The organism is Pseudomonas sp. B21-023, assembly GCF_024749165.1.
Taxonomy (GTDB): domain Bacteria; phylum Pseudomonadota; class Gammaproteobacteria; order Pseudomonadales; family Pseudomonadaceae; genus Aquipseudomonas.
Map to the genome: position 1 here is coordinate 4753302 of NZ_CP087190.1, position 230059 is coordinate 4983360.

The 230059-nt window shown below is 64.6% G+C and carries 207 protein-coding genes, 1 other RNA gene, 3 pseudogenes and 1 riboswitch (2 of these 212 only partly in view); of the genes and pseudogenes, 69 read left to right on the plus strand and 142 right to left on the minus strand.

Annotation, left to right across the window (positions count from 1 at the left end; all coding sequences use genetic code 11):
• Both rapZ and LOY42_RS21440 read left to right on the plus strand, forming a co-directional pair.
• Positions 1-649: the 3' portion of an RNase adapter RapZ gene (gene rapZ / locus LOY42_RS21435; RefSeq protein ID WP_023629088.1), read on the plus strand. It extends 206 nt beyond the left edge of the window; the window shows 649 of its 855 coding nt (coding positions 207-855); the start codon falls outside the window, past its left edge; it ends in the stop codon at positions 647-649.
• A 19-nt stretch (positions 650-668) separates the two neighbouring features.
• On the plus strand, positions 669-941 hold the full coding sequence (locus LOY42_RS21440) for an HPr family phosphocarrier protein (protein ID WP_139668824.1): 273 nt from the start codon (positions 669-671) through the stop codon (positions 939-941).
• A gap of 33 nt (positions 942-974) precedes the next feature.
• Here the strand turns inward: LOY42_RS21440 and LOY42_RS21445 are convergent, their stop codons facing one another.
• From LOY42_RS21445 to pmbA, 6 genes are all read right to left on the minus strand, one after another.
• On the minus strand, positions 975-1868 hold the full coding sequence (locus LOY42_RS21445; RefSeq protein ID WP_258601315.1) for a ZIP family metal transporter: 894 nt from the start codon (positions 1866-1868) through the stop codon (positions 975-977).
• Between the two features lie 11 nt (positions 1869-1879).
• On the minus strand, positions 1880-2491 hold the full coding sequence (locus LOY42_RS21450; RefSeq protein WP_110700396.1) for a superoxide dismutase: 612 nt from the start codon (positions 2489-2491) through the stop codon (positions 1880-1882).
• A gap of 1 nt (position 2492) precedes the next feature.
• Complete coding sequence (locus LOY42_RS21455) at positions 2493-2954, minus strand: hypothetical protein (protein ID WP_110700398.1); 462 nt, start codon at positions 2952-2954, stop codon at positions 2493-2495.
• Positions 2955-2979: 25 nt separating this feature from the next.
• The gene (locus LOY42_RS21460; protein ID WP_139668822.1) at positions 2980-4356 is read right to left on the minus strand and encodes a lyase family protein; all 1377 of its coding nucleotides are present in this window, start codon (positions 4354-4356) and stop codon (positions 2980-2982) included.
• Positions 4349-4750, minus strand: coding sequence for a hypothetical protein (locus tag LOY42_RS21465; RefSeq protein WP_046856974.1), 402 nt, complete (start codon positions 4748-4750; stop codon positions 4349-4351). The genes LOY42_RS21460 and LOY42_RS21465 overlap by 8 nt, the downstream gene beginning before the upstream one ends.
• 203 nt (positions 4751-4953) lie before the next feature.
• Positions 4954-6300, minus strand: coding sequence for a metalloprotease PmbA (gene pmbA / locus LOY42_RS21470; RefSeq protein WP_102682710.1), 1347 nt, complete (start codon positions 6298-6300; stop codon positions 4954-4956).
• Positions 6301-6409: 109 nt separating this feature from the next.
• On the opposite strand from pmbA, the gene yjgA reads away from it, so the two are divergent.
• The gene (gene yjgA / locus LOY42_RS21475) at positions 6410-6931 is read left to right on the plus strand and encodes a ribosome biogenesis factor YjgA (protein ID WP_023632090.1); all 522 of its coding nucleotides are present in this window, start codon (positions 6410-6412) and stop codon (positions 6929-6931) included.
• Positions 6932-6987: 56 nt separating this feature from the next.
• Here yjgA and tldD read toward each other — a convergent pair whose 3' ends face one another.
• The 8 genes from tldD to mreB form a co-directional block, all read right to left on the minus strand.
• Positions 6988-8427, minus strand: a complete 1440-nt coding sequence (gene tldD, locus LOY42_RS21480) for a metalloprotease TldD (protein ID WP_102682709.1) — start codon at positions 8425-8427, stop codon at positions 6988-6990.
• Between the two features lie 2 nt (positions 8428-8429).
• The gene (locus tag LOY42_RS21485; RefSeq protein WP_258599173.1) at positions 8430-9281 is read right to left on the minus strand and encodes a carbon-nitrogen hydrolase family protein; all 852 of its coding nucleotides are present in this window, start codon (positions 9279-9281) and stop codon (positions 8430-8432) included.
• 14 nt (positions 9282-9295) lie between these two features.
• Positions 9296-13105 (minus strand): YhdP family protein, encoded by a 3810-nt coding sequence (locus tag LOY42_RS21490; RefSeq protein ID WP_258599175.1) that lies wholly within the window; start codon positions 13103-13105, stop codon positions 9296-9298.
• Positions 13106-13193: 88 nt separating this feature from the next.
• Entirely contained in the window at positions 13194-14651 is a 1458-nt protein-coding gene (gene rng / locus LOY42_RS21495) for a ribonuclease G (protein WP_046856978.1), read from the minus strand.
• A 54-nt stretch (positions 14652-14705) separates the two neighbouring features.
• Positions 14706-15305, minus strand: a complete 600-nt coding sequence (locus LOY42_RS21500; RefSeq protein ID WP_258599177.1) for a nucleoside triphosphate pyrophosphatase — start codon at positions 15303-15305, stop codon at positions 14706-14708.
• Positions 15306-15334: 29 nt separating this feature from the next.
• On the minus strand, positions 15335-15823 hold the full coding sequence (gene mreD, locus LOY42_RS21505) for a rod shape-determining protein MreD (RefSeq protein ID WP_102682705.1): 489 nt from the start codon (positions 15821-15823) through the stop codon (positions 15335-15337).
• Positions 15823-16830, minus strand: a complete 1008-nt coding sequence (gene mreC / locus LOY42_RS21510) for a rod shape-determining protein MreC (protein ID WP_173862427.1) — start codon at positions 16828-16830, stop codon at positions 15823-15825. The genes mreD and mreC overlap by 1 nt, the downstream gene beginning before the upstream one ends.
• 195 nt (positions 16831-17025) lie before the next feature.
• Entirely contained in the window at positions 17026-18063 is a 1038-nt protein-coding gene (mreB, locus tag LOY42_RS21515; protein WP_003255163.1) for a rod shape-determining protein MreB, read from the minus strand.
• A 203-nt stretch (positions 18064-18266) separates the two neighbouring features.
• Here mreB and gatC point away from each other — a divergent pair, with 203 nt between their 5' ends.
• The 6 genes from gatC (at position 18267) to LOY42_RS21545 (ending at position 23439) form a co-directional block, all read left to right on the plus strand.
• Positions 18267-18554, plus strand: coding sequence for an Asp-tRNA(Asn)/Glu-tRNA(Gln) amidotransferase subunit GatC (gene gatC / locus LOY42_RS21520; RefSeq protein ID WP_023631156.1), 288 nt, complete (start codon positions 18267-18269; stop codon positions 18552-18554).
• Positions 18555-18569: 15 nt separating this feature from the next.
• Positions 18570-20021: an Asp-tRNA(Asn)/Glu-tRNA(Gln) amidotransferase subunit GatA gene (gatA, locus tag LOY42_RS21525; protein WP_258599180.1), complete on the plus strand. Its 1452-nt coding sequence runs from the start codon at positions 18570-18572 to the stop codon at positions 20019-20021.
• 11 nt (positions 20022-20032) lie between these two features.
• A complete protein-coding gene (gene gatB / locus LOY42_RS21530; RefSeq protein WP_258599182.1) occupies positions 20033-21478 on the plus strand; it encodes an Asp-tRNA(Asn)/Glu-tRNA(Gln) amidotransferase subunit GatB in 1446 nt (481 codons plus the stop codon).
• An 84-nt stretch (positions 21479-21562) separates the two neighbouring features.
• Complete coding sequence (locus LOY42_RS21535; RefSeq protein WP_214501035.1) at positions 21563-21937, plus strand: septal ring lytic transglycosylase RlpA family protein; 375 nt, start codon at positions 21563-21565, stop codon at positions 21935-21937.
• A gap of 61 nt (positions 21938-21998) precedes the next feature.
• Positions 21999-23042 (plus strand): calcium/sodium antiporter, encoded by a 1044-nt coding sequence (locus LOY42_RS21540; protein WP_110700417.1) that lies wholly within the window; start codon positions 21999-22001, stop codon positions 23040-23042.
• A 10-nt stretch (positions 23043-23052) separates the two neighbouring features.
• Positions 23053-23439, plus strand: a complete 387-nt coding sequence (locus tag LOY42_RS21545) for a carboxymuconolactone decarboxylase family protein (protein WP_102682698.1) — start codon at positions 23053-23055, stop codon at positions 23437-23439.
• Between the two features lie 57 nt (positions 23440-23496).
• On the opposite strand, the gene LOY42_RS21550 is transcribed toward LOY42_RS21545, so the two are convergent.
• The 6 genes from LOY42_RS21550 to LOY42_RS21575 form a co-directional block, all read right to left on the minus strand.
• Complete coding sequence (locus tag LOY42_RS21550) at positions 23497-23727, minus strand: hypothetical protein (protein WP_102682697.1); 231 nt, start codon at positions 23725-23727, stop codon at positions 23497-23499.
• A complete protein-coding gene (locus LOY42_RS21555; protein ID WP_198754387.1) occupies positions 23724-24425 on the minus strand; it encodes a lipopolysaccharide kinase InaA family protein in 702 nt (233 codons plus the stop codon). Before LOY42_RS21555 ends, LOY42_RS21550 begins: the two co-directional genes overlap by 4 nt.
• Positions 24426-24431: 6 nt before the next feature.
• A complete protein-coding gene (locus LOY42_RS21560; protein ID WP_046856985.1) occupies positions 24432-25112 on the minus strand; it encodes a class I SAM-dependent methyltransferase in 681 nt (226 codons plus the stop codon).
• A 107-nt stretch (positions 25113-25219) separates the two neighbouring features.
• Positions 25220-26545 (minus strand): HAMP domain-containing sensor histidine kinase, encoded by a 1326-nt coding sequence (locus tag LOY42_RS21565; RefSeq protein WP_139668808.1) that lies wholly within the window; start codon positions 26543-26545, stop codon positions 25220-25222.
• Positions 26535-27218 carry a two-component system response regulator ColR gene (colR, locus tag LOY42_RS21570; protein ID WP_102682693.1) on the minus strand — a complete coding sequence of 228 codons (684 nt, stop codon included), beginning with the start codon at positions 27216-27218 and terminating at the stop codon, positions 26535-26537. The genes LOY42_RS21565 and colR overlap by 11 nt, the downstream gene beginning before the upstream one ends.
• Positions 27199-27336, minus strand: coding sequence for a hypothetical protein (locus tag LOY42_RS21575; RefSeq protein ID WP_177485988.1), 138 nt, complete (start codon positions 27334-27336; stop codon positions 27199-27201). The genes colR and LOY42_RS21575 overlap by 20 nt, the downstream gene beginning before the upstream one ends.
• A 62-nt stretch (positions 27337-27398) precedes the next feature.
• On the opposite strand from LOY42_RS21575, the gene LOY42_RS21580 reads away from it, so the two are divergent.
• The gene (locus LOY42_RS21580) at positions 27399-28127 is read left to right on the plus strand and encodes a phosphatase PAP2 family protein (protein WP_198754386.1); all 729 of its coding nucleotides are present in this window, start codon (positions 27399-27401) and stop codon (positions 28125-28127) included.
• 83 nt (positions 28128-28210) lie between these two features.
• Here LOY42_RS21580 and groL read toward each other — a convergent pair whose 3' ends face one another.
• The 5 genes from groL to LOY42_RS21605 all read right to left on the minus strand — a co-directional run bounded on the left by groL (position 28211) and on the right by LOY42_RS21605 (position 32892).
• A complete protein-coding gene (gene groL / locus LOY42_RS21585; RefSeq protein WP_046856989.1) occupies positions 28211-29851 on the minus strand; it encodes a chaperonin GroEL in 1641 nt (546 codons plus the stop codon).
• 48 nt (positions 29852-29899) lie between these two features.
• Complete coding sequence (locus LOY42_RS21590; RefSeq protein ID WP_003260750.1) at positions 29900-30193, minus strand: co-chaperone GroES; 294 nt, start codon at positions 30191-30193, stop codon at positions 29900-29902.
• A gap of 275 nt (positions 30194-30468) precedes the next feature.
• Positions 30469-30930, minus strand: coding sequence for an FxsA family protein (locus LOY42_RS21595; protein WP_102682690.1), 462 nt, complete (start codon positions 30928-30930; stop codon positions 30469-30471).
• A 66-nt stretch (positions 30931-30996) separates the two neighbouring features.
• Positions 30997-31722, minus strand: coding sequence for a HugZ family protein (locus LOY42_RS21600; RefSeq protein WP_139668804.1), 726 nt, complete (start codon positions 31720-31722; stop codon positions 30997-30999).
• A 162-nt stretch (positions 31723-31884) separates the two neighbouring features.
• A complete protein-coding gene (locus LOY42_RS21605) occupies positions 31885-32892 on the minus strand; it encodes a DUF481 domain-containing protein (RefSeq protein WP_102682688.1) in 1008 nt (335 codons plus the stop codon).
• A 152-nt stretch (positions 32893-33044) separates the two neighbouring features.
• On the opposite strand from LOY42_RS21605, the gene LOY42_RS21610 reads away from it, so the two are divergent.
• Together LOY42_RS21610 and LOY42_RS21615 are read left to right on the plus strand one after the other, a co-directional pair.
• Positions 33045-33398 (plus strand): MGMT family protein, encoded by a 354-nt coding sequence (locus LOY42_RS21610; protein ID WP_139668802.1) that lies wholly within the window; start codon positions 33045-33047, stop codon positions 33396-33398.
• 44 nt (positions 33399-33442) lie between these two features.
• The gene (locus tag LOY42_RS21615) at positions 33443-34990 is read left to right on the plus strand and encodes an AmpG family muropeptide MFS transporter (RefSeq protein ID WP_102682686.1); all 1548 of its coding nucleotides are present in this window, start codon (positions 33443-33445) and stop codon (positions 34988-34990) included.
• Positions 34991-35079: 89 nt separating this feature from the next.
• Here LOY42_RS21615 and LOY42_RS21620 read toward each other — a convergent pair whose 3' ends face one another.
• From LOY42_RS21620 to LOY42_RS21630, 3 genes are all read right to left on the minus strand, one after another.
• Entirely contained in the window at positions 35080-36318 is a 1239-nt protein-coding gene (locus LOY42_RS21620; RefSeq protein ID WP_258599191.1) for an MFS transporter, read from the minus strand.
• A gap of 198 nt (positions 36319-36516) precedes the next feature.
• Entirely contained in the window at positions 36517-37353 is an 837-nt protein-coding gene (locus LOY42_RS21625; protein ID WP_023631294.1) for a mechanosensitive ion channel family protein, read from the minus strand.
• Between the two features lie 113 nt (positions 37354-37466).
• Positions 37467-37952 (minus strand): YajQ family cyclic di-GMP-binding protein, encoded by a 486-nt coding sequence (locus tag LOY42_RS21630; protein ID WP_139668800.1) that lies wholly within the window; start codon positions 37950-37952, stop codon positions 37467-37469.
• A 101-nt stretch (positions 37953-38053) separates the two neighbouring features.
• Between LOY42_RS21630 and LOY42_RS21635 the strand changes: the two genes are divergently transcribed.
• Genes LOY42_RS21635 through LOY42_RS21645 form a run of 3 tightly spaced genes read left to right on the plus strand, consistent with a single transcriptional unit; the run spans position 38054 to position 41604 of the window.
• Positions 38054-38971: a putative 2-dehydropantoate 2-reductase gene (locus LOY42_RS21635; protein ID WP_139668798.1), complete on the plus strand. Its 918-nt coding sequence runs from the start codon at positions 38054-38056 to the stop codon at positions 38969-38971.
• Between the two features lie 37 nt (positions 38972-39008).
• Complete coding sequence (locus LOY42_RS21640; protein WP_102682684.1) at positions 39009-41036, plus strand: ATP-binding protein; 2028 nt, start codon at positions 39009-39011, stop codon at positions 41034-41036.
• Position 41037: 1 nt separating this feature from the next.
• Positions 41038-41604, plus strand: a complete 567-nt coding sequence (locus LOY42_RS21645; RefSeq protein ID WP_139668796.1) for a cob(I)yrinic acid a,c-diamide adenosyltransferase — start codon at positions 41038-41040, stop codon at positions 41602-41604.
• A gap of 139 nt (positions 41605-41743) precedes the next feature.
• Here LOY42_RS21645 and LOY42_RS21650 read toward each other — a convergent pair whose 3' ends face one another.
• From LOY42_RS21650 to secA, 4 genes are all read right to left on the minus strand, one after another.
• Entirely contained in the window at positions 41744-42688 is a 945-nt protein-coding gene (locus LOY42_RS21650) for a Nudix family hydrolase (RefSeq protein ID WP_102682682.1), read from the minus strand.
• Positions 42685-43317 carry a glutathione S-transferase family protein gene (locus LOY42_RS21655; protein WP_139668794.1) on the minus strand — a complete coding sequence of 211 codons (633 nt, stop codon included), beginning with the start codon at positions 43315-43317 and terminating at the stop codon, positions 42685-42687. The genes LOY42_RS21650 and LOY42_RS21655 overlap by 4 nt, the downstream gene beginning before the upstream one ends.
• A 94-nt stretch (positions 43318-43411) precedes the next feature.
• Complete coding sequence (gene argJ, locus LOY42_RS21660) at positions 43412-44629, minus strand: bifunctional glutamate N-acetyltransferase/amino-acid acetyltransferase ArgJ (RefSeq protein ID WP_102682680.1); 1218 nt, start codon at positions 44627-44629, stop codon at positions 43412-43414.
• A gap of 88 nt (positions 44630-44717) precedes the next feature.
• Entirely contained in the window at positions 44718-47453 is a 2736-nt protein-coding gene (gene secA / locus LOY42_RS21665) for a preprotein translocase subunit SecA (protein ID WP_111531711.1), read from the minus strand.
• A 334-nt stretch (positions 47454-47787) separates the two neighbouring features.
• Between secA and LOY42_RS21670 the strand changes: the two genes are divergently transcribed.
• A complete protein-coding gene (locus LOY42_RS21670) occupies positions 47788-48249 on the plus strand; it encodes a DUF721 domain-containing protein (RefSeq protein WP_110700451.1) in 462 nt (153 codons plus the stop codon).
• Between the two features lie 145 nt (positions 48250-48394).
• Here LOY42_RS21670 and lpxC read toward each other — a convergent pair whose 3' ends face one another.
• From lpxC to rsmI, 18 genes are all read right to left on the minus strand, one after another.
• The gene (lpxC, locus tag LOY42_RS21675) at positions 48395-49306 is read right to left on the minus strand and encodes a UDP-3-O-acyl-N-acetylglucosamine deacetylase (protein WP_046857004.1); all 912 of its coding nucleotides are present in this window, start codon (positions 49304-49306) and stop codon (positions 48395-48397) included.
• 112 nt (positions 49307-49418) lie between these two features.
• Positions 49419-50615, minus strand: coding sequence for a cell division protein FtsZ (gene ftsZ, locus LOY42_RS21680; protein WP_016395521.1), 1197 nt, complete (start codon positions 50613-50615; stop codon positions 49419-49421).
• Positions 50616-50670: 55 nt separating this feature from the next.
• Positions 50671-51939 (minus strand): cell division protein FtsA, encoded by a 1269-nt coding sequence (ftsA, locus tag LOY42_RS21685; RefSeq protein ID WP_094010215.1) that lies wholly within the window; start codon positions 51937-51939, stop codon positions 50671-50673.
• Between the two features lie 14 nt (positions 51940-51953).
• Positions 51954-52823 carry a cell division protein FtsQ/DivIB gene (locus tag LOY42_RS21690; RefSeq protein ID WP_023629819.1) on the minus strand — a complete coding sequence of 290 codons (870 nt, stop codon included), beginning with the start codon at positions 52821-52823 and terminating at the stop codon, positions 51954-51956.
• Positions 52824-52828: 5 nt separating this feature from the next.
• Positions 52829-53785, minus strand: a complete 957-nt coding sequence (locus LOY42_RS21695) for a D-alanine--D-alanine ligase (RefSeq protein ID WP_102682677.1) — start codon at positions 53783-53785, stop codon at positions 52829-52831.
• Positions 53782-55230 carry a UDP-N-acetylmuramate--L-alanine ligase gene (gene murC / locus LOY42_RS21700; RefSeq protein ID WP_139668790.1) on the minus strand — a complete coding sequence of 483 codons (1449 nt, stop codon included), beginning with the start codon at positions 55228-55230 and terminating at the stop codon, positions 53782-53784. The genes LOY42_RS21695 and murC overlap by 4 nt, the downstream gene beginning before the upstream one ends.
• A complete protein-coding gene (gene murG, locus LOY42_RS21705; protein ID WP_139668788.1) occupies positions 55223-56302 on the minus strand; it encodes an undecaprenyldiphospho-muramoylpentapeptide beta-N-acetylglucosaminyltransferase in 1080 nt (359 codons plus the stop codon). The genes murC and murG overlap by 8 nt, the downstream gene beginning before the upstream one ends.
• Positions 56292-57506 carry a putative lipid II flippase FtsW gene (gene ftsW, locus LOY42_RS21710; RefSeq protein ID WP_102682675.1) on the minus strand — a complete coding sequence of 405 codons (1215 nt, stop codon included), beginning with the start codon at positions 57504-57506 and terminating at the stop codon, positions 56292-56294. The genes murG and ftsW overlap by 11 nt, the downstream gene beginning before the upstream one ends.
• Complete coding sequence (gene murD, locus LOY42_RS21715) at positions 57503-58849, minus strand: UDP-N-acetylmuramoyl-L-alanine--D-glutamate ligase (RefSeq protein WP_258599204.1); 1347 nt, start codon at positions 58847-58849, stop codon at positions 57503-57505. The genes ftsW and murD overlap by 4 nt, the downstream gene beginning before the upstream one ends.
• A gap of 6 nt (positions 58850-58855) precedes the next feature.
• The gene (mraY, locus tag LOY42_RS21720; protein WP_011535540.1) at positions 58856-59938 is read right to left on the minus strand and encodes a phospho-N-acetylmuramoyl-pentapeptide-transferase; all 1083 of its coding nucleotides are present in this window, start codon (positions 59936-59938) and stop codon (positions 58856-58858) included.
• Positions 59938-61305, minus strand: coding sequence for a UDP-N-acetylmuramoyl-tripeptide--D-alanyl-D-alanine ligase (murF, locus tag LOY42_RS21725; RefSeq protein WP_258599207.1), 1368 nt, complete (start codon positions 61303-61305; stop codon positions 59938-59940). The genes mraY and murF overlap by 1 nt, the downstream gene beginning before the upstream one ends.
• On the minus strand, positions 61298-62785 hold the full coding sequence (murE, locus tag LOY42_RS21730; RefSeq protein WP_258599209.1) for a UDP-N-acetylmuramoyl-L-alanyl-D-glutamate--2,6-diaminopimelate ligase: 1488 nt from the start codon (positions 62783-62785) through the stop codon (positions 61298-61300). Before murE ends, murF begins: the two co-directional genes overlap by 8 nt.
• Entirely contained in the window at positions 62785-64515 is a 1731-nt protein-coding gene (locus LOY42_RS21735) for a penicillin-binding protein 2 (RefSeq protein ID WP_177485990.1), read from the minus strand. Before LOY42_RS21735 ends, murE begins: the two co-directional genes overlap by 1 nt.
• Positions 64515-64808 (minus strand): cell division protein FtsL, encoded by a 294-nt coding sequence (gene ftsL / locus LOY42_RS21740; RefSeq protein ID WP_023630124.1) that lies wholly within the window; start codon positions 64806-64808, stop codon positions 64515-64517. Before ftsL ends, LOY42_RS21735 begins: the two co-directional genes overlap by 1 nt.
• Positions 64805-65752 carry a 16S rRNA (cytosine(1402)-N(4))-methyltransferase RsmH gene (gene rsmH / locus LOY42_RS21745; RefSeq protein WP_046857014.1) on the minus strand — a complete coding sequence of 316 codons (948 nt, stop codon included), beginning with the start codon at positions 65750-65752 and terminating at the stop codon, positions 64805-64807. The genes ftsL and rsmH overlap by 4 nt, the downstream gene beginning before the upstream one ends.
• Positions 65749-66204 (minus strand): division/cell wall cluster transcriptional repressor MraZ, encoded by a 456-nt coding sequence (gene mraZ / locus LOY42_RS21750; RefSeq protein WP_011535546.1) that lies wholly within the window; start codon positions 66202-66204, stop codon positions 65749-65751. Before mraZ ends, rsmH begins: the two co-directional genes overlap by 4 nt.
• A gap of 309 nt (positions 66205-66513) precedes the next feature.
• An RNA gene (gene rnpB, locus LOY42_RS21755) (RNase P RNA component class A) lies at positions 66514-66873 on the minus strand.
• Between the two features lie 67 nt (positions 66874-66940).
• On the minus strand, positions 66941-67735 hold the full coding sequence (gene rsmI / locus LOY42_RS21760) for a 16S rRNA (cytidine(1402)-2'-O)-methyltransferase (RefSeq protein ID WP_232967967.1): 795 nt from the start codon (positions 67733-67735) through the stop codon (positions 66941-66943).
• 269 nt (positions 67736-68004) lie between these two features.
• Here rsmI and LOY42_RS21765 point away from each other — a divergent pair, with 269 nt between their 5' ends.
• The 5 genes from LOY42_RS21765 to LOY42_RS21785 all read left to right on the plus strand — a co-directional run bounded on the left by LOY42_RS21765 (position 68005) and on the right by LOY42_RS21785 (position 71727).
• The gene (locus LOY42_RS21765) at positions 68005-69822 is read left to right on the plus strand and encodes a penicillin-binding protein activator (RefSeq protein ID WP_139668778.1); all 1818 of its coding nucleotides are present in this window, start codon (positions 68005-68007) and stop codon (positions 69820-69822) included.
• The gene (locus LOY42_RS21770; RefSeq protein WP_046857017.1) at positions 69822-70193 is read left to right on the plus strand and encodes a YraN family protein; all 372 of its coding nucleotides are present in this window, start codon (positions 69822-69824) and stop codon (positions 70191-70193) included. Before LOY42_RS21765 ends, LOY42_RS21770 begins: the two co-directional genes overlap by 1 nt.
• 87 nt (positions 70194-70280) lie before the next feature.
• Positions 70281-70874: a phosphoheptose isomerase gene (locus LOY42_RS21775; protein ID WP_102682667.1), complete on the plus strand. Its 594-nt coding sequence runs from the start codon at positions 70281-70283 to the stop codon at positions 70872-70874.
• On the plus strand, positions 70871-71449 hold the full coding sequence (locus LOY42_RS21780; RefSeq protein ID WP_102682666.1) for a BON domain-containing protein: 579 nt from the start codon (positions 70871-70873) through the stop codon (positions 71447-71449). The genes LOY42_RS21775 and LOY42_RS21780 overlap by 4 nt, the downstream gene beginning before the upstream one ends.
• A gap of 59 nt (positions 71450-71508) precedes the next feature.
• Complete coding sequence (locus LOY42_RS21785) at positions 71509-71727, plus strand: YgdI/YgdR family lipoprotein (RefSeq protein WP_102682665.1); 219 nt, start codon at positions 71509-71511, stop codon at positions 71725-71727.
• A 56-nt stretch (positions 71728-71783) separates the two neighbouring features.
• Here the strand turns inward: LOY42_RS21785 and LOY42_RS21790 are convergent, their stop codons facing one another.
• From LOY42_RS21790 to rplM, 7 genes are all read right to left on the minus strand, one after another.
• The gene (locus LOY42_RS21790; protein ID WP_102682664.1) at positions 71784-72203 is read right to left on the minus strand and encodes a ClpXP protease specificity-enhancing factor; all 420 of its coding nucleotides are present in this window, start codon (positions 72201-72203) and stop codon (positions 71784-71786) included.
• Positions 72204-72216: 13 nt separating this feature from the next.
• Entirely contained in the window at positions 72217-72840 is a 624-nt protein-coding gene (locus LOY42_RS21795) for a glutathione S-transferase N-terminal domain-containing protein (RefSeq protein ID WP_102682663.1), read from the minus strand.
• 118 nt (positions 72841-72958) lie between these two features.
• Positions 72959-73738 (minus strand): cytochrome c1, encoded by a 780-nt coding sequence (locus LOY42_RS21800; RefSeq protein ID WP_110700469.1) that lies wholly within the window; start codon positions 73736-73738, stop codon positions 72959-72961.
• Entirely contained in the window at positions 73738-74949 is a 1212-nt protein-coding gene (locus LOY42_RS21805; protein ID WP_023628712.1) for a cytochrome bc complex cytochrome b subunit, read from the minus strand. The genes LOY42_RS21800 and LOY42_RS21805 overlap by 1 nt, the downstream gene beginning before the upstream one ends.
• Entirely contained in the window at positions 74949-75542 is a 594-nt protein-coding gene (gene petA, locus LOY42_RS21810; protein ID WP_023628711.1) for a ubiquinol-cytochrome c reductase iron-sulfur subunit, read from the minus strand. The genes LOY42_RS21805 and petA overlap by 1 nt, the downstream gene beginning before the upstream one ends.
• A gap of 265 nt (positions 75543-75807) precedes the next feature.
• Entirely contained in the window at positions 75808-76200 is a 393-nt protein-coding gene (gene rpsI / locus LOY42_RS21815; RefSeq protein ID WP_003260797.1) for a 30S ribosomal protein S9, read from the minus strand.
• 14 nt (positions 76201-76214) lie between these two features.
• On the minus strand, positions 76215-76643 hold the full coding sequence (gene rplM / locus LOY42_RS21820) for a 50S ribosomal protein L13 (protein ID WP_008097538.1): 429 nt from the start codon (positions 76641-76643) through the stop codon (positions 76215-76217).
• Positions 76644-76899: 256 nt separating this feature from the next.
• Between rplM and LOY42_RS21825 the strand changes: the two genes are divergently transcribed.
• Positions 76900-77940 (plus strand): NADP(H)-dependent aldo-keto reductase, encoded by a 1041-nt coding sequence (locus LOY42_RS21825; RefSeq protein ID WP_094010224.1) that lies wholly within the window; start codon positions 76900-76902, stop codon positions 77938-77940.
• A gap of 207 nt (positions 77941-78147) precedes the next feature.
• Positions 78148-79044 carry a GlxA family transcriptional regulator gene (locus LOY42_RS21830; protein WP_173862478.1) on the plus strand — a complete coding sequence of 299 codons (897 nt, stop codon included), beginning with the start codon at positions 78148-78150 and terminating at the stop codon, positions 79042-79044.
• Between the two features lie 121 nt (positions 79045-79165).
• Here the strand turns inward: LOY42_RS21830 and zapE are convergent, their stop codons facing one another.
• The 3 genes from zapE to LOY42_RS21845 all read right to left on the minus strand — a co-directional run bounded on the left by zapE (position 79166) and on the right by LOY42_RS21845 (position 82357).
• The gene (gene zapE / locus LOY42_RS21835; protein ID WP_258599217.1) at positions 79166-80260 is read right to left on the minus strand and encodes a cell division protein ZapE; all 1095 of its coding nucleotides are present in this window, start codon (positions 80258-80260) and stop codon (positions 79166-79168) included.
• A gap of 85 nt (positions 80261-80345) precedes the next feature.
• Entirely contained in the window at positions 80346-81695 is a 1350-nt protein-coding gene (locus LOY42_RS21840) for a tryptophan--tRNA ligase (protein WP_110700475.1), read from the minus strand.
• Positions 81696-81721: 26 nt separating this feature from the next.
• Positions 81722-82357 (minus strand): alpha/beta hydrolase, encoded by a 636-nt coding sequence (locus LOY42_RS21845; RefSeq protein WP_198754370.1) that lies wholly within the window; start codon positions 82355-82357, stop codon positions 81722-81724.
• A gap of 135 nt (positions 82358-82492) precedes the next feature.
• Between LOY42_RS21845 and LOY42_RS21850 the strand changes: the two genes are divergently transcribed.
• Entirely contained in the window at positions 82493-82930 is a 438-nt protein-coding gene (locus tag LOY42_RS21850; protein WP_102685203.1) for a YhcB family protein, read from the plus strand.
• A gap of 107 nt (positions 82931-83037) precedes the next feature.
• Here LOY42_RS21850 and mdeB read toward each other — a convergent pair whose 3' ends face one another.
• Positions 83038-85728: an alpha-ketoglutarate dehydrogenase gene (gene mdeB, locus LOY42_RS21855; RefSeq protein ID WP_258599221.1), complete on the minus strand. Its 2691-nt coding sequence runs from the start codon at positions 85726-85728 to the stop codon at positions 83038-83040.
• A gap of 24 nt (positions 85729-85752) precedes the next feature.
• Positions 85753-86949 carry a methionine gamma-lyase gene (locus LOY42_RS21860; protein WP_258599223.1) on the minus strand — a complete coding sequence of 399 codons (1197 nt, stop codon included), beginning with the start codon at positions 86947-86949 and terminating at the stop codon, positions 85753-85755.
• 127 nt (positions 86950-87076) lie between these two features.
• On the opposite strand from LOY42_RS21860, the gene LOY42_RS21865 reads away from it, so the two are divergent.
• Complete coding sequence (locus LOY42_RS21865; protein ID WP_139668772.1) at positions 87077-87556, plus strand: Lrp/AsnC family transcriptional regulator; 480 nt, start codon at positions 87077-87079, stop codon at positions 87554-87556.
• Positions 87557-87733: 177 nt separating this feature from the next.
• Here the strand turns inward: LOY42_RS21865 and cysN are convergent, their stop codons facing one another.
• The 3 genes from cysN to LOY42_RS21880 all read right to left on the minus strand — a co-directional run bounded on the left by cysN (position 87734) and on the right by LOY42_RS21880 (position 91497).
• A complete protein-coding gene (gene cysN, locus LOY42_RS21870; protein WP_110700502.1) occupies positions 87734-89635 on the minus strand; it encodes a sulfate adenylyltransferase subunit CysN in 1902 nt (633 codons plus the stop codon).
• 15 nt (positions 89636-89650) lie between these two features.
• Positions 89651-90568 (minus strand): sulfate adenylyltransferase subunit CysD, encoded by a 918-nt coding sequence (gene cysD, locus LOY42_RS21875; protein ID WP_011535568.1) that lies wholly within the window; start codon positions 90566-90568, stop codon positions 89651-89653.
• Between the two features lie 170 nt (positions 90569-90738).
• Positions 90739-91497 carry a Nif3-like dinuclear metal center hexameric protein gene (locus LOY42_RS21880; RefSeq protein ID WP_139668769.1) on the minus strand — a complete coding sequence of 253 codons (759 nt, stop codon included), beginning with the start codon at positions 91495-91497 and terminating at the stop codon, positions 90739-90741.
• A 205-nt stretch (positions 91498-91702) separates the two neighbouring features.
• Here LOY42_RS21880 and algW point away from each other — a divergent pair, with 205 nt between their 5' ends.
• Positions 91703-92863, plus strand: coding sequence for a Do family serine endopeptidase AlgW (gene algW, locus LOY42_RS21885; RefSeq protein WP_102685198.1), 1161 nt, complete (start codon positions 91703-91705; stop codon positions 92861-92863).
• Between the two features lie 236 nt (positions 92864-93099).
• Here the strand turns inward: algW and LOY42_RS21890 are convergent, their stop codons facing one another.
• The 4 genes from LOY42_RS21890 to LOY42_RS21905 form a co-directional block, all read right to left on the minus strand.
• The gene (locus LOY42_RS21890) at positions 93100-93864 is read right to left on the minus strand and encodes an amino acid ABC transporter ATP-binding protein (protein ID WP_023629378.1); all 765 of its coding nucleotides are present in this window, start codon (positions 93862-93864) and stop codon (positions 93100-93102) included.
• A gap of 10 nt (positions 93865-93874) precedes the next feature.
• Entirely contained in the window at positions 93875-94972 is a 1098-nt protein-coding gene (locus LOY42_RS21895) for an amino acid ABC transporter permease (protein WP_139668767.1), read from the minus strand.
• A 10-nt stretch (positions 94973-94982) separates the two neighbouring features.
• Positions 94983-96161, minus strand: coding sequence for an amino acid ABC transporter permease (locus LOY42_RS21900; RefSeq protein WP_139668765.1), 1179 nt, complete (start codon positions 96159-96161; stop codon positions 94983-94985).
• Between the two features lie 67 nt (positions 96162-96228).
• The gene (locus LOY42_RS21905; RefSeq protein WP_139668763.1) at positions 96229-97257 is read right to left on the minus strand and encodes an amino acid ABC transporter substrate-binding protein; all 1029 of its coding nucleotides are present in this window, start codon (positions 97255-97257) and stop codon (positions 96229-96231) included.
• A gap of 336 nt (positions 97258-97593) precedes the next feature.
• On the opposite strand from LOY42_RS21905, the gene LOY42_RS21910 reads away from it, so the two are divergent.
• Together LOY42_RS21910 and rhlB are read left to right on the plus strand one after the other, a co-directional pair.
• Positions 97594-98250 (plus strand): alpha/beta hydrolase, encoded by a 657-nt coding sequence (locus tag LOY42_RS21910; protein ID WP_139668760.1) that lies wholly within the window; start codon positions 97594-97596, stop codon positions 98248-98250.
• Positions 98251-98342: 92 nt separating this feature from the next.
• A complete protein-coding gene (gene rhlB, locus LOY42_RS21915; RefSeq protein ID WP_139668759.1) occupies positions 98343-99809 on the plus strand; it encodes an ATP-dependent RNA helicase RhlB in 1467 nt (488 codons plus the stop codon).
• Positions 99810-99933: 124 nt separating this feature from the next.
• Here the strand turns inward: rhlB and moaE are convergent, their stop codons facing one another.
• The 8 genes from moaE to LOY42_RS21955 all read right to left on the minus strand — a co-directional run bounded on the left by moaE (position 99934) and on the right by LOY42_RS21955 (position 106139).
• Entirely contained in the window at positions 99934-100380 is a 447-nt protein-coding gene (gene moaE / locus LOY42_RS21920; RefSeq protein WP_139668757.1) for a molybdopterin synthase catalytic subunit MoaE, read from the minus strand.
• Between the two features lie 2 nt (positions 100381-100382).
• Positions 100383-100628 (minus strand): molybdopterin converting factor subunit 1, encoded by a 246-nt coding sequence (gene moaD, locus LOY42_RS21925; protein WP_023629385.1) that lies wholly within the window; start codon positions 100626-100628, stop codon positions 100383-100385.
• Positions 100628-101098 (minus strand): cyclic pyranopterin monophosphate synthase MoaC, encoded by a 471-nt coding sequence (gene moaC, locus LOY42_RS21930; RefSeq protein WP_046857035.1) that lies wholly within the window; start codon positions 101096-101098, stop codon positions 100628-100630. The genes moaD and moaC overlap by 1 nt, the downstream gene beginning before the upstream one ends.
• Before the next feature lie 123 nt (positions 101099-101221).
• Entirely contained in the window at positions 101222-102616 is a 1395-nt protein-coding gene (locus tag LOY42_RS21935) for a PhoH family protein (protein WP_102685458.1), read from the minus strand.
• 292 nt (positions 102617-102908) lie between these two features.
• On the minus strand, positions 102909-103676 hold the full coding sequence (gene phnE / locus LOY42_RS21940; protein ID WP_139668753.1) for a phosphonate ABC transporter, permease protein PhnE: 768 nt from the start codon (positions 103674-103676) through the stop codon (positions 102909-102911).
• On the minus strand, positions 103673-104500 hold the full coding sequence (locus LOY42_RS21945) for an ABC transporter permease (RefSeq protein ID WP_139668752.1): 828 nt from the start codon (positions 104498-104500) through the stop codon (positions 103673-103675). The genes phnE and LOY42_RS21945 overlap by 4 nt, the downstream gene beginning before the upstream one ends.
• Positions 104494-105288, minus strand: a complete 795-nt coding sequence (locus LOY42_RS21950; protein ID WP_139668750.1) for a phosphonate ABC transporter ATP-binding protein — start codon at positions 105286-105288, stop codon at positions 104494-104496. The genes LOY42_RS21945 and LOY42_RS21950 overlap by 7 nt, the downstream gene beginning before the upstream one ends.
• The gene (locus LOY42_RS21955) at positions 105285-106139 is read right to left on the minus strand and encodes a putative selenate ABC transporter substrate-binding protein (protein WP_139668748.1); all 855 of its coding nucleotides are present in this window, start codon (positions 106137-106139) and stop codon (positions 105285-105287) included. Before LOY42_RS21955 ends, LOY42_RS21950 begins: the two co-directional genes overlap by 4 nt.
• Before the next feature lie 120 nt (positions 106140-106259).
• On the opposite strand from LOY42_RS21955, the gene selD reads away from it, so the two are divergent.
• Positions 106260-107294 (plus strand): selenide, water dikinase SelD, encoded by a 1035-nt coding sequence (selD, locus tag LOY42_RS21960; protein ID WP_139668746.1) that lies wholly within the window; start codon positions 106260-106262, stop codon positions 107292-107294.
• On the plus strand, positions 107294-108406 hold the full coding sequence (mnmH, locus tag LOY42_RS21965; protein ID WP_102682471.1) for a tRNA 2-selenouridine(34) synthase MnmH: 1113 nt from the start codon (positions 107294-107296) through the stop codon (positions 108404-108406). Before selD ends, mnmH begins: the two co-directional genes overlap by 1 nt.
• A gap of 73 nt (positions 108407-108479) precedes the next feature.
• Here the strand turns inward: mnmH and LOY42_RS21970 are convergent, their stop codons facing one another.
• The 4 genes from LOY42_RS21970 to LOY42_RS21985 all read right to left on the minus strand — a co-directional run bounded on the left by LOY42_RS21970 (position 108480) and on the right by LOY42_RS21985 (position 110799).
• Positions 108480-108896, minus strand: coding sequence for a hypothetical protein (locus tag LOY42_RS21970; protein ID WP_139668743.1), 417 nt, complete (start codon positions 108894-108896; stop codon positions 108480-108482).
• A gap of 3 nt (positions 108897-108899) precedes the next feature.
• A complete protein-coding gene (locus tag LOY42_RS21975; RefSeq protein WP_110700527.1) occupies positions 108900-109340 on the minus strand; it encodes a Panacea domain-containing protein in 441 nt (146 codons plus the stop codon).
• Positions 109341-109457: 117 nt separating this feature from the next.
• The gene (locus tag LOY42_RS21980) at positions 109458-109844 is read right to left on the minus strand and encodes a lysozyme inhibitor LprI family protein (protein WP_046857044.1); all 387 of its coding nucleotides are present in this window, start codon (positions 109842-109844) and stop codon (positions 109458-109460) included.
• Positions 109845-109878: 34 nt separating this feature from the next.
• Positions 109879-110799 (minus strand): LysR family transcriptional regulator, encoded by a 921-nt coding sequence (locus tag LOY42_RS21985; RefSeq protein ID WP_139668739.1) that lies wholly within the window; start codon positions 110797-110799, stop codon positions 109879-109881.
• Between the two features lie 91 nt (positions 110800-110890).
• Between LOY42_RS21985 and LOY42_RS21990 the strand changes: the two genes are divergently transcribed.
• Positions 110891-111358 carry a DMT family transporter gene (locus LOY42_RS21990; RefSeq protein WP_139668737.1) on the plus strand — a complete coding sequence of 156 codons (468 nt, stop codon included), beginning with the start codon at positions 110891-110893 and terminating at the stop codon, positions 111356-111358.
• A 5-nt stretch (positions 111359-111363) separates the two neighbouring features.
• On the opposite strand, the gene LOY42_RS21995 is transcribed toward LOY42_RS21990, so the two are convergent.
• The 17 genes from LOY42_RS21995 to hmpA form a co-directional block, all read right to left on the minus strand.
• Positions 111364-111903 (minus strand): hypothetical protein, encoded by a 540-nt coding sequence (locus LOY42_RS21995; protein WP_258599232.1) that lies wholly within the window; start codon positions 111901-111903, stop codon positions 111364-111366.
• A gap of 117 nt (positions 111904-112020) precedes the next feature.
• Positions 112021-112560 carry a YfhO family protein gene (locus LOY42_RS22000; RefSeq protein WP_139668733.1) on the minus strand — a complete coding sequence of 180 codons (540 nt, stop codon included), beginning with the start codon at positions 112558-112560 and terminating at the stop codon, positions 112021-112023.
• A gap of 50 nt (positions 112561-112610) precedes the next feature.
• Positions 112611-113174, minus strand: coding sequence for a GNAT family N-acetyltransferase (locus tag LOY42_RS22005; RefSeq protein ID WP_139668730.1), 564 nt, complete (start codon positions 113172-113174; stop codon positions 112611-112613).
• 94 nt (positions 113175-113268) lie between these two features.
• Positions 113269-113451, minus strand: coding sequence for a DUF3077 domain-containing protein (locus LOY42_RS22010; protein WP_139668728.1), 183 nt, complete (start codon positions 113449-113451; stop codon positions 113269-113271).
• A 745-nt stretch (positions 113452-114196) separates the two neighbouring features.
• Positions 114197-129403, minus strand: coding sequence for an autotransporter-associated beta strand repeat-containing protein (locus LOY42_RS22015; RefSeq protein WP_408981088.1), 15207 nt, complete (start codon positions 129401-129403; stop codon positions 114197-114199).
• A gap of 369 nt (positions 129404-129772) precedes the next feature.
• On the minus strand, positions 129773-130156 hold the full coding sequence (locus LOY42_RS22020; RefSeq protein ID WP_038707396.1) for a YkgJ family cysteine cluster protein: 384 nt from the start codon (positions 130154-130156) through the stop codon (positions 129773-129775).
• A 231-nt stretch (positions 130157-130387) separates the two neighbouring features.
• Entirely contained in the window at positions 130388-131596 is a 1209-nt protein-coding gene (gene alaC / locus LOY42_RS22025) for an alanine transaminase (protein WP_110700547.1), read from the minus strand.
• A 220-nt stretch (positions 131597-131816) separates the two neighbouring features.
• Positions 131817-133577 (minus strand): L-tyrosine/L-tryptophan isonitrile synthase family protein, encoded by a 1761-nt coding sequence (locus LOY42_RS22030; RefSeq protein ID WP_258599236.1) that lies wholly within the window; start codon positions 133575-133577, stop codon positions 131817-131819.
• Positions 133578-133599: 22 nt separating this feature from the next.
• Positions 133600-134301 carry an HAD family hydrolase gene (locus LOY42_RS22035; protein ID WP_139668724.1) on the minus strand — a complete coding sequence of 234 codons (702 nt, stop codon included), beginning with the start codon at positions 134299-134301 and terminating at the stop codon, positions 133600-133602.
• 11 nt (positions 134302-134312) lie between these two features.
• Positions 134313-135305, minus strand: coding sequence for an isocyanide synthase family protein (locus tag LOY42_RS22040; RefSeq protein WP_139668722.1), 993 nt, complete (start codon positions 135303-135305; stop codon positions 134313-134315).
• 187 nt (positions 135306-135492) lie between these two features.
• A complete protein-coding gene (gene cyoE, locus LOY42_RS22045) occupies positions 135493-136380 on the minus strand; it encodes a heme o synthase (protein ID WP_023629877.1) in 888 nt (295 codons plus the stop codon).
• 11 nt (positions 136381-136391) lie between these two features.
• Positions 136392-136724, minus strand: coding sequence for a cytochrome o ubiquinol oxidase subunit IV (gene cyoD / locus LOY42_RS22050; RefSeq protein ID WP_023629876.1), 333 nt, complete (start codon positions 136722-136724; stop codon positions 136392-136394).
• Positions 136724-137347 (minus strand): cytochrome o ubiquinol oxidase subunit III, encoded by a 624-nt coding sequence (locus tag LOY42_RS22055; RefSeq protein WP_023629875.1) that lies wholly within the window; start codon positions 137345-137347, stop codon positions 136724-136726. Before LOY42_RS22055 ends, cyoD begins: the two co-directional genes overlap by 1 nt.
• Before the next feature lie 3 nt (positions 137348-137350).
• Positions 137351-139372, minus strand: coding sequence for a cytochrome o ubiquinol oxidase subunit I (gene cyoB / locus LOY42_RS22060; RefSeq protein ID WP_102682485.1), 2022 nt, complete (start codon positions 139370-139372; stop codon positions 137351-137353).
• 3 nt (positions 139373-139375) lie between these two features.
• A complete protein-coding gene (gene cyoA, locus LOY42_RS22065) occupies positions 139376-140320 on the minus strand; it encodes a ubiquinol oxidase subunit II (protein WP_102682486.1) in 945 nt (314 codons plus the stop codon).
• Positions 140321-140880: 560 nt separating this feature from the next.
• The gene (locus tag LOY42_RS22070; RefSeq protein WP_023629873.1) at positions 140881-141387 is read right to left on the minus strand and encodes a disulfide bond formation protein B; all 507 of its coding nucleotides are present in this window, start codon (positions 141385-141387) and stop codon (positions 140881-140883) included.
• A 545-nt stretch (positions 141388-141932) separates the two neighbouring features.
• Entirely contained in the window at positions 141933-143111 is a 1179-nt protein-coding gene (gene hmpA, locus LOY42_RS22075) for an NO-inducible flavohemoprotein (RefSeq protein ID WP_258599242.1), read from the minus strand.
• Between the two features lie 154 nt (positions 143112-143265).
• Between hmpA and norR the strand changes: the two genes are divergently transcribed.
• Both norR and LOY42_RS22085 read left to right on the plus strand, forming a co-directional pair.
• Entirely contained in the window at positions 143266-144816 is a 1551-nt protein-coding gene (gene norR, locus LOY42_RS22080; RefSeq protein ID WP_139668718.1) for a nitric oxide reductase transcriptional regulator NorR, read from the plus strand.
• A 226-nt stretch (positions 144817-145042) separates the two neighbouring features.
• A complete protein-coding gene (locus LOY42_RS22085; RefSeq protein ID WP_102682490.1) occupies positions 145043-145942 on the plus strand; it encodes a chemotaxis protein in 900 nt (299 codons plus the stop codon).
• 382 nt (positions 145943-146324) lie between these two features.
• On the opposite strand, the gene LOY42_RS22090 is transcribed toward LOY42_RS22085, so the two are convergent.
• Complete coding sequence (locus LOY42_RS22090) at positions 146325-148052, minus strand: anti-phage dCTP deaminase (RefSeq protein WP_139668716.1); 1728 nt, start codon at positions 148050-148052, stop codon at positions 146325-146327.
• Positions 148053-148238: 186 nt separating this feature from the next.
• On the opposite strand from LOY42_RS22090, the gene LOY42_RS22095 reads away from it, so the two are divergent.
• Positions 148239-148544, plus strand: coding sequence for a hypothetical protein (locus tag LOY42_RS22095; RefSeq protein WP_258599246.1), 306 nt, complete (start codon positions 148239-148241; stop codon positions 148542-148544).
• Positions 148541-149275 (plus strand): YkgJ family cysteine cluster protein, encoded by a 735-nt coding sequence (locus tag LOY42_RS22100; RefSeq protein ID WP_139668712.1) that lies wholly within the window; start codon positions 148541-148543, stop codon positions 149273-149275. The genes LOY42_RS22095 and LOY42_RS22100 overlap by 4 nt, the downstream gene beginning before the upstream one ends.
• A 97-nt stretch (positions 149276-149372) precedes the next feature.
• Here the strand turns inward: LOY42_RS22100 and LOY42_RS22105 are convergent, their stop codons facing one another.
• The gene (locus tag LOY42_RS22105; protein ID WP_408981089.1) at positions 149373-150479 is read right to left on the minus strand and encodes a methyl-accepting chemotaxis protein; all 1107 of its coding nucleotides are present in this window, start codon (positions 150477-150479) and stop codon (positions 149373-149375) included.
• Positions 150480-150674: 195 nt separating this feature from the next.
• A pseudogene (locus LOY42_RS26730) lies at positions 150675-150956 on the minus strand (PAS domain-containing protein); the annotation flags it as partial.
• A 222-nt stretch (positions 150957-151178) separates the two neighbouring features.
• Here LOY42_RS26730 and LOY42_RS22110 point away from each other — a divergent pair.
• From LOY42_RS22110 to LOY42_RS22135, 6 genes are all read left to right on the plus strand, one after another.
• On the plus strand, positions 151179-152342 hold the full coding sequence (locus tag LOY42_RS22110; RefSeq protein ID WP_139668709.1) for an efflux RND transporter periplasmic adaptor subunit: 1164 nt from the start codon (positions 151179-151181) through the stop codon (positions 152340-152342).
• On the plus strand, positions 152339-155428 hold the full coding sequence (locus LOY42_RS22115; protein ID WP_258599248.1) for a multidrug efflux RND transporter permease subunit: 3090 nt from the start codon (positions 152339-152341) through the stop codon (positions 155426-155428). Before LOY42_RS22110 ends, LOY42_RS22115 begins: the two co-directional genes overlap by 4 nt.
• A gap of 9 nt (positions 155429-155437) precedes the next feature.
• A complete protein-coding gene (locus LOY42_RS22120; RefSeq protein ID WP_139668704.1) occupies positions 155438-156109 on the plus strand; it encodes a heavy metal response regulator transcription factor in 672 nt (223 codons plus the stop codon).
• A 48-nt stretch (positions 156110-156157) separates the two neighbouring features.
• Positions 156158-157561, plus strand: a complete 1404-nt coding sequence (locus tag LOY42_RS22125; RefSeq protein WP_139668702.1) for a heavy metal sensor histidine kinase — start codon at positions 156158-156160, stop codon at positions 157559-157561.
• Positions 157562-157691: 130 nt separating this feature from the next.
• The gene (locus tag LOY42_RS22130; RefSeq protein WP_023631633.1) at positions 157692-157916 is read left to right on the plus strand and encodes a hypothetical protein; all 225 of its coding nucleotides are present in this window, start codon (positions 157692-157694) and stop codon (positions 157914-157916) included.
• Between the two features lie 205 nt (positions 157917-158121).
• Complete coding sequence (locus tag LOY42_RS22135) at positions 158122-159432, plus strand: OprD family porin (protein ID WP_139668698.1); 1311 nt, start codon at positions 158122-158124, stop codon at positions 159430-159432.
• 103 nt (positions 159433-159535) lie between these two features.
• On the opposite strand, the gene LOY42_RS22140 is transcribed toward LOY42_RS22135, so the two are convergent.
• Positions 159536-159787: a DUF3077 domain-containing protein gene (locus LOY42_RS22140; RefSeq protein ID WP_102682501.1), complete on the minus strand. Its 252-nt coding sequence runs from the start codon at positions 159785-159787 to the stop codon at positions 159536-159538.
• The gene (locus tag LOY42_RS22145) at positions 159784-160023 is read right to left on the minus strand and encodes a hypothetical protein (RefSeq protein WP_258599251.1); all 240 of its coding nucleotides are present in this window, start codon (positions 160021-160023) and stop codon (positions 159784-159786) included. The genes LOY42_RS22140 and LOY42_RS22145 overlap by 4 nt, the downstream gene beginning before the upstream one ends.
• A 461-nt stretch (positions 160024-160484) precedes the next feature.
• Here LOY42_RS22145 and LOY42_RS22150 point away from each other — a divergent pair, with 461 nt between their 5' ends.
• Positions 160485-161981, plus strand: coding sequence for a diguanylate cyclase (locus tag LOY42_RS22150; RefSeq protein ID WP_139668852.1), 1497 nt, complete (start codon positions 160485-160487; stop codon positions 161979-161981).
• Between the two features lie 31 nt (positions 161982-162012).
• On the opposite strand, the gene LOY42_RS22155 is transcribed toward LOY42_RS22150, so the two are convergent.
• The gene (locus LOY42_RS22155) at positions 162013-162489 is read right to left on the minus strand and encodes a PA2169 family four-helix-bundle protein (protein ID WP_046857067.1); all 477 of its coding nucleotides are present in this window, start codon (positions 162487-162489) and stop codon (positions 162013-162015) included.
• A 202-nt stretch (positions 162490-162691) separates the two neighbouring features.
• On the opposite strand from LOY42_RS22155, the gene LOY42_RS22160 reads away from it, so the two are divergent.
• Positions 162692-162913 carry a DUF3820 family protein gene (locus tag LOY42_RS22160; RefSeq protein WP_031315465.1) on the plus strand — a complete coding sequence of 74 codons (222 nt, stop codon included), beginning with the start codon at positions 162692-162694 and terminating at the stop codon, positions 162911-162913.
• 91 nt (positions 162914-163004) lie between these two features.
• Here the strand turns inward: LOY42_RS22160 and LOY42_RS22165 are convergent, their stop codons facing one another.
• The 3 genes from LOY42_RS22165 to ptsP are packed head-to-tail and all read right to left on the minus strand — an operon-like array spanning position 163005 to position 168516.
• A complete protein-coding gene (locus tag LOY42_RS22165; protein WP_258599253.1) occupies positions 163005-164720 on the minus strand; it encodes a PTS fructose-like transporter subunit IIB in 1716 nt (571 codons plus the stop codon).
• A complete protein-coding gene (pfkB, locus tag LOY42_RS22170) occupies positions 164720-165667 on the minus strand; it encodes a 1-phosphofructokinase (protein WP_139668693.1) in 948 nt (315 codons plus the stop codon). The genes LOY42_RS22165 and pfkB overlap by 1 nt, the downstream gene beginning before the upstream one ends.
• Entirely contained in the window at positions 165667-168516 is a 2850-nt protein-coding gene (gene ptsP / locus LOY42_RS22175; RefSeq protein ID WP_258599255.1) for a phosphoenolpyruvate--protein phosphotransferase, read from the minus strand. Before ptsP ends, pfkB begins: the two co-directional genes overlap by 1 nt.
• A 296-nt stretch (positions 168517-168812) precedes the next feature.
• On the opposite strand from ptsP, the gene cra reads away from it, so the two are divergent.
• Together cra and LOY42_RS22185 are read left to right on the plus strand one after the other, a co-directional pair.
• Positions 168813-169808: a catabolite repressor/activator gene (gene cra / locus LOY42_RS22180; protein ID WP_102682508.1), complete on the plus strand. Its 996-nt coding sequence runs from the start codon at positions 168813-168815 to the stop codon at positions 169806-169808.
• Positions 169809-169810: 2 nt separating this feature from the next.
• Positions 169811-170626 (plus strand): TatD family hydrolase, encoded by an 816-nt coding sequence (locus LOY42_RS22185; RefSeq protein ID WP_139668691.1) that lies wholly within the window; start codon positions 169811-169813, stop codon positions 170624-170626.
• On the opposite strand, the gene LOY42_RS22190 is transcribed toward LOY42_RS22185, so the two are convergent.
• The 4 genes from LOY42_RS22190 to LOY42_RS22205 form a co-directional block, all read right to left on the minus strand.
• Positions 170616-172628 carry a methyl-accepting chemotaxis protein gene (locus tag LOY42_RS22190; protein WP_139668689.1) on the minus strand — a complete coding sequence of 671 codons (2013 nt, stop codon included), beginning with the start codon at positions 172626-172628 and terminating at the stop codon, positions 170616-170618. The two genes, LOY42_RS22185 and LOY42_RS22190, sit on opposite strands and share 11 nt — an antisense overlap.
• 132 nt (positions 172629-172760) lie before the next feature.
• On the minus strand, positions 172761-173591 hold the full coding sequence (ampE, locus tag LOY42_RS22195) for a regulatory signaling modulator protein AmpE (protein ID WP_139668687.1): 831 nt from the start codon (positions 173589-173591) through the stop codon (positions 172761-172763).
• Complete coding sequence (ampD, locus tag LOY42_RS22200) at positions 173588-174154, minus strand: 1,6-anhydro-N-acetylmuramyl-L-alanine amidase AmpD (RefSeq protein WP_139668685.1); 567 nt, start codon at positions 174152-174154, stop codon at positions 173588-173590. The genes ampE and ampD overlap by 4 nt, the downstream gene beginning before the upstream one ends.
• Positions 174155-174242: 88 nt before the next feature.
• Entirely contained in the window at positions 174243-176393 is a 2151-nt protein-coding gene (locus LOY42_RS22205; protein WP_258599260.1) for a DUF1631 domain-containing protein, read from the minus strand.
• A 245-nt stretch (positions 176394-176638) separates the two neighbouring features.
• Here LOY42_RS22205 and nadC point away from each other — a divergent pair, with 245 nt between their 5' ends.
• Positions 176639-177487: a carboxylating nicotinate-nucleotide diphosphorylase gene (gene nadC, locus LOY42_RS22210; RefSeq protein WP_110700602.1), complete on the plus strand. Its 849-nt coding sequence runs from the start codon at positions 176639-176641 to the stop codon at positions 177485-177487.
• A gap of 74 nt (positions 177488-177561) precedes the next feature.
• On the opposite strand, the gene trxB is transcribed toward nadC, so the two are convergent.
• On the minus strand, positions 177562-178524 hold the full coding sequence (trxB, locus tag LOY42_RS22215) for a thioredoxin-disulfide reductase (RefSeq protein WP_028689829.1): 963 nt from the start codon (positions 178522-178524) through the stop codon (positions 177562-177564).
• 327 nt (positions 178525-178851) lie between these two features.
• Between trxB and cysZ the strand changes: the two genes are divergently transcribed.
• A complete protein-coding gene (gene cysZ / locus LOY42_RS22220; protein ID WP_111531689.1) occupies positions 178852-179580 on the plus strand; it encodes a sulfate transporter CysZ in 729 nt (242 codons plus the stop codon).
• A gap of 113 nt (positions 179581-179693) precedes the next feature.
• On the opposite strand, the gene LOY42_RS26735 is transcribed toward cysZ, so the two are convergent.
• Both LOY42_RS26735 and LOY42_RS26740 read right to left on the minus strand, forming a co-directional pair.
• Complete coding sequence (locus LOY42_RS26735; protein WP_371918132.1) at positions 179694-180125, minus strand: methyl-accepting chemotaxis protein; 432 nt, start codon at positions 180123-180125, stop codon at positions 179694-179696.
• A gap of 162 nt (positions 180126-180287) precedes the next feature.
• A pseudogene (locus LOY42_RS26740) lies at positions 180288-181133 on the minus strand (PAS domain-containing protein); the annotation flags it as partial.
• 56 nt (positions 181134-181189) lie between these two features.
• On the opposite strand from LOY42_RS26740, the gene LOY42_RS22230 reads away from it, so the two are divergent.
• The gene (locus LOY42_RS22230; RefSeq protein WP_139668675.1) at positions 181190-182401 is read left to right on the plus strand and encodes a glycosyltransferase family 1 protein; all 1212 of its coding nucleotides are present in this window, start codon (positions 181190-181192) and stop codon (positions 182399-182401) included.
• Here the strand turns inward: LOY42_RS22230 and LOY42_RS22235 are convergent.
• Entirely contained in the window at positions 182370-183473 is a 1104-nt protein-coding gene (locus LOY42_RS22235) for an NADH:flavin oxidoreductase (RefSeq protein WP_139668673.1), read from the minus strand. The two genes, LOY42_RS22230 and LOY42_RS22235, sit on opposite strands and share 32 nt — an antisense overlap.
• Positions 183474-183724: 251 nt before the next feature.
• Between LOY42_RS22235 and LOY42_RS22240 the strand changes: the two genes are divergently transcribed.
• Entirely contained in the window at positions 183725-184072 is a 348-nt protein-coding gene (locus tag LOY42_RS22240) for an HPF/RaiA family ribosome-associated protein (protein WP_023630676.1), read from the plus strand.
• Positions 184073-184201: 129 nt separating this feature from the next.
• Positions 184202-184501: a DUF3509 domain-containing protein gene (locus LOY42_RS22245; RefSeq protein ID WP_110700611.1), complete on the plus strand. Its 300-nt coding sequence runs from the start codon at positions 184202-184204 to the stop codon at positions 184499-184501.
• A 3-nt stretch (positions 184502-184504) separates the two neighbouring features.
• Here the strand turns inward: LOY42_RS22245 and LOY42_RS22250 are convergent, their stop codons facing one another.
• A complete protein-coding gene (locus LOY42_RS22250; protein ID WP_031315617.1) occupies positions 184505-184975 on the minus strand; it encodes a phosphate-starvation-inducible protein PsiE in 471 nt (156 codons plus the stop codon).
• Between the two features lie 220 nt (positions 184976-185195).
• On the opposite strand from LOY42_RS22250, the gene LOY42_RS22255 reads away from it, so the two are divergent.
• Positions 185196-185459, plus strand: a complete 264-nt coding sequence (locus LOY42_RS22255) for a YebG family protein (RefSeq protein ID WP_023631474.1) — start codon at positions 185196-185198, stop codon at positions 185457-185459.
• 78 nt (positions 185460-185537) lie between these two features.
• On the opposite strand, the gene LOY42_RS22260 is transcribed toward LOY42_RS22255, so the two are convergent.
• On the minus strand, positions 185538-186557 hold the full coding sequence (locus LOY42_RS22260; RefSeq protein ID WP_258599267.1) for a Glu/Leu/Phe/Val dehydrogenase dimerization domain-containing protein: 1020 nt from the start codon (positions 186555-186557) through the stop codon (positions 185538-185540).
• Positions 186558-186680: 123 nt separating this feature from the next.
• On the opposite strand from LOY42_RS22260, the gene LOY42_RS22265 reads away from it, so the two are divergent.
• Positions 186681-187487: a SirB1 family protein gene (locus LOY42_RS22265; protein WP_139668669.1), complete on the plus strand. Its 807-nt coding sequence runs from the start codon at positions 186681-186683 to the stop codon at positions 187485-187487.
• On the opposite strand, the gene LOY42_RS22270 is transcribed toward LOY42_RS22265, so the two are convergent.
• Genes LOY42_RS22270 through hmgA form a run of 4 tightly spaced genes read right to left on the minus strand, consistent with a single transcriptional unit; the run spans position 187476 to position 192117 of the window.
• Positions 187476-188825 carry an aromatic acid/H+ symport family MFS transporter gene (locus LOY42_RS22270; protein WP_139668666.1) on the minus strand — a complete coding sequence of 450 codons (1350 nt, stop codon included), beginning with the start codon at positions 188823-188825 and terminating at the stop codon, positions 187476-187478. The two genes, LOY42_RS22265 and LOY42_RS22270, sit on opposite strands and share 12 nt — an antisense overlap.
• Before the next feature lie 51 nt (positions 188826-188876).
• A complete protein-coding gene (maiA, locus tag LOY42_RS22275) occupies positions 188877-189506 on the minus strand; it encodes a maleylacetoacetate isomerase (protein WP_139668664.1) in 630 nt (209 codons plus the stop codon).
• Positions 189507-189519: 13 nt separating this feature from the next.
• Entirely contained in the window at positions 189520-190812 is a 1293-nt protein-coding gene (gene fahA / locus LOY42_RS22280; RefSeq protein ID WP_139668662.1) for a fumarylacetoacetase, read from the minus strand.
• Between the two features lie 3 nt (positions 190813-190815).
• Positions 190816-192117 carry a homogentisate 1,2-dioxygenase gene (hmgA, locus tag LOY42_RS22285; RefSeq protein WP_198755205.1) on the minus strand — a complete coding sequence of 434 codons (1302 nt, stop codon included), beginning with the start codon at positions 192115-192117 and terminating at the stop codon, positions 190816-190818.
• Between the two features lie 190 nt (positions 192118-192307).
• Between hmgA and LOY42_RS22290 the strand changes: the two genes are divergently transcribed.
• The gene (locus LOY42_RS22290) at positions 192308-193087 is read left to right on the plus strand and encodes an IclR family transcriptional regulator (protein ID WP_094010273.1); all 780 of its coding nucleotides are present in this window, start codon (positions 192308-192310) and stop codon (positions 193085-193087) included.
• Between the two features lie 287 nt (positions 193088-193374).
• Here LOY42_RS22290 and LOY42_RS22295 read toward each other — a convergent pair whose 3' ends face one another.
• The 4 genes from LOY42_RS22295 to LOY42_RS22310 all read right to left on the minus strand — a co-directional run bounded on the left by LOY42_RS22295 (position 193375) and on the right by LOY42_RS22310 (position 196546).
• Positions 193375-194289: an SDR family oxidoreductase gene (locus tag LOY42_RS22295; protein ID WP_139668658.1), complete on the minus strand. Its 915-nt coding sequence runs from the start codon at positions 194287-194289 to the stop codon at positions 193375-193377.
• Positions 194290-194404: 115 nt separating this feature from the next.
• Positions 194405-195310: an alpha/beta fold hydrolase gene (locus LOY42_RS22300; protein WP_139668656.1), complete on the minus strand. Its 906-nt coding sequence runs from the start codon at positions 195308-195310 to the stop codon at positions 194405-194407.
• Between the two features lie 173 nt (positions 195311-195483).
• Positions 195484-196170, minus strand: coding sequence for an LrgB family protein (locus LOY42_RS22305; protein ID WP_102682530.1), 687 nt, complete (start codon positions 196168-196170; stop codon positions 195484-195486).
• Positions 196160-196546 carry a CidA/LrgA family protein gene (locus tag LOY42_RS22310; protein ID WP_102682531.1) on the minus strand — a complete coding sequence of 129 codons (387 nt, stop codon included), beginning with the start codon at positions 196544-196546 and terminating at the stop codon, positions 196160-196162. Before LOY42_RS22310 ends, LOY42_RS22305 begins: the two co-directional genes overlap by 11 nt.
• A gap of 102 nt (positions 196547-196648) precedes the next feature.
• Here LOY42_RS22310 and LOY42_RS22315 point away from each other — a divergent pair, with 102 nt between their 5' ends.
• Positions 196649-197536 carry a LysR family transcriptional regulator gene (locus LOY42_RS22315; RefSeq protein WP_258599327.1) on the plus strand — a complete coding sequence of 296 codons (888 nt, stop codon included), beginning with the start codon at positions 196649-196651 and terminating at the stop codon, positions 197534-197536.
• A 113-nt stretch (positions 197537-197649) separates the two neighbouring features.
• Here LOY42_RS22315 and LOY42_RS22320 read toward each other — a convergent pair whose 3' ends face one another.
• Positions 197650-198105, minus strand: a complete 456-nt coding sequence (locus LOY42_RS22320) for a flavodoxin (protein WP_139668652.1) — start codon at positions 198103-198105, stop codon at positions 197650-197652.
• A gap of 184 nt (positions 198106-198289) precedes the next feature.
• On the opposite strand from LOY42_RS22320, the gene LOY42_RS22325 reads away from it, so the two are divergent.
• The 5 genes from LOY42_RS22325 to LOY42_RS22345 all read left to right on the plus strand — a co-directional run bounded on the left by LOY42_RS22325 (position 198290) and on the right by LOY42_RS22345 (position 201044).
• Positions 198290-198913 carry a hypothetical protein gene (locus tag LOY42_RS22325; protein ID WP_102682534.1) on the plus strand — a complete coding sequence of 208 codons (624 nt, stop codon included), beginning with the start codon at positions 198290-198292 and terminating at the stop codon, positions 198911-198913.
• 147 nt (positions 198914-199060) lie between these two features.
• Complete coding sequence (locus tag LOY42_RS22330) at positions 199061-199633, plus strand: antibiotic biosynthesis monooxygenase (protein WP_102682535.1); 573 nt, start codon at positions 199061-199063, stop codon at positions 199631-199633.
• Between the two features lie 76 nt (positions 199634-199709).
• A complete protein-coding gene (gene folM, locus LOY42_RS22335) occupies positions 199710-200402 on the plus strand; it encodes a dihydromonapterin reductase (RefSeq protein ID WP_139668650.1) in 693 nt (230 codons plus the stop codon).
• Between the two features lie 11 nt (positions 200403-200413).
• Entirely contained in the window at positions 200414-200710 is a 297-nt protein-coding gene (locus LOY42_RS22340; RefSeq protein ID WP_102682537.1) for a DUF1244 domain-containing protein, read from the plus strand.
• Entirely contained in the window at positions 200703-201044 is a 342-nt protein-coding gene (locus tag LOY42_RS22345) for a HopJ type III effector protein (protein ID WP_139668648.1), read from the plus strand. The genes LOY42_RS22340 and LOY42_RS22345 overlap by 8 nt, the downstream gene beginning before the upstream one ends.
• 36 nt (positions 201045-201080) lie before the next feature.
• Here the strand turns inward: LOY42_RS22345 and LOY42_RS22350 are convergent, their stop codons facing one another.
• From LOY42_RS22350 to LOY42_RS22365, 4 genes are all read right to left on the minus strand, one after another.
• Positions 201081-201989, minus strand: a complete 909-nt coding sequence (locus LOY42_RS22350) for an alpha/beta fold hydrolase (protein ID WP_139668646.1) — start codon at positions 201987-201989, stop codon at positions 201081-201083.
• A 192-nt stretch (positions 201990-202181) separates the two neighbouring features.
• Entirely contained in the window at positions 202182-202868 is a 687-nt protein-coding gene (locus LOY42_RS22355; protein ID WP_139668644.1) for a GNAT family N-acetyltransferase, read from the minus strand.
• Between the two features lie 167 nt (positions 202869-203035).
• Entirely contained in the window at positions 203036-204235 is a 1200-nt protein-coding gene (gene fabV / locus LOY42_RS22360) for an enoyl-ACP reductase FabV (protein ID WP_139668642.1), read from the minus strand.
• 150 nt (positions 204236-204385) lie between these two features.
• Positions 204386-205237, minus strand: a complete 852-nt coding sequence (locus LOY42_RS22365) for a LysR substrate-binding domain-containing protein (RefSeq protein ID WP_258599336.1) — start codon at positions 205235-205237, stop codon at positions 204386-204388.
• A 134-nt stretch (positions 205238-205371) separates the two neighbouring features.
• Here LOY42_RS22365 and LOY42_RS22370 point away from each other — a divergent pair, with 134 nt between their 5' ends.
• From LOY42_RS22370 to LOY42_RS22385, 4 genes are read left to right on the plus strand one after another with little or no spacing between them, the layout of a single operon-like run.
• Positions 205372-206421, plus strand: coding sequence for an agmatine/peptidylarginine deiminase (locus tag LOY42_RS22370; RefSeq protein WP_139668638.1), 1050 nt, complete (start codon positions 205372-205374; stop codon positions 206419-206421).
• Complete coding sequence (aguB, locus tag LOY42_RS22375; RefSeq protein ID WP_111531682.1) at positions 206418-207314, plus strand: N-carbamoylputrescine amidase; 897 nt, start codon at positions 206418-206420, stop codon at positions 207312-207314. Before LOY42_RS22370 ends, aguB begins: the two co-directional genes overlap by 4 nt.
• 3 nt (positions 207315-207317) lie before the next feature.
• Positions 207318-208412, plus strand: a complete 1095-nt coding sequence (locus tag LOY42_RS22380) for an extracellular solute-binding protein (RefSeq protein WP_139668636.1) — start codon at positions 207318-207320, stop codon at positions 208410-208412.
• A 4-nt stretch (positions 208413-208416) separates the two neighbouring features.
• The gene (locus LOY42_RS22385; RefSeq protein ID WP_258599340.1) at positions 208417-209541 is read left to right on the plus strand and encodes an agmatine/peptidylarginine deiminase; all 1125 of its coding nucleotides are present in this window, start codon (positions 208417-208419) and stop codon (positions 209539-209541) included.
• A 48-nt stretch (positions 209542-209589) separates the two neighbouring features.
• Here the strand turns inward: LOY42_RS22385 and LOY42_RS22390 are convergent, their stop codons facing one another.
• From LOY42_RS22390 to LOY42_RS22425, 8 genes are all read right to left on the minus strand, one after another.
• The gene (locus LOY42_RS22390; RefSeq protein ID WP_102682547.1) at positions 209590-210309 is read right to left on the minus strand and encodes an OmpA family protein; all 720 of its coding nucleotides are present in this window, start codon (positions 210307-210309) and stop codon (positions 209590-209592) included.
• A 95-nt stretch (positions 210310-210404) separates the two neighbouring features.
• Positions 210405-211049, minus strand: coding sequence for an MBL fold metallo-hydrolase (locus tag LOY42_RS22395; protein WP_258599342.1), 645 nt, complete (start codon positions 211047-211049; stop codon positions 210405-210407).
• 69 nt (positions 211050-211118) lie between these two features.
• Positions 211119-211811: a sensor histidine kinase KdpD gene (locus tag LOY42_RS22400; RefSeq protein ID WP_102682550.1), complete on the minus strand. Its 693-nt coding sequence runs from the start codon at positions 211809-211811 to the stop codon at positions 211119-211121.
• Positions 211808-213415 (minus strand): tetratricopeptide repeat-containing response regulator, encoded by a 1608-nt coding sequence (locus LOY42_RS22405; RefSeq protein WP_139668632.1) that lies wholly within the window; start codon positions 213413-213415, stop codon positions 211808-211810. Before LOY42_RS22405 ends, LOY42_RS22400 begins: the two co-directional genes overlap by 4 nt.
• 147 nt (positions 213416-213562) lie before the next feature.
• Positions 213563-216280, minus strand: coding sequence for a LuxR C-terminal-related transcriptional regulator (locus LOY42_RS22410; RefSeq protein ID WP_139668630.1), 2718 nt, complete (start codon positions 216278-216280; stop codon positions 213563-213565).
• Between the two features lie 220 nt (positions 216281-216500).
• Complete coding sequence (locus LOY42_RS22415; RefSeq protein WP_198755196.1) at positions 216501-217865, minus strand: DUF1329 domain-containing protein; 1365 nt, start codon at positions 217863-217865, stop codon at positions 216501-216503.
• A gap of 25 nt (positions 217866-217890) precedes the next feature.
• The gene (locus LOY42_RS22420; RefSeq protein WP_139668626.1) at positions 217891-219828 is read right to left on the minus strand and encodes a DUF1302 domain-containing protein; all 1938 of its coding nucleotides are present in this window, start codon (positions 219826-219828) and stop codon (positions 217891-217893) included.
• Positions 219829-220159: 331 nt separating this feature from the next.
• Positions 220160-221842 (minus strand): fatty acid--CoA ligase, encoded by a 1683-nt coding sequence (locus LOY42_RS22425; RefSeq protein WP_110700664.1) that lies wholly within the window; start codon positions 221840-221842, stop codon positions 220160-220162.
• Positions 221843-222033: 191 nt separating this feature from the next.
• Between LOY42_RS22425 and LOY42_RS22430 the strand changes: the two genes are divergently transcribed.
• From LOY42_RS22430 to LOY42_RS22440, 3 genes are all read left to right on the plus strand, one after another.
• Positions 222034-222999 carry a 2-hydroxyacid dehydrogenase gene (locus tag LOY42_RS22430; RefSeq protein ID WP_139668625.1) on the plus strand — a complete coding sequence of 322 codons (966 nt, stop codon included), beginning with the start codon at positions 222034-222036 and terminating at the stop codon, positions 222997-222999.
• Positions 223000-223043: 44 nt separating this feature from the next.
• The gene (locus tag LOY42_RS22435; RefSeq protein WP_258599346.1) at positions 223044-224042 is read left to right on the plus strand and encodes a class I SAM-dependent methyltransferase; all 999 of its coding nucleotides are present in this window, start codon (positions 223044-223046) and stop codon (positions 224040-224042) included.
• A gap of 39 nt (positions 224043-224081) precedes the next feature.
• Positions 224082-224201: riboswitch (yybP-ykoY riboswitch) on the plus strand.
• A 91-nt stretch (positions 224202-224292) separates the two neighbouring features.
• Positions 224293-224877, plus strand: a complete 585-nt coding sequence (locus tag LOY42_RS22440) for a TMEM165/GDT1 family protein (RefSeq protein ID WP_177485989.1) — start codon at positions 224293-224295, stop codon at positions 224875-224877.
• A gap of 87 nt (positions 224878-224964) precedes the next feature.
• Here LOY42_RS22440 and LOY42_RS22445 read toward each other — a convergent pair whose 3' ends face one another.
• A complete protein-coding gene (locus LOY42_RS22445; RefSeq protein ID WP_023631454.1) occupies positions 224965-225780 on the minus strand; it encodes a M48 family metallopeptidase in 816 nt (271 codons plus the stop codon).
• A 1331-nt stretch (positions 225781-227111) separates the two neighbouring features.
• Here LOY42_RS22445 and LOY42_RS26745 point away from each other — a divergent pair.
• Both LOY42_RS26745 and LOY42_RS26750 read left to right on the plus strand, forming a co-directional pair.
• Positions 227112-227171: pseudogene (locus LOY42_RS26745) on the plus strand (hypothetical protein); the annotation flags it as partial.
• Between the two features lie 198 nt (positions 227172-227369).
• On the plus strand, positions 227370-228074 hold the full coding sequence (locus tag LOY42_RS26750; RefSeq protein ID WP_408981090.1) for a methyl-accepting chemotaxis protein: 705 nt from the start codon (positions 227370-227372) through the stop codon (positions 228072-228074).
• Between the two features lie 110 nt (positions 228075-228184).
• Here the strand turns inward: LOY42_RS26750 and LOY42_RS22455 are convergent, their stop codons facing one another.
• The 3 genes from LOY42_RS22455 to LOY42_RS22465 are packed head-to-tail and all read right to left on the minus strand — an operon-like array spanning position 228185 to position 229263.
• Complete coding sequence (locus tag LOY42_RS22455) at positions 228185-228805, minus strand: SOS response-associated peptidase (protein WP_110703091.1); 621 nt, start codon at positions 228803-228805, stop codon at positions 228185-228187.
• 15 nt (positions 228806-228820) lie between these two features.
• Entirely contained in the window at positions 228821-229081 is a 261-nt protein-coding gene (locus LOY42_RS22460) for a putative signal transducing protein (RefSeq protein WP_023630964.1), read from the minus strand.
• Positions 229081-229263 carry a CPXCG motif-containing cysteine-rich protein gene (locus LOY42_RS22465; protein ID WP_139668617.1) on the minus strand — a complete coding sequence of 61 codons (183 nt, stop codon included), beginning with the start codon at positions 229261-229263 and terminating at the stop codon, positions 229081-229083. Before LOY42_RS22465 ends, LOY42_RS22460 begins: the two co-directional genes overlap by 1 nt.
• Before the next feature lie 125 nt (positions 229264-229388).
• On the opposite strand from LOY42_RS22465, the gene LOY42_RS22470 reads away from it, so the two are divergent.
• Positions 229389-230059 carry the 5' portion of a 1-acyl-sn-glycerol-3-phosphate acyltransferase gene (locus LOY42_RS22470; RefSeq protein ID WP_110703086.1) on the plus strand. The gene runs 496 nt beyond the window's last position, so 671 of the gene's 1167 nt are visible here — the first part of the coding sequence; the start codon lies at positions 229389-229391; the stop codon falls past the right edge of the window.

A 230059-nucleotide genomic window follows, 5' to 3' on the forward strand; every position in this document is an offset into this window, starting at 1 on the left:
ACGCTTCCCTCAGTTGCTGGAAGAGGCACGCTCCCGGCATATTCAGTGCGACGTGCTGTATCTGGATGCCGACGAAGACACACTGCTCAAGCGTTTTTCGGAAACCCGCCGCCGCCATCCACTGACCAACGACAGCCGTTCGCTGGCTGAGGCAATCCGGGTGGAGAGCGAGCTGCTTGGGCCGATCGCCGACCTTGCCGACCTGAAGATCGATACCACCAACCTGAACCTGTACCAGTTGCGTGACTCGATCAAGCTGCGCCTGCTCAACCAGCCCGAGCCCGGCACTGCGTTTCTCGTCGAGTCATTCGGTTTCAAGCGTGGCATGCCGGTGGATGCCGACCTGGTGTTCGACGTGCGCTGCCTGCCCAACCCGTACTGGAAGCCGGAACTTCGCGAACATTCCGGCCTCGAACAGCCGGTGATCGACTACCTGGCCGCGCAGCCGGACGTCGAGGAGATGTTCCAGGACATTTCCAGCTACCTGCTCAAATGGCTGCCGCGCTTCGCCGCCAGCAACCGCGCCTATGTCACCATCGCCATCGGCTGTACCGGCGGCCACCACCGCTCGGTATACATTACCGAACGGCTTGGCCAACTGCTCCAGCAATCCCTGAAAAACGTCCAGGTCCGCCACCGCGACCTCTAGCCACAGGATCCGCCCCACGATGCCCGCCCGCGAAATCACCATCATCAACAAGCTGGGCCTGCATGCGCGGGCGGCCGCCAAGTTCGTCGGCGTCGCCGGGCGTTTCCCCTGCCAGGTACGGGTCGGGCGCGCGCCGGACAAGCTGGTGGACGGCAAGAGCATCATGGCGGTAATGATGCTCGCCGCCGGCAAGGGCACTCAGGTGCACCTGCTCACCGAGGGCGAGCAGGACAGCGACGCCATGGAGGCGTTGGTCGCTCTGATCGAGAACTTCTTCGACGAAGGCGAATGAGCCAGGCGGCACGCCAAACAGATAATTGGGGCGTCAGGACATCGCCGTATCCATCACCATCATCAGACAGAACCCGACACACAACCCCAGGCTCGCCAGGCGGTGATGCCCGTTGCTGCGTGACTCCGGAATGATCTCCTGGGTCACCACCAGCAGCATCGCCCCCGCCGCGCAGGCCAGGCCCAACGGCAGCAACAGTTCGGCAATGTTCACCAGCCAGGCACAGATCACCGCGGCCAGCGGCTCGACCAGCCCCGATGCCGCACCGACCAGGAACGCCTTGAAGCGCGGCATGCCCGCCCCTGCCAGCACCAGCGCAATCACCAGGCCCTCCGGCACATCCTGCAACGCGATGCCCATGGCCAGGCTATCGGCATCAGGCATCCCGCCACCGGCGGAAACCCCGATCGCCATGCCTTCGGGGATGTTGTGGGCAATGATGGCGATGACGAACAGCCAGATCCGCGCGGCGATAACCGGTTGCCGCTCACTGCCGACCAGGGCCTCCGGTGAAGCGCCGGAGACCTTGAGGTCGACCAGAAACAGGCACAACGCGCCGAACAACAGGCCGCTGCTGATCACACCACCGGCGCCCCATGGGCTGAAGCCGATGGCCTGGGCCGCATCCAGCCCGGGAATGATCAGCGAGAACGCGGTGGCCGCCAACATCACCCCAGCACCAAAGCCGAGCAAGGTGTCGGCCACGGCCACTGGCATGTTACGGATTACCAGCACCGGCACCGCGCCCAAGGCCGTCCCCAATGCGCACAGTGCTCCGCCCTCCAGGGCTCGCAACATGCGCGGTTCCAGGTCCAGCCAGGCGATGCCACGCGTCACCAGCAACGCGGTGCCGACCAGCAACAACACAGTCCCAAGCGCCAGACGGAACAGGCGCACACTGCTGACAGACATCACCTGGGAGCGCATACCGGTCACACTCACTTCAGGGCTTCAAGGTAGCGGCGTTCCACTTCGGCCCAGTCGACCACGTTGTAGAAGGCGCCAATGTACTCAGGACGGCGGTTCTGGTACTTCAGGTAATAGGCGTGCTCCCACACATCCAGGCCGAGGATCGGCGTGTTGCCGTGCATCAGCGGGCTGTCCTGGTTACCGCTGCTCTCCACAACCAGCGTTTTCTGCGGGGTCACGCAGAGCCAGGCCCAGCCACTGCCGAACCGGCTCAGCGCGGCCTTGGTGAAGGCCTCCTTGAACGCCTCGAAACCACCAAGTTGCTCGTCAATGGCCTGGGCTACCTGACCCTCGGGTTGGCCACCGCCCTTGGGCGACATGACGGTCCAGAACAACGTGTGGTTGGCATGGCCACCGCCCTGGTTGACCACCGCCCCTTGCAGTTTCTCGGGCAGTTGCTTGACTGCGCCCACCAGTCGCTCCACCGGCCATTCGGCCCATTCGGTGCCCTCGATGGCGGCGTTGAGGTTGTTGATGTAGGTCTGATGGTGCTTGCTGTGGTGGATCTCCATGGTTTGGGTATCAATGTGCGGTTCCAGCGCATCGTAGGCGTAGGGCAACGCAGGCAAGGTATGTGGCATGTCAGTGGATTCCGTAGGCAGGTTTGCGTTCCGTGATGTCCGCGTGCGCGACCAGCTCGCTGGCTGCGGGCGCCTGGCGGTTCAGCAGGCGCTCGGTACGCGGGTATTGGCCGTACTCGGCGATGAAGCTCAGCAGTTCGGTGTAGGTGCGCCCGCTGTGGCGCAAGGCCGCGTCGCGCAGGGCCTGGGGCAGGCGCAGCTCCTGGCTGGCCTGGAGCAGCCGCTGGTGCGCCGCGCACAGGTAGTCGGCGCTTTCGTGCGGCTGGTTCAGGCGCAGGTGCAGGTCGGCCAGGTTATGGTGGGCGATAACCAGTGCGGCCACCGCCTCGTCGACGTCATGCCAGCGCTCGAACAGCACCTGCGCCAGGGCCAGTGCCTGCAGGTAGTGCTCCCGGGCGTCGACCAGCTCGCCCTGCTCGAACAGGCGATTTGCATCTTGGGTGGTGCGTTTCCAATGCTGCATGACGTGCCTCCTGGGCGGCCCGGGTTCAGATACCGCCAGCGGTGAGTTTTTCCGGGTCCAGCAGCGCTTCGAGCTGGTCACGCGACAGGTCGGTGTGCTCCAACGCCACGTCGATGATCGGACGCCCCTGCTTGTAGGCGGTCTTGGCGATCTCGGCGGCCTTCAGGTAGCCGATGATCGGGTTGAGCGCGGTGACCAGGATCGGGTTGCGCGACAGCGCTTCCTTGAGCTTGGCCTCATTGACCTTGAAGCTGGCAATCGCCTTGTCGGCCAGCAATCGGCTGACGTTGGCCATCAGCTCGATGCTCTCCAGCAGGTTGCGGGCGATTACCGGCAACATCACGTTGAGCTCGAAGTTGCCCGACTGGCCGGCCACGGCGATGGTCGTGTCGTTACCGATTACCTGAGCGGCGACCATGGCGGTGGCCTCCGGGATCACCGGGTTGACCTTGCCCGGCATGATCGAAGAGCCTGGTTGCAGACCCTGCAGCTCGATTTCACCAAGGCCGGCGAGCGGGCCGGAGTTCATCCAGCGCAGGTCGTTGGCGATCTTCATCAGCGCCACGGCAGCCGTCTTGAGCTGGCCCGACAGCGCCACCGCGGTGTCCTGGGAGCCGATCAGGGCAAACAGGTTCTCGCCGGGGGTGAACTCGACCTGGGTCAGGACGCTCAACTGGCGGGCAAAGCCTGCGGCGAACTGCGGGTGGGCATTGATCCCGGTGCCCACGGCCGTGCCGCCCTGAGCCAGCGCTTGCAGGCTCGGCAGCGTGGCTTCGATATGCGCCTGGGCCCCCTTGATCTGGGCGGCCCAGCCACCAAGCACCTGGCTCATGCGTACCGGCATCGCGTCCATCAAATGGGTGCGGCCGGTCTTCACGTGCTTGTGCACCTCGACTGCCTTGGCCTCGATCACCTGGGTGAGATGGCGCAAGGCCGGCAGCAGCTGTTCGTGCAGGGCCAGGGCGGCGCTGACATGAATGGTGGTGGGGATGATGTCGTTGCTGCTCTGGCCACAGTTGACGTGGTCGTTGGCATTGACCGGCTCGCCCAGCACATGGCTGGCCAGGGTCGCGATGACCTCGTTGGCGTTCATGTTCGAGCTGGTGCCGGAGCCGGTCTGGAACACGTCCACCGGGAAGTGCCGGATGAAATCCTCGGCCAGCAACTGTTCCACCGCCTTGACGATGGCCGCGCCCTGCCCTGCGCTCAGCTGTTCCAGCTCGACGTTGGCCTTGGCCGCAGCGGCTTTGGCCAGCAGCAAGGCGCGGATGAACTGGGCCGGCATCGGCTTGCCGCTGACCGGGAAGTTGTCGACCGCGCGCTGGGTCTGGGCACCGTACAGGGCCTGGGCCGGCACCTGCAGTTCACCCATGCTGTCGCGCTCGATACGGGTATCACTCATCTTCAAGTCCTTGCATCAGTTCTTCGGGAGAAATCGACGGCAGCAGCACGCAATTGGCGAGCTGCATCGCGTAGGGCTGCCAACGCTGGTTTTGTTCGAGGCGGTCGAGATTGCGCAGGTCGAGCAGCGGCCGCCAGGCCTGGTCCAGGCACAGGCAGCGCCAGTGCCAGGGCAACATGCGATCGTTGGCGGTATCGAGCAGCAGACGCAAGGCGGTCAAGGCCACCGTCCACGGCGAGGTCTCGGTGCAGCACACCAGATAGCGGCCTTCGGCGAGGTAGTGCTCGATCAGGCGTGGCTCGTCGGGTTCCAGCGCGCAACGGATGCGCCGGCTGAGCCAGCGCCAGTTTTCCAGGTAGGGCAGTTCGTGGAGGACGGTTTTCATGAACATCATCGCCGGGTTACTGGATAATGATATTCATTATTAAGTGATAAATAGAATCAGTTCAAGCTAGACGATAGGCAAAATAAACCCGGCGCGATGGCCGGGTTGGGGAAAATGGGAGTTACGGCGTGGGAGCGGGCTTGCCCCGCAATGTTCTTGGAGGGCATCGTGGGGCAAGCCCGCTCCCACGTCCTATCCCGACAGAGCGCCGATCAGCTTCCCGCCACCGTCATGCGCTCGATCAGCACCGAGCCGCTGTGAATATTGCTACGCGTCTCGATATCGCTGCCAATGGCGACGATCTGCTGGAACATGTCCTTCATATTGCCGGCAATGGTCACTTCTTGTACGGCGTGCTGGATCTCGCCGTTTTCCACCCAGAAGCCCGCCGCCCCCCGCGAATAGTCGCCGGTCACCATGTTCAGCCCATGGCCCATCAGCTCGGTTACCAGCAGGCCACGGCCCATGCGCCGGATCAGTGCGGCCTGGTCCTCGACGCCGTGGGTGACAAACAGATTGTGCACGCCACCTGAGTTGGCGGTGCTCGGCAAACCCAGCTTGCGCCCCGAATAGGTGCCCAGGATGTACGACACCAGCTCGCCTTTGTCGACGAACGGCTTGGCGTAGGTGGCCAAGCCATCGCCATCGAACGCTGCACTGCCCAGAGCACGCGGGATGTGTGGCCGCTCGTCGAGGGTCAGCCAGGTGGGGAACAGGCGCTGACCAAGGGTACCCTCGAGGAACGACGACTTGCGGTACAGGTTGCCGCCGGAAATCGCCGACAGGAAGCTGCCGAACAGGCCGCCGGCGAGCTCGGCCGAGAATAGCACCGGCACCTCGCAGGTGGGGACCGGGCGGGCACCCAGGCGGCTTGCCGCGCGCTGCGCGGCACGCAGGCCGATGCTACGCGGGTCGGCCAGCAGCTGGCCCTGGCGATTGACGTCGTACCAGTAGTCACGCTGCATCTGCCCATCGGCTTCGGCGATCATCACGCAGCTCAGGCTGTGACGGGTTGAGGCGTAGCCACCGATAAAACCATGGCTGTTACCGTACACCCGCACACCCTGATGGGTGTTGAGCGTGGTGCCGTCGGCATTGCTGATGCGCTTGTCGGCATCGAACGCCGCTGCCTCGCAGGCCAGCGCCATCTCAATGGCCTTCTCCGGCTCAATGTCCCAGTCATGGTAGAGATCCAGGTCGGGGATCTCACGGGCCATCAACGCGGCATCGGCCAGACCCGAGCAGGCGTCCTCGGAGGTATGTTTCGCGATTGCCAGCGCGGCGGCGACCGTCTCGCGGATCGCCTCAGGGCCGCTGGCCGAAGTGCTGGCAGACCCCTTGCGCTGGCCCACGTAAAGGGTGATGCCGAACCCCTGGTCGCGATTGAACTCGACCGTCTCGACTTCGCGCTGGCGCACCGTGGTGGACAGGCCTTGCTCCAGCGACACCGCCACTTCGCAGGCGCTGGCGCCCTGGCGGCGCGCCTCGGCGACGATCGCCTCGACCTGCTCCTGCAACGCCGGCAGGTCCTTGGGGCCTACGCTCTGGACTGCACTCATGGTTTTCTCCACTGAAAATTCTGCGTACGGCTTGGGTCATTCTACGACCGGGCCGGACAAGCGGCCCCCGACTGGTTATCATGGCGGCGATTTCCTGCGGACGGCCCCCATGGTTGATTCTTACGACGACGCCTTCGATGGCGAAAAAAGCAAAACCCAGATCAAGCGCGAGCTGCATGCGCTGGTCGAACTCGGTGAACGCCTCACCACCCTCAAGGCCGACACCCTGGCCCGCCTGCCGCTGACCGACGAGCTGCGCAAGGCGCTGGACGAAGCCAGCAAGCACACCGCCCACGGCGCCCGCAAACGCCACATGTCGTTCGTCGGCAAGCTGATGCGCGTGCAGGACCTGGACGCCATCCATGCCGTGCTCGAGCAGATCGACAGCTCCAGCCGCCAGTACAACGAGCGCTTCCACGGCCTCGAGCGCTGGCGCGATCGCCTGATCGACGGTAACGACGAAGACCTCGAGCGCTTCGTCAACGAGTTCCCCGACACCGATCGCCAGCACCTGCGCTCGCTGATCCGTCATGCCCAGCATGAAAAGGCGCGGAACAAGCCGCCTGCCGCTGCGCGTAAAGTGTTCAAGTACATCCGCGACCTCGACGAGACCCAACGCGGGTTGCGCTGAGGCCATCGCGGGCAAGTCGCATCGGCGCACCGATGCGACTTGCCCGCGATTGAACATCACCCGCCGGTACCACCGACGGTGATCGCATCCAGCTTCAGGGTCGGCTGGCCAACGCCCACCGGCACCGATTGACCATCCTTGCCGCACGTGCCCACGCCGCTGTCCAGCGCCAGGTCGTTGCCGACCATCGACACACCGCGCATCGCTTCCGGACCATTGCCGATCAAGGTCGCACCTTTTACTGGCGCGGTGATCTTGCCGTCCTCGATCAGGTAGGCCTCGCTGGTGGAGAACACGAACTTGCCGCTGGTGATGTCCACCTGGCCACCGCCAAGGTTGGCGCAGTAGATGCCTTTCTTCACCGACCGGATGATTTCCTCGGGATCGCTGTCGCCGGCACGCATGTAGGTGTTGGTCATGCGCGGCATCGGCAGGTGCGCGTAGGATTCGCGCCGGCCGTTGCCGGTCACCGCCATGCCCATCAGGCGGGCATTGAGCTTGTCCTGCATGTAGCCCTTGAGGATGCCGTTCTCGATCAGCGTGGTGCACTCGGTCGGAGTGCCTTCGTCATCGACGCTGAGCGAGCCGCGACGGCCTTCGAGGGTGCCGTCGTCGACGATGGTGCACAGGCTCGAAGCCACCTTTTCACCGATGCGCCCGCTGAACGCCGAGCTGCCCTTGCGGTTGAAGTCGCCTTCCAGGCCGTGGCCGACTGCCTCGTGCAGCAGCACCCCGGACCAGCCTGGGCCGAGCACCACTGGCAGCGTGCCGGCCGGAGCGGGAATCGCCTCGAGGTTGACCAGCGCCTGGCGCAGTGCCTCACGGGCGTAACCCATCACCCGCTCTTCACTGAAATAGCGATAGTCGGTGCGCCCGCCGCCGCCCTGCCCACCACGCTCGCGACGTCCGTTGTGCTCGACGATCACACTGACGTTGAAGCGCACCAGCGGACGCACGTCGGCGGCCAGGCTGCCATCGGCAGCGGCCACCAGAATGCGTTCCCACACCCCTGCCATGCTCACGCTGACCTGCTGGATACGCGGGTCGAGTGCACGGGTAGCGGCATCCACGCGCTTGAGCAGCTCGACCTTCTCGGCGCGGGTGAGTACATCCAGGGGATTGTCAGGCGCGTACAAAGCAGTCACGTCCTGACTGCGGAAGGCTTGCACAGTGCCGTTCTGCCCGGCGCGGGAGATCGAACGGGCGGCACGCGCCGCCGAAGTCAGGGCTTCGAGGTTGATCGCATTACTGTAGGCAAAGCCGGTCTTCTCGCCGGATTGGGCACGCACGCCCACGCCCTGGTCGAGGTTGAAGCTGCCCTCTTTGACGATGCCGTCCTCCAGTGCCCAGGTTTCCGAGATCTGGCCCTGGAAATACAGGTCGGCGGCATCGATGCCGGGACCGGCCAACTCGCCCAGCACCGTCTGCAAGCTGTCGAGGGTCAACCCGCCCGGGGCCAGGAGCTGCTCACTGACGGTGGATAACATCTGGCTCATAGTCACTCCGAGGTATACGCAGGCCGCAAGGCGTCCTGCGAGAAAAAGCGCCGGTGCGTAGTTACCGGCATGCGCGCCCGGATGGACGCCTGTTCTTCGATATCGCGTGTGGCGAGCAACACCGCCTCGCCCCGCGCCTGTTGCGCGACGATCCGCCCCCAGGGGTCGACGATCGCCGCCTGGCCGTGGGTTTCCCGCGGCCCCGGATGCAGGCCGCCCTGGGCGGCCGCCAGTACGTAGCACTGGGTCTCGATGGCCCGTGCGCGAATCAGCACTTCCCAGTGCGCCGCCCCGGTCACCGCGGTGAACGCCGCCGGTGCGCTTATCAGTTCGGCCCCAGCGGCGCGCAACGCGCTGTACAGCTCGGGGAAGCGCAGGTCATAGCACACCGACAGGCCCAGGCGGCCCACCGGTGTGTCGGCCACCACCACCCGGCTGCCGTGGGCATAATCGTCCGACTCGCGGTAGCGGCCACGGTTGTCGGCCACGTCCACATCGAACAGGTGCAGCTTGTCGTAGCGAGCGGCGATCTCGCCGTGCTCGTCGACCAGTAACGAGCAGGCATGGGCCTTGGCCTCCGGCTGGCCGACCGGCGGCAGCGGCAGGGTACCTGCGACTATCCATAACCTGAGGTCGCGAGCGGTGCGTTTCAACCATGGCAGGATCGGCCCCTCGCCCAGCGCCTCGGCCCTGCCGATGGCGGCGGCGTCGCGCCGGCCCATGGCCGCGAAGTTTTCCGGCAACACCGCCAGGCGCGCGCCTCCGGCTGCGGCCTGCTCGAGCAGCGCCGTGGCACGTTGCAGGTTGGCCAGCACATCGTCCTGGCTGACCATCTGGATCACTGCTGACGTCATGACCACCCCTGGGGTTACTTGTCGAAAGGTTTCACAAAGGTGATTTTAGGCTCTTTGACCGGACCCTCGACGCGATAATGCACGCTGGCGAAGCGCGCCACCCGGTCACCGATCAGACGATCGACGAGGAACAGCGCGCCACCGACCGCCGGCGCGCCAACAATCAAGGCGGCCAATGGCAGGTTGTTGGTGACCGGCAACGTCACCAGCAGCTTGGCGTCGACCCGATCACGGACGAAGTCCATGGTGCCGTCGAGTTCGAAATTGCTCGACGGGCCGGTGACGGTGATCGGCTCCCGCGTCACGTAGACCCCTTCGCTGGCCACCAGCAGGCCTTTGACCCGATCGTAGGCCAGGCCCTTGCTGAACAGGTCGGAGAAGTCCAGGCGCAGGCGTCGGCCAATGGAGTTGAAGTTGAGCAGCCCGAATACCCGCAACGCCTGGGCGCTGCCCTCGACCTCGACGAACTGACCGCTGCGCAGCGCCGCGTCGAGGCTGCCGGAGTACCGGTTGAGGCTGACCCAAGCCGGCGAGCCCGGCCAGCGGCCATCCACGTCCATGCGGAAGTCGCGGCTGGTGACGGTGGGGGCAAAACCCCAGGCCTTGAGCACATTCCCCAGGTCCTTGCCGTCGACGCGGCCTTTGTACCAGCTGGACGTGCTGCCGGGCTCGCCTTCCCAGCCACCGCTGCCGTCGATGTGCAGCCCCTTGAGGTCCAGGTCGATGTCGCTCATGGCCATGCCCCGGGGGGTCTGGCGCAGCTTCAGGGTGGCGCTGCCAAACAGGTCGTCACCGCGGTACAGCTTGTCGATGGTCAGGTCCAGCGGCGGCGCCTTGCGCGGGTCGAACCCGGCCAATGGGTCCGGCGCATTCTCGGCCTGGGCCTCGTTCGGGTCGGCGGGTGGCAGGCGCAGGCTCTGCAGGCGGACAGTCATGGGCGCGGCCTTGGCATCGGGAATGCGCGCATTGCCGATGACTTCCTGGCTGTCCAGGCGCAGGTCCCAGGCCGGGCCACCACGCATCAGGCGGATCACCGCCTGGTTGAGGTCCATGCCGAACGCCTTGAGCTGTCCGATGCTGAGGTCAACGCTCTGCAGGTTCTGCCGGGCACTGCCGCCCGGATCCTTGCCGGCGAAGCGCTCCATCTGTTGCTGCCAAGGGGCCAGGTCCAGCGTCTCCAGCCGGCCACGCACCCGCAGGCCCTGGCCAGACGGCAAGCTGGCCTCGCCCGTGCCCAGCAACAGCTCGCCACGCCCTTGGGCCAGCTTGTCGGCAGGCGCGGCATAAGCGAAGCGGGCCAGGTCCGCGTAGCTGCCATCGATGCGCCGTTCCGGGCCCTGCAGGGTCAGGCTGAAACGGCTGTCGCGGGTCTCTGCGGCGGCCTTGCCAAAAGGCGCCGGCAGATCGATGGCCAGGCCCTTGAGCGACGAATTGACGGTCAAGCGGTTGTCACGACTGCCCAGTGTTACTTGCACCTGATAGGGCAGCTCACCCGAGGCTGGCAGCGGCTGCGCGAGCTGCAACCAGTCGGTCAGGGCCTTGAGGCCGACCTGGCCATTGGCATTGATCCGGGTCTGGAGCTGCCCACCCTGTCCTTCTGCGGTGATTTGCGCGCTGACCGCCTTGCCAAAGGCGTGCAGGCTGATGTCCTTGCCGCTCAGGCCCTTGTCGAGGTCAAAGGTGAAGTCGCCCTTCAGCTGGCTCAATTCCAGGGCCGGGGGCGCCACTTTCAAAGTAGCGTCGGCTGTCGCGAAGTTCACCAGCACCTTGGGCCGCTGCCCATGGGCCAGGGGTACGTCGAGCTTGATCTTGCCCTTGAGCGGCCCCTCGCCTTCCCAACCGGCGAAGATCTCCCCAGTGCCGATGGGCGCTTCCTTGAGGATCTTCAAGCCATCGCCGAGGCTGCCGTCGAAATTACCGTCGAGGATCAGGTGGCTGTGCTGGTCGCCTTCGACATGGGGAATATCGACGCTGACATCACTGACCTTGGTGTCCAGCAGCAGACCATGATGGGCCTGGATGCGCACACCGGTGTCTTCGATATACACATTGCCGTCAACCTGCTGCACCTGTGGCCAGCCTGGCTGGAAGTCCAGCGCGGCGTCATGCACCTTGAAGAACAGGCTGATATCGCGGGCATGGGGCGGCGCATTGTGATGCAGCGAACCCTGGTACTGGAAATAGCCCTCGTCGACATTACCCTTGACGATGGCGCTGCGCAGCCATTCGTCCAGGGCGGGGCTGAGCACCTCGGGCAGGTACTTGGCGGTGTAGCGCCCGTCGCCTTCGGTAAGGCCGACGCGCAGGTCCATGTAGTCTTCGTGGCCCGGCTGCAGGTGGATGCGAATAAGGAAGTCCGCCGCGATCTTGCCCTCGTCGCCCACTACCTTGATGTAGGGGGCAACCAGGGTGAAAGCCTCCTTGTCCAGGGTCCAGGTCAAGCGCGCATTGGCTTTCGGGTAATGCCAGGGTTTGCCGAAGATTGGGTACAGGTGCAGCATGAACGCCTGGGTATCCAGGCGCAGCTCGCCATGCCCAAGGTCACCGCTGATCGCCCCGGAGACATTGCCCGCCGCCGGCGCGCCGTGATAGGCATCGAAACCGACCTTCTCCAGATTGGCGGCAAACTGCAGCCGTTGGTCGCCCTCGGCCTTGGGTCGGATGTCCAGGCGCACGTTGCGCAGGGCGCCGCTGACCTTGAGCGCATCGACCACGGTCATCAGCTTGTCCGGCAATGGCGCCAGGGCGTCGATCAAGGGCGTCAGCGGGGTCAGGTCGAGGCGGTCCGCCTGCACCTGCCAGCTTTCCTCGGCCGGGTTCTGGCCCGGACGCTGTGCCAGTTGCAGGTGCGACTCCCAACGGTTCTTGCCAAGGCTCATGGCCAGCGAGTCGACGACGACGTCGAAGCCCTGGTCCCGACGCTGGAACCAGGCCGATAGGGCCAGATTGTCCACGGTGATGGCCTTGCGCCCGGTGTAGGCGCCCTTGAGCTGCGGGGCATTGAGGCGAACCATCGCCTGCTGCAACTGCCCTTGCCGCCAGTCGATCCACAGCTCACCACCGGCGCGCAGCGCGCCGGCCTGCCATTGGCCCAGCAACTGCGGCGGCAGCCAGCGTGCCCAGTCGCTTTGCGGCAGGCTCAGGTAAGCCTGCACGCGCCCGTCGCGCCAGGCCTTGGCCGTGGCGCGGCTGTTCAGGCTCAAGGCCAGCGGCTGGCCGTCGGGCAGCGTGGCGCGCAGGTCGACGCTCTGGCGCGAAGCGCCTGCCTGCACGCCGAGGCTGACGTAGGTGAGGGTCAGGGGGTCTCGTTGCCAGGGCTGCAAGGTGACCTGGCTGTCGAAGACATCGATTCGGCCAAGCTGGCGTAGACGCTTGAGCGCATCGGCCGGATCGAGCGGCGCATCATCCTTGTGCGGCAGACCTTCCAGGGTCCAGTCGCCCTGCTCGTTCTCGCGCAGGATCAGTTGCAGCCCACCGAGCTGGATACGCGCCAGGCGCACTTCACGCGCCTTGAGACTGGCCCACAGGTCAGGCACCAGCTTGACGTCGTCCAGGCGCAGCGCCGCAGCGCCTTCGCCCAGTTGCAGGTCACGTACACGCAGTACAGGCGCCAAGCCACTCCAGCGCCCTTCGAGCGCACCGACGTGCACGGGCATGCCCAAGGCCTGTTCGGCCTTGAGTTCGGCGTCTGCACGGTATTCGGCGACCAGAGGAACCAGTTGCCGACCGAGGCTGACATACAGCGCCACCAGCACCGCCAGCAGGGCGCAGATAACCAGCCCCCAGCGGGTCAAGGCGCTCAGAACGCGGGTCAGACGTTCCATGGCCGAGGCCCTCCAAGTCGTCCCTTAACTATGGCCGGTGTAAAGCGCTTTGCCAGCCCGTCCATGGGGCAACCGCTGTTAGAAGGGGTCAGAGCAGCACCACATCGTATTGTTCCTGGGAATACATGGACTCCACCTGGAAACGGATGGTTCGCCCGATGAACGCTTCAAGTTCGGCAACGTTACCCGATTCTTCATCGAGCAACCGATCCACCACCTTCTGGTTGGCCAGCACACGATAGCCCTCGGCCTGGTAGGCACGGGCTTCACGAAGGATCTCGCGGAAAATTTCGTAACAGATCGTCTCCGGGGTCTTCAGCTTGCCACGCCCCTGGCACGCCGCACAGGGCTCGCACAACACCTGCTCGAGGCTTTCGCGGGTGCGCTTGCGGGTCATCTGCACCAGGCCCAGCTCGGTGATGCCGATGATGTTGGTCTTGGCGTGATCACGCTCGAGCTGCTTCTCCAGGGTACGCAGGACCTGGCGCTGGTGCTCCTCGTCCTCCATGTCGATGAAGTCGATGATGATGATCCCGCCGATGTTGCGCAGGCGCAGTTGCCGGGCAATCGCGGTGGCCGCCTCGAGGTTGGTCTTGAAGATGGTCTCTTCAAGGTTGCGATGGCCGACGAACGCACCGGTGTTGACGTCGATGGTGGTCATCGCCTCGGCCGGGTCGACCACCAGGTAGCCGCCGGACTTGAGCGGCACCTTGCGTTCCAGGGCCCGCTGGATTTCGTCCTCCACCCCATACAGGTCGAAGATCGGCCGCTCGCCGGGATAGTGCTCCAGGCGATCGGCGATCTCCGGCATCAATTCGGCCACGAACTGGGTGGTCTTCTGGAAGGTCTCCCGCGAGTCGATGCGGATCTTTTCGATCTTGGGGTTGACCAGATCGCGCAGGGTCCGCAGCGCCAGGCCAAGGTCTTCGTAGATGACCACGGGCGCTCCGCAGGTCTTGATCTGCGAGCCGATCTGCTCCCACAGGCGGCGCAGGTAGCGGATGTCCTGGAGGATATCTTCCGCGCGGGCGCCCTCTGCGGCGGTGCGCAGGATGAAGCCCCCGGCATCCTTCATGTCTTCCTGGGCCATGCAGTCGGTGACCACCTGTTTGAGGCGATCGCGCTCGGCTTCTTCCTCGATCTTGAGCGAGATGCCGACATGACTGCTGCGCGGCATGTACACCAGGTAGCGCGACGGAATCGACAGCTGGGTGGTCAAGCGTGCACCTTTGCTACCGATGGGATCCTTGGTGACTTGCACCACCAGCGCCTGGCCTTCGTGGACCAGTGCGGTGATGGTCTCCACGGCCGAGCCTTCGCGCTGGGAAATTTCCGAGGCATGGATGAACGCCGCCCGCTCCAGGCCGATATCGACGAAAGCCGCCTGCATGCCCGGCAATACCCGCACTACCTTGCCTTTGTAGATGTTGCCGACGATGCCACGGCGCTGGGTGCGCTCTACATGCACCTCCTGCAGGACTCCGTTCTCCACCACCGCCACGCGTGATTCCATCGGGGTGATGTTGATCAGGATCTCTTCACTCATGGCGCGCTCTCGTCAGTGGTCTGGGGTAATGATGGATTGCTGCGGCGTGGCTGGCTAGCGCTGTGCGGAATCCTCTTGCAGTTGCCAACATGGCACGCCGAATTGCTCGAGCAGTTCGGCGGTTTCGCTCAGGGGCAGCCCGACCACGGCCGAGTAGCTGCCCTCGATGCCGCTGACGAACACAGCGCCCAGGCCCTGGATGGCATAGCCGCCCGCCTTGTCGACAGGTTCACCGCTGTCCCAGTAGCGCAGCGCCTCCTCGAAGGAGATGGTACGAAAACGCACGGTGGTGCTGACGCAGCGGCTGATACTGCGCTGGCCATCGGTCAGCGCCACGGCGGTGAGCACCTGGTGTTCGCGCTTGGACAGGTCGCCGAGCATGGCCAAGGCCTGCTCGCGATTCTCCGGCTTGCCAAGGATCTGGCCATCGAGCACCACGGTGGTGTCGGCGCCCAGCACCACCCCTGCCCCATCCGTGTGGGCGAAGCCCGCAACGGCCTTGGCCTGGGCCAGGCGCTCGACGTAGGCCGCCGGCGCTTCGCCCGGCAACGGGGTTTCATCGATGGGTGCGCTGACGACTGTGAACGGCACACCTATCTGGTTCAGCAGTTCACGGCGGCGTGGCGAGCCGGAGGCCAGGTACAGCTGGGTCATGTGGACATCTCCCTGTCAGTGGCGGCGCGTCAGTGAATATGCAGGCGACGGCGCAGGCCGCGCAGGGCAAAGCTGACCCACGGCCAGAGCAAGGCGCTGATCACCGCGGACCAGACCAGGGCCAGGGTTGGCAGGCGATTGCCGGTCAACGCGCTGAGCCACAGCTGGATCAGTTGGGCGATACCGAAGATCACCAGGATCACCAGGCTCTGCTGCCACATGGGGAACATGCGCAGGCGCTGCTGCAACGAAAGCACCAGGAAGGTGATCAGGGTAAGGATCAGGGCGTTCTGGCCAAGCAGGGTGCCGTACAGCACGTCCTCGGCCAGGCCAAGCAGGAACGCGGTGGTCATGCCGACCTTGCCCGGCACCGCAAGGGTCCAGAAGGCCAGCAGCAGGGCCAGCCACATGGGCCGGAACACTTCCATGAACTGCGGCATGGGCGAGACGCTGAGCAACAGGCCGATGGCGAAGCTCAGCCAGATGGCCCAGCCGTTTCTGCTACGGGTGCTGGCCATTATTGTCTCCGGGGTTGGGTGTTCGCAGGCGCCGGGGGCACCGCTGCCGGGCTTGCCGCAGGCGCCGCAGTCGCTGGGGCCGCGCCGGGCACAGGCTGAACCGCGCTACCCGCCGCAGATGCAGCCGGCGTGGCCGGTGCCTGGCCGTGGCCAGCGCCTTGACGGTCGGCCTCTTCCTGGGCGATCGCCGCCTCGGTGGCGCGTTCCTCGGGCGTGCGCCGGTCACTGAACACCAGCAGCATGTAGCGGCTGCGGTTGAGCGCGGCAGTTGGGATGGCACGGACGATGGCGAACGGCTGGCCGGAGTCGTGGATCACTTCGTTGACCGTGGCTACCGGGTAGCCCGCCGGGAAGCGCTGGCCCATGCCCGAACTGACCAGCAGGTCGCCTTCCTTGATGTCGGCGGTGTCGGCCACGTGGCGCAGCTCCAGGCGCTCCGGGTTGCCCGTGCCGCTGGCAATGGCGCGCAGACCGTTGCGGTTGACCTGCACCGGAATGCTGTGGGTGGTGTCGGTGAGCAGCAGTACCCGCGCGGTGTAAGGCATCAGCTCGACCACCTGGCCCATCAGGCCGCGGGCATCGAGCACGGGCTGGCCGAGAAACACGCCATCGCGCTCGCCCTTGTTGATCAGGATACGGTGCGTGAACGGATTGGGGTCGACCCCGATCAGCTCGGCGACCTCGACCTTCTCATTGACCAGCGCCGAGGAATTTAGCAACTCGCGCAGGCGCACGTTCTGCTCGGTCAGGGCGGCCAGCTTCTGCAGGCGCCCCTGCAGCAGCAGGGCCTCGGTCTTGAGTTTCTCGTTCTCGGCGATCAGCTCGGTGCGGCTGCCGAACTGGCCTGCCACGCCCTGCCACGTGCGCTGCGGCAGGTCGGTGATCCAGTAGGATTCCATCAGCACCAAGCCCATCTGGCTGCGCACCGGCTTGAGCAGGTCGAAACGCGAGTCGACCACCATCAGCGCGACCGACAGCACGACCAGCACGAGCAGGCGAACGCCCAGCGAGGGGCCCTTGGAGAAAAGCGGTTTAATGGGCCGTTCCTCGTGGACGACTCAGGAGGTCATTGGACATGGGGCAATGCACCGGCCTGCTTGCGGGTTGACGGAAAAGGCGCCCGGGCGGGCGCCAGCACAGCGCTTACAGGTAGCACTGTGCGTGTCACCTGTAAACCTGGGCATACACTACTGCACCAGCGATCACTCGCTGGAGAGCAGGTCCATGGCGTGCTTGTCCATCATCTCCAGGGCACGGCCACCGCCGCGGGCGACGCAGGTCAGCGGGTCTTCGGCGACGATCACCGGCAGGCCGGTTTCCTGAGCCAGCAGCTTGTCCAGGTCGCGCAGCAGCGCGCCCCCACCGGTCAGCACCAGGCCGCGCTCGGCGATGTCCGAGGCCAGCTCCGGCGGCGACTGCTCCAGGGCGCTCTTGACCGCCTGGACGATGGTTGCCAGCGATTCCTGCAGCGCCTCGAGCACTTCGTTGGAATTCAGGGTGAAGGCACGCGGCACGCCCTCGGCCAGGTTGCGGCCACGGACGTCGACTTCGCGTACTTCGCCGCCCGGGTAGGCGGTACCGATTTCCTGCTTGATGCGCTCGGCGGTGGATTCGCCGATCAGGCTGCCGTAGTTGCGGCGCACGTAGGTGACGATGGCTTCGTCGAAGCGGTCGCCGCCGACGCGCACGGATTCGGCGTAGACCACGCCGTTGAGCGAGATCAGGGCGATCTCGGTGGTACCGCCACCGATATCGACGACCATCGAGCCGCGGGCCTCTTCGACCGGCAGGCCGGCACCGATGGCGGCGGCCATGGGCTCTTCGATCAGGAATACTTCACGGGCACCGGCACCGAGGGCCGATTCACGGATGGCGCGGCGCTCGACCTGGGTCGACTTGCACGGCACGCAGATCAGCACGCGTGGGCTGGGCTGCAGGAAGCTGTTCTCATGCACCTTGTTGATGAAGTACTGCAGCATTTTTTCGCAAACGCTGAAGTCGGCGATCACGCCGTCCTTCATCGGACGAATGGCAGCAATGTTGCCGGGGGTGCGGCCCAGCATGCGCTTGGCTTCGGTACCGACTGCGACGACGCTTTTCTGGTTGCCGTGGGTACGGATGGCAACAACCGAGGGCTCATTCAGGACGATACCGCGCTCACGCACGTAGATAAGGGTGTTGGCAGTACCCAGGTCGATGGACAGATCGCTGGAAAACATGCCACGCAGTTTCTTGAACATGGGAAAGTGACCCTGGGGAAAGCGTGGGTAAAAAAGTGCGGCAAACTCTAACAATGGCAGGGATTTTGGGCAAGGAGCCAATATGTTAAATTGGTTGTTTTTCCGAGCATGCCTGCCGATGTTCGCGGCCCTTTGACCGCCAGAATGCCGGCATGTTCCTCATCTGCGGACCCATTCCGTTTTTCGTTTCCCTGGAGATCCCCATGGCGCTTCAACGCTCCGACGTGGAAAAGATCGCCCATCTGGCCCGCCTGGGCCTGAATGAAGGCGAATTGCCACGCATCACCGATGCCTTGAACAGTATTCTCGGGCTGGTCGACCAGATGCAAGCCGTCGACACCTCTGGCATCGAGCCCCTCGCCCACCCGCTGGAAGCCACCCAGCGCCTGCGCCCCGACCAGGTCACCGAAAGCAACCAGCGCGACCGCTACCAGGCCGTCGCCCCGTCGACCGAGAACGGTCTGTACCTGGTTCCGAAAGTCATCGATTAAGGGATAGCGCCTGCCATGCATCAACTCACTCTGGCCGAAATCGCCCGCGGCCTCGCCGACAAGTCGTTCTCCTCGGAAGAACTGACCGGCGCCCTGCTGTCGCGCATCAAGCAGCTCGACCCGCAGCTCAACAGCTTCATCACCGTCACCGAAGCACAGGCCCTGGAGCAGGCGCGCGCCGCCGACGCCCGCCGTGCCTCTGGTGAGACCGGCGCGCTGCTGGGTGCGCCGATCGCCCACAAGGACCTGTTCTGCACCAACGGCGTGCGCACCAGCTGCGGCTCGAAGATGCTCGACAACTTCACCGCGCCATACGACGCCACCGTGGTCGCCAAGCTGGCCGAAGCCGGCATGGTCACCCTGGGCAAGACCAACATGGACGAATTCGCCATGGGCTCGGCAAACGAGTCCAGCCACTACGGCGCGGTGAAGAACCCATGGAACCTCGAGCACGTGCCCGGTGGTTCGTCCGGCGGCTCGGCCGCCGCGGTGGCCGCGCGCCTGCTGCCGGCCACCACCGGCACCGACACCGGCGGTTCTATCCGCCAGCCGGCCGCGCTGACCAACCTCACCGGGCTCAAGCCGACCTATGGCCGCGTATCGCGCTGGGGCATGATCGCCTACGCCTCGAGTCTCGATCAGGGCGGCCCGCTGGCCCGCACCGCCGAAGACTGCGCCCTGCTGCTGCAAGGCATGGCCGGTTTCGACGCCAAGGACTCGACCTCGGTCGACGAGCCGGTGCCGAACTTCAGCGCTAACCTGAACGCCTCGCTGCAGGGCCTGCGCATCGGCCTGCCCAAGGAATACTTCGGCGCCGGCCTCGACCCGCGCATCGCCGACCTGGTCCAGGCCAGCGTCAAGGAGCTGGAAAAGCTCGGCGCGGTGGTCAAGGAAATCAGCCTGCCGAACATGCAGCACGCCATCCCGGCGTACTACGTGATCGCCCCGGCGGAGGCCTCCTCCAACCTGTCTCGCTTCGACGGCGTGCGCTTCGGTTATCGCTGTGAAGATCCGAAAGATCTGACCGACCTGTACAAGCGCTCCCGTGGCGAAGGCTTCGGCGCGGAAGTGCAGCGGCGCATCATGGTCGGTACCTACGCCCTGTCGGCAGGCTACTACGACGCCTACTACGTCAAGGCGCAACAGATCCGCCGCCTGATCAAGAACGACTTCATGACCGCGTTCGCCGACGTCGACGTGATTCTTGGCCCGACCACGCCGAACCCGGCCTGGAAACTTGGCGCCAAGAGCAGCGACCCGGTCGCTGCCTACCTGGAAGACGTCTACACCATCACCGCCAACCTGGCGGGCCTGCCGGGCCTGTCGATGCCGGCCGGCTTCGTCGATGGCCTGCCGGTGGGCGTGCAACTGCTGGCCCCGTATTTCCAGGAAGGCCGCCTGCTCAACATCGCGCACCGTTACCAGCAAGTCACCGACTGGCACACCCGCGCCCCCAACGGCTTCTGAGGAGTTCACACATGCAATGGGAAGTTGTGATCGGGCTGGAGATTCATACCCAGCTCGCCACCCAGTCGAAGATCTTCTCCGGCAGCGCCACCACCTTCGGCTCCGAGCCGAACACCCAGGCCAGCCTGGTCGACCTGGGCATGCCCGGCGTGCTGCCGGTGCTCAACCAGGAGGCCGTGCGCATGGCGTGCATGTTCGGCCTGGCGATCGATGCCGAGATCGGGCCGCGCAACGTGTTCGCGCGCAAGAACTACTTCTACCCCGACCTGCCCAAGGGCTACCAGATCAGCCAGATGGACCTGCCGATCGTCGGCAAGGGCCACCTGGACATCGCCCTGGAAGACGGCACCATCAAGCGCATCGGCGTGACCCGCGCGCACCTTGAAGAAGATGCCGGCAAGAGCCTGCATGAAGACTTCAACGGCGCCACCGGCATCGACCTGAACCGCGCCGGCACCCCGCTGCTGGAGATCGTCTCCGAGCCGGACATGCGTAGCGCCAAGGAAGCCGTGGCCTACGTCAAGGCAATTCACGCCCTGGTACGCTACCTGGGTATCTGCGACGGCAACATGGCCGAAGGTTCGCTGCGCTGCGACTGCAACGTGTCGATACGCCCGAAAGGCCAGGCCGAGTTCGGCACCCGCTGCGAAATCAAGAACGTCAACTCGTTCCGCTTCATCGAACGTGCGATCAACAGCGAGATCCAGCGCCAGATCGACCTGATCGAGGACGGCGGCAAGGTGGTACAGGAAACTCGCCTGTACGACCCGAACAAGGACGAGACCCGCTCCATGCGCAGCAAGGAGGAAGCCAACGACTACCGTTACTTCCCCGACCCGGACCTGCTGCCGGTGGTCATCGAGCCCGGCTTCCTCGACACCGTGCGCGCCGCCCTGCCGGAGCTGCCACCACAGAAGGTCGAGCGCTTCCAGAGCCAGTACGGCCTGTCGGCCTATGACGCCAACGTGCTGGCCTCCAGCCGCGAGCAGGCCGACTACTTCGAGCAGGTGGTGAAGATTGGCGGCGACGCCAAGCTGGCGGCCAACTGGGTGATGGTGGAACTGGGCAGCCTGCTGAACAAGCTCGGCGTCGAGATCGACCAGTCGCCGGTCAGTGCCGAACACCTCGGCGGCATGCTGCTGCGCATCCGTGACAACACCATCAGCGGCAAGATCGCCAAGACCGTGTTCGAGGCCATGGCCGCCGGCGAAGGTGATGCCGACAGCATCATCGAAAGCCGCGGCCTCAAGCAGGTCACCGATACCGGCGCGATCGACAAGATGCTCGACGAGATGCTCGCCGCCAATGCCGAACAGGTTGAACAATACCGCGCCGCCGATGAAGCCAAGCGCGGCAAGATGTTCGGCTTCTTCGTCGGCCAGGCGATGAAGGCGTCGAAAGGCAAGGCCAACCCGGGGCAAGTGAACCAATTGCTCAAGGCCAAGCTCGAAGGGTGATCCTGATCGCGGGGCAAGCCCGCTCCCAGATCGTGGGAGCGGGCTTGCCCCGCGATGATTCGAAGTGACAGCGGAGCTTCCGAATTGCTCAAGCGTTCCCTCACCACCCTCGCCCTCTTTAGCCTCCTGGCCGGCTGCGCCAGCCATGACATCGACCCTCGCGGCTACGACCAGAGCGGCACCGCCTCCTATTACGGCTCACGCCACCATGGCAAACGCACTGCCAGCGGCGAGCCCTTCAACCAGCATGGCCTCACCGCCGCCCACCGCAGCCTGCCCTTTGGCAGCCGTGTGCTGGTCACCAACCTGGCCAACCAGCGCAGCGTGGTGGTACGCATCAACGACCGTGGCCCGCACACCCGCGGCCGACTGATCGACCTGTCACGCGCCGCCGCAGAAAAAATCGGCATGCTCCGTAGCGGAACCGCGCGAGTCCGGGTACAAGGTCTGAGCGATTGACCTGACTGGAGCCCTCGCCATTTTCGACCTGGCCACCCTCCCCGCCTTCAGCCTGCTGCAACTGGGCCTGGGCTTGCTGCTGATGATCTTCGGTGCCGAGCTGCTGGTACGCGCCGCCCTGCGCCTGGCCGGCCGCCTGCACGTGCGCCCGCTGATCATCGGCCTGAGCCTGGTCGCCTTCGGCAGCACCGCGCCACAGCTGACCGTGAGCCTGCAAGCCGCCTACCAGGGCGCGCCGGATGTCGCGGTGGGCAGCGTCGTGGGCAGCAACATCTTCAACGTGCTGGTGATCCTGGGCCTTGCCGCACTGATCATTCCGCTGCGTGTGTCACGCCAGCTGGTGCGCCTGGATATCCCGCTGATGATCCTCGCCAGCGCCCTGGTCTACCTGCTCGCGCTCAACGGCGAACTGGGGCGGCTGGAAGGCGGCCTGCTGCTGCTCGGCCTGGCCGGTTACCTGGCCATGCTCTGGCATCAGTCGCGGCACTATGCCCGCACCTACCCGGCGCCACGCACCGAGCACGCCAGCCCGCTGCGCTTCTGGAGCGGGGCACTGCTGCAGATCCTCATGGGCCTGGGGCTGCTGAGCCTGGCGGGCCACCTGGTACTGGAGGCAGCCGTCGAGGTGGCGACCGACCTGGGCCTATCCGAACGCATCATCGGTCTGACCGTGGTCGCGGTTTGCACCTCGCTGCCAGAACTGGCTGCCGCGCTGATCGCGGCCCTGCGTGGCGAACGGGAGATCGCCGTGGGTACGGTGATCGGCAGCAACCTGTTCAACCTGCTGGCGGTGCTGGGGCTGACGGCAGTGACCACCCCCGCCCCCTTGTCGATTTCACCCAATGCACTGGACTTCGACCTGCCGGTGATGCTCGGCGTCGCCGCGCTGTGCCTGCCAGTGTTCTATTCCGGCTACCGGGTCACCCGCGCCGAAGGCCTGGTGTTCTTGTGTCTTTACCTGGCCTACGGCCTGCACGTGGTGACCTTCACCACCGGCCTGCCTTTGGCCGGACGCCTCGAACAGCTGATGCTGTTCTATGTAATGCCACTGCTCGGGGTCGTACTGCTGTACACCACGGTCCGCGCCTGGCGCCGCCAACACTAAGGAAAACAACATGGCTGACAAGAAAAAGACCGGTGAAAGCATCCGTCGCCAGGTAATGGGCGATGCCTTCGTCGATCGCGCCCTGGGCAACGCAACGGCGTTCACCCAACCGCTGCAGGACTTCGTCAACGAACATGCATGGGGCAGCGTCTGGGCTCGCGACGGGTTGCCGCTGAAGACCCGCAGCCTGATCACATTGGCCACCCTGACCGCGCTCAAGTGCCCGCAGGAACTCAAGGGCCACGTGCGTGGGGCGTTGAACAATGGCTGCACGGTCGAGGAGATTCGCGAGGCGCTGCTGCATTGCGCGGTGTATGCCGGGGTGCCGGCGGCGATCGATGCGTTTCGCGCGGCGCAGGAAGTGATCGACAGCTATCAGGCGAGCACCGCGAATTAAACGGCAAAACGCCAGAGGCTCATGGAGATCCCCTGGCGTACGTCAAGACCACCTGCCTCAACCCACCGGCCGCAGGCCCTGGCTCATCCCGAACAGAAACAGTAAAAGATCATGATCCGGCTGAGCCTGCGCCTGGTCAGCCTTCACCACACGAGGCAATGGGCACTGTCCACCCTCCCCGGCCTTGCTGAACACCGTGGGCCGCGGCTGCTCCCAGGCTGCTGCCGCAGCGGTAGTCACCGCCAACGCCGCAACCAGGAACAAAGCTCGAGCGATTTCTAGTTTCATTGCTCTAAACCTTTGACAGCGCTGCCAAACGCCATTTGGTAAAAGTAGAGCAAGGTCTGCCACTGCGCCTCGTTGAACGACGAGTGGCGGCGCAATTGACGCAGGTCGTTGTACGCCGCTCGCTGGCAACTGATCCGTCGCCGACATTTCTCCAGATCCAGCAACGCGACCTCCACCCGCGCCTGCTCCCCCTCGCCAAGTACCTTGACGAACACATGCTTGCCGTACAGGCAGCCATGCTGCCAATGCCCCAGGTGCATGCGCGCCAGGTTGTCGGCCAGATCCTTGAGCATGCGCTCGTGCACCGCCTGCGGATAATGCTCGCGAGCTCCCGAGGCATGCCAGGCATCGAGATCGACAAAGCCATCGAGTGCCTCGCTGACCAGCAACGCACGCCACTGGTGATCGGCGTCACGCTCGGCACCGGCATAGACGATACGCGGCACCCGCACGCCCAACTGCTCGAAACTGTGCAATGCATCGAGTTCGCGCAACACCGTGGGGCGCCCGAAAGGATGCAGGAGGCTGCGGTAGATATGCCCGACCTGGCGTTTGGCATACAGCATATGGCCATGGTCATCGTTAAGCCGCTGCACGCCGCTTTCGCCACCACGCCGCTGGTTGGGTTCCTCGACCCATTCCCCTTGCTGCTGCCAGTAATAATCGAACTGCCTGGAATGATGCTGGGCTACCGCCATGACTCTTTACCCCTTGCGCAATACGTACACTCGCCACATGGCATAGAACGGCAGAAAGTCGAGACGTTCCTGAATTCTGAAGCCTGCTGAGGAAAACTCTTCTTCCACTGTAGCCGCAGGTAACACAAATCGGTTCTGGTAGCTGTCCTGTGTCGCCTTGGCACTGCGCCGCGCTTCGAGCTTGCGCCGGCGCCAGGCCTTGAAATTGCCATCCACCCACAGCGACAGGATCACGCTGTCGCGGCTAACCCTTTGAAATTCAGAGAGAATTGTCTTTCGATGCGCAGGGTCGCCAATGTGATGGAACAAGCGCATGCAGAAAATGCTGTCCACCGAGTTGTCCGGCAGGTCAATGGCAAAGGCGGAAGTCTGCAAGGGCCGTACCCGTGCGACGACTTCTGGCGGTTGTGCCGCACAGGCTGTCTCTATCATCGCGGCGGAGTTGTCTGCACCGATGATCACCCGGTTGGCCTTTTCCGCCAGCAGCGGCCAGAAACGCCCGGCGCCACAAGGCAGGTCGAGCACCAGCCCGGGCTCGCCGGCCAACGCCAGGGCGCGCCGGGCCAGCTGCTCGTCGCGCTGGTGGGAAAGGCGTCGAGCCAGGCCATCCTGGTGCTTGAGGAAGTACTGGCGGGCATGATCCCGGTCGTACTTGTCCGAGAATTCGAGTTTGATGGGGCTACGCATTGAGCATCTCCTGACTCCAGTGCGCCCACCTTAGGCAGGTGGGCGTTGGCGTCAGGTCATGCCGATGTGAAAAATCTGTAGGAAAGCTCCGCAGGTGTTACCGCACGTTAATCCGGATCCAATATCCCGCCACGCCCTTCGCCATGCGCCATCGGGGTGCCCTGGCTCAGATCGACCTGGAAACGACAGCCGTGGGGCAGCGTCGCCGTCAGGGTCACGCGCCAGCCCTGGTCGTCGCAGATGCGCTGGACCAGCGACAGGCCCAACCCCAACCCCTCGCCCCGACGCTCGTCACCGCGCACGAACGGCCGGAACATCGCCTCGCGCTGTTCTTCCGGAATCCCCACGCCACTGTCTTCCACACTGAAGCCATTGGCTTCCAGGCTGAGGCGGATGTATCCACTGTCGGTGTAGTGGGCAGCATTGCGCAGCAGGTTGCCCATCACCGACTGCAGGAAGGTGGCGTTGTACAGCACCGGGCTGGCACTGACCTGGCCATCGTAGTAAAGCGCCAGGCCTTTCTGCTCGACGGTATCGCGCCATACCCCGATCAAGTCGTCACCCACCTCGCGCAGGGTCGCCCGCGAAGCGACTGCACCTTCATCGCGCTGGGCACGGGCAAGCATCAGGAAGGTTTTCACCAACTCGCGCATCTCCTCGGTCGCCCGGGCGATACGTTCGACCTGGCTGCGCGCGCGGCTCTCGAGGTTGGGGTTTTCCATCAGCAGCTCGCACGAGGTGGCCAGGACCATCAGCGGCGTGCGCAGCTCGTGGCTGACATCGCTGGTGAACAAGCGCTCACGGGTCAAGGCATCACGCAGGCGCCCCAAGGTATCGTCGAAGGCGACGGCCAACTGGCCGACCTCATCCGCGGCATAATCCGGTGCCAATGGCGGTGCCAATCCCAACAGCTGATCACGGTGACGGACCTGGCGCGCCAGGCGGATCACTGGCGCCATCACCCGCCGGGCCAGCAACCAGCCGAGAATCACCGCCAGGGCCAGGCTGAGCACGAAGCCGACCACGACAACGGCGAACAGCACCCGCTCGCGCTCCTCGAAATCGCTCTGGTCCTGCAACAGCACATAACGTCGGCCATCGACGATCTCGACCATGGCGTGGTACGAGAGCTGGTCGCGAAATACTTCGTGGAAGCCGGCGTTCAGGTGGCGCAGGTCCTTGGGCAGCTCGAAATCATCTCGCCCGCCACTGAAGTAGAACAACTGGTCGGGGCGCGGCCGGTGGCTCCAGTCGCTGACACTGTCCATGCGCAATAGGCGCTGCAGGTCGCCACCGAGCACCGAAGAGATCAACCGCTCTTCGACCAAATGCACCGTGGCGACAATGCCAAAGGCAAATGCCCCGGCCACCAGCGCGCTCATCAGCGCAAAGGCGATGATGATGCGCTGGGCAAGGCTCTGCTTAAACTCCATCGCGGCCCTCGGCGAGGCGATAGCCGACGCCATGGACGGTATGCAATAGCGGTCTTTCGAAGGGTTTGTCGATGACCTGGCGCAATTGGTGGACATGGCTGCGCAGGCTGTCGCTGTCCGGGCAGTCGTCGCCCCACAGCGCCTCTTCCAGCACCTCGCGACGCAGGACGTGGGGGCTCTTCTGCATCAGCACGGCGAGCAGCTTCAGGCCGACGGGGTTGAGCTTGAGCAGGCGGCCCTGGCGGGTCACCTCCAGGGTGTCGAGGTCGTAGCTCAGGTCGGCGACCTGCAAGGTTCGCCGGCCGCCCCCCTGGGCACGCCGCAGCACCGCCTCGATGCGCGCGGCCAGCTCCGACAACGCGAACGGCTTGAGCAGGTAGTCGTCGGCCCCTGAGCGGAAGCCCTGCAGGCGGTCGTCCAGCTGGTCGCGGGCGGTAAGCATGATCACCGGGGTGTCGCGGCGGGCATCCTCGCGCAGGCGCTTGCACAGCGTATAGCCGTCGATGCCCGGCAACATGATGTCGAGCACGATCAGGTCGTAGTGTTCGGTCGCGGCCAGGTGCAGGCCGGACAGGCCATCCTGGGCACAATCGACGGTGTAGCCCTTCATGCCGAGGTAGTCGGCCAGGTTGGCCAGAATATCGCGGTTGTCTTCAACCAAAAGAATGCGCATCGAGATCTCCTGTGCGGCGCTTCGCCGGGCGCGGCAGGCGCAGCTTACGGCCATTTGCCCGCATGGTGCCATGCCCTGGATCGAAATCACCGAACTTGACGGTTTTTTCACCGATCATTCACGAACACAGGATAGCGGCCCAACGACAATGCCCCGTTTCTTACACCTTCTGGAGTCACCATGCAGGCTAGCGTCCCCCCTCGCCCGATCAATTTTTGGCTGTACCTGGGCATCCCATTCATCACTGTCGTGACCCTGGTCCTGCTGGAGTGGACCTCGCTGGACATGGACCTGGCCAACCTGTTCTACGACCCGGCCGCCGGCGCGTTCATCGGCCGCCACAGCTATGTGCTGGAGAATATCCTGCATGACCGCGTCAAGCAGGGTGTGATCCTGTTCGGTCTACTGGCAGTGGCCGGGTTCGCCCTGAGCTTCTTCTGGAGCCGGCTGCTGGGCTGGCGCCGCGAGTTGGGCTGCCTGGTACTGGCGCTGGCGCTGTCGACGGCCTTCGTCACGCCACTGAAGAAGGTGACCCAGGTGCAATGCCCGTGGAGCCTGACGCAGTTCGGTGGCAAGGAGACCTACAGCAAGTTGCTCGAAGCCCGCCCGGCTACCGACAAGCCGGGGCTGTGCTGGCCCGGAGGGCATGCGGCGACCGGGTTCTGCCTGTTTGGCCTGTTCTTCATGCTGCGTGACCGCAAGCCCCGCATGGCACGGGTCGCGCTGGCAGTGGCCTTCGTGGCCGGCTCGGTGCTGTCGATCGGGCGGATGATGCAGGGCGCGCACTTCCTGTCGCACAACGTATGGACGGCGGTGTTCTGCTGGCTGATCGGGCTGGGGTCGTACTACCTGGTGCTGTATCGCCGAAACCGCTGCGAAACACCAGCGGCCGAACACAGCGCTGCCTGATTAACCATCGCGGGGCAAATCTGGCAAACGAAAAAGCCCCGCACTAGGCGGGGCTTCTTCTTGGTACCGGGGGTAAGGCTGGCTTACATCATGCCGCCCATGCCACCCATGCCGCCCATGTCAGGCATGCCAGCAGCTGGCTTGTCTTCCGGCAGGTCGGCAACCATGGCTTCGGTGGTGATCATCAGACCGCCGATCGAAGCTGCGGCTTGCAGGGCCGAACGGGTGACCTTGGCTGGGTCCAGGATGCCCATCTCGATCATGTCGCCGTACTCGCCGGTAGCGGCGTTGTAACCGAAGTTACCCGAACCTTGCTTGACCTTGTCAGCGACAACGCTTGGCTCGTCGCCGGCGTTGGCAGTGATCTGGCGCAGCGGCGCTTCGACAGCGCGACGCAGCAGGGCAATACCGACGTTCTGGTCTTCGTTGTCGCCTTTGAGGTCAACGATGGCAGCCAGGGCGCGTACCAGGGCAACACCACCGCCAGGCACCACGCCTTCTTCAACGGCTGCGCGGGTGGCGTGCAGGGCGTCTTCGACGCGGGCTTTCTTCTCTTTCATCTCGACTTCGGTGCCGGCACCGACCTTGATCACGGCAACACCGCCAGCCAGTTTGGCCAGGCGCTCTTGCAGCTTCTCACGGTCGTAGTCCGAAGTGGTGTCGGCAACCTGGGCACGGATCTGGGTGACGCGAGCCTGGATGTCGGACTCTTCGCCAGCACCGTCGATGATGGTGGTGTTTTCCTTGGACAGGATGACGCGCTTGGCGTTACCCAGGTGCTCCAGGGTGGCGGTTTCCAGGGACAGGCCGATCTCTTCGGAGATCACGGTGCCGCCGGTCAGGACAGCGATGTCCTGCAGCATGGCCTTGCGGCGATCGCCGAAGCCTGGCGCCTTGACCGCGGCGACCTTGACGATGCCGCGCATGTTGTTGACCACCAGGGTAGCCAGGGCTTCGCCTTCGACGTCCTCGGCAACGATCAGCAGCGGACGGCCGGCCTTGGCAACGGCTTCCAGAACTGGCAGCAGCTCACGGATGTTGGAGATCTTCTTGTCGACCAGCAGCAGCAGGGCGCCTTCCAGCTCGGCAACCATGGTGTCCGGCTTGTTGACGAAGTACGGCGACAGGTAGCCGCGGTCGAACTGCATGCCTTCGACGACGGACAGTTCGTTTTCCAGGCCCGAGCCTTCTTCAACGGTGATCACGCCTTCCTTGCCGACTTTTTCCATGGCTTCGGCGATGATTTCACCGATGGAGTTGTCGGAGTTGGCGGAGATGGTGCCTACCTGGGCGATGGCCTTGGAATCGGCGCATGGCTTGGACAGGTTCTTCAGCTCGGCGACGACGGCGGCGGTGGCCTTGTCGATGCCGCGCTTGAGGTCCATCGGGTTCATGCCGGCAGCGACGGCTTTCAGGCCTTCGTTGACGATGGCCTGGGCCAGGACGGTAGCGGTGGTGGTGCCGTCACCGGCAGCGTCGTTGGCCTTGGAAGCAACTTCCTTGACCAGCTGGGCGCCCATGTTCTCGAAAGCGTCTTTGAGCTCGATCTCTTTGGCGACGGAAACGCCGTCCTTGGTGATGGTCGGCGCGCCGAAGCTCTTGGCCAGGACCACGTTACGGCCTTTCGGGCCCAGGGTCGCTTTTACCGCGTCAGCCAGAACGTTGACACCAACCAGCATTTTCTTACGGGCGGAATCGCCGAATTTTACGTCTTTAGCAGCCATGATCGTTTAATCCTTGGAATTCTTTGGAGTAACGGGAAGTCGGGGAAATCAGCCTTCGATAACAGCGAGGATTTCGTTCTCGGCCATTACCAGCAGGTCTTCGCCATCGACTTTCACGGTGTTGCTGCCCGAGTAAGGGCCGAAAACCACTTTGTCACCCACTTTCACGGCCAGCGCGCGTACTTCGCCGTTGTCCAGGATGCGACCGGTGCCGACGGCAACGACTTCACCGCGGTTTGGTTTTTCAGCGGCCGAACCCGGCAGGACGATACCGCCAGCGGTTTTCGATTCTTCTTCGCTGCGACGGATGACGACGCGGTCATGCAGAGGACGAAGCTTCATTGTCGATCTCTCCCAAATTGTGGTTTTCATCGGCCGGTGTCAGCACCGGCGGGTTGATTCGATCCGGCGTTGCCGGGGGGTGGCTCGCAAAGGGCGAACCACCTGTGTCATGTCTGGTGTCGCCACCAGAAACCTTGCGGTGACCACATACATGAGGCCGGCAAAATCGATTACAAGGCTTGAAAGGAAATTTTTTCACCACGCCATCGTGAGAGCAGGCTTGGCCCGCGACAGCGTCAGCCATCGCCGACCAAGCCCGCGGTCCTCCCTCGGCATTACTTGTCGCGACGCTCGTACTCGCCCTCGATCACGTTCGGACGGTGGCCGTCATCGCGGGGCTGGGCCTGGAACGGATCATCCTGGAACGCCCGCTGACGCAGGGCCTGCTCTTCGGCGCGGCGGCGCAGACGGCCGGCCACCAGGCGGCGGGTGAACGGCAGCAGGCACAGCAGGCCCAGCACGTCACTGATGAAACCCGGCAGCAGCAACAGGCCGCCACCGACGGTGAGCATCAAGCCCTGGAACATGTCCTCGGCTGGCAGTTCGCCGCGCTGCAGGCTCTCCCGGGCACGCAGGGCGGTAGCCAGGCCGGCCACGCGCATCACCAGCACACCCAGGGCGGAACCGGCGATGATCAGCAGCAACGCTGGGAAGAAGCCAATGGCGGCGCTGACCTTGACGAAGACGAACAGCTCCAGCACAGGAAAAATAAGAAACAACAGTAGAAAAGCACGCATCAAGGGTTCCTCGACGGAAGAGAATCTTCCTGTAAGACCATCAGATGGATGCCTCGACGCCTGTTTTCAACCCTCGACTTGCGTCGCATCCGGCCATTTTTCAGCGCGCGCCAGCAAAACCAGAGCCTCGCGGACTTGTGTCGGCGTATTGCAAGTAGTTGGGAAAGGCAGCCAGTAAATGCCCTGACCAATACGCAGGTGCATGCCCTCGCTGTCGATACCGACCATGTGCGCCGAGCGCGGCAGCCCCGACAGTTTTACATAGTGTTCAATGGCATTGGCATGGTCGTCATTCATATGCTCAATCATGCTTTTTTCGACCTGGCCCGCAAACGGATTGGCCAACGTCACCTGATCGAGCCAGTGGATCGCGCCGAAACCACCGATGTAACGGTGGCGTACCGGCTCAAGCACCCAGAAGTCGAAATCGTGGGCCTTGTGGTAGTTCGCAGATTCGGGGAAATACCGGTAGTACCGGCTTGCAGCAGCCTCGATGGCGGCATCGTCAGTGAGTTTGCGCGCCTGGGCCATCACCGTCAGGCGTCCGACTGCCTGGACATCTTCGGCGTCGCGCTCACCTACCAGCAGCGAACACTTGGGGTCTTTCTGCAGGTTGTGGGTGTGCTGGGCGATGCGGCTGATGAGGATCAGCGGATGGCCGTCGGCGTCGAGGCAATACGGCACCACCGAGCCGAAGGGGAAACCGGGCATCGATTTGGAATGCGTGGAGAGGACGCCGCGGTATTCCTTGAGCAGCAGTTCCCGGGCGGGGCGAAGGGCGTTGGTACTCACTGTAGGGCTCCTGGCGGCGGACTGGATGGGTGACAAGATAAGCATTATCACCCACCACTGCCACTGGGTATGCTGCGCAGACCATCGCCGGCTCCCACAGGAGTCGAAGTGCCCCTGTGGGAGCCGGCTTGCCGGCGATGGGGCGCGCAGCGCCCCTGCGATCTACCAGGTAACGCCGAAACCGGCGGTATAGCGGGTCTTGTCCAGGTCGCTGTCGCGGGTGCCCTTGATCAGGTCCTTTTCCGCCTTGAGGTTGAGCGAAGCCCACTCGGTCACCTTGTAGCGCAGGCCCATCTCGGCATCGAGCGAGTAGTCGGCCACGCCGCCCAACGGCTTGCCGAATTCGCCATTGGTGAAGAATTCGACCTTCTTGCCGATCAGGTAACGGTTGTAGTCCCACTTCACCGCAGCGGAATAGAAGTTGTCCTTGCCACCGTCGCGGTACTCGAAGTCGGTGCGGTTGATCAGCGAACCCAGCGAGAACGCGCCGAGCTCGTCATCCCAGAACTGGTAGCCCGGGCCGGTACCGACGGTACGCTGGCGGGCCAGATCCTCGATATGGTCGCGCTTGTATTCCAGGCGCCCCTGCCAGAACCACTTCTCGGTTATGAAGCGATCCAGCGCGTACTCGGCGCTCCAGTTGTTGGTGGTGGTGACGTCGTCCTTGGTCTCGCGGTTGTATTCGCCCTCGGCGTTGTGCCGCCAGCGGCCATGGCGGGCGGTGGTCTTGAAGCTGACGTCATAGTCGTCGGTGTTGTTCTCGGCGCGCTTGTAGTCCATCGCCACATCGACGTTGCCCTTCCACAGGAAATCCTCGAGCACAGGACGCGGCTTCATGATCTGCTCGATGCTGGCCAGCTCGACGGTCTTCGGTGCCTCGCCGTTGGCCAGGGTCACCTTGCCGGGTTCGGCGGCCTTCAGCGCCTTGGCCTTTTCGCCGCTGTAGGCATCTTGCTTGACCAGCAGTTCCTGATCGCTTTCCAGCGTCTGCACCTGTTTCCAGTCCAGGGCGATCGAACCGCCATAGGGGGTCTCCAACAGCAGCTTGCCGCCGTCGAAGACTTTGATCTTGCCGCTCAGGCGGTCACCGTTCTTCATCCACACGGTGTCGGCGAGCACGGGCGTACAAAGGGACGCAGCGATGAGGCACAGCAGGGTTCTAGAAGACATAAGCGCAATATGGGTTCGATTCGACGAAAAAGCCGGGCATTATCCAGATACCGACAACCTGAGCAAGGACAGACCCAGACCATGCCGATGAGTTCCACTCGCATTTGCTGCACCCTTCTGTCCGGTTTCATCCGCAGCACAGGGATCCTCTGATGTCCGCCCTCGATCCGGCCGTTGCGCAAGATGCACAAGCCCGACGAATGGCGCTTTATTCCGTCCTTGGCCAGGTACCACCGGGAAAGGTCGTCAGCTACGGGCAACTGGCCGAGCTTGCAGGCCTTGGCCGTGCGGCGCGCTGGGTCGGGCGCACACTGTCGCAGCTACCCCAGGACACCCGCCTGCCCTGGCACCGGGTACTGGGCGCCGGCGGCAGACTGAGCCTGGCCCTGGGCACGCCGTCGGGCGACGAACAACGCGCCCGGCTGCGCGCAGAAGGCGTGAATGTGGCCAATAATCGTGTGGATATGGCGCGCCATGGCTGGCGTCCGATGGAGCACAGCGGTTAGAGTGCGCGCTTTGTTTTCGCAAACCTTGAGGCAGATGTTGGCCCATGCCCCGTAAAACCTGGCGCGCTGCGCTCGCTGCCTATGCCAGCCCGTCAACTCTGGTGCTTTTGCTGCTCGGATTCGCCGCCGGCCTGCCGTACATGCTGGTGTTCTCGACGCTGTCGGTTTGGCTGCGCGAAGCCGGCGTGGCCCGCGAGACCATCGGCTATGCCAGCCTGATCGGCCTCGCCTACGCGTTCAAATGGGTCTGGTCGCCGCTGCTCGACCAGTGGCGCCTGCCGCTGCTCGGCGGCATGGGCCGGCGCCGTTCCTGGCTGCTGCTGTCGCAACTGCTGGTGGTGCTCGGGCTGGTCGGCATGGGCTTCTGCGACCCGCAGAAACACCTGTCGTGGCTGGTCGCCCTGGCGGTACTGGTGGCCTTCGCCTCGGCGACCCAGGACATCGCCGTCGACGCCTATCGCCTGGAGATCGCCGACGACCAGCGCCAGGCTGCCCTGGCTGCCAGCTACATGGCCGGCTACCGGGTCGCCGCCCTGCTTGCCACCGCCGGTGCGCTGTTCTTCGCCGAGTGGTTCGGCTCCACCGGTTTCAGCTACCTGCACGAAGCCTGGACCGGCACCTACGTACTCTTCGGCGTGCTGATGCTGCCGGCGGTGTTCACCACCCTGGTGATGCGTGAGCCACCCGTCCCCCTGCGTACCCAGCTGTCGGCCGCACGCTATGGCTTGATGCACCAGTTGGCGTCGGTGTTCGTGCTGATCATCCTGCTGGTCTCGGTACCGGCCAGTTTCACCCAGATGTTCAACACCGACTGGGGCAGCGTGGCGTTCGGCGACGCGACCCTGCTCGACCTGCTGCTCGAAGACCGCGCCTTCCTGCGCCTGATCCTCTATGTGCTGCTGACCTGGGCGTGCCTGTCGTCCCTTGGCCGTCGCGGCCTGGCGCCGGTGCTCACGCCGGTCAACGACTTCATCGTGCGCTATCGCTGGCAGGCCCTGCTGCTGCTCGGGCTGATCGCCACCTACCGCATGTCGGATACGGTGATGGGCGTGATGGCCAACGTGTTCTACATCGACATGGGCTTCACCAAGGACCAGATCGCCAGCGTCAGCAAGATCTTCGGCCTGATCATGACCCTGGTCGGCGCTGGCGCCGGCGGCCTGCTGATCGTGCGCTTCGGCATCCTGCCGATCCTGTTCATCGGCGGCGCGGCCTCGGCGGCCACCAACATCCTGTTCCTGATGCTGGCCGACATGGGCCCGAACCTGGAAATGCTGGTGGTCACCATTTCGCTGGACAACTTCAGTTCGGGGCTCGCCACCTCGGCCTTCGTCGCCTACCTGTCGAGCCTGACCAACCTGAAGTTCTCGGCCACCCAGTACGCCCTGCTCAGCTCGATCATGCTGCTGCTGCCGCGCCTGATCGGCGGCTATTCCGGGGTCATGGTGGAGAAATTCGGCTATCACGACTTCTTCCTGGTCACCGCCCTGCTGGGCGTGCCGACGCTGGTGCTGATCGCGCTGCACTGGCGCCAGGAAGTCGGTCGGGGAAAGCCGGCGCCGGTGGAGAGCCCGGCAGCTGAACAACACTAAGCCATCATCGGCCTTATCGCGGGGCAAGCCCGCTCCCACGCATACTTTCTTTGAGCGCTGCGTGGGAGCGGGCTTGCCCCGCGATGCGTCTAGCCTGCAACCACCGCAGGGCGCCTGCCGATCACGAACCACAACGGCCACAGCGCCAACGCACCCGCCACGCCCGCGGCCAGGGCAAAATGCATCAGGCTGGCCCCGGCACCCAGCATCGCCAACACCGCGCCGCCCAGGCCCAGCAAGGCGATGGTGATCATCCCCAGCATCGCCGATACCAGGCCCTTGCTCTGCTCGCTGGAGAACAGCGTCATGCGGTACAGCACCGCGTTGGCGACGCCCAGGCCCAGCGCGTACAGCGACATGCCGGCCACCACACTGGTCACCGTCGGCCAGAACCAGGTGGCCGCAACCATCAGCGCCAGGCCCGCCAGGTAAGGCCACAGGGCGCCACGCACCAACGCCGGCAGCGGGTAGCGATCGGCGATGCGGTTGATGATCAGGTTGCCCAGGATCAACCCGCCGAACACCGGCAGTTGCCACAATGCGTATTCCATCGTGCTCAGACCTTCATCATGGATCAGCAGCACAGGTGACAGGCCGATCCAGCCGATAAGGGGCAACCCCACCAGCCCCAGCGCCGCGCTACCGGCCACGAAACGACGGTTGCCCAGCAACTGACCGTAACCCGCCAGCAATGGCAGCAGGTGGATGGGCGTGAACGGCAGGCGCGAACCGTCGCGGCGCTCCACGCCCAGGGTTTCCGGCATCAGCCGGTAGAGCAGCAGCCAACACAGCACCGCGCCGGCGGCGAAGGCCACGAATAGCCAGCGCCAGTCCAGCCACTGCAGCATCAAGGTGCCCACCAGCGGGCCAAGCAACGGCGACAGCAGCGCGATGTTGGCCAGCAGCGCCATCACGCGCACCGCGTCGGCCTCGCTGAACGCCTCGTTGAGCGCCGGATAGCTGACCGTGACCACGAAGCCCAGGCCGATGCCCTGCAACAGCCGCAACAGGTTGAACACACCGATATCCTGTGCCCAGAAGGCCGCCAGGCACGCCAGCCCGAAGAACACACAGCCCCCCAGCAACAGCGGGCGCCGGCCATAGCGGTCGGCCAACGGGCCGATCAGCCACTGCAGCAGCACGCCACCCAGCAGGTAGAGGTTGAGGGCATGGGGAATGTATTCGGGGCTGGCCTGGAGATCGCCGACCACTACCGGCATGGCGGGCATGACCGCGTCGCTGGCCAGGTAGGTCAACAGTTCGAACAGCGCCAGGGTCAGGCCGAACAGCAAGGCGCGCAGGGGGGTGATATACAGCAGAGGTTTCATGGCGAACATCGGGTTGGCAGGCAAGATCAGGGTGTATGCCAGATATGGCAGCGCCTGGCTGTGAACAAGTGTAAAAAACAGGGCCGCTTCGCGCCCCATCGCCGGCAAGCCGGCTCCCACAGGTTGACCATTGACCCTGTGGGAACCGGCTTGCCGGCGATGGGGCGCGAAGCGGCCCCGATTTCGCGGACGCTTATGTTACGCCACGGTCTCCTGCACCACGCGAATCACTCGCTGCGGAAACGGAATGTCGATCCCTTCTGCCTTGAGCCGGTCGCGGGCATGCTCGTTGAGCATGAACATCACGTCCCAGTAGTCGGCGGTCTTGGTCCAGATGCGCAGCGACACGGTGATCGAGCTGTCACCCAGGGTCGAAATAACCGCCTGCGGCGCCGGGTCCTGCAGCACACGCGGATCCTGGGCCAGCTCCAGCAGTACATTGCGCGCCTTCTGCAGGTCGGCGTCGTAATCCACACCCACGTCGAACACCACCTTGCGGGTCGGCTGGCGGTTGGTGTTGGTGATGATGCCGTTGGAGAGGCTGCCGTTAGGCATGATCACGGTCTTGTTGTCGCCGGTGCGCAGCACGGTGTGGAAGATCTGGATGCTGTCCACGGTGCCACTGACACCTTGGGCCTCGATCCAGTCACCGATACGGAACGGACGGAACATCAGGATCAGCACACCGCCGGCGAAGTTGGCCAGGCTGCCTTGCAAGGCCAGGCCGATGGCCAGGCCGGCGGCACCGATGGCGGCGACGAACGAGGTGGTCTCGATACCGATCATCGATGCCACGCTGACCATCAGCAGCACCTTCAGCACGATGTTGGCCAGGGTGCTGATGAAGCCCTGCAGCGCAGCGTCGGCACGCAGGCCCACCAGCTTGCCAAGACGGGCACTGAGCTTGTTGATGATCCACCAGCCGATGGCCAGGGTCAGCAGCGCCAGCAACAGGCGGCTGCCGTACTCCATGATCAAGGGAACCCAGGTCTGCGATTGGCGAACCAGCTGATCGACTTCAGCGTTCAAATCCATGTTTATCTCCTGATGCCGAACGGCAAGTACACAGTGAAGCGGGCAGCGCAAAGCCAGCGGCCCGGACCCCGATGGACATCAATGCGCCATCAAGGTTCCGGGCCGCCGTGCGATCAGTCGCGGAAGTTGTTGAACTGCAGCGGCATGTCGAATTCCTTCGCGCGCAACGCGGCGATGGCTTCCTGCAGGTCGTCACGTTTCTTGCCGGTGACGCGTACCTGCTCGCCCTGGATCGAGGCCTGGACCTTGAGCTTGGCGTCCTTGATGTGGGCAACGATCTTTTTCGCCAGTTCCTTGTCGATGCCTTCGCGGAACTTGGCTTCCTGCTTCATCTCCTTGCCGGACGGATAGGCGTCCTTCACTTCCAGGCACTTGACGTCGATCTTGCGCTTGACCAGAGCCAGACGCAGGATTTCGACCATCGACTCGAGCTGGAACTCGGCCTCGGCGGTCAGCATCACGGTCTGCTCCTTGTCCTTGAACTCGAAGCTGCCCTTGCCCTTGAGGTCATAGCGGCGGTCCAGTTCCTTCACCGCGTTGTCCACGGCGTTGGTGACTTCGTGCTTGTCCAGTTCCGATACCACGTCGAACGAAGGCATGGGGTTCTCCATAAAAAAACAGCGCGCTCAGCTTGAAGATGGAGCGCGTCAGGGTTAGGGGGTTAAAATGCGGACTCATTATAACGGGTTGCGAAACGCAGATGAGCAGCACCTGGCATATTCTCGGCGCCGGCAGCCTCGGCAGCCTCTGGGCCTGTCGCCTGGCCCGCGCCGGCAAGGCGGTCCGCGTGATCCTGCGCGACCAGCAGCGCCTGGCCGCCTATGAACGCAAGGGCGGGCTGACCCTGGTGGAGCAGGATGCCCAGCACCACTATGCGATCCCTGCGGAGAGCTTCGACGCGCCCGGCCCGATCCATCGCCTGCTGGTCGCCTGCAAGGCCTACGACGCCGCGCCTGCCGTGGCGCGCCTGGCCCCCAGGCTGGCCCATGGCGCCGAGCTGGTACTGTTGCAGAACGGCCTGGGCAGCCAGGACGAGGTTGCCGAGCAGGTGCCCCACGCCCGCTGCATCTTCGCCTCCAGCACCGAGGGCGCGTTCCGCGAAGCCGACTGGCAGGTTCGCTTTGCCGGCCACGGTTTCAACTGGCTGGGTGATCCGGCCAGCCCTGGCATGCCATCCTGGTTCGACGACCTGCACGACGCCGGCATACCGGCCCAGTGGGCGCTCGACATCCCTGCTCGCCTGTGGCGCAAACTGGCGCTCAACTGTGCGATCAACCCGCTGACGGTACTGCACGACTGCCAGAATGGCGGCCTGCTCGGGTACCTGACCGAAGTCGACCCACTGTGCGACGAACTGGTCAACCTGCTGCAGCGTTGTGGCCAGCCCGAAGCGGCCAGCGACCTGCACGAGGAAGTACAGCGGGTGATCCTGGCCACCGCGGCCAACTACTCTTCCATGTACCAGGATGTCCGCCATGGCCGGCGCACCGAGGTCCACTACCTGCTCGGCCACGCCTGCCGCACCGCTGGCCGACACGGCCTGGCAGTGCCGCAACTGGAACACCTGCACCGGCGCCTGGTCGATAACCTGCAGGCGCGTGGCCTGCGCAGCGACTGATTCTGCCCATTCATCGGATACGGACCCCCTCAGACCCATGACCCTGCGTCAACGCCTGGAAAACCTACCGGTCGGGCAGAAGCTGCTGGCGGCCTTGCTGGTGCTGCTGGTGACCATCCTGCTGGTGGCCAACCTCGCCTTCATCAGCGCCGCTTACTGGATCACCCAGGAGAGCATGGCGCCCCAGGCCCTGCAGACCATCGGCAAGCTGGTGTCCAACCCGCAGCTGTCCTCACGGGCCGGCGACTCGCCGGAAGCCGCCACGGCGCTACTGAAGGAGCTCGACAGCTACTCGCCATTGCGCGCGGCGGCCATCTACGGCGGCGACGGGCGCCTGCTGGCGCAACTGCAACATGGCGAGCCGCTGAGCCTGCCCAAGCGCTACCGCAACATCGATGGCTGGCGCCTGATGGAGTTTCGCAGTACCCAGCTGATCCGCCTGCCACGCAACGCCGCGCCCCCCGCACACCTGCTGCTGGTGGCCAGCAGTGAACTACCCACGGCGTTCTACACCGGCACCCTCTCCGCCAGCCTGGCCATCCTGGTGTTCAGTGTGCTGCTGTGGCTGCTCATCGCCCGGCAGATCAAGCGCCTGATCACCCTGCCGATCAATCGCCTCGAAGAACTGACCCGCCAGGTCACCCGCGAGGAAAGCTATGCCCTGCGCGCCCAGCGCGGCAACGACGACGAAATCGGCGGCCTGGCCGAGGCGTTCAATACCATGCTGTCGCGCATCGAAGCCCGCGAGCAGCAGCTCAAGCGCACCCGTGACGAGTTCCAGGATGCCTATGACCAGGCCCAGGGCCTGGCCGAGGAAACCCGCCATACCAACCGTAAGCTGGAACTGGAAGTCCAGGTGCGCAGCAAGATCGAGAAAAAACTCACCGGTTTCCAGAACTACCTGAACAGCATCATCGACTCGATGCCCTCGGCGCTGATCGCCCTCGACGAACAGCTCTACGTCACCCAGTGGAACCACGAGGCCACGGTGCTCTCCGGGACACCGCTGGACGAAGCGCTGAACCAGCCGATCTTCCTCGCATTCGAGCCGCTCAAGCCGTTCTTGCCGCAGCTCAAGGAGAGCGTGGAGAAGCACCGGGTCGCCAAGGTCGAGCGCGTCACCTGGCCCAAGGGCGAGGACCTGCGCCACTACGCGCTGACCTTCTACCCGCTGATGGGCGGTGGCGGACGCGGCGTGGTGATCCGTATCGACGACATCACCCAGCGTCTGTCACTGGAAGAAATGATGGTGCAGTCCGAGAAGATGCTCTCGGTCGGCGGCCTGGCCGCCGGCATGGCCCACGAAATCAACAACCCGCTGGGCGCGATCCTGCACAACGTGCAGAACATCCGCCGCCGCCTGTCGCCGGACCTGCCGCGCAACCAGGAGCAAGCCAGCGAGCTGGGCATCGACCTGCCGGCCGTCAATCGCTACCTGGACAGCCGCGAAGTGCCACAGTTGCTCGACGGCATCCAGCAAGCCGGCGCACGGGCCGCCAAGATCGTTACCCACATGCTCAGTTTCAGCCGTCGCAGCAACCGTCAACTCGCCCCTTGCGACCTGCCGGCGTTGATCGACCAGGCGGTGGAGATAGCCGGCAACGACTTCGACCTGGCCATCGGCTTCGACTTCAAGGGCCAGGCCATCGTCCGCCAGTTCGACCCACAGCTGGGGCCGGTGCCCTGCACCGCCAACGAACTGGAGCAGGTGCTGCTGAACCTGTTGAAGAACGCCGCCCAGGCCATCCACCAGCGCCCGCAACCCAGCGAGCCCGGGCGTATCACCTTGCGCACCCGGCTCAACCCGCCCTGGGCAGAAATCCAGGTCGAGGACAACGGCGTCGGCATGCCCGAGACGGTGCGCAAGCGCACCTTCGAGCCGTTCTTCACCACCAAGGAGATCGGCCAGGGCACCGGCCTGGGCCTGTCGGTGTCGTACTTCATCATCACCAACAACCACAAGGGGCAGATGGAAGTACAGTCGACCCCGGGCCAGGGCACCTGCTTCACCCTGCGCCTGCCCCTGAACCAGGCCCAACCGGCCCCCCTGAACACGGAGACATGACATGGGCTATCGCCTGTCGAAGATCTATACGCGCACCGGCGACAAAGGTGAAACCGGCCTGGGCGATGGGCGCCGAGTGCCCAAGGACCATCCGCGCGTCGAGGCAATCGGCGAGGTGGACAGCCTCAACAGCCAGCTTGGCGTGTTTCTGGCGGGTCTGGCCGAGGCAGGGTTGGGCGAGCTGATCGAGGTGCTGGCGCCTTGTCAGCATCGGCTGTTCGACCTGGGGGGCGAGTTGGCGATGCCCAGTTACCAGGCGCTGAACAGCATTGAAGTGGAGCGCCTGGAGGCCGCGATTGACCGCTGGAACGACGAGCTGGGGCCACTGAAGAACTTCATCCTGCCGGGTGGGTCGGCACTGGTGGCCCAGGCGCATGTGTGCCGCAGCCAGGCGCGGGCGGCGGAGCGGCGGTGTCAGCAGTTGAATGCCATTGAGCCGCTGGAAGGGGTGGGATTGGCGTATATCAACCGGTTGTCGGATCTGTTGTTCGTGGCAGCGCGGATCATTGGGCGACGGCAAGGCATTGCTGAAGTACTGTGGCAGGCGGCCGAGAAGCCTCAGGGCTGAAATCGCCGGGGCTGCTTTGCAGCCCTTTCGCCGGCAAGCCGGCTCCCACAGTTACATCGCCGACCTTCGGTCAGTGGCGAACCTGTGGGAGCCGGCTTGCCGGCGAAAGGACCGCAAAGCGGTCCCTCTCACGAGTGACTCAAATCTCGGGCCAGAACGCCCGAATCCCCGCCACGCCCTGAGCACCGGCATCCCACGCCTGTTCCCGCTCACCCGGCCCGACCCCACCCAACAGGAACACCGGGCGGCTGATCGTGCCGATCAAGCGCTGCGCCTCATCCCAACCGAGCGGTGTGGCATCCGGATGCGTCTGGGTCGCCTGCACCGGCGACAGGGTGACGAAATCCACCCCCATCTGCTCGGCCAATGCCAGCTCCTCGGCACTGTGGCAGGACGCCGCCAGCCAGCGCTCCTTCGGGAATGGCCGGCCCTTGGCCGCGTACTTGCGCAACTGCGCGGCGGTCAGGTGCCAGCCGGCCGACGGGAAGTCGCCCAGCCATTCCAGCGGCCCCTTGAGCATGAGTTGCGCCTTGCCTGCGCACAGGCCAACCGCGTCGACCGCCACATCGCGGTACTTCGGGTCGTACATGTCCGGTGCCCGTAACTGGATCAGCCTGATACCGCTGGCCACGGCCTTCTGGATACCCTTGAGCAACTCGGGCACTTCCAGACCGTCCGGGGTGATCAGGTATTGATCGGGCAAACGCGCGGCGGCGACGATCGGCTTGTTGGCCTCGGGGAACGCATACTGGCCCAGGTCACGCGGAGCCACCCACGCCAAAGGCTGCCCTTCTGCCCCATGTGGCTCACCGGTAAAGCCATCCACCTCTCGCACATCCAGCAACACCTGCTTGTCCGGGTAATCGTGGCTGACCTTGATCAGCGGGCGCGAACCCGTGACCTCGATACCCAGTTCCTCGCGCAGCTCACGGGCCAGCGCCGCTTCGACGCCCTCCCCCGCTTCCACCTTGCCGCCGGGGAACTCCCACAAGCCGCCTTGATGCTGAGTATCCGCACGACGGGCGATCAGGATGCGACCATCGGCACCACGGATGACCGCTGCCACTACATGAATCCGCTTCACCCTTCACGCTCCGCCAGGCCAGCCTGCTGCCAGGCCTGGAAGGCCGGCCACTGGTAGATGGTTTCGATATAGGCGGCGGCCTCGGCCGGCACCTCGACGCGGTAGGTGCGCAGGCGCACGGCCACCGGGGCGAAGAAGGCATCGGCCAGGGTCGGCCGGCCAAACAGGAACGGGCCACTATCTTTGGCCACCAGGCGGCACTCGGACCACAGGGCGACCATGCGGTCGATGTCGACCTGCACATCCAGCGGCACGCCTTCCAGCGCCTGGTCGCGGGACAGGTCGAACGGCATGGCGCCGCGCAGGGCGAAGAAGCCGCTGTGCATCTGGGCACAGGCCGAACGCGCCTGGGCACGGGCCGCGATGTCGTCCGGCCACAGGCATGCTTGCGGATGCTGCTCGTTGAGGTACTCGGCGATGGCCAGGGAGTCAGCGATGACGCCATGCTCGGTCTTGAGCAGCGGCACCTTGCCTGTGGCCGAGAACGCCAGCAGGCGCTGGCGGGTATCGGGCTGGTTGAGTTTGATCAGGGTTTCTTCGTAAGGCACGCCGGCCAGGTCAAGGGCCAGGGCGCCGCGTAGCGACCAGGAGGAATACAGCTTGTCGCCGATGATCAGGTGATAGCTCATGGTTCGGCTCCATGTTGCGGGCAGTGTGCGGTAATCGCGGGGCAAGCCCGCTCCCACCAAGCTGTGCGTGGGAGCGGGCTTGCCCCGCGATGGGTCAGGTGCGGTATTCGGCGTTGATCTTCACGTACTCGTGGGACAGGTCGGTGGTCCAGATGGTTTCGCTGCACTGGCCACGGCCGAGCTCGATGCGGATGGTGATCTCTTCCTGGGCCATCACCGCCGAGCCCTGCGCCTCGGTGTAGCTCGGGCTGCGCCCGCCTTTGCTGGCGATGCACACGCTGTCCAGATACACGTCGATCAGGCTGACATCCAGTTCGGGCACGCCGGCGCGACCGACAGCTGCGAGAATGCGGCCCCAGTTGGGGTCGGAGGCGAACAGCGCGGTCTTGATCAGCGGCGAGTGGGCCACGGCATAGCCAACGTCCAGGCATTCCTGGTGGTTGCCCCCACCGTTGACCTGCACGGTGACGAACTTGGTGGCGCCTTCGCCGTCACGGACGATGGCCTGCGCCACCTCCATGCACACTTCGAACACCGCTTGCTTCAGTGCTTCGAACAGCGCGCCGCTGGCCTCGGTCACTTCCGGCACATCGGCCTTGCCGGTGGCGATCAGCATGCAGCAGTCGTTGGTCGAGGTGTCGCCGTCGATGGTGATGCGGTTGAACGACTTGTTGGCGCCGTCGAGCATCAGGTCCTTCAACACCGCCGGGGCGACCTTGGCGTCGGTGGCGATGTAGCCGAGCATGGTGGCCATGTTCGGGCGGATCATCCCCGCGCCCTTGCTGATGCCTGTGACGGTGATGGTCTTGCCGTCGAACTGGAACTGACGGCTGGCGCCCTTGGGCAGGGTGTCGGTGGTCATGATGCCGGTGGCGGCTTCGGCCCAGTTGTTTTCCGACAGGTTGTCCAGGGCGGCCTGCAGCGCGCCTTCGATCTTCTCGACCGGCAGCGGCTCGCCGATCACGCCGGTGGAGAACGGCAGGACCGACTCGGCCGGCACGCCGGCCAGTTCGGCCAGCCTGGCGCAGGTGCGCTCGGCGGCGGCCAGGCCCGGTGCGCCGGTGCCGGCGTTGGCGTTGCCGGTGTTGGTCAGCAGGTAACGCACGGTGCCCTGCACGCGCTGCTTGGAGAGGATCACCGGGGCCGCGCAGAAGGCGTTGAGGGTGAACACGCCGGCGACGCTGGAGCCTTCGGCGCAGCGCATCACCACCACATCCTTGCGCCCCGGGCGCTTGATGCCCGCCGAGGCGATACCGAGTTCGAAACCGGGAACCGGGTGCAGGGTGGGCAGGGGACCAAGACCAACAGCCATTAGAGCGCTCCTAGATAAATCGGTTGAGAACAAAAAGCGGGGCCGCAAAGCGGCCCCGGATGTGTCACGTTACTGCAGGTGGTTCAGATCATTCAATCTGACCATGGCAATGCTTGAATTTCTTGCCCGAGCCACACCAGCAAGGCTCGTTGCGACCGAGCTTCATGTCGTTGCGCACAGGGGCCGATGCGACGGCGACTTCAGCGCCCTCCTCGGCCAGTTGCTCGCCTTCCAGGCCTGGTGCGGCGGCGTGCTGGAATTGCATGCGGCTGGCCAGTTCCTCGGCCTCGCGGCGCAGACGGGCTTCTTCCTCGACCGGGTCTTCGCGACGGACCTGAACGTGCGACAGCACGCGGATGGTGTCGCGCTTGATCGACTCGAGCAGCTCCTGGAACAGGGTGAAGGATTCGCGCTTGTACTCCTGCTTGGGGTTCTTCTGCGCATAGCCGCGCAGGTGGATACCGTGGCGCAGGTGGTCCATGGTCGAGAGGTGGTCTTTCCACAGATCGTCCAGCACGCGCAGCAGGATCTGCTTCTCGAAGGTACGCAGGGCGTCGATGCCGGCCTGGTCTTCCTTCTCGTTGTAGGCGTCGGTGATTTCCTTGAGCAGCTTCTCGCGCAGGGTCTCCTCGTAGAGGTGATCGTCTTCGTCGAGCCACTGCTGGATCGGCAGCTTCATGGCGAAGTCGCTGGACAGCGAGGCCTCCAGGCCGGCCACGTCCCACTGCTCGGGCAGCGACTGCGGCGGGATGTGCTGGCTGATGGTGGCATCGAGCACTTCCAGGCGGAACTCGGCGATGGTGTCACCGATGTTCTCGGCCGCCAGCAGGCTGTTGCGCATGTGGTAGATCACCTTGCGCTGTTCGTTGGCCACGTCGTCGTATTCGAGCAACTGCTTGCGGATATCGAAGTTGCGACCCTCGACCTTGCGCTGCGCTTTCTCGATGGCGTTGGTAACCATGCGGTGCTCGATGGCCTCACCGGACTGCATGCCCAGCGCCTTCATGAAGTTCTTCACCCGGTCGGAGGCAAAGATGCGCATCAGGCTGTCTTCCAGCGACAGGTAGAAGCGGCTCGAGCCGGCATCGCCCTGACGGCCGGCACGGCCACGCAGCTGGTTGTCGATACGCCGCGATTCGTGGCGCTCGGAGGCGATCACGTGCAGGCCGCCGGCCTCCAGCACCTGCTGGTGGCGCTTCTGCCAGTCGGCCTTGATCTGGGCGATCTGCTCGGCGGTCGGGTTGTCCAGGGCGGCGACTTCGGCCTCCCAGTTACCGCCCAGCAGGATGTCGGTACCACGACCGGCCATGTTGGTGGCGATGGTCAGGGCACCCGGCGCACCGGCTTGCGCGATGATCTCGGCTTCTTTCTCGTGGTACTTGGCGTTCAGGACCTTGTGGTCGATACCTTCCTTCTTGAGCAGGTTGGACATGTGCTCGGAGGTTTCGATGGTCGCGGTGCCGACCAGGACAGGACGGCCCTGGGCCATGCTTTCCTTGATGTCGGCAATGATTGCCGCGTACTTCTCGTCGGCGGTCAGGTACACCAGGTCGTTGAAGTCCTTGCGCGCCAACGGCTTGTTCGGCGGGATGACCATCACGTTGAGCGCATAGATCTGCGCGAACTCGAACGCCTCGGTGTCGGCGGTACCGGTCATGCCGGACAGCTTGGTGTACAGGCGGAAGTAGTTCTGGAAGGTGGTCGAGGCCAGGGTCTGGCTTTCGGCCTGGATGTTCAGGTTTTCCTTGGCCTCGATGGCCTGGTGCAGGCCCTCGGACAGGCGGCGGCCCGGCATGGTGCGGCCGGTGTGCTCGTCGATCAGGAGGATCTGGCCGTCCTGGACGATGTACTCGACGTTGCGATGGAACAGCTTGTGCGCCCGCAGGCCGGCGTAGACGTGGGTCAGCAGGCCCAGGTTGTGCGCGGAGTACAGGCTCTCGCCCTCGGCCAGCAGGCCGGATTGGGTGAGCATGTCCTCGATGAACTGGTGGCCGGCCTCGTTCAGTTCGACCTGGCGGCTCTTCTCGTCGATGCTGTAGTGACCCTCTTGGGTCACCTGGCCTTCGACTTCCTCGATGTGCTGGGTCAGGCGCGGGATCAGGCGGTTGATCTCGATGTACAGCTTGGAGCTGTCCTCGGCCTGGCCGGAGATGATCAGCGGGGTACGCGCTTCGTCGATGAGGATCGAGTCGACTTCGTCGATCACCGCGAAGTTCAGCTCACGCTGGAACTTCTCGTCCTGGCTGAACGCCATGTTGTCGCGCAGGTAGTCGAAACCGAATTCGTTGTTGGTGCCGTAGGTGATGTCCGCGGCGTAGGCGGCGCGTTTCTCTTCCGGTGGCTGGAAGGCCGAGACGATGCCCACGGTCAGGCCGAGGAACTCGTACAGCGGGCGCATCCAGTTGGCGTCGCGGCGGGCCAGGTAATCGTTCACCGTGACCACGTGCACGCCCTTGCCGGACAGCGCGTTGAGATAAACGGCCAGGGTACCGACCAAGGTCTTGCCTTCACCGGTACGCATTTCTGCGATCATGCCTTCGTGCAAGGTCATGCCGCCGATCAGCTGGACATCAAAGTGACGCATGCCCATCACGCGCTTGCCGGCCTCGCGGGCCACGGCGAAGGCTTCAGGCAGCAGTTGATCAAGCGTTTCGCCTTTGGCCAGGCGCTCCTTGAACTCTGCGGTCTTGCTCCGCAGCTGCTCGTCGGAGAGGGCCACCATCTTCTCTTCGAAGGCATTGACGGTGCTCACCGTCTTGAGCATGCGTTTGATTTCACGCTCGTTCTTGCTTCCAAAAAGTTTTTTTAACAAAGGCGCAAACATATCGGCAGGATCTTCCACACGTAGGGATGGAGGGCGGCCCCATGAGTCGCCCGTGCAGCCCAGAGGCCGCATGCGAACGAGCATTCTACCCGGAAACGATGGTGAGGAAAGTGGTGGATTTCCACGATGCTGGCACAGCGCTTTTAGGGGGCTTGACTAACATAAGGGCTTTTTGCGCAAGTTCAAGGTGCGCGCAGATGAAACGTATCGCGAATGACTTGCATCAAGATCCCAGCCAGCATGGCCGTTTTCGCACGTCGCGTGGGAGCGGGCTTGCCCCGCGATCAGGCGGCGCCTGTTAAACTGCCGGTCTAGCAACCCGCCGCGAACTTCCATGGCCTACAAACCCTCTTCCGCCCACCCGCCCTCGGCCCTGCTGCGCAAGGCACGCCCGCTGCGCCTGCTGCTGAACCAGGCCGAACGCCTGGAGCACCTGCAGCGCCTGCTGGAAAGCCAGCTGCAGCCAGCCGCCCGCGAGCATTGCCACGTGGCTTCCTGGAAGGAAGGGACGTTGTTGCTGGTGGTTACCGACGGCCATTGGGCGACCCGCCTGCGCTACCAGCAGAAACGCCTGCAACGTCAGCTCATGGCCATGGAAGCCTTCGCCAACCTGACGCGCATACTGTTCAAGGTGCAACCGCCGCTGGTGGCAGCCAAACGCGAGGGGCAAGGGCCGGAGCTTTCGGAAACTGCCGCTCAGAGTATCCGAGGGTCGGCGGAAGGAATCAGTGACCCGAAGCTCAAGGCGGCGCTGGAGCGATTGGCGGCGCATGCTCAAGGGAAGGATAACGGTTGAGAGCGCTCGACTTGAACCTTGCATAGGTACTCGATATCCGCCACAACGCAGTTCTCGAACTGTTTGCCATCAGCCCGGATCCAAATCCCAGCCATAAAAAAGGCCACCCGAAGGAGGCCTTAATCACTAGAGAGAGTGTTCGAACTTACACAGCCGCAACAGGGCGCATGTACGAGATCGGTGCCGTGCTGGCATCTTCGAAGGTGACCACTTCCCAGGCGTCGGTTTCCGCAATCAGCTTGCGCAACAGCTGGTTGTTCAGCGCGTGTCCGGACTTGTAGCCCTTGAACTCGCCGATCAGGCTGTTGCCCAGCAGGTACAGATCGCCGATGGCGTCGAGGATCTTGTGCTTGACGAATTCGTCATCGGAACGAAGGCCGTCTTCGTTGAGCACACCGGTTTCGTCGACGACGATGGCGTTCTCGACACTGCCACCCAGCGCAAGGTTGTGCTTGCGCAGGTACTCGATGTCACGCATGAAACCGAAGGTACGGGCACGGCTGACTTCCTTCACGAACGAGGTGCTCGAGAAGTCGACGACCGCGCTCTGGGTCTGGCCCTTGAGGACCGGGTGATCGAAGTCGATCTCGAAGCTCACCTTGAACCCGTCGAAGGGCAGGAAAGTGGCGCGCTTGTCGCCCTCTTCCACTGTCACTTCACGCAGGATGCGGATGAACTTCTTCGGTGCGTCCTGTTCTTCCAGGCCGGCCGATTGGATCAGGAATACGAAGGGTCCGGCGCTGCCATCCATGATCGGCACTTCCGAGGCGGAGAGCTCGACGTAGGCGTTATCGATGCCCAGGCCCGCCATGGCGGAGAGCAGGTGCTCGACCGTGTCGACTTTGACGTCACCGTTGACCAGCGTGGTGGACATGGTGGTCTCGCCGACGTTGGCCGCGCGCGCCGGGATTTCGACCACAGGGTCGAGGTCGGCGCGACGGAAGACGATGCCGCTGTCGACAGGCGCAGGCTTGAGGGTCAGGTAGACCTTCTCCCCGGAGTGCAGGCCGACGCCTGTGGCACGGATGGTATTCTTCAGGGTGCGTTGTCTAATCATGGCATTGGCCGCTTCAGCGCAAATTGCGAACAGGTATCAACAAAGGCTGGGGATGATAACAGACCCGGCCTTTGCTGAACACCAATCACCCTTATACCCCTGATAAATTCCATTAATCGGCCTGACGACGCAGGAACGCCGGGATATCCAGGTAGTCCAGATCATCCTGAGGGTTGAGTTTAGCGGCTGCCGCGGCACCTGCATGGGCCTGGTTGCGCATCACGGTCGGACGCTCCAGGTCACGGTAGTTGACGGCCGACTGCTCCTGGCGAACCGGGGCCGGGTTGGAGGCCTCGTACGCCTGCTGGGCAGTCTGCAGGGTGTTGTCGACCACCTTGACCGGTTTCTCGATGCGCGCGCCCAGGCCAGTGGCCACGACGGTCACGTGCAGCTCGTCGCGCATGTCCGGGTCGATCACGGTGCCGACCTTGACCATCGCGTGGTCGGAGGCGAAGGCCTCGATGATGCTACCCACGTCGGAGTACTCGCCCAACGACAGGTCAGGCCCTGCGGTGATGTTCACCAGGATGCCGCGGGCGCCCTGCAGGTTGACGTCTTCGAGCAACGGGTTACGGATCGCCGCCTCGGTGGCTTCGCGAGCACGGTTCGGGCCGCTGGCGCAGCCGGTACCCATCATCGCCATGCCCATCTCACCCATCACGGTGCGTACGTCGGCGAAGTCGACGTTGATCATGCCCGGACGCTTGATGATGTCCGAGATGCCGCGCACGGCACCGGCCAGCACGTCGTCGGCCTTGGCGAAGGCGGACAGGAGGCTGGCGTCCTTGCCCAGGATGGTCAGCAGCTTCTCGTTGGGGATGGTGATCAACGAGTCGACGCTTTCAGCCAGCATGCGGATGCCTTCATCGGCGATCTGCATGCGCTTGCGGCCTTCGAACGGGAACGGACGAGTCACCACCGCAACGGTGAGGATGCCCATTTCCTTGGCCACTTCGGCGATGATCGGCGCCGCGCCGGTACCGGTACCGCCACCCATGCCGGTGGTGATGAACACCATGTTGGTGCCCTGCAGCACTTCGGCGATGCGCTCACGGTCTTCCAGCGCGGCCTGACGGCCGACTTCCGGATTGGCGCCAGCACCCAGGCCCTTGGTCACACCAGTGCCCAGTTGCAGGATGGTGCGCGCGCCGATGTTTTTCAGCGCCTGAGCATCGGTGTTGGCGCAGATGAACTCCACGCCTTCGATGCTGCTCTTGACCATGTGGTTGACGGCGTTGCCGCCACCACCGCCGACGCCGATCACCTTGATGACCGGACTTTGCGGGACGTTGTCTACGAGCTCGAACATTTTCCCTCTCCTTACAGTTCTCTAGTTGTCGCGCCTACCACTACTGCTTTGAAACTCAGAAGTTGCTCTGGACCCAACGCTTGAGTCGCTCAAGCACTGGCCCCTTGGGTTCATCGCCATAGCTGTTGTTGCTGCTGTTGCTGTTGCTGATACCGGTCAGGGACAGGTCCTCGGACTGCTTCTGCAGGCCGTAGGTGAGCAGGCCCACGCCGGTGGAATAGATCGGGTTGCGGACCACGTCGCTCAGCCCGCGGACGCTGTGCGGCACGCCCAGGCGTACCGGCATGTGGAAGATTTCCTCGGCCAGTTCCACGGCGCCTTCCATCTTCGCGGTGCCGCCGGTGAGGACGATGCCGGCCGGCACCAGGTCCTCGTAGCCGCTGCGGCGCAGTTCGGCCTGGATCAGGGTGAACAGCTCGTCGTAACGCGGCTCCACCACTTCGGCCAGGGCCTGGCGCGACAGCTCGCGCGGCGGGCGATCACCCACGCTCGGCACCTTGATGGTCTCGCCGGCGCCGGCCAGCTTGGCCAGGGCGCAGGCGTAGCGGATCTTGATTTCCTCGGCGTACTGCGTAGGCGTACGCAGGGCCATGGCGATGTCGTTGGTGACCTGGTCGCCGGCGATCGGGATTACCGCGGTGTGGCGGATCGCACCTTCGGTGAAGATGGCGATGTCGGTGGTGCCGCCACCGATGTCCACCAGGCACACGCCCAGTTCCTTCTCGTCGTCGGTCAGCACCGAGTAGGCCGAGGCCAGCTGTTCAAGGATGATGTCGTCGATTTCCAGACCACAGCGACGCACGCATTTTTCGATGTTCTGCGCCGCGTTCACCGCGCAGGTAACCACGTGGACCTTGGCTTCCAGGCGCACGCCCGACATGCCCAGGGGCTCGCGCACGCCTTCCTGGTTGTCGATCACGTAGTCCTGCGGCAGGGTGTGCAGCACCCGCTGGTCGGCCGGAATGGCCACGGCCTGGGCGGCATCGAGCACGCGCTCAAGGTCGGCGGTGCTGACTTCGCGATCGCGGATGGCGACGATGCCGTGGGAGTTCAGGCTGCGGATGTGGTTGCCGGCCACGCCGACGAACGCCGAGTGGATGCGGCAGCCGGCCATCAGCTGGGCCTCTTCCACGGCGCGCTGGATCGACTGCACCGTCGACTCGATGTTCACCACCACGCCCTTCTTCAGGCCGCGGGACGGATGGGTGCCGATCCCGACGATCTCCAGGGTACCGTCCTCACCGACTTCACCCACCAGCGCCACCACCTTGGAGGTGCCGATGTCCAGCCCGACGATCATTTTGCCGCTATGCGCGTTTGCCATGGTCCTGCCTCTCTCTAATTCTTCGCAACGGCGGGTTGGGCCGTCGTCGGTGCATTCGGTTCCCGCCAACCAACGGCAAGTCCGTTGGAATAACGCAGATCGATGCGGGCGATATTGGTGATCTGGTCTTTAAGCGATTTGTCGTAAATGGCAATGAAACGGCGCATCTTCTCCACCAGGTGGTCGCGCCCCAGCAGCAGCTCGATGCCAGGGCCGGCGCTACCCGCGCCAGTGGTCAGGAACCAGCTGCCTCGCTCGCGCAGCTCCAGGCGAGCGATGGAAAAGCCCATGGGGCGCAGCATCTGGCTCAATACCTGATACTGCTGCATGACTTGTTGCTGAGCGCGCTGCGGCCCGAACAGCTGCGGCAGGTGCTCATAGTTGGCCAGTTCGCGCGGGGTGAAGGCCTGGCCCTGGTTGTTGAGCAAGGCCTCGTCGCCCCAACGCGCCACCGGCAACTGTTCTTCCAGGCGGATCACCACCTCGTCCGGCCACACCCGGCGCACCTCGGCGTGGGCGATCCAAGGCATCTGCTCGAGCTCGACGCGCATCGCCGCGAGGTCGACGGTGAAGAAGCTCGCCGCCACGTAGGGCGCGATACGCTGCTGCACCGCCTGCTGGCTGATGTAGCTGAGATCACCCTGCACGGCGATCTTGGTGATCGGCCGGTCGGCGTAGGGCATCAGGCGAATGGCCCCCTCATAGGCGCCAAAACCGGCGGCCACCAGCAATACCGGCCACAGCAGGCGCTTGAGGCCGCCGAAGCTTGGCCGCGGCAGGCGCGCCGATACGGGCTCGTCGGCCACCAGTCGGCTGGCACCACGCGGCACCGGCTTGCTACGGCCGGTAACGGGTGGCTGCTGACGTATCATCGCGCCTTGCATGGCTATTAACCTCTCGTCGCTACGCTGTCGGCCAGGATCGCCAGCACCAGCTGCTGGAAGTCCAGACCGGCGGCACGGGCCGCCATGGGCACCAGGCTATGGTCGGTCATGCCCGGTGCGGTGTTGACCTCGAGCAGCCAGAAACGGCCCTGCTCGTCCTGCATCACGTCCAGACGGCCCCAGCCCTCGATGCCAACGGCATCGCAGGCGCGCGCGGTAAGGTCGATCAGTTCCTGCTCCTTGACGCTGTCCAGGCCGCACGGGATGCGGTACTGGGTGTCATTGGCGATGTACTTGGCGTCGTAGTCGTAGAACACGTGCGGCGTGCCCAGCGCGATCGGCGGCAGCACCTGGCCACGCAGCACGGCGATGGTGAATTCCGGGCCGTGGATCCATTGCTCGACCAGGACTTGCGAATCGTAGTTGGCGGCGTCTTTCCAGGCGGCGACCAGCTCTTGCTCGCTGTTCACCTTGGCCATGCCGATGCTCGAACCTTCATGGGCGGGTTTGACGATCAACGGGAAGCCCAGTTCCGCACTGGCGGCCACGCAATCCTGCTCGCTGGCCAGCACGGCGTGACGCGGCGTGGGGATACCCAGGCTCTGCCACACCTGCTTGGTGCGCAGCTTGTCCATGGCCAGCGCCGAGGCAAGAATGCCGCTGCCGGTGTAGGGAATCCCCAGGCACTCGAGCAGGCCCTGCATGCTGCCGTCCTCACCACCACGGCCGTGGAGGATGATGAAGGCGCGGTCGATCTTCTCGCTCTGCAGGCGGTTCAGAAGGTCGTCGCCGACGTCGATGGCGACTACGTCGACACCAGCGCTGGTCAGCGCCTCGATCACTGCCTTGCCCGACTTCAGGGAAACCTCACGCTCGGCACTCTTGCCACCGTACAGCACGGCGACGCGGCCAAAGGCCTTGACGTCCAGGGTCGAGTGCAACTTGTCGTAGGCGCTGGTCATTTCGACTTCTCCTGCTTGGCGCCTGCGAACAGCGGGCTATTCATCAATTGCGGGGCCAGGCCGCCGACATCGCCGGCACCCTGGCAGATGAGGATGTCACCGGCGCGCAGCAGCGGCTGGACCAACGGCGCGAGCTCGGCGCCGCGTTCGATGTAGATCGGATCGAGCTTGCCGCGCTGGCGGATGCTGTGGCACAGCTGGCGGCTGTCGGCGCCGGGGATCGGCTCTTCGCCGGCCGGGTAGACCTCCATCAGCAGCAGCACGTTGGCATCGCCCAGCACCTGCACGAAATCGTCGTACAGGTCGCGGGTGCGGCTATAGCGGTGCGGCTGGTAGACGATCACCAGGCGGCGGCTCGGCCAGCCGCCACGCACGGCCTTGATCACCGCGGCGACCTCGGTCGGATGGTGGCCATAGTCGTCGACCAGCATCACGCTGCCACCGTCGACCGGCAGCTCGCCGTAGACCTGGAAACGCCGGCCAACGCCCTGGAAGCCCGACAGCCCCTGGACGATGGCCTCGTCGCTAATGCCTTCGTCGGTGGCGATGGCGATGGTCGCCAAAGCGTTCAGCACGTTGTGGTTGCCTGGCATGTTCACCGACACTTCAAGCGGCTCGCAGTCACGGCGCAGCACGGTGAAGTGGGTCTGCATGCCCTGCTGACGCACGTTGATGGCGCGGATGTCGGCCTCTTCGCTGAAGCCGTAGGTGACCGTCGGACGCTTGACCTGCGGCAGGATCTCGCGCACCACCGGGTCGTCCAGGCAGATCACCGCCAGCCCATAGAACGGCAGGTTGTGCAGGAACTCGACGAAGGTCTTCTTCAGCTTGTTGAAGTCGCCTTCGTAGGTGGCCATGTGGTCGGCGTCGATGTTGGTGACCACGGCGACCATGGGCTGCAGGTGCAGGAAGCTGGCGTCGCTCTCGTCGGCTTCGGCGATCAGGTAGCGGCTGGTGCCCAACTGCGCGTTGGTCCCGGCCGCGGTCAGGCGACCACCGATGACGAAGGTCGGGTCCAGGCCACCGGCGGCGAACACCGAGGCCAGCAGGCTGGTGGTGGTGGTCTTGCCGTGGGTGCCGGCTACCGCCACGCCATGGCGATAGCGCATCAGCTCGGCGAGCATCTCGGCACGCGGCACCACAGGGATGCGGCGCTCCAGTGCGGTGGCGACTTCCGGGTTGGCCGGATTGATCGCGCTGGACACCACCAGCACATCGGCGTTGGCGGCGTTCTCGGCGCGGTGGCCGACGAAGATCTCGGCGCCGAACGACTCAAGGCGCTCGGTGACCGGCGACACCTTGAGGTCGGAGCCGGACACTTCATAGCCGAGGTTCAGCAGCACTTCGGCGATGCCGCACATGCCCACGCCGCCGATACCGACGAAGTGGATGCGACGGATACGGCCCATCTTCGGATGCGGCATGGCTTTCTGGCTCTCAACCATGGGCCACCTCCAGGCAGATATCCACCACGGTGCTGGTTGCGGCAGGTTTGGCCAGGCGGCGGGCGGTGCCGGCCATGGCGTTGAGTTTCTCGGGTTGCATCAGCACCTCGTTCAGGCGTTCAGCGAGCTGCGCTGCGCCAGTAGTCGCTTGTGGCATCAGGAAGGCGGCGCCTTCACGTGCCAGGTATTGGGCGTTGTGGGTCTGGTGGTCGTCGATGGCATGGGGCAAGGGCACCAGCATCGAGGGCAGGCCCGCCGCCGCGAGTTCGCTGACGGTCAGGGCACCGGCCCGGCACACCACCATATCGGCCCAGCCATAGGCATGGGCCATGTCCTTGATGAACGGTTCGACCTGGGCCTCGACCCCCGCCTCGTGATAACGCTCGGCGGTGGCGGGCGCGTGGTTCCTGCCCGCCTGGTGGAAGACTTCGGGGCGCAGGTTCGCCGGCACCTCGGACAGGGCCTTAGGCAACAATTTGTTCAATGGTTCCGCACCCAGGCTGCCGCCCATGACCAACAGGCGCGCACGGCGCTCGGCCAGGGGCGCGCGCAGGGCGTCCATGAACAGCTCCGGGCGCACCGGATTGCCGGTGGTGCGCAGCTTGTCGCTGGCGGCAAAGGTGTCCGGGAATGCTTCGCAGACACGCGCGGCCAGCGGCAGCAGCAAACGATTGGTGGTACCGGCGCGGGCATTCTGCTCGTGGATCACCAGTGGCACACCACACAACCGGGCGGCTACGCCACCGGGGCCGGTCACATAACCACCGAAGCCGACCACGCAGACCGGCTTGAGCTCACGGACGATGCGCCGCGCCTGCAGCACGGCCTTGACCAGGGTGAACGGCGCCTTGAGCAGCGACAGCTTGCCCTTGCCGCGCAGGCCGGTGACCTGGATCAGGTGCAGCGGCAGGCCGGCCTGGGGCACCAGTTCGTTTTCAATGCCACGCGGGGTACCCAGCCAGTGCACGCTGTAGCCGCGGGCCTGGAACTCGCGGGCACAGGCCAGGGCCGGGAACACGTGCCCCCCGGTGCCACCGGCCATGATCAGGACGTTCTTGCCGTCAGCGGCCATGGCTGGGCTCCTCGGCAAAATCGCTCTCCTTGAACTCGTGTTCTTCGCTGCCCAGATGGGTACGGCTCTCCCACTCGATGCGTAAAAGCAGCCCGACACAGGCGCAACAGATCACCAGGGAACTGCCCCCGTAGCTGAGGAACGGCAGGGTCAGGCCCTTGGTCGGCAGCAAGCCGACGTTCACGCCGATGTTGATCAAGAACTGGCCGATCCACAGGAACGACAGGCCGAAGGCCATGTAGGCGGCGAAGAACTGCTTGGCCTTCTCGGCCCACAGGCCGATGTACAGGGCACGCACGGTGATGAACACGAACAGCGCGATGGTCAGCAGCGAGCCGACCACCCCCAGCTCCTCGGCCAGCACCGAGAACACGAAGTCGGTGTGCGCCTCGGGCAGGTAGAACTGCTTCTGCACACTGTTGCCCAGGCCCACGCCCAACCATTCGCCGCGCCCGAAGGCGATCAACGCCTGGGTCAGCTGGTAGCCGGAGCCGAACTGATCGCTCCAGGGGTCGGTGAAGGTGATCAGGCGCGCCATTCGATAGGGCTGGGCCTGGACCAGCACCACCACCGATATGACCGCCAGCACCACCATCAGCGAGAAGCGGAACAGCCCCACTCCTCCGAGGAACAGCATGGCCGCCGCAGCGCCCATCATCACCACCGTGGCGCCGAAGTCCGGCTCCATCAGCAGCAGGCCGGCCATTGGCAGCAGCACGATGAAGGGTTTGAAGAAGCCCATCCAGCTCTCGCGCACCTCGGTCTGGCGACGCACCAGGTAGCCGGCGAGATAAATGACCACGAAGACCTTGGCGATCTCCGATGGCTGGACGTTGAAGAAGCTGAAGCCGATCCAGCGCATCGAACCGTTCACCTCACGGCCGATACCGGGCACCAGCACCAGCACCAGCAGACCGAAGGCACCGATCAGCATCATGAAGCCCATGCGCTGCCAGGTGGCGATCGGCACCAGCATGGTCATCAACCCGGCGCCCAGGCCAAGGGTGACGTACACCAGGTGGCGGAACATGTGGTACAGCGGGTTGCCGGACTGCACCGCGGCCACTTCGGAGGAGGCCGAGGTGATCATCACCAGGCCCAGGCCGAGCAGCGCCAGGCAACCGGCCAGCAGCGGGAAGTCGAGGTCGATGCCACGGCCGCTGATCAGCGGCGACGGGTACGGCTTGAGGATGCCGAAGATCATGCCAGCCCCTCCGCTGCCTGGGCGAACAGGCGCCCGCGTTCTTCAAAGTTCTTGAACATGTCGAGGCTGGCGCAGGCCGGCGACAGCAGCACCGCGTCACCGGCGCGGGCCAGCTCGGCGCAACGCTGCACGGCCTCATCAAGGGTCTGCACGGGCACCAGTTGCACGGCATCCTTCAGGGTTTCGGCCAGGCGTTCGGCATCGCGACCGATCAGCACCACGGCGCGACAATGCTGCGCCACCGGGGTACGCAAGGCCGCAAAATCGGCGCCTTTGCCATCGCCGCCGGCGATCAGCACCAGTTTGCCCTCGATATCGGCGCCCAGGCCTTCGATCGCCGCCAGCGCGGCACCGACGTTGGTGGCCTTGGAATCGTCGTACCAGTTCACGCCGTTGCGCTCGCGCACCCACTGGCAACGATGGGCCAGGCCCTTGAATTCGCGCAGGGCTTCGAGCATCGGCGCGAACGGCAGGCCGACGGCATGGCCGAGAGCCAGGGCAGCCAGGGCGTTGCTGTGATTGTGAGCACCACGGATCTTCAACTCGCGCACCGGCATGAGGGTCTGGAACTCGAACGCCAGGTATTTCTCGCCATCCACTTCACGCAGGCCGAAGGCCTTGAAGTCCGGCGCGTTGAGGCCAAAGGTCCAGCACGGCCGGCCTTCGACCGGCAACGGACGGCTCAGGGCATCCTGGCGGTTGACCACCACCTGGCGGGCGCCACGGAAGATCCGGTGCTTGGCCAGGTGATAGGCCGGCAGGCCGCTGTAGCGGTCCATGTGGTCTTCGCTGATGTTCAGCACGGTGGCTACTTCGGCGTTGAGCTGGTCGGTGGTCTCCAGCTGGAAGCTCGACAGCTCCAGCACATACAGCTCGACGTCGTCAGCCAGCAGGTCCAGGGCCGGGGTACCGAGGTTGCCGCCGACAGCCACACGTTTGCCTGCCTTGGCGGCCATCTCGCCGACCAGGGTGGTCACGGTGCTCTTGGCGTTGGAGCCGCTGATGGCCACGATTGGCGCCTTGGCGTGATGGGCGAACAGCTCGATGTCTCCGGACAGCTTGACGCCACGCGCGGCGGCCTGTTGCAGCGCAGGTGTGGCCAGGGCCAGACCAGGGCTGACATACAGCTCGCTGGCCCGGCACAGGAAGTCCACGTCCAGCTCGCCACAGCGCACTTCCACCTGCGGGTATTCACGGCGCAGGGTGTCCAGTTCCGGCGGTTGCTCGCGGGTGTCGGCGACCGCAAAGGCAATGCCCCGGTTCGCCAGGAAGCGAACCAGGGACATGCCGCTCTTGCCGAGGCCGACAACGATGCGGAATTGGTCGGAAGCGATCAGTGACACGCTCGTTTACCTCAGTTTCAGGGTGGCAAGGCCAATCAGCACGAGAATCACGGTGATGATCCAGAAGCGGACGATCACCCGTGGCTCGGGCCAACCCTTGAGTTCAAAGTGGTGGTGTATCGGCGCCATGCGGAACACGCGCTTGCCGGTCAGCTTGAACGAGGCCACCTGGATGACCACCGACAGGGTTTCCATCACGAACACGCCGCCCATGATGAACAGGACGACTTCCTGGCGCACGATTACCGCGATGGTGCCCAGCGCAGCGCCCAGGGCCAGCGCGCCGACGTCGCCCATGAATACCTGGGCCGGGTAGGTGTTGAACCACAGGAAGCCCAGGCCCGCGCCGATCAGCGCACCGCAGAACACGATCAGCTCGCCCGCGCCCGGCACGTACGGGATCAGCAGGTATTCGGCGAACTTCACGTTGCCCGACAGGTAGCAGAAGATGCCCAGCGCACCGCCGACCATCACCGTCGGCATGATCGCCAGGCCATCGAGGCCGTCGGTCAGGTTGACCGCGTTGCTCGAGCCGACAATGACGAAATAGGTCAGCACGATGAAGCCGGCGCCCAGCGGGATGGCCAGGTCCTTGAGCATCGGGATGATCAGCGTGGTTTCAACGCTGGTCGGCGCGGTCTTGTACAGGAAGATCGCCGCAGCCAGGCCGAACACCGACTGCCAGAAATACTTCCAGCGGCTCGGCAGGCCGCGGGAGTTCTTCTCGATGACCTTGCGGTAGTCGTCGACCCAGCCAATGGCGCCGAACGCCAGGGTGACGATCAGCACCACCCACACATAGCGGTTGGTCAGGTCGGCCCACAGCAGGGTACTGATGGCAATGGCGGAGAGGATCAGCGCACCGCCCATGGTCGGGGTGCCGGACTTGGACAGGTGCGATTGCGGGCCGTCGTTACGCACGGCCTGACCGATCTGGCGGATCTGCAGGGTACGGATCATCCACGGGCCCAGCCACAGGGCCAGGGACAGCGCGGTCAGCACACCCAGGATCCCGCGCAGGGTCAGGTACTGGAAGACCGCGAAGCCCTTGTGGAACTGTTGCAGATACTCAGCCAACAGCAGCAGCATTAATGTTTCTCCCCGCTGGCGCCGCACAGTGCGGCCACGACGTTTTCCATCGCAGCGCTGCGCGAGCCCTTGATCAAGATAGTGGTGTCGCCGGCGGACTCGGCCTTGACGGCCTCGATCAGCTCAGCTTGAGTAGTGAAATGGCGGCCATTGGTACCGAATGCCTGAACGGCGTAGGCCATATTGGTGCCCACCGCGTACAGCGCATCGACCTTGCCACGTGCGTAGTCACCCACCTGGCGGTGACCTTCCTCGGCCCATTGCCCCAGTTCGCCGATATCCCCGAGCACCAGAACGGTGCGACCGGAAAAGCCGGCGAGTATATCAATGGCGGCACACATCGAGGTGGGATTTGCGTTGTAGCTGTCGTCGATGACCCGCACGCCACTGGGCGCGATCTGCGCCACGGTGCGGCCCTTGACCGGTTGCACGGCGCCGAGGCCGGCGGCGATGCCACTCACGCTCAGACCAACGGCATGGGCTGCGGCAGCGGCGGCCAAGGCATTGCTGACGTTGTGGCTGCCAAGCAGGTTCAACTGCACCGGGACACTGCCGTCCGGGCCATGCAGGGTGAACGAGGGGCAACCACGGGCGTCGCGACCGATATCGCTGGCGTAGAAGTCTGCTTGCGGGTTGTCCAGCGCGAAGCTGACGACGCGGTGGCTGCCCGCGCGCTGGCGCCAGATGTCGAACGCCTTGTCGGCCAGGTTGAGGATGGCCGTGCCACCCTCGCCCAGGCCTTCGAGGATCTCGCCCTTGGCCTCGACGATTTTTTCCGGGCCACCGAACTCGCCGACGTGAGCGGTTCCGGCGTTGTTGATGATGACTACTTGCGGCCGGGTCAGGCCGACGGTGTAGCGGATCTCGCCGATGCGCGAGGCCCCCAGCTCGATCACTGCGGCGCTGTGCTCCGGGGCGATCTCCAGCAGGCTCAGCGGTGCGCCAAGGTCGTTGTTGAGGTTGCCACGGGTGGCATGTACCGGCCCACGGGTGCGCAGGATCGCGGCGAGCATTTCCTTGACCGTGGTCTTGCCGCTGGAGCCGGTAATGGCCACCACCGGCTTGCCGAAGGCTGCACGATTCAGCGCGCCGAGCTGGCCAAGCGCTACGCGGCAATCCGCGACCACCAGTTGCGGCAGATCGACATCGGCAATTTCACGCTCGACCAACGCGGCGACGACCCCCTTGGCCTTCACATCGGCCAGGTAGTCATGGCCATCGAAGCGCGGCCCGGTGAGGGCGACGAACAGTTGACCGGCAGCGACGCTGCGGCTGTCGATGCTGACGCCGGTAAAGCTGGCGTCGGCGCCTGCCAGACGTGCACTCAAGGCAGCAGTCAGCTGGCTGAGCATCATGGGCTCAAGCATGTGGAGCCTCCCAGGCGGCTAGGGCCTTCTCGGCTTCGATCAGATCGGAGAAGTCATGGCGCTCGCCATTGATCTCCTGGTAATCCTCGTGGCCCTTGCCGGCCAGGACGATCACATCCTCGGCAGCAGCAGTGGCGACCAGGTGAGCAATGGCCTGGCCACGGCCGGCGACGAACTCCACGCTGTCGGGCTGGGCAAAGCCGGGGCGAATGTCATCGAAGATGCGCTGCGGATCCTCGGTACGCGGGTTGTCATCAGTCACCAGCACACGATCGGCCAGGCGCTCGGCGACTGCCGCCATCAGCGGGCGCTTGCCGGCGTCACGGTCACCACCACAGCCGAACAGGCACAGCAACTTGCCGTGGGCGTGCGGGCGCAATGCCTCGAGCACCTTTTCCAAGGCATCCGGGGTGTGGGCGTAGTCGACCACCACCAACGGCTTCTCACCGCCACCCAGGCGCTGCATGCGACCGACCGGCCCCTGCAACTGCGGGGTGACTTTCAGGATCTCGTCCAGTGAATAATCCAGCGCCAGCAAGGTGGCCACCGCCGCCAGCATGTTGCTCAGGTTGAAGCGCCCCAGCAGCTGGCTGCGCAGGCTGCGCTCGCCCTGTGCGGTGACGAGGGTGGCACGCACGCCATCATCGTCGAACGTGGCCTCGCGGCAAAACAGCGAAGCGTCCGGGTTTTCCAGGCTGTAGCTGAGCAACCGGGTCTCGATATGATCGGCACTCGGGCGGCGGGCGAAATCGGCGGCCAGGCGACGTCCGAACTCATCATCCAGGTTGACCACCTGGCAACGCAGGCTCGGCCAGGCGAACAGCTTGGCCTTGGCGGCCTCATAGGCCTCCATGCTGCCGTGATAGTCCAGGTGATCGCGCGACAGGTTGGTCATCACCGCGATATCGAACTCCAGCGCAGCGACCCGCCCTTGCTCGAGAGCGTGAGAGGACACTTCCATGGCCACCGCCCTGGCACCCGCTTTTTTCAGGTCGTTGAGGGTCGACTGCACGGCGATAGGGTCCGGCGTGGTCAGGCGGCCGCTCTGCAACTCACCGTAAAAGCCGGTGCCAAGGGTCCCGATCAGCCCGCAACGCTGGCCAAGGGCATCGAGCGCCTGGGCCACCAGCTGGGTGACGCTGGTCTTGCCGTTGGTACCGGTGACCCCCACCAGGTTCAATTGGCGGCTGGGTTCGCCATAGAAGCGCCCGGCGATCTGCGACAGCTGGCCGATCAGCCCCTTGACCGGAATCAGCGGCGCGTCAGTAATCGGCAACACGCAGGTACCCTGCTCTTCATAGGCGACGGCAGCGGCACCACGGGCCAGTGCGTCGGCAATATGCTCACGGCCGTCGACCTTGGCACCCGGCACGGCAAGGAACAGATCACCCTGGCGCACCTGGCGGCTGTCCAAGGTCAGCTCGCGGATCAGCGGATCGCGGCTGGCATGGGCGAACAGTTTGCTCAATGGCATCGTCATCAACCTCGCCCTCCCTTGGCGGGTACTGCGCTGGCTTGCTGCGTCGAAGGCGGCGGCAGGTTGTCCGGCGGTACATTCATCAGGCGCAGGGTGCCTGACATCACTTTGCTGAATACGGGCGCCGATACCAGGCCGCCGAAGTAGCCACCCTTGCTCGGCTCATCGATGACCACGACGATGGCGTAGCGCGGGTCGCTCATCGGGCCGAAGCCGGCGAACAGCGAACGGTAGGCGTTCTCGGTGTAGCCCTTGGAGCCGACGGTGGCTTTACGCGCGGTACCCGACTTGCCGCCCACGTGGTAGAACGGCACCTGGGCACGGAACACGCCACGCGGTGCTTCGATCACCTGCTGGAGCATGGCCTGCACGGTTTCGGCGGTTTCCTTCGGGATCGCCTGCACAGCCTCCGGGGCCTTGTCGACCTTGAGAATTGACAGCGGCACCATCTTGCCGTCGTTGGCCAATGCCGCGTAGGCATGCACCAGCTGCAGCGCGGTCACCGATACGCCATAGCCATAAGAAAGCGTCGCGGTTTCGGCCTTGCGCCAGTCGCGGTGATTCGGCAGGTTGCCCACGCGCTCACCCGGGAAACCGAGCCCGGTGTATTGGCCCAGGCCCACCTGGGACATGACCCGGTAGATGGCCTCGCCACCAATATCGAAAGCGATCTTGCTCATGCCGACGTTGGAGGAGTTGATCAGGATGCCGGTCAGGTCGAGGATCGGCCCACCACCACGCGATACGTCCTTGATGGTGTAGCGGCCGATCTGCAGGGTGAAGGGATACACCTCGACCTTGTCGGTCGGCTTCCAGCGCCCGCTTTCAAGCGCGGCGCTCATCGAAATCGGCTTGACCGTGGAGCCTGGTTCGAACACATCGATGATCGCCCGGTTGCGCATCGCCGCCGGGAACATGCTGCGGCGGTTGTTCGGGTTGTAGGTCGGCTGGTTGACCATCGCCAGGACCTCGCCGGTCTTGACGTCCATGATCACCAGGCTGCCAGCCTTGGCTTCCTGTTCGGCGATGGCGTTACGCAGCTCGCGGGTGGCCAGGTACTGCAGGCGCAGGTCTATCGACAACGCCAAGGTCTTGCCGGCCTTGGCGTTCTTGGTTACCTGGATGTCCTTGATCAGCCGGCCACGCCGGTCCTTGATCACCTGCCGCTTGCCGGGCACCCCGGCGAGCCATTCGTCGTAGGCGAGCTCGACGCCTTCACGACCATGGTCATCCAGGTCGGTAAAACCGACCATGTGCGCGGTGACGTCGCCAGCCGGATAGAAGCGGCGGAACTCTTCGAGGCCGTAGACGCCCGGAACCTTCAAGTCGAGCACGTGCTGGCCCTGCTCCGGGGTCAGGCCGCGGACCAGGTAGATGAATTCCTTGTTGGCCTGCTGGGTAAGACGCTCGCTCAACTGCTGTGGGTTCTGCCCAAGTGCGGCGGCCAGCTGCGGCCAGCGATCCTTGGCCGCCTGCATTTCCTTGGGGTTAGCCCACAAGGTGGTGACGGGCGTACTGACAGCCAGCGGCTCACCGTTGCGATCGGTGATCAGGCCACGGTGCGCGGGGATGGGAATATGGCGCAGGCTGCGGGCATCGCCCTGCCCCTTGAGGAAGTCGCGGTCGACGACCTGCAGGTCGATGATGCGCCAGCAGATAGCACCGACCATCAGCGCCAGCAAACCGATCACCACCCGGAAGCGCCAGGGGTAGAGTGCGCCTTCGAGCTTCATCATGGCGCCACCATCCGCACTTCGTCAGCAGCGGGCACGCGCATCCTGAGCTGCTCCGAGGCCAGACTCTCGATGCGACTGGAGGCAGTCCAGGTGCTTTGCTCGAGGATCAACCGGCCCCACTCGGCCTGGGCCTTGTCGCGCTCGTTCAGTTCACCGTACAGGGTATTGAGCAACTGACGGTTCCAGTGAGCGCTGTAGGAAACGGCGATCGCCGAAATCAGGACGGCGACGAACAGCAGAAGCATCAAAAAGCTTCCGCCTGGCAGCGGCTTGGCAAACAGCCTGCTCACCGCAACTTCTCCGCTACCCGCATCACGGCGCTGCGCGACCGCGGGTTGGCCTTGAGTTCGGCTTCGGAGGCGAACTGCGCCTTGCCGATCAATTTGATCTTCGGCTCGAAGGCCTTGTGCTGAACCGGCAGGTTGCGCGGCAGGTTGTCTGCCTCGCCCTTGACCAGCTTGCGCATGAACAGTTTGACGATACGATCTTCCAACGAGTGGAAGCTGATCACTGCCAGGCGGCCACCCACTTCAAGGGCGTCGAGCGCGGCTTCAAGGCCGGTCTCGAGGTCGCCAAGCTCGTTGTTGACATGGATACGCAGGCCCTGGAAGGCCCGGGTCGCAGGGTTCTTGCCCTTTTCCCAGGCCGGGTTGGCAACCTTGAGCACTTCCGCCAGGTCGGCGGTGCGGGTGAACGGCTGCTTCTCGCGGCGCTCGACCACAGCGCGCGCCATGCGACCGGCGAAGCGCTCCTCGCCGTACTCCTTGAACACGCGGGCAATTTCTTCGACGGGGGCGGTGGCGACAAACTCGGCTGCACTGATGCCCTGGCCCGGGTTCATGCGCATGTCCAACGGACCGTCGTTAAGGAAGCTGAAGCCGCGCTCGGGGTCGTCCAGTTGCGGCGAGGATACGCCCAGGTCGAGCAGAATGCCGCTGACCTTGCCATCCAGGCCGCGGGCGCGCACTTCGTCGCCGAGCTCGGCAAAGCTGCGCTGCACAATGACAAAGCGGCCGTCTTCGGCCGCCAGCGCTTGCCCGGTGGCAATCGCCTGTGGATCCTTGTCGAACCCCAGCAACCGCCCTTGCGGCCCAAGCTTGCTGAGGATCAGGCGGCTGTGGCCGCCACGCCCGAAGGTGCCGTCCAGATAGCAACCGTCGGCGCGCAGGGCCAATGCCTCGACGGCTTCGTCGAGGAGGACGGTGATGTGGTTGAAGCCGCTATCTATGGTCACAGGATCAGGTCACGCAAATCATCGGGCATGGCGCCCGGTTGTTGAATAGCTGCAAGGTCGGCTGCCGAAACCGCGTTCCAGGCATCCTCATCCCACAGCTGGAATTTGTTCAGCTGCCCCACCAGCATCGCCTTCTTGTCCAGCTTGGCGTACTCACGCAGGCGGGGCGGCACCAGGAAACGCCCACTGCCATCGAGCTCCAGGTCCACCGCATTGCCGATCAGCAAACGCTGCAGGCGACGGTTTTCCTCACGCAACGACGGCAAGGCGCGCAACTTGGCTTCTATCTGTTCCCACTCATCGAGGGGATAAACACACAAGCAGGGGTCAACGGCGTCGATGGTCACGATCAATTGACCATTGCAACGCGAATCGAGCTCGTCACGGTACCGGCTCGGCATGGCGAGACGGCCCTTTGCATCGAGGCTGACGGCGTTGGCTCCGCGGAACACGGCTGCGATTCCCCACAATGTTAGCTTTTTTGTGCCAGAAAACCCACTTCATCCCACTTTCTGCCACTTGCGCACACTATAGGAATCCGCCCGCCACACCGTCAAGGCACGTTCATAAGGAAATCCCTTACAGGACGGCGATTTAGCGCAACAAAGGAAGGTGGAAGGATTACAAGAGGGAAAAACTGACGGAAAAAATCAAACACACTCAAGCGGATAGAGTGCGAAGTTAAAGTGATTTATTAAGAGTAAGATTTTTTCGGTATTACCAAGACACATCTGCTATCGATTCAAGCAGGAAGGGAAGAGGTGGAGAGTCGATCTGTAAGCCGGGTTTTGTCGAGGACAGTCATTCCTCTACGACGGCCATCACTGGACGCCTCTAGCAACCTACCCGGTTCCGACGCGGGCCACGCCGTATGGAACCCTATTTGGTCTTGCTCCGAGTGGGGTTTACCTAGCCACGGACTGTTGCCAGCCGTGCGGTGCGCTCTTACCGCACCTTTTCACCCTTACCGGCACCGAAGTGCTTAGGCGGTTGTTTTCTGTGGCACTTTCCGTAGGCTCGCGCCTCCCAGGCGTTACCTGGCACTCTGCCCTATGGAGCCCGGACTTTCCTCCCCCGCCTTTTGCGGAACAAAAGTCGGCAGCGACTGTCCGATCGACTCTCCGCCGCCAAGGTTACCGGTAGCCGCGCTCAAGAACAAGCGGCGCGACTATTAATATCATTATGCCACTAATGAGCTTTCTGCTTTTCCAGGGCCAACTGGTAGAGCAGGTTCTTGCGCACCCCGGTGATCTCGGCCGCCAGCGCCGCTGCCTTCTTCAGCGGTAGCTCGGCCAGCAGCAGATCCAGCACTCGCTGCGCCTCGGCGCTGATCGCCTGCTCGCCCTCCGGCGCGCTCCAACCGGCCACCAGCACCACACACTCGCCACGCTGCTGATTGCTGTCACCCTGTACGAATGCGCGCAACTCGGCCAACGGCAAGCCTTTGAGGGTTTCGAAGGTCTTGGTGATCTCGCGCGCCAGCAGCGCCGGACGCTCGCCACCGAACACCGCTTCCATGTCCTCCAGGCACTCGAGGATCCGGTGTGGCGCCTCGTAGAAGATCAGCGTGCGCGGCTCTTCCTTGACCTGCTCCAGACGCGCGCGGCGCCCGGCGGCCTTGGCCGGCAGGAAACCTTCGAAGATGAAGCGGTCCGACGGCAACCCCGCCGCCGACAGCGCGGCGATCAACGCACAGGCGCCCGGCACCGGCACCACCTGCACGCCCGCAGCACGCGCCTGGCGCACCAGGTGATAGCCCGGATCGGAAATCAGCGGCGTACCGGCATCGGACACCAGCGCCACATCGTCGCCGGCCAGCAGGCGGGTGATGAAGCGCCCGCCCTCGTCACGCTCGTTGTGCTCATGACAGGCTGCCAGTTGCGTATCGATGCCGAAATGCTGCAGCAGACGCACCGAGTGGCGGGTGTCCTCGGCAGCGATCAGACTGACATCCGCCAGCACCTTCAGTGCCCGGGCGCTCATGTCGTCGAGGTTGCCGATGGGCGTGGCAACGACGTAAAGCTTGCCCAACGTGGATTTCGAAACCCCTGCAACATCAGTCACTGCGCACACCTGCTTTCCGGATCAAAGGTCGCCATTGTAGCCCGAGCACCGGTAACAGGGCGCAAAGAACTTCGCCCCAGGCACACCTCGGGCAACCTATAGTGAAGGTTCAGTGTCGGCGAGATCGCGCCGTGCCCCCCGCTTGGGTACAATTGCCGGCCAACTTGATCGAGTAACAGGACCTTTACATGATCGCTTGTCTGCGGCTGCTCACAGCCCTCTGCCTCGCTGCCCTGCTGGCAGCCTGCGCCAGCTCGCCCTCATCCAGCCTGGGCGAACTGCCACGCACCCCGGACGCCAGCATCGAGCAACTGCTCGAGAAGGCGGCCTCCAGCAAGTCCGCCGAGGATGCGGCCCTGCTGCGCTTGAGCGCTGCGGACCTGGCATACAAGCAGAAGGACTTCCCGCGCGCCGCGCGGATTCTCGAGCAGGTCCCGCTGGAGCCGCTCAAGCCCGCCCAGCAGGTGTTCGCCTCCACCCTGGCCGCCGAGCTCGCCATGAGCCGCAACCAGCCCAAGGCCGCCCTGACCGCCCTCGCCCACCCGAGCCTGCAGCGCGTCGGCGAACTGCCGACCGAGCAGCAGGCCCGCACCTACAGCGTTCATGCCGCAGCCCTCGAAGCCGACGGCCAGGCCCTGGCCGCCGCCCAGCAGCGCGTACTGCTGGCCCCCCTGCTCAGCGGCCAGGCCGCCAGCGCCAACAATGACGCGATCTGGGCCCTGGTCGCCTCGCTGCCCGCCGAACAGCTGCAGCAGCCGGCCGCCGACGAGACCCTGGCCGGCTGGACCAGCCTGGCCCTGGCCGTGAAGCGCGCCGGCACCCTGGAACAGCAACAGGCCGCCATCGACACCTGGCGCCAGCAGCATCCAGAACACCCGGCAGCCAAGCAATTGCCGACAGCCCTGGTCAAGCTCAAGGAGCTGGCCAGCCAGCCACTGACCAAGATCGCCCTGCTGCTGCCCCAGGAAGGCCCGCTGGCCGGTGTCGCCCGCGCCCTGCGTGACGGCTTCATGGCCGCTCACTTCCAGGCCCAGCAAGGTGGCCAGCCCGCCCCTGCAGTACAAGTGTTCGACAGCTCACGCATTACCTCGCTCGACGACTTCTACCGCCAAGCCCAGGCTGCCGGCGTGCAACTGGTGGTCGGCCCGCTGGAAAAGCCGCTGGTCAAGAAGCTCGCCGCCTACCCGCAACTGCCCATCACCACCCTGGCCCTGAACTACGCCGACGCTGGCCAGAAAGCGCCGCCACAACTGTTCCAGTTCGGCCTGGCCGCCGAAGATGAAGCTCGCGAAGTCGCGCGTCGCGCACGCGCCGACGGCATGGTCCGCGCCGTGGCCCTGGTTCCGAGCGGTGAATGGGGCGACCGCGTGCTCGCCGCCTTCCGCCAGGACTGGGAAGGCAATGGTGGCACCCTGATTACCGCGCAGCGCATCGCCCAGCCCGTCGCCCTCGCCCAGCAGATCGCTGATCTGTTCCAGCTGCGCCAGAGTGAAGGCCGCGCCAAGAGCCTGCAGAGCACCGTCGGCGGCACCATCGCCGCGCAACCTTCGCGCCGCCAGGACATCGACTTCATCTTCCTCGCCTCGACGCCGCAGCAAGCCCAGCAGATCAAACCCACGCTGAACTTCCAGTACGCCGGTGACGTGCCTGTCTACGCCACCTCCAACCTGTATAGCGCCAGCGGTGACGTGAACCAGTACAACGACATGAACGGCATCCGCTTCTGCGAAACGCCGTGGCTGCTGGACACCACCAACAGCCTGCGCCAACAAGTCGTGCAGCAGTGGCCTCAGGCCGCCGGCAGCCTCGGCCGCCTGTACGCCATGGGCGTCGACGCCTACAGCCTTGCACCGCGCCTGGGCCAACTCAAGGCGCTGCCGGACAACCGCGTCGAAGGCCTGTCCGGCAGCCTGAGCATGAACCCCAGCCAGCGCATCGAGCGCCAGCTGCCATGGGCCGAATTCGCCGGCGGCCAGGTCAAGCGCCTGCCGGACACCCCTCGCTGATGCCCGGCGCATCGCCCAGCCTTGCCGGCCAGGCAGCCGAAGATCACGCCCTTGAATACCTTCAAGGGCAAGGTCTGCGGCTGCTGGAGCGCAACTGGCGATGCAAGGGGGGCGAGCTCGATCTGGTCATGCTCGATGCCGATACAGTAGTATTCGTCGAAGTCCGCTACCGGTTGCATGCGGAGTTCGGCGGAGCGCTCGCCAGTATCGATGGGCGCAAGCAGCAACGACTGGCGCTTGCCGCCAACCTCTTCCTGCAGCACGAACCCCGCTGGGCCACCCGCCCCTGCCGCTTCGACGTTATCGCCCTGCAGGGCCGGGGGCATGCGGGGCAACCGCTTCAATGGCTGAAAAATGCCTTCGAATGCTGAACCCAATTCGATTTTCTAGCTCTATGTTTCGCGGGCTGGTCACTGTTGCGCGTAGCAAAGGCCACCGCCCCTCTTAAGGTCACCCAGATGGACATGCAATCCCGAATTCGCCGGCTGTTCCAGGCCAGCATCGACACCAAGCAACAGGCAATGGACATCCTGGCACCCCACATCGAGCAGGCCAGCCTGGTCATGGTCAATGCCCTGCTCAACGACGGCAAGATGCTCGCGTGCGGCAACGGCGGCTCGGCCGGCGATGCCCAGCACTTCTCCTCGGAGTTGCTCAACCGCTTCGAGCGCGAGCGCCCGAGCCTGCCGGCCGTCGCCCTGACCACCGACAGCTCGACGCTTACCTCGATCGCCAACGACTACAGCTACAACGAAGTCTTCTCCAAGCAGATCCGCGCCCTGGGCCAGCCCGGCGATGTGCTGCTGGCGATCTCCACCAGCGGTAATTCGGCCAACGTGATCCAGGCGATCCAGGCCGCCCATGACCGCGAAATGATTGTCGTCGCCCTGACCGGGCGCGATGGCGGCGGCATGGCCTCGCTGCTGCTGCCCGAGGACGTGGAGATCCGCGTCCCCGCCACGGTCACCGCGCGCATCCAGGAAGTCCACCTGCTGGCGATCCACTGTCTGTGCGACCTGATCGACAGCCAACTGTTCGGGAGTGAAGAATGATCTCCAAGCGTATCGGCCTGATGGCTCTGACCCTGTGCCTCGGCGTATCGGGCTGCAGTTCCGTGCTCACCTCGGCGCGTAACTCGCCTATCGAGGATGACCGCGGCACCCGCACCATCGGCAGCAAGATCGATGACTCGCTGATCGAGACAAAGGTCTCGGTCAACATCGCCAAGGCCAACCCGGAGCTGGACAAGGGCTCGCACATCGTCGTCAGCAGCTACAACGGTGTTGTGCTGCTTGCCGGCCAGACACCCCGCGCCGACCTCAAATCCCTCGCCGAACAGACCGCCGGCCAGGTTCAGCGAGTCAAGAAGGTGCACAACGAGCTGCAGGTGATGCAGCCGTCATCGATCCTGGCGCGCAACAACGACGCCTGGCTGACCACCAAGATCAAGACCCAGATGCTGACCGACGAGAGCGTGCCCAGCTCGCGCATCAAGGTCATCACCGAAAATGGCATCGTCTACCTGCTCGGCCTGGTCAGGCAACAAGAGGCCAACGCCGCCACCAATGTGGTGCAGGGTGTGTCGGGCGTGCAGAAGATCGTCAAGCTGTTCGAATACATCGACTGACAACCCCTCGGCGAGCGTCGGGACGCTCGCCTTTTTCACTCTGATCCAGGAAGTACCCCATGAAGAAGTTTCTGCTGCCCGCCCTGCTGATCGGCACCTTCGCCACCCTGGCCGGCTGCTCCACCCCGAGCGTGATCACCCTCAACGATGGCCGCGAACTGCAGACCACCGACACGCCGCACTTCGACCGCAACTCCGGCTTCTACGAGTTCAAGCAACTGGACGGCAAGCCGACCCGCATCAACAAGGACCAGGTGCAGAGCATCAAGGACCTGTAATTGCGGCAGCCATGAAAAAGGCGATCCCTGCGGATCGCCTTTTTTGTCCCTGCCTGTTACTTCACGACTTTCAGGCTCGGACGACCACTGGGACGCGGCGGCTCGGGCGGACCATCGTCATCCGGCTCGACAACGTCGTCCTCAAGGTCATCCTCGTCCGCGAGTGGCGGCTCCAGCTCGAAGACCATACCCTGGCCATTCTCCCGGGCGTAGATCCCCAGGATGGCGCCGATGGGCACATACAGCGTGTGCGCCACACCACCGAAGCGTCCTTCGAAACTCACCGCCTCGTTGTCCATGTGCAGGCTGCGCACGGCACTGGGAGAGATGTTCAGGACGATCTGGCCATCGCTGGCGAAACCTTGGGGCACCTGAACGGCCGGGTACTCGGCGTTGACCAGCATATGGGGCGTGCAATCGTTGTCGACGATCCACTCGTACAGCGCGCGAACCAGATAGGGGCGACTGGAGTTCATCAACGGCTCCTCTTTAAACCTTGCGCATTTCACGTTCAGTAGCAGACAGGCTCGCCTGGAAAGGCTCGCGGGCGAACTGTCGCTCCATGTAATCCAGCAGCGGCTTGGCCTGCCGCGGCAATTCGATACCCATCACCGGCAAGCGCCAGAGTATGGGCAATAGACAGCAATCGACCAGACTCTGCTCCTCACTCATGAAGCAGGCCATTTCAGCGAACAGCGGGGCCACGCCCGTCAGGCTCTCGCGCAACTCCTTGCGCGCCTGGGTACGTGCCGGCTCGCTGCTGCGCGGATCCAGCACGGTGTCGGCCAGGCTGCACCAGTCGCGCTGGATGCGGTGCATCAGCAGGCGACTGTTGCCGCGGGCCACCGGATAGACCGGCATCAGCGGCGGGTGCGGGTAACGCTCCTCGAGGTACTCCATCACCACGCTCGACTCGTACAGCGCCAGATCGCGATCGACCAGGGTCGGCAAGCTGCCGTAAGGGTTCACTTCGACCAGCTTGGGCGGCAGGCGGTTGGTGTCGACATCGATGATCTGCACCGTGACGCCTTTCTCCGCGAGCACCAGGCGTACCCGATGAGAGTAATGGTCAGCGGGGTCGGAATAGCAGGCTAACCTGTTGGTTGCGCCCATGTAGCGCCTCCTCGCACGGGATGCTTGTAAAAACTGCAAATGAAAACGCGCCCGGGGTGCCCCAGCGACATGACTGGGGCACCCCGGGCGCGTTCAACTACCAGAAACTACTGCGTGATCAGTGCACGTCCTTCCAGTATTCGCGCTTGAGCAAGTAGGCGAACACGAAGAAGAAAGCCAGGTACAGCAACACGTAGGTACCGATGCGCTGGCTTTCCAGTTTGACCGGGTTGGCCGAATAGGCCAGGAAGGTCACCAGGTTCTTGACCTTCTCGTCGAACTGCTCAGCCGTCAGGGTACCGGATTTCTCCTCGACGGTCAGCTGGTCGCACGCTTCATGGGTCAATGGGCTGCCGGTCAGCGGGTCATATTGCTTCTTGCCGTCGACCACACTCTGCACCTGCTTGCAGCCAATCACCTGGTTGCCCTGCAGGCCAACCAGCACGTTAGGCATGCCGACGTTGGGGAAGACCTTGTTGTTTACCCCGTATGGCCGCGACTTGTCTTCATAGAAACTGCGCAGGTAGGTGTACAACCAATCGTTGCCACGCACCCGGGCAACCAGGGTGAGGTCGGGCGGCGCAGCGCCGAACCAGGTCTTGGCATCATTGGGCTGCATGCCGATCTTCATGTGGTCGCCGATCTTGGCGCCAGTGAACACCAGGTTTTCGAGCATCAGCTCGTGGGGGATCCCCAGGTCGTCGGCGACACGCTCGTATCGCTGGAACTTGGCACTATGGCACCCCATGCAATAGTTGGCGAAGGTGCGTGCGCCATCCTGCATCGCGGCCTTGTCGGTCAGGTCGATATCGACCTTGTCCAGCTCCAGGCCGTGTTCGGCGGCGAACGAAAGGCCAGGCATCAATGCCAGCAAGCATACTGCAATAAACTTTTTCATCAGCCAGTCACCCTTTCCGGAACCGGTTTGGTCTTCTCGAGCCTTGTGTAGAACGGCATCAGCAGGAAGTAGGCGAAGTACAACACCGTGCACACCTGCGACAGCAAGGTACGCCCCGGGGTCGGCGCCAGCACGCCCAGCACGCCAAGGATGACGAAGGCCACGCAGAACACCAGCAACCAGATCTTGCTCAGCCAGCCCTTGTAGCGCATCGAGCGCACCGGACTGCGGTCAAGCCAGGGCAACACGAACAGCACCGCGATTGCCGCGCCCATGGCAATCACCCCGAACAGCTTGTCGGGCACCGCGCGCAGAATCGCGTAGAACGGCGTGAAGTACCAGACAGGGGCGATATGCTCAGGGGTCTTGAAGGCGTTGGCCTGTTCGAAGTTCGGTTTTTCCAGGAAGTAGCCACCCATTTCCGGGAAGAAGAACACCACGGCACAGAACACGAAGAGGAACACCACCACACCGGCGATATCCTTGACGGTGTAGTACGGGTGGAACGGGATGCCATCCAGCGGGATGCCGTTCTCGTCCTTTTTCTTCTTGATGTCCACGCCATCGGGGTTGTTCGAACCCACTTCGTGCAGCGCCAGGATGTGCAGCACCACCAGGCCCAGGATCACGATAGGCAGGGCCACCACGTGCAGGGCGAAGAAGCGGTTCAGGGTGATGCCGGAGATCAGGTAGTCACCACGGATCCACTGGGTCAGGTCATCACCGATTACCGGGATCGCACCGAAAAGCGAGATGATCACCTGGGCACCCCAGTAAGACATCTGCCCCCAGGGCAGCAGGTAGCCCATGAACGCCTCGGCCATCAACGCCAGGTAGATCAGCATGCCGAACAACCAGACCAGCTCGCGCGGCTTCTGGTAGGAGCCGTAGAGCAGCCCGCGGAACATGTGCAGGTAGACCACGATAAAGAACGCCGAGGCGCCGGTGGAGTGCAGGTAGCGCAGGATCCAGCCGTACTCGACGTCGCGCATGATGTACTCGACCGAGGCGAAGGCCTCTTCCGCCGAGGGGGTGAAACTCATGGTCAGCCACACGCCGGTGACGATCTGGTTGACCAGCACCAGCAACGCCAGGGAGCCGAAGAAGTACAGGAAGTTGAAGTTCTTGGGCGCGTAATACTTGCTTAGATGGTCTTCCCACATTTTCGTCGCGGGGAAGCGCGCATCGATCCACTCCATGAACTTGCTCATCATGCGTTCTCCTGATCGACGCCGATGACGATGATTTCGTCCGACTCGTACGAGTGCGGTGGCACTGGCAGGTTGAGAGGCGCCGGCTGGGATTTGTAGACGCGCCCGGCCAGGTCGTAGTGCGAACCGTGGCAGGGGCAGAAATAGCCACCGACCCACTTCGGCCCCAGGTCAGCCGGGGCAACTTCAGGGCGGAAGGTTGGCGAGCAACCCAGGTGCGTGCACAGACCTACCAGGATGAGAATCTCGGGCTTGATCGAGCGAACTTGCGGGTCGACGTAGGTCGGCTGCACTGACGCCTTGGATTCAGGATCGGACAGCTCACCGGTGATCTTTTTCAGATTACCGAGGATCTCCTCCGTTCGCCGCACGATGAATACAGGTTGCCCCCGCCATTCAGCTACCATCTGCTGACCGGGCTCGACCTTGGCGATATTGACCTTCACCGGTGCCCCTGCGGCTTTCGCCTTGGCACTGGGAAACCATGACCCCACGAACGGTACCGCTGCCCCCACTGCCCCCGCTGCCCCGACCACGGATGTCGCGGCTACGAGGAAGCGGCGCCGGCCTGCGTTGACGCCGTCATTGCTCATTCAGTCCTCTCCCATCAGCTTGCTTGGCCTGTTTGAACAGGCATCTACTTAGGTACGTCTGTGGCACTAAAAATTGGCCGCAATGGTAAGGAACAAATCCACACGCTGACAAGGTGATTACCCGCTCGTCGGGCTACTACCCTCGCTTTGCTTGATCTGCGTCTATGCGACAAACGGCCACGGACTAGCAGACAGGTTAGTTGAAGACATAAAAAAAGCCCGGTTCCAAAAAGGAACCGGGCTTTTTTCGACTGCCGAAGCGGTATTAACGCTTGGAGTACTGAGGACGCTTACGCGCTTTACGCAGACCCACTTTCTTACGCTCAACTTCACGAGCGTCGCGGGTGACGTAGCCAGCACGACGCAGAGCGCCACGCAGGGTTTCGTCGTATTCCATCAGGGCGCGGGTGATGCCGTGGCGGATTGCACCGGCCTGACCGCTGACACCACCACCGGAAACGGTGACGTAGATGTCGAACTTCTCAACGGTTTCGGTCAGTTCCAGCGGCTGGCGAACAACCATGCGAGCGGTTTCGCGGCCGAAGAACACGTCCAGAGAACGGTTGTTGATGGAGATGTTACCGGTACCTGGACGCAGGAAAACGCGAGCGGTTGCGGTCTTGCGACGGCCAGTGCCGTAGTTTTGAGTCGCCGACATAATGAACTATCCCGTTAGATCTTCAGTTCTTGAGGCTGCTGAGCAGTGTGTGGGTGAGCAGCACCCGCGTACACTTTCAGCTTGCGGTACATGTCGCGACCCAGCGGGTTCTTCGGCAGCATGCCTTTGACCGCGGTTTCGATAACACGCTCAGGGGCCTTGGCGATCAACTTCTCGAAGTTGATTTCCTTGATACCGCCCGGGAAGCCGGAGTGGGAGTAGTACATCTTGTCGGAAGACTTGGCACCAGTCACACGGATCTGCTCGGCGTTGATGACGACGATGTAGTCGCCGGTGTCAACGTGAGGGGTGTATTCTGGCTTGTGCTTGCCACGCAGGCGGCTAGCGATTTCGGTAGCCAGACGACCCAGGGTCTGACCAGCGGCGTCGACTACGAACCACTCGCGCTTTACTGTTTCCGGTTTAGCAGTAAAAGTTTTCATTCTCTAAAGCCTCAGAGGCCGCCCAGCGAAAAATAGACGGCGAATCTTACTGGATAGTGCACAGCTTGCCAAGGGCAAGCGCGCAGCCGAACGCTGACGCTTTTGGGGGCTCGGGTCGGGCACGCCAATGTTCGACAAGGGTTCCCTGCATGGTGGTGCATCACTTCCGCCACACGGAGAGGGGCAGAATTATCCAGATTGCAGGAAAAATTTCAACCTGCTTTTATGGACTTCTTTGTCACGGAGCACCTTCCCGATGGAATACCGCAAGCTCGGTCGTACCGACCTCGATGTCAGCGCCCTGTGCCTGGGCACCATGACCTGGGGTGAACAGAACACCCAGGACCAGGCCTTCGCCCAGATCGCCCTGGCCAAGGCCAGCGGCATCAACTTCATCGACACCGCCGAGATGTACCCGGTGCCACCGCGCCCGGAGACCTACGCCGCCACCGAACGCATCATCGGCAACTGGTTCGCCGCCAACGGCGACCGTGACGACTGGATCCTCGCCAGCAAGGTCGCCGGCCCCGGCAACGGCATCAGCCACATCCGTGACGGCCAGCTCAAGCACAACCGCCAGCACATCGTCGCCGCGCTGGACGAGAGCCTCAAGCGCCTGCAGACCGACCGCATCGACCTCTACCAGTTGCACTGGCCCGAGCGCAGCACCAACTTCTTCGGCAAGCTCGGCTACCAGCACCTGCCCCAGGACATCTTCACCCCGCTGGAGGAAACCCTGGAGGTGCTCGATGAACAGGTACGCGCCGGCAAGATCCGCCACATCGGCCTGTCCAACGAAACCCCGTGGGGCACCCTGAAATTCCTGCACCTGGCCGAAACCCGCGGCTGGCCCCGCGCGGTGTCGATCCAGAACCCCTACAACCTGCTCAACCGCAGCTTCGAGGTGGGCCTGGCAGAGGTGGCAATCCGCGAGCAGTGCGGTTTGCTGGCCTATTCGCCGCTGGCCTTCGGCATGCTGTCGGGCAAGTACGAAAACGGCGCCCGCCCGGAACACGCCCGCCTGACCCTGTTCAGCCGCTTTGCCCGCTATTCCAATCCGCAGACCGTGGCCGCCTGCGGCCGCTATGTGCAGCTGGCCCGCGAACACGGGCTGGACCCGGCGCAGATGGCGCTGGCGTTCGTGACCCGGCAGCCGTTCGTGACCAGCAACATCATCGGCGCGACGAACCTCGAGCAACTGCGCAGCAATATCGACAGCCAGGCGTTGAATCTGGGCGATGAACTGCTGGCGGCAATCGAGGCGGTCCATCAGGAGCAGCCAAACCCCGCGCCTTGATGCAACGCAGGCGCTGCACTGCTCTTTCGTGGGGTAGACACAATCGCCAAAAAATAAGACGATCCAGCCGGTGATTGACCACTCTACCCTATAAGAACAATGACAATGATGTTTACCCAACCCCCGGCGTCGCTGCGGCGCGTCAGCATCCTGGCCGTTGATAAAGTGTTCGCTTCGACACTGATGCAGGCCAAGGACTTCTTCCACCTGGCCAGCCTGCGCTACAGCAAGCAGCTGGGCCTGGGCCTGCAACCGATGTTCGAGATCGGCCTGGTGAGCCCGGACGGTTTGCCCGTGGACAGCTTCAGCAACGTGCAGTTGCCGGTCGACAGCGGCTTGAACGATGCCGACGTGATCATCCTGCCGGCCTTCTGGGACGATTTCGACAATCTGCTGCAACGCTACCCGCAGGTGCTGCCCTGGCTGCGCGAGCAGCATGCCCGTGGCGCGGTGCTATGCGCCGAGGCCAGCGGCGTGTTCTGGCTGGCCGAGTCGGGGCTGCTCGACGGCAAGGAGGCGACCACCTACTGGCGCTTCTTCAGCAGCTTCGCCGAGCGCTTCCCGAAGATCCGCCTGAACCAGGACAAGCACCTGACCGACGCCGACAATCTCTACTGCGCCGGTGGCACCACCTCGGCCTGCGACCTGTACATCTACCTGATCGAACGCTTCTGTGGCGCCAACGTGGCCCGCGCGGTGGCCCGCGACATCCTCTACGAGGTGCAGCGCAGCTATACCCCGGGGCGCATGGGCTTCGGCGGCCAGAAGCTTCACCAGGACCTGATCATCCTGCAGATCCAGCACTGGCTCGAAGAGCACTTCGCCGACAAGTTCCGCTTCGAGGATGTGGCGCGCAACCACGGCATGAGCATCCGCAATTTCATGCGCCGCTTCCAGAGTGCCACCGGCGACAAGCCCCTGCACTACCTGCAGCGCCTGCGCATCGAGACCGCCAAGGGCCTGCTGTCGAGCACGCGCAAGAGCATAAAGACGATCAGCTACGAGGTGGGCTACGACGACGCGAGTTTCTTCGCCCGGCTGTTCCGCCAGCACACGGAGTTGTCGCCGAACCAGTATCGCCAGCAGTTCATGCAAGAGGCCTGAATACGACAAGGGCCGCTTCGCGCCCCATCGCCGGCAAGCCGGCTCCCACAAGTTACGTACTGATCTTGTGGGAGCCGGCTTGCCGGCGATGGGGCGCGAAGCGGCCCCGTTTCATCAGCCCTTAAGGCTTGTGCGCCCGCGACAGGAACTCGTGGGACTGCATCTCCAGCAGACGGCTGAGCGTACGCTGGAACTCGAAACTCAGGCGCCCGCCGGTATACAGGTCCTTGAGCTCTACCTCGGCCGAGATGATCAGCTTCACGTTGCGGTCGTAGAACTCGTCGACCATGTTGATGAAGCGCCGGGCGATGTCATCGGTGGTCACACCCATCTGCTCGACATTGCTCAGCAGCACGGCATGGAAGATCTTGCCCAGTTCGATGTAGTCGTTCTGGCTGCGCGGCCCGTCGCACAGGGCACGGAAATCGAACCAGGCGACGTCGTCGCAGGTGCGCAAGGCATGGATCTCGCGGTTCTCGATCATCAGCACGTCGTTCTCGACGGCCTGGGTGCACTCTGGGGTCAACGCCTTGAAGCTGGCGCGCAGGCTTTCATGCGCCGCAGCGTCGAGCGGGAAGTGGAACAGCTCGGCCTGCTCCAGGTGACGCAGGCGATAGTCCACGCCGCTGTCGACGTTCACCACATCGGTGTACTGCTTGATCATGGCGATCGCCGGCAGGAAGCGCGCGCGCTGCAGGCCGTCCTTGTACAGGCCGTCCGGAACGATGTTGGAAGTGGCCACCAGCGACACGCCGTTCTTGAACAGCTCTTCCATCAGGGTGCCGAGGATCATGGCATCGGTGATATCGGAGACGAAGAACTCGTCGAAGCAGATCACCTTGGCCTCGTCGCTGAAGCGCTTGGCGATGCTGGTCAGCGGGTTCTTCTCACCCTTTAGGGTCTTCATCTCCTCGTGGACGCGCTTCATGAAGCGGTGGAAGTGCGTGCGCATCTTCTGCTTGAACGGCAGCGCTTCATAAAAGGTGTCGACCAGGTAGGTCTTGCCCCGGCCCACGCCGCCCCAGAAGTACAGGCCCTTGACCGGCGTCTGCTCCTTCTTGCCGAACAGCTTGCCGAACACCCCCGGCTTGTTGTTCTGCGCCTGCACCAGGTCGTCGTACAGGCGCTGCAGGTGACGCACCGCAGTTTCCTGCGCCGCGTCATGGAAGAAGTCGGGGCGTTTCAGATCGGCTTGGTATCGTTCTAGGGGCGTCATGATTTCGTTAGCGAGGCAACAAAAAACGGGCCGTCACTGTAGCGACCGGCCCGCTTAATGGCAATCAGACTTGCGTCAAAGTGACTCAGTCCGCCTGTGGCGCCAGGGCCTCGCGCAGGCTGGTGATGGCCGCGTCACGGGCCTCGGCGGCCTCAAACTGCGGCCCGTCGGCAACTTGCTCACCGTTCAGCCAGAGCGAGAAGCCCAGGCCCTCGACACGCACGTCGGCATCGCCGCCCTGCTGTAGCTGCTTGCTCACCGCCCCCGCGCTCTTGCCATCGGCGAAGCTGCGCGACAGCAGCAATTGCTCGCCATCGGCGGCCAGCAGGCGGAAGCGGAAGCTGCCATCCTCGTCACGGAAGCTGACGAAGCGGGCGCTTTTGGCGGCCTTCTTCTTCACCTCGGTGCTGGCCTGCACGGTGGTGCGGAACGAACGCAGGCCAACAGCCTCGCGCAGTTGCTCGAGGAACGGCGTGGCGATCTTGCGGGCCTTGGCGGCGCCGGCCAGGAGGATGTCCTCAAGGTCCGACGGGCGCGAGATCAGCTGGTGATAGTGCTCGCGCTTTTCGGCCAACTGACCATCGAGCAGCTGGAACAGGCGCTGCTTGGCATCGCCCCAGCCCAGGCCCTGCAGCAGCTCTTCGCGGAACTCGGCGCATTGGGCCGGCGTGGAGAAGGCCTGGAACAGGGTGAACAGGTGCGAATTGTCCGGATCCTTGGCCTCGCCGGGGGCCTTGGAGTCGGTGACGATGCGCGAGATCGCATCCTTCATGTCCTTGGCGCTGGTGAACAGCGGGATGGTGTTGTCGTAGCTCTTGGACATCTTGCGACCGTCCAGGCCCGGGAGCGTGGCCACGCTCTCCTCGATCACCGCCTCGGGCAGGGCAAAGAAGTCCTTGCCCTGGCCGAACAGGTGGTTGAAGCGCTGGCCGATGTCGCGGGCCATTTCCACGTGCTGGATCTGGTCGCGACCGACCGGCACCTTGTTGGCATTGAACATCAGGATGTCGGCGGCCATCAGCACCGGGTAGCTGAACAGGCCCATGGTCACGCCGGCGTCCGGGTCTTCGCCGGCCTCGACGTTCTTGTCCACCGACGCCTTGTAGGCGTGGGCACGGTTGAGCAGGCCCTTGGCGGCGACACAGGTCAGCAACCAGGTCAGCTCCGGGATCTCGGGGATGTCCGACTGGCGATAGAAGGTCACCTTGGCCGGGTCCAGGCCACCGGCCAGCCAGGTGGCGGCGATCTCCAGGCGCGAACGCTGGATGCGCTGCGGGTCGTCGCACTTGATCAGGGCATGGTAGTCGGCCAGGAAGTAGAACGAGTCGGCACCGGGCTGCTGGCTGGCGAGAATGGCCGGGCGGATGGCGCCGGCGTAGTTGCCCAGGTGCGGGGTGCCGGTGGTGGTGATACCGGTGAGGATGCGCGTGGTCATGGGGGTTCGCTTATTTCAGGCTTGGCTCAGTTCGAAAGGCGCGGCAGCAGCAGATCCTTCAGATCGGTCAGCTTGCCATGGAAAAAGTGTCCGCATTCTGCCACTTTCAGCAGCTCGTGGGGGCGCGACAGGGCGGCGGACCAATCGTAGACCAGTTGCGGATCGACCACCTCGTCGGTGTCCGGCTGCACGACGGTCAGCGCAACGCGCTTGGGCAGCGGGAACTGCGCGTTCAGGCGCATCACCGCCGGGGCGATCATGAACAGCTGTTGCAGCTCGACACCCGCCGCCTCCAGGCGACCGGCCAGGCTGGCGGCAACGAAGCCGCCGAAGGAGAAGCCCATCAGCACCAAGGGCAGCTCAGGATGCTGCTGGCGCAGCCAGGCTGCGGCAGCCTCGGCATCCGCCACCTCGCCAGCGCCCATGTCGTGGCTGCCGGCGCTCTGGCCAACGCCGCGGTAGTTGAAGCGCAGGGTGACGTAACCGGCATCACGGGCGGTACGCTGCAGGGTCGAGACCACCTTGTTGAGCATGGTGCCGCCCTGGACCGGGTTGGGGTGGCAGATCAGCACCGCGCCACGGGCATCGGCCACGTCCAGGTACAACGCCTCAAGCTGGCCGATCGGGCCATCGATGAACAAGGGGGTTTCGCGGATAAGCAAGGTACTACTCCGTGACCTCGTGAAGGGTCGACTCGTCTAGCAAAGGAATTCTGTTCTGATTTGCGATCGCTCGCGGTATACAGCGCAGGTCTGAGCCGTTAACGTAAAGCAAAGCCGTTTATAGAGGAAGGACTCGTGGAACACTCGCTCCTTGTTTGGTTGCTGCCGACCCTGGCCCTGGTTGTCGGTGTCGTCGTCGGTTTCGCGCTGGCCCGCCTGCTGCCCAACGCGGCACCGAGCAATACCCAACGCCAGCTGGATGACATCCAGCAGCGCTTCGACAATTACCAGAACGAAGTGGTGACCCACTTCAACAGCACCGCATCGCTGGTCAAGAAACTGACCCAGAGCTACCAGGACGTGCAGGATCACCTGGCCGAGGGCGCCAACCGCCTGGCCCTGGACGAGCTGACCCGCCAACGCCTGCTGGCCGCGCTGCACTCCGAAGCCGCGCAAGGCCCGCGTGATCGCCTGACGCCGCCGAAGGATACCGCCGAAGTACCACGCGACTACGCACCGAAGTCGCCGAACTCGCCGGGCATGCTCGATGAGAGCTACGGGCTCAAGCGCTGAATCGATGACATGAAAAAGGCCTCGCAAGAGGCCTTTTTTGTGGGAAGTCGCAAACGGGATCTGCGTGGGAGCGGGCTTGCCCCGCGATTAAGCCGGCCCAGACCTCGTCAGCGATACCAGGCCGCCCCCTCCTCGCCGATGCCATAAAGCGCCCGCGCCTGCGCCAGCACATCCGCCGGCATCACGCCCTGACATACCAGCCCGTACAACGCTGCCAGCACTACGGCATACCGGTCCACCTCGAAAAACCGTCGCAACTGCTGGCGGGTATCGCTGCGCCCGAAACCATCGGTGCCCAGGGTGGTATAGGGCGCCTGCACATACTCGGCGATCAACTGCGGCCAGGCACGCACATAGTCGCTGGCCGCGATCACCGGGGCGTCGCCGGGCAGGCAACGACGCACATGGCAATTCACCTGCTCCCCGGCTATTGCCAGGCGTTGCGCATCCCTGGCCCCACGCGCCAGTTCGCTGAAGCTGGTGACGCTGAACACCTCGCTGTCGACCTGCCAGTCATTGGCCAGCAACTCACCGGCAGCGATCACCTCGCGCAGGATGGTGCCCGAACCCAACAAGCGCACCTGGCCACGGGGAGCGGCCGAGGAATGCCGGGCAAACCGGTACATGCCCCGCAGTACATCGTCGTGCATGTCTTCGGGCAACGACGGTTGCGGGTAGTTTTCATTCATCACCGCCACATAGTGGAACTCGTCCTGCTGCTCCACCAGCATGCGTCGCGCGGCATGGTCGAGGATCACCGCCAGCTCGCCGGCAAAGCATGGGTCCCAGGCCCGGCAGTTGGGCACCGTCGCGGCCATGACCAGGCTCGATCCGTCCTGGTGCTGAAGCCCCTCGCCACCCAGCGTGGTGCGCCCCGCGGTAGCACCCAGCAACAGGCCTCGGGCGCGCTGGTCGGCGGCGGCCCAGATCAGGTCGCCGACCCGCTGGAAGCCGAACATCGAGTAATAGATGTACACCGGCAGCATCGGCTCGCCATGCACCGCGTAGGCGGTGGCTGCCGCGACCCATGAGGAGATCGCCCCGGCCTCGGTGATGCCCTCCTCCAGCAGTTGGCCATCCCGCGCCTCCTTGTAGACCAGCAGCGAGCCCGCGTCCTCCGGTTCGTAGCGTTGCCCGTGGGGCGAATAGATGCCGATCTGGCGGAACAGGCTGGCCATGCCGAAGGTGCGCGCCTCGTCGGCGACGATCGGCACCACCCGCGGCCCCAACCCAGGCGCCTTCAGCCAGTTGCCCAGCAAGCGCACGGCGGCCATGGTGGTGGACATCTCCTTGCCCTCGGCGTGCAGGGCGAAACCGCCGAACGCCTCCAGTTCCGGCACGGGCAAGGTGGCGCAGTCGTTGCGGCGCAGCGGCAACGGCCCACCCAGTGCCTGGCGGCGCTGGCGCAGATAGACCATCTCTGGACTGTCCTCGGCCGGGCGATAGAAACGCAGTTGCTCCACCGCCTCATCCGACAACGGCAAATGGAAACGATCGCGGAAGGCCAGCAGCGCCTGCACATCGAGTTTCTTGGCCTGGTGCGCGGTCATCCGCGACTCGCCGGCACTGCTCATGCCATAGCCTTTCTTGGTCTTGGCCAGGATCACCGTCGGCCGGCCCTTGCACGTCCTGGCGGCGGCATAGGCGGCATGCAGCTTGCGAAAATCATGACCACCGCGCTTGAGGGCGTTGATCTCTTCGGCGCTCATATGCGCCACCAGGCGCTGCAAAGCCGGGTTCTGCTTGAAGAAGTGTTCGAGGTTGTAGCTGCCGTCCTTGGCACCGAGGGTCTGGAACTGCCCGTCGGGTGTCGCCGCCAACTGACGCAGCAGCGCATGTTCATGATCGCGGGCGAACAGTGCGTCCCACTCCGAGCCCCACAGCACCTTGATCACGTTCCAGCCGGCGCCGCTGAACAACGCTTCGAGTTCCTGGATGATCTGGCCATTGCCGCGTACCGGGCCGTCCAGGCGCTGCAGGTTGCAGTTGACGATGAAGGTCAGGTTGTCCAGGCCTTCACGGGCAGCCAGGGTCAGGCCGGCAGTCGACTCCGGCTCGTCCATCTCGCCATCGCCGAACACACCCCAGACATGCCGGCCAGAGGTGTCGAGCAACCCGCGATGTTGCAGGTAACGCATGAAGCGCGCCTGATAGATCGCACTGAGCGGGCCAATGCCCATCGAACCGGTGGGGAACTGCCAGAAGTGCGGCATCAGCCAAGGGTGCGGATAGGAGCACAACCCGTTGCCGGCGACCTCCTGGCGGTAGTTGGCCAGCTGTTCCTCGCTCAGGCGCCCTTCAAGAAATGCGCGGGCATAGACACCCGGCGCCGAGTGCGGCTGGAAGAACACCAGGTCGCCGCTGCGTTGCACGCCACCGCCCTCGCCGCGAAAGAAATACTGGAAGCCGACCTCGAAGATTTCCGCCGCCGAGGCGTAGCTGGCGATATGCCCGCCCAGCTCGCCATAGGCATGATTGGCCCGTACCACCATGGCCAGGGCGTTCCAGCGCAGGATGCCGGTAATACGCTCGTCCAGCTCGAGATCGCCGGGATAAGCACCCTGCTGTTCCACCGGCACGGTGTTGCGGTAGGCCGAGAAGGCCTGGGCCTCGCGCTCCAGGCCCAGCTCGAGGGCATGGGCCTGCAGGCGCTGCAGCAGGTAGCGGGCCCGCGTCGGGCCGCAGTGGGCCAGGGTCGAGGCCAGCGCCTCGCACCACTCGGCGGTTTCCGCTGGGTCGCTGTCCAGGGCGGCATCAAGGGCCGTCAACGGCTCGTTCGGGTTCATCATCGCTACCATCGCGCAGGCCTCGTCCGTGGCGGTTCAGGCACAGGCCTTCAGGGCCTGGGCAATGTCGGCAAGCAGGTCATCGATGTCTTCCAGCCCCACCGACAAGCGCACCAGCCCTTCCGAGATGCCATGCTCGGCACGCTGCTGTTGGGTATAGCTGGAATGGGTCATGCTCGCCGGGTGCTGGGCCAACGACTCGGCATCGCCCAGGCTCACCGCGCGGCTGAACAGCTGCAGGGCGTTCATGAAACGGCGCCCGGCTTCGATCCCGCCCTTCAGCTCGAAGGCAATCATCCCGCCCGGCAGGCGCATCTGCCGCTGGGCCAGCGCGTACTGCGGGAAGGATGGCAAGCCTGGGTAATGCAGCAACTCGACCTGCGGCTGCTGCGCCAGGAACTCGGCCACCTGCTGGGCATTGGCGCAGTGACGGTCCATGCGCAGGGCCAGGGTCTTGATGCCGCGCATCAACAGCGAGGCATCGTGGGGCGAGAGCACGGCGCCGGTCATGTCCTTGAGCCCTTCCAGGCGGATGCGGTCGATCAGCGCCTTGCGCCCCACCACCAGGCCGGCGGTGATATCACCATGCCCGGACAGGTATTTGGTGGCCGAGTGCACCACCAGGTCGACGCCCAGTTCCAGCGGGCGCTGCAGGTAGGGCGTGCAGTAGGTGTTGTCGACCACGATGCTCAGGTCATGGCCCTGTGCAGCCTCGACCACCGCGGCGATATCCACCAGTTGCATATTGGGGTTGGCCGGCGTCTCGAAGTAGATCATCCGCGTCTTCGCGGTGATCGCGGCCTTCAGTGCCGGAATGTCGTTGAGGTCGACATGGCGGATCTTCACGCCGAATTCGCCGATGCCGTGGTGCAAATAGGCGAAGGTGCAGCCGTACAGGGTGCTGCCGACAATCAGCTCGTCACCCGGGCGTAGCAGGGTCCATAGCGTGGCGGTGATGGCGCCCATGCCGGAGGCAAGCGCCAGCCCGGCCTCGCCCCCTTCCAGGGAGGCCATGCGCTGTTCCAGCAGGCCCAGGGTCGGGTTGGAAATGCGGCTGTAGAAATGCCCCGGCTCTTCGCCGGCAAAGCAGGCGGCGCCGTACTCGACAGTGGGAAACGCATAGGTGGCGGTCTGGTAGACCGGCGGTACCAGGGCGCCGCCGTGGGACAGCGGATCATAGCCATGGTGGATGGCCCGCGTGGAGAAACCGGTGTTGTTGTTGGAGTCGCGCATGGCAACAGTCTCTTGTGGTTTGTTATAAGCTTATGCCACCAAGCTGCCGCGCTTTTTCCAAACTTGCCCACGCAATCGGGCATGTTTTGAAAGAAAAACAACAAAAATTGAAGATGGAGGGCAAGATATGCCTTCAGCGCTCGACCGTACCGACCGCGCCCTGCTCGCTGCCCTGCAGGACAACGCCCGCCTGACCGTTTCCGAACTCGCCGACCAGGTCGCCCTGACCACCTCGCCCTGCTGGCGGCGGGTCAAGTTGCTCGAGGACAACGGCTACATCACCGGCTACCAGGCCATTCTTTCGCCCAAGTCGCTGGGCTTCGGGGTGACCGCGTTCGTCAGCATCATGATGGACTCGCACACCAAGGAAATGGCCCAGGCGTTCGAGAAACGGCTGATGGAGATCCCCGAGATCGTCGCCTGCCACAATATCTCCGGACGCTATGATTTTTTGCTGGAGATCCTGGCGCGGGACCTGGAATCGTTTGGCGAATTCACCCGCGAGGTGCTGCAGCGGTTGCCGGGGGTGAAGGAGATCTATTCGAGCTTTTCGTACAAGGCGGTGAAAGAGCGACGGGTGATTCCCGTTTCCGAAACGCATATCTAGGGCCGCCCTGCGGCCCATCGCCGCGGTTCGTCGCCACGACAAGCCGGCTCCCACACCGACCGCGCTGACCTGAAACCCTGCGCCATCCTGTGGGAGCTGGCTTGCCAGCGATGGGCTGCAAAGCAGCCCTAAATGAAAAAACCCGCCGAAGCGGGGTTTTTCACATCAGGCCATCAATCAGATCGCCCCACGCTGACGCAGCACATCCAGCACCAGCTTCACGCCTTCATCGACGCTGACCGACTGGGTGTCGATCACCAGGTCCGCATCCAGCGGCACATCGAACGGGAAGCTCTCGCCCGGGATGTTGTCGCCACCGGCGGCATACAGGCCCTGCGGGTCACGCTCGCGGCACACCAGCGGCGAAGCCTGGACGTACACGGTCACCAGGCGCTCCTTGCCGATCAGCGCCCTCGCCTGCTCGCGGCCTTCGGCGTCCGGCGCGACGAACGCGGCCAGTGTCAGCAGACCGGCTTCGTTGAACTGGCGCGCCACATGGGCGGCGCGGCGCCAGTTCTCGGTGCGCCCGGCGCGGTCCTGCGGCAGGCCCTTGTTCAGGTCGTGACGCAGGTTCTGGCCGTCGAGCACGTAGACTGCACGGCCCATGTCGAACAGCTTGCGCTCCACGGCGTAGGCCAGGGTGCTCTTGCCGGCGCCCGACAGGCCGCTGAACAGTACGGTGGCCGGTTGCTGGCCGAAACGCAGGGCGCGCTCTTCGGTGGACACATGAGCCAACTTGCCGTGTTGGCCAGTGCCACCGTGCGGCAGAACCGGCGGGGCAATGATCATGCCGGCACCGACGGTGCCGTTGGTCAGGCGGTCAATGACGATGAATGCGCCGGTGGTGCGGTTGCTCTCGTAACCGTCCAGGGCGATGGCGCTGTCCAGGGCGACCTTGACCCGGCCGATCTCGTTGAGTTGCAGCGCGCTGGCCGCGCCCTGCTCCAGGGTGTTCACATCGACCTTGTGGGTGATGCTGGCGATCGAACCCGGCACATAGCTGGTAGCGCGCTTGATATCGTACTTCTTGCCCGGGAGCATTGGCTCCTCGGCCATCCACACCAGCATGGCGTCGAACTGGTCGGCCACCGTTGGAACATTGTCGGCATGCACCAGCAGGTCGCCACGGGAGATGTCGATCTCGTCTTCCATGGTAAGGGTCACCGCCTGGCCAGGCCCGGCGTTCTCCAGTTCACCTTCATAGGTGACGATGGACTTGACCCGGCTGCTCTTGCCCGACGGCAGCACGACGATCTCGTCGCCCTTGTGCACCACGCCACCGGCGATGGTGCCGGCAAAACCGCGGAAGTTGAGGTTCGGGCGGTTGACGTACTGCACCGGGAAACGCAGGTCGGTGACATTGCGGTCGGCGGCGATCTCGACAGTCTCGAGGATCTCCATCAACGCCGGGCCCGTGTACCACGGCGAACGCTCGCTGCGGTTGACCACGTTGTCGCCCTTGAGCGCCGACATTGGCACGAAGTGCAGGCTGCTCGGCTTGAGGTCGATGCCCTCGGCGAACTTCAGGTAGTCGGCCTTGATCGACTCGAAGACCTGCTCGTCGAAGCCCTTGAGGTCCATCTTGTTGACCGCGACGACGATGTGCTTGATGCCCAGCAGCGATGCGATGTAGCTGTGCCGGCGGGTCTGGGTCTGCACGCCGTAGCGGGCGTCGACCAGAATGATCGCCAGGTCGCAGGTCGAGGCACCGGTGGCCATGTTGCGGGTGTACTGCTCGTGGCCCGGAGTGTCGGCGATGATGAACTTGCGCTTGGCGGTGGAGAAGTAGCGGTAGGCGACATCGATGGTGATGCCCTGCTCGCGCTCGGCCTGCAAGCCGTCGACCAGCAGTGCCAGGTCGACTTCCTCGCCGGTGGTGCCGGACTTCTTCGAGTCACGGGTGATGGCCTCGAGGTGGTCCTCGTAGATCATCTTCGAATCGTGCAGCAGGCGCCCGATCAGGGTGCTCTTGCCGTCGTCCACGTTGCCGCAGGTGAGGAAGCGCAACAGCTCTTTGCGCTCGTGCTGGGCCAGGTAGGCGAGGATGTCCTCGCTGATCAGATCAGATTGGTGCGACATGCTGGAACCCTGAAATTAGAAGTAGCCTTGGCGTTTTTTGTCTTCCATGGAGCCGGCGCCATCGTGGTCGATGACACGGCCCTGGCGTTCGGACGTCCGGGTCAGGAGCATTTCCTGGATGATGTCCGTCAGGGTCTCGGCTTCGGACTCGACCGCCCCCGTCAGCGGGTAGCAGCCCAGGGTACGGAAACGCACTTTCTTCTTGACGATGCGCGCCTTCTCCTCGTCGCTCAGGTGCTCGAGGATGCGCTCGTCGTCGATCATGATCAGGGTGCCGTTCTTCTCGATTACTTCACGCTCGGCGGCGAAGTACAGCGGCACGATCGGGATGCCTTCGAGGTAGATGTACTGCCAGATGTCCAGCTCGGTCCAGTTCGACAGCGGGAACACGCGGATCGACTCGCCCTTGTTGACCTTGCCGTTGTAGATGTTCCACAGCTCCGGGCGCTGGTTCTTCGGGTCCCAGCGGTGCTTGCTGTCACGGAACGAGTAGACGCGCTCCTTGGCGCGGGACTTCTCTTCGTCGCGGCGCGCGCCACCGAAGGCGGCATCGAAGCCATGCTTGTCCAGCGCCTGCTTCAGGCCCTGGGTCTTCATGATGTCGGTATGCTTGGAGCTGCCATGGGTGAACGGGTTGATGCCCTGCGCCACACCCTCGGGGTTGACGTGGGTGATCAGCTCCAGGCCCATCTCTTCGACCATCTTGTCGCGGAAACGGTACATCTCCTGGAACTTCCACTGGGTATCGACGTGCATCACCGGGAACGGCAGCTTGCCCGGGAAGAACGCCTTGCGCGCCAGGTGCAGCATGACCGCGGAATCCTTGCCGATCGAATACAGCATCACCGGGTTGTCGAACTCGGCGGCCACCTCGCGGATGATGTGGATGCTCTCCGCCTCCAGCTGTTTCAAGTGCGTCAGATTGTCGACCATGGCTACTCACGAAAAACGATCTTATGGACGGCCTGCGGGCCGTGTTCGAGCGAGCCACTTTATCACAGCACCTGATTCTATTTAGGCGGGTGGCTAGATCGAAAAGGTCTAATGATATGACTGGGGGTTTGGGCAAAAAAGCGTCGCGGGGCAAGCCCGCGATGAGGCCGTCAGATCGGATTCGGGCAATCGATGAACAGGTGCTCCAGGGCAAAGCGACGCGCCAGGTAATCGCCCAGCGCCTGCACGCCGTAGCGCTCTGTTGCGTGGTGACCGGCGGCGATGAAGCTGATGCCGTTCTCGCGGGCACTGTGGAAGGTCTGCTCCGACGCCTCGCCACTGAGGAACAGGTCGACTCCGGCGGCGATGGCGGTGTCGATGTAGCCCTGCCCGCCCCCGGTGCACCAGCCGACCCGGCGGATCGTCTGCTCACCCTCGATGAGCAGCGGCTCACGCCCCAGTGCCTCCTGCACGCGGCGGGCGAAATCCCGCGCCGATACCGGCTCGGCCAGCGAACCGACCAGGCCGACCACCTTGGGATTGTCGGGGTCCAACGGGCCTTCGACGGTGATGTCCAGCTGGCGCGCCAGCTGCACGTTGTTGCCCACCTCCGGGTGCACGTCCAGCGGCAGGTGGAAGGCCAGCAGGCTGATGTCGTGCTTGAGCAGGGTCTTCAAGCGTCGCTGCTTGATACCGGTGATGCAGGGGTTTTCGCCCTTCCAGAAATAGCCATGGTGCACCAGCACCAGGTCGGCCTCGGCCTCGACCGCGGCGTCCAGCAGCGCCTGGCTGGCGGTCACGCCGCTGACGATGCGGCTGACCTGGGGACGGCCTTCGACCTGCAGGCCGTTGGGGCAGTAATCCTGGATCCTGGCGCTGGCCAGGTAGCGCTCGGCTTCCTCGACCAGGATATTGAGGGCGACGGCCATGAAAAATCTCCTCGAATTCGGCATTGCGACGGGCGTCAGGCCCTATAATGGCCGCCATTATGGGCCGTCGCCGGCGTGGGGGAAACCGCCGGCAGGCGCTCGGGGTGTCCGGCCATCGCCGTTCGGTATCTTCAGGTGTATGATCGCGCCCGCTCGCGCCCCGGGCCCATAGACACGGCCCCCGTCCCACTCCCAGGATCGATTCATGCTCAAGGCTCTGCGTTACTTCGGCTGGCCCCTGCTCACCGGTGTGCTGATCGCCATGCTGGTCATCCAGCGCTTCCCCGAATGGGTCGGCCTGCCCAGCCAGGACGTCAACCTGCAACAAGCCCCACAAACCACCAAGCTCATGCAGGGGCCGGTCTCCTATGCCGATGCCGTGACCCTGGCCGCGCCCGCAGTGGTCAATCTCTATACCACCAAAGTGGTGAACAAGAGCGCCCACCCGCTGTTCGAGGACCCGCAGTTCCGCCGCTTCTTCGGCGACAACCTGCCCAAGCAGCGCCGTTGGGAGTCGAGCCTCGGCTCGGCGGTAATCATGAGCCCGGAAGGCTACCTGCTGACCAACAACCACGTCACCAGCGGCGCCGACCAGATCGTCGTGGCCCTCAAGGATGGCCGCGAGACCCTCGCCCGGGTGATCGGCAGCGACCCGGAAACCGACCTGGCAGTACTGAAGATCGACCTCAAGAGCCTGCCGGCGATCACCATCGGCCGCTCCGACAGCATCCATATCGGTGACGTGACCCTGGCCATCGGCAACCCCTTTGGTGTCGGTCAGACCGTGACCATGGGCATCATCAGCGCCACCGGCCGCAACCAGCTGGGCCTCAACAACTACGAAGACTTCATCCAGACCGACGCGGCGATCAACCCGGGCAACTCCGGCGGTGCGCTGGTGGATGCCAACGGCAACCTGGTGGGCATCAATACCGCGATCTTCTCCAAGTCCGGTGGTTCGCAAGGTATCGGCTTCGCCATCCCGGTCAAGCTGGCATTGGAGGTGATGAAGTCGATTATCGAGCATGGCCAGGTGATCCGTGGCTGGCTGGGCATCGAAGTGCAGCCGCTGAGCCAGGAACTGGCCGAATCGTTTGGCATGCAGGGGCGCCCGGGAATCGTGGTCGCCGGTATTTTCCGCGACGGGCCGGCGGCACGTGCGGGGCTACAACTGGGCGATGTGATCATGAGTATCAACGGCGAGCCCGCCGGTGACGGGCGCAAGTCGATGAACCAGGTGGCGCGGATCAAGCCGACCGACAAGATCAGCATCGAAGTGATGCGCAATGGTCAGCAGATCAAGCTGATCGCCGAGGTGGGCCTGCGGCCACCACCAGCGCCGGTGGCCGCCAAGGAAGAGAAGTAAGGCTACAGGTGTGGGGCCGCTCAGCGGCCCCTTTACCGCGTCACGTAGCCACGACAAGCCGGCTCCCAAAGTTGCTATAGGCCTGATTGATGTGGGAGCAACTGCCCTGTTTCGTTTGCAAGGGCCTCATCGCTGGCAAGCCAGCTCCCACAGGGACGGCGCTTGAATTGAGGGCCGCGCGGTCGGAGTGGGAGCCGGCTTGCCGGCGAAAGGGCCGCGAAGCGGCCCCGGGTACATCAATGCAGGATCTGGCTGAGGAACAGCCTGGTTCGATCACTGCGCGGCCGGTCGAAGAAGTCGTCCGGCGCCGCCTGCTCGACGATCTCCCCCTTGTCCATGAAGATCACCCGGTTCGCCACGGTGCGGGCAAAGCCCATCTCGTGGGTCACGCAGAGCATGGTCATGCCATCCTCGGCCAGGCTGACCATGGTGTCGAGCACCTCCTTGACCATCTCCGGGTCCAGCGCCGAAGTCGGTTCGTCGAACAGCATGATCTTCGGCTTCATGCACAGCGCCCGGGCAATCGCCACCCGCTGCTGCTGACCGCCGGACAACTGCCCGGGGTACTTGTGCGCCTGCTCCGGAATGCGCACGCGCTCGAGGAAGTGCATGGCGATTTCCTCTGCCTTGCGCCGCGGCAGCTTGCGCACCCACATAGGCGCCAGGGTGCAGTTCTCGAGGATGGTCAGGTGCGGGAACAGGTTGAAGTGCTGGAACACCATGCCCACCTCGCGGCGGATCGCCTCGATCTGCTTGAGGTCGTTGGTCAGCTCGACGCCATCGACGACAATACGCCCCTGCTGGTGCTCTTCCAGCCGGTTAAGGCAGCGGATGGTGGTCGACTTGCCCGAGCCCGACGGCCCGCACAGCACGATACGCTCGCCCTGGCGCACGTTCAGGTTGATGTCCTTGAGCACATGGAACTGGCCGTACCACTTGTTCACGCCCTGCATCTGGATGATGCCTTCGGGGCCGGCAGGCTGCTTGATCGCTTCACTCATTTCGAAACTCCTAACGCTTGTGGCCAGTGTCCAGCTTGCGCTCCAGATGCATGGAGTAGCGGGACATACCGAAACAGAAAATCCAGAACACCAGGGCGGCGAACACATAGCCCTCGGTCGCCATGCCCAGCCAGGCCGGGTCGGCCGCGGCCTGCTTGACGCTGTTGAGCAGGTCGAACAGGCCGATGATGATCACCAGGCTGGTGTCCTTGAACAGGGCAATGAAGGTGTTGACGATGCCAGGGATCACCAGCTTGAGCGCCTGGGGCAGGATCACCAGGCCCATCGCCCGCCAGTAGCCCAGGCCCATGGCCGCGGCGGCTTCGTACTGGCCCTTGGGGATGGCCTGCAGGCCGCCGCGCACCACCTCGGCGATGTACGCCGACTGGAACAGGATCACGCCGATCATCGCCCGCAGCAGCTTGTCGAAGCTCATGCCTTCGGGCAGGAACAGCGGCAGCATCACCGAGGACATGAACAGTACGGTGATCAGTGGCACGCCGCGCCAGAACTCGATGAAGGTCACGCAGACCACCTTCACCGCCGGCATGTTCGAGCGCCGCCCCAGCGCCAGCAGGATGCCCAGTGGCAACGCGCCGACAATGCCGACCGTGGCGATCACCAGGGTCAACATCAGGCCGCCCCATTGGCTGGTGGGCACGGTGTCCAGCCCTAGCGCGCCACCGTGCAGCAGGAGGTAGGCCAGGATCGGGTACACCACCAGGAAGCCCAGGCCATACACAGCCTTGCGCGGGAAGCGCTTGATGAACAACGGGGCCGCGCCGAGCACGGCGAGCCACACGGTCAGGTCGACGCGCCAGCGCAGTTCCGTCGGGTAATAGCCGTACATGAACTGGCCGAAGCGCTGCTGGATGAACACCCAGCAGGCGCCCTCCTTGGTGCAGTCGGCGCGGGTGGTGCCAACCCAGTTGGCGTCGATGAACGCCCACTGCACCAGCGGCGGCACGATCAGCCACACCAGGTACAGCGCGAACAGCGTCAGCAATGTGTTGAGCCAGCTGGAGAACAGGTTGGCCCGCATCCAGGCGAGCACGCCAACGGTCTTCACCGGTGGCGGCATGTCGGGTTTGAAAACATGGGCTGTCACGGAAGGACCCTCACCGTTCGATCAGCGCAATGCGCTTGTTGTACCAGTTCATCAACAGCGAAATGCTGATGCTGATGGCGAGATAGACGCTCATGGTGATGGCGATCACCTCGATGGCCTGGCCGGTCTGGTTGAGCACGGTACCGGCGAACAGCGAGACCATCTCCGGATAGCCGATGCCGGCAGCCAGCGACGAGTTCTTCGCCAGGTTCAGGTACTGGCTGGTCAGCGGCGGGATGATCACCCGCAATGCCTGGGGGATGATCACCTTGCGCAGCGTCGGGCCTTCGCGCAGGCCCAGCGAACGGGCCGCCTCGGTCTGACCGTGGCTGACCGAACGGATACCCGAGCGCACGATCTCGGCGATGAACGCTGCGGTGTAGATGGTCAGCGCCAGGGTCAGCGCCAGCAGCTCGGGGATCAGCACCCAACCGCCGACGAAGTTGAAGCCCTTGAGCTGCGGCACTTCCCAGTGCACCGGGCTGCCGAACAGCAACGCGCACACACCGGGGATGCCGATCAGCAGCAGCAGGCCCACCCAGAACTTGTGGAACGGCTGGCCGGTTTCATCGAAACGCTTGTTGGCCAGGCGCACCATCAACACGATGGCGACGATCGCCAGCACCAGCGCGATCATGAACGGCCAGAAGCCCTCGGCCATGGCGGCGCCAGGCATGTTCAGGCCACGGTTGCTGATGAAGAAGGTGCCGTCGATATTGATGCTGCCCCGCGGCCCCGGCAGGGTCAGGAACACGGCGAAGTACCAGAACAGGATCTGCAACAGCGGTGGGATGTTGCGGAAGGTCTCCACGTACACCGTCGCCAGCTTGCTGATCATCCAGTTCGGCGACAGCCGCGCCACGCCGATGATGAAGCCCAGCAAGGTAGCCAGGATGATGCCGATGAAGGTCACCAGCAGGGTGTTGAGCAGGCCGATGACGAACACCCGGGCGTAGCTGTCCGATTCCACGTAGGGGATCAGGTGCTGGGCGATGCCGAAGCCGGCACTGCGCTCGAGGAAGTCGAAGCCCGAGGTGATGCCCCGGTGCTGCAGGTTGGTCTGGGTGTTGTGGAACAGGTACCAGCCCAGGCCCACCACGAAGACCACGGTGAGGATCTGGAACAGCCACGCGCGCACACGTGGATCACTAAGGGAAAACCCTTTCCGTGCGCCGATTTGATTTTGCATGAAGTGCCCCGAAAAGAAGGGATTCGAACGACCCGCGGCGGCAGGATGCCGCCGCGGGGTGCAGCCATCAGCGCACAGGTGGCGCGTACTGGATGCCGCCGTTGTTCCACAGGGCATTCATGCCACGGTCGATCTTCAGGTCGGTGCTCTGGCCCAGGTTCTTCTCGAACACTTCGCCATAGTTGCCGACTTGCTTGACGATCTGCACTACCCAGTCCTTGGGCAGCTTGAGGTCCTTGCCGTACTCGCCATCGGCGCCCAGCAGGCGGGCGACGTCAGGGTTCTTGGTGGACTTGGCCTCGGCCTCGACGTTCTTCGAAGTGACCCCTGCTTCTTCCGCGTTGAGCATGGCGAACAGGGTCCACTTGACGATGCTGAACCATTCCTCGTCGCCCTTGCGCACGACCGGGCCCAGGGGCTCCTTGGAGATGGTTTCCGGCAGCACCACGTACTCGGTCGGCGCGGCCAGCTTGGAGCGCTGGGCGAACAGCTGCGACTTGTCCGAGGTCAGCACGTCGCAACGGCCGGACTCCAGCGACTTGGCGCTCTCGTCGGAGGTGTCGAAGGTGATCGGGGTGTACTTGAGGTTGTTGGCGCGGAAATAGTCGGAGACGTTCAGTTCGGTGGTGGTACCGGCCTGGATGCAGATGGTGGCGCCGTCGAGCTCCTTGGCGCTGGAGACACCGAGCTTCTTGTTGGCGAGGAAACCGACGCCGTCATAATAGGTGACGCCGGCGAACACCAGGCCCATGCCGGCATCACGCGAGCTGGTCCAGGTGGTGTTGCGCGACAGCACGTCGACTTCGCCGGACTGCAGCGCGGTGAAGCGCTCCTTGGCGTTGAGCTGGCTGAACTTGACCTTGGTCGCATCGCCGAACACGGCGGCAGCCACGGCGCGGCACACATCGGCGTCGATGCCGACGATCTTGCCCTGTGCGTCAGGCACGGAGAAGCCGGGAAGACCATCGCTCACGCCACACTGGACGAAGCCCTTCTTCTTCACCGCGTCGAGGGTGGCGCCGGCCTGGGCTAAGCTGGTGGCGCCCAGCGCGGCGGCGGCGGTCAGGACTGCCAGGGTGGTTTTCAACATCTTCATCAACAACCTCCAAATCGCTCTTGTTGTATGAGCCGGAATTGCACCGCACCCTTATGAGGCGCATCCGACCCCTTGTTGGCTTGTTTTTGGGTCAATTGGCGCAATGGGCTGTTCTATGACAGCCTTCGATCCACACGAGGGGTGTTACCGGGCCCGGCCCACCTCTTCGCATATCCAGGACGTAGCAAAGGGCGTACCACAGTCCACGGCTTAAGCGATAAAGCGGTAGTCAAGTAGGAAAAGTTGTAGAGTTGCGACAATCTTTTTCTGGCATTAACCGCCAATGCCTTCTTTTTAGGCACTACATCAGTACGCCAGCACTCTTTCGGAGCAGTCATGACCCAACCGCTGATTCTCGAACCGCAGAAAACCGCCGACGCCTGTGTGATCTGGTTGCACGGCCTGGGGGCCGACCGTTACGACTTCCTACCGGTAGCGGAATTCATGCAGGAACGCCTGCTCAGCACCCGCTTCATCATGCCCCAGGCGCCAACCCGCCCGGTAACCATCAACGGCGGCTACCAGATGCCCAGCTGGTACGACATCAAGGCCATGACCCCAGCGCGAGCCATCGACGAAGCGCAACTGGAAGAGTCGGCCGACCAGGTGATCGCCCTGATCAAGGCCGAACAGGCCAAGGGCATCAACTTGTCGCGCATCTTCCTCGCCGGGTTTTCCCAGGGTGGTGCGGTGGTGCTGCACACAGCCTATATAAAGTGGCAGGAATCGTTGGGCGGGGTCATCGCCCTCTCCACCTACGCGCCGACCTTCAGCGACGCGCAGCAGCTGAGTGCCTGCCAGCAGCGCACGCCGGCGTTGTGCCTGCACGGTGTGCACGACCCGGTGGTGATCCCCTCGATGGGCCGCACGGCGTTCGAGTACCTCAATACCTGGGGTGTGGCCGCCCAGTGGCATGAATACCCGATGGAGCACGAAGTGGTGGTCGAGGAACTGACGGACATCCACGACTGGCTGAGCCGCCAGTTGCAGTGATTCTGTAGCCCAGCCCGTATTGCACTACGCCGCGCCCGATTCTTGCTTTACACTGCCCGGCGTACATTCCTTAACCAGTTGACGAGACGACCGTGCTCAAGGCACTCAAGAAAATATTCGCCAAGGCAGACACCGCGCCACAGGCCGCCGAGCCCGTCGCCACGATCCCGCCCGCGCCAGCCGCGCAACCGGCTGCCGCCAAGGCCCCGACACGCCAGCACGCCAAGCCCAAGGCCGCCGCAAAGACCGCTGCCGAGCCGCAGCCCGCAGACCAACCGCGTGCCGAGCAACCGCCCAAGGACAAGCCGCGTCGCGAACGCAAGCCCAAACCCCAGGCCAGCCTGTGGAAGCCCGAGGACTTTGTGGTCGAGCCGCAGGAAGGCAAGACGCGTTTCCACGATTTCAAGCTCTCCAATGAGCTGATGCATGCCATCCACGACCTCGGCTTCCCCTATTGCACGCCGATCCAGGCCCAGGTCCTGGGTTACACCCTGCGCGGCCAGGACGCTATCGGCCGGGCCCAGACCGGCACCGGCAAGACCGCCGCGTTCCTGATCTCGATCATCTCGCAGCTGCAGCAGACCCCACCGCCCAAGGAACGCTACATGGGCGAGCCGCGGGCGCTGATCATCGCCCCGACCCGCGAGCTGGTGGTGCAGATCGCCAAGGATGCCCAGGCACTGACCAAGTACACCGGCCTGAACGTGATGAGCTTTGTCGGCGGCATGGACTTCGACAAGCAGCTCAAGTCGCTGGAAGCGCGCCATTGCGACATCCTGGTAGCCACCCCTGGCCGCCTGCTGGACTTCAACCAGCGCGGCGAGGTGCACCTGGACATGGTCGAGGTAATGGTGCTGGACGAGGCCGACCGCATGCTCGATATGGGCTTCATCCCCCAGGTCCGCCAGATCATCCGCCAGACCCCGCCCAAGAGCGAGCGCCAGACCCTGCTGTTCTCCGCCACCTTCACCGACGACGTGATGAACCTGGCCAAGCAGTGGACCACCAACCCGGCCATCGTCGAGATCGAGCCGGAGAACGTCGCAAGCGAGACCGTCGAACAGCACGTCTACGCCGTGGCCGGCAGCGACAAGTACAAGCTGCTGTACAACCTGGTTACGCAGAACAAGTGGGAACGGGTGATGGTTTTCGCCAACCGCAAGGACGAGGTGCGGCGCATCGAGGAAAAACTGGTGCGCGACGGCATCAACGCCGCCCAGCTCTCGGGCGACGTGCCGCAGCACAAGCGTATCCGCACCCTGGAAAGCTTCCGTGAAGGGCGCATCACCGTGCTGGTCGCCACCGACGTGGCCGGCCGAGGCATCCACATCGACGGCATCAGCCATGTGATCAATTTCACCCTGCCGGAAGACCCGGACGACTACGTGCACCGCATCGGCCGCACCGGTCGCGCCGGCACCAGCGGCGTGTCGATCAGCTTTGCCGGCGAGGACGATTCGTACCAGTTGCCGGCGATCGAAGAGTTGCTGGGGCGCAAGATCAAGTGCGAGATGCCGCCGGACGAGCTGTTGAAGCCCGTGCCGCGCAAGCATCATTGAATGGCAGGATCGGGGCCGCTACGCTGCCCTATCGCCGGCAAGCCGGCTCCCACAGAGATACGCGCTCCTGTGGGAGCCGGCTTGCCGGCGATCCGGGGCGCAGCCCCGGCCAGCGAATAGAGCATCACCAGCGCCCCGCCGCATCCTGGTCGCTCTGCTTGCCTTCCACCCAGCGCGGCCCTTCCTGGGTATTCTCCTTCTTCCAGAACGGCGCCCGGGTCTTCAGGTAATCCATGATGAAGTTGCAGGCATCGAACGCCGCCTGCCGATGCGCGCTGGCCACGCCGACAAAGACAATCGGCTCGCCCGGTTCCAGGGCGCCGATTCGGTGCAGTACCTCGACCTTGAGCAGCGGCCAGCGCCCTTCGGCCTCGACCACGATCTTGGCCAGGGCCTTCTCGGTCATGCCCGGATAGTGCTCGAGGAACATCCCCGCCACCTCCCGGCCATCGTTGAAGTCGCGCACATAGCCGACAAACCCGACCACAGCGCCCACGCCGACATTGGCGGCGTGCATGGCGTTGACTTCGGCGCCCGGGTCGAAGGCCGCCTCCTGAACGCGCACGGCCATGGTCAACCTCCGGTCACAGGTGGGAAGAACGCGATCTCGTCACCCTCTTCCAATGGCTCATCGAGCCGGCACAGCTCTTCGTTGCGGGCACACATCAGGTTCTGCTCGGCCAGCACCGCGTAGTGTCCACCCTTGCCCGCCAAGGCCTGGCGCACGTCGTCCAGCACCTTGAAGTCGCCTTCCAGGCGCTCGGCGTCGATGCCCAGCAACTCACGGTAACGGGCGAAATACATGACCTTGACCTTCATCACCCCTCCACCTTGTAGTGCCCGCTCTTGCCACCGGTCTTCTCCAGCAGGCGCACCTGCTCGATGACCATGCCTTTGTCCACTGCCTTGCACATGTCGTAGATCGTCAGCGCGGCAACGCTCGCGGCGGTGAGCGCCTCCATTTCGACGCCGGTCTGCCCGGCCAGCTTGCAGCGGGCGACAATGTGCACCACGTCCTCGCCCTCGGCGGCCAGCTCGACCTTGACGCCGGTGAGCATCAGCGGATGGCACAGCGGGATCAGGTCGCTGGTCTTCTTAGCCGCCTGGATGCCGGCGATGCGCGCCACGGCGAACACGTCGCCCTTGGGGTGTTGGCCATCGACGATCATGCGCAGGGTGTCCGGCAACATGCGCACCCGTGCCTCGGCAATCGCCTCGCGGGCGGTCACGGCCTTTTCAGTGACGTCGACCATGTTGGCGCGCCCCTGGGAATCAAGATGAGTCAGCACTGCTCTGCTCCTGGGAAGGGATGACAGAGTGTAAACCCGCCGGTCAGCTTTGAGCAGAGGGCAGAACAGCGCATCGCAGGACAAGCCCGCCCCAAAAGTGGGGACGGGCTTGCTGGCGACAGGTTACAGGTGCGACTCGGCGTACTCGGCCAGTACCGAGCGTGGCACGCCCTGCAGGGTGATATGAACGCCGTGGGGGAAGTCCTTGAAGCGCTCGGTGAGGTAGGTCAGCCCGGAACTGGTGGCCGACAGGTAAGGGGTGTCGATCTGCGCCAGGTTGCCCAGGCAGACCACCTTCGAGCCGGTCCCGGCACGGGTGATGATGGTCTTGATCTGGTGTGGCGTGAGGTTCTGGCACTCGTCGATGAGGATCAGGCTCTGCTGGAAGCTGCGCCCACGGATGTAGTTCAGCGACTTGAACTGCAGCGGCACCCGCTCGAGGATGTACTCGACACTGCCGTGGGTGCTCTCGTCATCCATGTGCAAGGCTTCGAGGTTGTCGGTGATCGCGCCCAGCCAGGGCTCCATCTTTTCTGCCTCGGTACCCGGCAGGAAGCCGATCTCCTGGTCCAGCCCCTGCACGCTGCGGGTGGCGATGATACGCCGGTAGCGCTTGCTGACCATCGTCTGCTCGATGGCCGCGGCCAGCGCCAGGATGGTCTTGCCCGAGCCCGCCGCGCCGGTCAGGTTGACCAGGTGGATATCCGGGTCGAGCAAGGCGAACAGCGCCAGGCTCTGGTGGATGTCCCGTGGCTTGAGGCCCCAGGCTTCCTGGTGCAGCAGCGGTTCCTGATGCAGGTCGAGCAGCAGCAGCTCGTCGTTGCGGATGCCCTTGATCCAGCCGACGAAGCCCTGTTCGTCGATGATGAACTCGTTGACGTGCACGGCGGGCAAGTTGTCCGTCAACTGCACCCGATGCCAGGTACGGCCACGCTCCTGACGCGTGTCGACCTTGCTCACGCGGTCCCAGAACGACCCTGTGACCGAGTGGTAGCCCTTGGACAGCAAGGACACATCGTCGACCAACTGGTCGGTGCTGTAGTCCTCGGCGGCGATCCCGCAGGCACGCGCCTTCAGGCGCATATTGATGTCCTTGGTCACCAGCACCACGTCGAGGTCCTTGCGCTTGGCGCGCAGGTCCAGCAGCTGGTTGATGATGATGTTGTCGGCGAGGTTCTCGGGGAGCAGGCGGTTGGGCTCGTTGCGCGTGCTCATGAGGATGGACAGGAAGCCCTTGGGCCCGCTCTTGCCGCGCTGGATCGGCACGCCCTGCTCGACATCGCTAGGCGAGGCGTCGCCGAGGGTCTGGTCGATCAGGCGGATGGCCTGGCGACATTCGGCGGCGATGGTCTGTTTACCGGTCTTGAGCTTGTCGAGTTCCTCCAGCACCGTCATCGGTATGGCGACGTGGTGCTCCTCGAAGTTGAGCAGGGCGTTGGGGTCGTGAATCAGGACGTTGGTATCGAGCACATACAGGATTGGCTGGTTGGAGGAAGGGGTGCGTCCTTGGTCATCCATACTCGTTCACCTTATGTGAAAGCCACACGGCGCGAACGGCTGCGCCGCAGAGTGACTGCCGTTCTCCCCGTATCCGCGTCGTTACGGGCGGGAAGCTCACCTGGCAAGGAAGGCGTGGATGACGCCACCTGTGCTGCAGGGTTCGGCTGTCTGGTTCCTTGATACCGCAAAAACCATGACCGGAAAAAGTCTTTTTACGCTCAGGTGAAGTTTATTTTTCGGATTGACGAACAGGGCTTGGCGTGGGCCCGGAGCAGGACTACAGTCAGGGATCAGGTGCCGCGAAATACACTCAGGCGCGCACGAAACGTTGGCGCAACACATCGCTCAGGGCGTCCACCAGCAACACCAGCACCAGCATGGCGATGATCACCGTGCTGGCCTGGGCCTCCTGGAACAGGCTCAGGGTCGCGTAGAGCATCTGCCCCAGCCCGCCCGCCCCCACGAAGCCCAGCACGCTGGCCATGCGGATGTTGTTCTCCCAGCGATAGAGGCTGTACGCCAGCAGTTGCGGCCACAGATTGGGCAACGTGCCGAAACAGAACGCCACCACTTGGCTGCCACCTTGCAAGCGGATCGCCGCCGCAGGCTCTGGCGGTGCATTTTCCAGCGCCTCGGCGAACAGCCGCCCCAGCACCCCGGCAGTGTGCAGGGCCAGCGCCAGCGTACCGGCATTCGGCCCCAGGCCTGCGGCCAGCACGGTCAGCGCGGCCCAGACCAGTTCCGGAATCGCCCGCAGCGCGTTGAGCAGCAGGCGCGACGCGCCCTGCAACGACCAGCCAAAACGCCCGGCGGCCGGCAACGCCAGCACCATGCCCAACAGCATCGCCAGCAGGGTACCCAACCCGGACATCGCCAGGGTTTCCAGCGCGCCATGACCCACGGCGCGCAGATGCTCGAGCGACAGGTCCGGTTGCAGGAAGCGCCCAGCGTACTCGGCCATCTGCCCGAGCCCTCCATCGCCGATCACGGCATGCAGGTCCAGCTCCAGGTAGGCGAATGAAGCCAACACCGCTACCACGATACCCAGCAGCACCAACAAGTTTATCGCCCGGCTCATGCAAGCCTCCCGCGCAGCAAGCGGCTGAGCAGGTCGGCCAACATCACCAGCGCCAGGAACGCCAGCAACATGCTCGCCACCTGGTCACCGGCAAACATGCGCATCGACAGGTCGATCTGCTGCCCCAGCCCTCCGGCCCCGACGAAACCCATCACCACCGAAGCGCGTACCGCGCACTCCCAACGGTAAACGGTATACGACACGACTTCCGCCGCCGCGTTGGGCAGGATGCCGTAGCAGAAAGCGGACAGACGACCGCTGCCGGCCTGCAGCAAGGCATGCGCCGGGCGCTGGTCCACCGACTCGAAGATTTCCGCGTAGACCTTGCCGAGCATGCCGCTGTAGGTGATGGCGATGGCCAGCACCCCGGCGGTCGGCCCCAGGCCCACGGCGCGGACGAACAGCAGCGCCCAGACGATCTCCGGTACGCTGCGCAGGAACACCAGCAGGCCACGCACCGGCAGGCGCATACCCCGTGACCAGGAGCCTGGGCGACCGCCTTGGGATGCCGCACGCAGCGACAGGGCGCGGCTGGCCAGCAGGCTGGCCGGCACCGCCAACAACAGGGCCAGGGCCATGCCGACGGTTGCCACGGCCAAGGTCTGCAAGGTAGCAACCCAAAGCAGGCCGAGAAACGCCGCATCGTGGGCCGGCGGCCAGAAAGCACCGACGAAACTGGCCATCTGCTGACGGTTCTCCGCCTGCAGCAGCACGCCGGGGTTCAGCTCGCTCACGTAAAGCCCCGGCCACAGCAGCGCCAGGCACAACAGCGTCAGCAACAAACGGGGCAGCGCTGCGGGGTCGCGGGCGGCGGCGTTCAACATCGCGGAATCTGCACGGTCAGGGTCGCTCCCACGCTGACCGGCGAGGCCAGCTGTTCATTGGCGTAGAGCGCCTCAAGCAGGCTTTCGCTCACCGCCTCAGCCGGGCAGTCGAAGGCCACCTGCCCTTCGCGGATACCAATGACCCGCGGGAAATGCGCCAGCGCCAGCTCCACCGCATGCAGGCTGGCGACCAGGGTCACGCCATGCGCCTGGGCATGCCGATTGAGCAGCGCCAGGCTGTGATCGGCCAGGACCGGGTCCATAGCCGAAACGGGCTCATCGGCCAACAGCACCTCCGGGCGCTGGTAGAGCACTCGGGCGATGCCGACCCGCTGCAGCTGCCCCCCGGACAACTGCCCGCACTGGACGAACAGCTTGTCCGCCAGCCCCAGGTCAGCCAGAACCTGACGGGCTCCCGGCACATCGCCCGGATGCACCAGGTTGAGCAGGCCACGCAAGGTGCTCCACTGCCCCAGCCGACCGGCCAGCACTGCCGTCACCACTCGCTGGCGCGGCGGCAACGGCGGCGCCTGGTGCACCAGGCCGATGCGCGCGCGCAGGCGCTGGCGCGCGTGCGCCGACAACGCCCACGGCTGCGCGTCGAGCACATCGAGCAGCCCGGCGCTGGGCCGGGTGGCCGTGGCCATCAGGTGCAGCAGGCTGGACTTGCCGGCCCCGGAGGGCCCGATGATCGCAACCCGCTCCCCCTTGTCGATACACAGGTCGACGGCATTCAGGGCCTGTACCTTGCCGTGGCGCAGGCTGGCCTCGTGCAGACGAATGCTCACTTCAGCAGGCCGGCCTCGCGCGCGGCCTGCTCGGTACCCTGGTAGTTCTCAGGCTTGGTTTCGATGAAGCGGCTGGCGGCCTGCAGGTCTAGGATCACCTTGTCCGCAGGCTTGGCCGGATCCAGGGCGAGGAAGGCCTGCTTGATCTTCTCTTTCAGCGCCGGGTCCATTTTGCCGCGCACGGTCCAGTTGTAGTCGTAATACGTCGGTGTGGTGGCGAATACCTTGACCTTGTCGGTATCGACCTTGCCGGCATCGACCAGTTTCTGCCATACGCTGGCGTTGAGTACGCCTGCATCGACCTTACCCGCCGCCACCCAGGCCACGGTGGCGTCGTGGGCACCGGAATAGGCGACGCGGCTGAAGTAGCTCTCAGGCTTGATGTTGTCTTCCTTGAGCATGAAGTAGCGCGGCATCAGGCTGCCGGAGGTGGACGAAATCGAGCCGAAGGCGAAAGTCTTGCCCTTCAGGTCGGCCAGGCTCTTCACGTCAGGGTTGGCGGTGATGAACTTGGAGGTGAACTGGGCATCCTGCTCCCGCTGCACCAATGGCGTGGCGGTCGGGTCCTTCAGGTGCACCTGAACGAAGGTGAAGCCCCCCAGCCAGGCCAGGTCCAGGCGATCGCTGGCCAGCGACTCGACCACCGCTGGGTAGTCGGCGACCGGCACGAACTGCACCTTCATGCCCAACTGCTGCTCGAGGTATTCACCCAGCGGCTTGAACTTGCGCAGCAGTTCGGTCGGTGCTTCATCGGGGATGGCGCTGACGCGCAGGACGTCGGCGGCCTGGGCGACCACGGCGCAGCAGGACAACGCGAGACCGGCAAACAGTGCCAGGGGGCGTTTGAGCATGGGGGGTTCTCCGGTTCTATAGCGGGGCTTGGGTCAGTGTCGCATCGCGGGAAGTATAAGAGTCGCAGGCACAAAGGCCAGCTTTGCTACAATCGCGCATCACGAAAAGTCGAGGTGCACATGAGCGAGCCGATTCGTCTGACACAGTACAGCCACGGCGCTGGTTGCGGCTGCAAGATTTCTCCCAAGGTCCTGGATGTGATCCTCGCCGAGAGCGGTACGCAGGCCCTCGACCCGAACCTCTGGGTCGGCAACGCCTCGCGCGACGACGCTGCCGTATACGCCCTGGATGACGAGCGCGGCGTGGTCTCGACCACCGACTTCTTCATGCCCATCGTCGACGACCCGTACGACTTCGGTCGCATCGCCGCCACCAACGCCATCAGCGACATCTACGCCATGGGCGGCGACCCGCTGATGGCCATCGCCATCCTCGGCTGGCCGATCAACCTATTGCCGCCGGAGGTCGCCCGCGAAGTGATCCGCGGTGGTCGAGCGGTCTGCGCAGAGGCAGGCATCCCCCTGGCCGGTGGCCACTCCATCGACGCCCCGGAACCGATCTTCGGCCTGGCCGTGACCGGCGTGGTGAGCAAGCGCCACCTCAAGCGCAATGACACCGCCAGTGTCGGCTGCCGCCTGTACCTGACCAAGCCGCTGGGCATCGGCATCCTCACCACCGCCGAGAAGAAGGCCAAGCTGCGCGAACAGGACCAGGGCCTGGCCCGCGACTGGATGTGCACCCTCAACACACCGGGAAGCCGCTTCGGCAAGCTCGACGGCGTGCAGGCGATGACCGACGTCACCGGCTTCGGCCTGCTCGGCCACCTGGTCGAAGTCGCCGAAGGCAGCGGCCTCACCGCGCGCCTGCAATTCGCTGCGGTGCCGCGCCTGCCCAGCGTCGAACATTACCTGGCCGAGGGCTGCATCCCAGGCGGCACCTTGCGCAACTTCGACAGCTACGGCCACAAGATCGGCGCGCTGAGCGACGAGCAGAAGCACCTGCTGTGCGACCCGCAGACCAGCGGTGGCCTGCTGGTGGCAGTCAGCCCGCAGGGCGAGGCCGAATTCCTGGCCGTGGCACGGGAGCTCGGGCTCGAATTGGCGCCGATCGGCGAGCTGGTCGAGCGACAGAGCCACGCAGTCGAGGTGATCTGATGCGCCCCGACTGCACCGAGCTGAAACAGCTGTTCCTCGACGACGTGCCGATGATGGACATGCGCGCGCCGATCGAATTCACCAAGGGCGCTTTCCCCGGCGCCGTCAACCTGCCGCTGATGAACGACCAGGAGCGGCAGAAAGTCGGTACCTGCTACAAGCAGCAGGGTCAGGCCGCCGCCATTGCCTTGGGCCACCAGTTGGTCAACGGCGCGCTCAAAGAGCAGCGCCTGGAGGCCTGGGCGGCATTCACCCAGGCTCATCCCGACGGCTACCTCTACTGCTTCCGTGGCGGGTTGCGCTCACAGATTGTCCAGGGCTGGCTCAAGGAAGCCGGCATCCAGTATCCGAAGGTGGTGGGCGGCTACAAGGCCATGCGCACCTTGCTGCTGGAAACCACCCAGCAAGCGGTGCAGCACTGCGACTTCGTGCTGCTGGGCGGCCTGACCGGCACCGGCAAGACCGACGTGCTGCTCCAGCTGGACAACGTGCTGGACCTGGAAGGCCACGCCAACCACCGCGGCTCCAGCTTCGGCAAGCGCGCCACCGCGCAGCCGGCGCAGATCGACTTCGAGAATACGCTGGCCATCGACATCCTGAAGAAACGCGAGCGTGGCATCGACCAGTTCGTGCTCGAGGACGAAGGCCGCGTGGTCGGCAGTTGCGCGGTGCCGCTGGAGCTTTACCAGGGCATGCAACGCTATCCGCTGGTGTGGCTCGAAGACAGCTTCGCGCATCGCGTGGAACGCATCCTGCGCGATTACGTGATCAACCTGTGCGCCGAGTTCATCGCCGTGCACGGTGAAGAGGCCGGCGGCCCGCTGTTCGCCGAACGCATGCGCCAGAGCATGGCCAACATCTACAAGCGCCTGGGCGGCGAGCGCTTCCAGCGGCTGTCGGCGTTGCTCGACCAGGCGCTGGAGGAGCAGTTGCGCAGTGGTGACGTGAGCCTGCACCGAGGGTGGATCGAAGGGCTGCTCAAGGAATACTACGATCCGATGTACGCCTACCAGCGGGCGGCCAAGGCACAGCGGATCGAGTTCGCCGGAGACGGGGTGGAAGTGCGTGAGTACCTGAAGGCCCGGGCACTGCGTGAGCAACGCGGCGCCTGACTCGCAAGCCCGCTCCTACTCCCCTGTTGGAGCGGGCTTGCCCGCCCAACCACAGGGGTCACTGTACTCCGCGTCAATGCTTGTACAACTTGAACTCACGATCTATCCAGATCACATGAAAAATCCGCCCACTGCGGTACCCCACCATCACCACCAGGTCGAAAGCCCTGAACGCCAGCAGCCGAACATCTTCAGTGAGGAATGAAGGCAATACAGCCCTGATACTGCCGCGCGAAATCGTCTCCGTACCATAGCCATGGCGATCGAGCTGGCGGATCTCTCGCCACGTGCGCTGACTGATCTGACGCAAGCGCTCGAGCATCCTGGCGCGCTCTGCCTGCTGGCAGTCCTGAATGCACCAACCTGATTGCAGATACTCCAGTGAGAACACCGGGGGGCGCAGGTCCGACTCGTCAGACTCGCCAGCCATGTGGCGTGCCCTTACCTGATTTCCCTGGGCATCTCGCTCCTTGAGCCGCTTACGTACCATCGCTCAGTTCACCAGGTGATTCCTGAAATACCGTTGCATTTCGTCCCGGGGAATCTCCCGGCTGAAAGCGCCCTCCTGATAGTTGTCCCGCCAGGGGTCTTCTTCATGGGTCAGTTGACGGAGCTTCCACGCCGAATACTGCCCATAGACTTCGAAGACCTCCTTGATCAGGCGGGTCTGATCCCTGGAAAAGCAGGTCGGCTCGAACACTGCAGGCATCGGGACCGGGTTCGAGCCATGCTGGCTGAACCGACGGTAGAGGTCGGCCACGACCGGGCCATGCATCCAGGCCTCGATACGCTCTTCGAACAACGGGGCGCCCAGCAAGGCCAGGCTGAAGCCCTGCGCGTAGTAGACGAGCTTCTGCAGCTTCAAGTTCGAGATCTCACCCGTCTCGCCTTCCAGGGTGAGGAAGTAATTGGCGACATCGATGCTTTCAGGCATGTGCTCCTCCCTTGGTGAACGTGCTGTCCATGAGCTGTACAAAAATACAGCCATCAGCGTCGCGGCGATACCCTTCAGCCGACCAGTTCACCCGCCAATCTGTAAGCTGATGCTGCGCTACTGCCCCGGGCTGAGCACCCGTTCCAGCTCCGCCGCCCGGTCCTTGCTCATGTCCATCTCGCACATCGCGCCTTCGATGCGGTAGATGCTGCCGTTGCTCAACTTGCCGTGGAACGCGCAGTTGCCGTCGCGGTACTTCATCCAGGTGCGCTGTACTTCGCGCAGGTCCTTCTGCTGCTGGCTGTCGAGCTTGGCCATGAGCTGCTTGTAGACCCGGTTCAGCCGGTCATCCTGCAACCGGGTTTCGGCCTGGATGCAGGCGCCCATTGCCAGCGTGCTGGAGGCTTTGTCCATGCACTGGGTGTAAGTAGGCGAATAGTCCTCGGCCTGGGCGCCGGCAACGATCAGCAGGGCGGCGGCGCCGACCAGGCAATGCTTGAACATGGGCTTTCCTTTTCGCAAATGAATGCGGCACAGCCTAGCATTCTGCTCCGCCTTCGTTCACGCACAGCGCCTGGATTTGCGCCCGCAGCCAGCGGTGCCCGGCATCGCCGTCGCGCCGCGAGTGCCAGGCCTGGGCGAAGGCGAACGGCGAGATCGCCAGGGGCGGCGCGAACTGGCGCAGGGCCGGGTCCAGGCGAGCACCAACGAGGCTGCGCCGGGCCACGGTGAGCACCAGGTCGGTCCCGGCAATCACACTTTGGGCCACGCCCCAATGCGGCAGGGTCAAGGCGATGCGCCGACGCGCGCCCAAGGTGGCCAGGGCCTGGTCGATCTCGTTGTCGATGCCGGGGCGCACCGCCACCAGCACATGGGGGCGCGCCAGCCACGGGTCCAGCGCCAGGCCGCCGCGGGGCGGCAGGCTGGCGCGGTCGGCCAGACAGACGAAGGACTCCTCGAACAGCACCTGCTGGGCCATTTCCGTCGGCAACTCGGGAAACACACCCAGCGCCAGGTCCGCCTCGCCGTCGATCAACTGGCCGAGCATCGCCTCGCGGCTGCCCTGGGACACCACCAGGTCGATGCCCGGCGCTTCGCGTCGCAGCAGGCGCATCAACGCTGGCAACACCACACGGGCGCCATAGTCGGACATGGCCAGGCGAAAGGTACGCCGGGCCCGCGCCGGCTCGAAGCCCGGCGTGCCGAGCAATCCGTCGAGTTGCTGCAAAGCCTCCTGCAACGGCGCGTGCAGAGCTTCGGCGCGGGCCGTCAGTTGCAAGCGGCCACCGCGTCGAACCAGCAGCGGATCGGCGAAGATCTCGCGCAACTGCGCCAACGCATGGCTGACCGCCGGCTGGCTGCGGTGCAGGCGCAATGCCGCACGCGAGACATGCTGCTCGCTGAGCAGGGCGTGCAGGGACAGCAGTAGATTGAGGTCGATACGGCGCAAATCATCCATGCCACGAATACAGCCTGTGCAACGTTCGAATTTCCATCATTCAAATGCATAGCGAAGACTGACGCCAGTGTTTTCATCAGGAGTAGACACCATGCCCGCCAGCCTCTTCGCCGCCCTCCCCTTGCTCATCGCCCTGCTTGCCGGGGCCGCAGTGCCGTTTCAGGCGGGCAGCAACGCCGCGCTCGGACGCCTGCTCGGCCATCCGCTGTGGGCGGCCGGTGTTTCTTTGCTGGTCAGCCTGCTGATGCTGGTGCCGGCCCTGCTGCTGATGCGCGCGCCGCTGCCGCAGGTGCAGCAACTGGCCCATGCGCCCTGGTGGGCCTGGTTCGGCGGGGTTGCCGGGGTGCTCTACATCACCGCCGCGCTGGTGCTGACGCCACGGCTAGGCGCGGCGGGGTTCATCGTCTGCGTGGTGGCCGGGCAGGTGCTGTCGTCGCTGCTGATCGACCAGTTCGGCCTGATGGGACTGCCGGAGCGGCCGGTTAACCTGTTGCGACTGGCGGGGGTGGGGATGATCGTGATCGGGATGATCGTGGTGCAATGGGGGACGGCGCGGTAAGGCCATCACAAGCTTTGCGACTGCTCCGGCGGCACGATCACCTTGTGCGGCTCGAAACGCAGCGACGGCATCTGCGTACCGGCATACAGCGCCACGCTGAGGGCCGCGATCAGCGCCACATCGAGCCAGCCCCAGCCCGGTACATCCGCTGCTGAACGCGCCTTCCAGCACCACCAGAGCTGCCCCATGCAAAACACCAGGATCGCCATCAACCACAGGTAGAAGCCCGCGCCAAAGCCGGTCACGTCCTGGAAGGCGTAGCTCTGGTTGTCCGGCAAGCGGGTGATCGCAAAGCTGCTGGCCGCCAGATACAGCGCCAGCAGGCCGCACCCCAGTGCCAGGCGGCGGAACCGTCGGTGGGCGAGGATCGCCAACGCCAGCAGTGGGTTGGCGAACCACTGGTACAGGCCAAAGGCAATACCCCACGGCCCGTAGAGCAGCATCTGCAATGCCGGTACATGTCGCCCCGCACCTGTCAGGGCACCATCGAAGGCCAGGCCCAGCAGGTACAGGGCGAGGCTTGTGGTCAGGTAGAAAGCGGGCAAGTCAGGCACCTGGTAAAAGCGGACGAGCTGCGACCTTAACCCAGCCCCTGCCGTCTTTCCAAACCCAAGGCGCGTCTCGCCCTCCGACAAAAAGGCCGCGCAGCCAATCTGGAGAGTTCAGCCTGCCTGTACCTGCTCCATTGGCTCGTCGGAACTGCGAATCTGCACGCCCAGGCTGGGCATCTGAGTCGCCAGGTAGATCGTGCTCGTCAGCACCGCGATCAGCAGCACATCGAACCAGCGCCAGCGCGGCATATCCTGCGCCGTCTGCGCCTTGCGGCACCACCATCCCTGCCCCAGGCAGAACAGCAGGATTGCCAGTGTCCACAGGTAGTAGCCGGGGCCGAAACCGGTAAGCGGCAGGAAATCATAGCTGCGGTTGTCCGGCAGCCGCTCGATGCCCAGGCAACTGAGCGCCAGGCCCAGGGCGATCAGGCCCGCGCCAAGCGCCACCCGGCGAAAACGCCGGCGGGCGAGGATTGCCAGCCCCAACAACGGATTGGCAAACCACTGGTACAACCCGAAGGCAATGCCCCATGGGCCCATGACCAGTATCTGCAGCGCCGGCATATGCCCGTCGACGCCCATCAGCAGGCCATCGAAACACAGGCAAAGAAGGAACAGCACGAGGGTGAACATCACATAAAAAGCAGGCACGCGCAGGCTCCATCCAGCAGCGAAAGGCGCGACCATAGCGCAAGCGGGCGTCAGGCGACAGGCGGTTCGAGCAACAGACCGTAAAGCCCCGAGTCAGACAGCTCGCCGGCCACGCACCAGCGGGCGCGCAGGGTGCCCTCCAGGACGAAGCCCTGGCGCTCCAGGGTACGTGCCGAGCCTTGGTTGCGCGGGTCGATTTCCGCCTCCAGGCGGCGCAGGTGCAGGGTGTGGGCCAGGTAGTCGATGAAGCAGGTCAGCGCTTCATCCATGTAGCCCCGGCCCTGGGCCGACTTGGCCAGGCAGTAGCCGATTTCGCCCCGGCGCGAGGTCTCTTCGAGGTTGAACAGCTGGACCATGCCGATCAGCTCGCCATTGTCACGGCGGTACATGCCCAGCTTGAGCAACTGGCCGGCGGCATACGCCTCGCGGTCGGCGGCCAGGGCGCTCTCGGCCTCGGCCAGGGTCTGCCAGGGGGCGTGGTACCAGTAACGCATGACCTCGGGGTCGGCCATGATGGTCAGCCACTGCTGCGCGTCGCCATGACGCATGGGGCGCAACTGCAGGCGTGGGCTGTCGAGGCACAGGTCGCTGGGGAAACTGCGGGGGTCGGGCACGCCGGGACTCCTGTCCGGTGGTGAGGAGATGACAGTCTAACGACAGTGGCTCGGTCTGGCATCCCTGGGGCCGCTTTGCGGCCCCCTTTCACCGCTACCGGTTCAGCCCCAGCTCCATGTCATCGATCAGCCCCTTGGCCAGCCCGCTGAGAATCCGCGCCGCGCTGGCAGCCATGAGGTCACCCTCCATCTCGGCCTCGGTGGTGAAATGCGCCACGCAGCCGAGCAACACCGACAGGTCGCTGAAGGCGCGGTCGAAATTGAATTTCAGGAACAACCACCTCGATCCTTCTCACAGATTAGGGTGGCAGTCGTACGCATGGTGAGAAGCCCGTGTGTAACCATGAATCCACGGTCAGGCCAAAGCCTGCACGCGCACGACCGCCATTGACGAAATCGACATGGTTCACACAACGGGCTTCTCACACCCGGTCGCCAAATGTGACGACCCAGAGACGGTATCCCTGATGTATTTCCCGGCCAATTCAGAGCCTTCCGGCAGGCGCGTAGGATAGGTCCGAAGCGCTGGCTGGCTGAAGGATTTGGTTTCAAATTCGGAAATGTCTTACGGGTTTGGATCGAGGTCTTGATCGCGTTATGGCGGCCAGGTGCTTGACGATGGCCTTGCAGCGCCTATGAGACCGAGCGCCGCCCGCGCGGCGCATCGCTGGCAAGCCAGCTCCCACATTTGTTTCGGGCCAGTCTTGCCTGTGAAGTTGTCGCTGTCCGCCTTGGTGCATGTCTTGAGACCGGTGGGACACCAGTGGCGCCCACACTGAAACCGCGTCGTACCCACAAGGCGTACAGCCGCGGCGGCGCAGGCATAACTGGCCCGAAACAAATGTGGGAGCTGGCTTGCCAGCGATGCGCCGCGCGGGCGGCGCTCGATCTTATAGACGCTGCAAGATTTGCGGCGAACACTTGGTGGCCCTGATACGGTCATCAGCCCTCGCGGCTAAAAACCAAGAAAAGGCCAGGCTTGAGATTGCCGGAGGCTACAAAGCAGCCCCCTGCAAGCTACCTCAGAACCCCATGCTGAAGCTCACCACCACACCATGGTCGCGGTTCTCGCTGGACAGCTGCCCGGAGTAGCCGACCCCGAGCTTGCCGCTCGCGCCCACCGACAGGTCCACCCCGGCCTCGACCACCGCCGCGTCCTTGGCAATCGGCACACCCTCGGTGCTGAAACCGTCGCCGCCACCGATGAAGCGCAGATCGGCATCGGGCTTGTCGTCACCGAACGCATGGCGCCAGCCCACCGACAACCGCGGCGTGATGGTGCTGCCGTTGTCGAGCAGGATGCGCTTGCCAGCCCGCACGCCAAGGGTGGAGAAGGTCACATCCTGGTCGACCTTGCCCTCCAGCCGCCCTGCCCCGCCCTTCTCATGGGCGGTGTCGCTGTCGTAGTTGACATACGCCAGCCCGGCGAACGGCTCCAGGGCAATGCCGCCGGCATCGATGGCGTAACCCACCTCACCGAACACCTGGGCGCTGCGCGCCTTGTACTTGGCCTTGAGGCGGTCGTCATAGCTGCCCACGGTGACATCGCGCTTGGTGTCGATGTCGTGCCAGCTGTAGGCCACGCCCAGGCGAGCGGCGAAGGCATCCAGCTGGTAGCCGAGGTAGGTGGTCAGGTGGTAGCTGTCCACCGTGGCGTCCGAGCGGCGACGGTGCGCGTCGATGCTCGAGCGGGTGTAGCCGGCGGCGGCGCCCACTTTCCACTCATCGTCCAGCGCGCGGTCGACACCGAGCATGAAGCCCGACAGGTCGCGGTCGACGCTGGCATGGCTGCTGCTGCCGTCGTAGGTGCCCCAGCCGCCGATGGCGCGGATCCAGCCCACGGCCTGGCCCTGGCAGCCTTCGCTGGTCAGTTGCTGGTTGGCGGTCGGCGCCAGGGTGCGACGCGGGTCGTCCTGGTGGGTGCAGTCGGCTTGGCGCAGGCGGTCATTGACCGCGTCGCGGACGTAGCGCGAGTCCTCGATCAGCACGGTCGCGGTGCTGGCGTGGATCTCGCCGGACAGGCTGTCGAACGCCGCCTGGGCGCCCTGGCGGTCCAGCGGCAGCAGGTTGTTGACCAGCTCGGCCGGCGCCCCGGCACTTGCCAGCGCGGTGGCCACGCCACGCTGGTTACCGGTGGCGGCGACATCGGCGAAGGAGTTGCCGTTGCGGCTGACCGACAGGGTCACCTGGTTGGCGCCGTAGTCCAGCGAGCTGTTGAGGAACGCCGAGTTGGCCAGGTTGGTGGTGGCGAAGGTGCCGTTTACCCCGCCCGCGGCGCTGACCACGGTGTACTGGCCGTTGCCACTGGCCAGGTTGGCGACCATCAGGCTGCCGCCGAGGTTGGCGGTGCCGCCCACATTCAGGTAGTTCACCGGCGAGGTACCGAGGTCGATCACCAAGGTGCCGGTGGCGCCGTTGGTGAAGTTGCCCGACACGTTGAGGTTGCCGGCAGGCCCTGGCAGCACGGTGCCGTTGTTGGTCAGCCCGGCGACGGTGCCGTTGCCGGTCAGCGCGGCGCCGTTGGCCACCGTGACCTGGGCTGCGAGGTTGCTGCCCGGATTGGCGGCATCGCCTACCTGGAGCACGCCCTGGTTGACGTTGAAGGCGCCGCTGAATGGTTGGTTGCCGGTCAGCAGCAAGGTACCGCCGCCCTGTTTGGTGGTGGTGCCCGTACCGCTGAGGGTGCCATTGAAGGTGCCATTGCTGCCTTGGGCAAAGACCAGGTTGGCGTTGTTGAGGATGTTGCCCTGCAGGCTGGTGGTGTTGCCGACCAGGGTACCGCCGCTCACGGTAGTGCCACCGCTGTAGGTGTTGGCACCCGAGAGGATCAGAGTGCCAGCGTCGAGTTTCTCGATGCCGCCGGTACCGACCAGCGGCACGCTGACGGTGGCGGTGCCGCCAGCGTTGACACGCACCGGCGCCAGGCTGCCATCGCTACCGTTGACCGGTGTCAGGCTACCCCCAGCACCCGGAACGACCTGATAGCCGTTGCTGAGGAACTGCAAGCCCTCGAACGACTGGTTGCCCACCACGGTGACGGTGCCCGGAGTACCGCCGAAGACCGCGTAGCCACCACTCCAACCTTCGTTGCTGGTGCCGCTGGCGTTGGTCCAACCAGTGTTCGGCCCCCAGGTACCACTGCCGCCGCCGATGCTGCCATCGGGGTTGGTCTTGCCACCGTTCCAGAACTGCAATTCTTCGCCGTAGTTCTGCACCACCAGGTTGATCTGGTTGGCGATAGCGGTCTGCAGGCTCAGGTCACCCAGGACCACGCTGCCCGGAATGGCACCGAACACCAGGCCGTTGTCGGTGAGCGTGCCGCCGTAGCTGAACAGTTGGTAGACACCGGTACCGAAGCCACCGGCATCGGTAATGTTCAGCGTGCCGTCCAGCACCAGGTTGCCGTTGACCTTGACCACGGTGGTGGAGGCCGCCGGGGCGCCGAGGCTGAAGTCCAGGGCGCTGCCCGACGCCAGGTCGAGGCTGCCGACGGTGAGCGGCGTGGCGCTCTGGCCGGCAGCCAGGGTGGCGCCATTGGCGATCTGCACGGCACCGCCGTAGGTACCGCTGCCGCCCAGGCGGGCGCCGGTGGCGACCTGCACGGTGGCACTGTCGAGGCGGCCATTGACCAGCAGGCTGCCGGCGTTGACCTGGGTCGCGCCGGTCAGGCCATTGATGCCGGTCAGCAACAGTTCGCCAGTGCCGTTCTTGGTCAGGGTGCCAGTACCGGTGAGGTTGCCGGTGTAGCTGCCATTGGCGTTCTGCTCGAAGGTCAGGGCTGCGTTGTTGAGGATCGCGCCTTGCAGACTGGTGGTATTGCCCACCACGCCGCCTGCGTTGATCTGGGTGCCGCCGGTGTAGGTGTTGGCACCGTTCAGGGTCAACAGGCCAGCGCCATTCTTGATCAGCCCACCGGTACCGCTGACCACGCCGTTGAGGGTCAGGGCGTTGCTGCCGGCGATGGCCAGTGCACCGTTGAGCACGGCATTGTTGGCCAAGGTCACGGCGGTGTTGCTGTCCAGCGTGGTGCCGCCCGCGGCCGTCAGGGCGCCACTGCCCAGCGCGCTATCGTTGCCTAGCACCAGGGTGCCGCCGTTGAGGGCGGTACCGCCGCTGTAGCCATTGGCAGCGTTGAGCACCAGGGTGCCGCCGTCTTGCTTGGCGACGCTGCCGGTGCCGTTGAGGGCGACGTTGAGGGTGGCGGTGGCGCCGCTGTCGACCCGCAGGTTGGTGGTGCCGTTGCCCAGCAGTTCACCGGCCGTCCCCGCATTGAGCACATAGCCGTCGGTGACGAACTGCAGGCCGGTGATGCTGTGGCTGCCGTTCACGGTGACGGTACCGGGGGCGCCCTGGAACACGGCGAAGGTATCGTTCCAGGTGCCGTTGAGCACGCCGTTGGCGTCGGTCCAGTTGGTGTTGGTGGCATCCCAGACGCCGCTGCCGCCCTCGATCACGCCGTTGGCCACGGTCTGGCTGCCGTCCCAGAACAACACGTTGCTGGCGCCACCGACCACCAGGTTGACCTGGTTGGCGACGGCGGTCTGCACCGTCAGGTCGGTGACCGGTACCGGCGTGGTGCCGAAGCTCATGCCATTGTTGGTAAGGCTGCCGCCGTAGGCGAACAGGCGGTACACGCCGGCGCCGAAGCCGCCGATGTCTGTGACATTGAGGGTGCCACCCAGGGTCAAGTCGTTGGCCACGTTGACCAGTGGAGTGCCACCAGCCGACGGTGCCCCGAGCGAAGCGTTGAAGTTGGCGCCGCTGTCGAGCACCAGGTTGCCGGCGTTCAGGGTGCTGCCGCCGATGGCCGCCAGGTTGCCGCCGTTAGCCACGGTCACCGAACCACCGAGGCTGCCGACGCCGCTGAGGCTGGCGCCACTGGCCACGTTGACCGTGCCGCTGGCCAGCGAGCCATCCACCTTGAGGCCGCCGCCCTGCACGTTGGTAGTGCCGGTGTGGCTGTTGGCGCTGTTCAGTGCCAGGGTGCCGCTGCCGAGTTTGTTCAGGGTGCCGCTGCCGCTGATGTTGCCGCCGAACACGCCGCCCTCGACCGTCAGGCTGTTCCCGGCGGCGATCTGGATCGCGCCGCTACCGCCGATTTCACCCAGCGTGGTGTTGCCGTCGAGGTTGAGGCTGGCGCCACTGCTGACATTCAGCTCGCTCTGGGTGCCGAGGGCGGTGGTGCCGACGGTGCTCAGGCTGCCAGACAGGATATTGAGGATGCCGCTGAAGGTGTTGTTGCCCGACAGCGTCAGGTCAGCCAGGCCGCTCTTGTTCAGTTCGCCGGCTCCGCTGAGCACGCCGGCCAGGTGCAGGTCATTGCTGCCCAGCACGTTGAGCACGCCGCTGACATTGACCGGATTGGCCAAGGTGACGGCACTGGCGCTGTCGAGGTTGGCGTTACCGGTGACGTCCAGGCCGCCGCTGCCAAGGGCGGCATCATTGCCAACCACCAAGGTGCCGGCCTGCAGCTCGGTACCACCGCTGTAGGTGTTGGCGCCCATCAGCGCGAAGCGGGCGAAGCCGGCCTTGAGCAGGCGGCCGCTGCCGCCGACGGTGCCGCCGAGGGTCAGGTCGTTGCCGCCCAGAATCGTCAGGTCACCCGTGGCATTGACGCTGTTGGCCAAGGTCACGGCCTGGCTGCTGTCCAGGCTGGTGCCGGCCACGGTATTCAGGCTGCCGCTGCCCAGCGCGGTATTGGAACCCAGCACCAGGGTGCCGCCATTGAGCGCAGTGTTGCCGGCATAGGTGTTGTTGCCGGCCAGCGCCAGCCGGGCGCTGCCAGCCTTGACCAGGCCACCGACGCCGCCGATGTTGCCGCCCAGCGCCAGGTCGTTGCTACCGGCGATGTTCAACGGCCCCGCCAGAGTGATGGCATTGCCCAGCACGACCGAGGCGTTGCTGTCGAGGGTGGTACCCGCCGCAGTTTCAAGCGCACCGTTGCCCAGGGCCGTGTTGCTGCCGACGATCAAAGTGCCGCCACTGAGCACGGTACCGCCGCTGTAGCTGTTGTTGCCGTTGAGCACCAGGGTACCGCTGTCGAGCTTGTTGAGCTTGCCGACGCCGGTCAGGCCGACATCGAGGGTCGCCGTGGCACCCGGGTCGACCCGCACGCTGGTGTCGCCACTCGTGCCGTTGATCAGGTCGAGCACACCGGCGGTACCGGCCAGCAGGCGGTAGCCATCGCTGACGAACTGCAGGCCGTTGACCGTCTGGCTGCCGTCGACGGTGACATCGCCGGCTATACCCTGGAACACCGCGAAGGTGCTGCCCCAAGTGGTGTTGGTCAGGCCGTTGAGGTCAGTCCAGTTGGTATTGCCGGCATTCCACACCCCGGCACCGCCGTCTACCTGACCGTTGGGCACGTTCTGGCTGCCATCCCAGAATTGGATATTGAGCCCCGCAGCGCTGACCAGCAGGTTGACCTGGTTGGCCAGGGCGGTCTGCAAGGTCACGTCGCCCAGGCCCACGCCCAGCGGCAGGCTGCCGAAGTCCAGGCCGTTGTCGGTGAGGGCGCCGGTGTAGTCGAAGACGCGGTACACACCGTTGCCGAAGCCGCCGATGCTGCTGACATTGAGCGTGCCGTCGAGGGTCAGGTTGCCACCGACGTTGAACAGCGCGGTGCCGCCAGTGGACGGCGAGCCGAGGCCGATATCGACGATCGAACCGCTGTTGAGCACCAGGCTGCCGAGGCCCAGGGTCGCGCCGCTCTGCCCGGCCAGGTGGCCGCCGTTGTCGATCACCACCGAGGCATTGGCGGTGCCGCTGCCGGTAAGGGTCGCACCGCTGGCCACGGTCAGCAGGTTGCTGCCCAAGGTGCCGTCGACTTTCAAGGTACCGGCGTTGACCTGGGTATTGTCGGCCAGGTTGCTGCTACCGGTCAGGGTCAGGGTACCGCTGCCGACCTTGGTCAGGCCGCCCAAGCCATTGAGGGCGCCAGCGAAGGTGCTGCTGAGGTTGTTGCCGCCCAGGCTCAGGACGCTGCCGACGCCAACATCGACCAGGCCACTGCCGGTCAGGCTGCCAAGGCTGGCATTGCCATTAAGGTTGAGCTGGCCGCTGGCGCCGACATTGAGGGTGTCGACGTTGGCCAGCACACCGCTACCGAGCGTGGTGAGGGAACCCGCCTGGATATCCACGTTGCCGCTGAAGGTCTTGACGCCGACCAGGGTAAGGTCGTCGACACCGGTCTTGACCAGATTGCCGCTGCCGCCGAGGTCGCCACTGAGGATCAGCGCATTTGCGGTTTCGACAGTCAGGTTGGCGCCGTTGCTCAGGGCTACGGTGTTGCCCAGGGCCATGGCCGAGCTGTTGGCCAGGGTGGCATCGGCGGTGACCGCCAGGGTGCCGGTGCCCAGTGCGCCGCTGCTGCCCAGGGTCAGGCGCCCGGCGTTGAGCTGGGTGCCACCCTGGTAGCCGTTGTTGCCATTGAGGGTCAGGTTGCCGCTGCCGTTCTTGGTCAGGCCTGCCGTGCCGTTGATCACGCCGTTGAGGGTCAGGTCATTGCCGCCATCGACGGTCAGGCCAGCGTTGAGGGTGACGTTGTTGGCCAGGGTAGTGCTGGCGCCGCTGCTCAAGGTCGAGGCCCCGGCGACGGTCAGGGCGCCCTGCCCCAGCGCGTTGTCGTTGCCGACCACCAGCCGGCCGGCACCGAGGGTGGTGCCGCCCAGGTAGCTGTTGGCGCCGTTGAGGATCAGGGTGCTGGTACCGGCCTTGTTCAGGCCGCCGACGCCATCCACCACGCCGGTGAGGGTCAGGTCGGCGCTGCCCGGCAGGTTGAGGGTGCCGCCCAGGTGCACGTTGTTGGCCAGGGTGACGCCCGCACCGCCGGCATCGAGGCTGGTGTTGGCGCCGGTGCTGAGGTCGCCGCTACCCAGCGCGGTGTTGCTGCCGACCACCAGGGAGCCGCCATTGAGGGTAGTACCGCCGCTGTAGGTGTTGTTGCCGTTGAGGGTCAGGCTGGCGGCGCCGTTCTTGACCAGGCCGTTGTTGCCGGAGACCACGCCATTGAGGGTCAGCGCCTGGCTGCCGCCGAGGGTCAGGTTGCCACCGGCGAGGTTGACGGCATTGGCCAGTACCAGCGCCTGGCTGGCGTCGAGGCCGGCGGCGCCGTTGACGGTCAGGGCCCCGCTGCCCAAGGCGCCGGCATTGCCCAGCAGCAGGCTGCCAGCCTGCAGCGAGGTGCCGCCGGCGTAGGTATTGATGCCATTGAGCACCAGCTGCCCGACACCCAGCTTGTTCAGCGCCCCGGCACCGCTGATCACACCGTCAAGGGTCAGGGTCTGGGCATTGTTGATAGCCAATGTGGCAGCGGCGCCGAGGCCAATGGCATTGGCCAGTTGCAGCGCCCCGGTGGTGGCCAGGGTGCTGTTGCCGGTCACCGACAGGTTGCCCGTGCCCAACGCGGTGTTGTTGCCCAGCGTCAGGGTGCCAGCGCCAAGCGTGGTAATGCCTTGATAGGTGTTGGCGGCGCCGAGGGTCAGGTTGCCGGTACCGGTCTTGGTCAAGCCGCCGGTACCGCTGATCACGCCGTTCAATGTCAGGTCGTTGTTGCCGGTCAGGCCCAGGGTGTCGTTCAGCGTCACCTGGTTGGCCAGGGTCAAGGCACCCGTGGTGGCCAGGTTGCTGGCGCCGCCGACGACAAGGTTGCCGGTACCCAGGGCCTGGTTGTTGCCCAGGGTGAGCGTGCCGGCATTGAGGGTCACGCCGCCAATCAAGGTGTTGGCGCCACTGAGGGTGAGGTTGCCGACGCCGTTCTTGGTCAGGCTGCCGGCCCCCGTGACCAGCCCGCCCAGGCCCAGGTCGTTGCTGCCGGCGATGGTGAGGTTACCCCCCAGGTTGACGGTGTTGCCGATAGTGATCGCCGAGGCGCTGTCCAGCGTGGTCCCGGCAGCCGCGTTGAGCTGGCCGAGGCCGAGGGCGCTGGCGCTGCCGAGCACCAGGGTGCCGGCATTGAGATTGGTGTTGCCCAAATGGCCATTGGTGCCGTTCAGGGTCAGGGTGCCGCTGCCGGTCTTGGTCAGGCCGCCGACGCCGCTGACGTTGCCGCCCAGGGTCAGGTTTTGCGCCCCGGCGACGGTCAGGTTGCCGGCCAGGTTGACCTGGTTGGCCAGGGTGACGTTGGCATTGCTGCTGAGGGTGGTGCCGCCGGCTGCGTTCAGGGCACCCGTGCCCAGTGCAGTGTTGCTGCCTACCACAAGGGTGCCACCGTTCAGGCTGGTAATGCCCTGCTGGCTGTTGCTGCCGTTGAGGGTGAGCGTACCGGCACCAGCCTTGATCAGGTCACCGGTGCCGCTGAGCGCGCCGTTGAGGGTGAGGTCGTTGCTCCCCGGCAGGGTGAGGTTGGCGTTCAGGGCGACGGTGTTGCCAAGCGCCAGGTTGCCGGTGGCGTCCAGGCTTGAGGCGCCGGTAACGGTCAGGCCCCCAGTGCCCAGCGCCTGGGCGTTGCCCAGGGTCAGGGTACCGGCACCCAGGCTGGTGCCGCCGCTGTAGGTGTTGGCATTGCCCAGGGTCAGGTTGGCACCGCCGTTCTTGGTCAGGCTGCCAGTCCCCGAGACCACGCCGGACAGGCCCAGATCGGCGGAACCGGCGACAGTCAGGGCACCGCTGAGGCTGAAGGCGTTGCCGAGGGTGACAGCTGTATTGCTGTCCAGGATAGTGCCGTTGGCGGTGCTGACCGTGCCGGTACCGAAGGCAGTGTTATTGCCGACCACCACCGTGCCGCCATTGAACAGGGTGCCGCCGGTATAGCTGTTGGCCCCATTGAGCACCAGCGTGCCGCTGTCGAGCTTGGCCAGTTGGCCGCTGCCAGAGAGGCCAACGTTGAGGGTCGCGGTGACGCCCGGATCGACGCGCAAGGCAAAGGCGCCGTTGCTGCCGTTGACCAGGTCCAGGCCACCGGCGCCGATCAGGCGATAGCCGTTGGTGACGAATTGCAGGCCGGTGGCGGCCTGGGTGCCGACCACGGTGACATCGCCCGCGATGCCCTGGAAGACCGCGAAGTCGCTGGCCCAACTGCCATTGAGCACGCCGTTGACATCAGTCCAGTTGGTGTTCCCCCCGTTCCACGTACCGGTCCCGCCGTCGATCACACCATTGGGCACGCTCTGCGCCCCATCCCAGAACTGCACGGTGCCGGTGGCGCCGCCGACCAGCAGGTTGACCTGACTGCCGATGGATGTCTGCACCTGTAGGTCGCCGGGCAACACGACACCCGGCACGTTGCCGATCAGCAGGCCGTTGTCCACCAACCCGCCGGTGTAGTCGAACAGCCGATAGATACCGGTGCCGAAGCCGCCGAGGTCGGTGACGTTGAGGGTACCGTCCAGGGTCAGATTGCCATTGACGCTGACCACTGCGGTGCCGCCGGTGGCCGGCGATGCCAGGCCAAAGTCGAGGATCGAGCCGCTGTGCAGGGTCAGCGCACCAGTGCTGAGGGTCGCGCCGCTGTTGGCCAGCAGGTGCGCGCCGTTGGCAATGTCGACTGCGCCCAGCAGGCTGCCGGTACCACCGAGGCTGGCGCCGCTGTTGACCTGCACGCTGGGGCTGGCCAGCGAGCCCGTGACGTTGAGCAGGCCGGCATTGACCGTGGTATTGCCGCCGAGCACGTTGACGCCGGACAGTTCGAAGCTGCCAGTACCGGTCTTGATCAGCCCGCCACTGCCCGCCAGGGCACCACTGAACACACTGTTGAGGTTGTTGCCGCCCAGGGTCAGGTCACCGCCGCCGGCGATGTTCACCGTGCCGGCCCCGCTCAGGCCACCGATGGTGGCGCTGGCACCGAGATTGAGGCTGGTGCCGGCGCCGACGCTGACCGCCGAGGTATTGCCCAGGGCCGTGTTGCCGACCGTGGTGATGCTGCCGCCAAGCAGGTCGATGGCGCCGCTGAAGGTGTTGTTGCCGGTGAGCGTCAGGTCGGACACGCCGTTCTTGATCAACCCGCCGGTACCACTGAGCACACCGCCCAGGGTCAGGTTGTTGCTGCCGCCCAGGGTCAGGTTGGCGCCGAGGTTTACGTTGTTGCCCAGGGTCATCGCCACGCTGTTGGCCAGCGTCGAGGCGCCGCCGACGTTCAATGCCCCGGTGCCCAGCGCGGCGGCGTTGGCCAAGGTCAGGGTGCCGGCATTGAGGTTCAGGCCACCGCTGAAGGTGTTGGCGCCGCTCAGGGTCAGATTGCTGCTGCCGTTCTTGGTCAAGGCCCCCGCACCGCTGATCACGCCGCCCAAGGTCGTGGTGTTGCTGCCTGGCAGGGTCAGGGTGGCGCCGTTGCCAAGGGCGATGGCGTTGCCGAGGTTGAGGGTAGCGCTGGAGTCGAGGCTGGCATTGCCACCCACGCTCAAGGCGCCGCCGCCGATGGCGTTGTTGTTGCCCAGGATCAGAGTGCCGGCATTGAGGGTGGTGCCGCCACTGTAGGTGTTGTTGCCGTTGAGGGTCAGCACGGCGCTGCCGTTCTTGACCAGTGCACCGCTGCCGCTGATGAGGCCGCCAAGGTTGGTGGCGTTGCTGCCCAGCACGGTCAGGGTGCTGCCACCCAAGCTGATGCCGTTGGTCACGGCGACGGCGGTACTGGCGTCGAGATTGGCGTTGCCGCCCACGGTCAGGGCGCCGATGCCCAGCGCGGTGTTGCTGCCCAGGGTCAGCGTGCCGGCATTGAGCTGGGTGCCGTTGGTGTAGAGGTTGTTGCCGCTCAGGGTCAGGTTGGCGTTGCCATTTTTGACCAGCGAACCGATGCCGCTGACCACGCCGCTCAGGCCCAGGTCGGCGCTGCCATCAATGGTCAACGGGCCGGCGATGTTCACGTCGTTGGCCAGGCTTACCGCCGTATTGGCATCCAGGTGGGTACCTGCCAGGGTATTGAGGGTACCGGTACCCAGCGCGGTGTTGCTGCCGACCACCAGGGTACCGGCGTTCAGGCGGGTGATGCCGCTGTTGCTGTTGTTGCCGGTCAGGGTCAGGGTGGTGCCGCCATTCTTGGTGATGCCGCCGGCACCGGCGATGGTGCCGCTCAGGGTCAGGTCGTTGCTGCCGGGCAGGATGAAGTTGCCCGCCAGGTTGAGCGCGTTGCCAAGGTTCAGCCCGGCCACGCTGGTGTCCAGTGTGGTGTTGTTGGCGGCGTTGAGCGCGCCGGTGCCCAGTGCGGTGTTGCTGCCGACCACCAGGGTGCCGGCGTTGAGGGTAGTGGCGCCGCTGTGGGTGTTGTTGCCGCTCAGGGTCAAAGTGGCGCTGCCGTTCTTGATCAGACCACCAGTGCCACTGAGGGCGCCGGCCAGGGTGAGGTTGCTGGTGGTCGGCAGGGTCAGGTCGGCAGCGAGGTTGACGGCGTTGTTCAGGGTCATCGCCGTCGAGTTGGCGAGGGTCGATGCGCCACCGACCGTCAACGCGCCGGTTCCCAACGCGGCGGCGCTGGCCAGGGTCAAGGTACCGGCATTGAGGGTGAGGCCGCCGCTGAAGGTGTTGGCGCCGCTCAGGGTCAGGTTGGTGGCGCCATTCTTGACCAGTGCGCCGGTGCCGCTTATCACCCCGCCCAAGGTGGTGGTGTTGCTGCCTGGCAGGGTCAGGGTGTTGCCGGCGAGGTTGATGGCGTTGCCCAGGTTCAGGGTGCCGCTGCCGTCGAGGCTGGCATTGCCGCCCAGGGTCAGGCCGCCAGTGCCCAGGGCATTGCTGTTGCCCAGGGTCAGCAGCCCGGCGTTCAGGGTGGTGCCGCCGCTGAAGGTGTTGTTGCCATTGAGCGTCAGGCCGGCACTGCCGCTCTTGACCAGGGCGCCGGTGCCGCTGATCTGCCCGGTCAGGGTAGTGGCGTTGCTGCCCAGCACGGTCAAGGTGTTGCCGCCCAGGCTGATGCTGTTGGTCGCCGAGACGGCGGTACTGGTGTCCAGGTTGGCGTTGCCGCCCAGGGTCAGGCCGCCGATGCCCAGTGCGGTGTTGCTGCCGAGAACCAAGGTACCGGCATTGAGCTGGGTGCCGTTGGTGAAGGTGTTGCTGCCACTCAGGGTCAGGCTGGCGTTGCCGTTCTTGACCAGCGAGCCGATGCCGCTGATCACGCCGCTCAGCCCAAGGTTGGCAGTGCCGTCGATGGTCAGGGGGCCGGCGGCAATGACGTCGTTGGCCAGGCTGACCGCGGTGCTGGCGTCCAGGTGAGTCCCCACGGCGGTGTTGAGGATGCCGGAACCCAACGCCGTGTTGCTGCCGACCACCAGGGTGCCGCCATTGAGGAAGGTGGAGCCGCTGTGGGTGTTGGCGCCGGTCAAGGTCAGGGTGGTATTGCCGGCCTTGCTCAGGCCGCCGCTGCCGGCGATGACGCCACTCAAGGTCAGGTCGTTGCTGCCGGGCAGGTTGAGGTTGCCGGCCAAGTTCAGGCCGTTGCCGATGTTCAGCCCGGCGACACTGGTGTCCAGGCTGGTGTTGGCCGCGGCGTTGAGCACGCCGGTGCCTAGCGCGGTGCTGCTGCCCAGCACCAGGGTGCCGGCGTTGAGCGCGGTGGCGCCGCTGTGGGTGTTGTTGCCGCTGAGGGTCAGGCTGGCGCTGCCATTCTTGACCAGGCCGCCGGTGCCGCTGAGGGTCCCGGCCATGTTGAGGTTGTTGGCGCCTGTCAGGGTCAGGTTAGCGCCCAGGTTGACGGCGTTACCCAAGGTCATCGCCGCGGTGTTGGCCAGCGTCGATGCGCCGCCCACGGTCAGGGCCCCGGTACCGAGCGCCGTGGCGCTGGCCAGGGTCAGGGTGCCGGCGTTGAGGGTGAGGCCACCGCTGAAGGTGTTGGCGCCACCCAGGGTCAGGTTGGTGCTGCCGTTCTTGACCAGCGCGCCGGTGCCACTGATCACACCACCCAGGGTGGTTGCGCTGGTGCCAGGTAAAGTCAGGGTGTTGCCGGCCAGGTCGATGGCGTTGCCCAGGTTCACCGCCACGCCCGCGTCGAGGCTGGCGTTGCCGCCCAAGGTGAGGCCGCCGGTGCCCAGGGCGTTGTTGTTGCCCACGGTGAGGACCCCGCTGTTGAGGGTCGTGCCGCCGCTGAAGGTGTTGCTGCCGTTGAGGGTCAACCCGGCGCTGCCGTTCTTGACCAGAGCGCCGGTCCCGCTGACCACGCCGCCCAGCGTGGTGCTGCTGGTGCCCAGCAGGTTCAGGGTATTGGCGCCGAGGTTGACGGCGTTGCCCAGGCTTACCGCCGTGCTGGCGTCCAGGCTGGCGTTTCCAGCAAGGGTAAGTGCGCCGGTGCCCAGGGCGTTGCTGTTGCCGACGGTGAGCTTGCTGGCATTGAGGGTAAGGCCGCCGCTGAAGGTGTTGTTGCCGTCCAGCGCCAGGTCCCCTGCCCCGCTCTTGACCAGCGTACCGGTACCGCTGATCACGCCACCCAGGGTGGTGGCGCTGGTGCCGAGCAGGCTCAGGGTGTTGGCGCCAAGGCTAATGGCGTTGCCCAGGCTTACCGCGCTGCTGGCATCGAGGCTGGCGTTGCCACCCAGGGTCAGCGCGCCGCTGCCAAGGGCACTGCTGGTGCCGACGGTAAGCTTGCCACCCGCCAGGGTGGTACCGCCACTGTAGGTGTTGGCACCGTTGAGGGTGAGGTCGGCGGCGCCCGCCTTGGCCAGCGCACCGATGCCGCTGATAATGCCACCCAAGGTGGTGGCATTAGTGCCAGCGAGGGTGAGCGTGCCTGCGCTCAGGTCAATCGCGTTGCCCAGGTTGAGCGCCGAGGCACTGTCCAGGATGCTGCTGGCGGTCACCGTCAGGACGCCGCTGCCCAACGCCGTGTCGCTACCCAAGGTAAGCGTTCCGCCGCCCAGGGAGGTGCCGCCACTGAAGGTATTGAGGCCATTGAGCGTCAGGCTGCCGGTGCCGCTCTTGACCAGCGAACCGGTGCCGCTGAGTACGCCGCCAAGGGTCAGTGCGTTGCTGCCGGGCAGGGTCAAGGCCGCGTTCAGCGCCACCGCATTGTTCAACACCAGCGGCACGCTGCCTTGCAGGCTGCCGGCGCCACTGACGGTCAGCCCGCCACTGCCGAGCGCCGTGGCGCTGGTCAGGTTGAGGCCGCCAGCGGCCAGGGTGGTACCGCCACTGTAGGTGTTGCTGGCGCCAAGGGTGAGCAGCCCGGCACCGGTCTTGGTCAAGCCGCCGACACCCGAGACCACGCCGTTGAGGGCCATGTCGGTGGCGCCACCCACGTTCAGGCCGGCATTCAAGGTCAGCGCATTGTTAAGACCCAGGCCTGCCACCGTGCCCGCGAGACCACCGCCGTTCACTGTGATGCCACCGGTGCCGAAGGCGCTGGCGTTGTCGAAGTTGAGCAAGCCACCGTTGAGGGTGGTCTGGGTGGTGCCGTTGAGCAATTGCCCGATCAGCGACCAGGTACCGCTGTCGACGATCAGGCGGTTGAAGTTGATGTAGTTCGAGGCGTTGATGGTGCCGCTGCCCGTGGTGCCGCTGCCGCCGCCGATGGCGTTCTGCAACGCCAAGGTGTTGGTGCCGCCAGCACCGCCGTCGACCACGCCAGCAGGCGCGAAGCCCAGGTTGGGGTTACTGGTGACCAACAGCGACACACCGACACCCGCCCCCGCGCTGAGGCTGGAGCCGGTAATGGCGTTGAAGCGGTTGGTACTGCCGGCGCCCATGGACAGGCTACCGGTCAGGCTCCCGGCGTTGGTGAAGGTGTTGCCGGCTGCGGACGCCTGAAATGCCGTGCGACCCAGCACGGTGCCGGTGTTGGTGAAGTTTACTGTTCCGCCCCCGCTCACGGCGATGACCGGGGTGTCCTCGCTGATTATCGTCAGACTGGCCAATGCCGTGGAGCCGATGCTGCCGGCGTTGTTGATGGTAGTGACGCCGCCGGCAGCGTTACGCACGTCCATTGCCATGCCGGTAAGGTTCAACAGGCTCGCGCCCAGCACCGCCCCGGTTCCTCGAATCACACCCGTGGCATTGTTGGTGATGTTGATGGTACTGGCAGTGCTGGTGTTGCCGATCACGGCGCCGGTGGACTGGATGCTCAGGATCCCCAGCAATGACGGGTTGACGGTACCGGAGTTGTTCAACGTGATGTTGTTGCCGGTGAGCGACAGCGCGGTGCCGCCCACGCCCAAAAGCACGCCCAGCGAGGCACCGGTGTTGACGTTGACGGTGAGGCCGCTGCCACTGTTGGAATAGCTCGGCGCAAGCGGGTTGGCCGCGCCGCTGCAGGTCACCGTGGAACCGGCCAGGCTGCAGGCGGCCAGCGCCTGTTCACCGTGCAGACCAAAGGCCATGGCAGTCACGGCCAGGCTGACGGCCAGCGACAGTTGGGAGAAACGGGCGGGCGAACGGGGGGCGGCGCGACTGTCCACGGAGAGCTCCTTCGTGGATCAGGCGATTCAGTCCTTGAAAGCGTGCACAGCGGGTTGGGCAAGAGCAGTGACACACGCGGCGGCCGAAACACCTGATCTATGGCTACGAATATCCTTTGAAGGAATGTGTAGCCGCTCAGGGGCGGGCGGTTTGGCGTCGAAGCCGGTCAAATGGTGTTAATACTTTGTCGAGGCGGCACGTGTTTCGCGGGTTTCAGCGATGCATTCATTGGATCCAACCGACGAACGGTAGTGCCTGCTCCGCGACGAGCAGGCTTGACCCGAGCAGGTTCAGGCGACCTCCGCCCCGTCATCCGGCCAATGCGGCTCGTTGGCGCCCGGCGGCGTCAGCGGTGGCAGGCCATAGGCTGCCCGAGCGTCGTCACAGCTCGGATTGTGCACGCCGTTCTCCCACGACGCCTCAAACTCGCGGCAGGGGCTGGAGCGATTCTCGTAGATGGAGCACGCCACCTGCGTGCCGATCTCGCCACCGAGACTGACGCAACGGCAGGGCTTGGCGTCGGTGCCAATCATGGCGACGCGGGTCGGGTTGATCTGCACAACCAGGTCGTCGGGCACCAGGCCACCGGCGGACTGGCACTCACCCCAGAAGAAAGACACACGAAAGTAGCCGCAGCAGGCGCCGCAGGTCAGGCAAGGGTTCTGTTCGGACATGATGACCAGGGAGGGAGGTTGTTTTTATCGGGGCGGGCGCCCGCGGCGCTATTTGTAATCCAGGCGCGGGCGGCTGAGAAGAGGGGGAATGAAAAAAAGATCGCCGCTGATCGGCGATCTGAAAGTCGTGATCGATATCGCCTGTATCGGCCCATCGCCGGCAAGCCGGCTCCCACAAGGTCCGGTGCCATCCTGTGGGAGCCGGCTTGCCGGCGATGAGGTCGGACCTGTTTACTTGCTGGTCAAACCATCGGCGCGGAACATCTGGCGGATCCCGCGAATAGCCTGGCGGATACGGTCCTGGTTCTCGATCAGGGCAAAGCGCACATGATCATCGCCGTAGTCACCAAAGCCGATCCCCGGCGACACACAGACCTTGGCCTCGGCCAGCAGCTTCTTCGCGAACTCCAGCGAACCCAGGTGAGCGTACTGCTCAGGGATCTTCGCCCACACGTACATCGACGCCTTGGGGTTCTCGACCATCCAGCCCAACTCGTGCAGCCCCTTGACCAGCAGGTTGCGGCGCTGGCGGTACTGCTCGGCGATATCGCGCACGCATTGCTGGTCGCCTTCCAGGGCGGCGATGGCAGCCACCTGCAGCGGGGTGAAGGTGCCGTAGTCGTGGTAGCTCTTGATCCGCGCCAGGGCGCTGACCAGCTCCGGGTTGCCGACCATGAAGCCGATCCGCCAGCCGGCCATGTTGTAGCTCTTGGACAGGGTGAAGAACTCCACCGCGATGTCCTTGGCCCCCGGCACCTGCATGATCGACGGCGCCTTCCAGCCGTCGTAGACGATGTCGGCGTAGGCCAGGTCGTGCACCACCAGCACATCGTACTGCTTGGCCAGGGCCACCACGCGCTCGAAGAAGTCCAGCTCCACGCACTGCGCGGTGGGGTTGGAAGGGAAGCCGAGGATCATCATCTTCGGCTTGGGGATCGACTCGCGGATCGCCCGCTCCAGCTCGTTGAAGAAGTCCACGCCAGGCACCAGCGGCACCGAGCGTACCTGGGCGCCGGCGATCACCGCACCGTAGATGTGGATCGGGTAGCTGGGGTTGGGCACCAGGACCGTGTCGCCGTGGTCTAGGGTGCCGAGCATCAGGTGCGCCAGGCCTTCCTTCGAGCCGATGGTGACAATGGCTTCGCTCTCCGGATCGATGTCGACCTCGTAGCGTTCCTTGTACCAGTTGGAGATGGCGCGGCGCAGTCGCGGGATACCACGGGAGGTGGAATAGCCATGAGTATCTTCGCGCTGGGCAACCTGCACCAGCTTCTCGACGATGTGCGGCGGGGTGGCGCCATCGGGGTTGCCCATGCTCAGGTCGATGATGTCCTCGCCACGGCGGCGGGCGGCCATCTTGAGCTCGGCAGTAATGTTGAACACGTAAGGGGGGAGACGATCGATGCGCGCAAAGCGGCGCGGCGAACCTGGGTTGGCCATGTGTTCCTCAAGAGACGTAAGCGCCCGGAACCGTCCGAGCGACGCTGGCCGCTGCGGCGGCCGACAAACAACATAATCCCGCCACGATCACTTCGTAAAGGATAATTTCCTGTTTTATTAGATTTTTTCAGACGCTTTCTTTGAAAAAATCGTAATTACAGAACCACCCTCTAGCAGGCGATGCTTGCCGTAACACCGGCAAGCATCGCCGTCAAAGGGCTCAGTAGACCTGCACCCGCCATAGTTCGCGCGCGGCCGAGGCCGCGCTCATCGGCAGCCGCCCATGCAAGGTCTGGTAGTTGTCGATCAGCACCAGATCACCCGCCTGCCACTCATGGGCAATCAGGCATTCGGGGTCGTAGACCAGTTCGTCGAGCTGGCTGATCAATGCTTGCTGGAAGGCTTCATCATGCCCCTGCACCTTCTGCTCGAGGGTCTGCAACGACGACTGGCAGCCCTCCTGATAGCGCAGTACCGGCTCGCCACTGCGCGGATCGAGGTCGACCAGCGAGTAGCTGCGCGGCGAACCGCCGAAATAGGTCATGCGCGTGTAGTAGGTCAAATCGATGCCCTGCCACTGGCGGGCGGTGCGCAGGCCCACCTTGCGCAAGGCGTTGCGGCTGTCGACGACGGTGGTCTGCCCTTCCCCCGGCTGTGGCGGCGTCTTGCAATACAGCATGAAGGTGTGGGCGCAGAACTTGGGATCGCGCTGCACCAGCGGATCGCTGTCGGGCAGCATGTTGAGGTCCCAGTGCAAGGGCGTCTTCTCCAGTGAATGCACCACGCCTTGGGGCTGGTCGGCCGGCTTGACCACATGTACCTCACCAAAGGACCAACGGTAGATGGTGCCGAAACGCTCGCAGTCGGCGGCGAATGCCTCCTGGTCGGTGAATTCACAGCCTCTGAGGCAGACAAAACCGAAACTGCGCACCAGGGCCTGCAAGGTCTGGGTGGACAGTCGCTGGAAACCCAGCCCCAGCGGGTCGCTGACCAGCAAACCGAACAGGGGGAGCTTCTGCAATGTGAAGCTGAAGCCCTCAAGCGCCTCGCCCGCTGTTTCGTGGAACAGCCACGGCTGCCCCTGCCAGGTCACCAGTACATGCCGCGCGGGGTCGATCTGCGCGCGGCCTCGCAAGGTCTGGCGACCGTCCAGCTGGCGCACCGGCACTGCATGCCACGGGCTAGCCACATGATCGAGCCCCTCGGCCAAGGCTACGGTGAACTTGGGGCCCGCATTGTCGTACTGGTGCACCGACAGGCGCACGTGGCCGGGGAAAAACCGCTCGACCGCCGCATTCAAGGCCTGGCCGCGCAGCATCATCTGGTAGGCCTTGTAGCTGATCTGGCGCAGGTGCTCGTCTTCGTCCTGCCCGGCCTGGCGGCATAGGCGCAGGTCGTTGTAGAGGTGGCTGCACAACTTGTCGTGGGTCCGGCCCAGGGCCTCGTCGTGCTGGCACTGCTCGATCAGCGCTTCGACGTTCTTCCACGGCAGGCGGGCCTGCTTGATCAGAGTGGCGCGCAGGGCCTCGGCACTGCTGGCCTGGGGGAACAGGTCTTCCATGCTCACCCAGCGGATGCAATGGGTCGTGCACAGGGTGCGCAGCGCCTGGTTGTAGGCGCGGCGCACGTCGTCCGGCACGCCGACGATATCGTTGAAGGTGGTGCCGTCGCTGAGGATTGCGATCTCGCAGCCAGGGGCGTGGAGCTCGGCGAGTTGCTGGGCGAGGCGGTCGAGGCGCTCGATGGCGATCACCTCGCCATGATCGGGCAGCACGCCAAAGGTCTTGTCGTGATCATTCGGCGACTTGCACGGGAAACCCGGCAACACCATGCGCAGCGGCTCGCAGCTGTCGAAGCAGCGCGCCAGGTCGCGGGCCAGGTGCGCCCTGCCCGCTTGGTCGAAGCGGTCGCCTTGCGCCTTGAGCAGGTAACCGTCCAGCACCTGGCCGACGGCTTCCATCCAGCTGTCTTTGTCTTGCATGTCGTGTCTTCCTTGAGAACGGCTACAGCGAACCGATTGGCGTTGCGGATTGGCTTGCACGGTGGCGCACTTGCTCCGGGCCCAGGGCCCGGAGCAAGTGCAAGGGCTGTTGGCAATGGAACTGCGGCCGCTGCTCGAGCAAGGCTTGCCACACCCCGTAGCCCCAACCGACGGCGGCAGCGGGCATGCCGGCGGCCTTGGCGGTCAACAGGTCGATGGGGGTATCGCCGACGAACAGGCAGTGGCCTGGGTCGATGCCCAGCCGTTTAGCGGCCCGCAGCGCGATGTCCGGTGCCGGCTTGAGCCGCTCGCCGGGACGATGGCCCAGCACCGCGCCAAATCGCTGCGCGGGCAGCAGCCCTTGCACGACACGCTCGGCGAGCGGGTGGGCTTTGTTGGTGACGACGGCCATGGGCAACCCTTTGCCGGCAATCGTCTCGATCAGGTCGACACAACCGGGGAACGCTCGGGAACGCTGGACCAGGTTGTCGTGATAACAGCTGCTGTAGTCGTCATGCAGGCGTTGGCGTTGCTCGGCGTCGAGGCCGACCGCGGCCCGCTCGAGCATCGCCGACACACCGCCACCGATCATGCCGCGCACCTCATCCGGCTGCAGCGCGCGCAGCCCGTGCAGAGTCAGCACATGATTCAGGCACCAGGCAATATCAGGCAGGGTATCGACCAAGGTGCCGTCCAGGTCGAACAGAACCGCGCGTATGTCCATTGGCGCCACCCTCACTGTGCGCTGGCGTAGTGGCAAGGCCGGCCACGGCGGAATACCAGCCGGCTGTAACGCTCATCGACATTGCTGCGTCGGTCGAGGGTCACCACGCCACGGCGCTTGATCGCCACCGAATGCCAGGGGGTGCGCCACAGGTCGCTGGTCGGCACCAGGCGGATGCCGATCTTGCTCGATACCGCCAACTGCGGGTGAATCGACAGGCGCAGGCAATGCGGATAGCGCGCTTGCAGCAACGCACTCCAGGCCTCACTACGCTGGATCACCCGCTGGGAGGCGGGCTTGGCCGCCTTCTTCACCGCGTTCATGCTCATGCCTTCGAACTCCACCAGCCCGGCGTAGTCCTCGGCGAGGAAACGATGGATGCCGCAGTACATCAAGCGCATGTGCTCCTCGTCCTCGAAGCGCTGCTGCAGGGCGCGCAGCGACTGGCCATGCTCGATCATCAGCTCTTCGCGCATGGAGTCCAGGCAGCCCAGTTGCGGATAGGCATCCTTGAGGTCGAACAAGGTGAAACGGCCGGGATAGTGCTGGCCGGCATAGCGCTGGATATCGTCGGTGTAGGCCTGGACATGGGCATCGGGCACCCGCACCAGGTCGGCGAAGACATAGCCGTCCGAGCAGATGTGAATGACCGCACCGGGGGCATGCAATGCGCGGATTTCCTCAGCCAGGCGATTCAGCTCGTCGATGGCATGGTGCTCTGCCAGGTCGGGGAGCGGGCCGAGGGTCTTCTGGCGGTTGGGCGACTTGCCGGGGAAGGCCGGGAGGACCATCTCCACAGGCAGGCCGCGCTCGACGGCCTGCAGCACCTTGGGCAGGTGCGGGGCGAGCACGGCATCGCCCAGCGCGTCATCCTGCCCGGGGGCCAGGCTGCGCCGACGAAACAGGCATTCGAGGATGGCCAACGCGGTATCGGTGTTGGCGCAGGCATGGCGTTGGCGCAGCGAAGCCGCGCACGCCGAAGGAGCGAAGCTCGATTCGGTCATGGAACAGTCCTTGTCATGTGGATCGATCCGAATGGATCGTGGCCTACCTTGGCCTACAGGTCATCCTGACCTGCGGCGCATAACATCCGGCAAAGGACATGGCGCTGTCAACTGCCCTTCGAATGAATTTTCCGAGACAAAAAAAAACGCCCCGGCAAGCCGGGGCGTCTTGTGCAGCAGCGGTGTTTCAGCGTGCGTAGGTCATCAGCACGTCGGCCGCGGTCTGGCTGTCCACGCCCATCATCACGCTCAGGGCAGTGACGGTGAGGATGGAGAAGCCAAACACCTTGCGCGCCCACTTGCTGTCGTCCTCGGCCTTGTAGCCGCCCCAGGCCATGTACAGCCAGTACAGGCCCATGGCGGCCGCCACGGCGAGATAACCCAGGCCGGCGTAGCCGCCGAGGGTCAGCATCAGGGTGGCGAGCACAAAGGCCAGCACGTACAGCACGATCTGCTTCTTCGCCGCGAGGATACCGCGCGCCACCGGCAGGACCGGGATGTTGGCGGCGCTGTAGTCCTTGAAGCGGAAGATGGCGATGGCAAAGCTGTGCGGCATCTGCCACAGGCTGAACATCACCAGCAGCGTGAACGCGGCCAGGTCGAAGCTGTTGCTCACGGCGCAGTAGCCGATCACCGGAGGCATGGCACCGGACAGGCTGCCGACCAGGGTGCCGTGCACCGATTTGCGCTTGAGCCACAGGCTGTAGAAGCCGACGTAGACCACGAAGCCAACCAGGGCGCAGAACGCCGACAGCGGGTTGGCCTGGACATACAGCAAGCTGAAACCCGCCACCCCGAGCAGGGTGGCGTAGATCAGCGCCAGGGGCAGCGACATGCCGCCCTGGACCATGACGCGGTTCTTGGTGCGCTCCATCTTGTGGTCGATGTCACGGTCGATGCAGTTGTTGAACACGCATCCGGACGCGACCACCAGGGACGTACCGATCACCACCGCCAGGAACAGGGCGAAATCCACATGCCCCTTGGCGGCAAGGAAGAAACCGCCTGCCACGGAAAGCACGTTACCGAAAATGATCCCCGGTTTGGTGATTTGGATAAAGTGCTTCACGGACATGCAGTCTTACCTCACTTGGCCAGCATTTCGAAGTGGATGCTGAACATGATCCACAGCGACAGGCCGACCAGCAGTGCAATTACCAGAACGGTGAACAGGAACGTCGACACGTTGGAGCGCTGCTCTTTCGAGCGGTCCATGTGCAGGAAGTACACGAGGTGCACCACCACCTGGATGACGGCCATGGCCACCACGATCAGGACGGTCAGGTTCTTCGGCAGGCTTGGGTACATCACCAGGCCGAACGGGATCGCGGTCAGGATGATCGACAGTACAAAGCCGATCATGTAGGACTTCACGCTACCGTGATTGCCTTCGTGATGAGTGTCGTGTGCGCTAGCCATTACAGAACCCCCAGCAGGTAGACGACGGTGAACACGCAGATCCAGACCACGTCCAGGAAGTGCCAGAACAGGCTCAGGCAGCTCATGCGGGTCTTGGCGGTCGGCGTGATGCCGTGCTTGTTGATCTGGTACATCATGATTGCCATCCAGATCAGACCGGCAGTCACGTGCAGGCCGTGGGTACCGACCAGCGCGAAGAACGCCGACAGGAAGCCACTGCGCTGCGGGCCGTAGCCTTCGGCGATCAGGTGATGGAACTCATAGATTTCCATCGCGATGAAGCCTGCACCGAACAGGAAGGTCACAGCCAACCAGCCCAGTACACCTGCCTTGTTGCCGGCGAACATCTTCAGCATGGCGAAGCCGAAGGTGATCGAGGACAGCAGCAGGAACGCGGTTTCGACCAGCACGAAGTCGAGCTGGAAGATGTCGTGACCCGACGGGCCGCCGGCGAAACCGCCGGACAGCACCGCGTAGGTGGCGAAGAGCGACGCAAACAGGATGCAGTCGGTCATCAGGTACAGCCAGAAACCGAGTACGGTCATCTGGCCCGAGTCGTGGTGGTGGTCATCGTGCGCATGGTCATGACCATGCGCGCCACCGTGGATTACTTGACTGGACATTGATTACACCCGTTCAAACGATTCGACACGTGCGCCGCCGGCAGGCAGTGCACCAGCGTTGGCCAGCGCTTTCATGCGCTCGCCTTCGATGCGCGCCACTTCTTCGGCCGGCACCATGTAGCCCTGGTCGTCACGCGCGGCGTGGCGAACGAAGACAGCGATGGTCGCAACCAGGCTCGCACCCACCAGCCACCAGATGTGCCAGATGAAGGCGAAGCCGAACACGGTCAGCAACAGACCCATGAACAGACCGGTGGAGGTGTTGCTCGGCATGTGGATCGCTTCGTACTTGGCCGGAGCCTTGTATGCAGCGCCGGCTTGCTTGGCTTCGTGCCAGGCGTCCAGGCCAACGTGCTCAGGCATGTGGGCGAAGTTGTAGAACGGAGGTGGCGACGAAGTCGACCATTCCAGGGTACGGCCGCCCCATGGGTCGCCGGTGACGTCCATGTTGTCCTTGCGATCGCGAACCGAGACGTAGATCTGGATCAGCTGGCAGGCGATACCGAACAGGATCAGCACGGCGCCGACCACGGCTACGTACAGGTAGGGTTCCCACAGCGGGTTGTCGGAGTGGTTCAGACGACGGGTCATGCCCATGAAGCCCAGGGCGTACAGCGGCATGAACGCTACGTAGAAGCCGGAGATCCAGAACCAGAAGGCAGCCTTGCCCCACTTCTCGTTCAGGGTGAAACCGAAGGCTTTCGGGAACCAGAACGCGAAGCCGGCGATGTAGCCGAATACCGCGCCACCGATGATCACGTTGTGGAAGTGGGCGATCACGAACAGGCTGTTGTGCAGAACGAAGTCAGCACCTGGAACAGCCAGCAGAACGCCGGTCATGCCACCGATGGAGAAGGTGACCATGAAGCCCAGGGTCCACATGATCGGCGCGGTGAAGCGCAGACGGCCCTGGTAGATGGTGAACAGCCAGTTGAACAGCTTCACACCGGTCGGAATGGAGATCAGCATCGTCGCCAGGCCGAAGAAGGTGTTGACGCTGGCGCCGGCACCCATGGTGAAGAAGTGGTGCAGCCAGACCGCAAAGCCGAGGATGGCGATCGCGCCCGATGCGTAGATCATCGAGTGGTGACCGAACAGGCGCTTGCCTGCGAAGGTCGAGGTAACTTCCGAGAACACGCCGAAGGCCGGCAGGATCAGGATGTAGACCTCAGGGTGACCCCACGCCCAGAACAGGTTGACGTACATCATCGGGTTCCCACCAAGCTCGTTGGTGAAAATGTGGAAGTCCAGATAACGGTCAACAGTCAGCAGTGCGAGTGCGGCGGTCAGGATCGGGAACGAAGCGACGATCAGCACGTTGGCCCAGGTGCAGGTCCAGGTGAAGATCGGCATGTCCATCAGCTTCATGCCAGGGGCGCGCATCTTCATCACGGTGACGAGGAAGTTCACGCCGGTAAGCGTCGTACCCAGGCCTGATAGCTGTAGCGCCCAGATGTAGTAGTCGACACCCACCCCAGGGCTGTACTGGATACCCGCGAGCGGCGGATAGGCAACCCAGCCGGTCTTGGCGAATTCACCAACACCCAGCGAAATGTTGACCAGCAGCACGCCTGCCAGCAGCAGGTAGAAGCTCAGGGAGTTCAGGAACGGGAAGGCAACGTCACGTGCACCGATCTGCAGAGGAACCGCAAGGTTCATCAGGCCGGTGAAGAACGGCATCGCCATGAAGATGATCATGATCACACCGTGGGCGGTGAAGATCTGGTCATAGTGTTCAGGCGGCAGGTAGCCTTCGGAGCCACCGGTGGCGGCGGCCAGCTGGGTACGCATCATGATCGCGTCGGCGAAGCCGCGCAGCAGCATGACCATAGCGACGATGATGTACATCACGCCGATTTTCTTGTGGTCGACCGTGGTCAGCCACTCGGTCCACAAGTAGGTCCACTTGCGGAAATAGGTGATGGCACCAACGACAGCGAGACCACCGAGCGCGATCATGGCAAGCGTCACCATGACTATCGGCTCGTGATACGGTATCGCCTCCAGAGTTAATTTACCGAACATCTCTTACTCCTCTGCACCGGCAGCTGGTTGCATACTCGATTCCACACCCTTGGTAGTGGCCAGGTCTTTGCTGCCTGCTTCTTCGTGGTTCGGACGACCGCGGTTCATGCCTTCGTACTTGTCGACGATGCGCTGGAACTGGTCAGCCGGAGCCTCGCTGTACAGCGCGACTGGGTTGTTTTCGCTTGCTTTGGCCAAGGCGTCGTATTCGGCCTGGTCCAGTTTCTTCGGCGAAGCCTTCACTTCAGCGACCCATGCATCGAAGTCGGCTTGCGAAGTGGCGGTTGCCTTGAATTTCATACCGGTGAAGCCGGCGCCGCTGTAGTTGGCGGAGATACCGTCGAACTCACCGTTCTCGTTGGCGATCAGGTGCAGTTTGGTGGTCATGCCAGCCATGGCGTAGATCTGGCCACCCAGGCCCGGGATGAAGAAGGAGTTCATCACGGCGTCGGAGGTGACACGGAAGTTGACCGGGGTGTTGGCCGGGAAGACGATCTTGTTGACCGTGGCGATGCCCTGTTCCGGGTAGATGAACAGCCATTTCCAGTCCAGCGCGACCACGTCGATCTGCACCGGTTTCACATCGGAATCCAGTGGACGGTACGGGTCCAGCTTGTGGGTGGAGTGGTAGGTGAAGTAACCCAGGGCGATGATGATCAGGATCGGGATGATCCACACCGCGGCCTCGATCTTGGTCGAGTGCGACCAGTCGGGGGTGTAGGTGGCGGCCTTGTTGGACGCGCGATACTTCCAGGCGAACGCAAGAGTCATGATGATCACGGGCACGACCACCAGCAGCATCAGGCCGGTGGCGATCAGGATCAGGTTCTTCTGCTCAATGCCGACCTGGCCCTTCGGATCGAGCAGGGTCCAGTTGCACCCACTGAGTAAAAGCATGCCTAAAAAGGGCAATATGCCAAACAGTCTGGGGTAACGCTTTTTACTCATCTCACGACCTCTAGATCAGCTTGCTTCAATGCAATTTGTGTTTTGGTAGCCAACACTTCGTCCTGCCAAGTGCGGCAATTGGCGCCCGTACTCGCCCCTGCCAGGGATCCGACTGCTGGATCTTGGCGTCAAGCGGGTTGGCGGTGCTTATGGTTTCGTAGGCAACAGGCCTGTGCTTCAGACCAAGTCCATTTGGTGCGGGAAAACGCGGAGGGGTGTCCGCCCGGTATCGCCGTTGGGCGAAACTTGTCGAAGTCAGCAAATGGAAAGCGCTGCGGCTCCCATCAATCCTGCGACTCGCAAGCAGTGCCGAACGGAAATTGGGGGCGATTGTAGATAGGTCGCCCCACGATGACTATGACTTATTGAGCAACAGTCTTTTACAGAATGCGTAACAATACTGGTCAAAAAATCAACTTCGCGACAGTTTGTCGCACCCTGCGCAGTAGCCCTGAAACCCTTGCCGCGCAAGGGCTGGTGGCTGACCTGGATCAATCATCGGTGGCCATTTGCAGCTTATCTCGCCGCGCAATAGACCCAGGTCAATTCGGGACTTTGGTCTAAGCGCGGCGACGGTTTCGATAGATGCCCAGGGGCACCAGGACCGCCGTCAGCACGAACGCCACCAGCGCCCATTGCGCGAGGGACAGGCCAAGGATCGGTGGGTAGGGCGTGGAACAGAACCCATCGACCTGGAACGCCAGCGGCCAGAGCTTGGCCAGCGGCAGGTCGTCGACGATGGGCTGCAAGGTGTCGATACCGCAGCTGACCATCGGGTTTGCGAGTATATACACATGATTGCCGGCGGCAACGATGCCACCGATGGCGCTGAGCACCACCAGCGCCTCGAAGAACGTCAGGCTACGGCGCCCGGGCATGGCGGCGGCGATGAAGGCGAAGATCGCGATGAACAGCAAGGCATAGCGCTGCAGGATGCACAGCGGGCAAGGTGCCTCGCCCAGCACCACCTGCATGTACAGGGCGCCCCCGATCAGCGCCAGGCAGATCACGCCGAGGAGCACCAGAAAGCGCCGTTCCCGATTCAGGCGCGATGAGAGTTCGTTCATTGCCGATTCCTTCGATGGAGAGTGACAGCGCGGGCTGCCCGAGGGGCGCCCAGTCTACACGCTGGAGATGACCTTTGAATGCATCGAGCGGGGGCGTGCGCGGCTATCCACTGATGACCTAGGACCGAGCGGGTCGGTTTCGGTTCACTGACGCGCGTGAAAAATGCGCCAGCCCGGTGCCGGGCAGGAGCAGGCCCCTCGACACCTGGGAGTGAAGGATACAGTGATTAAAGGAGGATTAAAGATGAAAGCGGGTGTAACCGCGTTCACCGCTTCCTTATATAGAAGATCGGTTAGGCCCAATCGCTGCGGTTCGGCGCTCGGCCAGGCCGACAGCACCGAATGTCATCGCCCGCTTCGTTCTCGATTACCCACGGCCGGGAACATCTGCGTACTGACGGCCCGACAGAACGCCGAACCGCAGCGATTGGGATGAATTACTCGTAGCCTGTCCCGGCCCCATCGCCGGCAAGCCGGCTCCCACAGGTATCGCTGAACCCTGTGGGAGCCGGCTTGCCGGCGATGGGGCCAGCCAGGCCTATCGCTTACTCCAGCGCCGCAGCCGGCCCGAAGAACTCATAGCGGCTCTGCCCTTCCGGCACACCCAAGCCCTTGAGCTGACGCTTGATCGCCGCCATGAAGCCCTTGGGTCCGAGGAAGTAGGCGTCGATATCGCGCTCACGCGGCAGCCATTCGGCCAGCAGGTCCTGGTCCAGCACGCCGACTGCGTCGGCAGCCTGGCTGCCATCCTCCTCGGCGTAGCAGTAGAAGCGCTTGAGTTGCGGGTGACGCGCCGCCAGGCCATCGATCCAGTCGCGGAAGGCATGCACCGCGCCGTTGCGTGCGCAATGGATGAAGTGCACCGGGCGTTCGGTCTCGAGGGCCGCCTCAAGCATGGCCAGGGTCGGGGTGATGCCCACACCGCCGCTGATCAGCACCAGCGGCTTGTCGCTGGCGACCAGGGTGAAATCACCGGAAGGCGGGAACAGTTGCAGGGTATCGCCGACCATCAAGCCATCATGCAGGTAGTTGGAGACCTTGCCGCCCGCCTCGCGCTTGACGCTGATGCGGTACTGCTCACCGTCGCACAGGGCCGACAGCGAATAGTTGCGACGCTGCTCCTGGCCATCGATTTCCAGCTTCAGGCCGATGTACTGGCCCGGCTCGGCCTTGAGCACCGGTTTGCCATCGACCGGAGCGAAGTAGAACGAGACGATCTCGCGGCTTTCCTGCTCGCGGCGCACCAGGCGGAATTCGCGGGTGCCGCGCCAGCCGCCGGCGGCCTCTTCCTTCTGCTTGTACAGGTTCTCCTCGGCGCCGATGAGGATGTCGGCAAGCTGGCCGTAGGCCGCCGCCCAGGCGGCGATCACCTCGGCGGTGGCGATCTCCTTGCCCAGCACTTCCTCGATGGCGCGCAGCAGGCAGCTGCCGACAATCGGGTAGTGTTCAGGGAGAATCTGCAAGGCGACGTGCTTGTTGATGATCTGGCCTACCAGACCGCCCAACTGCTCGAGCTGGTCGATATGCCGGGCGTACATCAGCACGCCGTTGGCCAGGGCACGCGGCTGGTCGCCGCTGGCCTGGTGAGCCTGGTTGAACAGCGGGCGTACTTCGGGGTACTCGCTGAGCATCATCTTGTAGAAGTGGGTGGTCAGGGCCTCACCACCGCTTTCCAGCAGGGGCACGGTGGCTTTGATGATTGCACGTTGTTCGGCATTGAGCATTACGACAACTCCTGAGCCTGTGGCTTCGAATGGTTGCGTAGACCATTTCAGCAATCGTGCCAACTTTGATCGTCAGTAAAACCGGGGGTTTTCATTGATCGATGTCAAAAGGACACACTCAGGCGTATAGTCATTCCGACCAACAGGAGTCCATATGACTGCAAAGCCCCTGCTCACTGCCCTCCTCCCCCTGGTGAGCGACTTGTCCCGCGACCTCCCCGACCAGGAACGCTACCGCCGGCTGCTGCAGGCCATGCGCGGTCTGCTGCCGTGCGATGCTGCGGCGCTGCTGCGCCTGGACGGCGAATGGCTGGTGCCGCTGGCAGTGGATGGCTTGTCGGCGGACACCCTGGGCCGACGCTTCCGGGTCAGCGAGCACCCGCGTTTCCAGGCCCTGCTCAGCCGCCCCGAGCCCACCCGTTTCCCTAGCGACAGCCCGCTGCCCGACCCTTACGACGGCCTGGTCGACGCCGCCCATGTGGATCTCGAGGTGCACGACTGCATGGGCTGCCCGCTGATGGTCGACGAACGCCCGTGGGGCCTGCTGACCCTCGACGCGCTCACCGCCGGCCAGTTCCAGAGCCTCGAACTCGACGCCCTGCAGGCCTTCGCCAGCCTGGCCGCCGCCACGGTGACCGTGGCCGAGCGCATCGAGCACCTGGCCCTGCGCGCCGAGGATGAACACCAGCGCGCCGAGGTGTATCGCCAGGCCAGCGGCCAGGACCGCGAACTGATCGGCCAAAGCAAGGCACACAAGCGCCTGGTCGAGGAGATCCGCCTGGTCGGCGGTAGCGACCTGACCGTGCTGATCACCGGCGAGACCGGCGTCGGCAAGGAACTGGTGGCCCAGGCCCTGCACCATGCCAGCCAGCGTGCCGGCAAGCCGATGGTCAGCCTCAACTGCGCCGCCCTGCCCGACACCTTGGTGGAGAGCGAGCTGTTCGGCCATGTGCGCGGCGCCTTTACCGGCGCCCATGGCGAACGCAGGGGCAAGTTCGAGCTGGCCAACGGCGGCACATTGTTCCTCGACGAGGTCGGCGAACTGCCGCTGGCGGTGCAGGCCAAGTTGCTGCGGGTATTACAGAGCGGGCAGTTGCAACGCCTGGGTTCGGACCGCGACCATCAGGTCGATGTGCGCCTGATCGCCGCGACCAACCGCGACCTGGCCGAAGAGGTGCGCAATGGCAACTTCCGCGCCGACTTCTACCACAGGCTGAGCGTCTATCCGCTGCAAGTTCCACCCCTGCGCGAGCGAGGCCGCGACGTGCTGTTGCTGGCGGGGTTTTTCCTCGAACAGAACCGCGCGCGCCTGGGGCTGGGGAGCCTACGGCTGTCCACTGACGCCCAGGCCGCCTTGCTGGCGTACGGCTGGCCGGGCAACGTCCGCGAACTGGAGCACCTGATCGGTCGCTCGGCGCTCAAGGCATTGGGACAGCACGGGCGGCGGCCGAAAATCCTCACCCTGGAAGCGGCTGACCTCGATCTGCGCAACGTGGCGCCGAGCATGCTGGCAGAAATCGAGGCACCGTCGGCTGACGCGCCGTTGCCCGAGGGGGGGCTGCGTGAGGCGGTGGATGATTATCAGCGGCAGATCGTCGAAGCGTGCCTGGATCGCCACCAGGACAACTGGGCAGCCGCAGCCCGGGAGCTGGGGCTGGATCGGGCCAACCTGAGCCGGTTGGCCAAGCGCTTGGGGCTGCGCTGACGGGGCCGCTTCGCAGCCCATTCGCCGGCAAGCCGGCTCCCACAGGGATGGCGCTTGGCTGAGCTCAGCGCGGCCAGTGTGGGAGCCGGCTTGTCGTGGCGACGAACCGCGGCGAATGGGTCGCAAAGCGCCCCCACTGCAGATCCAATAGCAAACTAAGCTAAAGCCTGGCGCCAGAAAGCCGATAACCCGGCATCCTCCCCCTCATTCATAGCGAAGGTTGTCCATGGCCACGCAAAAAGCCCGCGCGGACTCGCTGTCCCTGCTGCTGTTCACCCTGCGCAGCGGCAAACTGATGGCAATCAACCTGCTCAAGGTCAGCGAGATCATCCCCTGCCCGCCGCTGACCAAACTGCCGGAGTCCCACCCGCACGTCAAAGGCGTCGCCACCCTGCGTGGCAACTCGCTGTCGGTGATCGACCTGTCCCGCGCCATCGGCGAAATGCCCCTGGCCGACCCCGACGGCGGCTGCCTGATCGTCACCGAGATCAGCCGCTCGCGCCAGGGCCTGCACGTGCAAGCGGTGAGCCGCATCGTCCATTGCCTGAGCACCGACATCAAACCGCCACCCTACGGCTCGGGCAACCGCTCGTTCATTACCGGCGTCACCCGGGTCGATAACACCCTGGTGCAGGTGCTGGATATCGAGAAGGTCATCCACGGCATCGCCCCGCCGCCCCACGAACCGCACCCGGGGGAAGTCAGCGAAGAAGATGCAAGCCTGCTGGCCGCCGCCAACATCCTGGTGGTGGACGACAGCCAGGTCGCGTTGCAGCAGTCGGTGCACACCCTGCGCAACCTTGGCATCGAGTGCCACACCGCGCGCAGCGCCAAGGATGCGATCAATGTGCTGCTGGAGCTGCAAGGCACCGACAGAGAGATCAACATCATCGTCTCGGACATCGAGATGTCCGAGATGGACGGCTTCGCCTTCACCCGCACCTTGCGCGAAACCCCGGACTTCCAGCACCTGTACATCCTGCTGCACACCTCGCTGGACAGCGCGATGAGCGGTGACAAGGCCAAGCTGGCCGGGGCCAATGCCATTCTCACCAAGTTCTCCTCGCCGGAGCTGACCAACTGCCTGGTGACGGCGGCGCGGGCGGTGGTGTTCGAGGAGCGCTGAAAGCCAGAAAGTGAAGAGCCATGCGAGTGTCCTGTCTCGGAAATACGTTCTCTTTTGGCGAGTGGCTTGGGTGTTCGGGCAAGGCGCCGCGACGAGTCATAGCAGGGCTATGGCGAGGAGTGGCAACGCAGGCCGGGCGCCCAAGACGCCGCCAAAAGTGAACAGCTTATTTCCGAGACAGGACACTCGTGCATGGCTCTTGAAGATTCAGCGGCTATTCGTCGACTGAGGGCGGGTCTGCGAAGCTTCCCTGAAAACGACTGGCTCTCGGTTCGGTGCCTTTACGGCCTCTCGCTTCCAGGCCGGCCATTGCTGGACCTTTTCGCGGCACTCATCGAGATAGCGAAGAAATTCCTCTTTACTTCCGCTCATCGGAGTCACCCTATAAGTACGTTGACAAAGTGTGCCCAGCCATATATTCGCGATCGATGTATGAGCAAGGCTGCATCTGGGTCCGCAATTTAGCATTTGCTTCACTCCAGTCAACCGCCTGCCCATCCTCGGTCTTACGTATGACAGCGTAGCCACTACCCAGATTCATGGAAAACAGATCAAAAAAACTTCTTGGTCCAACACCGATGAAGGCGTCAAAAAATACCCCTTTACGCGACCGCTCCAGAGAAATCGAGTCCGAATGAAATTTCTGCGCTTTACTCTTTGGATAGGGCTCGACATACACCACACGATCAACACCAGCGGCGATGATGTGCTTTGCGCAGTTATGGCAAGGGTAGGTGGTGCAATACAACGTGCTATCGACCGCACTTACCCCCATCCGGGAAGATGACAACAGCGCTTCCATTTCCGCATGGACAACCCGGCCATACTCGGTTATATCTTTTATTCCACTATTTTTTATCAAGGGCGCCACTTCATCCCGACAGTGCTCGGGGAGTGAACGGATGATGTTTTCTATTATTTCCTTTTTTTGCATGGCATTTGAATCCTCGCCTCGTTTGTAGTCCCTTCCATCCTCCTCATCCACAATTTCATGTGCATCGTTCCTGGCTGGCCAGTAAAGGCCGCCGCCTGCCTTGGGTACATCGTTAGCCCCAGTTGCGATGATGCAGTCGCGCTTGGTCAGTACAGCACCGACCTGCCGTGACAGGTCAGCGGACCTAAGTGAGGCAGAAAAAGCCATGAACATCGCATACTCATCGAAGGTGGGTGTGACGTAGGGTTTTCCGAACAACAGATCCAGAATCCGCCAAACCTGATTCTTAAGGGCATCAATATTCCCGTCATAGCTGACAAAGAAGTCAGACAAATGATAGGTATCACGGGTGTGCTGCCCGTAGGCCTCCTTTTCGTTTTCATCCCGTGAAATCAGATCCGCCGCCTGCTCCTTGGTCAATCCTAAGTCATCGAGAAGGTAGCGACTTCTACGCTCATGGTCCGCATGCACGCCGATCAGGAAGAAGCCCCCGGCATAAATCTTACGTAACCGCTGCACTTCAAACGGTGTTTTCAGAGAGTTGATCAGATAGGCATTTCGACCAGGCTCCGCCTGACTTTCCTGGGATCTCAATTGGCTGATGGCGACAGCAGCACCCAACGCCAATATCGAATTGTCCCCAGACGCCTCCCTTAACCGATTACCTTCACGCATGTACCTGTCGATACGCTCAACACGATCCTGGGTATCCGGAACGCTCCCGATCTTTGCAATAACCTCAGTGGATATACGAATGGAGTGTGAGGTATAGCGAAACGCCTTGAGCCGCTCTTCGATAATTTGGCACACCACTTTCAGGTCAGTTCCCAGCGCCCCGACAAATCCCAGAACCAACTCGGAATCCGCATAGGAATCATCCAGGAAGGACATATTCATAACTTCAGGAGCGTGCGCAAGGTTCTCCATGAGCGGTCGGGCATCGGACAGGGTCTCACCCGCCGGTGACAGCACTCCTTTTACCAATTGTTCCAGTTCCCGGGACGATTCCGGCCTCCCCTGAAAACTCAGTTCACCCGTATTCGGATACCAAGACATCACACCACCACTATGTGTGCGAAACTCATACTGGTTCGGGTTAAGCTCTTTCCATGTTCCAACCTGCGCCAATATTTCCAGGCGCTCCTTCAGCTGTGCGAATGATCCCTCGAAACGCATTCCATGACCTCACCGTTGCCCGTTGGCTTTCGAACCCATACAGGTATAGCTACGAACCATCCTCTTTCCAAGACGGGCAATGCTTGCTAATAAAGTTTCAGCCTTCCGCTAAAACGTAAGAAAATTCGCAATTTGCGTTGCGCCAATGGAAAGGCATAATTATCTCTCCTGTTGAGGTCATGCCCCATGCTCCGTTTGATACTGCTCAGCCTTTCGTTACTAACCGTTTCCGCCCACGCCTCAACGCCCCAGGCCTGGAGCAATCAGCGCCAGCACATGCTCAAGGCCTGCCTGGCCATAAGCCAGTTCAAGGATGCCCACGCTCTGGGCAAACCCGCCGAGTTCGACGACCAGGTCGGTTACAGCGCGCTGCTGATCGAGGGCACCTACCCGCAGAAACACATGCAGAACCGCATCGGCACCGAGCTGTGCCTCTATGATCGCCAGCGCCAGCAGGCCTTCGTCACCGACTGGGAAGTCGGCAAGCGATGAGCGACAGCATTCGGTTCGCCTGCACCGGCTGTGGTAAATGCTGCACCGGTCATCACGTGCCTTTGACCCTGGCCGAGGCCCGGCAGTGGGCGAGTTCCGGCGGCCAGGTGGTGGTGCTGATCGAGGGTTTTCTCGCCGATGGCCTGGGTATGCCGGCCGACCAGCGCGAGCATGTGCTGCGCCGTTCGCACCCGGTGCCGTGCGGTGACGCGCAGTTGCAGGTGTCGGTAACCTTCGCCGCATTCAACCCCGGGCGCTGCCGCAACCTCGATGACAATGACCTGTGCGGTATCTATGAAAGCCGCCCGCTGGTCTGTCGTATCTACCCGGCGGAGATCAACCCGCACCTGCCGCTGCGCCCGGAAAACAAGGACTGCCCGCCCGAGGCCTGGACGCAAGGGCCGGAACTGATTCACGGCAGCCTGCCGGTGGATGAGGCGCTGCGTGCCCTGATCGAGGCCTCACGCCAGGCCGATCGCGACGATATCGCGGCCAAGGTGGCAATCTGTCAGGCGCTGGGGATGACCACCAGCGCTCTGAAGGGCAATGGATTTACTGCCTGGCTGCCGGACATGGCGGCGTTTGCCTCGGTGCTGGAGCAGGCGCCACGGGCGGTCGATGGACCGTGGGCTGTGCATGTGCAGGACGAGGCGCTTGCGGCCGGTCTGCAGGAACATCGGCTACAGGTGACGGGCGAAGCGCCGGTCTACTATGCGTTCATCGGTTTCTAGATAGATCCAATCGCGGGGCAAGCCCACGCCAAGTACCAAGGTGCTTCGTGGGAGCGGGCTTGCCCCGCGATAAGGCCGGCACAGACAACTCAGTCAGTCACTGACAACGCCGCCAGAACTCGTCCGCCAGTCGCCGCAGGTCCTTGGCCAGGTCCGCCACGTCACTGGCACTGCTGTGGCTGCGCTGCCCGACGCTGACCGTCGCCTCACTGGCCTGGCGGATGCTGTTGATGTTGCGGTTGATGTTCTCGCTGACCTGGCTCTGCTGCTCCACCGCCGCAGCGATCTGCAGGCTCATCTCGTTGATCTGGTTGACCCGCACGCTGATGCTGTCCAGCGCGTCGCTGGCCAGTTGCGCCTGCTCGACGCTGTGCCCGGCATGCGCGCTGCTCTGCTGCATCACTTGCACCGCCGCGCGAGCCCCATCCTGCAGGGCGCCGATCATGCGCTGGATATCGTGGGTCGACTGCGCGGTGCGCTGGGCCAGGCCACGCACCTCGTCGGCGACCACCGCGAACCCCCGCCCCTGGTCACCCGCCCGCGCCGCCTCGATGGCGGCGTTGAGCGCCAGCAGGTTGGTCTGCTCGGCAATGCCACGGATCACATCAAGCACCCCGGAAATCTCGCTGCTGTGGTTTTCCAGTTGCTGGATCACCTCGCTGGCCTCCACCAGCGAGCCCGCCAGGTCCTGGATCGCGCAGCGGTTGCGGTCGACCAGCTGATGCCCGGACTGGGTCTCGTCTTCCGCCTGGTCGGCCGCCATCGCCGCCATCTGCGCGCTGCTGGCTACCTGGGCGACGCTGGCGCTCATCTGCTGGATCGCCGTGGCCACCTGGTCGGCCTCGTTCTGCTGCTCCAGGCTGTTGGCGTGGCTGCTGTGCAGTGCCTCGGCCAGGGAGCCCGAATGCCCGGCCAGGCGCGACGAGGTGTCGCCGATACGTCCGACCACCGCGCCCAGCTGCGCCTTGAGCATGCGCATGGCGAACTCGATCTGCCCCAGGCCGTCGCGCCGGCCGGTATACAGCCGCTGGCTGAGTGGGTTGTCGGCAATCGCCTGGGCCTGTCGGCGCAGCCGCTCGTACGGGCGTAACAGCAACCGGATCGCCAGGCTGCTCAAGCCGACCGCCGCCGCCACCTCCAACACGGATTCCAGCAACGGTGCCCCCAGCCACCACTGCCCGGCGCCCAGCACCAGCGCCAGCACGGCGCCGACCGCCAGCGACAAGCGGGTGCCCAACCCGATCACCGGCAGGCGCTCGCGCCAGCCACGCCGGCCCTCGCGCAAGCGCGCATAGGCACGCTCGGCCGCCGCCACCTGCTCAGTGCCAGGCTTGGTCCGCACCGACTGGTACTCCAGCACCTGCCCGCCGCTGCTGATCGGCGAGACAAAAGCGCTCACCCAGTAGTGATCGCCATTCTTGCAGCGGTTCTTCACCAGCCCCATCCACGAGCGCCCGGCCTTGAGGGACTGCCACATCTGGGCGAAGGCCTGGGGCGGCATGTCGGGGTGGCGGACGATGTGGTGGGGATTGCCCAGCAGCTCCTCGCGCAGGAAACCGCTGACCCGCAGGAAGTCGTCGTTGGCATAGGTGATGCGGCTGTCCAGGTCGGTGGTGGACAGGATGTTGGCGTCGCCGGGGTAATCCACTTCGCGACCGGTAACAGGCATATTGCACTTCATCGGAGGCACTCGTTGTTGTACGGGAGATCGGCAGGGCGTAAGACTCTAGGGGCAAACGCCGACGTAACATTGATCCATGGCAGGATATTGGCACTTGGCCATCAACCCACCGAAACTGACAGCCGTGACAGCCTGGCGTCACGCTGCCGACCCGGTCGGCGCGCTATAACCCTGTAATAGCCGAATCCATTTCCCAGCCCCTTGGCCAAGGTGCCCACCCCGATGCGACGTCCGTCCCGCCTCCTCGTACTCGCCGCCCTGGCCCTGGTCCTGCTGGTCGCCATCGGCGCCTGGCTGGGGCCGCGCCGCGAAGCTACGGCCAACCGCGCCGCCAGCACGATACCGGTGCGAGTGATAGCCGTGGCCCAGCAGGACGTGCCGCGCTACCTCAGCGCCATCGGCTCGGTGCTGTCGCTGCACAGCGTCGAGGTGCGCCCGCAGGTCGAGGGCGTGCTGACCCAGGTGCTGGTCAAGGAAGGCCAGTGGGTCAAGCAGGGCGACCTGCTGGCCACCCTCGATGACCGGGCGATCCGTGCCAACCTCGACCAGGCCCGTGCCCAGCTCGGCCAGACCCAGGCGCAGTTGCAGGTGGGCAAGGTCAACCTCAAGCGCTACCAGTTGCTGAGCAGCGACGACGGCGTGTCCAAGCAGACCCTCGACCAGCAGCAGGCGCTGGTGAACCAGTTGCAGGCGACGATCAAGGGCAACCAGGCGGCCATCGACAATGCCGCGGTGCAGCTCAGCTACACGCAGATCCGCTCGCCGGTGAGCGGTCGCGTCGGCATTCGCAACGTCGACCCTGGCAACCTGGTCCGCACCAGCGACACCCAGAGCCTGTTCAACGTCACCCAGATCGACCCGATCGCCGTGGAATTCGCCCTGCCCCAACAGCAGCTCCCAGTCCTGCAGGGCCTGTTGAACTCAACCACGCCCGCCGAAGTGGAGACCTACCTGGACGCCGACGGCGAACGCAGCCTGCTCGCCAAGGGGCACTTGATGCTGATCGACAACCAGGTCTCGGCCACCACCGGCACGGTGCGGGTCAAGGCTGAGTTCGCCAACCAGCACGGACGTCTGTGGCCGGGCCAGCTGGTCACCGTGCGCCTGCGCACAGCGGTGGACGAGGACGCCCTGGTGGTGCCGCCACCGGTGGTACAGCGCAGCATCGACGGCCACTTCGTCTACCGTCTGGACGGCGACAAGGTCAGCGCCGTACCGATCAAGGTGGTGTACCAGGACAGCACGCTGAATGTCATTGCCGGGGTCAAGGCCGGCGATCGCCTGGTGCTGGACGGTCAGTCGCGACTCAAGCCCGGCAGCACCGTGGAGGTCACCCCCGACACCCCTGCCCCGGCGCAAATGGCCGAAAGCAGGAGCCAGCCATGAACACCCGCAACGGGGTCTCGGCCTGGTGCATCGACCACCCCATCGCCACCTTGCTGCTGACCTTCGCCCTGGTCCTGCTCGGTGCCATCGCCTTCCCGCGCCTGCCGGTGGCGCCGCTGCCCGAGGCCGACTTCCCGACCATCCAGGTCACCGCCCAGTTGCCCGGCGCCAGCCCCGAGACCATGGCCTCGTCGGTCGCCACGCCCCTGGAGGTGCAGTTCAGCGCCATTCCCGGCATGACCCAGATGATCAGCAGCAGCGCCCTGGGCTCGACCAACCTGATCCTGCAATTCACCCTGGACAAGAACATCGACACCGCCGCCCAGGAGGTCCAGGCGGCGATCAACACCGCCACCGCGCGCCTGCCCCAGGACCTGCCCAGCCCGCCCACCTGGCGCAAGGTCAACCCCGCCGACAGCCCGGTGCTGATCCTCACCGTCAGCTCGGCGCAGATGCCCGGCAACCAACTGAGCGACTACGCCGAGACCCTGCTGGCCCGCCAGCTCAGCCAGATCGACGGCGTCGGCCTGATCAACATCACCGGGCAACTGCGCCCGGCCATCCGCGTGCAGGCCCAGCCCGAGAAGCTCGCCGCCATCGGCCTGACCCTGGCCGACATCCGCCAGGCCATCCAGCAGACCAGCCTCAACCTGGCCAAGGGCGCGCTGTACGGCGAACACAGCGTGTCGACCCTCGCCGCCAACGACCAGCTGTTCCACCCCGAGGACTACGCGAAGCTGATCGTCAGCTACCGCAACGGCGCCCCGGTGCACCTGGCCGACGTCGCCAAGGTGATCGACGGCGCCGAGAACGCCTACGTCAGGGCCTGGTCCGGCGAACAGCCGGGGTTGAACCTGGTGATCTTCCGCCAACCCGGCGCGAACATCGTCGACACCGTGGACCGGGTGATGGCTGCCCTGCCCCGCCTGCAGGAAATGCTGCCGGCAGCGGTCGAGGTGTCGGTGCTGCAGGACCGCACGCAGACCATCCGTGCCTCGCTGCACGAGGTCGAGCTGACCCTGCTGATCGCCGTGGCCCTGGTGATCGGGGTGATGGCGCTGTTCCTGCGCCAGTGGTCGGCGACCTTCATCGTTTCCAGCGTGCTCGGCGTGTCGCTGATCGCCAGTTGCGCATTGATGTACGTGTTCGGCTTCAGCCTCAACAACCTCACCCTGGTGGCCATCGTCATCGCCGTGGGTTTCGTGGTGGACGATGCCATCGTCGTGGTGGAGAACATCCACCGCCACCTGGAGGCCGGCGACGACAGCCGCACGGCCGCGCTCAAGGGCGCCGGCGAGATCGGCTTCACCGTGGTGTCGATCAGCTTCTCGCTGATCGCCGCGTTCATTCCGCTGCTGTTCATGGGCGGCGTGGTCGGCCGGCTGTTCAAGGAATTCGCCCTGACCGCCACCACGACCATCCTGATTTCGGTGGTGGTCTCGCTGACCCTGGCACCGACCCTCGCCGCGCTGTGCATGCGCCGCCCCGAGGCACAGCATGACGGTTTCGGCCAGCGCCTGGTGCGCTGGTACGAGAAGGGCCTGGACAGGGCCCTGGCGCACCAGCGCGTCACCCTCGGCGTGTTCGGCCTGACCCTGGCACTGGCGGTGGTCGGTTATGTGGCCATCCCCAAAGGCTTCTTCCCGTTGCAGGACACCGGTTTCATCCTCGGCACCAGCGAGGCGGCGGCCGATGTGTCCTACCCCGCGATGATCGAGAAGCACAAGGCCCTGGCGAAGATCATCGAAGCCGACCCGGCGGTGCGCGCCTTCTCCCATTCGGTCGGTGTCACCGGCAGCAACCAGACCATCGCCAACGGGCGCTTCTGGATCTCCCTCAAGCCCCGTGGCGAGCGCGACGTGTCGGCCAGCGAATGGATCGACCGCATGCGCGCGAAACTGGCGCAGGTTCCCGGCATCGTCCTGTACCTGCGCGCAGGGCAAGACATCAACCTCAGTTCCGGGCCGTCGCGCACCCAGTACCAGTACGTGCTCAAGAGCAACGACGGCGTTGCGCTGAACCTGTGGACCCAGCGCCTGACCGAACGCCTGCGCGAGAATCCAGCGTTCCGCGACCTGTCCAACGACCTGCAGTTGGGCGCCAGCGTCACCCGCATCGATATCGACCGCCAGGCCGCCGCGCGCTTCGGCCTGACCACCACCGACGTCGACCAGGCGCTGTACGATGCCTTCGGCCAGCGGCAGATCAGCGAGTTCCAGACCGAGACCAACCAGTACAAGGTGATCCTCGAACTGGACGCCCGCCAGCGCGGCAAGGCCGAGAGCCTCAACTATTTCTACCTGCGCTCGCCGCTGTCCGGCGAAATGGTGCCGTTGTCGGCCCTGGCCCATGTCGCGCCGCCCAGCACCGGGCCGCTGTCGATCAGCCACGACGGCCTGTTCCCGGCGGCCAACCTCTCGTTCAACCTGGCCCCCGGCGTGGCCCTGGGCGATGCGGTACAGATCCTCGAACGCACCCAGCGCGAACTGGGCATGCCCGACGCCATCGCCGGCAACTTCCAGGGCGCCGCCCAGGCCTTCCAGAGTTCACTGTCGAGCCAGCCCTACCTGATCCTCGCCGCGCTGGTGGCGGTGTACATCATCCTTGGCGTGCTCTACGAGAGCTTCGTGCACCCGCTGACCATCATCTCCACCCTGCCCTCGGCGGGCCTGGGCGCGCTGATCCTGCTCTGGGCGATGCGCCAGGACTTCACCATCATGGGCCTGATCGGCGTGGTGCTGCTGATCGGCATCGTCAAGAAGAACGGCATCCTGCTCATCGACTTCGCCCTCGAAGCCCAGCGCAACCGCGGCATGACGCCGGAGCAGGCGATCCACCAGGCGTGCCTGGTGCGCTTCCGCCCGATCATCATGACCACCCTGGCCGCGCTGCTCGGCGCACTGCCGCTGATGTTCGGCTTCGGCGCTGGCGCCGAACTGCGCCAGCCACTGGGTATCGCCGTGGTCGGCGGCCTGCTGGTGAGCCAGGCCCTGACGCTGTTCACCACCCCGGTCATATACTTGGCCCTGGAACGCCTGTTCCACCGCCGCCGGGCCACCGTCGCCCCCGCGCCGACCGCCAGTTGAGACAAGACCATGCGTGTGCTGATCATCGAAGACGAAGAAAAAACCGCCGACTACCTGCATCGCGGCCTCACCGAGCAGGGCTTTACCGTCGACCTGGCACGCGACGGCATCGACGGCCTGCACCTGGCCCTCGAAGGTGACTACGCGGTAATCGTGCTCGACGTGATGCTGCCTGGCCTCGATGGTTACGGGGTGCTGCGTGCGTTGCGGGCGCGCAAGCAGACGCCGGTGATCATGCTCACCGCCCGCGAGCGGGTCGAGGACCGCATCCACGGCCTGCGCGAAGGCGCCGACGACTACCTGGGCAAGCCGTTCTCGTTCCTCGAGTTGGTGGCCAGGTTGCAGGCCCTGACCCGACGCAGCGCGGTTCATGAACCGTTGCAGATCCAGGTCGCCGACCTGTGGATCGACCTGATGGCGCGCAAGGCCAGCCGGGCCGGCCAGCGCCTGGACCTGACCGCCAAGGAGTTTTCGTTGCTCAGCGTGCTGGCCCGGCGCCAGGGCGAGATCCTGTCCAAGACAGCCATCGCCGAACTGGTCTGGGACATCAATTTCGACAGTGACGCCAATGTCGTCGAGGTAGCGATCAAGCGCCTGCGCGCCAAGCTCGACGGGCCCTTCGACAACAAGCTGCTGCATACCATCCGAGGCATGGGCTATGTCCTGGAAAACCGTGGCTGAAGCCTGCGGCAGTACCCGCTCCCACGCGTCGGCCACAGGTGCCGCCCCATGAATCCTTTACGCAACTCCATCGCCCTGCGCCTGTCGGCGCTGTTCGCCATGGTCGCCCTGGCCGTGTTCGTGCTGATCGGCAGCGCGCTGTACCGCCAGGTCGATCGCAGTCTCGACCTGTTGCCTGAAGCCGAGCTCGATGCGCGCTTCAGCGTGCTCGAATCGACCCTCAACCGCTACGGCACCCCCGAGCACTGGGCCAAGATCAACAACAAGCTCAACCTGCTCGGCGAAGAAGACCGGCGCATCCGCTTCTGGGTAGTGAGCGGCAATCCGGCCTTCGAGTATGGCCAGCCCAGCGAACTGGTCCGCGCTTTCGCCGACGGCCCGGAGGGCATGCGCGACCTGCGCCTGAGCGACAGCCCCTATCCCTACAAGGTGCTGGTCAGCGCTCTGCCCGCCCTGGGCGAGCGCCCGCCGCTGCGCTTTCTGATCGGCATCGATACCGAGACGTTCTGGCAGGCCCAGCACAGTCTGCTGGTGGCTATCGTCGGCCTGGCGGCCTTCGGCGTGGTGCTGGCCTCGCTGCTTGGTTACTGGGTCGCGCGCATTGGCCTGCGCCCACTGCTGGCCCTCTCCGACGAGGCCCAGGCCCTGGCGCCGCCGCGTCTGGATGGCCGCCTGCAGACCCGCGACCTGCCGCCTGAACTGGCACGCTTCGCCGACACCTTCAATGCCGCCCTCGACCGCGTCAGCCAGGCCTATTCGCAACTGGAAGCCTTCAACGCCGACGTCGCCCACGAACTGCGTTCGCCGCTGACCAACCTGATCGGCCAGACCCAGGTCGCCCTCACCCGCGGGCGCAGCGCCGAGCACTACTTCGAGGTGCTGCAATCGAACCTCGAAGAACTCGAGCGCCTGCGCAGCATCATCAACGACATGCTGTTCCTGGCCAGCGCCGACCAGGGCAGCAAGGCCACCGCCCTTACCCAGGCCTCACTGGCCGAGGAAGTGGCCACCACTCTCGACTACCTCGACTACATCCTCGAAGACGCCCACGTCAGCGTCACCGTCAGCGGCGATGCCCAGGCCTGCATCGAAAAGGCCCAGTTGCGCCGGGCGCTGATCAACCTGCTGAACAACGCCGTGCAGCACACCGCACCGCACCAGGCGATCCAGGTGCGCATCGAGTCTACTGAGGAGCAGGTCAGCATCGCGGTGAGCAACCCGGGGCCGGCGATCGACAACGAACACCTGCCGATGCTGTTCGAGCGCTTCTATCGGGTGGATGCGGCCCGCGCCAACAGCGGCGGCGGCAACCACGGACTGGGCCTGGCCATCGTCAAGGCAATCGCCCTGATGCACGGCGGCAGTGTTTTCGTGCACAGCGAGGCCGGGGCCAATACCTTCGGTATCAACTTGCCGAGCGCTCAACTACGCGGGTTTGCGGTAAAAGTCTGAGTGTTTTTCCCGCGATCATTACTTTTTGCGCAACAGTGCTTATCTGAACAGCCTCTGTTTCCCCGCTGTTTACAGGACTAACTTTAGCCCTGTCTCCATTAGCACTTGCCCCGCAAGAAGGTTGTTCCAAATGTCCAACAGTATGGGTATTGCCAGCGTCTTCGTCCTGTCTTCCCTGTTGTTGTCGCCCCTGGCCATGGCGGAAGAATCCCCGGCCTTCGTCGCCCGCAACGCCGAACTCGCCGCGGTTCACCAGGAGGCGCGTGACGCCTACGCCGCGCAGCAGTCCGCTGCGGCTAAAGACGCACAGCAGACCGCTTCCAAGGTATCTGTCGATACCGATGCCGATAGTTGACCGGCCACGTCAGCTGTTTCCAGTTTTCCCTGGGCTACACCATGGGCACTGCCTGTGACGATATGTTAGCCTTTCAAAGCCGCTGCCTTTCAGCGGCTTTTTTTATGCGTCGGAAATCTCAGCCTGGCTGTTACGTCTCTAATAAGAACTTGCAGACACGACAATAAAAAACTGCCCCATCGCTTGACCAAAGGAGTTTGTACCGGTGTCTTTCGCGTTTCGTTTCACCCCGTTGTTCGTTGCATTGGCCGCAACGATGCCCGTGGCCGCACAGGCCGATGAAGACAAGGCTGATGGCTTCATCGAGGGCTCCACGCTGAACCTGCATTTGCGTAATGCCTACTTCAACCGCAACGAGAAGAATGCCTCGATCAAGGACAAGCGCGAGTGGGGCCAGGGCGCCGTGGCGCGCTTCGAGTCCGGCTACACGCCTGGCGTGATCGGCTTCGGCCTCGACGCCCACGCCATGGTCGGCCTCAAGCTCGACGGCGGTGATGGCCGCGCCGGCACCTCGATCCTGCCGAGCGCGCCGGAGGACAAGGCGCGCCATGCCTTCTCCACTGCCGGCGGCGCGATCAAGCTCAAGGGTTTCGACACCGAGTTCAAGGCCGGCGACCTGTTCCTCACCAACCCGGTGATCGCCGGTGGCGAAAGCCGCATGCTGCCGCAGACCTTCCGCGGCGTCGCGCTGACCAACAACAGCATCGACGGGCTGATGCTCGAAGGCGGCAAGGTCAGCTTCACCAAGCCGTACAACCAGAGCGGCCACCGCCGCATCAACACCTACTACAGCAACCAGACGCCCGAGCAGGACAGCCAGAACCTGAGCTGGGCCGGTGCGTCGTGGAGCGGCACCGAGGGCGTCACCGCCAACCTCTACGCCGCCGAGCTGAAGGACATCTGGAACCAGTACTACGCCGACTTCGACTACACCTACCAGGTCAACGACCTGGTCAGCCTGAACCCGGGCGTGCACTTCTACCACACCCAGGACACCGGCCAGTCGAAGCTGGGCGACATCGACAACAACACCTGGAGCGTGCACTTCACCGTCGCCGCCGGGTACCACAGCGTCACCGCCGCCTACCAGCGGGTCAATGGCGACACGCCGTTCGACTACATCAACCTGGGCGACAGCATCTTCCTCGACAACTCGCGCATGTACTCGGACTTCAACGCGCCGAACGAGCGCTCGTGGAAGCTGCAGTACGACTATGACTTCGCCGGCCTCGGCATCCCAGGCCTGAGCACCTCGCTGTCGTACTCGCGCGGCAAGGCCGACCTGACCAAGGCCAGCCAGGACACCCAGTACTACGCCTTCTACAACGCCGACGGCGAAAATGCCCGGCACTGGGAGCGCGACTTCGACGTGAAGTACGTGTTCCAGCAAGGCCAACTGAAGGACCTGTCGGTGCTGCTGCGCTATGCCACGCACCGGGCCAACGCGGCGTACTCGAACATCCAGGACAACGACGAATTCCGCGTGATCGTGGATTATCCGTTGAACGTGTTCTGATCCATCATCGCGGGCGAGGGCTACGCCCTCGTTTCGCCGGCAAGCCGGCTCCCACAGGTACAGCGCTATTTTGTGGGAGCCGGCTTGCCGGCGATGCTCTGCTTCAACTGTTTCTTTTCAGCCCTGTTTCCAGGTCATTGATCAGCGCCTTGGCCATGGCACTGAGCATCCGCGCCGCACTCCCTGCTTTCAGGTCCCCTTCCATTTCCGCCTCGGTGGTCAGGTGCAGGATGCAATCCTGCAATACCGACAGCTCATCGAATGCCCGGCTCAAGGGCACACCCGGCAGCACGCGATAACATTCCAGGAAAGTCTCGTCGCCAGCGGTGACGGGCATATCGGGCTGCTCGCTCATGGCTGCTCCTCCAGCGAGCTGGCGTGGGCCATCAGGCAGCTCAGCAGCCGGCTGAGGATGGAAATGTTCTCCACCAGGATCTCCGGACGCTCATCCACGGGAAAGGTCATGTAGACATCGCAGGTGCGGGTCATCATGGTCATCAGGACTGCGGCATGCTCCCAGACTTCGGCGAGGGGCAGATGGTCGATGATGGAGATGTAGGGGATGGGTGGGTCAGGTACTAGCTTTTTCATTCAAAATCGCTCATGTCGATTGAAGAAATTCGCCACTTGAACCTTTCTCACGGGATTAGGTGGCAACCGTGTACGGGGTGAGAAACCGAGGACATGAAACCCGGCCAGACCAGAGGTCTGCCCGAACACGGCTGCCATTGAAATGGCCGAAAGACATATCGTCAGGTTCTCACACCCGGTCACCAAATTTGGCGACCCGACGACGTTAGCCCTGATGCATTTCCCGGCCTATCCAGACCCTTCCGGCAAGCGCGTAGGATAGGTCCCAAGCACAGCCCAACTGAAGCATTTGGTTTCAGATTCGGAAATGTCGTACATCCCATCGCAGGCCCACTGAATCAATTCCGTCGGGCAAAACACCTTTGATCTTGTCCGACAATCCCGCCTTGCCTAAAATACCGCCGCCGCTTTCCGGCCCACTCCCCATGGATCCCGGGGCTTATGCAGTTGCGAGCATGACGTTGCCCACCCGATCACCACGATCCGCCCTGTACAAGTCACACCCCGAGCTGGTCCTCAACCTGGGCAGCTGCCTTGCCGTGCTCGCCATAGTGGCCATCGTCGGCTACCTGCTGGCCCGCGAGCGCGACAGCGTCGAGCAATCGGAAATGCGCTCGTCGAGCAATATCGTGCAACTGATCGAAAGCGACATCCTGCGTAACGTCGAGCTCTACGACCAGTCGCTCAAGGGCCTGATCTGGGCCGTGCAGCACCCCGAGCTGCTCAACGTGCCGACCAAGCTGCGCCAGCAGATCCTGTTCAACCAGGCCTTCTCCGCGCCGGTGCGCGGCGACATTCTCTGGCTCGACGCCAAGGGCGACGTGCTCGGCGACTCCACCAGCGCGGTGCCGCGCCAGGCCAACTTCGCCGACACCGTGGCCTTCCAGGCGCACCGCGACCGCCCGGGCCTGGGCCTGCTGATCAGCCCGCCGTTCAAGGCACGGCTGGGCAACCTGGACTGGTGCATCAGTTTCAGCCGGCGCATCTCCGGCGCCAACGGCGAGTTCCAGGGCCTGGCCGCCGGGGCCCTGCGCCTGTCCTATTTCAACGAACTGTTCCAGCGCCTGGACATCGGCGTGGACAGCAGCATCAACCTGCTCAATACCGATGGCCAGCTGCTGGCGCGCCAGCCGACCCGGCCGCAGGATCCACTGATCGGCACCAGCTTCAGCGAGCGCCCCAACTTCAAGCGCATCCTCAGCGAGCGCAGTGGCAGCTTCACCGCCCGCTCGACGGCCTATGAGGGCCAGCGCCTCTACACCTTCGCCCGGGTCGCCGACCTGCCGTTGATCGTGCTGGTGGCCCACTCGGCCGATGAAGTGTTCCAGTCGTGGCGGCGTACCGCGATCATGGTCAGCGTGGCCACCGGCGTGCTGTGCATCGGTATCCTCTGGCTGACCTTGCTGCTGGGCCGCGAGCTACGTCGGCGCCACGATGCCGAACTGGGTCTGGCCACCCTCGCCGCCACCGACAGCCTCACCGGCCTTGCCAACCGCCGCCGCCTCGACCAGGTGCTGCGCCAGGAATGGGCGCGCGCTCAGCGCAACCGCAAGCCGCTGGCGGTGCTGATGGTGGATGTGGATCACTTCAAGGCCTTCAACCAGCGCCATGGCCATGCCGGTGGCGACCATGTGCTGCGCGAGGTGGCCACTACCATCGAGCTGTGCATCCGCCGTCCTGCGGACCTGGCGGCGCGTTACGGCGGGGAGGAGTTCCAGGTGGTGCTGCCGGAAACCGAGTTGGCCGGCGCCCGGTTGCTGGCCGAGCGGATTCGCGCCAGCGTCGAGGCGATGCCGCCATTCGGCGATGACGAGCGGTCGGTGACGGTCAGTGTGGGGATTGGCCTGCATATCCCCGGTACCCATCAGGACCTGGCGGCGCTGCTGGGCGATGCGGACGAGGCGTTGTATCGAGCCAAGGCCAATGGCCGGAACCGGGTGGAAGGACCCGAGGGTTGAGTCATGGGGCCGTTACACGGCCCCATGCTGATCAGGACCGAGCGCGGGCTGCGTTACGCAGAGCCTTCACCTGGTCATGATTGCGCTGCACACCCTGCAGCTGTTTCTCCACCAAGGCATAGGAAGTGTCGTTGGCCGACCGTCCCAGCTTGACCAGCTTTTCACGGGCCTCTTTGTAGGCCTTGAGCGCATGATCTTCACCACGCTCCACTTCATTGAGCACCGCTTCTTCATCCTTGCCGGTGACCATCGACTTGAGGTTGACCCAGCCACGGTGCAGGTCGCCGCTGATGCTGGTGCTGGTTTCCGGATCACCGCCCAGCCGGCGCACTTCACTTTGCAGCTCGGCCGCAGCACTGGCGCACTCGCTGGCACGCTGCACGAAGAACGCTTTCAGTTCAGGGTTCTTCACATCCTCGGCGGAGGTCTTGAAGCCTTTCTCACCATCCTTGCTGTACTCGATCAGGTCGTTGAGTACGTCGATCGTGTCTTTGTTGGGGTTACTCATGGCAACAACTCCTTGGCAGGTGATAGTCACCTTGATCGGAGCAGGCTTCGTGCCAGGCCCAGCAAATAAAAATAAATCATATAAATCAGTAACTTGAAGATTTCATAAACACACCGTTAAACGGCGTTCTGCATGATCGCCGCTTGGGTCGTCGTGCAGTTTGCAGTAAGGTCGCGCTTCAACCACCACCGGCCACCGCCCGATGAAACCCGAAACCCTGCAACTGCTGGTAACCCGCACCATGCCTTTTGGCAAGTACCAGGGGCGGATCATCGCCGACCTGCCCGGGGACTACCTGGCATGGTTTGCCCGCAAGGGCTTCCCGCCGGGGGAGCTGGGAGGGTTGCTGGCGCTGATGCACGAGATCGACCACAACGGATTGGGCGATCTGCTGAAACCGTTGCGGGGCAAGACCAGGGGTTGAAGCACTTGATGACCCTATCGCGGGGCAAGTCGCATCGGCGCACCGCCGCTCCCACGCCTTGTCAGCGGCTCCGCGACAGGATCCTGCGGGATTAGCCCTTGGCCGGCGCCACCACCATCTCCACCTGCTCGCTCTTCTTGATCAGCGCGTACACCACCGCCGTCAGCAGGCTGCCGGCGACGATGGCCAGCAGGTACAACAGCGCATGGTTGATCGCGTTGGGGATCAGCAGCACGAACAGCCCGCCATGGGGCGCCATCAGCTTGCAGCCGAAATACATCGACAAGGCCCCGGTCAGCGCGCCGCCGGCGATGCTCGCCGGAATCACCCGCAGCGGGTCCTTGGCGGCGAACGGGATCGCGCCCTCGGAGATGAAGCACAGGCCCAGCGCCAGCGCCGCCTTGCCGGCCTCGCGCTCACTCTGGGCGAACTTGCGCCGGGCCAGGAAGGTGGCGATGCCCAGGCCGATCGGCGGCACCATGCCGGCGGCCATGGTCGCGGCCATCGGCGCGTAGCTCGACGAAGCCAACAATCCCACCGAGAAGGCATAGGCGGCCTTGTTGATCGGCCCGCCGAGGTCGACGCACATCATGCCGCCGAGCAGCAACCCGAGCAGCACGGCGTTGGTGGTGCCCATGCTGTCGAGGAAGTGGGTCAGCCCCGCGAGCATGGCCGCCACGGGCTGGCCAACCACGTAGATCATCACCAGGCCGGTGAACAGGCTGGCCAGCAGCGGGATGATGAGGATCGGCTTGAGCGCGTCGAGGCTGCTAGGCAGGCGCACCCAGCGGGCGATGGCCTTGGCGCTGTAGCCGGCCAGGAAGCCGGCGACGATGCCGCCGATGAACCCCGCCCCGAGCGTGCTCGCCAACAGGCCACCGATCATCCCGGGCGCCAGGCCCGGGCGGTCGGCAATGGACCAGGCGATGTAGCCGGCGAGCAGCGGCACCATCAACTTGAACGCCGCCTCGCCGCCGATCTGCATCAAGGCGGCGGGCAGCGTGCCGGGCTCCTTGTAGGCCTCGATGCCGAACACGAACGACAAGGCGATCAGCAAACCGCCAGCCACCACCATCGGCAGCATGAACGAGACTCCGGTCAGCAGGTGCTTGTAGACGCCGGTCTTCTCGGCCGGCGGCATCGCGCCGCTCGCCCCCGCTGCCTCCACCTTGCCCTCGACCAGTGCCTTGTCCAGCGTGGCGCGGGCCTGCTTGAGGGCGATGCCGGTGCCGCAACGGTAGATGCGCTTGCCGGCGAAGCGCGCGGCCGGTACTTCGATATCGGCGGCCAGCAACACCACATCGGCTGCAGCGATGGCCTCGGCCGGCAGCGGATTGCGTGCGCCGACCGAGCCCTGGGTTTCCACGGTGAGCTGGTAGCCCATGGCCTGCGCCGCCTGTTGCAGGGCTTCGGCGGCCATGAAGGTGTGGGCCACGCCTGTCGGGCAGGCGGTCACAGCGACAATCTTCGGCCCACCATGCACCGGGGTTTGCGCCACCTGCACCTGGGCGCCGGCAGCGGCCTCGTCGAGGAAGCCTTCACGGTCGGCCAGGGCCTGGGCCGGCGTGCTCTGGTACAGGCGCTTGCCGGCAAAGCGCGCCAGGTCCACCGGCCCGGTGCTGACCACCAGCACCCAGTCGGCCTCGGCGATCTGCGTTGGCGTCAGGCGCAGCTCCGGGTGTTCGGCGTCGTGCACCTCGACGCAGGTTTTCCAGCCCCGACGCTGGGCCGCGGCGGCCAACAGGCGGGCGCTGAGCACGCTGGACACCTGGCCGTTGGGGCAGGCGGTGACAATGGCAATGTTCATCAGCAGCCCTCTTCTTGTTGTTCTGTAAGGCGCACGGCGGCTTCCAGGCGCTCCAGTTGCTCGCGGTCGTGAATGCCGAAGCCAACCTGGGTGACTGCCTGGGCGGCGATGGCGGTGGCGCGACGCAAGGTAGCGGCGGGCGCTTCGGCCTGGAGCAGGCCATGGACCATGCCCGCGACCAGCGAATCACCGGCGCCGACGGTACTGGCGATGCGCACTTTCGACGGTTGCGCATGCAGCGCCAGGCCAGCGGCGAACCAGTTCACGCCCTGCTCGCCCTGGGACACCACCACATGCTCGACGCCAGTGGCGAGCAGCCGCCGTGCGGCCGCGCGTTGCTCGTCCGCGCCCTGCACCGGCAGCCCGAGGACTTCACCCAGCTCCTCGGTGTTGGGCTTGACCAGCCAGGGCGCGGCCTGCAGGCCTGCGCGCAAGGCTTCGCCGCTGCTATCCAGGGCCACCTTCAGGCCCTGCGCCTTGAGCATCAGCAGCAGCTCGCGCAACCACTCGGGGCTGATCCCCCGTGGCAGGCTCCCGGCCACCACCACGGCGTCATGCCCCGGGGCTACGTGTGCCAGACGTTGCAGCAAGGCGTTGCGGGCGGCCTCGTCGACCTGCGGCCCTGGCCCGTTGATATCGGTGACCTGGCCATCGGCCTCGACCAGCTTGATGTTGCTGCGGGTCTCGCCGGGCACGCGGACGAAGCAGTCGGCGAACCCACGCCAGGCAATCAGCGCTTCGAACGGCGCCAGGTTGTCGAGTCCGAGAAAACCGCCGACGGTCACGCTGTGGCCCAGGTCGGCCAGCACCTGGGCGACGTTCAGCCCCTTGCCGGCGGCATGGCTGTGCTGCGCCTGGCTGCGGTTGACCGCGCCTGCAAGCAGGCGCTCGAGGCTGATGGTGATATCCAGCGCCGGGTTGAGGGTGAGGGTGAGGATCTTGGCCATCAGTAACGCTCCACCAGCGCCCGGACTGCCTCGGCGCTGTCTTGTTGCAGGGCCTCGCGCGCCAGGGCGCGGGCCGTCGAAAGGTCGGCCTGGCGCACCAGGGCCTTGACTTCAGGAATGCTGCGGGCGGCGACGCTCAGTTCGTCCACCTCCAGGCCCAGCAGCACGGCCACCGCCTGCGGGTCGGCCGCCAGCTCGCCGCACACGCCCACCCACTTGCCCTGGGCATGGGCGGCGCGCACGGTCATGTCGATCAGGTTGAGCACCGCCGGGTGCAGGCCATCGGCCTGTGCCGACAGGCTCGGGTGACCGCGGTCGATGGCCAGGGTGTACTGGGTCAGGTCGTTGGTGCCGATGCTGAAGAAATCCACTACACGGGCCAGTTGCGGCGCCAGCAAGGCGGCCGACGGCACCTCGACCATGATGCCCACCTGCAGGTCGGCCACCGGGATCTCCTGGCGCAGGCGCTCGACCATGGCCTTGGCGGCGCGCCATTCATGGAGCTGGCCGACCATCGGGAACATGATGCGCAGCGGACGGTTGTCCGCAGCACGTAGCAAAGCGCGCAGCTGGTCTTCCATCACCTGCGGGCGTTGCAGGGTCAGGCGCACGCCGCGCACGCCCAGAAAGGGGTTTTCCTCAGCCGCGATCGGCCAGTACGGCAAGGGCTTGTCGCCCCCGACGTCGAGCGTGCGCACCACCAGTGGCCGTCCGTCCAGGCCATCGAGCACCCGACGGTACTCGGCTTCCTGGGTCGCCACGTCGGGCAGTTGCGGGTGGGCCATGAAGATCAGTTCGGTGCGCAACAGGCCGATGCCTTCGGCACCTTGCTCCACCACCTTGTCGATGCCGTTGCTCTGGCCGATGTTGGCGAACACTTCAACGGCATGGCCGTCGCGCGTCCGCGCGGGCTCATGGCGGTTGGCCCAGGCGATCTGCAGCCGACGCTCGCGGGCATCACGCTCTGCCAGGGCTCGTTGCAACTCGGACTCGGCTGGCGCAACCACAACCTGCCCGCGCTGGCCATCAAGCAGCAGCGGCGTGCCGCTCTCCAGCAACAGCACGGCCGCCCCGGCCCCGACCACCGCCGGGATGCCCAGGGCCCGGGCGACGATGGCGCTGTGGGCGGTGGCGCCACCCTGCGCGGTGACGATGCCGGCGACCCGTGCCGGGTCCAGGCGCGCCACGTCCGAAGGGCCGACTTCGACCATCACCAGCACATAGGGCTGCTCTGGCTCGGCGCTGTCCTTGACGCCGCACAGTTGCGCCAGCACCCGACGACCGATATCGCGCAGATCGGCGGCGCGCTCGGCCAGCAGCGCATCGTGCAGGGCCTCCTGCTGGCGGGCGGCGGCTTCGATCACCGCCATCCACGCAGCGGCGGCGCTTTCGCCCTGGGCCAGGCGCAGCTCGACGTCGTCGGTCAGGGCCGGGTCGGCGAGCATTTCCTGATGGGTGACAAAAATTTCGCCGATGGCCTTGTCGCTGCGTTGCACCAGGGCCTGAAGATCGGCGTGCACCGTGTCGATGGCCTGGCGCAGCCTGGCCCGCTCCTGGGCAGGCGACTCTCCGCGCAGCGGGTAGTCGATATCGCGCTCGACCTGGACATGGGCCGGACCGCTGGCGATGCCCGGCGCCGCAGCGACGCCTTGCAGCGTGCTGCCTGGCGTCGGGGCCTGCAGGGCGGACATCGGCGCCTCGTCCTGCACCGCTGTGGGCGGCAGTGGGTCCACCTCCTCGCCCAGGCCCTGCTCGATGGCTGCCAGCAGTACCGGCAAGGCATCGGCGGCGATATCGGGCTCGGCGATCAGTTCCAGCACCTGGCCACGGCGAGCGCCGAGGCTGAGCAGCTTGCTCAGGCTCTTGACCGAAACGGCGGGCTGGGCGCTGTCGTGCAGCCGTATGCGGATCTCGCCCTCGAAGCCCTTGGCCAGCTGCGCCAGTACCTTTGCAGGGCGAGCATGCAGGCCATGGGCGTTGGCCAGTACTATCCGGGCGCTCGGCCAGTCGGCGGGCGCCTCGCCGCCGAGCACTTCGAGCACGGCGCGGCTGCTGGTGGCCTGGTAGAGCATCTGCCCACGGCCTTCGATCAACACCTCGCACAGGCGCTCGAGCAGGGCTTGATGAGCCGCTCCGAGGCTGGCCAGGCAGAACAGGCCATTGAGCGGTTGATCGCGGTAGCGCAACGGTTGTTGCGGGGTGACGAAGGCCAACCCCGGTTGGCGCACCTCACGTTCGCTGTGCAGCCACCACAGGCCTTCACCCAGCGGCAGCGGCTCGGTCTGCTGCAGCACGGCGGCAAAGCCGCTGTCGGCACAACCGGCGCGTTGCAACAGACGAGCGCCGCGCCAGGCCAGTTCGTCGAAGTCTTCCGCCGCCAGGTTGAGGCCGACCAGCTGGGCATCCAGCGCCAGCTCGCGTGGCGCCCCTTGCAGTAACTTGAGCAGTGCCTCGGCGCTGCCGGAGCGACGCAGCGCCTCGGCCAGGTCGGTTTCACCAAGGGCGCGGGTCAGCAGTTGCAGCAGGCGCAAATGTTCATCGGAGCGGGCGGCGATGCCGATGGCCAGGTAGACGATCTGGCCGTCGCCCCAGTCCACGCCGTCGGGAAACTGCAGCAGGCGTACGCCCGTGGCAAACACCAGCTCGCGGGTCTGCGGCGTGCCGTGGGGGATGGCGATGCCCTGGCCAAGGAAGGTCGAGCCCTGTGCCTCCCGGGCTTGCAGCCCCGCCAGGTAACCCTCGGCGACCAGACCATCGGCAACCAGTCGATCGGCCAGCAGCGCCAGTGCCTCGCCTTTGTCGGCGGCACGCTGGCCCATGGCAATCTGCTCAACGGCAAGCTCGAGCATGACCCTCTCCTTTTGCGGCAGCCCCGTCGGCTACCGAGGTATTGTTGTGGAATTCGACGGCAAAAGCCGCCGAAATGATCAGCACAACCGGCGAAGACTGATTTTCAGGCAGGAAAATTCGCCTTGCTGAAACGTTTAATCTGACCAAGCGGCCACGTTACTCGATAATCTGCCAACGAAAAAGCCCCATCCTGTCGGACAATTGCGACAATGGTCGTCTGCGCGCGGGTCCGTCGATGGGTGAAACTAGCCGGTCAAGCCCCGCAGGCAGTCCCGGAAACAACAAGGAAAATTCGGTGAAACTCAGCGATATCGCCCGTCTGGCCGGTGTGTCCGTGACCACCGCCAGCTACGTCATCAATGGCAAGGCCGAACAGCAGCGCATCAGCAGCAGCACCGTCGAGCGCGTGCGTGCGGTGGTCGAGGCCCACGGCTTCACCCCGAACCCCCAGGCCGCCGGCCTGCGCAGCCGCCACACCCGCACCCTGGGCTTCATTCTCCCGGATCTGGAGAACCCCAGCTACGCCCGCATTGCCAAGCAGCTGGAGCAAGGCGCCCGTGCCCGTGGCTACCAACTGCTGATCGCCAGCAGCGACGACCAGCCCGACAGCGAACGCCAATTGCAGCAGCTGTTCCGTGCCCGGCGCTGCGACGCACTGTTCGTCGCCAGTTGCCTGCCGCCGGAAGACGAGAGCTACCGCGAGCTGCAGGCCAAGGGCCTGCCGGTGATCGCCATCGACCGGCGCCTGGACCCGGCGCACTTCTGCTCGGTGATCAGCGATGACCGCGACGCCAGCCGCCAGTTGGCCCAGAGCCTGTTGAAAACCCGCCCGCGCAGCATCGCCCTGATCGGCGCCCGCCCCGAGCTGTCGGTGAGCCAGGCCCGCGCCGGTGGCTTCGACGAAGCCTTGCAAGGTTTCGACGGCGAAGTGCGCCGCTACCAGGGCGAAGCCTTCAGCCGCGAGTGCGGCCAACGCCTGATGCAACAGCTGATCGATGAACTGGGTGGCCTGCCAGATGCATTGGTGACCACTTCGTACGTGCTGCTGCAAGGTGTGTTCGACACGCTGCAGGCGCGCCCCGACGACTCACGCCAGCTGCAGCTGGGCACCTTCGGCGACAATCAGTTGCTCGATTTCCTGCCGCTGCCGGTCAATGCCATGGCCCAGCAGCACGGCCTGATCGCCGCCACCGCGCTGGAACTGGCCTTGGCCGCCATCGAGGACAAGCGCTACGAGCCCGGCGTGCACGCCATCGGTCGCACCTTCAAGCAGCGGATCGCCAAGGCCTGACCATGCGCCTGATCGACACCCACACCCACCTCGACTTCGCCGATTTCGACGCCGACCGCCCGCGCCTGCTGGCCAACGCGGCGTCGCGCGGGGTGGAGCGCATGGTGGTGCTGGGGGTGTACCAGGACAACTTCCAGCGAGTCTGGGACCTGGCCTGCGCCAACGAAGGCGTGTACGCGGCGCTGGGGCTGCACCCGATCTACCTCGAGCAGCACCTTCCCGAGCACCTGGCGCAGTTGCGCGACTGGCTCGAACGCCTGCGCGGCAATCCACGTCTGTGCGCGGTGGGTGAGTTCGGCCTGGACTTCTACCTGCCCGAACTGGACCCGACGCGCCAGCAGGCGTTGTTCGAGGCCCAGTTGCAACTGGCCTGCGACTTCGAGCTACCGTCGCTGCTGCACGTGCGCCGCAGCCACGCCCAGGTGATCGCCACGCTCAAGCGCTACAAGCCGGTGCGGGCAGGGATCATCCATGCCTTTGCCGGCAGCTACGAGGAGGCGCGGGAATATATCAAGCTCGGTTTCAAGCTGGGACTCGGCGGCGCCGCCACCTGGCCCCAGGCATTGCGCCTGCGCAAGACCCTGCCGCGCCTGCCGCTGGACAGCGTGGTGCTGGAGACCGACGCACCGGACATGGCGCCGGCGATGTTCCCGGGGCAGCGCAACAGCCCCGAGCACCTTCCCGAGATTGCCGGGGCGCTGGCCGAAGTCATGGGGATCGAGACAACGCTGCTGGCAGAGGCCAGCAGTCGCAATGCCTGCGGGGTGTTTGGCTGGCAGTCCGACACAGGATCCGCGTCGGCCTCGATCATACCCTGAACGCCCCGATCAACCGCTTGAGCTCCACCACCTGCGCCGACAACGCCCGGCTGGCATCTTCGGTCTGACAAGCGCCTTCGGTGGTGTCCTGCGCCGCACGGTTGATCGCCACAATGTTCTGGTCAATGTCGTGGGCCACGGCGGTCTGCTGCTCGACGGCGGCGGCGATCTGCTGGTTCTGTTCGACGATCCCGCCGACCGCGCCAAGGATGTTGCCCAGTGCCTGCTGCACCTGGCGCGCTTCGTCCACGGTGCCTGCGGCCATCTGGTGGCTGCTGCCCATCACCCGCACCGCCGCGCCCACGCCTTCGCGCAGGCGCTGGATCATCTGCGCGATCTCCTCGGTGGAGTCCTGGGTGCGCCTGGCCAGGGTGCGCACCTCGTCGGCGACCACGGCAAACCCCCTGCCCTGCTCACCGGCCCGGGCCGCTTCGATGGCAGCGTTGAGGGCCAGCAGGTTGGTCTGCTCGGCGATGCTGCGGATCACCTCCAATACCCGGCCGATGGCCTGGCTGTCGCCCGCCAGCTGGTTAACCGCCGCCACGCTCTGGTCGATCTCGCCGGCCAGGCGGGCGATGCTGCCCTGCTGGCTTTCCACCAGGTCGCGGCCCGAGGCACTCTCATGGTTGACCCGCTGCGCGCCTTCGGCGGCCAGGGCCGCGCTGCGGGCGACCTCCAGCGCGGTGGCGCTCATCTGGTTCATGGCCGTGGCCACCTGCTCGATCTGCTCGCGCTGGCCACTGACCGCCTGGTTGCTGCGGCTCGACACCGAAAGCACCTGGCCGGCCTGCTCCTCGACCGTGGACACGGTCTTGCCGACCTGTTCGATCAGCCCGCGAATGCGCCGCACGGTCTCGTTGAAACCACGCCCCAGTTCGCCCAGTTCGTCCCGGCTGCTGGCCTGGAAGCTGATGGTCATGTCGCCTGCGGCCACCTTGTCCATGGCGGTGCCCAGGTTGCCGAGGGTTTCCCGGGTGGAGACGTAGAAGCCGCTGTAGAGGTAGATGATCAATGCGAAGACGCAGGCCAAGGCCGCCACCAGCGCGACCGTGCGCAGGCGGTGCTGGCCGAGGCGCTCTTCCAGTTGCCCATGCAGATGGGCCAGCACGGCATCGTTCAAGCGGTAAGTCTGCGCCATCAGGTCGCTGGTCTGCTGGTAGAAACCGGCCCACGGCGCGTCCAGGCTCTCGGCCACCACCACCTGGTCCTCGAACAGGGTCGCCGCCTGCTTGACGGTGGCCTGGCTGGCCTGGGCGCTACCGGCGAGCGCGAGCTTGAGCCCGGCATCGGTTGCCAGGGCGTCATCCAGGCGAATGGCGTAATCGGCGGACAAGCGCTCCAGGCGCTGTAGCAGGTCTTCGAAACGCGCGCTGCCCGAGGAGTCCATGAAGCCACGACCCAGGGCCACAGCGCCCATTGCCCGGCCCTCACCGATGGCCTGGGTCACCTGGGCGGTGGCATTGCCGAGCAGCTCGCTCAACTGACGCACCGAGGCCTGACTGTCCTGGCTGAGCCCCGACTGGCTGGCCACCAGCTTGCCCAGCACCTGGGCCTGGGCCAGCAACTTGTCGAACAGCGCCGCCTTGTTCTGCAGCGAGCTTTCGTCACGGGCACTGGCAAAGGCCTCGGCCAGCTCGGCACGCTTGGCCTCGAACACAGGGTCGCTACCCTTGAGGCCATCGAGCCGGGCCTGGACCTTGTCCTGCAGCGCCGCGATGCGGCTTTCCACATCGCCGGCCTGGCCCGACTGGCCCAGCACGGCGTTGATCTGCAGCAGGTTGCCGAGGGTCTCCAGGTCGCCGCGCAACGTCAGGCTCTCGGACAGCGGCGCCAGCCCCTGCAATTCGCCACGGGTGGCCTGGAGCTGGCTGTAGGCGTCGCGTACCAGATAAAAGCTGGTGACCAGCATGGGCAGGAAAAACAGGACGCTGATCAGGCTGAACTTCATGCCGAAGCTCAGCCGATTCATCAGTGCGATGGCCGGATAGAGCAGACGCTTCACAGGTCACCTCCTTGAATTCTTGTTGTTCTGCGGGGTAGCACTAGGCCATCTAGGGCCAGTGGCCTTGTATAGCGCAGATTGGAATCAAGGTTTGTAACTTATGGTTAAGCGATCAGTTCGGTAGCGAACTGCTCAGACCAACACGGTCCACAGGGCAAAGCAGGCATACCACAGCACCGCGCAGCGCAGCAGCAGCTCCCACAGGCTGTCCAGCCGCTCAAGACCGCGCTGGCGGTCCTCTTCCTCAGGGATGTCGTCGGCCACCCGGCCGACCTTGGCCACCAGATGCCCGGCGCTGACGTGCCAGTCGAGCAGCTCGTGCAGCATCACGCGGGTCACCGCGACGAAGTTGCCGACCAGGGCGAAACTCACCGTCATCACCCGTACCGGCAGCCAGTCCATGGCGTGGCGCAGTTGCCCGGCCAGGCTCTGCAAGGCGGGCTGGCGGCTGTTGTCCATGGTCAGCGCCAGCAGGCGGTAGGCCAGCGCCGCCGCCGGGCCGAGCAGGAAGTACCAGAAGATCACCGCGAAGAAGCTCTGGTAGGCCTGCCACAGCAGGTGGCCCTGAACCCGCTTGATCAAGCTCTGGGCATCGTCGGCGGCCAACCCCAGGTCGCGCTCGGCCACGTGCAGCGCGGCCTGTTCGTCACCCCGGCGCCAGGCGTCGCGAAACGGGCCCAGCGCCGCCTTTACATCGCCGCGCCCCAGGCTGTAGATCAATACCAGCAGGTGCACCGGCAACGCCAGCAAGCCATAGGCCACCGGCTCCAGCACATGCAAAAGCAGCACGAGCAGCGACACCGGCGCCAGGATCAGCAGCCCCAGCGTCCACCATGGGTGGACCTTACCGCTGCGCTCCAGGCGCACCAGCTCGCCCAGATAGAAGCTGTCGCGCTGCAACCGCTGGCGCAGGGCCGAGAACTTCTCGACCCACAATGCCAGCACCAACACCAGAAAACTCATGCCTTGTCCTCGTTGCGTTGCAGGGCAGCCCGGTAGCGCAGCCAGTCGAATGCCGGGCCCGGGTCGGTCTTGCGCTGCGGGGCGATATCACTGTGGCCGCAGATGCGCTCGGCGTCGATCACCGGCCAGGCCGCGCGAATCTCGCGGCTCAGTTGCTCAAGGGCGGTGTACTGGGCATCGGTATAAGGCACGTCGTCGGTGCCCTCCAGCTCGATGCCGATGGAAAAATCGTTGCAGCCCTCGCGCTCGCCGAAGCGTGACACGCCGGCATGCCAGGCACGATCAAGCAACGAGACGAACTGGGTCACCGCGCCATCGCGCTCGACGAACAGGTGCGCCGAGACGGTCAGGTGGTTGATGGTCGCGAAATACGGGTGCTCGTCCGGGTCCAGGCGGTTCTGGAAGAACTGTTGCACCTTGCCGGTGCCGAAGCAGGCCGGAGGCAGGCTGATGTTGTGGATGACCAGCAGCACGATGGCCTCACCTTCGGGGCGGGCGTTGAAGTTCGGCGAGGGGCAGAGGCTGACGCCGGTGAACCAGCCGGTCGCGCGGTCCAATTGCATGGTGCAGATCCTGAAATGACGCCCGAGACAGATGGCCAGTATGCCGTGGGCGGCCAGTGCTTGCATGTAAATGATTGTGTAGGAAGATTCAGCTTTGCTGCGCCTGCTGCCCACGTAATTGCTCCAGCACCGCCTCCAGCGCCCGCTCGAACAACAGGCCATCGTCCAGCAGGCGTACCTCGCCACGACGCAGGGCCATGGCCAGGCCCATGCGGTTCCATTCGCGCACCTTCATGCCGGTGCGGTTGCTGAAGACCAGCCGGTCGTTGCTGTCGATACGCGCCACCAGCTTGCAGCGCAGCGGCTCGTCGTCGTCCATCACCTCGACCCAGGTGCCGACCTGCAACCGCTGTACCTGATGAACGGCAGGGTCATGCTCGTCGAGCGGCAGGCCAGCGTCCAACTCGGACTCATCGCTGACGATCAGCACGATATCGTCCTCCACCCACACTTCGTCCAGCGCGGCATCCGCCTCCGGCGTAGCGCCACAGGCGCGCTGGTGCAGCTTCTCCAGTTGCAGGAAGAAATCACGGGTGGCGGCGGAGTCCAGCGCCACCCCCGCCAGACCGTCGCGCAGCGCCTTGAGCAGGCCCGGCACCTGCTCAAGCAGGCGCTGCGGCTCACGGTACGGAGCAATGCTGACCAGCAGGTCGTCCACCGTCGCCAGGGCCTCGGCCCAGGCTGGCGAAGCCTCACCCTGCTTCAGCCAGGCCAGCAGCAGCACCTGGCTCCAGGATTGAACCAGCATCTGCACCACCACCTGCGGCAGCACCCGGCCATGCAGGCGGTCGTTGAGCTCCTGCTGCACACGCTGGCGGGCCAGCAGCGTACGGGCGCGGCCCTCCTCGGCGTCACGGGTGCGCTGTTCGAGCAGTTCGTTGCGCCGACGTTCATCCTGGCTGAAAGCGAGAAACTCATCGAGCAGTTCATCAAACAGGGCGCAATCGTCGGAAAAGTCATTGAGCAGGCGCTGCACGATCCGCTCGACGCGCAGGTGCAGGCTGTCGCGCAGCCCCTCGGCCTCGGTCTCCCAGCCAATGGCCGCGGCGGCTATTTCGTTGAGCAGGCGGCGCGCCGGGTGGCTGCCACGGCTGAACATGCCCTTGTCGATCAGCGCCACCTTGAGCACTGGAATATGCAGGCGCACGAGCAACGCGCGCAGGCTGGCCGGCAGGTTGTGGTCACCCTGGATGAAGGTGAACAGCAGGTCGACCAGGTTGATCGTGTCTTCGTCGTCGGTGGCAATGCGCCGCCGCGTGCCGCTGCGCACGCTGACCCGCAACAGCAGTTGCTCCAGCTGCTGGCCGAGGTTGAAGTCATCCGGCTCGCCAGGGGCCGGCACATAGTGCTGCAAGTGGGTGAGCAGGCGCAGCAGGTCGCCGGTACTGGTCGGCTGGGCCGCACCGGCCGCCTGCAAACGCGGCGTGACCCGCCCGCGCACCGGCGCCAGCAGCGCCTGCACCGAGGCGAAGAACGCCTGGCCGGCGGAGTCGGGCAGACCGCCCGGCATGACGCTGGCCGGCACGCGCCTGGCAATGCCGCGCCGGTCCTCGGCACGGCGCCGTGGCGCGGGCAGCAGGTCCGGCAGCACGCCGGCACTGGCGAGCAACTGGCTGGCCTCGCCGTAGAGCAGGTCGAGGTCGCGCAGCACATAACGCTCGTACAGCTTGAGCAGCACCATCTTGACGTTGGCGCCGACCCCCAGGTTGCGCCCGGCATCCAGGAAGTAACCGCAGAGGTTGCCTGGCCCGAGTGGGTTGTGCGCGGTCTCCAGCGGCACTTCCAGCAACGTGGTGAAGCGCAGGTTCAGTTGATCGAGCAGAAACCCGTCACGCGACAGCACCCGATCGACCATGGCCTGCACGGCCACGGTTCGCTCCAGCGCCGACCTGTCCTGGGTCTGTGACCTGACCAGGGCCTCGAGCCCACCGCCCTGGCCGATACGGGCAAAGGCGTCGTAGAAGGTGTCGAGGAACCCGCGCTCGATGCTCTTGCGCTTCAGGCGCAGGTCGCGCATGGCTTCGAAGTACAGGTTCTGGTCGAGTCGGCCACTGGCCTTGTCGGCCATTTCGAAAAGGGTGTCGTCAGCATTGTCGAACAGCGCCTGCAAGCCCTGGCGCAATTGCAGCGCGGCTTTGTCGCGCACCTGCAGGAGCAGGACCGGAAGGCATGGCGAGGGCGCGCGCGCACCCCGGTCGATGGCCGCCGCCAAGGGCACCACCTTGCCTTCATCATGCATCCCGGACTCCTTGCTGGATGTTGCGTTGTTCGACTGGAAGTGAAATCGTCAAAGCTATGACGCCAATTACAAGGCGCCATTATCGGTGAAAATTCTGGCAGCTGCCAGCACGCCTTTCGCACGCCTCAACGGACAATGCATTTGCAGAATTGCTCAAACCGCCTGACCAAAGGTCATCGGCACGGCAGCTGTACACGCCGCCCCCCTGCCCTATAATCGCCGGCACCTAGCTTGTGGAGCCGACCATGCCGAACCTACGCCTCGCCGACCTGACCGCCGAAATCGAAGCCAACGTGCGCCGCGCGCTGCTCGAGGACATCGGCGGCGGCGATATCACCGCCCAGTTGATCCCGGCCGAGCGCCTGGCCAAGGCGACCATCATCACCCGCGAGGACTGCGTGATCGCAGGCTCCGCCTGGGTCGATGCGGTGTTCCGCCAGCTCGACCCGCGGGTGGCGGTGCACTGGCAGGTGGCCGATGGTGAGCGCGCCACCGCCAACCAGGCGCTGTTCCACCTCGAAGGCCCGGCGCGCTCGTTGCTCAGTGGTGAACGCTCGGCGCTGAACTTCCTGCAACTGCTCTCGGGCGTTGCAACCCGCGCGCGCTTCCTGGCCGACCTGGTCGAGGGCACCCAGGTGCGCCTGCTCGATACCCGCAAGACCCTGCCGGGCCTGCGCCTGGCGCAGAAGTACGCGGTTACCTGCGGCGGCTGCCACAACCACCGCATCGGCCTGTACGACGCGTTCCTGATCAAGGAAAACCATATCGCCGCCAGTGGTGGCGTGGCCGAGGCCGTGGCGGCGGCGCACCGTATCGCCCCGGGCAAGCCGGTGGAGATCGAGGTGGAAAGCCTGGACGAGCTGCGCCAGGCGCTGGCGGCGGGCGCCGATATCGTCATGCTCGACGAATTAAGCCTGGATGAAATGCGCGAAGCGGTACGTATCACTGCTGGCAAGGCCAAGCTCGAGGCCAGCGGCGGGGTCAACGAGACCACCCTGCGAGTGATCGCCGAGACCGGTGTCGACTACATCTCGATCGGTGCGATGACCAAGGATGTGAAGGCGGTTGACCTGTCGATGCGACTGAGCCTGTGAGCTGAATCGCAGGTACAAAAAAACCGGCCAGATGGCCGGTTTTTTCATTGCGAGGCAAGCCCGCAGGGGCTGGATCAGTGCGCGGCGTTGGCCAGGCCGTCCAGGTAACGCTCGACGTCCAGGGCCGCCATGCAGCCAGCGCCGGCGGAGGTGATGGCCTGGCGGTAGACGTGGTCGGCCACGTCGCCGGCGGCGAACACGCCCTCGACGTTGGTGGCGGTGGCGTTGCCTTCACGGCCGCCGTGGACCACAAGATAACCGTCCTTCAGGGTCAGCTGGCCTTCGAACAGCGAGGTGTTCGGGGTGTGGCCGATGGCGATGAACACACCGTCAACCTTGATTTCGTCGAAGCTGCCGTCGTTGTTCTTCAGGCGCGCACCGGTCACGCCCATGTTGTCACCCAGCACTTCGTCCAGGGTGGCGTTGAGCTTGAGTTCGATCTTGCCTTCGGCGACACGGGCGTGCAGCTTGTCGATCAGGATCTTCTCGGCGCGGAAGGTGTCGCGACGGTGTACCAAAGTCACCTTGCTGGCGATGTTGGCCAGGTACAGCGCCTCTTCCACGGCGGTGTTGCCGCCGCCGACGACCGCCACCGGCTTGTTGCGGTAGAAGAAGCCGTCGCAAGTGGCGCAGGCCGACACGCCCTTGCCCATGAAGGTTTCTTCCGACGGCAGGCCCAGGTAGCGAGCGCTGGCACCGGTGGCGACGATCAGCGCGTCGCAAGTGTAGGTGCCGCTGTCACCGCGCAGGGTGAACGGCTTGTTGGCCAGGTCGACGGCGTTGATGTGGTCGAAGACGATCTCGGTCTCGAAACGCTCGGCGTGCTCCTGCATGCGCTGCATCAGGGCCGGGCCGGTCAGGCCGTGGGGGTCGCCCGGCCAGTTGTCGACTTCGGTGGTGGTGGTCAGCTGGCCGCCCGCCTGCATGCCGGTGATCAGCAGCGGCTTGAGGTTGGCGCGGGCGGCATACACCGCGGCGCTGTAACCGGCAGGGCCGGAACCGAGAATGATGACGCGCGAATGACGTACTTCGGACATGTCGAACTCCTGTCGAGCGGGCCGCACGGGGCCGGCGTCTGTGCGCCGGTTGCGCCAGCTGGAATTAAAAGGGACCCACGCAGCACTTGGGGAAGGCTACAACGCGTTGGTCCAAAACCAAAAAAGTTGAGCGCACTGTAGCGAGGCCGCAGAGATTAAGGAAATATCCTTCGACAATCCACCTTATAGACAGTCTCTATCCGCAGAGGAAATAGCCAGGCATTGTGCCTGTGCTTTGTTACACGCCGTTTCCCGGAGGCGCGGCGCCTTTCGTCGGCGCGCCAAACTCGGTAAGGTCAGCGCGTTTTCCTCAAGCGGAGCACTCCGATGCAAGCCCCCGTCCTGTCCGGCCCGCAGTACCTGCGCGAAGGCCTGAAACTGGTCCTGAGCCCCAGCCTGCGCCTGTTCGTGCTGCTGCCCCTGGCGGTCAACCTGCTACTGTTCGGCGGCCTGATCTACTTTGCCGGCCACCAGTTCAGCCTGTGGGTCGATGCGCTGATGCCCACCCTGCCCGACTGGCTGGGCTTTCTCACCTACATCCTGTGGCCGCTGTTCGTCGCCCTGGTGCTGTTGATGGTGTTCTTCACCTTCACCCTGCTGGCCAACGTCATCGCCGCGCCGTTCAACGGTTTCCTGGCGGAAAAGGTCGAAGTGGTGGTGCGCGGCCAGGACAACTTCCCGCCCTTCAGCTGGAGCGAGCTGATGGCCATGGTGCCACGTACCCTGAGCCGCGAGATGCGCAAGCTTGGCTACTTCCTGCCGCGGGCCATCGGCCTGTTCATCCTGTCGTTCATCCCGGTGGTGAACGTGATCGCCGCGCCGCTGTGGCTGGTGTTCGGTATCTGGATGATGGCCATCCAGTACATCGACTACCCGGCGGACAACAACAAGATGAGTTGGCAGGACATGCTCGCCTGGCTGCGCGCCAAGCGCTGGCAATCGATGGGCTTTGGCGGGATCACCTACCTGGCGCTGATGATTCCGGGAGTCAACGTGCTGATGATGCCGGCAGCGGTGGCCGGGGCCACGTTGTTCTGGGTGCGGGAGCGCACTTGAAAGGGCCGGGGGCGCGTTGCGCCCCTTTCGCCGGCAAGCCGGCTCCCACAGGCACAGCGCAACCCTCTGTAGCAGCCGTCTCGCCGCGGCAGCTAAGCAAGACGCTGAACGGATCAGTGGCTTAACTGGCTGGAAAACTGCCCCACTGCATCCACCACCTTCTTCGCTCCTTCCTGGATCTCGACGATCACCCCGCCGGTATCGGCGGCCAGTGCCAGGCCCTGCTCGGCCTGGCGCTTGCTGGTGTCGATGATGTCCACCGCGGCCTGGGCCAGCTGTTCATTCTGCTGCACCACCTTGGCGATTTCCTCGGTGGCGCTACTGGTGCGCGAGGCCAGTTGGCGCACTTCGTCGGCGACCACGGCGAAACCACGGCCCTGTTCGCCGGCGCGGGCGGCTTCGATGGCGGCGTTGAGCGCCAGCAGGTTGGTCTGCCCGGCGATGTCGCTGATGGTCTTGATGATCGCGCCGATCACCTTCGACTGCTTGTCCAGTGCCTGGATGCCCTCGGCGGCTTCCTGCATCGAGCCCTCCAGCCCACGCATCACCTCGACAGTCTGGGTTACCACGTCGGTGGCCTTGCGCGCGCTGTCGTCGGTTTCCAGCGAGGTGGTGTAGGCGATGTCGGCGGCCTGGGCCACGGCCAGTTCCTGGTTGACTTGGTCGGTGATCACGGTGGCGAACTTGACCACCTTGTAGAGCACGTCGTGGGCGTCGATGATCGGGTTGTACGAGGCTTCCAGCCACACCACGCGGCCATGGGCATCGACGCGCTTGAAGCGCTCGGCAACGAATTCGCCGCGGCGCAGCCTGTTCCAGAACTCCTGGTAGCCCGGCGAATTGGCTTCTTCCGGCTCGCAGAACATGCGGTGCGACTTGCCGCGGATCTGTTCGAGGGTGTAGCCCATGGTCTGCAGGAAGCGGTCGTTGGCGGTCAGCACCTGGCCTTCGAGGTTGAACTCGATCACCGCGGTGGAGCGCATCAGGGCCTTGATCAGGCTCTCATGCTCACGGGACGTCTCGATGGTGCGGGTCAGGTCGCTGGAATGCAGGGAGAAGTACTTGAGGCGCCCGTCGCTGTCCTTGACCGGTTGCAGGATCGAGCGCAGCCAGGCCTCTTCACCGTTGCCACGCAGCAGGCGGAAGGCGCCATTGAGATGCTCGCCCCGGGTGATGGCGTGTTTCATGCGCTGGTAGAAATCGAGCTTCTTCACATGGGCCGGGACGATCTCCTCGATATTGCGCCCGATGAGCTGCTCGGCGCGGTAGCCCATTTCGGCCTCGAAGTTGCCGTTGACCGACTCGATGCGCCCCTGTGGATCGAGCTGGAGCACCAGCATCTCGCTGTCGAGGCTGTTCTTGACCTGCTCGATGGACATCAGTTCTTCGCGCAGTTGCTGGATTTCTTTCTTCAGTTTGCTGTTGAACATGGCCGCTCTCCCGGAGCGTATTCCCGTAGTCGAATGCATCTGCATCGGCTGCGTCCCGTGAGTTCTTGAGTGCGTTGCAAGGAAATATTCATACGGATGAAACTGCCGGAAATCAGGCGTCATCCGCACGTCACAAAGGCGTCATATGGCCGCAACGGGGGCGGCGGACACTTTTTGTCATGAACACACCGTCCTTGCGCATCACCCTGGTCAGCGAAACCTTCCCACCCGAGATCAATGGCGTGGCCAACACCCTTGGCCGCCTCAGCGAGGGTCTGCGCCAGCGCGGGCATCAGGTCGAACTGATCCGCCCGCGACAGGCCGCCGACAGCGCAACGGGCAACGATGACGAACTGCTGCTGTGCCGTGGCTGGCCACTGCCCGGTTACCCCGGCCTGCAGTGGGGCGAAGTGTCGATGCACAAGCTATGGCGTCGTTGGCGTCGGCAGCGTCCGGACGTGCTGTACATCGCCACCGAAGGCCCCTTGGGCCTGAGCGCCCTGCGCGCCGCCCGGCGCCTGGGCGTGGCAGTAGTCAGTGGCTTTCACACCAACTTTGCGCAGTATTCGGGGCAGTATGGCCTGGGACTGCTGTCGCGACTGCTCACCCACTACCTGCGCTGGTTCCATCGGCGTACCGCCATCACCCTGGTGCCCAGCATCAGCCAGCGCCTGGAGCTGGAACGCCGCGGCTTCGAACGCCTCGGCCTGATGGCCCGCGGTGTCGACTCCGGCCTGTTCAACCCGGCACGGCGCAGCCAGGCCCTGCGCGGGCAGTGGGGGCTGGGCGTGGATGACCTGGCCGTGCTGCACGTCGGACGCCTGGCCGCAGAGAAAAACCTGGCCTTGCTGCGCCCTTGCATGGAAGCCCTGCGCAAGGCCTACCCGCACCGGCGGCTGCGCCTGGTGATCGTCGGCGATGGCCCACTGCGCGGCCAGCTCGAACAGCAGTTGCCCGATGCGGTGTTCTGCGGTGCGCAGCGCGGCGAGGTACTGGCCGAGCACTATGCCAGCGGCGATTTATTCCTGTTCCCGAGCCTGACCGAGACCTTTGGCAACGTGGTGCTCGAGGCGCTTGCCTCGGGCCTTGCCGTGGTCGCCTACGATGAAGCCGCCGCCGCCCAGCACATCCGCCACGGCCATAGCGGTGCGTTGGCCATGCCGGGTGACCAGGCGGCATTCATCGACGCCGCTTGCTGGTTGCTGGAGGAAAGCGAAACCCTGCGCCGGGTGCGCCTCAACGCTCGCCAGCACGCCAGCCGCGAGGGCTGGCCGGCGATCATCGAACAGTTCGAGGGTTACCTGTACGGAGCCTGCCGCGAGTTGCAGAGCACCCGCGAACAGACGCCGCCCCTGGTGATCAAGCCAGGGTCGTCAACGCCTCACGGCTGAACGGCAGCACGTCTCCCTCACGCCCCTCGCGAACCTTGCGCGCCCATTCGGCATCCACCAGCAAGGCGCGGCCCACGGCCACCAGGTCGAACTCCTGGTCCTGCAAGCGTTGCAGCAAGCCTTCGAGGCTGGCCGGCCTGGCCACCTTGTCGGTAGCGACCATGAACTGCAGGAACTCGCCATCCAGGCCGACACTGCCCACGGTGATGGTCGGCTTGCCGGTGAGCTGGCGGGTCCAGCCGGCCAGGTTCAGCTCGCTGCCCTCGAATTCTGGCTCCCAGAAGCGCCGGGTAGAGCAGTGGAAGATATCCACGCCCGCGTCGGACAAGGGCTTGAGGAACGCTGCCAGGGCCTCGGGGGTTTGCACCAGGCGTGCGTTGTAGTCCTGCTGCTTCCATTGCGAGAAGCGCAGGATGATCGGGAAATCCGCGCCCACGGCCTGGCGCACGGCCTGGATCAGTTCGATGGCGAAACGCGAGCGTCCGGCCAGGTCACCGCCGTATTCGTCGTCGCGACGGTTGCTGGCCTCCCAGAAGAACTGGTCGATCAGGTAGCCGTGGGCGCCGTGGATTTCCACACCGTCCATGCCGATGGCCTGGGCATCGCGCGCGGCCTGGGCGAAGGCGGCGATTACCTCGCGAATGTCGTCGTGGCTCATCTCCTGGACCAGTACCTGGCCATCCTTCTCCTTGCCGCTCGGGCCATAGCCCGGCACCTCGGCATCCGGCTCGGTGCCCAGGCGGCGCACACTGCCCACGTGCCACAGTTGCGGCACGATGCGCCCGCCTTCGGCATGGACCGCGTCGACTACACGTTTCCAACCGGCCAGGGCATCTTCACCGTGGAAGCGCGGCACGTTGGGGTAGCCATTGGCGGCCTTGTGCCCGACCGTAGTGCCTTCGGTGATGATCAGCCCGACCCCGGCTGCGGCACGACGGCGGTAGTAATCGACCACACCGTCATGGGGCACGCCCCCGGGGCAGAGGGTACGGGTCATCGGCGCCATGACCACGCGGGTCGGCAGGTCAAGGGAGCCTAGGGTGAAAGGCTGGAACAGAGGGTTGCTGGACATGCGGCGCTCCCGACGGGTGAGGAAATGCGCCTGAGCTTAGGGGCCGCCTGGCGGATGGCCCAGCATTATTGATTGCAGTGATCGGCCGTCATCGTTGTGAGCAGAGCGAATTGCAACAGGAAATTTATTTTCAGAAAGGGCTTGAATTCATCCGACAGTTGCCTGACTTTAGAGTCAAGAGGCGCAGGAAAACCAACGCCCTCAGTGGCCTAGGCGCGCCTCTCGCGAGCAAGCTGAATAAGGATTGAATCATGCAAATCCAGGTCAACAGCAGCAACCATATCGAAGGCAACATCCGTCTCGACCAATGGGTCCGCAGTACCCTGCAAAGCAGCCTCGAACGTTACGAGGACGACCTCACCCGCATAGAAGTCCACCTGCGTGACGAAAACGGCGCCAAGCCCGGTCCCCACGACAAACGCTGCCAGATGGAGGCTCGCCCTAAAGGTCACCAGCCGATTTCCGTGACCCACACCGCCACTTCGCTGGAGCACGCCGTCGATGGCGCGGCCAGCAAGCTGAACCACGCCCTGGAGCATTTCTACGGCAAGTTGCGCAGCAAGCGCGGCGCCCTGGAACTGAGTGATCCAGACGCCTGACCGACAATGGTTCAGACAAGAACGCCCGGCCTTGCGCCGGGCGTTCTCGTTGTTCACCGATCAGCGGGCCTGAACCAACCTCGGTCGAGCCCGGTCAACTTCTGCAATCATTCACTGCAGAACCCAACCATGAACAATCCCTTCGATCAGATCAGCGCCGCCTTCGCCCCAGAGTACCGGGTCAACCTGAGCATCGAACGCCTTGACGGCAGCATCATGCTGACCCTCTCCGACGACAGCGGCGTGGTCGCCAAGCGCCTGATCAGCCAGGCCCAGCGCAACGACCCGGTACGCCTGCAGCGGGTCATCGACAGCATCCGCCTGGGCCTGGCCATCGAGCTGGGGCAAAACCCGCTGGAAGTGCTCGCAGCCCTGACCCGCCCCGCGCAGGGCGAGCGCCGCGTCCCTGTCGTCGGCCTGGCAAACTGAGGGTTATTTGCCCTCGTCCACTTCCTTGCCGCTGGCATCCAGCGCCTTGGTCGACGGGTAGCGGTACGACGCATAGCGCACCACCAGGATGGCGAAGGCCAGCAGCAGGATACCGCCGCACACGTACAGCAAGCCGACATCCGGCGCCTTGTGGTGCGAGACATCGCCGATCAGCAGGCGGGTCAGCGCGGTGATTGCCACGTAGAGCAGGAAGCGGATCGGCATGTGGTTGGTCTTGAAGTAGATCCCCACCATCGCCCCCAGCTCCAGGTAGATGAACAGCAGCAGGATGTCATCCACGCTCACCCCACCCTTGCCCAGCATGTCCAGGAAGGTCACTACCGCCGCATAGGCGGTGATCGCGCCGATACCGAACAGCGCCAGGTAATGGAAGGCCTCCACACACAGGTTGCCCAGCGAGTCGGCGGAGCCGTGCAGGCCCTTGCGCAGCTTTTCTGCCCATTTGATGTTCACGATGTTCGATTCCTGATACTGAAGGTCTTGGTTGCCATGCAGTTAAAGGGCCATGGCCCCTGTCTTGGAAGGCGGTCGATTGCCGCAAGACACCTGTGGACTACGCTGATTGTCAGTTTGCCTGGCCATCATTGCGGTTGCAGGGTGATGGCCTGACGATGTACTGTATAAAAACACAGCAATGCGCAATCCAATCAGCAAAAAGGCACAGAGGTGATGAATGGCCGTCGAAGTGGTGTACCGCAGCAGCCGCGACCCGGAGCGCTTGTTCATGGATAAGGCCGAAGCAGACCGTCACGACAAGATGCTCGAGCTGGCCGAACGCCTGGCCGAGGTACTGCACAAGGCCGTGCCTTCGATGAGCGAGCAGCAGGTAGAGGAAGCCGGCATCTACATGGCGAAGAACCGCGATGTGTTCGCCCGAGCGTTCAAGAGCCAGCCCGATGCGCTGGCGGAGCTGCTCGAAGGCGGCGCGGTGGAATGACGCCATCGCGGGGCAAGCCTGCAAGGCTCGCATCCATGGAAAATCTCGTGGGAGCGGGCTTGCCCCGCGAAATGGCTTTCAGCCGTACAACAATCTTTCCGCCAGCATCTGCGCCACCCGTGCCGGCGAACGTTTCTCCGCCTGGGCATGGGCGAACACTTCGGTCAGCCGCGAAGGTATCCGCGCCAGGTGCGCGGTAATGGTCCCCAGCCCCTCGCCCCGATGGGTCAGGGCCACATAGATCAGCCCACCGGCATTGATCACATAGTCCGGCGCATACAGGATTCCCCGGTTCTCCAGCTGGTCGGCCACCTGCAAGGTGGTCAGCTGGTTGTTCGCCGACCCCGCCACCGCCGCGCAGCGCAGTTGCATCACGCTCTGCCCGTTCAGCACCGGCCCAACGCCACACGGCGCAAAGATGTCGCACGGCGTGCTGATCAAGGCTTCATGGGCCACCGGGTGGGCATTGAGCTGCTCCACCGCCAGGCGCACCTTGCCGGCATCCAGGTCGCTGACCAGCAGCTCGGCGCCGGCCGCATTCAGTTGCTCGGCCAGCGCATAGCCAACGTTGCCCAACCCTTGCACCGCCACTCGCAATCCCTCCAGGTTGTCACTGCCCAACCTGGCCATGGAGGTGGCGCGGATGCCGGCGAACACGCCCATCGCCGCATGTGGCGATGGATCGCCCGAGGCGGTGGTGCTGGTGACGTAGGGAGTGGCCTGGGCGATGCAGTCCATGTCGAGGGTCGAGGTGCCACTGTCCACCGCCGTGATGAAGCGGCCCTGAAGGGTGTCGACGAAGCGCCCGAACGCCTCGAACAGCGCTGCACGGTTCTCCACATGCGGGTTACGCACGATCACCGCCTTGCCGCCGCCCATCGGCAACCCGGCCAGGGCCGCCTTGTAACTCATGCCCTGGGCCAGACGGATGGCATCGGTCATGGCGCTTTCGTCGTCGGCATAGGGCAGGTAGCGACAACCGCCCATGGCCGGACCCAGTTGTTCGCTGTGAATCGCCACCACGGCCTTCAACCCCGTAGGCGGGTCGATGAACAAGTGCAGTGACTGCGTGCGAGTGCTTTGCATGAGCGCGAACATCGACGGGCTCCCCAGCGAGGTGCTGCTACCAGTATAAACAGGTCAAGGCAGCACACCGTGCGGGCGGACCACTGGACGAAAAGCCTCGCCAGGGCTACAAGTTAAGCGTGATGGAGAAGTCCGATGAACTCACGCCAAGCCTGCCTGGCCTGCCTGGAACGCGAGCCGGTCGCCCTGCTGGAAGCCGCGCTGTGGATTGCTGCGGAGCATGACCGCACTGTCGAGCTCTCGGCCAGCCTGGCCAGGCTGCATGAGCTGCAACGCGAAGTCAGCACCAGCCTGCCGATGCTGCCGGTCAACGAACTGGCCCAGCCTTTGCTGCGCCAGCTCAACGCACTGGGCTTTCAGCAGGACGAGTATCACCCGTTGCGCCCGCACGTGGCCTTGATGGACAAAGTGCTGCAACGTCGGCGTGGCCAACCTCTGCTGCTGGCAATCCTTGCCCTGGAGCTGGCACGGCGGCTGTCGATCCCCCTGGAAGGCGTGAACTTTCCCGGGCACTTCCTGCTGCGGGTACCCGGTGCCGACCACCTGCTCGACCCTTGTGGTGGCCGCCGCCTGTATCCCAACGACTGCCGCGAACTGCTCGCCCGCCAGTTCGGCCCACAGGTGCCACTGTCCGCCGAGCACCTGCTCAGCGCATCGCCGCGGCAGATGCTCCAGCGCCTGTCGCGCAACCTTCGCCAATTGCATATCAGCAACGACAACGACCTCGCAGCGCTGATCGATGCCGAGCGGGTCATGCAACTGGGCCCGGTGCAGGTCGGCGACTACCTGGCCCGGGCCACGCTGTACCAGCACCTGGACTGTCCCCAGGCAGAGCGCTTCGACCTGGAGCACGCCCTGCTGCTGACCGACGACCCGGTGCAGCGCCTGAAACTCACGGAACGCCTCGGCCAGTTGCCCAACGGTAAACGTTCAATCCATTAATGCCTCGCCCTTGACCGTCGCTTCGCGCGGCTGCGGTGCGCGTACCCGGCTGATCAGCAGCGCGCCGAGCAGCGCTGGCACGGCGCAGAAGAAGAAGATCTGCTCCACTGGCATGTGCAACGTCAGCAGCAGACTGCCGAGCAACGGTCCGAGGATCGAGCCGAAGCGCCCGACACCCAGGGCCCAGCCGGTGCCGGTGGCGCGCACCTGGGCCGGGTAGAAGTTGCTGACGAAGGCATTGAGCGTCAACTGCCCGCCAATGATGCAGAACCCCGCGGCGAACACACTGGGCACCAGCCAGCGCGGATCGTCATGGTTAAGGCCAACCAGCACGCTGAACAGCGCCGCGCCCAGCAGCACGCCGGCCAGCAGGTGAGCCTTGTTGGCCATGCGGTCGGCGCACCAGGCCAGGCACACCGCACCGAAGGTGCCGGCAAACAGGAACAGCGAAGTCACCAGGTTGGCCTGGTTCAGCGCCAGCCCGCTTTCCTGCAGCAGCGACGGCAGCCAGCTGATCATGAAGTACAACAGGATCAGGCTGACAAAGAAGGTGCTCCACAGCAGCAGCGTGGGCCGGGCGAACCCCTCGCGAAACAACGCCACCACGGTGAGCTTGCTGTCGGCCGACGCATCGGCCGCGACCTGGGCCGCCGGCACCTGCCAGCCCGGCAGCAGGCGGGCGGCCACCCGTTGCAACCGCGCATAGGGAGGGGCGTCGCGCAGCAGGCGCGGCAGCGATTCAGGCAGGAACAGCGCCAGGAACGGGAACAACAGCAGCGGCGCCACGCCACCGGCAAGAAACACCGCCTGCCAACCATGGTGATCGATGAAACCTGCAGCTACGAAGCCACCCGCCGCGCCCCCCAGGGAGAAGCCGCAAGCTGCCAGAGTCACCATCAGGGTACGCAGCCGCGGTGGTGCATAATCGGCCATCAGCGCCATGGCGCTGGGCATCGCGCCGCCCATGCCGATACCGCAGAGAAAGCGCGCCAGCATCAGGCTGTCGAGGGAAGTGGCGAACACCATCAGCAGCGTCAGGCTGGCGTACAGCAGCACGCAGCACAGCAGCACCCGCCGCACGCCGAAGCGGTCGGCCAGTGGCGTCACCGCCAGCGAACCGACCGTCAGCCCCAGCAGGTTGGCGCTGAACACCGGCCCGAAGGCCGCCTTTTCCAGCCCCCAGTCCTGGGCCAGCGCGGGGATCACGTATCCCAGCACCTGGGCGTCATAACCATCGGTGACCAACAGCAGGATCAACAGCAGCAGCAAGCGCCACTGGTAGGGTGACACCGGGCGCGCGTCGAGCGCCGCGCGAAAGCTGGCTATCTGGTTGTGCATCGCAAGGTACCTGTCTTTTGTTGTTATGAGTGCAGGTGCGGGCTGGGTGGGTCAGTTGGGCGTGTCGGGCTGCCTCGACGGGTGAGCCTTGTGGAAGGCCGGGTGCTGTTCGGCGAGGGCCGCCACCCGGCAAATGCGCGGGTAGCCACTGAGGTCGATGTTGAATCGCTCGGCCGCGTACAACTGCGGGATCAGGTAGACATCGGCCAGGCCCGGCGTCGCACCGAAGCAGAAGCCATCGTCGCCGATCAACTGCTCGATCGCCGCCAGCCCCTGGCCGATCCAGTGGCCGATCCACTGGTTGACCTGTGCCTCGTCGTGTCCCAACTGACGCAGCTGGTTGAGCACGCTGACGTTGTGCAGCGGGTGGACATCACAGCCGATGATCGCCGCCACGCCACGCACCTTGGCCCGGGCCTCGGCTGCGGTCGGCAGCAGCGCTGGCTGCGGGTGCGCCTCTTCGAGGTATTCGATGATCGCCGGCGACTGCACCAGCAACTCGCCATCGTCAGTACGCAGGGCCGGCACCCGCCCCTGCGGATTGAGCGCCAGGTAGTCCGCGCCGCGCTGCTCGCCCTTGAGCAGGTTCACCGGCAGGGCCTGGTAGGCCAGGCCCTTGAGCGCCAGGGCGATGCGCACCCGATACGACGAGGTGGAGCGGTAGTAGGTGAACAGTTCCATCGCCCTGCCCTCCTCAGTTGGCCGCGACGATGGTGCCACGGCACTCGCCGAAGCCGATGCTGGCTACGCCATCACGCACGCAACGGGCGCGCAGGATGATCTCGTCGCCGTCCTCGAGGAACTTGCGCACTTCGCCGCTGGCCAGTTCCACCGGCTGCTTGCCGCCTTCGGTGATCTCCAGCAGGCTGCCGAACGAGCCTGGCGCCGCGCCCGACAGGGTGCCCGAGCCGAACAGGTCGCCCGGTTGCAGCTGGCAGCCGTTGACGCTGTGGTGGGCGACCATCTGTGCCACGGTCCAGTACATGCTGCGGGTGCTGCTCAACGTGAGGCGATGCGCCGGCAGGTTCTGCTCGCGCATGCGTTCGGTCAGCAGCAGCACTTCCAGTTCGATGTCGAAGGCGCCGGAGGCCTGGTCGCGCTTGTCCAGCAGGTATGACAGCGGCTGCGGGTCACCCTCCGGACGGACCGGCTGGGCGCAACGGAACGGCTCCAGGGCCTCGGCAGTGACCACCCATGGCGACACCGTGGTGATGAAGCTCTTGGACAGGAACGGGCCCAGCGGCTGGTACTCCCAGGCCTGGATATCGCGCGCCGACCAGTCGTTGAGCAGGCAGAAGCCGGCCACGTGCTCGGCGGCGTCGCCGATCGGGATCGGCTGGCCGATGTCGTTGCCCTGGCCAATCCAGATGCCCAGTTCCAGCTCGTAGTCCAGGCGCGCGCAAGGGCCGAAGCTCGGCTCGGTCTGGCCCGCCGGCAGTGTCTGGCCCTTGGGGCGGCGCACGTCGGTGCCGGACGGCCGGATGGTCGAGGCGCGGCCGTGGTAGCCGATCGGCACGTGCTTGTAGTTGGGCAGCAGCGGATTGTCCGGGCGGAACAGCTTGCCGACGTTCTTGGCGTGCTCGATGCCGACGTAGAAGTCGGTGTAGTCACCGATCTTCGCCGGCAGGTGCAACTGGCATTCGCCGGCCGGGTACAGCGCGGCCTTCAGGGCCGCCTGGTGCTCGCTGCCCTCGCCCAGCAGCGCCAGCAGGCGCTGGCGCAGGGCAACACGGGCCTCGCGGCCAAGGGCGAAGAAGGCATTCAGCGCGCCGCCCACTGTCGCTTCGACGGCGGCCTTGGCCGCCCCCTCGAACAACCCGGCGGCCAGCACGGCCTCGAGGTCGAGGATCGCGTCGCCGATGGCCACGCCGCAACGTGGCGTCTGCCCTGGGCGGCTGAAGATGCCCAGGGGCAGGTTCTGCAACGGGAAGTCGCGGTGCCCGTTGGCGTGCTCGACCCAGCTACGGGCAATGGCGGTGTGGTTCATCGGTTATCTCCGGTTCGGGTTGAAGGTGCTCGGCAAGGTGGCCCAGCAACTATCGTAGTCGGCCTGCAACTGCGGGCTTTCGAGGGCCTGGCGGCTAGGGCGCAGCACCTGGCTGGTCTCGAACATGAAGGCCATGGTGTTGTCGATCTTGTGCGGCGCCAGGTCCACCGAGATGGCCTTGTCGCAGGTCTCGGCGTCGGGGCCGTGGGCACTCATCACCCCATGCAGCGAAGCGCCGCCGGGCAGGAAGCCTTCGGCCTTGGCGTCGTAGGCGCCCTGGATCAGGCCCATGAACTCGTTCATCAGGTTGCGGTGGAACCATGGTGGACGGAAGGTGTTCTCGGCCACCATCCAGCGCGGCGGGAAGATCACGAAGTCCATGTTGGCCATGCCATGCACGCTGGTGGGCGAGGTCAGCACGGTGAAGATCGACGGATCGGGGTGGTCGAAGCTGACCGTACCGATGGTGTTGAAGCGGCGCAGGTCGTATTTGTAAGGCACGTTGCTGCCGTGCCAGGCGACTACGTCCAGGGGCGAGTGCTGCAGCTCGCAGGCCCAGTGTTCGCCGAGGAATTTCTGCACCAGCTGCACAGGGCCGGTGCTCTCTTCGTAATGGGCGACCGGGGCGAGGAAGTCACGCGGGTTGGCCAGGCCATTGCTGCCGATCGGGCCAAGGTCCGGGATGCGCAGCGGCGCGCCGTGGTTCTCGGCAATGTAGCCCCGGGCCTGCGCATCGAGCAGTTCGACCCGGAACTTCATGCCGCGCGGGATCACCGCGATCTCCAGCGGCTCGACCTCGAGCACGCCCAGTTCGGTGGCAATGCGCAGGCGGCCTTGCTCGGGCACCAGCAGCAACTCGCCGTCGGCGTTGAAGAACACCCGCTCCATGGAGCGGTTGGCGCGGTAGATGTAGATACTCACGCCGGCCGGTTTCTCCGATGCCGAGTTGGCCACCATCGGCAGCCAGCCGTCGATGAAGTCGGTCGGTTCGGACGGCATCGGTTGCGGGCTCCAACGCAGGCGGTTGGGATTGACGCCTCCCAACGGCCCGGTCAGCGGCTGGCGCTCCAGGCGCTCGAAACGCGGGTGCAGGGCCGAGGGGCGAATGCGGTACAACCAGGTGCGTCGCAGTTCGCTGCGGGTCATGGTGAACGCGGTGCCCGACAGCAGCTCGGCGTACAGCCCATAGGGAGCCTTCTGCGGCGAGTTCTGCCCGACCGGCAGGGCGCCGGGAAGGGCTTCGCTGGCGAACTCGTTGCCGAAGCCGCTCAGGTACTGGAGCTCAGGGGATGTGTCGCGGGTCATCGGTGCCTCCGGGCTGCTGGGAGCCGTTTCGGGCAGCTGGCTGCGGAGCCCGATCCTGAAACCGGCACCAAGGGCGGCAGCGCGTCTGCATTGTTTTTATCGTAATCAGATTACGAATAACGTAATTTGCCCGAGCGCAGGCGTCAAGCTATAAAGGCGCCACCCCATGAAATCTGCATAGAAGTCCCCCATGGCCAAAGCCAGCAGCACCGACAACGGCAAACAGAAAGTCCGCTCGGCGGAAGTCGGCACCGACATCCTCAAGGCCCTGGCCGAACTTTCCCCCTCCACCTCGCTGTCGCGCCTGGCCGAGCATGTCGACATGCCGGCGAGCAAGGTGCACCGCTACCTGCAGGCGCTGATCGCCAGCGGCTTCGCCGAACAGGACCCCGCCACCAACCACTACGGGCTGGGGCGCGAGGCGTTGCGGGTGGGCATGGCGGCCCTGGGTAGCATCGATGTGCTGAAGGTGGCGGCGCTGCCACTGTCGCAATTGCGCGACGAGTTGAACGAAAGCTGCTTCATCGCCGTGTGGGGCAACCAGGGCGCGACCGTGGTGAGCATCGAGCCGGCGGTGCGGGCAGTGACGGTGGTGACGCAGATCGGCTCGGTGCTGCCGTTGCTCAGCTCGTCCACCGGACTGGTGTTCGCCGCGCACCTGCCCGAGCGCGAGACCGTGGAGCTGCGCGACCGGGAACTGGCAGCGCTCGGCCAGACGGCGGATGACTATGCCGCCCTGCTCGAACAGATCCGCCAGCGCGGCCTGCACCATGTGCACGGTTTGCTGATGCCGGGGGTGGACGCGCTGTCCGCGCCGGTGTTCAACGCCATGGGCCAGGTCGCCGCCGTGATGACCGTGGTCGGTCCGACCTCGATCTTCCATGCCGACGAGCACGGCCCGGCCGCCCGGCGCCTGCTCGCCGCAACCCAGGCCACCAGTTGGCGAATGGGATACGGCGCGGATCAGTAAAAGGACTTACAAAGCATTACGGACTTTTCCTGCGAGAGCGGCCTATAGTCCGCCTCGCACTTTTACTCGAAACGTAAAGGTGAATGTCATAAGCGGGTATTTTTCCCACGGGATCATGCGCTTATTCTGACCTCACTGGCCGGCACGAAGGGCTCTCCCCCCTGCTTTTCGCGCCCGCCCAGGTTCACCGACGTTGATTTTGAAGCTCCTTGATCTAACGTCTCGATTGGCCGCTGCGATTGCAGCGGCCTTTTTTATTTCTGCAAGAATCGCAAGATCGGCGCCAATCAACCCAACGGATACCTCTGCAGGTTCGCCATCATCTGCTGCAACGCCTGCAGGCTGTCCTGCGGGTGCTCCGCGCCCTCGAAATCACCGATCCGCCCCCAGTTGTCCGCCACCTGCTCGGGGGTGAACCCTTCACGCGGGTCGAAGCCCACGCCCTGGCTACGCTCCCAGCGCACCTTGCCCACCCAGCCGCCGCCCACCTCGAACAGTTCGCCGCTGTCCTGGCACTGCTCGCTGCCCAGGTACACCACCAACGGACTGATCAACTCGGGCTGCAGACGTTCGAACACCTGCGGCGGGATCAACCCCTCGGTCATTCGCGTGCCGCCGGTCGGGGCGATGGCGTTGACCAGGATGCCGTGCTTGCGGCCCTCGATGGCCAGGGTGCGGGTCAGCCCATAGAGGCCGAGTTTGGCCATGCCATAGTTGGCCTGGCCGAAATTGCCATAGATGCCCGAGGTGGACGAGGTGAAGATCACCCTCCCCCAATTCTGCGCCCGCAGGTGCGGCCAGGCGGCGTGGGTAACCTTGTAGGCGCCCTCGACGTGCACCCGGTAGACCAGCTCCCAGTCGCTGTCTTCCATCTTGTGGAAGGTCTTGTCGCGCAGGATGCCGGCGTTGTTCACCAGCACATCGACCCGACCGAAGGTATCCAGGGCCTGCTCGACGATGCGCGCGCCATCGGTGACCGAGTCATGGTTGGCGATGGCCGTGCCGCCCGCGGCGCGGATCTCCTCCACCACGCGGTCGGCCGCCGAGGCGTTGGCGCCTTCACCATGTGTAGACCCACCCAAGTCATTGACCACCACGTGAGCGCCGCGCGCGGCGAACAGCAGCGCATGGGCCCGGCCCAGGCCGCCGCCGGCCCCCGTGACGATCACCACTCGATCCTGCAGACGTACCGGCTCGCTCATGCTCAAGGCTCCTGGCAATGAAGGGATGCAAAGCAGTTTCCGCCAGCCGCCCGGGCCCGGCAATCAAGCGCACCGTGGCGAATGCCGCCCGATAACGCCCGACGATGATCGCCGGTCAGGACCAGGCGACCTTCAGCGGTAAATAACTCATCGGTTGCTCACGAAAGGCCAGGTAATGGCGCAGCACCTGCACCGGCGCTTCGGTGTGGGGGTAATGGCCGATGCCCTGCAGAACCACGGTGTCCGGGTCCGGGACGATTTCCCGGTAGCGCTCGACCATGTGCGCGCCGGACAACGGATCGACCGCGCCATTGATGAAGCGCAGCGGCACGCCCGGACGTTGCAGCGCGGCGACCCAGCGCTCGCGCTGGGCCCGGCGTTCCGGCAGGAAGCTGACCAGTTTGTGCAGGATCCGTGGGCCTCGGTTGGAGGCGATCAGGCTCCAGTAGTCGTCCAGGGCGCTCTCGCTGGGATGGGTGCACGGGCCATAGACCTGGGTGACGTTGCGCACCAGATCGTCGCGCCCGAACGAGCGCCCGACCAGCCAGCCCAGGCGGCTGAGCAGCAGCTTCTGGACCAGCAGCACCCGGCAGCTCTCGGGGAACAGCCCGCTGTTGAGGAACACACAACTGGCCACCTCCAGCCGCCGTTCGTGGTGCCGGGCCAGCAGCTCCTGGGCGACGCTGCCGCCGTAGTCGTGGGCCAGCAGGTGCACCGGCTGGTCGATGTGCAGGTGCGCCAGCAACGCCTGCTGCAGGTCGGCCTGCTCGAGCAGGCTGTAGTCATGGTCCGCGGGCTTGGCCGAATCGCCGAAGCCGAGCATGTCGCAGGCCACCACACGAAAGCGCTGGGTCAGGGGTGCCCACAGGTAGTGCCAATCCCAGCTGGCCGTGGGGAAACCGTGAAGCAATAGCAGGGGCTCTCCTTGCCCTGCCGTCCAGTAGCGGATGCTCTGGCCCCGGAAAGTGAACCCCTGGCTCCGGGTGCGCCAGACGCACAATGGAATTTCGGCCAGTGGCATCACGGTCGTCCCGGTGGATAAGCGTTGGAAGAGGGCAAGGCTGCGTTCATTGCATGTCACCTCGGCACTTACATGTGCTCTCTATGTCGAGGCTCAGTCTAGAAGCCTATACGAAGGTGATAAGTCGCCTTGGCAGCCAGCCTGATGACCGTGCGAGTCAGTGGCACGAACGGTCAGATCAACCTCATCAGCAACGGCGCGGCCAACAGGTTGAGCAGCCCGGTCAGGACCATGACCAGGCCGGCCACCGAGCCTTCCTCGCGCCCGACTTCCTGGGCGCGGCTCACCCCCGCGCCATGGGCACCGACACCGAACAGAGCCCCCCGCGCCAGCGGTGTGCGCAAGGGCAGCCAACGCAGGAGAATGCCGCCGAACATCGCCCCGAGCACCCCGGTAAACATCACGAACACCGCCGTCAGCTCCGGCACGCCGCCCAGGTCCTGGGCCACGGGCATGGCGAACGGCGTGGTGATCGAACGCGGCAGCAACGACAGGCTGACCGCATCGTCCAGCGCGAGCAGGTGCGCCAGCGCCCAGGAGCTGCCGATAGAAGCCACGCTGCCGGCGAGCATGCCGACCAGCAGCGCCGGCCAGTGCCGCGCCAGCAGTGCCCGTTGTTGCCAGATCGGCACCGCGAAAGCGACGGTGACCGGGCCCAGCACGCCCATCAACCAATGCGTGTTGCGGGCGTACTCGGCGTAGGCGGTGTGCAGCGGCACGGCCACCGCCAGCAGCAAGGCCGGCACCAGGATCAGCGGCGACAGCAGGTAGCGCCCGCTGCGCCGGTACAGCCAGCGGCTGCCCAGGTAGGCGCCCAGGGTCAGGGCCAGCCAGAACAGCGGCATGGGTTCAAGGCTCATGGCGCAACCTCCAACGGCACACCAGCTCGACGGTGACCGCGGTGACCACCATCACCAGCAGGGTGCTCAGCGCGATCACCAGCAGGATGCGCCAGCCCTCGCTGCGCAGCAGGCTGCCGTAGTCCAGTAGGCTCATCAGCGCCGGAATGAAAAACAGCAGCATCTCGGCCATCAGCCAGCCGGCACCCAATTGCAGCGTGGCAGGTTTGAGCAGCCCGGTGGCGAACAGCGCCAGCAGCAGCGCCAGGCCCATTACCCCACCGGGAATCGGCCAGGCGAGCCAGGCGGCCAGCTGGCCACCGATCAGGAACAGCGCCAGCAACACCGTCAGTTCGGCGAAAAGGCGCAGGGTCTTCTTCAGTAATGCAGGATTCATGGGCGGGAGTTCCTCGACAACGGGCCCATTGTAAAAGTCGTCCACCTAGGCCAGAAGCGAATTGTTAGACTGACAGCCATTCCAAAATAGAATCCGGCATACATGGAATTCAAACAGCTGCGCAGTTTCATCGAAGTCGTCCACAAAGGCGGCTTCACCCAGGCGGCGGGTACCCTGCACGTCAGCCAGTCGGCGGTTAGCAAGCAGGTCGCCCAGCTGGAACAGGACATCGGCCAGCCGCTGCTGGAACGCCAGGGCTCACAGTTGCTGCTGACTGCCGCCGGGCGCATCGTTCTGGAGCGCGGCGAAGCGCTGCTGCGCCAGCGCCAGGAGCTGCTGAGCGAACTCGACGATCTCAGCCAGATGGCCCGCGGCGAATTGCGCCTGGGCCTGCCGCTGCTGGGCAGCGATGCGCTGTTCGCTGGGTTGTTCGCCGAGTATCGGCGGCGCCATCCGAATATCTCGATACAACTGCTCGAAGGTGGCAGCCGCATGGTCGAGCAGGCCGTCAAGAGTGGCGAGTTGGAGCTGGGCGGCAGCCTGACGCCAAACGACCCAGCGTTCGACTACCAGCCGTTCTGCAATGAGCCACTGGAAGCCTTGCTGCCCGCCGGCCACCCGCTGGCCGGGCAGGTCGACGTCGCCCTGGCACAACTGGCCGACACGCCGTTTCTGCTGTACCAGCGCAGCTTCGTGCTCAACGATCGATTGCTCAGCGCCTGCCAGCAGGAAGGCTTTACACCCAAGGAGGGTGGGCGTAGCGGCCAGGCAGACTTTCTTGCCGCATTGGTGGCGGCCGGGCAAGGCGTGGTGCTGCTGCCGGCGATCGTCGCACGGGCGCTGGAACGGCCCGGAGTGGTGCGCTTGCCGTTGCGGGCGCCGGATTACCTGAGGTGGGATATCGCCTTTATCTGGCGGCGCGGGGCATATCTGTCACGGGCGGCGCAGGCGTGGCTGGCGTTGTTGCGTGAGGACTCAGCCATGCATTGAGGCGACCGGCCCTATCGCGGGGCAAGTCGCAGCGGCGCACCGCCGCTCCCACGAGCATCATGGAGCTTTCGTGGGAGCGGCCTTGCCCCTCGATAGGACCGGCCCAGGCAAAATCAGCCTTTCAGCACAGCCGCAAAATCCGCCAGCCACGGCTCGGCATCGGCCTCCGGTGTCACGGTCTCACTGGCATCTAGCCGCAGCATCGGCAGCACTTCGTTCACCCCCAGCTCGGCGAACAGCTCGCGCATCTGCTCGCCACCGCCGCAGTAGGTGTCGCCGTAGCTCGAATCGCCCAGGCCGATCACCGCCCCTGGCAAGCCGCGCCAGGCCGCCGGCAGCACGTCGCGGATCGCGCTGTACAGCGGCATCAGGCTGTCGGGCAGCTCGCCCATGCCGGTGGTCGAGGTCACCGCCAGCAACGCGTCGGGGCCAAAGCCCTCAATGTCCTGCAGGGTGGCGCGTGCCGCGTGCCAGGCTTCAAGGCCGGCGGCCTTGAGCAGCGACTCGGCGTGGCGGGCGACTTCGTCGGCGGTGCCGTACACCGAACCGGAAATAATGGCGACTTTCATCGGGTGAGGATTCCGAAACTGAGTGAAAACGTAGGATACTAGCATTCGACAGTGGCAAAAGGCCGCCTCCGGCTAAAGTCACAGGCTTCAGGATTTTCCGACGAATGACCGGAACGAAGCGGATTGACCACTGTCCACCGCCGTGAAGAAATCGCCGTTACCGATCGCCCCTTCGAGTCAGACCATGCAAGCAGACGCCCTACTCTCCCAGGACGAACTGGATTTCATCCAGGACATGCAGCATTCGCCCCAACTGAACCTGGCCGACCCCATGTCGAGCCTGCTGGTCAATGGCGACCGTCGTCTCAAGGACCTGCTCACCCGCCTTGTGGCCAACGAGCAGGTGACGCTGCAGGCCAGCTTCAACAACCAGCAGTTGAGCTTCCCCCTGCAACTGGTCGAGGATGAATTCCACGCCCTGCACCTGCAACTCGGCTCGCCGGACATCTACGAGGATGGCCCCAGGCTGCGGCCCTGGCGCCTGTCGCTGCAGCCCCCGATCGCGTTGCTGGATGATCATGGCCAGGCCAGTGACCTGTGGGTACGCGACATTTCCTTCAAGGGTGTGCTGCTGGAAGTGCGCGATGGTGCTCAAGCCCCTGCGCAATTCAACCTGCGCTTCGCCGCCGAGGACATCCCGCCGATCGGCCTGCACGGCGCGCTGCGCCGGCGCATCGGCCCGCGACTGGCCGCCTACGACCTGACCCACACGCCGGCCGAAGAGATCGAGCGCCTGCGCGAGTACATCCTCCAGGCCCACCGCAAGGCTCACCCCGAACTGCACGCCCAGGCTCCCTGCACAGCCTGAAGACCGTCCAGCCCCTGAAACTGACTGGTCATGATTGATCGGCGATAATCCGTGCCCGATTCTTGCAAGCCCGCCTGCGCCGCCCATCACCCCGGGCCGCAAGCCAGGGTCCGGCTACCCGCCAGCCCCGTCGCCAGGAGATACACGATGTCTACTCCACCCGTCACCTTGATGGTGTCGCGCCGCGCCGCCTGCGGCCGCTACCAGGACCTGCTGGCCTGGCTGCACGAAGGCGAGCAATTGGCCACCGACTTTCCCGGCTACCTGGGCTCGGGCATCCTCGCCCCGCCGAGCGAGGGCGACGAATTCCAGATCATCTTCCGCTTCGCCTGCGAACAGACGATGCACGCCTGGGAGCATTCCGCATCGCGCAGGGCCTGGCTGGAGCGCGGCAACGGCCTGTTCGAACGCCCCAAAGAGAGGCGCGTGAGCGGTATCGACGACTGGTTCGGCACCAATACCGTGCAAAAACCACCGCGCTGGAAGCAGGCAACGGCCATCTGGCTGGCATTCTTTCCGGTTTCGCTACTGTTCAACCTGCTGTTCGGCCACTGGCTGGCGCCACTCGACCTGTTGCCTCGAGTGCTGCTCAGTACCCTGGCCCTGACGCCATTGATGGTGTACCTGTTCATCCCGCTGTCCACCCGGCTGCTGGCCGGCTGGCTCAACACCACGCCACGCGCCGCCACCGAACGTTCCCAGGGGCTGCGCAGCCGCTGAGGCACGGGCTCGCAAGGCCGCGCAGTTCGGGTATGCTGGGGCATCACGCACGGACAGACGAACAGACCGCCCGAACATGAACAGCCCAATCCTCATCACCGGCGCCAGCCAGCGCGTCGGCCTGGCCCTGGCCCTGGAGCTGGCCCAGGCCGGCCATACGGTGGTCAGCGCCAGCCGTACCTTGCAGGGGCAGGCTGCCCACCCGAACATCCAGCAGTTCCAGGCCGACCTGACCCGCGGCGAAGACCGCCAGGCCCTGATCGACCACCTGCACAGCCACTACGACGGCCTGCGCGCGATCATCCACAACGCCTCGCTGTGGCTCGACGATGGCCTGGACAACCTCGATACCATGTTCCGCCTGCACGTCGAGGCGCCCTACCACCTCAACCTCGCCCTCGGCGAGCTGCTGAACAAGGTGGACAAAGCCGACATCATCCACATCTGCGACGAAACTTCCTCGCGCGGCAGCAAGAGCCACATCGGCTATGCCGCGACCAAGGCCGCGCTGCAGAACATGGTGCTGTCGTTCGCCGAAAAGTACGCGCCGAAGGTACGGGTCAACGGTATCCTGCCCGGCCTGCTGATCCTCAAGGAAGGCGGCGACGAACAGTACCGCCAGCAGACCCTGAAGAAAGCCCTGCTCGAATTCGAGCCCGGCGCCCGCCCACTGATCGACGCCGTGCTGTTCCTGCTGCAAAGCCAGTACAGCACCGGCAGCCAGGTGGTCATCAATGGTGGCCGCCATCTGAAGAACCGCATGACCTGAAGAGACCGCCCATGACCCCGCAACAACAGCTCGAACTCGAAGCCGCCGCGTTCCGGCGCCTGGTCGACCACCTGCAAAAACGTACCGACGTGCAGAACATCGACCTGATGAACCTCTCCGGCTTCTGCCGCAACTGCCTGTCCAAGTGGCTCAAGGCCGCCGCCGATGATCGCCAGATCGAGCTGAGCCTGGACGATGCCCGTGAGCAGGTGTACGGCATGCCCTATGCCGAATGGAAAGCCCAATACCAGAACGAAGCCAGCGCCGAGCAGAAAGCGGCGTTCGAACAAGGAAAACCGCGTGACTGACCTGAATAGCCTGCGCAGCAGCCTCGCCAGCGGCGAACACGTTTTTGCCGACACCCTGGCCTTCATCGCCGCGAACTACAGCTACCAGCCCCAGGCCTTCGACAATGGCGACGTGCACAACGCCGCCGGGCAGAACGAAGGCTCGTGCAAGACCCTGGGCCTGGCGCTGCTCGAAGGGTTGAGCGACCAGGAGGCACTGCTGGCCTTCGGTGAGCACTACCGTAGCGTGGTCGCCACGCCCGAGGGCAGCGACCATGGCAATATCCGTGCGCTGATCAAGCATGGGCTGGCCGGGGTGAAGTTCACCACCCGGCCACTTGCGCGCCTGGGCTGATAGCAGATGGGGCCGCTGTGCGGCCCCAACCGGACATCAACTGATGAGCCGGCCTGGTGTTCCAGCCTCAAGGCGCCCCTTCTGCAACCACTCCAGCGCAATCGGCCACAGGCTTTCACGAAACCGATCGTGAAAGAACGCGAAGTGCCCGATCTCCCCGACCGAGATATCCACAGGCGCCACCCGCAGATGCCGTCGCTCGCCCGTTCGCAGGTACCCCAACAACCGCTCGGTGGCCGCCACCGTGCCGAACGGATCGTCAGTCAGGCTGATGGCCAGGGTCGCCGCCTGTACCTGGGCAAATGGCGTCCCCGACAGCAGACGCCCACTGGGCCGCTGCTCGTAACGCGGCGTACGGGCAACCCAATCGCGCACCACGCCGGCCGGGGTGTCTTCCAGCCAGCCTAGGCGCTTTCCGGGGAAATAGCCGAACAGCCGGGTCAACAGCGGCATCACCACGTGCCATTTGCCGAACAGCTGCCAACGCTGCTCCGGCGCATAGTCGCGCCAATAGGCGAACTGCGCGCCCACCAGCAGCGCATGGCGCACCTGCCCCGCCGACGGTGCCAGCCCCAGCGCCCAGCCGCCGAAGCTGTGGCCGACCACATGCATCGGCTGGCCCGGATGCTCGGCGGCGGCCAGTTGCAACATTGCTTCGAAGTCCAGCCGGCCCCAGTCGCTCCAGGACGCCTGGAAACCGCGCAGCGTGGCCGGGCGTGACTCGCCGATGCCGCGATAATCGTAGGTGAGCACGTCAAAGCCCTGGGCGAACAGGTAGTCGGCGAAACGCGAGTAGTAGCGGCAACGCACCGAGGTGGCGGCGTTGATGATCACCAGTGGACGCAGGGGGTCGGGTTCGGCGTGGCGCCAGCGAAATCCGCCGAGGCCATAGCCGTCGGCGGCGACATGACGAAAGGCACAGGCGGGTTGGGTAAGGCTGCTCATGGCGCACTCCCTGCGGCGTCGCGCCATGCTGGCGGACGGGCTGTTGTCGTGCGCCAACGCTAGCAAAAAAAACCTTGCCTGTAATCGCGGGACAAGTCGCATCGGCGCACCGCCGCTCCCACAAGTGGCCATGGCGTCGTGGGAGCGGCGGTGCGCCGATGCGACTTGCCCCGCGATGAGCCCGGTGCAGGCTCAGGTGGTCGGCAGCGCCCGCGCCACGCCCGGCTTGCGCAGCACCGCCAGGCGCGAGCCGTGGTAGCGGGTTTCGCGGTACAGCTTCCAGCGACCGAACAGGCCGTACACATGCATCACCCGGCCCTGCTCGTGGTAGCCCATGCGCAGGTGCAGTTTCATTGCTGGCACGTTGTGGGTCTCCACCACGTCAACCACCTTGTGGCAGCCCTTCTCGCGCATGGTGTTCCACAGCTCGACCTGGGCCGTCACCGACAGCTCGCTGCCAAAGTACGGCCGGGTCATCTCGCCGCCGAACTCGAAGAACTCGCCGGGTTTCACCGGGAAGGTGCAACCGTAGTAATGCTTGTCGTGGTAATCCACCACGCTGGCCCAGATGAATGCTACGGCATCGCCCTGCTCATCCAGGTACATGTGCCCGGTATGGCCCTCGGCGGCCAGCTCGCGCATGGTCTCGACACGGTCGCCGAAATGCCGGGCGAAGGCATCGGCATTGGCCGTGGTGATCTGCACCAGGGTGACCGGCGCATGCGCCTTGAGGCTGTGCGGCGGCACAGGGCTGATCAGGTCGCGCTCCATCCACAGCAGTTCCCAATGGAAAAACACGTAGCGCTCGAAAAAAGTCTTGAAGGTGCGCTTGAGGCCCTTCCGGCGGATGCGTTCTTGTAGTTTTTGCAGTACGCCCATTGCTCCCTCCTCGGCGCCAGCGAAATTGCCAGGCCAATAGCTGGGGTATAGATCAGGCGGAGGGTGGCCATGGCAAAGGGCCAGCGAGGGATTTGTTTCAGAATATTAACAAGTCGTCGGCGGGAACCGCGCAACCGCCATCAACGGCTGCGCGGTCAAGGACTTGCTTACAGCTCGATGCAGTCGAACCGTACGTCGGTGGCTACGTCTTCGTCGTAGTTGATGTCAGCGCGCTCGAAACCGAACAGGTTGAGGAACTGTTTCTTGTAACCGGCGTAGTCGGTCAGCTCGAACAGGTTCTCGGTGGTCACCTTCGGCCACATGGCACGGCAGGCGTCCTGCACATCATCACGCAGCTCCCAGTCGTCCAGACGCAGACGGCCTTCGTCGTCCAGTGCAGCCGGCGCACCGTCCGCACGGTACATGCGGTCACGGAACATGCGGTCCAGCTGGTGCTGGGTACCTTCGTGGATACCCTTCTCCTGCATGATCTTGAAGACCATCGACAGGTACAGCGGCATCACCGGGATCGCCGAGCTGGCCTGGGTAACCACCGACTTCAGCACCGCAACGTTGGCACTGCCACCGACTTTTTTGCCCAGGCGCTGGGCGGTTTCGTCCAGGTCCTGCTTGGCCTTGCCCAGCGCGCCGTCCCAGTAGATCGGCCAGGTGATGTCGGAGCCGATGTAGCTGAAGGCCACGGTGCGGGCCTGCGGTGCCAGCACGCCAGCGGCGTTCAGGGCGTCAATCCACAGCTCCCAGTCCTGGCCGCCCATCACGGTGACGGTATCGGCGATTTCCTGCTCGGTGGCCGGCTCGATGCTGGCCTCGATGATGGTGTCCTTGTTGGTGTCGATGGCGGTCGACTTGTACGGCTGGCCGATCGGCTTCAGGGCCGAGCGGATCACTTCACCGGTCTGCGGCAGCTTGCGCACCGGCGAGGCCAGGGAGTAGATGACCAGATCGACCTGGCCGCCCATTTCGTTCTTGATCAGCTCGATGACCTTGGCACGGGCTTCGTCGGAGAAGGCATCACCGTTGATCGACTTGCTGTACAGGCCTTCGGCCTTGGCGAACTTGTCGAAGGCGGCGGCGTTGTACCAACCAGCGGTGCCGGCCTTGGTCTCGGTGCCCGGCTTTTCGAAGAACACGCCGAGGGTGTCGGCCTTGAAGCCGAACGCCGCAGTGATGCGCGCGGCCAGGCCGTAGCCGCTGGAGGCACCGATCACCAGGACTTTCTTCGGACCATCCTCGCGCACGCCCAGCTTGCGGGTGGCTTCGATCTGGTCACGGACGTTGAGCTCGCAGCCCTTGGGGTGAGTCGTGGTGCAGATGAAACCGCGAACCTTGGGATGAATGATGGCCAATGTCTGTACCTCGTCAGGTTTAGGCTGGGGCAGCGCCCGGATTCGGGGTGCTGCCGTTTGTTCTAGAGGGTGAGACTACCCTCGCAAGTCATCCGACACATATTACGGGGTGATCGGAGCAATGAAAAATCGCAGCGGCTCTGACAAACGCTATGCCTGCACCAGCGCCGCCTTCAACCACCCCAGGAACTGCCTCGCCAACGGATCCTCCTGGCTTTCCCAATGCACCAGGCAGCTCCACACCGGCCCGCGCACGCGCTGTACCGACAAGGGCCGCAGACGCCCCTCGTCCACCAGCCGCCGCGCCAGCAACTGGCTGACCAGGGCAATCCCCAGCCCCTCACCCGCCGCATCCAGCAACAAGCCAGGGTCGGAGAAGTTCAGCCCCTTGCCTTGCTGCCCCACGTCCTCACCGCCCTCCAATTGCCAATGGCTCCAGTCCATCTCCCGCTCGCCATGCAGGGTGGTCCGCCCCTGCTCGGGCAGGTCCGGGTGGCATGCCGGGTACAGCTGATCCGGGTGCAGCACGGTGAAGCTGCATTCGGCCTGGGCGCCGATATCGTCGCGGATCGCCAGGTCGATGGTCTCACTGGCCATGTCCGGCACCTCGAAGCTGGTGAACAGCCACAGGTCCACTTCCGGGCAGCGCTGGTGGAAGTCCGCAAGGCGCGGCAACAGCCAGTGGCGGGCGAACGCCGGGGTGGTGTTGACCACCAGTTGGTTGGGCTTGCGGTACTGCTCCAGGCGGCGAATGCCCACCGCCAGTTGCTGCAACAAGGCCTGAGTGGTGCTGAGCAGATCGTGCCCGGCGTCGGTCAGGCTGACGCTACGGCCACTGCGGTGGAACAACGGCTGTTCCAGGTAGCCCTCCAAGCTGCGGATCTGCTGGCTGATTGCCGACTGGGTGAGGTTCAGGGCCTCGGCGGCCTTGTGGAAGCTGCCTAGGCGGGCGGCGGCTTCGAAGCCGCGCAGGGTGTTTAACGGGGGCCAATGCTTGAGCATGCTGATAAGCCTGACTGATCAGAAATACGCTAAATCTATCGTTTGTCGCCCCGGATTCCCAGCCATAACATGGACGACAACACCCGCGACGGCGGGCTTCGCTGATAAAAATCCCTAATAGATCGGAGTTCACTATGACCCTGTCCCTCGACAGCGGCTGGCGCATGCCCGCCGAATGGGCCCGCCACGCCGCGACCTGGATGATCTGGCCGCACAATCAACCGCTGTGGGAGTCGGGCTGGGGCGTGACCCTGGCCGACGTGCAGCGCGACTACGCCCGGGTGGCCGCCGCCATCGCCCGCTTCGAGCCGGTGAAAATGGTGGTCGATCCGTCGGCCATGAACATCGCCCGCGAACTGTGCGGCGCCGGTATCGAACTGATCGAGCTGACCGTGGACGACAGCTGGTGCCGCGACAGCGGCCCGACCTTCCTGATCCACCCGCAACAGGGCGTGGCGGGCTTGAGCTGGCGCTTCAACGCCTGGGGCGGCAAATCCGAGCACGGCAAGGACCGCAGCCTGGCCCGGCGCATCCTCGACCACCTCGGCCTGGAAGGCCTGAGCACCCCGCTGTGCAACGAAGGCGGCGCCATCCATGTCGACGGCGAAGGCACCCTGATCACCACCGAATCGGTGCTGCTCAACCCCAATCGCAACCCGGGCCTGAGCAAGACGGATTTCGAGGATTGCTTCGCCCGCCTGTTGGGCATCCGCAAGACCATCTGGCTGCCGGGCGACCCGCAGTATGTGACCGGCGACATGACTGACGGCCATGTCGATGGCGTGTGCGCCTTCGCCCGCCCCGGGGTACTGCTGGTCGACGCCACCCACGACCAGGGCTCGGTGTATGCCGAAGTGGCCCGCGAGAACCGCCGCGTGCTGGAACTGGCCACGGACGCCCAGGGCCGTTCGTTTGAACTGCTCGACCTGTTCGAGGCCACGGCGGCCGTGGACAGCGAAGCCGAAGTGTTCTGCGCCTCCTACACCAACTTCTACCTGGCCAACGGCGCGGTGATCATGCCGGCCTATGGCATCGACGCCGACCAGGCGGCCGCGCAGCAACTGGCCCAGGCCTTCCCCGGTCGCGAAGTGGTACCGGTGCGCATCGACCATATCGCCCACGGCGGTGGCGGCATTCATTGCATCACCCAGCAGCAGCCGGCCTGGCAGGGAGCGCGCTCATGAGCACGCTGCGCATCGCCACCACGCAAATGGCCTGCAGCTGGGACCTGCCGGCCAACCTCGAGCGCGCCGAGCAACTGGTGCGCCAGGCCGCTGCCCAGGGTGCCCAGGTGATCCTGTTGCAGGAGCTGTTCGCCACCCCGTACTTCTGCATCGAGCAGTGCCACAGCCACCAGGCCCTGGCCCAGGACTACCACGACAGCCCGCTGCTCAAGCGCTTCGCCGCGCTGGCCAAGGAACTGGGCGTGGTCCTGCCACTTAGCTGGTACGAACGAGCCGGCAACGCCTTCTTCAACTCGCTGACCGTGGCCGATGCCGACGGCCGCCTGCTGGGCGTGTATCGCAAGACCCACATCCCCAACGCCATCGGCTACCAGGAAAAGGAATACTTCAGCCCCGGCGACACCGGTTTCAAGGTCTGGGACACCGCCTTCGGTCGCCTTGGCATCGGCATCTGCTGGGACCAGTGGTTCCCCGAGACCGCCCGTTGCCTGGCGCTGATGGGCGCCGAAGTGCTGCTGTTCCCCACCGCCATCGGCTCGGAGCCTGGCGCCGCCGAACTGGATTCACGCGACCATTGGCAGATGGCCATGCGTGGCCATGCCGCCGCCAACCTGCTGCCAGTGGTGGCCGCCAACCGCGTCGGTCATGAAGTGGCGCGCAGCGACGACAGCCTGAGCATGCGCTTCTACGGCTCGTCGTTCATCTGCGACCACAAAGGCGCCCTGCTCGCCGAAGCCGATCGCGACAGCAGCGGCGTCTGGCTGCACGACCTGGACCTGGCGCGCATGCGCGAAGACCGCCTGAGCTGGGGCATCTACCGCGACCGCCGCCCCGCCATGTATGCGCCGCTGCTGACCCTTGACGGCCGAACCCCACAGACTGCGAGGGCCTGAACCATGCCAAGCCGTCCATCGAAACTGCTCGCCATCGCCGCGCTGGTGGCCTGCGCCGGTATTGCCCAGGCCGAGCAGGACGCCCTGCGCCTGTACAACTGGGCCGACTACTTTGCCGAGGACACCCTCAAGCGTTTTACCGCCGAAACCGGCATCCCGGTGATCTACGACGTCATGGACGGCAGCGAGGTGCTCGAGGCCAAGCTGATGTCCGGGCGCAGCGGCTACGACCTGGTATTTCCCGGCGACACCGTGGCCGAACGGCTGATGCGCGCCGGCAGCCTGCAGCCACTGGATCGCAAGCAACTGACTGCGCTCGACGATATCGAGCCCGGCCTGCGCCAGTTGCACGACCGCTACCCCAAGGCCAGCCAGGCCACCGTGCCCTACACCTGGGGCACCATCGGCCTGACCATGGACGCGAAGAAAATCCGCGAGCGCCTGCCCGACGCCCCGCTCGACAGCCTCGACCTGCTGTTCAAGCCGGAGCTGGCGGCCAAGTTCGCCGACTGCGGCATCTCGATGATCGACTCGCCCGACGAAGTGCTGGCCGTGGTGCTTCACTACCTGGGCCGCGAGCCGCGCAGCGCCAAACGTGAAGACCTGGCCGCCGCCAGCGAGCTGCTCAAGGGCATCCGCCCGTACGTGCGCAAGCTGCAGTCGCAACCGGTCACCGAGCTGGTCAATGGCAACACCTGCCTGTCGCTGGGCTACAGCGGCGACGTGATCCAGGCCCAGCGCACCGCCGAAGCCGCGGGCAAGGCCATCGACTTCCAGTACCGCGTGCCTCGCGAAGGCACCACGGTGTGGATGGACACCATGGCCATCCCCGCCGATGCCAAGCACCCGGAGTACGCCTATCGTTTCATCAACTTCGTCATGCGCCCGGAGAACATGGCCGCGATCAGCAACTTCACCGGCTACCCCACCGCCAGTGCCAAGGCCCGGTCGCAGGTGGACGCGCGCCTGCGTGACAACCCGGACATCTACCTCAGCGATGCCACCTTCACCCGCTTGATCCCGGGCAAGGACATCCCCCAGGCCGACATGCGTGCGCGCATGCGTGTCTGGACCCGTTTCAAGACCGCACAGGACTGACCCCATGCCCACCCGCCGCACTTTCCTCCAACACATGAGCGTCGTCGCCGGCCTCGGTGCTGCCGCCAGCTTCGGCCTGCCCTTCGGCAGCGGCAGCGCCCGCGCCAGCGAAGCAGGCCGCTGGTTCATGCCCGACGAGGGTGAGCCGCACCAGCGCGGCTACATCGCCTTCGGCGCCCAGGACGCCATCTGGGAAGACTTCACCGAAGACGTCCAGGCCGCCCTCGGGCGCATCGCCCGCGCCATCGCTGCCTACCAGCCGGTGACAGTGTTCTGCCGCGCCAGCGAACGCGACATTGCCGAGGAGGAATGCGGCAGCCACAACATTACCTATGTCGAGACCGAGCTGGACGATATCTGGATGCGCGATATCGGCGCCAACTTCGTGGTCGATGACGATGGCGCCCTGGGCGCCGTGGACTTCAATTTCAATGGCTGGGGCGGCAAGCAGCAACATCGCCATGACGCCAAGCTCGCAGCCCGCGTCGCCAAGCTGACTGGCGCCCGGTACCAGCAGAGCGAGCTGGTGGGCGAAGGCGGCGGTATCGAAGTGGACGGCCATGGCACCGGGATCATGACCGAGAGCAGCTGGATCAACGGTAATCGCAACCCCGGCTGGAGCAAGGCCCAGGTCGAGGCGGAGCTGAAGGAGCGGTTGGGGCTGCGCAAGATCATCTGGCTGCCGGGCATCAAGGGCAAGGACATCACTGATGCCCACGTGGACTTCTATGCCCGCTTTGCCGCGCCCGGCGTGGTGGTGGCAAACCTGGACAACGATCCCGACTCCTACGACCACGAGGTGACACTCAAGCACCTCGAGATCCTGCGCAACGCCACCGATGCCGACGGGCGCAAGCTAAAGGTGCATACGCTGTCGCCGCCCTTGAAACCAAGGCGCAGCAAGTTCAACGAGGACAATCCTGATTTCGCGGCGGGGTATATCAATTACTTCGTGATCAACGGTGCGGTGATCGCCCCGCAGTTCGGGGACCGCAGTGCCGATGAGCAGGCGCGGGCGTTGCTGGTGAAGCTGTACCCAGGGCGCAAGGTGGTGCAATTGGACATCGACGCCATTGCGGCGGGAGGGGGCGGGATTCACTGCGTGACCAACCAGTGCCCGGCGGTTTAGCGCAATTGCCGGGGCTGGCGCGCCGCCCCGGCATCTTCAAGCTGGCGCTTATGGATACTGCTGCACGGTGCCTTGCTGGTCATACTGCTGGCCCGGGATCGGCTTCAGGTTGACCTCGACCCGACGGTTCTGCGCACGGCCATTGGCGTCGGCGTTGCTGGCGATCGGCTGGTCCGGGCCCATGCCACGCACGCTGACCCGCGACGGGTCCACCCCCTGCGAGGTCAGGTAGGTGCTGACCGACTGGGCGCGGCGCTGCGACAGGTCCATGTTGTGCTGGCGGCTGCCGGTGCTGTCGGTGAAACCGACCACCTCAATGGTGTTCTGGTTGAACTGCTTGAACGAGTTGGCCAGGTTGTTCAGCGGCGAGTAGAAGCTTGGGGCAATGTTCGCCGAATCGGTGGCGAAGGTAATGTTGCCCGGCATGATCAGTTTGATCTGATCACCCTGGCGCTGTACTTCGACGCCGGTATTGGCCATCTGCGCCCGCAGCTCGGCTTCCTGCTTGTCGGCGTAGTAGCCGTAACCGGCAGCGGCGGCACCGACCGCGGCGGCGCCGATCAATGCGCCCTTGCCACGGTTGTTGTGGTCGATGGCGGCACCGGCGATGGCGCCGGCCAGCGCGCCCAGGCCACCATACTTGGCGGTCTTGCTCATCCCTGTGGAGCCCTGCGCCTGGCCCTGGCTGTCATACGGGTTGGGGCTGGCACAACCAGACATCAGTGCGGCGGCGGTAGCGACGATAATCAGACGACGCATGGTGAACATGGACAAGCTCCTACTGAAATTCAAAAGTGCAGCGGATCGACTACGGATCTATGCCAGCCTTGGATTGCAGCGCAGCGGAAAAATTCCATGAAACCTCAGGCGCGCACGAAGGGGTTCTCGCGCATCTCGTCGCCGAGGCGGGTGTCCGGGCCATGGCCGGTCACCACGATGGCGTCCTCATCCAGGCGGTACAGCCGTTCCTTGATGGAACGAACGATAGCCCGCTGATCGCCTCCCCACAAATCGGTGCGCCCGACACCACGGCGGAACAAGGTATCGCCGGCGATCAGCAATTTGTGCTCGGCGAACCAGAAACTCATCGAACCCGGCGTGTGCCCGGGGGTGTGCAACGCCACGCCGCAGCCGCAGGCCAGCGCCTCGTCGTCGCTCAGCCAGCGGTCCGGCGACGGTACCGGCGTATAGGGCACGCCGAACATCTGGCACTGCATTTCCAGGTTTTCCCACAGAGGCTGGTCGGCCTTGTGCAGGTGCAGCGTGGCGCCGGTCAGCTCCTTGAGCCTGCCCGAGGCGAGGAAATGGTCGAAGTGCGCGTGAGTGTGGATGATGCTCACCAGGGTCAGGCCATGATGCTGCAGGCGGGCGAGGATCTTCTGCTCGTCCCCGCCTGGGTCGACGACGATGGCGTGCTTGCTGACCGGGTCACCGATCAAGGTGCAGTTGCACTGCAAGGGGCCGACGGGGAAGGTTTCGCGGATGAGGCTAACGGGCAATGGGGTCATCGTTCTGGGACTCGGTACAGTCGATAGAGGGAGCGAATATGACCATGGTCCAGCTTGCCTCTCACCAAATCAAGGCAGATACAACCTGAACAACCCGCCCCCCAGCGTCCCGCCATTGGCGATCTCGATCCGCCCACGCACGCCATTGCGCTCGTGCAACGCGGCAATCCGCGCCGCGAAATACAGCCCCAATCCGGTACTGCCACTCTGCGAATCGATGCCCTGCACGTAGTCATGCTGGCGTTCGAGCATGCGCTGTGGATAACCGGCGCCGTCGTCGTTGACGCTGATCACCAGCTGCTCGCGCTCTTCCTCGATGCTGATCAACAAGGCGTGGCCAGCATAGCGGATGGCGTTGGTGAGGACATTGGCCACCACCGAGGCGACCAGTTCACGGTCGAAGAAACCCAACGGGCTTTCGGTCTCGATACGCCAGGTAGCGAGGATGTCGCGGTGCTTGATCACGTCTTCCTGGGCCGCCAGCTGGGCCTCGATGAAGTCGTCCAGCTCATGATAGTCCGGGCAGATGGGCAACTGGTTGACGCCCAGCTTGTACAGCCCCAGCAACTGCACCAGCATGCCGTTCAAGTGGCTGAGTTCGTGCTCCACCACGCCCTGCTCGGTACCGCCGCGCAGCTCTTCGGGCAGGCGCGCCAGCCATTGACTGTGGGCGTGGGTCAGCGCCGAGAGGGAGTTTTTCAGGTCGTGCACGGTGGAGGCGATCACCGTGGAAAAATCCAGCCCCTGGTTATCCTGGTTCATGCGCCAAAGACCCGGATGTGCAGTTTGCGGTAACGGTCATAGCGGCTGTCGCTGGCGGGAATCCCGGCCACGCTGGTGAGGCAGTCGCGGCACTCCTGCATCAACCCCGGCGGTGGCGTCTCGCCGCCGATGCGCAGCAGCGCCTGGGCGGTGTTCAGGGCGATACTGATGTTCTTCGGCTGCAGCGACAGCGCCTTGCGGAACATGCCCAGCGCCTCGTTGAGCTGGCCACCCTGGTAGCTGCGCACGCCCTGGCGGTTGAGGTCCACGGCTTCGGTCACCGCCCCCAGCACCAGCGGGTCGTCGGTGAGTTTGGCGACGCTCTGCATGACCTTGGGGTCGTCCCCGTAGGTTTCCACGCAGCCCTTGAGGATAGAGGTGCCCGCCGCGTCCTGACCGAGTTGCTGCAACTGCTTGGCCACCGTCAGCGCCGCCTCGACGGAGAAGAACTGATCCATTTTTTCCAGGCGCAGCATCGCCTGCTCGGTGAGCTTGGCGGCGGTATCCGGGTCACCGGCCTGCTGCAGGCTGGCGGCCTTCATCAAGCGGGCGCGCACCTGCAGGCCCTGGTCCTCGACGTTCTCCTTGGCCACCTCGCTGAGCACGGTGTTGATTTCCACCCGGGTACGCGCATCGAGACCGTTGCCGGTGTTCTTGCTCATCAGCGCCTGGACCAGGCCGAGATTGCTTTCGGCGTCCTTGTAGCGCGAACTCTGCCCCTGATTGACCGCATGGCGATACGCCTTGGACGCGCTTTCGAAGTCGGCGTTGTCCAGCGCCAGCTTGCCCAGCGCGGCCTGGCGGCGCACCGCGAGCGGCGACAGGCGCACAGCCTCCTCGAGCATGTGCTGGGCGCGCTTGGTTTCGCCCTGGGCCACCAGCACGTCAGCCATGCCATCGTACAGGTTGGGCATGATCGGGAAAGCCTTGAGGGCCTGCTCGTAAACACCCTGGGCCTGGGCGTTCTGGCCGCGCTTGTGCAACAGGCTGCCGAGCGCCGCGTAGGCCCAGGGCTGTGGGCGGCTGGCCAGGATGTTCTTGAGGAACTTCTCCAGTTCGTCGAAACGATTGAGGTCGCGCAGGGCATCGGCGCGATAGCGCAGGCACAACGGGGCGAACCGCGGGTCTTTCTTGCACAACTCGGCGCAGGCGGCGAGCACCTCGGCCGGGCGGCTGCGATCCAGGGCCTGGAGGATGGGCTTGAGCAAGGTCTTGCGCTGGGTCAGCTTCTCGAGACGCTGGGCCAGGCCCACGCGGTTGAAGGGCTTGGTCAGGTAGGCGTCGGGTTCGTGCTCGATGGCGCTGAGCACGATGGACTGGCTACTTTCAGCGGTGACCATGATGAACACGCATTCATGGCTGATGAGCTTGTCGAGAATCAGGTCCTCGAGTACCTGCTGGCCATTCTTCTTGCCATCACCCAGGTGGAAATCCTGAAGGATGAAGTCGTAGCGTTTCTGCCCGCACATGCGCAGTGCCTGTTCGCCACTGTCGGCGGTGTCCACGTCGCGTACACCCAGCTCGCGAAGCATCGAGCGGGTCGAGGTGCGGAAGTCGGTAAAGTCGTCGACGATCAGAAAGCTTTTTTGCCCGTACTGCAGCATCAACACGACCTGTATTGGAAGAAGTGGGAAGTGGCGCATGGCGATGCGTATCGCCGAAAAGTGTATCGGCAGCGGATCGGAAAAGATGAGCCCGGAACGGCGATAGCCTTGTGCCGCTATCTTACCGGCCGCCCCTGCCGTAAACCACTAGACGAGCAACCCGAGGGACTTGGCCCTGGCCACCGCCTGGGTACGCCGCTCCACGCCCAGTTTGCTGTTGATATGACTGGCGTGGGTCTTGACCGTATGCAGGGAAATGAACAGCCGCTCGCTGATCTGCTGGTTCGAACAACCCTGGGCAATAAGTTCCAGCACGGCGAACTCGCGGCTGCTCAGGGCCTCGGTGGCGCAGGTGCTGGCGACGAGGGTCTGCGGCAGGTACGTCAGCAGATCACGCTGCACGGGGCAGGCGGCACGGCCGGCCAACTGCTCACGCAGCCATTGCGGCTGCTCCTCGATCAAGCGCTGGAATGCCTGCAAGGCACCTCCCTGCGCAGCCTCCAGTGCCTGGGCAAGCAGCTTGGCCGCCTCGGGCTCACGCCCCTGGGCCAACAACAACGCGATCAACTGGCATTGCGCGCTAACCATCAGCGTCATGCCAGCGCTGGCCTGCCCGCGCTCGATCAGCCTGTACAGCCTCGCTTCGGCATCGTCGGCACGGGCCAGCACCCGCTCCAGCAACGCTTGCTGCAACTCGATATGCAGCGGCAACAAGGGGTGGAACTCCGGCGCGGCGGCAGGCTGCTCGCCACCGTAGGTCTGCCCCAGGCGCAACAGCCACGACTCCGCCAGGTCCGTACGGCCCTGGGCCAACCAGAGCTCGCACTTCACCAGGGTAATCATGGCCAGGTAGAAGATCGGCGGCACATCCCAGATATGCATCAACCGCTCGGCCTCGGCCAACTCGGAAAATGCCTCGGCGAACCGCCCTTCGCGCCCATCGAGCGAAGCAATCACGCAATGTCCGATCAGGACACTGATGTCGCGACAACTCCGTGCCTCGCTGAGCCCGGCGCGCAAACGCGCACGGCCTGGCGCGCAGTGCAGGCGGGCAGCCAACAGGTATCCCTCGTACAAGGTGAGGCGGGCACGCACTGCGTACAGGCGCTGGCCCGACAGGCCCTGCAACCGTTGCAACCCCTCGCGCACCTCATCCAGTGCCCGCAGTACTTCGCCTCTAGCGTGCAGCACCCGCGCCCGGTCGTAATGGGCCAAAGCCTCGAACAGCGGATTGCCGACCCGTTGCGCCAGCTCGAGCGCCTCTCGGTTCCAGCCGCGCGCCCGCCAGAAATCGCCATCGGCAATGGCCAGGTTCGACAAGGTCGACAGGCAGACCAGCCGCTGCCCATAACGTTTGCTCGGCAGGCTCTGCAGCGCCTCGCCACAATAGGCGAGGGTTCGCTCGCGATCACCACGGCCGCGCGCGATGACCCCGCTCAAGGCCAGCCACTGGGCCAGCATCGACTTCTGCGCCGTGGCCGAAGGCGCGGGCAGGAAACGGCTCAGGTAGGCCGCGAGTTCCTCGGCGGCGTCCAGTTGGCAGGCAAGCCCCAGGGCCCAGCTGTACAGGACAATCAGCCTGGGCGTGCTGATCAGCAGGCTGTCAGGCAAATCCATTTTCCAACGCAGCAGCATGCCGACATTTTGTTCGGCGAGCAGCTGTTCTTCCGACAAGCTCTGTACCAGGTCCGCCGCGACATCCAGGTGACCGGCCCGCAGCGCCTGCTCCACCGCCTCGTCCAGCAGGCCCTGCCCCTCGAACCAGCGGCAGGCACGCAAGTGCAACCCCGCCTGGGGGCCACTGGCCTGCCGGCTGCGCAACAGGTCGGAAAACAGATGGTGATAGCGGAACCACAGCCCATGCTCATCCAGCGGTACCAGGAACACCTGGTGGGCCTGCAGGTAGCGCAGGATCTCGGCGCTGTCGTGCCGCTCGCGCAGGGCATCGCACAGTTCAGCACAGAAACGCTCCTGGCAGGCGGTGTCGTAGAGAAACGCCTGCACGGGCGCCGGCAGGATTTCGATCACTTCCTCGAGCAGGTAATCGCGAATCAAACCCTCGCCGCCATGCAGTGCCTGGGGCAAGGCGTTGTCATCGCCGGACTCGCTGGCCGCCAGCTGCCAGAAGCGCAGCCCGGCCACCCAGCCGTCGCTGCGCTGGATCAAGTTGTCCAGGGCCTGGCCGCGCAGACCGGTGGGCTGGCGGCCAATGACCGCCAGCGCTTCATCGGCAGTCAGGCGCAAGTCCTGCTCGTTGAGCTCGACCAGCTGGCGCGACAGGCGCAGGCGGGCCAGGTGCCAGTCGGGCCGCTGACGGCTAGTGACCAGCAGGACCAGCCCGGCAGGCAGGTGATTGAGGAAGAACTGCAGGCATCGATCGAGCACCGGACCCTGGGCCAGATGGTAGTCATCCAGCACCAGCAACAGGGGGGTGTCCGGCTGCAGGTAGAGCGCGAGCTCATCGAGCAGCCCATCGAGCCATTCCTCGAAGGCGAACGGCTGGTGACGCTGGCGCATCTTCAACAGACCCATGGCCTGCCCGCCGAGCGCCGGGCAGAACTGCTGCAGCCCTTCGAGCAGGCGCTCGAGAAAGCGGCCCGGGTCGGCATCGCGCTGGCTCAAGCCTAGCCAGAGGCTGCGCCAATGGCTGGGCAGTTCCTGACAGAATTCAATGGCCAGTGAACTTTTACCGAAACCGGCTGGAGCGTTCACCAGCAACAGCCGGCCAGCCAGTCCGCTTTGCAGGCGCTGGCACAAGCGTGCTCTGGGTACGTGCGCCTCTGGCAGCGGCGGCCGGAAGAAACGCCCGTCCAACAGGCCCAGGGCCTGGCTGGCGACTCCATGCGTACGGGACAAGTCTGTCATGGCCGGCTCGTTCTGATTGGAATATGGCGGCAGTACGGTTTGTTGCGAGACTAGCGGCAAACGTTGCTTATTTGAAGATGATGCGCGCGCTTTGCGCGATAAAGACTACGACAAAAAGAAACAACACTGATAGACAGCAGTAAATCTCCCTCGCGGAAACAGAAACGCCCCGGCAAGCCGGGGCGTTCTGGGAGATCAAACGGAGGTTGCACTTAATGGCTCAACGGACACCTGACTGACGCAGGGCAGCCGGCTGGAACTCGGCCTTGCTGGCGCTGAAGCCGAAGTTGTAGGCACTTTTCTCTTCGTTCTTCATGCCCAGCGCCAGGTAGCGACCCGATTGCAGGTCGTAGATGGCTTCCAGGGTGTACCACGGCACCTGCACGTTGTAGTACGGCTGGGCGTGGGCCTCGGAAACACGCCACAACTGGTTGCGGCCGTCATACTGGTCGATCACCGCAGCCTGCCAGGTGTCCTCGTCGATATAGAAGTCACGCTTGGCATAGATATGGCGCTGACCTGGCTTGAGCGTGGCAACCACGTGCCAGACGCGACGCAGCTCATAGCGCGACAGGTCCTGGTTGATATGCCCGGCCTTGATGATGTCGGCATACTTGAGCTTCGGATCGTCCAGCTTGTAGGCGTTGGAGGCGATATACATCTCCTTCTTGCCTTCGAGCTTCCAGTCGTAACGGTCTGGCGCACCGTTGTACATGTCCAGGTTATCGGAAGTACGCAGGCCGTCGGCGGCGGTACCCGGACCGTCGTAGGACACTTGCGGCGCCTGGCGCACGCGGCGCTGGCCGGCGTTGTAGATCCACGCCTTGCGCGGCTCCTTGACCTGGTCGAGGGTTTCGTGGACCAGCAGCACGGTCCCGGCCAGACGTGCCGGAGCGGTCACTTCCTGCTTGAAGTAGAACAGGATGTTACCGGGGTTGGCCGGATCGTAGTCCTTCATCTTGTCGCGGAAGACGAACTGGTCCTGGAAGTACACCAGGCTGTAGGAGCCGTTCTGCTGCGGGGTGGCCTGGGTGACCAAGCGAGTCACGCTGCCGCCACGGTAGCGGGTGATGTGGTTCCAGATCACCTCCAGGCCATCCTTGGGAATCGGGAACGGCACGGCTGTCTTGAAGTTCTCCAGGCCGTTGCCACCGGCGACCAGGGTGGTCTTGGTGGCGTTTTCCTTGATCGCGGCGAAGACATCGTCCGGCACCGTGGAACTGCGGTGGGTCTTGTACACCGGAATCTTGTAGCTATCCGGGTAGCGCTTGAACATCGCCACCTGGCCAGGCGAAAGCTTGTCCTTGTACTGGTCGACGTTCTGCGCGGTGATGGTGAACAGCGGTTTTTCGCTGGCGTAAGGGTCGGAGAGGAAGCCCTTGGCGTCGGCACTGCCGGCACTCTTGGACAGCGGCTCCCACGGGCCGATGGAACCATCGGCGTTACCGGACTTCTCGGCCCCCATCGGGGTGAGCGACGCGCCCAGCTTGGCGGCCTCGTCAGCGGAAACCGCAGCCATGACGCTGGTTGCCAGCAGGGACATGCCCAGTACACCGGCTTGCAGCAGACGTGTGGTCATTTTCATTCTTTGTCGTCCTGGATCAATGTTCTTAGAAGTTCACGCCGAAGCTGAGGGCGACGAAGTCGCGGTCATCCACGGTGGTGTACTTGCCATCGAAGAAGTTGGTGTACGACAGGCTCGCCGTGTAGGTGTTCTGGTACTCGGCGTCCAGGCCCAGGCTGACGGCCTTGCGCCCTTCCTCGAAGTTGCCGCCAGGGCCCGGGGAGTAGCCGTCGACGTCGTGGGACCAGGCCACGCTCGGGCGCAGGTTCACGCCGGCGAAGACGTTGTTGTAGTCCCAGATGGCACGAACGCGATAACCCCAGGAGTCGGAGGTGGTGAAGCCGTCGTTCTCGCAGTAGCGCGACAGGTTGTTCTGCTCGACACCCGCCAGCGTGGTGGCGTTGAGGCTCTGGCAGCGACCGTTGGGCAGCGGGCCTGGACCATAGACTGGGTCGCGACCATAGCGGGCCTTGGAGGTGCTTTCCAGACCACCGACGTGAGTCCAGCCGACCTCGCCGACCATGGTCAGACGCTCAGCGCCCATGACTTGATCGAAGAAGTGGGTGAACGTGGTTTGCAGCTGGGTGATTTCCTTGCGGCGATAACCTGGCTGGTCGGCGTCCGGCGTGCCCTTGAGGACGGATGCATTGGGGTCCAGCGGCGTCAGCCCTGAATAGAGGATGTCGGTGGTGTTCAACTGCACCGGCGCATTCGGCCGGTAGCTGATCTCACCGCTCCAGGCCGTGCCGGTGGGCAAGGTGGTGGAGAAGCTCAGGCCGTAGAGGCGGATGTCTTCCGGGTACTCGACGTAGTAGCTGGAGTTACCCGCCACGTACAACGGCATCAGGGCCTGGAGCAGGGCCGGGTTGGTGGCGGCGGCCCCCGGAACACCTGCCCTGACCAGTGCCCCAGCCAAGTTGGCCGGGTTGTAGAAGCCGGCGGCGGCGCCGCGGCCGCTGAAGATGGGCGCCCGGCTGTGGTAGTTCATGAAGTAGCCACCAAACTCGGTGTTCAGCGGCTCGTACATGTAGCGCAGGGCCACACCGAACTGGCCGCTGTCACGGGCATCACGGTCGGGGCCGCGGCGCACAATCACGCCTTCGTCCGGCGAGCCCCAGGACACGCCCTGCCCGGTCAATGCATTCATGGCAGGCCCGGCAAACGGGCCGATCTGTGCGGCCAGGGCCCTTGACACGTTGGCCTGCTTGGCCAACACCGCCAGGTTGTTGTTGCAACCGTCGGCGATCACGTCAGGCTGGGAGAAGAAGGTACCGCAGTTGTCGACGACGGTCTGGTCCCACTCGATCTGGTAGAAGCCCTCGGCGGTGAGGTTGTCGGTCACGCTCTGCGACACGTAGAACATGTTGACGGGGATCAGGCCTTCCTTGATCTCCGCGCCAGGACGGCGGAACGCCGACACGTCGATGGGGTTGATGGCGTTGATACCGCCGCCGATGAAGGTACTCTCACCCCAGCTCACCACCTGCTTGCCCAAGCGTACGTTGCCGGGCAGGTCGCCGATGCTGTAGTTGTGGTAGACGAAAGCGTCGAGCAGTTCCGCGCCCGAAGACTTGGCGCCCTCCTTGCGGTTCGAATCACTGATGTCCTTGAACTGGCGGTTTTCATCCTTGAGCTCGAAGTCGTACCAGTACTTGCCACGGACGAACACGCCCGTATCGCCGTACTTGAGCTCCAGGTCGTGGATACCCTTGAAGATCTTCGAGAACGTCTCGCCTTTCTTGAAGTTCAGGTGGCCATCGTCGGAGGTCTGCGACAGCCCCCGGCCGCCGTTGTTGGCCCCGATGAGGTTCTTGTTGGGATTGGCCGTCGACCAGCTGGCGCCAACGGAGAGCGACGAGTCGAACTGGCCTTCGATTTCACCGATGTTGAAGCTGACCGCGAAAGCAGGACTTGCGAGCGTAGAAGCGAGGCTGACGGCCAGGGGCAGTTTCGCCCGGCGCCAGAACGGGTTTGCAGATGTCATCGACGCTACTCCATGTACTTTTTTGTTATGGCAGTGAGTCCTTTCAGAAACGGCTCGAGCGCCTGGTGAAGCAGGCTCCTGCCCGTGACGCCGCGCGTTGCCGTGCGGCGCCCTCCCCCATTCCTGAAAATCCCCTGACCCGACTATAGCCAGCGGTCACAGGTGCTTGATCCCTCTAAAGTGTGATTTGCGCGTCCTGCTGGCAGCCCACCCTGATCGGCCGGCCTGCGCGCTGGCAGTGCTCAAGCATGGCTCAATTCTATCGTTTGACAAGGCGTCATCCTGTCTAGCTTGCGGGGGCGCGCTTGAGAAAGCGCGACCCGAGCCCGGGTTACAGGGTGGAAAGGAAAGCGCTGTTACTGGCCTGCCACTGGCTGATGTCCACGCGGATGCGCTTCTTGTCGAGCTTGCCGACGCTGGTCTTGGGAATTTCAGTAACAAGGGCGATCTGGCTGGGAATCGCCCACTTGTTGATGTGTCCCTGCTCCACGAAAGGCTTCAGATGTTCCTTGAGCGCACGCGCCTCGATGCTCTGCCCCTCGCGCACCACCAGCAGCGCAAACGGGCGCTCCCCCCACTGCGGGTCAGGCACGCCCACAACAGCCACTTCTCGTACTGCAGGGTGGCGACTGATCAGGTCTTCCAGGTCGAGCGAAGAAATCCACTCGCCACCGGTCTTGATCACGTCCTTGATGCGGTCGCGAATATCGATGAAACCCATGCCATCGAGCGTGGCGACATCGCCGGTGTGGAGCCAGCCACCCTGCCAGAGTTCCTCGCCCTTCTCCGGCTCGCGGAAATAACCCATGGTCAACCAGGGCGCGCGCAGCACCAGTTCGCCCTGGGTTTCGCCATCGGCAGGCAGGAAATTGCCATTGCCATCGACGATGGCGGCCTCGACCAATGGCACCGGCACCCCGGCCTTGATCCGGTAGCTGGTACGCTCATCCTCGCTTCCGGCCTGCAGCTCGTCGTTCAGGTGCGCGGCACTGATCAGCGGGCAGGTTTCGGACATGCCGTAGGCGGCGGTGAGCTGGATACCCCGGGCCAGTGCAGCCTGATACAGCGCGCGGTTGAGCGCGCTGCCGCCGATGATGATCTTCCAGCCACCGAAATCCTGGCCGGCTGCCGACGGGCAGTTGAGCAGCATCTGCAGGATGGTCGGCACGCAGTGGGAGAAGGTCACCTTCTCCTCACGCCACAGCCTGATCAGCATGTCCGGCTCATAGCGCCCCGGGTAGACCTGCTTGATGCCCATCATGGTCGCCGCGTAGGGGATGCCCCAGGCGTGCACATGGAACATCGGCGTGATCGGCATGTAGACATCGTTGCTGCTCAGCAGCCTCACGCTGTCCAGGCTGCCGAGTACCGCGGTTTCGGCCAGCGTGTGCAGCACCAGCTGCCGATGGGTGAAATACACCCCCTTGGGGTTACCCGTGGTGCCGGTGGTATAGAAGGTGGTGGCCACCGAGTTTTCATCGAAATCGGGGAAGTCATAGTGCGGGCTGGCCGCGGCCAGCAACTGCTCGTACTCGCCTTGCAGGCCCGGCAGGTCGGCAGACTTGTCCGGCCCATCGGTCAGCAACACGGTACCTTGCACCGTGGTCAGTTGCCCGGCGATGGCCTGGTAGAGGCCGATGAAATCACTGTTGACCAGCACGAACCGGTCTTCGGCGTGGTTCATGGTGTAGAGGATCTGCTCCGGCGACAGGCGCACGTTGATGGTGTGCACCACGGCGCCGATCATCGGGATGGCGAACATGCATTCCAGATAGCGGTGGCTGTCCCAGTCCATCACCGCCACGGTGTCGCCGGCCTTCACCCCAGCCTCGGTCAGCACGTTGGCGAGGCGGGCGATGCGCTCGTTCAGTTGCGGGTAGGTGAGACGGAGCTGGTCGCGGTAGACGATCTCGCGGGTCTTTTCGTAGCGGCTGCCGGACATCAGCAGGCGCTTGATCAGCAGTGGGTACTGGTAGGCGCCCTCGGCGGGCTTGATGATGCGCGTCTGCAACATGGGTATCCCTTTTTCTTCAAAGCGGGCAGGACAGTTCAGGCAACAACTGTAGTTCGGTGACGCATCGGTCAAATCAGCCGAAGGAATGATTTATGTCCCGCAGGTATGAGCGCAGGCGCGACCGTTGACGAGCGACGGCGCCGGGCCGGACACTGCGCCAACCCCATCCCGCCCTGCCACCGGAGCCCCTGATGTCCAGCCCACGTCGCGCCGTGTTTCTCGATCACCAGTCACTGGACCTGGGTGACCTCGACCTTGCGCCCTTGCGTGCCCAGTTCGACACGTTGCAACTGCATGCCACGACCCGCCCGGAGCAGGTCGCCGAACGCCTGCACGGTGCCGTGGCCGTCATCAGCAACAAAGTGATGCTCGATGCCGCCACGCTCGCCGCCAACCCGCAACTCAAACTGATCCTGGTGGCCGCCACCGGTACCAACAATGTCGACCTGGCTGCCGCCCGTGCCCAGGGCGTCACCGTGAGCAACTGCCAGGGCTACGGCACGCCGTCGGTGGCCCAGCACACCCTGGCCCTGCTGCTGGCCCTGGCCACGCGCCTGTGCGACTACGACCAGGCGGTGAAGGCCGGGCAATGGGCCAAGGCCAGCCAGTTCTGCCTGCTGGACTTCCCCATCGTCGAGCTGGAGGGCAAGACCCTTGGCCTGCTTGGCCACGGCGAACTGGGCGGCGCGGTGGCGCGCCTGGCCGAGGCCTTCGGCATGCGCGTGCTGAGCGGGCAGATCCCCGGCCGCCCGCCCCGGGCCGACCGCCTGCCACTGCATGAGCTGCTGCCGCAGGTCGATGCCCTGACCCTGCACTGCCCGCTCAACGAGCAGACCCGGCACATGATCGGTGCCCGCGAGCTGGCGCTGCTCAAGCCCGGCGCACTGGTGGTCAACACCGCCCGCGGCGGGTTGATCGACGAGCAGGCCCTGGCCGACGCGCTGCGCGGCGGCCACCTGGGTGGCGCAGCTACCGATGTGCTGAGCGTCGAACCGCCGGTCAACGGCAACCCACTGCTGGCGGCGGACATTCCCCGCCTGATCATCACCCCGCACAGCGCCTGGGGCGCGGTAGAGTCGCGCCAGCGCATCGTCGGCCAGCTGGCCGAGAACGCCCAGGCCTACTTCGCCGGTCAGCCGCGACGCGTGGTCGGCTGACCCGCCTCTGGTACACTGCGCCACTTTTTCAGGAGGCGTCGTCCATGGACCCGCGCAGTGAAGTGTTGCTCCGCCAGGCAGAGCTGTTCCAAGGCCCACTGCTGGTCGCTGGCGCCCAGGCCGATGGCCTGCTCGGCCAGTTGCCCGGGGCCCACGGCTGGACCTGGCATGCCGGCGACCAGGCCGTGCTCGAGAGCCGCTTCGCCGGGCGCAGCCATTACGGTGTCGAGGTGCCCGAGGTAGCCTTCGACGCCGCCGTGCTGTTCCTGCCCAAGTCTCGCGAGCTGGCGGCCTACCTGCTCAACGCCCTGGCCTCGCGCCTTGCCGGTCGCACGCTGTACCTGGTGGGGGAGAAACGCGGCGGCGTCGAAGGCGCGGCCAAGCAATTGCAGGCCTTCGGCAGGCCGCGCAAGCTCGACAGCGCCCGCCACTGCCAGCTATGGCAGGTGACCGTGGACAACGCGCCCGAGGCCAAGCCTCTGGAAAGCCTGGCCGAACGCTTTGAACTGCCCCTCGAAGATGGCCCGCTGCAGGTGATCAGCCTGCCCGGCGTGTTCAGCCACGGGCGCCTGGACAAAGGCACCGCGCTGCTCCTGGAACACCTCGACGGCCTGCCGAGCGGCCATGTCCTGGACTTCGGCTGTGGTGCCGGGGTGCTCGGCGCCACGATCAAGCGTCGCTATCCGCAGAGCCAGGTCACCTTGCTCGATGTCGACGCCTTCGCGGTCGCGGCCAGTCGGCTGACCCTGGCCGCCAACGGCCTGGAAGGCGAGGTGATCAGCGGTGACGGGATCGATGCCGCTCCCCGCGGCCTGGACGTTATCCTGAGCAATCCGCCGTTCCATACCGGTGTACACACCGACTATCACGCCTCGGAGAACCTGCTGAAAAAATCCAGGGAACATCTGCGAAAAAGTGGGGAAATCCGTTTGGTAGCCAACAGCTTCCTGCGTTACCAGCCGCTCATCGAAGGCGCCCTGGGAAACTGTGAGATCCGTGCCGAAGCACAAGGTTTTCGCATCTACCGCGCAACACATGGATAAAAACAGGGCTTGCCGAAAGCGATTCGCCTAGGCAGAATCCGCTCCGTCCTAGGGGAGTAGTCTCCCGCGAGCACCCTGCTCGCCCGGTACGCGTCAACACACTTGGCCCACAGGCCATGGCGCGTGCGACCCACGATCTGCGCAGACAGGTCCAGGGTTTGACAAGACCTATGACACGCACACCTTACCCGGGGCGGGGAGGTCGTACGTGTCATAGCCGTGTCGACCCGCCCCCGTAGGAATCCTGATGCTGGAATCATTGCTCGTCCCTACCGCGATCGTCGCGCTTGCCGAAATCGGCGACAAGACGCAATTGCTCGCGCTCATCCTCGCCGCCCGTTTCCGCAAGCCCTGGCCGATCATTGCCGGGATCGTCGCCGCGACGCTGGCCAACCATGCCGCCGCTGGCGCGGTCGGCGCCTGGGTCAGCAGCTTCTTTACCGAGTCGGTGCTGCACTGGATCCTCGCCGCCAGCTTCACCGCCACCGCGCTGTGGACCCTGGTACCGGACAAGATGGACGATGAAGAATCCAGCAACGCACGACGGTTCGGGCCATTCGTGACCACGCTGATCGCGTTCTTCCTGGCGGAAATCGGCGACAAGACCCAAGTGGCCACGGTGATGCTGGCCGCCCAGTATCCGCACCTGATCATGGTGATCATCGGCACCACCCTGGGCATGCTGATCGCCAACGTGCCGGTGGTGCTGGCGGGCAACTTCGCGGCGGAGAAACTGCCGCTGACGCTGATCCGTCGCCTGGCGGCGACCGCGTTCGTGGTGCTGGCCATCGTCGCGGTGTATTCGGCGATGAAGACCAGTGGCTGGATAGGGTGAAGCAGCGGCAAGTGGCAAGTTACAAGCGGCAAGAAAGAGCAGGTGCATCCTTACTTGCCGCTTGAAGCTTGTAGCTTGCAGCTGCTTTTACTTCTTGGCCGCCTGATACAGCGGCATCACCTTCGGAATCGCCGCCTGCAACGAAGCGATACGGCTGCTCGAAGCCGGGTGGGTGCTCATGAACTCTGGCGGCGCGCCTTCGGACGCCTTGCTCATCTTGTTCCACAGGGTGATCGCGGCGTTCGGGTCATAGCCGGCACGGGCCGACAGTTCTAGGCCGATCAGGTCGGCTTCGTTCTCGTTGGCACGGCTGTTGGGCAGGGTCATGGCGTAGTTCACCACGGTGTCGGCCATGGCCATGCTGTCCTGCCCCAGGCCAAAGATCGCGCCGGCGCCCTGGCGGGCCATTTCCACGCCGTAGGCCTTGGACATCGCTTCACGGCTGTGCTCGCGCAGGGCATGAGCGATTTCATGCCCCACCACCGCGGCGATCTCGGCATCGGTCAGCTGGAGCTGATCGATCAGCCCGGTATAGACGATGATCTTGCCGCCTGGGCCGCAGTTGGCATTGAGCTCGTCGCTCTTGATCACGTTGACTTCCCAGTTCCACTGCGCGGCATCCGGCCGGAACTGCGGTGCCTGGGCGATCAGGCGCTTGGCGATGGCCTGCACGCGCTTGGCATCATTGCTGCTCTTGTCCAGCACGCCCTTGCTCGACGCCTCGCCGAGGGTCTGCTGGTAGGACTGGGCGTACATCTTGTTGACCTCATCGGTCGAAAGCATGCTGAACATGTATTGCTGGCGTTGCACGCCCACGGCACCACCACTAGTGGTATTGACCGCCTGACAGCCGCCAAGCAGGACGCCGACCGTCAGCATGCTGACAACGAATGACTTACGCATGAAAACACTCCCTTTTTACGTGCCGCGTATCCTAGGCCCAGACGCCCGCCCCTGCCAGAGCCGCGGGTAAGATTTCTGACAAGGTCCTCATGCTTTGGTATTAGCCCGCCGATAACACTCGGTAACAACCTCCTTGCGCGCGGAGCTTTGCCATGAAGTTCAAGTCGATCCAGTTTTCCGTGGCCGCCCTGGCCGGTGCCATCGTGCTGAGCATTGTCGCGGCCCTGGTGCTGTACGCCGTCTACTCCGGGCAACGCACCCAGGCGCTGGTGCAACAGCGCACCCAGCAACAGTTCGAGAACGTTATCGAGCAGCGCCTCACCGCCCTGGCACGCACCCAGGTCAGCGAAATCCAGCGCGGCCTCGAAGCCCCGCTGTCGATCGCCCGCAGCCTGGCCACCGGCAACGCCATGCTCGGCATGCAGGCAAGCGACGGACAACCGCTGATGCGGGTCGACCGCGAGCACCTGATCAACCAGCTCAAGCGCACCGTGGAGGTCAACCCAAGCGTGCTCGGCGCTTACCTTGGCTGGGAGCCCAACGCCCTCGACCATGCCGATGCCCGCTACGTCGGCAGTAGCCTGGTGGGTATCGACAGCGCCAACGGCCGCTTCCTGCCCTGGTGGTTCCGCAATGGTGATGGCAGCCTTGGCCAGGACAAGCTGGCCGATGTCGACGACCGCACAGTGCTCGCCACCGGCGTGCGCGCCAGCGAGTACTACCTGTGCCCCAAGGAGTCGAAGAAGGCCTGCGTGATCGACCCCGCGCCTTATAAAGTGGGCGACAAGATGGTCATGCTGGCGTCGTTCGTCGAACCGATCATGGTCGATGGCCAGTTCCAGGGCATGGCCGGCGCCGACCTGTCGGTGAACTTCATCCAGGACCTGCTCAATGCCGCCGATCGCCAGCTGTACGACGGCGCCGGGGAGCTGGCGCTGGTTTCCAGCAACGGCCGCCTGGTGGCCTATACCCGTGACCCGGCGAAATTCGGCGAGAAGGCCAGCGATGTGCTGGACAGCGACGAAGCCGGCACCCTCAAGAACCTGAGCGGCGAAACCCTGCACTACGAAGTGGACGCCGGCAAGGATCGCATCGAGCTGTACCTGCCGTTCAAGGTCGCCAACACCGATGCGCGCTGGACACTGCTGCTGGAACTGCCGCTGAGCGCCGTGATGGCCGAAGTCAACCAACTGCAGCAGGACCTGGCCGAACAGCGTCGTACCGATATCACCGGCATGACCCTCGTCGGCCTCGGCATCGCCGCCCTTGGCCTGCTGGTGATCTGGCTGCTGGCCCTGGGCTTCGCCCGCCCGCTCAGGCAGATGGTGGCGATGCTCGACGACATCGCCCAGGGCGAAGGCGACCTGACCCGCCGCCTGCACAGCGACCGGGCCGACGAACTGGGCGCCATCGCCAAGGGCTTCAATACCTTCCTGGCCAAACTGCAGGCCATGATCAGTCAAGTCGTGGGCTCGGTGCAGAAGGTCAGCGACTCCTCCGAGCACACCGCCGACATCGCCATCCGTACCAACCAGGGCGTGCACAAGCAGATGGCCGAGATCGACCAGGTAGCCACCGCCGTGCATGAAATGACCGCGACCGCCCAGGATGTGGCGCGCAACGCCACGCAAGCGGCCCATGCTGCCAGCGCGGCCGACCGCGCGGCCAACCAGGGCCTGGAAATCGTGCGCGACACCTCCAGCGCCATCAGCGCCCTGGCCAGCGAGATCGGTCGCGCAGTCACCGTGGTCCAGGACCTGGCCCGCGACAGCGAAAACATCAATGCCATCCTCGTGGCCATCCGCGCCATTGCCGAGCAGACCAACCTGCTGGCGCTCAACGCCGCCATCGAGGCCGCTCGCGCCGGCGAGCAGGGTCGCGGCTTTGCCGTGGTCGCCGACGAAGTGCGCAACCTGGCGCAGAAGACCCAGCAGGCGACCGAGGAAATCCAGCAGATGATCCAGCAGTTGCAGCAGGGCACCCGCGAGGTGGTCAAGGTGATGGAGGACAGCCAGGGCAAGACCGACGACAGCGTGCTGCAGGCCAGCCGCGCCGCCGAGGCGCTGGAAAGCATCACCCAGGCGGTGTCGGTAATCAACGACATGAACACCCAGATCGCCAGTGCCGCCGAGGAGCAGAGTGCCGTGGCCGAGGACATCAACCGCAATGTGATCAACATCGGCCAGGTGGCGGGCGAAGTGGCGGGCGGTGCCGACGAGTCGAGCCAGGCCAGCGCCGAGCTGACCAAGCTGGCGGAGCAGCAGCGCCGCCTGATCAATCAATTCAGGGTGTAGGTATCAAAAGGGGCGGGGGGGGGGTGGGAGCGGGCTTGCCCCGCGATACGATCCTCGCCTCACCACCGCCATCGCGGGGCAAGCCCGCTCCCGCCAGAAAAGCTGTTTGCTCAAGCCGGGGTCAGGCACTCCGGCCCATCGAGCTTCGGATCGTTGACGAAATACGCCAGCGCCCGCTCACGCAGCGCCGTCGGCGGCTTGGCCAGCAACTCGTGCAGCTTCGCCATCGGCGTGTCGGGATCCAGCCACAGCGCCTGCTCGGCCTCGTCCAGAATCAGCGGCCGACGCTGGTTCATCGCCGCTTGCGTCACCACCGCACAACTCAACCACTCTTGTTCCTGCACGGGGTAAACCTCCCACACCGCGGCGAAGAACAGCGATGCACCCTCCCCCGGTGTCACCCAGTACGGGCGCTTGCGCGCCGTGCCGCGCCATTCGTAGAAGCCGTTGGCGGGCATCAGGCAACGCCGCTGGCGCAGCGGCTCGCGAAACATCGGCTGCTCGGCGAGGGTTTCGGCACGGGCCTGGGCTGGTGTACGGGAAAGGTCGGTGAGCCAGGCCGGGGTCAGCCCCCAGCGAGCACTGGCCAGCTGCAACTGGCCGTCGACCTGGCGTTGAATCAGGACCGAGGCGCCGGGCGCGATGTTCCATTGGGCCTTCTGGCCCGGGGGGAAGCCCGGCAGACCGGCGAAGCTCTGGGACCAGCGAAACAGGGCGTAGCGTCCACACATGGGCGAAATCAAAACCTAGCAGATCAGGGTTCCGGGATAACTCTCCGGTTCGTCACCGGCAAGCGGCTGGGCGGCATTGTACTCATCGATCAGCTGCCGTGCGTACCCGGCCTGCTCGTCGGGCACCGCCAGGCCGAGCAAGCCGTGCATCGGCAACTCGCCCACGGCGCCCATCAGGTCGCGCCCGACCAGGTGCACCTCGATGCCTTCGCTGGCCAGCATGCCCACCAGCACCTGGGCCTCCAGCAGGCTTTCCGGTTCATAGATTCGCCGCATCAGTCGTTCTCGCCAAAGACATCCAGCATCCACTCCTCACCATGCACTTGCAGCACGAAGCGGATAGGCTTGCAGCACACCTGGCAGTCCTCGATGTATTCCTGGTCGCCGCCGGACAGGTCCACCGTGGTTTCAACCTCCTCGCCACAATAAGGGCAATCGTAGAGCGCAGTTTCCAGCATCGCGGCCTCCGGAGTGACTTGTGCGTATAATTGCCGGTCTGTTTACAGGGCCAGTGTGCGTCCGAGCCGTTTTTCGGAGCCCGCCCCTACCTATTTACCCTAGCCGTTTCCAACAAGAGAGCATGATGGGCGAATTCGATGCCATCCGACCGTACGACGACGCTGAGGTCCCTGCCGTGCTGGCACGCCTGCTCAGCGACCCGGCATTCCTCGATATCCTCACCCACTTCCGCTTCCCGCGCGCGGCGGGTGCCTTCGGCTGGCTGCTCAAACCACTGATCGCCCGGCGCCTGCGCAAGGAATTTGCCGGCGTGACCTGCGTATCCACGCTGCAGGACAAGGTCGAGTACTACGTCGACCGCACCATCGACCGCGCCACCGACGGCGTCACCTACAGCGGCGTCGAACAGCTCAAGTCCGGTACCGCCTACCTGTTCCTGGCCAACCACCGTGACATCGTGATGGACCCGGCCTTCGTCAACTACGCGGTGTACCACGCCGGCCTGCCGACACCGCGCATCGCCATCGGCGACAACCTGCTGCAAAAGCCGTTCGTCAGCGACATGATGCGCCTGAACAAGAGTTTCATCGTGCACCGTTCGATCAGCGGCCGCCGCGAGAAACTGGCCGCCTATCAACTGCTCTCGGCCTACATCAACCACTCGATCCGCAACGATGGCGCGTCGATCTGGATCGCCCAGGCCGAAGGCCGCGCCAAGGACGGTGACGACCGCACCGATTCGGCGATCCTGAAAATGTTCCACATGAGCCGCAAGGACGAACCGTTCGGCGCGGT

Bases quoted from the DNA above. Each gene is read 5' to 3' on its own strand.
- LOY42_RS21440 (WP_139668824.1), top strand. From the start codon at position 669: ATGCCCGCCCGCGAAATCACCATCATCAACAAGCTGGGCCTGCATGCG.
- LOY42_RS21445 (WP_258601315.1), bottom strand. From the start codon at position 1,868: ATGCGCTCCCAGGTGATGTCTGTCAGCAGTGTGCGCCTGTTCCGTCTG.
- LOY42_RS21450 (WP_110700396.1), bottom strand. From the start codon at position 2,491: ATGCCACATACCTTGCCTGCGTTGCCCTACGCCTACGATGCGCTGGAA.
- LOY42_RS21455 (WP_110700398.1), bottom strand. From the start codon at position 2,954: ATGCAGCATTGGAAACGCACCACCCAAGATGCAAATCGCCTGTTCGAG.
- LOY42_RS21460 (WP_139668822.1), bottom strand. From the start codon at position 4,356: ATGAGTGATACCCGTATCGAGCGCGACAGCATGGGTGAACTGCAGGTG.
- LOY42_RS21465 (WP_046856974.1), bottom strand. From the start codon at position 4,750: ATGATGTTCATGAAAACCGTCCTCCACGAACTGCCCTACCTGGAAAAC.
- pmbA (WP_102682710.1), bottom strand. From the start codon at position 6,300: ATGAGTGCAGTCCAGAGCGTAGGCCCCAAGGACCTGCCGGCGTTGCAG.
- yjgA (WP_023632090.1), top strand. From the start codon at position 6,410: ATGGTTGATTCTTACGACGACGCCTTCGATGGCGAAAAAAGCAAAACC.
- tldD (WP_102682709.1), bottom strand. From the start codon at position 8,427: ATGAGCCAGATGTTATCCACCGTCAGTGAGCAGCTCCTGGCCCCGGGC.
- LOY42_RS21485 (WP_258599173.1), bottom strand. From the start codon at position 9,281: ATGACGTCAGCAGTGATCCAGATGGTCAGCCAGGACGATGTGCTGGCC.
- LOY42_RS21490 (WP_258599175.1), bottom strand. From the start codon at position 13,105: ATGGAACGTCTGACCCGCGTTCTGAGCGCCTTGACCCGCTGGGGGCTG.
- rng (WP_046856978.1), bottom strand. From the start codon at position 14,651: ATGAGTGAAGAGATCCTGATCAACATCACCCCGATGGAATCACGCGTG.
- LOY42_RS21500 (WP_258599177.1), bottom strand. From the start codon at position 15,305: ATGACCCAGCTGTACCTGGCCTCCGGCTCGCCACGCCGCCGTGAACTG.
- mreD (WP_102682705.1), bottom strand. From the start codon at position 15,823: ATGGCCAGCACCCGTAGCAGAAACGGCTGGGCCATCTGGCTGAGCTTC.
- mreB (WP_003255163.1), bottom strand. From the start codon at position 18,063: ATGTTCAAGAAACTGCGTGGCATGTTTTCCAGCGATCTGTCCATCGAC.
- gatC (WP_023631156.1), top strand. From the start codon at position 18,267: ATGGCGCTTCAACGCTCCGACGTGGAAAAGATCGCCCATCTGGCCCGC.
- gatA (WP_258599180.1), top strand. From the start codon at position 18,570: ATGCATCAACTCACTCTGGCCGAAATCGCCCGCGGCCTCGCCGACAAG.
- gatB (WP_258599182.1), top strand. From the start codon at position 20,033: ATGCAATGGGAAGTTGTGATCGGGCTGGAGATTCATACCCAGCTCGCC.
- LOY42_RS21545 (WP_102682698.1), top strand. From the start codon at position 23,053: ATGGCTGACAAGAAAAAGACCGGTGAAAGCATCCGTCGCCAGGTAATG.
- LOY42_RS21550 (WP_102682697.1), bottom strand. From the start codon at position 23,727: ATGAAACTAGAAATCGCTCGAGCTTTGTTCCTGGTTGCGGCGTTGGCG.
- LOY42_RS21555 (WP_198754387.1), bottom strand. From the start codon at position 24,425: ATGGCGGTAGCCCAGCATCATTCCAGGCAGTTCGATTATTACTGGCAG.
- LOY42_RS21560 (WP_046856985.1), bottom strand. From the start codon at position 25,112: ATGCGTAGCCCCATCAAACTCGAATTCTCGGACAAGTACGACCGGGAT.
- LOY42_RS21565 (WP_139668808.1), bottom strand. From the start codon at position 26,545: ATGGAGTTTAAGCAGAGCCTTGCCCAGCGCATCATCATCGCCTTTGCG.
- colR (WP_102682693.1), bottom strand. From the start codon at position 27,218: ATGCGCATTCTTTTGGTTGAAGACAACCGCGATATTCTGGCCAACCTG.
- LOY42_RS21575 (WP_177485988.1), bottom strand. From the start codon at position 27,336: ATGATCGGTGAAAAAACCGTCAAGTTCGGTGATTTCGATCCAGGGCAT.
- LOY42_RS21580 (WP_198754386.1), top strand. From the start codon at position 27,399: ATGCAGGCTAGCGTCCCCCCTCGCCCGATCAATTTTTGGCTGTACCTG.
- groL (WP_046856989.1), bottom strand. From the start codon at position 29,851: ATGGCTGCTAAAGACGTAAAATTCGGCGATTCCGCCCGTAAGAAAATG.
- LOY42_RS21590 (WP_003260750.1), bottom strand. From the start codon at position 30,193: ATGAAGCTTCGTCCTCTGCATGACCGCGTCGTCATCCGTCGCAGCGAA.
- LOY42_RS21595 (WP_102682690.1), bottom strand. From the start codon at position 30,930: ATGCGTGCTTTTCTACTGTTGTTTCTTATTTTTCCTGTGCTGGAGCTG.
- LOY42_RS21605 (WP_102682688.1), bottom strand. From the start codon at position 32,892: ATGTCTTCTAGAACCCTGCTGTGCCTCATCGCTGCGTCCCTTTGTACG.
- LOY42_RS21610 (WP_139668802.1), top strand. From the start codon at position 33,045: ATGTCCGCCCTCGATCCGGCCGTTGCGCAAGATGCACAAGCCCGACGA.
- LOY42_RS21615 (WP_102682686.1), top strand. From the start codon at position 33,443: ATGCCCCGTAAAACCTGGCGCGCTGCGCTCGCTGCCTATGCCAGCCCG.
- LOY42_RS21620 (WP_258599191.1), bottom strand. From the start codon at position 36,318: ATGAAACCTCTGCTGTATATCACCCCCCTGCGCGCCTTGCTGTTCGGC.
- LOY42_RS21625 (WP_023631294.1), bottom strand. From the start codon at position 37,353: ATGGATTTGAACGCTGAAGTCGATCAGCTGGTTCGCCAATCGCAGACC.
- LOY42_RS21630 (WP_139668800.1), bottom strand. From the start codon at position 37,952: ATGCCTTCGTTCGACGTGGTATCGGAACTGGACAAGCACGAAGTCACC.
- LOY42_RS21635 (WP_139668798.1), top strand. From the start codon at position 38,054: ATGAGCAGCACCTGGCATATTCTCGGCGCCGGCAGCCTCGGCAGCCTC.
- LOY42_RS21640 (WP_102682684.1), top strand. From the start codon at position 39,009: ATGACCCTGCGTCAACGCCTGGAAAACCTACCGGTCGGGCAGAAGCTG.
- LOY42_RS21645 (WP_139668796.1), top strand. From the start codon at position 41,038: ATGGGCTATCGCCTGTCGAAGATCTATACGCGCACCGGCGACAAAGGT.
- LOY42_RS21655 (WP_139668794.1), bottom strand. From the start codon at position 43,317: ATGAGCTATCACCTGATCATCGGCGACAAGCTGTATTCCTCCTGGTCG.
- argJ (WP_102682680.1), bottom strand. From the start codon at position 44,629: ATGGCTGTTGGTCTTGGTCCCCTGCCCACCCTGCACCCGGTTCCCGGT.
- secA (WP_111531711.1), bottom strand. From the start codon at position 47,453: ATGTTTGCGCCTTTGTTAAAAAAACTTTTTGGAAGCAAGAACGAGCGT.
- LOY42_RS21670 (WP_110700451.1), top strand. From the start codon at position 47,788: ATGGCCTACAAACCCTCTTCCGCCCACCCGCCCTCGGCCCTGCTGCGC.
- lpxC (WP_046857004.1), bottom strand. From the start codon at position 49,306: ATGATTAGACAACGCACCCTGAAGAATACCATCCGTGCCACAGGCGTC.
- ftsZ (WP_016395521.1), bottom strand. From the start codon at position 50,615: ATGTTCGAGCTCGTAGACAACGTCCCGCAAAGTCCGGTCATCAAGGTG.
- ftsA (WP_094010215.1), bottom strand. From the start codon at position 51,939: ATGGCAAACGCGCATAGCGGCAAAATGATCGTCGGGCTGGACATCGGC.
- LOY42_RS21690 (WP_023629819.1), bottom strand. From the start codon at position 52,823: ATGCAAGGCGCGATGATACGTCAGCAGCCACCCGTTACCGGCCGTAGC.
- LOY42_RS21695 (WP_102682677.1), bottom strand. From the start codon at position 53,785: ATGACCAGCGCCTACGACAAGTTGCACTCGACCCTGGACGTCAAGGCC.
- murC (WP_139668790.1), bottom strand. From the start codon at position 55,230: ATGGTTGAGAGCCAGAAAGCCATGCCGCATCCGAAGATGGGCCGTATC.
- murG (WP_139668788.1), bottom strand. From the start codon at position 56,302: ATGGCCGCTGACGGCAAGAACGTCCTGATCATGGCCGGTGGCACCGGG.
- ftsW (WP_102682675.1), bottom strand. From the start codon at position 57,506: ATGATCTTCGGCATCCTCAAGCCGTACCCGTCGCCGCTGATCAGCGGC.
- mraY (WP_011535540.1), bottom strand. From the start codon at position 59,938: ATGCTGCTGCTGTTGGCTGAGTATCTGCAACAGTTCCACAAGGGCTTC.
- murF (WP_258599207.1), bottom strand. From the start codon at position 61,305: ATGCTTGAGCCCATGATGCTCAGCCAGCTGACTGCTGCCTTGAGTGCA.
- murE (WP_258599209.1), bottom strand. From the start codon at position 62,785: ATGACGATGCCATTGAGCAAACTGTTCGCCCATGCCAGCCGCGATCCG.
- LOY42_RS21735 (WP_177485990.1), bottom strand. From the start codon at position 64,515: ATGAAGCTCGAAGGCGCACTCTACCCCTGGCGCTTCCGGGTGGTGATC.
- rsmI (WP_232967967.1), bottom strand. From the start codon at position 67,735: ATGAGCGCCCGGGCACTGAAGGTGCTGGCGGATGTCAGTCTGATCGCT.
- LOY42_RS21765 (WP_139668778.1), top strand. From the start codon at position 68,005: ATGATCGCTTGTCTGCGGCTGCTCACAGCCCTCTGCCTCGCTGCCCTG.
- LOY42_RS21770 (WP_046857017.1), top strand. From the start codon at position 69,822: ATGCCCGGCGCATCGCCCAGCCTTGCCGGCCAGGCAGCCGAAGATCAC.
- LOY42_RS21775 (WP_102682667.1), top strand. From the start codon at position 70,281: ATGGACATGCAATCCCGAATTCGCCGGCTGTTCCAGGCCAGCATCGAC.
- LOY42_RS21780 (WP_102682666.1), top strand. From the start codon at position 70,871: ATGATCTCCAAGCGTATCGGCCTGATGGCTCTGACCCTGTGCCTCGGC.
- LOY42_RS21785 (WP_102682665.1), top strand. From the start codon at position 71,509: ATGAAGAAGTTTCTGCTGCCCGCCCTGCTGATCGGCACCTTCGCCACC.
- LOY42_RS21790 (WP_102682664.1), bottom strand. From the start codon at position 72,203: ATGAACTCCAGTCGCCCCTATCTGGTTCGCGCGCTGTACGAGTGGATC.
- LOY42_RS21795 (WP_102682663.1), bottom strand. From the start codon at position 72,840: ATGGGCGCAACCAACAGGTTAGCCTGCTATTCCGACCCCGCTGACCAT.
- LOY42_RS21800 (WP_110700469.1), bottom strand. From the start codon at position 73,738: ATGAAAAAGTTTATTGCAGTATGCTTGCTGGCATTGATGCCTGGCCTT.
- LOY42_RS21805 (WP_023628712.1), bottom strand. From the start codon at position 74,949: ATGAGCAAGTTCATGGAGTGGATCGATGCGCGCTTCCCCGCGACGAAA.
- petA (WP_023628711.1), bottom strand. From the start codon at position 75,542: ATGAGCAATGACGGCGTCAACGCAGGCCGGCGCCGCTTCCTCGTAGCC.
- rpsI (WP_003260797.1), bottom strand. From the start codon at position 76,200: ATGTCGGCGACTCAAAACTACGGCACTGGCCGTCGCAAGACCGCAACC.
- rplM (WP_008097538.1), bottom strand. From the start codon at position 76,643: ATGAAAACTTTTACTGCTAAACCGGAAACAGTAAAGCGCGAGTGGTTC.
- LOY42_RS21825 (WP_094010224.1), top strand. From the start codon at position 76,900: ATGGAATACCGCAAGCTCGGTCGTACCGACCTCGATGTCAGCGCCCTG.
- zapE (WP_258599217.1), bottom strand. From the start codon at position 80,260: ATGACGCCCCTAGAACGATACCAAGCCGATCTGAAACGCCCCGACTTC.
- LOY42_RS21840 (WP_110700475.1), bottom strand. From the start codon at position 81,695: ATGACCACGCGCATCCTCACCGGTATCACCACCACCGGCACCCCGCAC.
- mdeB (WP_258599221.1), bottom strand. From the start codon at position 85,728: ATGGTAGCGATGATGAACCCGAACGAGCCGTTGACGGCCCTTGATGCC.
- LOY42_RS21860 (WP_258599223.1), bottom strand. From the start codon at position 86,949: ATGCGCGACTCCAACAACAACACCGGTTTCTCCACGCGGGCCATCCAC.
- LOY42_RS21865 (WP_139668772.1), top strand. From the start codon at position 87,077: ATGCCTTCAGCGCTCGACCGTACCGACCGCGCCCTGCTCGCTGCCCTG.
- cysN (WP_110700502.1), bottom strand. From the start codon at position 89,635: ATGTCGCACCAATCTGATCTGATCAGCGAGGACATCCTCGCCTACCTG.
- cysD (WP_011535568.1), bottom strand. From the start codon at position 90,568: ATGGTCGACAATCTGACGCACTTGAAACAGCTGGAGGCGGAGAGCATC.
- LOY42_RS21880 (WP_139668769.1), bottom strand. From the start codon at position 91,497: ATGGCCGTCGCCCTCAATATCCTGGTCGAGGAAGCCGAGCGCTACCTG.
- algW (WP_102685198.1), top strand. From the start codon at position 91,703: ATGCTCAAGGCTCTGCGTTACTTCGGCTGGCCCCTGCTCACCGGTGTG.
- LOY42_RS21890 (WP_023629378.1), bottom strand. From the start codon at position 93,864: ATGAGTGAAGCGATCAAGCAGCCTGCCGGCCCCGAAGGCATCATCCAG.
- LOY42_RS21900 (WP_139668765.1), bottom strand. From the start codon at position 96,161: ATGCAAAATCAAATCGGCGCACGGAAAGGGTTTTCCCTTAGTGATCCA.
- LOY42_RS21905 (WP_139668763.1), bottom strand. From the start codon at position 97,257: ATGAAGATGTTGAAAACCACCCTGGCAGTCCTGACCGCCGCCGCCGCG.
- LOY42_RS21910 (WP_139668760.1), top strand. From the start codon at position 97,594: ATGACCCAACCGCTGATTCTCGAACCGCAGAAAACCGCCGACGCCTGT.
- moaE (WP_139668757.1), bottom strand. From the start codon at position 100,380: ATGGCCGTGCGCGTTCAGGAGGCGGCCTTCGACCCGGGCGCCGAAGTC.
- moaD (WP_023629385.1), bottom strand. From the start codon at position 100,628: ATGAAGGTCAAGGTCATGTATTTCGCCCGTTACCGTGAGTTGCTGGGC.
- LOY42_RS21935 (WP_102685458.1), bottom strand. From the start codon at position 102,616: ATGGATGACCAAGGACGCACCCCTTCCTCCAACCAGCCAATCCTGTAT.
- phnE (WP_139668753.1), bottom strand. From the start codon at position 103,676: ATGAGCCGGGCGATAAACTTGTTGGTGCTGCTGGGTATCGTGGTAGCG.
- LOY42_RS21945 (WP_139668752.1), bottom strand. From the start codon at position 104,500: ATGTTGAACGCCGCCGCCCGCGACCCCGCAGCGCTGCCCCGTTTGTTG.
- LOY42_RS21955 (WP_139668748.1), bottom strand. From the start codon at position 106,139: ATGCTCAAACGCCCCCTGGCACTGTTTGCCGGTCTCGCGTTGTCCTGC.
- selD (WP_139668746.1), top strand. From the start codon at position 106,260: ATGAGCGAGCCGATTCGTCTGACACAGTACAGCCACGGCGCTGGTTGC.
- mnmH (WP_102682471.1), top strand. From the start codon at position 107,294: ATGCGCCCCGACTGCACCGAGCTGAAACAGCTGTTCCTCGACGACGTG.
- LOY42_RS21970 (WP_139668743.1), bottom strand. From the start codon at position 108,896: ATGGTACGTAAGCGGCTCAAGGAGCGAGATGCCCAGGGAAATCAGGTA.
- LOY42_RS21975 (WP_110700527.1), bottom strand. From the start codon at position 109,340: ATGCCTGAAAGCATCGATGTCGCCAATTACTTCCTCACCCTGGAAGGC.
- LOY42_RS21980 (WP_046857044.1), bottom strand. From the start codon at position 109,844: ATGTTCAAGCATTGCCTGGTCGGCGCCGCCGCCCTGCTGATCGTTGCC.
- LOY42_RS21985 (WP_139668739.1), bottom strand. From the start codon at position 110,799: ATGGATGATTTGCGCCGTATCGACCTCAATCTACTGCTGTCCCTGCAC.
- LOY42_RS21990 (WP_139668737.1), top strand. From the start codon at position 110,891: ATGCCCGCCAGCCTCTTCGCCGCCCTCCCCTTGCTCATCGCCCTGCTT.
- LOY42_RS22015 (WP_408981088.1), bottom strand. From the start codon at position 129,403: ATGGCCTTTGGTCTGCACGGTGAACAGGCGCTGGCCGCCTGCAGCCTG.
- LOY42_RS22020 (WP_038707396.1), bottom strand. From the start codon at position 130,156: ATGTCCGAACAGAACCCTTGCCTGACCTGCGGCGCCTGCTGCGGCTAC.
- alaC (WP_110700547.1), bottom strand. From the start codon at position 131,596: ATGGCCAACCCAGGTTCGCCGCGCCGCTTTGCGCGCATCGATCGTCTC.
- LOY42_RS22030 (WP_258599236.1), bottom strand. From the start codon at position 133,577: ATGCAAGACAAAGACAGCTGGATGGAAGCCGTCGGCCAGGTGCTGGAC.
- LOY42_RS22035 (WP_139668724.1), bottom strand. From the start codon at position 134,301: ATGGACATACGCGCGGTTCTGTTCGACCTGGACGGCACCTTGGTCGAT.
- LOY42_RS22040 (WP_139668722.1), bottom strand. From the start codon at position 135,305: ATGACCGAATCGAGCTTCGCTCCTTCGGCGTGCGCGGCTTCGCTGCGC.
- cyoE (WP_023629877.1), bottom strand. From the start codon at position 136,380: ATGTCCGTGAAGCACTTTATCCAAATCACCAAACCGGGGATCATTTTC.
- cyoD (WP_023629876.1), bottom strand. From the start codon at position 136,724: ATGGCTAGCGCACACGACACTCATCACGAAGGCAATCACGGTAGCGTG.
- LOY42_RS22055 (WP_023629875.1), bottom strand. From the start codon at position 137,347: ATGTCCAGTCAAGTAATCCACGGTGGCGCGCATGGTCATGACCATGCG.
- cyoB (WP_102682485.1), bottom strand. From the start codon at position 139,372: ATGTTCGGTAAATTAACTCTGGAGGCGATACCGTATCACGAGCCGATA.
- cyoA (WP_102682486.1), bottom strand. From the start codon at position 140,320: ATGAGTAAAAAGCGTTACCCCAGACTGTTTGGCATATTGCCCTTTTTA.
- LOY42_RS22070 (WP_023629873.1), bottom strand. From the start codon at position 141,387: ATGAACGAACTCTCATCGCGCCTGAATCGGGAACGGCGCTTTCTGGTG.
- hmpA (WP_258599242.1), bottom strand. From the start codon at position 143,111: ATGCTCAATGCCGAACAACGTGCAATCATCAAAGCCACCGTGCCCCTG.
- norR (WP_139668718.1), top strand. From the start codon at position 143,266: ATGACTGCAAAGCCCCTGCTCACTGCCCTCCTCCCCCTGGTGAGCGAC.
- LOY42_RS22085 (WP_102682490.1), top strand. From the start codon at position 145,043: ATGGCCACGCAAAAAGCCCGCGCGGACTCGCTGTCCCTGCTGCTGTTC.
- LOY42_RS22090 (WP_139668716.1), bottom strand. From the start codon at position 148,052: ATGCGTTTCGAGGGATCATTCGCACAGCTGAAGGAGCGCCTGGAAATA.
- LOY42_RS22095 (WP_258599246.1), top strand. From the start codon at position 148,239: ATGCTCCGTTTGATACTGCTCAGCCTTTCGTTACTAACCGTTTCCGCC.
- LOY42_RS22100 (WP_139668712.1), top strand. From the start codon at position 148,541: ATGAGCGACAGCATTCGGTTCGCCTGCACCGGCTGTGGTAAATGCTGC.
- LOY42_RS22110 (WP_139668709.1), top strand. From the start codon at position 151,179: ATGCGACGTCCGTCCCGCCTCCTCGTACTCGCCGCCCTGGCCCTGGTC.
- LOY42_RS22115 (WP_258599248.1), top strand. From the start codon at position 152,339: ATGAACACCCGCAACGGGGTCTCGGCCTGGTGCATCGACCACCCCATC.
- LOY42_RS22120 (WP_139668704.1), top strand. From the start codon at position 155,438: ATGCGTGTGCTGATCATCGAAGACGAAGAAAAAACCGCCGACTACCTG.
- LOY42_RS22125 (WP_139668702.1), top strand. From the start codon at position 156,158: ATGAATCCTTTACGCAACTCCATCGCCCTGCGCCTGTCGGCGCTGTTC.
- LOY42_RS22130 (WP_023631633.1), top strand. From the start codon at position 157,692: ATGTCCAACAGTATGGGTATTGCCAGCGTCTTCGTCCTGTCTTCCCTG.
- LOY42_RS22140 (WP_102682501.1), bottom strand. From the start codon at position 159,787: ATGAGCGAGCAGCCCGATATGCCCGTCACCGCTGGCGACGAGACTTTC.
- LOY42_RS22145 (WP_258599251.1), bottom strand. From the start codon at position 160,023: ATGAAAAAGCTAGTACCTGACCCACCCATCCCCTACATCTCCATCATC.
- LOY42_RS22155 (WP_046857067.1), bottom strand. From the start codon at position 162,489: ATGAGTAACCCCAACAAAGACACGATCGACGTACTCAACGACCTGATC.
- LOY42_RS22160 (WP_031315465.1), top strand. From the start codon at position 162,692: ATGAAACCCGAAACCCTGCAACTGCTGGTAACCCGCACCATGCCTTTT.
- LOY42_RS22165 (WP_258599253.1), bottom strand. From the start codon at position 164,720: ATGAACATTGCCATTGTCACCGCCTGCCCCAACGGCCAGGTGTCCAGC.
- pfkB (WP_139668693.1), bottom strand. From the start codon at position 165,667: ATGGCCAAGATCCTCACCCTCACCCTCAACCCGGCGCTGGATATCACC.
- ptsP (WP_258599255.1), bottom strand. From the start codon at position 168,516: ATGCTCGAGCTTGCCGTTGAGCAGATTGCCATGGGCCAGCGTGCCGCC.
- LOY42_RS22185 (WP_139668691.1), top strand. From the start codon at position 169,811: ATGCGCCTGATCGACACCCACACCCACCTCGACTTCGCCGATTTCGAC.
- ampE (WP_139668687.1), bottom strand. From the start codon at position 173,591: ATGAGTTTTCTGGTGTTGGTGCTGGCATTGTGGGTCGAGAAGTTCTCG.
- ampD (WP_139668685.1), bottom strand. From the start codon at position 174,154: ATGCAATTGGACCGCGCGACCGGCTGGTTCACCGGCGTCAGCCTCTGC.
- LOY42_RS22205 (WP_258599260.1), bottom strand. From the start codon at position 176,393: ATGCATGATGAAGGCAAGGTGGTGCCCTTGGCGGCGGCCATCGACCGG.
- nadC (WP_110700602.1), top strand. From the start codon at position 176,639: ATGCCGAACCTACGCCTCGCCGACCTGACCGCCGAAATCGAAGCCAAC.
- trxB (WP_028689829.1), bottom strand. From the start codon at position 178,524: ATGTCCGAAGTACGTCATTCGCGCGTCATCATTCTCGGTTCCGGCCCT.
- cysZ (WP_111531689.1), top strand. From the start codon at position 178,852: ATGCAAGCCCCCGTCCTGTCCGGCCCGCAGTACCTGCGCGAAGGCCTG.
- LOY42_RS26735 (WP_371918132.1), bottom strand. From the start codon at position 180,125: ATGCGTGGGCTGGAGGGCTCGATGCAGGAAGCCGCCGAGGGCATCCAG.
- LOY42_RS22230 (WP_139668675.1), top strand. From the start codon at position 181,190: ATGAACACACCGTCCTTGCGCATCACCCTGGTCAGCGAAACCTTCCCA.
- LOY42_RS22235 (WP_139668673.1), bottom strand. From the start codon at position 183,473: ATGTCCAGCAACCCTCTGTTCCAGCCTTTCACCCTAGGCTCCCTTGAC.
- LOY42_RS22240 (WP_023630676.1), top strand. From the start codon at position 183,725: ATGCAAATCCAGGTCAACAGCAGCAACCATATCGAAGGCAACATCCGT.
- LOY42_RS22245 (WP_110700611.1), top strand. From the start codon at position 184,202: ATGAACAATCCCTTCGATCAGATCAGCGCCGCCTTCGCCCCAGAGTAC.
- LOY42_RS22255 (WP_023631474.1), top strand. From the start codon at position 185,196: ATGGCCGTCGAAGTGGTGTACCGCAGCAGCCGCGACCCGGAGCGCTTG.
- LOY42_RS22260 (WP_258599267.1), bottom strand. From the start codon at position 186,557: ATGTTCGCGCTCATGCAAAGCACTCGCACGCAGTCACTGCACTTGTTC.
- LOY42_RS22265 (WP_139668669.1), top strand. From the start codon at position 186,681: ATGAACTCACGCCAAGCCTGCCTGGCCTGCCTGGAACGCGAGCCGGTC.
- LOY42_RS22270 (WP_139668666.1), bottom strand. From the start codon at position 188,825: ATGCACAACCAGATAGCCAGCTTTCGCGCGGCGCTCGACGCGCGCCCG.
- maiA (WP_139668664.1), bottom strand. From the start codon at position 189,506: ATGGAACTGTTCACCTACTACCGCTCCACCTCGTCGTATCGGGTGCGC.
- fahA (WP_139668662.1), bottom strand. From the start codon at position 190,812: ATGAACCACACCGCCATTGCCCGTAGCTGGGTCGAGCACGCCAACGGG.
- hmgA (WP_198755205.1), bottom strand. From the start codon at position 192,117: ATGACCCGCGACACATCCCCTGAGCTCCAGTACCTGAGCGGCTTCGGC.
- LOY42_RS22290 (WP_094010273.1), top strand. From the start codon at position 192,308: ATGGCCAAAGCCAGCAGCACCGACAACGGCAAACAGAAAGTCCGCTCG.
- LOY42_RS22295 (WP_139668658.1), bottom strand. From the start codon at position 194,289: ATGAGCGAGCCGGTACGTCTGCAGGATCGAGTGGTGATCGTCACGGGG.
- LOY42_RS22300 (WP_139668656.1), bottom strand. From the start codon at position 195,310: ATGCCACTGGCCGAAATTCCATTGTGCGTCTGGCGCACCCGGAGCCAG.
- LOY42_RS22305 (WP_102682530.1), bottom strand. From the start codon at position 196,170: ATGAGCCTTGAACCCATGCCGCTGTTCTGGCTGGCCCTGACCCTGGGC.
- LOY42_RS22310 (WP_102682531.1), bottom strand. From the start codon at position 196,546: ATGAATCCTGCATTACTGAAGAAGACCCTGCGCCTTTTCGCCGAACTG.
- LOY42_RS22315 (WP_258599327.1), top strand. From the start codon at position 196,649: ATGGAATTCAAACAGCTGCGCAGTTTCATCGAAGTCGTCCACAAAGGC.
- LOY42_RS22320 (WP_139668652.1), bottom strand. From the start codon at position 198,105: ATGAAAGTCGCCATTATTTCCGGTTCGGTGTACGGCACCGCCGACGAA.
- LOY42_RS22325 (WP_102682534.1), top strand. From the start codon at position 198,290: ATGCAAGCAGACGCCCTACTCTCCCAGGACGAACTGGATTTCATCCAG.
- LOY42_RS22330 (WP_102682535.1), top strand. From the start codon at position 199,061: ATGTCTACTCCACCCGTCACCTTGATGGTGTCGCGCCGCGCCGCCTGC.
- folM (WP_139668650.1), top strand. From the start codon at position 199,710: ATGAACAGCCCAATCCTCATCACCGGCGCCAGCCAGCGCGTCGGCCTG.
- LOY42_RS22340 (WP_102682537.1), top strand. From the start codon at position 200,414: ATGACCCCGCAACAACAGCTCGAACTCGAAGCCGCCGCGTTCCGGCGC.
- LOY42_RS22350 (WP_139668646.1), bottom strand. From the start codon at position 201,989: ATGAGCAGCCTTACCCAACCCGCCTGTGCCTTTCGTCATGTCGCCGCC.
- LOY42_RS22355 (WP_139668644.1), bottom strand. From the start codon at position 202,868: ATGGGCGTACTGCAAAAACTACAAGAACGCATCCGCCGGAAGGGCCTC.
- LOY42_RS22365 (WP_258599336.1), bottom strand. From the start codon at position 205,237: ATGCTCAAGCATTGGCCCCCGTTAAACACCCTGCGCGGCTTCGAAGCC.
- LOY42_RS22370 (WP_139668638.1), top strand. From the start codon at position 205,372: ATGACCCTGTCCCTCGACAGCGGCTGGCGCATGCCCGCCGAATGGGCC.
- aguB (WP_111531682.1), top strand. From the start codon at position 206,418: ATGAGCACGCTGCGCATCGCCACCACGCAAATGGCCTGCAGCTGGGAC.
- LOY42_RS22380 (WP_139668636.1), top strand. From the start codon at position 207,318: ATGCCAAGCCGTCCATCGAAACTGCTCGCCATCGCCGCGCTGGTGGCC.
- LOY42_RS22385 (WP_258599340.1), top strand. From the start codon at position 208,417: ATGCCCACCCGCCGCACTTTCCTCCAACACATGAGCGTCGTCGCCGGC.
- LOY42_RS22390 (WP_102682547.1), bottom strand. From the start codon at position 210,309: ATGTTCACCATGCGTCGTCTGATTATCGTCGCTACCGCCGCCGCACTG.
- LOY42_RS22395 (WP_258599342.1), bottom strand. From the start codon at position 211,049: ATGACCCCATTGCCCGTTAGCCTCATCCGCGAAACCTTCCCCGTCGGC.
- LOY42_RS22400 (WP_102682550.1), bottom strand. From the start codon at position 211,811: ATGAACCAGGATAACCAGGGGCTGGATTTTTCCACGGTGATCGCCTCC.
- LOY42_RS22405 (WP_139668632.1), bottom strand. From the start codon at position 213,415: ATGCTGCAGTACGGGCAAAAAAGCTTTCTGATCGTCGACGACTTTACC.
- LOY42_RS22410 (WP_139668630.1), bottom strand. From the start codon at position 216,280: ATGACAGACTTGTCCCGTACGCATGGAGTCGCCAGCCAGGCCCTGGGC.
- LOY42_RS22415 (WP_198755196.1), bottom strand. From the start codon at position 217,865: ATGAAAATGACCACACGTCTGCTGCAAGCCGGTGTACTGGGCATGTCC.
- LOY42_RS22420 (WP_139668626.1), bottom strand. From the start codon at position 219,828: ATGACATCTGCAAACCCGTTCTGGCGCCGGGCGAAACTGCCCCTGGCC.
- LOY42_RS22425 (WP_110700664.1), bottom strand. From the start codon at position 221,842: ATGTTGCAGACGCGCATCATCAAGCCCGCCGAGGGCGCCTACCAGTAC.
- LOY42_RS22430 (WP_139668625.1), top strand. From the start codon at position 222,034: ATGTCCAGCCCACGTCGCGCCGTGTTTCTCGATCACCAGTCACTGGAC.
- LOY42_RS22435 (WP_258599346.1), top strand. From the start codon at position 223,044: ATGGACCCGCGCAGTGAAGTGTTGCTCCGCCAGGCAGAGCTGTTCCAA.
- LOY42_RS22445 (WP_023631454.1), bottom strand. From the start codon at position 225,780: ATGCGTAAGTCATTCGTTGTCAGCATGCTGACGGTCGGCGTCCTGCTT.
- LOY42_RS26750 (WP_408981090.1), top strand. From the start codon at position 227,370: ATGACCGCGACCGCCCAGGATGTGGCGCGCAACGCCACGCAAGCGGCC.
- LOY42_RS22455 (WP_110703091.1), bottom strand. From the start codon at position 228,805: ATGTGTGGACGCTACGCCCTGTTTCGCTGGTCCCAGAGCTTCGCCGGT.
- LOY42_RS22460 (WP_023630964.1), bottom strand. From the start codon at position 229,081: ATGCGGCGAATCTATGAACCGGAAAGCCTGCTGGAGGCCCAGGTGCTG.
- LOY42_RS22465 (WP_139668617.1), bottom strand. From the start codon at position 229,263: ATGCTGGAAACTGCGCTCTACGATTGCCCTTATTGTGGCGAGGAGGTT.